At 67.1% G+C, this 228,687-nt stretch carries 202 protein-coding genes, 3 tRNA genes and 1 pseudogene (1 of these 206 only partly in view); 102 read left to right on the top strand and 104 right to left on the bottom strand.

The window, feature by feature from the left end; genetic code table 11:
* Positions 1-164: the 5' portion of an EF-P beta-lysylation protein EpmB gene (gene epmB / locus ACIGII_RS03060; protein ID WP_399635049.1), read on the bottom strand. 841 nt of this gene lie to the left of the window's left edge; only the first 164 of its 1,005 coding nucleotides appear in the window; the start codon lies at positions 162-164; its stop codon lies beyond the left edge, outside the window.
* 125 nt (positions 165-289) lie between these two features.
* Here epmB and efp point away from each other — a divergent pair, with 125 nt between their 5' ends.
* From efp to ACIGII_RS03035, 5 genes are all read left to right on the top strand, one after another.
* Complete coding sequence (gene efp, locus ACIGII_RS03055) at positions 290-859, top strand: elongation factor P (RefSeq protein WP_399635046.1); 570 nt, start codon at positions 290-292, stop codon at positions 857-859.
* A gap of 185 nt (positions 860-1,044) precedes the next feature.
* Positions 1,045-2,385, top strand: coding sequence for a TRZ/ATZ family hydrolase (locus tag ACIGII_RS03050; protein WP_399635045.1), 1,341 nt, complete (start codon positions 1,045-1,047; stop codon positions 2,383-2,385).
* Positions 2,386-2,398: 13 nt separating this feature from the next.
* A complete protein-coding gene (gene ubiG / locus ACIGII_RS03045; protein WP_399635042.1) occupies positions 2,399-3,130 on the top strand; it encodes a bifunctional 2-polyprenyl-6-hydroxyphenol methylase/3-demethylubiquinol 3-O-methyltransferase UbiG in 732 nt (243 codons plus the stop codon).
* On the top strand, positions 3,096-3,815 hold the full coding sequence (locus ACIGII_RS03040) for a phosphoglycolate phosphatase (protein ID WP_399635041.1): 720 nt from the start codon (positions 3,096-3,098) through the stop codon (positions 3,813-3,815). The genes ubiG and ACIGII_RS03040 overlap by 35 nt, the downstream gene beginning before the upstream one ends.
* A gap of 145 nt (positions 3,816-3,960) precedes the next feature.
* Positions 3,961-4,668: a squalene/phytoene synthase family protein gene (locus ACIGII_RS03035; protein ID WP_399635040.1), complete on the top strand. Its 708-nt coding sequence runs from the start codon at positions 3,961-3,963 to the stop codon at positions 4,666-4,668.
* A gap of 271 nt (positions 4,669-4,939) precedes the next feature.
* Here ACIGII_RS03035 and ACIGII_RS03030 read toward each other — a convergent pair whose 3' ends face one another.
* The 3 genes from ACIGII_RS03030 to yidD are packed head-to-tail and all read right to left on the bottom strand — an operon-like array spanning position 4,940 to position 7,387.
* Entirely contained in the window at positions 4,940-5,785 is an 846-nt protein-coding gene (locus tag ACIGII_RS03030) for a M23 family metallopeptidase (protein ID WP_399635037.1), read from the bottom strand.
* Positions 5,785-7,131, bottom strand: a complete 1,347-nt coding sequence (locus ACIGII_RS03025; RefSeq protein ID WP_399635036.1) for a dihydroorotase — start codon at positions 7,129-7,131, stop codon at positions 5,785-5,787. The genes ACIGII_RS03030 and ACIGII_RS03025 overlap by 1 nt, the downstream gene beginning before the upstream one ends.
* Before the next feature lies 1 nt (position 7,132).
* On the bottom strand, positions 7,133-7,387 hold the full coding sequence (gene yidD / locus ACIGII_RS03020) for a membrane protein insertion efficiency factor YidD (RefSeq protein ID WP_399635033.1): 255 nt from the start codon (positions 7,385-7,387) through the stop codon (positions 7,133-7,135).
* Between the two features lie 271 nt (positions 7,388-7,658).
* Here yidD and dksA point away from each other — a divergent pair, with 271 nt between their 5' ends.
* Positions 7,659-8,855 carry an RNA polymerase-binding protein DksA gene (gene dksA, locus ACIGII_RS03015; RefSeq protein WP_399635030.1) on the top strand — a complete coding sequence of 399 codons (1,197 nt, stop codon included), beginning with the start codon at positions 7,659-7,661 and terminating at the stop codon, positions 8,853-8,855.
* A gap of 318 nt (positions 8,856-9,173) precedes the next feature.
* On the opposite strand, the gene ACIGII_RS03010 is transcribed toward dksA, so the two are convergent.
* The 3 genes from ACIGII_RS03010 to cysS all read right to left on the bottom strand — a co-directional run bounded on the left by ACIGII_RS03010 (position 9,174) and on the right by cysS (position 12,311).
* Positions 9,174-10,427, bottom strand: coding sequence for an MFS transporter (locus ACIGII_RS03010; protein WP_399635027.1), 1,254 nt, complete (start codon positions 10,425-10,427; stop codon positions 9,174-9,176).
* Positions 10,424-10,867, bottom strand: a complete 444-nt coding sequence (locus ACIGII_RS03005) for a SufE family protein (RefSeq protein ID WP_399635026.1) — start codon at positions 10,865-10,867, stop codon at positions 10,424-10,426. Before ACIGII_RS03005 ends, ACIGII_RS03010 begins: the two co-directional genes overlap by 4 nt.
* Positions 10,868-10,940: 73 nt before the next feature.
* On the bottom strand, positions 10,941-12,311 hold the full coding sequence (gene cysS, locus ACIGII_RS03000) for a cysteine--tRNA ligase (RefSeq protein WP_399635023.1): 1,371 nt from the start codon (positions 12,309-12,311) through the stop codon (positions 10,941-10,943).
* Positions 12,312-12,507: 196 nt separating this feature from the next.
* Between cysS and ACIGII_RS02995 the strand changes: the two genes are divergently transcribed.
* From ACIGII_RS02995 to ACIGII_RS02945, 11 genes are all read left to right on the top strand, one after another.
* Positions 12,508-13,068 (top strand): hypothetical protein, encoded by a 561-nt coding sequence (locus tag ACIGII_RS02995; RefSeq protein ID WP_145480090.1) that lies wholly within the window; start codon positions 12,508-12,510, stop codon positions 13,066-13,068.
* A gap of 325 nt (positions 13,069-13,393) precedes the next feature.
* Positions 13,394-14,404, top strand: a complete 1,011-nt coding sequence (locus ACIGII_RS02990) for an N-acetylornithine carbamoyltransferase (protein WP_399635021.1) — start codon at positions 13,394-13,396, stop codon at positions 14,402-14,404.
* Positions 14,405-14,509: 105 nt separating this feature from the next.
* Positions 14,510-15,703 carry an argininosuccinate synthase gene (locus ACIGII_RS02985; protein WP_399635018.1) on the top strand — a complete coding sequence of 398 codons (1,194 nt, stop codon included), beginning with the start codon at positions 14,510-14,512 and terminating at the stop codon, positions 15,701-15,703.
* Between the two features lie 9 nt (positions 15,704-15,712).
* A complete protein-coding gene (locus ACIGII_RS02980; RefSeq protein WP_399635016.1) occupies positions 15,713-16,801 on the top strand; it encodes an acetylornithine deacetylase in 1,089 nt (362 codons plus the stop codon).
* Between the two features lie 72 nt (positions 16,802-16,873).
* Complete coding sequence (locus ACIGII_RS02975) at positions 16,874-18,202, top strand: acetylglutamate kinase (RefSeq protein ID WP_399635013.1); 1,329 nt, start codon at positions 16,874-16,876, stop codon at positions 18,200-18,202.
* Between the two features lie 4 nt (positions 18,203-18,206).
* Positions 18,207-18,806, top strand: coding sequence for a GNAT family N-acetyltransferase (locus tag ACIGII_RS02970; protein ID WP_399635012.1), 600 nt, complete (start codon positions 18,207-18,209; stop codon positions 18,804-18,806).
* A complete protein-coding gene (gene argC / locus ACIGII_RS02965; RefSeq protein ID WP_399635009.1) occupies positions 18,803-19,759 on the top strand; it encodes an N-acetyl-gamma-glutamyl-phosphate reductase in 957 nt (318 codons plus the stop codon). The genes ACIGII_RS02970 and argC overlap by 4 nt, the downstream gene beginning before the upstream one ends.
* A 12-nt stretch (positions 19,760-19,771) precedes the next feature.
* On the top strand, positions 19,772-21,067 hold the full coding sequence (gene argH / locus ACIGII_RS02960) for an argininosuccinate lyase (RefSeq protein WP_399635006.1): 1,296 nt from the start codon (positions 19,772-19,774) through the stop codon (positions 21,065-21,067).
* Between the two features lie 59 nt (positions 21,068-21,126).
* Entirely contained in the window at positions 21,127-21,387 is a 261-nt protein-coding gene (locus tag ACIGII_RS02955; RefSeq protein ID WP_399635005.1) for a YciI family protein, read from the top strand.
* Positions 21,388-21,400: 13 nt separating this feature from the next.
* Positions 21,401-22,552 carry a glutamate 5-kinase gene (gene proB, locus ACIGII_RS02950; RefSeq protein ID WP_399635002.1) on the top strand — a complete coding sequence of 384 codons (1,152 nt, stop codon included), beginning with the start codon at positions 21,401-21,403 and terminating at the stop codon, positions 22,550-22,552.
* Positions 22,553-22,647: 95 nt separating this feature from the next.
* Positions 22,648-23,892 (top strand): glutamate-5-semialdehyde dehydrogenase, encoded by a 1,245-nt coding sequence (locus ACIGII_RS02945; protein WP_399634999.1) that lies wholly within the window; start codon positions 22,648-22,650, stop codon positions 23,890-23,892.
* 35 nt (positions 23,893-23,927) lie between these two features.
* On the opposite strand, the gene ACIGII_RS02940 is transcribed toward ACIGII_RS02945, so the two are convergent.
* The 11 genes from ACIGII_RS02940 to ACIGII_RS02890 all read right to left on the bottom strand — a co-directional run bounded on the left by ACIGII_RS02940 (position 23,928) and on the right by ACIGII_RS02890 (position 36,092).
* The gene (locus ACIGII_RS02940; RefSeq protein ID WP_399634998.1) at positions 23,928-25,220 is read right to left on the bottom strand and encodes an OmpA family protein; all 1,293 of its coding nucleotides are present in this window, start codon (positions 25,218-25,220) and stop codon (positions 23,928-23,930) included.
* Between the two features lie 137 nt (positions 25,221-25,357).
* Positions 25,358-25,831, bottom strand: a complete 474-nt coding sequence (gene pgaD, locus ACIGII_RS02935; protein ID WP_399634997.1) for a poly-beta-1,6-N-acetyl-D-glucosamine biosynthesis protein PgaD — start codon at positions 25,829-25,831, stop codon at positions 25,358-25,360.
* On the bottom strand, positions 25,828-27,075 hold the full coding sequence (gene pgaC / locus ACIGII_RS02930) for a poly-beta-1,6-N-acetyl-D-glucosamine synthase (protein ID WP_399634996.1): 1,248 nt from the start codon (positions 27,073-27,075) through the stop codon (positions 25,828-25,830). The genes pgaD and pgaC overlap by 4 nt, the downstream gene beginning before the upstream one ends.
* 7 nt (positions 27,076-27,082) lie before the next feature.
* On the bottom strand, positions 27,083-28,972 hold the full coding sequence (pgaB, locus tag ACIGII_RS02925; RefSeq protein WP_399634995.1) for a poly-beta-1,6-N-acetyl-D-glucosamine N-deacetylase PgaB: 1,890 nt from the start codon (positions 28,970-28,972) through the stop codon (positions 27,083-27,085).
* A 10-nt stretch (positions 28,973-28,982) separates the two neighbouring features.
* A complete protein-coding gene (gene pgaA / locus ACIGII_RS02920) occupies positions 28,983-31,019 on the bottom strand; it encodes a poly-beta-1,6 N-acetyl-D-glucosamine export porin PgaA (protein ID WP_399634993.1) in 2,037 nt (678 codons plus the stop codon).
* Between the two features lie 359 nt (positions 31,020-31,378).
* Complete coding sequence (locus ACIGII_RS02915) at positions 31,379-32,590, bottom strand: CynX/NimT family MFS transporter (RefSeq protein WP_399634992.1); 1,212 nt, start codon at positions 32,588-32,590, stop codon at positions 31,379-31,381.
* Between the two features lie 194 nt (positions 32,591-32,784).
* A tRNA-Pro gene (locus ACIGII_RS02910) sits at positions 32,785-32,861 on the bottom strand.
* Between the two features lie 138 nt (positions 32,862-32,999).
* Positions 33,000-33,076 (bottom strand) — tRNA-Pro (locus ACIGII_RS02905).
* A gap of 81 nt (positions 33,077-33,157) precedes the next feature.
* A complete protein-coding gene (cydX, locus tag ACIGII_RS02900; RefSeq protein ID WP_093532473.1) occupies positions 33,158-33,271 on the bottom strand; it encodes a cytochrome bd-I oxidase subunit CydX in 114 nt (37 codons plus the stop codon).
* Positions 33,272-33,332: 61 nt separating this feature from the next.
* Entirely contained in the window at positions 33,333-34,487 is a 1,155-nt protein-coding gene (gene cydB, locus ACIGII_RS02895) for a cytochrome d ubiquinol oxidase subunit II (RefSeq protein ID WP_399634990.1), read from the bottom strand.
* 15 nt (positions 34,488-34,502) lie between these two features.
* Positions 34,503-36,092 carry a cytochrome ubiquinol oxidase subunit I gene (locus tag ACIGII_RS02890; RefSeq protein ID WP_068853169.1) on the bottom strand — a complete coding sequence of 530 codons (1,590 nt, stop codon included), beginning with the start codon at positions 36,090-36,092 and terminating at the stop codon, positions 34,503-34,505.
* Between the two features lie 226 nt (positions 36,093-36,318).
* Between ACIGII_RS02890 and cydD the strand changes: the two genes are divergently transcribed.
* The 3 genes from cydD (at position 36,319) to ACIGII_RS02875 (ending at position 40,514) form a co-directional block, all read left to right on the top strand.
* Positions 36,319-38,043 (top strand): thiol reductant ABC exporter subunit CydD, encoded by a 1,725-nt coding sequence (cydD, locus tag ACIGII_RS02885; RefSeq protein WP_399634988.1) that lies wholly within the window; start codon positions 36,319-36,321, stop codon positions 38,041-38,043.
* Positions 38,040-39,710, top strand: coding sequence for a thiol reductant ABC exporter subunit CydC (cydC, locus tag ACIGII_RS02880; protein WP_399634986.1), 1,671 nt, complete (start codon positions 38,040-38,042; stop codon positions 39,708-39,710). The genes cydD and cydC overlap by 4 nt, the downstream gene beginning before the upstream one ends.
* Positions 39,711-40,178: 468 nt before the next feature.
* Positions 40,179-40,514 carry a hypothetical protein gene (locus ACIGII_RS02875; protein ID WP_399634984.1) on the top strand — a complete coding sequence of 112 codons (336 nt, stop codon included), beginning with the start codon at positions 40,179-40,181 and terminating at the stop codon, positions 40,512-40,514.
* 386 nt (positions 40,515-40,900) lie between these two features.
* Here the strand turns inward: ACIGII_RS02875 and ACIGII_RS02870 are convergent, their stop codons facing one another.
* The 12 genes from ACIGII_RS02870 to ccmA form a co-directional block, all read right to left on the bottom strand.
* Complete coding sequence (locus ACIGII_RS02870; RefSeq protein ID WP_399634983.1) at positions 40,901-41,179, bottom strand: hypothetical protein; 279 nt, start codon at positions 41,177-41,179, stop codon at positions 40,901-40,903.
* 227 nt (positions 41,180-41,406) lie between these two features.
* A complete protein-coding gene (locus ACIGII_RS02865; protein ID WP_399634981.1) occupies positions 41,407-42,021 on the bottom strand; it encodes a DUF1294 domain-containing protein in 615 nt (204 codons plus the stop codon).
* 3 nt (positions 42,022-42,024) lie between these two features.
* Positions 42,025-43,137 (bottom strand): homoserine O-acetyltransferase, encoded by a 1,113-nt coding sequence (locus ACIGII_RS02860; protein WP_399634978.1) that lies wholly within the window; start codon positions 43,135-43,137, stop codon positions 42,025-42,027.
* 125 nt (positions 43,138-43,262) lie between these two features.
* Entirely contained in the window at positions 43,263-44,252 is a 990-nt protein-coding gene (locus tag ACIGII_RS02855) for a tetratricopeptide repeat protein (RefSeq protein WP_399634976.1), read from the bottom strand.
* Entirely contained in the window at positions 44,249-44,701 is a 453-nt protein-coding gene (locus ACIGII_RS02850) for a cytochrome c-type biogenesis protein (protein ID WP_399634973.1), read from the bottom strand. The genes ACIGII_RS02855 and ACIGII_RS02850 overlap by 4 nt, the downstream gene beginning before the upstream one ends.
* Before the next feature lie 439 nt (positions 44,702-45,140).
* The gene (locus ACIGII_RS02845) at positions 45,141-45,713 is read right to left on the bottom strand and encodes a DsbE family thiol:disulfide interchange protein (protein ID WP_399635195.1); all 573 of its coding nucleotides are present in this window, start codon (positions 45,711-45,713) and stop codon (positions 45,141-45,143) included.
* Positions 45,714-45,756: 43 nt separating this feature from the next.
* The gene (locus tag ACIGII_RS02840; protein WP_399634970.1) at positions 45,757-47,676 is read right to left on the bottom strand and encodes a heme lyase CcmF/NrfE family subunit; all 1,920 of its coding nucleotides are present in this window, start codon (positions 47,674-47,676) and stop codon (positions 45,757-45,759) included.
* On the bottom strand, positions 47,677-48,138 hold the full coding sequence (gene ccmE, locus ACIGII_RS02835) for a cytochrome c maturation protein CcmE (protein ID WP_399634967.1): 462 nt from the start codon (positions 48,136-48,138) through the stop codon (positions 47,677-47,679).
* Positions 48,135-48,320 (bottom strand): heme exporter protein CcmD, encoded by a 186-nt coding sequence (gene ccmD, locus ACIGII_RS02830; protein WP_399634964.1) that lies wholly within the window; start codon positions 48,318-48,320, stop codon positions 48,135-48,137. The genes ccmE and ccmD overlap by 4 nt, the downstream gene beginning before the upstream one ends.
* A complete protein-coding gene (ccmC, locus tag ACIGII_RS02825) occupies positions 48,317-49,069 on the bottom strand; it encodes a heme ABC transporter permease CcmC (RefSeq protein WP_399634962.1) in 753 nt (250 codons plus the stop codon). Before ccmC ends, ccmD begins: the two co-directional genes overlap by 4 nt.
* A 91-nt stretch (positions 49,070-49,160) precedes the next feature.
* Positions 49,161-49,856, bottom strand: a complete 696-nt coding sequence (gene ccmB / locus ACIGII_RS02820) for a heme exporter protein CcmB (RefSeq protein ID WP_399634960.1) — start codon at positions 49,854-49,856, stop codon at positions 49,161-49,163.
* On the bottom strand, positions 49,853-50,539 hold the full coding sequence (ccmA, locus tag ACIGII_RS02815; RefSeq protein ID WP_399634959.1) for a heme ABC exporter ATP-binding protein CcmA: 687 nt from the start codon (positions 50,537-50,539) through the stop codon (positions 49,853-49,855). The genes ccmB and ccmA overlap by 4 nt, the downstream gene beginning before the upstream one ends.
* 134 nt (positions 50,540-50,673) lie before the next feature.
* Here ccmA and ACIGII_RS02810 point away from each other — a divergent pair, with 134 nt between their 5' ends.
* The 4 genes from ACIGII_RS02810 to ACIGII_RS02795 all read left to right on the top strand — a co-directional run bounded on the left by ACIGII_RS02810 (position 50,674) and on the right by ACIGII_RS02795 (position 54,249).
* Positions 50,674-51,822, top strand: coding sequence for a pyridoxal phosphate-dependent aminotransferase (locus tag ACIGII_RS02810; RefSeq protein ID WP_399634957.1), 1,149 nt, complete (start codon positions 50,674-50,676; stop codon positions 51,820-51,822).
* On the top strand, positions 51,822-52,634 hold the full coding sequence (locus ACIGII_RS02805) for an amidohydrolase (protein WP_399634955.1): 813 nt from the start codon (positions 51,822-51,824) through the stop codon (positions 52,632-52,634). The genes ACIGII_RS02810 and ACIGII_RS02805 overlap by 1 nt, the downstream gene beginning before the upstream one ends.
* 126 nt (positions 52,635-52,760) lie before the next feature.
* A complete protein-coding gene (locus ACIGII_RS02800) occupies positions 52,761-53,195 on the top strand; it encodes a hypothetical protein (protein ID WP_399634954.1) in 435 nt (144 codons plus the stop codon).
* Positions 53,196-53,292: 97 nt separating this feature from the next.
* Positions 53,293-54,249, top strand: a complete 957-nt coding sequence (locus ACIGII_RS02795; protein ID WP_399634951.1) for an RHS repeat-associated core domain-containing protein — start codon at positions 53,293-53,295, stop codon at positions 54,247-54,249.
* A gap of 69 nt (positions 54,250-54,318) precedes the next feature.
* Here the strand turns inward: ACIGII_RS02795 and ACIGII_RS02790 are convergent, their stop codons facing one another.
* Genes ACIGII_RS02790 through ACIGII_RS02780 form a run of 3 tightly spaced genes read right to left on the bottom strand, consistent with a single transcriptional unit; the run spans position 54,319 to position 57,994 of the window.
* Positions 54,319-56,082, bottom strand: coding sequence for a pseudouridine synthase (locus ACIGII_RS02790; protein ID WP_399634948.1), 1,764 nt, complete (start codon positions 56,080-56,082; stop codon positions 54,319-54,321).
* Positions 56,075-57,073 carry an SMC-Scp complex subunit ScpB gene (gene scpB / locus ACIGII_RS02785; protein WP_399634947.1) on the bottom strand — a complete coding sequence of 333 codons (999 nt, stop codon included), beginning with the start codon at positions 57,071-57,073 and terminating at the stop codon, positions 56,075-56,077. The genes ACIGII_RS02790 and scpB overlap by 8 nt, the downstream gene beginning before the upstream one ends.
* Positions 57,074-57,088: 15 nt before the next feature.
* A complete protein-coding gene (locus ACIGII_RS02780; RefSeq protein WP_145480177.1) occupies positions 57,089-57,994 on the bottom strand; it encodes a ScpA family protein in 906 nt (301 codons plus the stop codon).
* 337 nt (positions 57,995-58,331) lie between these two features.
* Between ACIGII_RS02780 and ACIGII_RS02775 the strand changes: the two genes are divergently transcribed.
* From ACIGII_RS02775 to ACIGII_RS02730, 10 genes are all read left to right on the top strand, one after another.
* The gene (locus ACIGII_RS02775) at positions 58,332-58,631 is read left to right on the top strand and encodes a YciI family protein (RefSeq protein ID WP_314105074.1); all 300 of its coding nucleotides are present in this window, start codon (positions 58,332-58,334) and stop codon (positions 58,629-58,631) included.
* Entirely contained in the window at positions 58,628-58,897 is a 270-nt protein-coding gene (locus tag ACIGII_RS02770; protein ID WP_399634945.1) for a BolA family protein, read from the top strand. Before ACIGII_RS02775 ends, ACIGII_RS02770 begins: the two co-directional genes overlap by 4 nt.
* 148 nt (positions 58,898-59,045) lie before the next feature.
* Entirely contained in the window at positions 59,046-60,083 is a 1,038-nt protein-coding gene (locus ACIGII_RS02765; RefSeq protein ID WP_399634944.1) for a LacI family DNA-binding transcriptional regulator, read from the top strand.
* 82 nt (positions 60,084-60,165) lie between these two features.
* Positions 60,166-63,225, top strand: a complete 3,060-nt coding sequence (locus ACIGII_RS02760; RefSeq protein ID WP_399634942.1) for a TonB-dependent receptor domain-containing protein — start codon at positions 60,166-60,168, stop codon at positions 63,223-63,225.
* 156 nt (positions 63,226-63,381) lie between these two features.
* Positions 63,382-64,995 (top strand): glucoamylase family protein, encoded by a 1,614-nt coding sequence (locus tag ACIGII_RS02755; protein WP_399634940.1) that lies wholly within the window; start codon positions 63,382-63,384, stop codon positions 64,993-64,995.
* Between the two features lie 33 nt (positions 64,996-65,028).
* The gene (locus tag ACIGII_RS02750) at positions 65,029-66,324 is read left to right on the top strand and encodes a sugar ABC transporter substrate-binding protein (RefSeq protein WP_399634939.1); all 1,296 of its coding nucleotides are present in this window, start codon (positions 65,029-65,031) and stop codon (positions 66,322-66,324) included.
* Positions 66,321-67,202, top strand: a complete 882-nt coding sequence (locus ACIGII_RS02745; RefSeq protein ID WP_070209663.1) for a carbohydrate ABC transporter permease — start codon at positions 66,321-66,323, stop codon at positions 67,200-67,202. Before ACIGII_RS02750 ends, ACIGII_RS02745 begins: the two co-directional genes overlap by 4 nt.
* Positions 67,199-68,035 (top strand): carbohydrate ABC transporter permease, encoded by an 837-nt coding sequence (locus ACIGII_RS02740; protein ID WP_145480192.1) that lies wholly within the window; start codon positions 67,199-67,201, stop codon positions 68,033-68,035. The genes ACIGII_RS02745 and ACIGII_RS02740 overlap by 4 nt, the downstream gene beginning before the upstream one ends.
* Positions 68,036-68,082: 47 nt before the next feature.
* Complete coding sequence (locus ACIGII_RS02735; RefSeq protein WP_399635192.1) at positions 68,083-71,217, top strand: discoidin domain-containing protein; 3,135 nt, start codon at positions 68,083-68,085, stop codon at positions 71,215-71,217.
* A 29-nt stretch (positions 71,218-71,246) separates the two neighbouring features.
* On the top strand, positions 71,247-72,089 hold the full coding sequence (locus tag ACIGII_RS02730) for an endonuclease/exonuclease/phosphatase family protein (RefSeq protein ID WP_399634936.1): 843 nt from the start codon (positions 71,247-71,249) through the stop codon (positions 72,087-72,089).
* Positions 72,090-72,696: 607 nt separating this feature from the next.
* Here ACIGII_RS02730 and rne read toward each other — a convergent pair.
* Entirely contained in the window at positions 72,697-76,149 is a 3,453-nt protein-coding gene (rne, locus tag ACIGII_RS02725) for a ribonuclease E (RefSeq protein WP_399634934.1), read from the bottom strand.
* A gap of 403 nt (positions 76,150-76,552) precedes the next feature.
* Here rne and ACIGII_RS02720 point away from each other — a divergent pair, with 403 nt between their 5' ends.
* On the top strand, positions 76,553-77,530 hold the full coding sequence (locus ACIGII_RS02720) for an RluA family pseudouridine synthase (protein ID WP_399634932.1): 978 nt from the start codon (positions 76,553-76,555) through the stop codon (positions 77,528-77,530).
* Positions 77,531-77,768: 238 nt separating this feature from the next.
* Here ACIGII_RS02720 and zupT read toward each other — a convergent pair whose 3' ends face one another.
* From zupT to ACIGII_RS02705, 3 genes are all read right to left on the bottom strand, one after another.
* A complete protein-coding gene (gene zupT / locus ACIGII_RS02715) occupies positions 77,769-78,578 on the bottom strand; it encodes a zinc transporter ZupT (protein ID WP_399634930.1) in 810 nt (269 codons plus the stop codon).
* Between the two features lie 103 nt (positions 78,579-78,681).
* Positions 78,682-79,113, bottom strand: a complete 432-nt coding sequence (locus ACIGII_RS02710; RefSeq protein WP_399634929.1) for an energy transducer TonB — start codon at positions 79,111-79,113, stop codon at positions 78,682-78,684.
* Positions 79,110-79,460: a 4a-hydroxytetrahydrobiopterin dehydratase gene (locus ACIGII_RS02705; protein WP_399634926.1), complete on the bottom strand. Its 351-nt coding sequence runs from the start codon at positions 79,458-79,460 to the stop codon at positions 79,110-79,112. Before ACIGII_RS02705 ends, ACIGII_RS02710 begins: the two co-directional genes overlap by 4 nt.
* A gap of 91 nt (positions 79,461-79,551) precedes the next feature.
* On the opposite strand from ACIGII_RS02705, the gene ACIGII_RS02700 reads away from it, so the two are divergent.
* Positions 79,552-80,151, top strand: coding sequence for an NfuA family Fe-S biogenesis protein (locus ACIGII_RS02700; RefSeq protein ID WP_399634923.1), 600 nt, complete (start codon positions 79,552-79,554; stop codon positions 80,149-80,151).
* 9 nt (positions 80,152-80,160) lie between these two features.
* Positions 80,161-81,930 (top strand): hypothetical protein, encoded by a 1,770-nt coding sequence (locus tag ACIGII_RS02695; RefSeq protein WP_399634921.1) that lies wholly within the window; start codon positions 80,161-80,163, stop codon positions 81,928-81,930.
* 110 nt (positions 81,931-82,040) lie between these two features.
* On the opposite strand, the gene ACIGII_RS02690 is transcribed toward ACIGII_RS02695, so the two are convergent.
* Complete coding sequence (locus ACIGII_RS02690; protein ID WP_399634919.1) at positions 82,041-82,454, bottom strand: barstar family protein; 414 nt, start codon at positions 82,452-82,454, stop codon at positions 82,041-82,043.
* Positions 82,451-82,927, bottom strand: a complete 477-nt coding sequence (locus ACIGII_RS02685) for a ribonuclease domain-containing protein (RefSeq protein WP_399634916.1) — start codon at positions 82,925-82,927, stop codon at positions 82,451-82,453. Before ACIGII_RS02685 ends, ACIGII_RS02690 begins: the two co-directional genes overlap by 4 nt.
* A 262-nt stretch (positions 82,928-83,189) precedes the next feature.
* Here ACIGII_RS02685 and ACIGII_RS02680 point away from each other — a divergent pair, with 262 nt between their 5' ends.
* A complete protein-coding gene (locus ACIGII_RS02680; protein WP_399634913.1) occupies positions 83,190-83,801 on the top strand; it encodes a superoxide dismutase in 612 nt (203 codons plus the stop codon).
* Between the two features lie 64 nt (positions 83,802-83,865).
* Here ACIGII_RS02680 and ACIGII_RS02675 read toward each other — a convergent pair whose 3' ends face one another.
* Positions 83,866-84,654, bottom strand: coding sequence for an endonuclease/exonuclease/phosphatase family protein (locus tag ACIGII_RS02675; RefSeq protein WP_399634911.1), 789 nt, complete (start codon positions 84,652-84,654; stop codon positions 83,866-83,868).
* Between the two features lie 221 nt (positions 84,655-84,875).
* Here ACIGII_RS02675 and ACIGII_RS02670 point away from each other — a divergent pair, with 221 nt between their 5' ends.
* Both ACIGII_RS02670 and ACIGII_RS02665 read left to right on the top strand, forming a co-directional pair.
* Complete coding sequence (locus ACIGII_RS02670) at positions 84,876-86,438, top strand: oligopeptide:H+ symporter (RefSeq protein WP_399634908.1); 1,563 nt, start codon at positions 84,876-84,878, stop codon at positions 86,436-86,438.
* Positions 86,439-86,446: 8 nt separating this feature from the next.
* Positions 86,447-87,070, top strand: a complete 624-nt coding sequence (locus tag ACIGII_RS02665) for a rhomboid family intramembrane serine protease (RefSeq protein ID WP_399634906.1) — start codon at positions 86,447-86,449, stop codon at positions 87,068-87,070.
* 283 nt (positions 87,071-87,353) lie between these two features.
* Here the strand turns inward: ACIGII_RS02665 and ACIGII_RS02660 are convergent, their stop codons facing one another.
* The gene (locus ACIGII_RS02660; protein ID WP_399634903.1) at positions 87,354-87,530 is read right to left on the bottom strand and encodes a hypothetical protein; all 177 of its coding nucleotides are present in this window, start codon (positions 87,528-87,530) and stop codon (positions 87,354-87,356) included.
* Between the two features lie 307 nt (positions 87,531-87,837).
* On the opposite strand from ACIGII_RS02660, the gene ACIGII_RS02655 reads away from it, so the two are divergent.
* Genes ACIGII_RS02655 through cfa form a run of 3 tightly spaced genes read left to right on the top strand, consistent with a single transcriptional unit; the run spans position 87,838 to position 90,193 of the window.
* Complete coding sequence (locus ACIGII_RS02655) at positions 87,838-88,143, top strand: GNAT family N-acetyltransferase (RefSeq protein WP_399634900.1); 306 nt, start codon at positions 87,838-87,840, stop codon at positions 88,141-88,143.
* Between the two features lie 58 nt (positions 88,144-88,201).
* Positions 88,202-89,062: a DUF3298 and DUF4163 domain-containing protein gene (locus tag ACIGII_RS02650; protein WP_399634897.1), complete on the top strand. Its 861-nt coding sequence runs from the start codon at positions 88,202-88,204 to the stop codon at positions 89,060-89,062.
* A gap of 12 nt (positions 89,063-89,074) precedes the next feature.
* Positions 89,075-90,193 carry a cyclopropane fatty acyl phospholipid synthase gene (cfa, locus tag ACIGII_RS02645; protein ID WP_399634895.1) on the top strand — a complete coding sequence of 373 codons (1,119 nt, stop codon included), beginning with the start codon at positions 89,075-89,077 and terminating at the stop codon, positions 90,191-90,193.
* A gap of 99 nt (positions 90,194-90,292) precedes the next feature.
* Here the strand turns inward: cfa and ACIGII_RS02640 are convergent, their stop codons facing one another.
* On the bottom strand, positions 90,293-92,458 hold the full coding sequence (locus ACIGII_RS02640) for a M3 family metallopeptidase (RefSeq protein ID WP_399634893.1): 2,166 nt from the start codon (positions 92,456-92,458) through the stop codon (positions 90,293-90,295).
* 128 nt (positions 92,459-92,586) lie between these two features.
* Here ACIGII_RS02640 and ACIGII_RS02635 point away from each other — a divergent pair, with 128 nt between their 5' ends.
* A complete protein-coding gene (locus ACIGII_RS02635; RefSeq protein ID WP_399634890.1) occupies positions 92,587-93,069 on the top strand; it encodes a glutathione peroxidase in 483 nt (160 codons plus the stop codon).
* 53 nt (positions 93,070-93,122) lie between these two features.
* Here the strand turns inward: ACIGII_RS02635 and ACIGII_RS02630 are convergent, their stop codons facing one another.
* Together ACIGII_RS02630 and ACIGII_RS02625 are read right to left on the bottom strand one after the other, a co-directional pair.
* Positions 93,123-93,902: a ferredoxin--NADP reductase gene (locus ACIGII_RS02630; RefSeq protein ID WP_399634888.1), complete on the bottom strand. Its 780-nt coding sequence runs from the start codon at positions 93,900-93,902 to the stop codon at positions 93,123-93,125.
* Positions 93,903-93,997: 95 nt separating this feature from the next.
* Positions 93,998-95,869 carry an ABC transporter ATP-binding protein gene (locus ACIGII_RS02625; RefSeq protein WP_399634887.1) on the bottom strand — a complete coding sequence of 624 codons (1,872 nt, stop codon included), beginning with the start codon at positions 95,867-95,869 and terminating at the stop codon, positions 93,998-94,000.
* 212 nt (positions 95,870-96,081) lie between these two features.
* Here ACIGII_RS02625 and ACIGII_RS02620 point away from each other — a divergent pair, with 212 nt between their 5' ends.
* Both ACIGII_RS02620 and ACIGII_RS02615 read left to right on the top strand, forming a co-directional pair.
* Positions 96,082-97,599 carry a fumarate hydratase gene (locus ACIGII_RS02620; protein ID WP_399634884.1) on the top strand — a complete coding sequence of 506 codons (1,518 nt, stop codon included), beginning with the start codon at positions 96,082-96,084 and terminating at the stop codon, positions 97,597-97,599.
* 145 nt (positions 97,600-97,744) lie between these two features.
* A complete protein-coding gene (locus tag ACIGII_RS02615) occupies positions 97,745-98,380 on the top strand; it encodes a glutathione S-transferase family protein (protein ID WP_399634883.1) in 636 nt (211 codons plus the stop codon).
* A gap of 14 nt (positions 98,381-98,394) precedes the next feature.
* On the opposite strand, the gene ACIGII_RS02610 is transcribed toward ACIGII_RS02615, so the two are convergent.
* Both ACIGII_RS02610 and ACIGII_RS02605 read right to left on the bottom strand, forming a co-directional pair.
* A complete protein-coding gene (locus tag ACIGII_RS02610; protein WP_399634881.1) occupies positions 98,395-99,552 on the bottom strand; it encodes a phospholipase A in 1,158 nt (385 codons plus the stop codon).
* A gap of 136 nt (positions 99,553-99,688) precedes the next feature.
* Positions 99,689-100,174: a DUF456 domain-containing protein gene (locus ACIGII_RS02605; RefSeq protein ID WP_399634880.1), complete on the bottom strand. Its 486-nt coding sequence runs from the start codon at positions 100,172-100,174 to the stop codon at positions 99,689-99,691.
* 236 nt (positions 100,175-100,410) lie between these two features.
* Between ACIGII_RS02605 and ACIGII_RS02600 the strand changes: the two genes are divergently transcribed.
* Entirely contained in the window at positions 100,411-100,620 is a 210-nt protein-coding gene (locus tag ACIGII_RS02600) for a cold-shock protein (RefSeq protein ID WP_399634877.1), read from the top strand.
* Positions 100,621-100,688: 68 nt separating this feature from the next.
* On the opposite strand, the gene ACIGII_RS02595 is transcribed toward ACIGII_RS02600, so the two are convergent.
* Positions 100,689-101,183 (bottom strand): glycine zipper 2TM domain-containing protein, encoded by a 495-nt coding sequence (locus ACIGII_RS02595; protein ID WP_399634876.1) that lies wholly within the window; start codon positions 101,181-101,183, stop codon positions 100,689-100,691.
* A gap of 121 nt (positions 101,184-101,304) precedes the next feature.
* On the bottom strand, positions 101,305-101,742 hold the full coding sequence (locus ACIGII_RS02590; protein WP_399634875.1) for a hypothetical protein: 438 nt from the start codon (positions 101,740-101,742) through the stop codon (positions 101,305-101,307).
* A 93-nt stretch (positions 101,743-101,835) separates the two neighbouring features.
* Here ACIGII_RS02590 and ACIGII_RS02585 point away from each other — a divergent pair, with 93 nt between their 5' ends.
* A complete protein-coding gene (locus ACIGII_RS02585; protein WP_399634873.1) occupies positions 101,836-102,645 on the top strand; it encodes a ThiF family adenylyltransferase in 810 nt (269 codons plus the stop codon).
* Positions 102,646-102,716: 71 nt separating this feature from the next.
* Here the strand turns inward: ACIGII_RS02585 and ACIGII_RS02580 are convergent, their stop codons facing one another.
* Together ACIGII_RS02580 and ACIGII_RS02575 are read right to left on the bottom strand one after the other, a co-directional pair.
* Positions 102,717-103,481 carry a TatD family hydrolase gene (locus ACIGII_RS02580; protein ID WP_399634872.1) on the bottom strand — a complete coding sequence of 255 codons (765 nt, stop codon included), beginning with the start codon at positions 103,479-103,481 and terminating at the stop codon, positions 102,717-102,719.
* Positions 103,478-103,699, bottom strand: coding sequence for a DUF6116 family protein (locus ACIGII_RS02575; RefSeq protein WP_399634871.1), 222 nt, complete (start codon positions 103,697-103,699; stop codon positions 103,478-103,480). Before ACIGII_RS02575 ends, ACIGII_RS02580 begins: the two co-directional genes overlap by 4 nt.
* A 161-nt stretch (positions 103,700-103,860) precedes the next feature.
* Between ACIGII_RS02575 and ACIGII_RS02570 the strand changes: the two genes are divergently transcribed.
* From ACIGII_RS02570 to ACIGII_RS02540, 7 genes are all read left to right on the top strand, one after another.
* Entirely contained in the window at positions 103,861-104,685 is an 825-nt protein-coding gene (locus ACIGII_RS02570) for a glycine zipper 2TM domain-containing protein (protein ID WP_399634869.1), read from the top strand.
* A 94-nt stretch (positions 104,686-104,779) separates the two neighbouring features.
* Positions 104,780-105,322 (top strand): GNAT family N-acetyltransferase, encoded by a 543-nt coding sequence (locus ACIGII_RS02565; RefSeq protein WP_399634867.1) that lies wholly within the window; start codon positions 104,780-104,782, stop codon positions 105,320-105,322.
* A 90-nt stretch (positions 105,323-105,412) separates the two neighbouring features.
* Positions 105,413-107,692 (top strand): thiamine pyrophosphate-dependent enzyme, encoded by a 2,280-nt coding sequence (locus ACIGII_RS02560; protein WP_399634865.1) that lies wholly within the window; start codon positions 105,413-105,415, stop codon positions 107,690-107,692.
* Positions 107,693-107,695: 3 nt separating this feature from the next.
* On the top strand, positions 107,696-109,639 hold the full coding sequence (asnB, locus tag ACIGII_RS02555) for an asparagine synthase (glutamine-hydrolyzing) (protein ID WP_399634863.1): 1,944 nt from the start codon (positions 107,696-107,698) through the stop codon (positions 109,637-109,639).
* A 191-nt stretch (positions 109,640-109,830) separates the two neighbouring features.
* The gene (locus ACIGII_RS02550) at positions 109,831-110,391 is read left to right on the top strand and encodes an NADPH-dependent FMN reductase (RefSeq protein ID WP_399634861.1); all 561 of its coding nucleotides are present in this window, start codon (positions 109,831-109,833) and stop codon (positions 110,389-110,391) included.
* A 242-nt stretch (positions 110,392-110,633) separates the two neighbouring features.
* Positions 110,634-112,058, top strand: coding sequence for a replicative DNA helicase (locus ACIGII_RS02545; protein ID WP_399634860.1), 1,425 nt, complete (start codon positions 110,634-110,636; stop codon positions 112,056-112,058).
* 215 nt (positions 112,059-112,273) lie between these two features.
* Positions 112,274-112,492 carry a hypothetical protein gene (locus ACIGII_RS02540; protein ID WP_399634858.1) on the top strand — a complete coding sequence of 73 codons (219 nt, stop codon included), beginning with the start codon at positions 112,274-112,276 and terminating at the stop codon, positions 112,490-112,492.
* A 228-nt stretch (positions 112,493-112,720) separates the two neighbouring features.
* Here ACIGII_RS02540 and lpdA read toward each other — a convergent pair whose 3' ends face one another.
* From lpdA to ACIGII_RS02505, 7 genes are all read right to left on the bottom strand, one after another.
* Positions 112,721-114,157: a dihydrolipoyl dehydrogenase gene (lpdA, locus tag ACIGII_RS02535; protein WP_399634856.1), complete on the bottom strand. Its 1,437-nt coding sequence runs from the start codon at positions 114,155-114,157 to the stop codon at positions 112,721-112,723.
* 60 nt (positions 114,158-114,217) lie between these two features.
* Positions 114,218-115,423, bottom strand: coding sequence for a dihydrolipoyllysine-residue succinyltransferase (sucB, locus tag ACIGII_RS02530; RefSeq protein WP_399657400.1), 1,206 nt, complete (start codon positions 115,421-115,423; stop codon positions 114,218-114,220).
* Positions 115,424-115,465: 42 nt separating this feature from the next.
* Positions 115,466-118,297, bottom strand: coding sequence for a 2-oxoglutarate dehydrogenase E1 component (locus ACIGII_RS02525; RefSeq protein ID WP_399657397.1), 2,832 nt, complete (start codon positions 118,295-118,297; stop codon positions 115,466-115,468).
* Between the two features lie 184 nt (positions 118,298-118,481).
* Entirely contained in the window at positions 118,482-119,006 is a 525-nt protein-coding gene (locus ACIGII_RS02520) for a hypothetical protein (RefSeq protein WP_399634852.1), read from the bottom strand.
* 1 nt (position 119,007) lies between these two features.
* Positions 119,008-120,441, bottom strand: a complete 1,434-nt coding sequence (locus ACIGII_RS02515; protein WP_399634850.1) for a JmjC domain-containing protein — start codon at positions 120,439-120,441, stop codon at positions 119,008-119,010.
* 223 nt (positions 120,442-120,664) lie between these two features.
* Positions 120,665-122,032, bottom strand: a complete 1,368-nt coding sequence (gene purB, locus ACIGII_RS02510) for an adenylosuccinate lyase (protein WP_399634848.1) — start codon at positions 122,030-122,032, stop codon at positions 120,665-120,667.
* Positions 122,033-122,067: 35 nt separating this feature from the next.
* Positions 122,068-123,402 (bottom strand): hemolysin family protein, encoded by a 1,335-nt coding sequence (locus ACIGII_RS02505; RefSeq protein WP_399634846.1) that lies wholly within the window; start codon positions 123,400-123,402, stop codon positions 122,068-122,070.
* Positions 123,403-123,677: 275 nt separating this feature from the next.
* On the opposite strand from ACIGII_RS02505, the gene ACIGII_RS02500 reads away from it, so the two are divergent.
* Positions 123,678-125,090 (top strand): class II fumarate hydratase, encoded by a 1,413-nt coding sequence (locus tag ACIGII_RS02500; RefSeq protein WP_399634844.1) that lies wholly within the window; start codon positions 123,678-123,680, stop codon positions 125,088-125,090.
* Positions 125,091-125,172: 82 nt separating this feature from the next.
* On the opposite strand, the gene ACIGII_RS02495 is transcribed toward ACIGII_RS02500, so the two are convergent.
* The 7 genes from ACIGII_RS02495 to ACIGII_RS02465 form a co-directional block, all read right to left on the bottom strand.
* Positions 125,173-125,598: a hypothetical protein gene (locus ACIGII_RS02495; RefSeq protein ID WP_399634843.1), complete on the bottom strand. Its 426-nt coding sequence runs from the start codon at positions 125,596-125,598 to the stop codon at positions 125,173-125,175.
* Between the two features lie 90 nt (positions 125,599-125,688).
* Entirely contained in the window at positions 125,689-126,297 is a 609-nt protein-coding gene (locus tag ACIGII_RS02490) for a hypothetical protein (RefSeq protein ID WP_399634841.1), read from the bottom strand.
* Positions 126,298-126,309: 12 nt separating this feature from the next.
* Positions 126,310-127,197 (bottom strand): GIN domain-containing protein, encoded by an 888-nt coding sequence (locus ACIGII_RS02485; RefSeq protein WP_399634840.1) that lies wholly within the window; start codon positions 127,195-127,197, stop codon positions 126,310-126,312.
* A gap of 26 nt (positions 127,198-127,223) precedes the next feature.
* Complete coding sequence (locus ACIGII_RS02480; protein WP_399634838.1) at positions 127,224-128,255, bottom strand: ABC-2 transporter permease; 1,032 nt, start codon at positions 128,253-128,255, stop codon at positions 127,224-127,226.
* On the bottom strand, positions 128,252-129,127 hold the full coding sequence (locus ACIGII_RS02475) for an ABC transporter ATP-binding protein (protein ID WP_399634836.1): 876 nt from the start codon (positions 129,125-129,127) through the stop codon (positions 128,252-128,254). The genes ACIGII_RS02480 and ACIGII_RS02475 overlap by 4 nt, the downstream gene beginning before the upstream one ends.
* Complete coding sequence (locus ACIGII_RS02470) at positions 129,124-129,486, bottom strand: GntR family transcriptional regulator (protein WP_399634834.1); 363 nt, start codon at positions 129,484-129,486, stop codon at positions 129,124-129,126. Before ACIGII_RS02470 ends, ACIGII_RS02475 begins: the two co-directional genes overlap by 4 nt.
* Before the next feature lie 2 nt (positions 129,487-129,488).
* Positions 129,489-129,740: a hypothetical protein gene (locus ACIGII_RS02465; protein WP_399634833.1), complete on the bottom strand. Its 252-nt coding sequence runs from the start codon at positions 129,738-129,740 to the stop codon at positions 129,489-129,491.
* Positions 129,741-130,037: 297 nt separating this feature from the next.
* Here ACIGII_RS02465 and ACIGII_RS02460 point away from each other — a divergent pair, with 297 nt between their 5' ends.
* The 5 genes from ACIGII_RS02460 (at position 130,038) to ACIGII_RS02440 (ending at position 134,039) form a co-directional block, all read left to right on the top strand.
* Positions 130,038-130,643, top strand: coding sequence for a glutathione peroxidase (locus ACIGII_RS02460; protein WP_399634831.1), 606 nt, complete (start codon positions 130,038-130,040; stop codon positions 130,641-130,643).
* Positions 130,644-130,726: 83 nt separating this feature from the next.
* Complete coding sequence (locus tag ACIGII_RS02455) at positions 130,727-131,713, top strand: FKBP-type peptidyl-prolyl cis-trans isomerase N-terminal domain-containing protein (RefSeq protein ID WP_399634829.1); 987 nt, start codon at positions 130,727-130,729, stop codon at positions 131,711-131,713.
* Positions 131,714-131,736: 23 nt separating this feature from the next.
* Positions 131,737-133,086, top strand: coding sequence for a UDP-glucose dehydrogenase family protein (locus tag ACIGII_RS02450; RefSeq protein ID WP_399634827.1), 1,350 nt, complete (start codon positions 131,737-131,739; stop codon positions 133,084-133,086).
* Positions 133,079-133,318 carry a SlyX family protein gene (locus ACIGII_RS02445; protein WP_070208808.1) on the top strand — a complete coding sequence of 80 codons (240 nt, stop codon included), beginning with the start codon at positions 133,079-133,081 and terminating at the stop codon, positions 133,316-133,318. The genes ACIGII_RS02450 and ACIGII_RS02445 overlap by 8 nt, the downstream gene beginning before the upstream one ends.
* A gap of 13 nt (positions 133,319-133,331) precedes the next feature.
* A complete protein-coding gene (locus tag ACIGII_RS02440; RefSeq protein ID WP_399634825.1) occupies positions 133,332-134,039 on the top strand; it encodes a DUF2058 domain-containing protein in 708 nt (235 codons plus the stop codon).
* Positions 134,040-134,066: 27 nt separating this feature from the next.
* On the opposite strand, the gene ACIGII_RS02435 is transcribed toward ACIGII_RS02440, so the two are convergent.
* From ACIGII_RS02435 to ACIGII_RS02420, 4 genes are read right to left on the bottom strand one after another with little or no spacing between them, the layout of a single operon-like run.
* Positions 134,067-135,248 (bottom strand): MFS transporter, encoded by a 1,182-nt coding sequence (locus ACIGII_RS02435; protein ID WP_399634823.1) that lies wholly within the window; start codon positions 135,246-135,248, stop codon positions 134,067-134,069.
* A complete protein-coding gene (metH, locus tag ACIGII_RS02430; protein WP_399634821.1) occupies positions 135,245-137,932 on the bottom strand; it encodes a methionine synthase in 2,688 nt (895 codons plus the stop codon). The genes ACIGII_RS02435 and metH overlap by 4 nt, the downstream gene beginning before the upstream one ends.
* Complete coding sequence (locus tag ACIGII_RS02425) at positions 137,929-139,017, bottom strand: homocysteine S-methyltransferase family protein (RefSeq protein ID WP_399634820.1); 1,089 nt, start codon at positions 139,015-139,017, stop codon at positions 137,929-137,931. Before ACIGII_RS02425 ends, metH begins: the two co-directional genes overlap by 4 nt.
* Positions 139,018-139,027: 10 nt before the next feature.
* Complete coding sequence (locus tag ACIGII_RS02420; protein WP_399634818.1) at positions 139,028-139,957, bottom strand: ArsR/SmtB family transcription factor; 930 nt, start codon at positions 139,955-139,957, stop codon at positions 139,028-139,030.
* Positions 139,958-140,104: 147 nt separating this feature from the next.
* On the opposite strand from ACIGII_RS02420, the gene ACIGII_RS02415 reads away from it, so the two are divergent.
* Entirely contained in the window at positions 140,105-141,253 is a 1,149-nt protein-coding gene (locus ACIGII_RS02415) for an acyl-CoA dehydrogenase family protein (protein ID WP_399634816.1), read from the top strand.
* 289 nt (positions 141,254-141,542) lie between these two features.
* On the opposite strand, the gene ACIGII_RS02410 is transcribed toward ACIGII_RS02415, so the two are convergent.
* Genes ACIGII_RS02410 through ACIGII_RS02400 form a run of 3 tightly spaced genes read right to left on the bottom strand, consistent with a single transcriptional unit; the run spans position 141,543 to position 146,665 of the window.
* The gene (locus ACIGII_RS02410; RefSeq protein ID WP_399657394.1) at positions 141,543-144,713 is read right to left on the bottom strand and encodes a multidrug efflux RND transporter permease subunit; all 3,171 of its coding nucleotides are present in this window, start codon (positions 144,711-144,713) and stop codon (positions 141,543-141,545) included.
* A gap of 15 nt (positions 144,714-144,728) precedes the next feature.
* Positions 144,729-146,006, bottom strand: coding sequence for an efflux RND transporter periplasmic adaptor subunit (locus tag ACIGII_RS02405; protein ID WP_399634812.1), 1,278 nt, complete (start codon positions 146,004-146,006; stop codon positions 144,729-144,731).
* Positions 146,006-146,665: a TetR/AcrR family transcriptional regulator gene (locus ACIGII_RS02400; protein WP_399634810.1), complete on the bottom strand. Its 660-nt coding sequence runs from the start codon at positions 146,663-146,665 to the stop codon at positions 146,006-146,008. Before ACIGII_RS02400 ends, ACIGII_RS02405 begins: the two co-directional genes overlap by 1 nt.
* A gap of 265 nt (positions 146,666-146,930) precedes the next feature.
* On the opposite strand from ACIGII_RS02400, the gene ACIGII_RS02395 reads away from it, so the two are divergent.
* The 3 genes from ACIGII_RS02395 (at position 146,931) to ACIGII_RS02385 (ending at position 154,284) form a co-directional block, all read left to right on the top strand.
* Positions 146,931-151,907, top strand: a complete 4,977-nt coding sequence (locus ACIGII_RS02395) for an NAD-glutamate dehydrogenase (protein ID WP_399634808.1) — start codon at positions 146,931-146,933, stop codon at positions 151,905-151,907.
* A 642-nt stretch (positions 151,908-152,549) separates the two neighbouring features.
* Complete coding sequence (locus tag ACIGII_RS02390; RefSeq protein WP_399634807.1) at positions 152,550-153,323, top strand: NAD kinase; 774 nt, start codon at positions 152,550-152,552, stop codon at positions 153,321-153,323.
* A 16-nt stretch (positions 153,324-153,339) separates the two neighbouring features.
* Complete coding sequence (locus ACIGII_RS02385) at positions 153,340-154,284, top strand: 5'-nucleotidase (RefSeq protein ID WP_145481645.1); 945 nt, start codon at positions 153,340-153,342, stop codon at positions 154,282-154,284.
* A 117-nt stretch (positions 154,285-154,401) separates the two neighbouring features.
* Here the strand turns inward: ACIGII_RS02385 and ACIGII_RS02380 are convergent, their stop codons facing one another.
* From ACIGII_RS02380 to asnS, 11 genes are all read right to left on the bottom strand, one after another.
* Positions 154,402-154,941, bottom strand: a complete 540-nt coding sequence (locus ACIGII_RS02380; protein WP_399634805.1) for a DUF2939 domain-containing protein — start codon at positions 154,939-154,941, stop codon at positions 154,402-154,404.
* A gap of 127 nt (positions 154,942-155,068) precedes the next feature.
* The gene (locus tag ACIGII_RS02375; protein WP_399634803.1) at positions 155,069-155,755 is read right to left on the bottom strand and encodes a DUF2461 domain-containing protein; all 687 of its coding nucleotides are present in this window, start codon (positions 155,753-155,755) and stop codon (positions 155,069-155,071) included.
* Positions 155,752-157,191, bottom strand: a complete 1,440-nt coding sequence (sbcB, locus tag ACIGII_RS02370) for an exodeoxyribonuclease I (RefSeq protein ID WP_399634801.1) — start codon at positions 157,189-157,191, stop codon at positions 155,752-155,754. The genes ACIGII_RS02375 and sbcB overlap by 4 nt, the downstream gene beginning before the upstream one ends.
* Complete coding sequence (locus ACIGII_RS02365; RefSeq protein ID WP_399634799.1) at positions 157,191-158,558, bottom strand: FAD-dependent oxidoreductase; 1,368 nt, start codon at positions 158,556-158,558, stop codon at positions 157,191-157,193. The genes sbcB and ACIGII_RS02365 overlap by 1 nt, the downstream gene beginning before the upstream one ends.
* 28 nt (positions 158,559-158,586) lie before the next feature.
* Entirely contained in the window at positions 158,587-159,864 is a 1,278-nt protein-coding gene (gene kynU, locus ACIGII_RS02360) for a kynureninase (RefSeq protein ID WP_399634798.1), read from the bottom strand.
* Positions 159,865-159,949: 85 nt separating this feature from the next.
* On the bottom strand, positions 159,950-160,462 hold the full coding sequence (locus tag ACIGII_RS02355; protein WP_399634796.1) for a 3-hydroxyanthranilate 3,4-dioxygenase: 513 nt from the start codon (positions 160,460-160,462) through the stop codon (positions 159,950-159,952).
* 36 nt (positions 160,463-160,498) lie between these two features.
* Positions 160,499-161,161: a carbonate dehydratase gene (gene can, locus ACIGII_RS02350; RefSeq protein WP_399634794.1), complete on the bottom strand. Its 663-nt coding sequence runs from the start codon at positions 161,159-161,161 to the stop codon at positions 160,499-160,501.
* Between the two features lie 75 nt (positions 161,162-161,236).
* Complete coding sequence (locus ACIGII_RS02345; protein WP_399634792.1) at positions 161,237-161,875, bottom strand: FMN-binding negative transcriptional regulator; 639 nt, start codon at positions 161,873-161,875, stop codon at positions 161,237-161,239.
* Positions 161,876-161,882: 7 nt separating this feature from the next.
* On the bottom strand, positions 161,883-162,197 hold the full coding sequence (locus ACIGII_RS02340) for a hypothetical protein (RefSeq protein ID WP_399634791.1): 315 nt from the start codon (positions 162,195-162,197) through the stop codon (positions 161,883-161,885).
* Positions 162,194-162,499, bottom strand: coding sequence for a hypothetical protein (locus tag ACIGII_RS02335; RefSeq protein WP_399634789.1), 306 nt, complete (start codon positions 162,497-162,499; stop codon positions 162,194-162,196). The genes ACIGII_RS02340 and ACIGII_RS02335 overlap by 4 nt, the downstream gene beginning before the upstream one ends.
* 22 nt (positions 162,500-162,521) lie before the next feature.
* Positions 162,522-163,916: an asparagine--tRNA ligase gene (gene asnS, locus ACIGII_RS02330; protein ID WP_399634787.1), complete on the bottom strand. Its 1,395-nt coding sequence runs from the start codon at positions 163,914-163,916 to the stop codon at positions 162,522-162,524.
* A 128-nt stretch (positions 163,917-164,044) separates the two neighbouring features.
* On the opposite strand from asnS, the gene ACIGII_RS02325 reads away from it, so the two are divergent.
* The 6 genes from ACIGII_RS02325 to zipA all read left to right on the top strand — a co-directional run bounded on the left by ACIGII_RS02325 (position 164,045) and on the right by zipA (position 170,969).
* The gene (locus ACIGII_RS02325; protein ID WP_399634786.1) at positions 164,045-164,383 is read left to right on the top strand and encodes a HesB/IscA family protein; all 339 of its coding nucleotides are present in this window, start codon (positions 164,045-164,047) and stop codon (positions 164,381-164,383) included.
* A gap of 156 nt (positions 164,384-164,539) precedes the next feature.
* Positions 164,540-164,977, top strand: coding sequence for a 30S ribosomal protein S6 (gene rpsF / locus ACIGII_RS02320; protein ID WP_399634784.1), 438 nt, complete (start codon positions 164,540-164,542; stop codon positions 164,975-164,977).
* Between the two features lie 11 nt (positions 164,978-164,988).
* The gene (rpsR, locus tag ACIGII_RS02315; RefSeq protein ID WP_002804494.1) at positions 164,989-165,219 is read left to right on the top strand and encodes a 30S ribosomal protein S18; all 231 of its coding nucleotides are present in this window, start codon (positions 164,989-164,991) and stop codon (positions 165,217-165,219) included.
* A gap of 151 nt (positions 165,220-165,370) precedes the next feature.
* Complete coding sequence (rplI, locus tag ACIGII_RS02310; RefSeq protein WP_399634782.1) at positions 165,371-165,820, top strand: 50S ribosomal protein L9; 450 nt, start codon at positions 165,371-165,373, stop codon at positions 165,818-165,820.
* Between the two features lie 879 nt (positions 165,821-166,699).
* A complete protein-coding gene (smc, locus tag ACIGII_RS02305) occupies positions 166,700-170,203 on the top strand; it encodes a chromosome segregation protein SMC (protein ID WP_399634780.1) in 3,504 nt (1,167 codons plus the stop codon).
* 43 nt (positions 170,204-170,246) lie between these two features.
* A complete protein-coding gene (gene zipA / locus ACIGII_RS02300) occupies positions 170,247-170,969 on the top strand; it encodes a cell division protein ZipA (protein WP_399634779.1) in 723 nt (240 codons plus the stop codon).
* Positions 170,970-170,990: 21 nt separating this feature from the next.
* Here the strand turns inward: zipA and ACIGII_RS02295 are convergent, their stop codons facing one another.
* Positions 170,991-172,109 carry a pyridoxal phosphate-dependent aminotransferase gene (locus ACIGII_RS02295; RefSeq protein ID WP_399634777.1) on the bottom strand — a complete coding sequence of 373 codons (1,119 nt, stop codon included), beginning with the start codon at positions 172,107-172,109 and terminating at the stop codon, positions 170,991-170,993.
* A 178-nt stretch (positions 172,110-172,287) separates the two neighbouring features.
* Between ACIGII_RS02295 and ligA the strand changes: the two genes are divergently transcribed.
* The 8 genes from ligA (at position 172,288) to ACIGII_RS02255 (ending at position 184,675) form a co-directional block, all read left to right on the top strand.
* Positions 172,288-174,750: an NAD-dependent DNA ligase LigA gene (ligA, locus tag ACIGII_RS02290; protein WP_399634775.1), complete on the top strand. Its 2,463-nt coding sequence runs from the start codon at positions 172,288-172,290 to the stop codon at positions 174,748-174,750.
* Between the two features lie 46 nt (positions 174,751-174,796).
* Complete coding sequence (locus tag ACIGII_RS02285; protein ID WP_399634773.1) at positions 174,797-175,282, top strand: GNAT family N-acetyltransferase; 486 nt, start codon at positions 174,797-174,799, stop codon at positions 175,280-175,282.
* Positions 175,279-176,223, top strand: a complete 945-nt coding sequence (gene epmA, locus ACIGII_RS02280; protein ID WP_399634771.1) for an EF-P lysine aminoacylase EpmA — start codon at positions 175,279-175,281, stop codon at positions 176,221-176,223. The genes ACIGII_RS02285 and epmA overlap by 4 nt, the downstream gene beginning before the upstream one ends.
* A 190-nt stretch (positions 176,224-176,413) precedes the next feature.
* Positions 176,414-177,109 carry a DUF3011 domain-containing protein gene (locus ACIGII_RS02275; RefSeq protein WP_399635190.1) on the top strand — a complete coding sequence of 232 codons (696 nt, stop codon included), beginning with the start codon at positions 176,414-176,416 and terminating at the stop codon, positions 177,107-177,109.
* 18 nt (positions 177,110-177,127) lie between these two features.
* Positions 177,128-178,189 carry an S-methyl-5-thioribose-1-phosphate isomerase gene (mtnA, locus tag ACIGII_RS02270; protein WP_399634769.1) on the top strand — a complete coding sequence of 354 codons (1,062 nt, stop codon included), beginning with the start codon at positions 177,128-177,130 and terminating at the stop codon, positions 178,187-178,189.
* Between the two features lie 339 nt (positions 178,190-178,528).
* Positions 178,529-181,243: a DNA gyrase subunit A gene (gene gyrA / locus ACIGII_RS02265; protein WP_399634767.1), complete on the top strand. Its 2,715-nt coding sequence runs from the start codon at positions 178,529-178,531 to the stop codon at positions 181,241-181,243.
* 306 nt (positions 181,244-181,549) lie between these two features.
* Positions 181,550-184,099, top strand: a complete 2,550-nt coding sequence (locus tag ACIGII_RS02260) for a membrane-bound PQQ-dependent dehydrogenase, glucose/quinate/shikimate family (protein WP_399634766.1) — start codon at positions 181,550-181,552, stop codon at positions 184,097-184,099.
* A 126-nt stretch (positions 184,100-184,225) separates the two neighbouring features.
* Positions 184,226-184,675, top strand: coding sequence for an REP-associated tyrosine transposase (locus ACIGII_RS02255; RefSeq protein WP_399634764.1), 450 nt, complete (start codon positions 184,226-184,228; stop codon positions 184,673-184,675).
* 291 nt (positions 184,676-184,966) lie between these two features.
* Here ACIGII_RS02255 and ACIGII_RS02250 read toward each other — a convergent pair whose 3' ends face one another.
* Both ACIGII_RS02250 and ACIGII_RS02245 read right to left on the bottom strand, forming a co-directional pair.
* Positions 184,967-185,356, bottom strand: coding sequence for a DUF3037 domain-containing protein (locus tag ACIGII_RS02250; protein ID WP_095362726.1), 390 nt, complete (start codon positions 185,354-185,356; stop codon positions 184,967-184,969).
* A complete protein-coding gene (locus ACIGII_RS02245; RefSeq protein WP_399634762.1) occupies positions 185,334-186,110 on the bottom strand; it encodes a HipA family kinase in 777 nt (258 codons plus the stop codon). Before ACIGII_RS02245 ends, ACIGII_RS02250 begins: the two co-directional genes overlap by 23 nt.
* A 76-nt stretch (positions 186,111-186,186) precedes the next feature.
* Between ACIGII_RS02245 and ACIGII_RS02240 the strand changes: the two genes are divergently transcribed.
* From ACIGII_RS02240 to ACIGII_RS02210, 7 genes are all read left to right on the top strand, one after another.
* Entirely contained in the window at positions 186,187-186,504 is a 318-nt protein-coding gene (locus ACIGII_RS02240; RefSeq protein ID WP_083214175.1) for a DUF5076 domain-containing protein, read from the top strand.
* A gap of 211 nt (positions 186,505-186,715) precedes the next feature.
* Positions 186,716-187,138 (top strand): DUF4279 domain-containing protein, encoded by a 423-nt coding sequence (locus ACIGII_RS02235; RefSeq protein WP_399634759.1) that lies wholly within the window; start codon positions 186,716-186,718, stop codon positions 187,136-187,138.
* A 137-nt stretch (positions 187,139-187,275) separates the two neighbouring features.
* A complete protein-coding gene (locus tag ACIGII_RS02230; RefSeq protein ID WP_399634757.1) occupies positions 187,276-189,732 on the top strand; it encodes a prolyl oligopeptidase family serine peptidase in 2,457 nt (818 codons plus the stop codon).
* A gap of 95 nt (positions 189,733-189,827) precedes the next feature.
* Positions 189,828-192,110 (top strand): patatin-like phospholipase family protein, encoded by a 2,283-nt coding sequence (locus tag ACIGII_RS02225; RefSeq protein WP_399634755.1) that lies wholly within the window; start codon positions 189,828-189,830, stop codon positions 192,108-192,110.
* Between the two features lie 125 nt (positions 192,111-192,235).
* A complete protein-coding gene (locus tag ACIGII_RS02220) occupies positions 192,236-194,608 on the top strand; it encodes a GH92 family glycosyl hydrolase (RefSeq protein ID WP_399634753.1) in 2,373 nt (790 codons plus the stop codon).
* A gap of 58 nt (positions 194,609-194,666) precedes the next feature.
* Positions 194,667-195,395, top strand: a complete 729-nt coding sequence (locus ACIGII_RS02215) for an SGNH/GDSL hydrolase family protein (protein WP_399634752.1) — start codon at positions 194,667-194,669, stop codon at positions 195,393-195,395.
* Positions 195,392-195,751 carry a hypothetical protein gene (locus ACIGII_RS02210; RefSeq protein ID WP_399634750.1) on the top strand — a complete coding sequence of 120 codons (360 nt, stop codon included), beginning with the start codon at positions 195,392-195,394 and terminating at the stop codon, positions 195,749-195,751. The genes ACIGII_RS02215 and ACIGII_RS02210 overlap by 4 nt, the downstream gene beginning before the upstream one ends.
* A gap of 25 nt (positions 195,752-195,776) precedes the next feature.
* Here the strand turns inward: ACIGII_RS02210 and ACIGII_RS02205 are convergent, their stop codons facing one another.
* The 7 genes from ACIGII_RS02205 to hutI form a co-directional block, all read right to left on the bottom strand.
* On the bottom strand, positions 195,777-196,451 hold the full coding sequence (locus ACIGII_RS02205) for a MarC family protein (RefSeq protein ID WP_399634749.1): 675 nt from the start codon (positions 196,449-196,451) through the stop codon (positions 195,777-195,779).
* A gap of 26 nt (positions 196,452-196,477) precedes the next feature.
* Complete coding sequence (locus tag ACIGII_RS02200) at positions 196,478-196,894, bottom strand: EF-hand domain-containing protein (protein ID WP_399634747.1); 417 nt, start codon at positions 196,892-196,894, stop codon at positions 196,478-196,480.
* Between the two features lie 115 nt (positions 196,895-197,009).
* Positions 197,010-199,130: a TonB-dependent receptor family protein gene (locus ACIGII_RS02195; RefSeq protein ID WP_399634745.1), complete on the bottom strand. Its 2,121-nt coding sequence runs from the start codon at positions 199,128-199,130 to the stop codon at positions 197,010-197,012.
* Positions 199,131-199,333: 203 nt separating this feature from the next.
* Positions 199,334-200,998, bottom strand: a complete 1,665-nt coding sequence (gene hutU, locus ACIGII_RS02190) for a urocanate hydratase (RefSeq protein ID WP_399634743.1) — start codon at positions 200,996-200,998, stop codon at positions 199,334-199,336.
* On the bottom strand, positions 200,995-201,843 hold the full coding sequence (gene hutG / locus ACIGII_RS02185; RefSeq protein ID WP_399634741.1) for an N-formylglutamate deformylase: 849 nt from the start codon (positions 201,841-201,843) through the stop codon (positions 200,995-200,997). The genes hutU and hutG overlap by 4 nt, the downstream gene beginning before the upstream one ends.
* The gene (hutH, locus tag ACIGII_RS02180) at positions 201,840-203,381 is read right to left on the bottom strand and encodes a histidine ammonia-lyase (RefSeq protein ID WP_399634739.1); all 1,542 of its coding nucleotides are present in this window, start codon (positions 203,379-203,381) and stop codon (positions 201,840-201,842) included. The genes hutG and hutH overlap by 4 nt, the downstream gene beginning before the upstream one ends.
* A 23-nt stretch (positions 203,382-203,404) precedes the next feature.
* A complete protein-coding gene (gene hutI, locus ACIGII_RS02175) occupies positions 203,405-204,604 on the bottom strand; it encodes an imidazolonepropionase (RefSeq protein WP_399634738.1) in 1,200 nt (399 codons plus the stop codon).
* 63 nt (positions 204,605-204,667) lie between these two features.
* Here hutI and ACIGII_RS02170 point away from each other — a divergent pair, with 63 nt between their 5' ends.
* Positions 204,668-206,050: a formimidoylglutamate deiminase gene (locus ACIGII_RS02170; RefSeq protein WP_399634736.1), complete on the top strand. Its 1,383-nt coding sequence runs from the start codon at positions 204,668-204,670 to the stop codon at positions 206,048-206,050.
* Positions 206,047-206,775 (top strand): histidine utilization repressor, encoded by a 729-nt coding sequence (gene hutC, locus ACIGII_RS02165; RefSeq protein WP_399634734.1) that lies wholly within the window; start codon positions 206,047-206,049, stop codon positions 206,773-206,775. Before ACIGII_RS02170 ends, hutC begins: the two co-directional genes overlap by 4 nt.
* A 25-nt stretch (positions 206,776-206,800) precedes the next feature.
* Here the strand turns inward: hutC and ACIGII_RS02160 are convergent, their stop codons facing one another.
* From ACIGII_RS02160 to ACIGII_RS02150, 3 genes are all read right to left on the bottom strand, one after another.
* Positions 206,801-207,847 (bottom strand): restriction endonuclease, encoded by a 1,047-nt coding sequence (locus ACIGII_RS02160; protein ID WP_399634733.1) that lies wholly within the window; start codon positions 207,845-207,847, stop codon positions 206,801-206,803.
* 256 nt (positions 207,848-208,103) lie between these two features.
* Positions 208,104-208,595, bottom strand: coding sequence for a phasin family protein (locus tag ACIGII_RS02155; RefSeq protein WP_399634732.1), 492 nt, complete (start codon positions 208,593-208,595; stop codon positions 208,104-208,106).
* Between the two features lie 87 nt (positions 208,596-208,682).
* Entirely contained in the window at positions 208,683-208,958 is a 276-nt protein-coding gene (locus tag ACIGII_RS02150) for a polyhydroxyalkanoic acid system family protein (protein WP_399634731.1), read from the bottom strand.
* 120 nt (positions 208,959-209,078) lie between these two features.
* Between ACIGII_RS02150 and ACIGII_RS02145 the strand changes: the two genes are divergently transcribed.
* The 4 genes from ACIGII_RS02145 to aroA all read left to right on the top strand — a co-directional run bounded on the left by ACIGII_RS02145 (position 209,079) and on the right by aroA (position 213,794).
* Positions 209,079-209,879, top strand: a complete 801-nt coding sequence (locus ACIGII_RS02145) for an FHA domain-containing protein (RefSeq protein WP_399634730.1) — start codon at positions 209,079-209,081, stop codon at positions 209,877-209,879.
* Between the two features lie 202 nt (positions 209,880-210,081).
* The gene (serC, locus tag ACIGII_RS02140; protein ID WP_399634729.1) at positions 210,082-211,167 is read left to right on the top strand and encodes a 3-phosphoserine/phosphohydroxythreonine transaminase; all 1,086 of its coding nucleotides are present in this window, start codon (positions 210,082-210,084) and stop codon (positions 211,165-211,167) included.
* Between the two features lie 52 nt (positions 211,168-211,219).
* The gene (pheA, locus tag ACIGII_RS02135) at positions 211,220-212,410 is read left to right on the top strand and encodes a prephenate dehydratase (RefSeq protein WP_399634727.1); all 1,191 of its coding nucleotides are present in this window, start codon (positions 211,220-211,222) and stop codon (positions 212,408-212,410) included.
* A gap of 76 nt (positions 212,411-212,486) precedes the next feature.
* Positions 212,487-213,794 carry a 3-phosphoshikimate 1-carboxyvinyltransferase gene (aroA, locus tag ACIGII_RS02130; protein WP_399634725.1) on the top strand — a complete coding sequence of 436 codons (1,308 nt, stop codon included), beginning with the start codon at positions 212,487-212,489 and terminating at the stop codon, positions 213,792-213,794.
* A 93-nt stretch (positions 213,795-213,887) separates the two neighbouring features.
* Here aroA and ACIGII_RS02125 read toward each other — a convergent pair whose 3' ends face one another.
* On the bottom strand, positions 213,888-214,463 hold the full coding sequence (locus tag ACIGII_RS02125) for an energy transducer TonB (RefSeq protein ID WP_399634724.1): 576 nt from the start codon (positions 214,461-214,463) through the stop codon (positions 213,888-213,890).
* A 180-nt stretch (positions 214,464-214,643) separates the two neighbouring features.
* Positions 214,644-215,273: an energy transducer TonB gene (locus tag ACIGII_RS02120; protein ID WP_399634722.1), complete on the bottom strand. Its 630-nt coding sequence runs from the start codon at positions 215,271-215,273 to the stop codon at positions 214,644-214,646.
* Positions 215,274-215,388: 115 nt separating this feature from the next.
* Between ACIGII_RS02120 and serS the strand changes: the two genes are divergently transcribed.
* Together serS and ACIGII_RS02110 are read left to right on the top strand one after the other, a co-directional pair.
* Positions 215,389-216,669, top strand: a complete 1,281-nt coding sequence (gene serS, locus ACIGII_RS02115) for a serine--tRNA ligase (protein ID WP_399634720.1) — start codon at positions 215,389-215,391, stop codon at positions 216,667-216,669.
* 446 nt (positions 216,670-217,115) lie between these two features.
* On the top strand, positions 217,116-217,946 hold the full coding sequence (locus tag ACIGII_RS02110) for a hypothetical protein (RefSeq protein ID WP_399634718.1): 831 nt from the start codon (positions 217,116-217,118) through the stop codon (positions 217,944-217,946).
* A gap of 136 nt (positions 217,947-218,082) precedes the next feature.
* On the opposite strand, the gene ACIGII_RS02105 is transcribed toward ACIGII_RS02110, so the two are convergent.
* Complete coding sequence (locus tag ACIGII_RS02105) at positions 218,083-218,670, bottom strand: FMN-dependent NADH-azoreductase (RefSeq protein ID WP_399634717.1); 588 nt, start codon at positions 218,668-218,670, stop codon at positions 218,083-218,085.
* Positions 218,671-218,794: 124 nt separating this feature from the next.
* Between ACIGII_RS02105 and ACIGII_RS02100 the strand changes: the two genes are divergently transcribed.
* Positions 218,795-219,787, top strand: coding sequence for a LysR family transcriptional regulator (locus ACIGII_RS02100; RefSeq protein ID WP_068854691.1), 993 nt, complete (start codon positions 218,795-218,797; stop codon positions 219,785-219,787).
* Between the two features lie 316 nt (positions 219,788-220,103).
* Here ACIGII_RS02100 and ACIGII_RS02095 read toward each other — a convergent pair whose 3' ends face one another.
* Complete coding sequence (locus tag ACIGII_RS02095) at positions 220,104-220,916, bottom strand: hypothetical protein (protein ID WP_399657391.1); 813 nt, start codon at positions 220,914-220,916, stop codon at positions 220,104-220,106.
* 271 nt (positions 220,917-221,187) lie between these two features.
* Between ACIGII_RS02095 and ACIGII_RS02090 the strand changes: the two are divergent.
* The 3 genes and pseudogenes from ACIGII_RS02090 to ACIGII_RS02080 form a co-directional block, all read left to right on the top strand.
* Positions 221,188-221,432: pseudogene (locus ACIGII_RS02090) on the top strand (LysR family transcriptional regulator); the annotation flags it as partial.
* Positions 221,433-221,521: 89 nt separating this feature from the next.
* Positions 221,522-221,611, top strand: a tRNA-Ser gene (locus tag ACIGII_RS02085).
* 84 nt (positions 221,612-221,695) lie between these two features.
* Positions 221,696-223,183, top strand: coding sequence for a DUF6538 domain-containing protein (locus ACIGII_RS02080; RefSeq protein WP_399634713.1), 1,488 nt, complete (start codon positions 221,696-221,698; stop codon positions 223,181-223,183).
* A gap of 146 nt (positions 223,184-223,329) precedes the next feature.
* Here ACIGII_RS02080 and ACIGII_RS02075 read toward each other — a convergent pair whose 3' ends face one another.
* Complete coding sequence (locus ACIGII_RS02075) at positions 223,330-224,352, bottom strand: toll/interleukin-1 receptor domain-containing protein (RefSeq protein ID WP_399634712.1); 1,023 nt, start codon at positions 224,350-224,352, stop codon at positions 223,330-223,332.
* A 170-nt stretch (positions 224,353-224,522) separates the two neighbouring features.
* Between ACIGII_RS02075 and ACIGII_RS02070 the strand changes: the two genes are divergently transcribed.
* A complete protein-coding gene (locus ACIGII_RS02070) occupies positions 224,523-224,855 on the top strand; it encodes a GrlR family regulatory protein (protein WP_399634710.1) in 333 nt (110 codons plus the stop codon).
* Positions 224,856-224,909: 54 nt separating this feature from the next.
* On the opposite strand, the gene ACIGII_RS02065 is transcribed toward ACIGII_RS02070, so the two are convergent.
* The 3 genes from ACIGII_RS02065 to ACIGII_RS02055 form a co-directional block, all read right to left on the bottom strand.
* Positions 224,910-225,197: a hypothetical protein gene (locus ACIGII_RS02065; protein ID WP_399635187.1), complete on the bottom strand. Its 288-nt coding sequence runs from the start codon at positions 225,195-225,197 to the stop codon at positions 224,910-224,912.
* Positions 225,198-225,250: 53 nt separating this feature from the next.
* Positions 225,251-225,565 carry a hypothetical protein gene (locus tag ACIGII_RS02060; RefSeq protein ID WP_399634709.1) on the bottom strand — a complete coding sequence of 105 codons (315 nt, stop codon included), beginning with the start codon at positions 225,563-225,565 and terminating at the stop codon, positions 225,251-225,253.
* A gap of 71 nt (positions 225,566-225,636) precedes the next feature.
* Positions 225,637-226,410, bottom strand: a complete 774-nt coding sequence (locus ACIGII_RS02055) for a hypothetical protein (protein WP_399634707.1) — start codon at positions 226,408-226,410, stop codon at positions 225,637-225,639.
* Positions 226,411-226,521: 111 nt separating this feature from the next.
* On the opposite strand from ACIGII_RS02055, the gene ACIGII_RS02050 reads away from it, so the two are divergent.
* The 3 genes from ACIGII_RS02050 to ACIGII_RS02040 all read left to right on the top strand — a co-directional run bounded on the left by ACIGII_RS02050 (position 226,522) and on the right by ACIGII_RS02040 (position 228,241).
* Positions 226,522-226,866, top strand: a complete 345-nt coding sequence (locus ACIGII_RS02050; RefSeq protein ID WP_399634705.1) for a helix-turn-helix domain-containing protein — start codon at positions 226,522-226,524, stop codon at positions 226,864-226,866.
* Positions 226,863-227,099 carry a hypothetical protein gene (locus tag ACIGII_RS02045; RefSeq protein ID WP_057503256.1) on the top strand — a complete coding sequence of 79 codons (237 nt, stop codon included), beginning with the start codon at positions 226,863-226,865 and terminating at the stop codon, positions 227,097-227,099. Before ACIGII_RS02050 ends, ACIGII_RS02045 begins: the two co-directional genes overlap by 4 nt.
* Positions 227,100-227,185: 86 nt before the next feature.
* Positions 227,186-228,241, top strand: coding sequence for a DUF3800 domain-containing protein (locus ACIGII_RS02040; protein ID WP_399634703.1), 1,056 nt, complete (start codon positions 227,186-227,188; stop codon positions 228,239-228,241).
* Between the two features lie 88 nt (positions 228,242-228,329).
* Here the strand turns inward: ACIGII_RS02040 and ACIGII_RS02035 are convergent.
* Positions 228,330-228,687, bottom strand: a 358-nt coding sequence (locus tag ACIGII_RS02035; protein ID WP_399657388.1) for a transposase, incomplete at its 5' end; no start/stop codon positions are given.

The raw sequence follows: 228,687 nt of genomic DNA, 5'->3' as shown, positions 1-228,687 counted from the left end.
TGCGGCACCCGCAGCGCGAACTGGGCGGCGGCCTCACCCGACAGCGGCAGGGCACCGGGGTCCAGGCCCAGCTGGTCCAACAGCGTCCGCGGGTCGCGGACCGCCTCGCGCCACAGCTGCTGCCAGCGGACGGGGGTGGGCAGTGGCGTGGCGGAAAGCTGCATGGAATGGGGGCCTGCGGTTATCATATGGGTCAGAAAAAACGTGTCTCCCCGCCGTCGCCGGTGGGTTTCCCATTCTATCCGGCTCGCCGCGCCTGCGCGGCGTTTGCCCATTCAGGAGTTTCAGCATGGCCACTGTTGGCATGAACGACGTCAAGAACGGGATGAAGATCCTGGTCAACAATGAACCGGCGGTCATCACCGAGACCGAGTACGTCAAGCCGGGCAAGGGCCAGGCCTTCACCCGGATCAAGTACCGCTTCATCCGCACCGGTCGCGTGGTCGAAATGACCATGAAGGCCACCGATGACGTGGAAAAGGCCGACGTTGTCGACACCAACATGGACTACATGTACAGCGACGGCGAGTACTGGCACTTCATGGACCCGGAAACCTTCGAACAGGTCCAGGCCGACAAGGCCGGCATCGGCGATGCGAAGAACTGGCTGAAGGGTGAAGAGTCCTGCATCGTGACCCTGTTCAATGGCTCGCCGATCTTCGTGCAGCCGCCGAACTTCGTTGAACTGAAGATCGTCGAAACCGACCCGGGCGTCCGTGGCGACACCTCGGGCGGCGGCGGCAAGCCGGCCACCCTGGAAACCGGCGCCGTGGTCCGCGTGCCGCTGTTCGTCAACCAGGATGAAATCATCAAGGTCGACACCCGCTCGGGCGAATACTCGGCCCGCGCCGGCAAGTAATTCGACGACGTCGAATGACGGTAGAGCCGACGTAGAGCCGACGTAGAGCCGACTGTTAGTCGGCTGCTCTAAGCGGAGTCTGAACGCGCGTCGCGAACGGCAGCCGACTGACAGTCGGCTCTACCTTACCCGCACATCGCGGTGATCCCGCAGCGTCGGATCGCCGCCCCCCAAAGCGAGACCGCATGACCGACACCGCACGCATTCCCGAACCCTGTGACCTGCTGATCGAAGCCGGCTACGTGGTCCCGATCGAACCGCATGCGGTGGTGCTGGAAGACCATGCCGTGGCCGTGCGCGGCAGCGAGATCGTCGCGATCCTGCCGCGTGCCGAGGCGCGTACGCGGTTCGCGCCGAAACAGACCGTATCGCGCCCGGACGCGGCGCTGATGCCGGGCCTGGTCAACGCGCATACCCACAATCCGATGACCCTGCTGCGCGGCGTCGCCGACGACCTGCCGCTGATGGTGTGGCTGCAGCAGCACATCTGGCCGGTGGAAGCGGCGGTGATCGGGCCGGAGTTTGTGGCTGACGGCACCACCCTGGCTATCGCCGAAATGCTGCGCGGGGGAACCACCTGCGCCAACGAAAACTACTTCTTCGCCGACGTCCAGGCCGCCGTGTACAAGCAGCACGGGTTCCGCGCTCTGGTGGGCGCGGTAGTCATCGATTTCCCGACTGCCTGGGCCAGGAGCGACGATGAGTACTTCGCCAAGGCCGGCGAGCTGCACGACCAGTGGCGCAACGACCCGCTGATCGGCACCTCCTTCGCGCCGCACGCGCCGTACACCGTCAGCGACGCCAACTTCGAACGCGTGCGCATGCTGTCCGACCAGCTGGACATGCAGGTCCACCTGCATACGCATGAAACCGCGCAGGAAATCAGCGATTCGATCAAGCTGCATGGCCAGCGCCCGCTGGCGCGGCTGGACCGGCTGGGGCTGGTCAACGACCGCCTGATCGCGGTGCACATGACCCAGCTGACCGACGCGGAGATCCACCTGTGCGCCGAACGTGGCGTCAGCGTGGTGCATTGCCCCGAATCCAACCTCAAGCTGGCCTCCGGGTTCTGCCCGGCGTGCGCGCTGCAGCGTGCCGGGGTCAACCTGGCGATCGGCACCGACGGCTGCGCCAGCAACAACGACCTGGACATGTTCAGCGAGAACCGCACCGCGGCCATCCTGGCCAAGGCCGTGGCCAATGACGCCACCGCGCTGGACGCGGCCACCACCCTGCGTGCGGCCACCCTGGGCGGCGCACGCGCGCTGGGCTTCGGCGACCGCATCGGCTCGATCGAAGTGGGCAAGCAGGCCGACCTGGTCTGCGTGGACCTGTCGGCGCTGGAAACCCAGCCGCTGCACCACGTGCTTTCGCAGCTGGTGTATGCCGCCGGCCGTCACCAGGTCAGCGATGTCTGGATTGCCGGGCAGCCCAAGCTGGTCCAGCGCGAGCTGGTCGGCATGGACACTGCCGCCATCGTGGCCAACGCCCGCCAGTGGCGCGAGCGTATCCGCCACGTCCGCTAACCAAGGACTTCCCATGAACGCCCCCCACGCTTCCACCAATTTCGATCAGGCCGAACTGGACAAGTTCGCCGCGCTCGCCAACCGCTGGTGGGACGCCGACGGCCCGCAGAAGCCGCTGCATGCGCTGAACCCGGTGCGCCTGAAGTACGTTGCGGACCGGGTCACGCTGCGCGGTGCGCGCGTGCTCGACATCGGCTGCGGCGGCGGCCTGCTCAGCGAAGCGCTGGCCCAGGCCGGCGCGGACGTGACCGCCATCGACCTGGCCCCGGAGCTGGTCAAGGTCGCCCGCCTGCACGGGCTGGAGTCGGGCGTGAGCGTGGATTACCGCGTGCAGGCCGCCGAAGACCTGGCCGCCGAGCAGCCGGGCAGCTTCGATGTGGTCACCTGCATGGAAATGCTCGAGCACGTCCCGGACCCGGGCGCGATCATCGCCGCCTGCCACCGGCTGCTCAAGCCGGGCGGCCAGCTGTTCCTGTCCACCATCAACCGCACCCCGGCTGCGTTCGCGGTGGCCATCGTCGGCGCCGAGTACATCGCCCGGTTGCTGCCGAAGGGTACGCACCACTACCAGGAATTCATCAAGCCGGCCGAACTGGGCAAATGGCTGCGGGCGTCCGACTTCAACCTGCGCGATGTCAGCGGCATGGCCTATGAGCCGTGGCGCAACCGCGCGCGGTTGAGCTCGCGCACCGACATCAACTACCTGGCCCATGCGGTCAAGCCCGACGCCGACGGCCGTGGCTGAGGCCGGTTTCCCCAAGGCGGTGCTGTTCGACCTGGATGGCACCTTGCTGGACAGTGCACCGGACATGCTGGCCACCGCCAATGCGATGCTGGACGCACGCGGGCGCCCGGCGATAACGCTGGAGGCACTGCGCCCGGTGGTGTCGAAAGGCTCGCGTGCGATGGTGTCGGTGGCCTTCCCGGAGCTTGGGCAGGACGCGCGCGATGCGCTCGTGCCCGAATTCCTGGCGCGCTATGAAGCGCTGATCGGTCAGCATGCGGTGCTGTTCGACGGCGTGGCCGGCATGCTCGAGGCCCTCGAAGGGGCGGCGTGTGCCTGGGGCATCGTCACCAACAAGCCGGAGTACCTGGCGCGCCTGGTCCTGCCGCAGCTGGGCTGGGAAACGCGCTGCGCGGTGCTGATCGGCGGCGACACCCTGGCCCAGCGCAAGCCGCACCCGCTGCCGCTGCTGGCCGCGGCCGAACGCATGGGCATCGATCCGGCCACCTGCATCTATGTCGGCGACGACGAGCGCGACATCGTCGCCGCCAACGCCGCTGGCATGGCCTCGGTGGCCGCGCTGTGGGGCTACCGCCTGGACGACGACAACCCGTTGTCGTGGGGCGCCGAGGCCATGATCGAACAACCGGCTGAACTCCAGAAAGCGGCCGCCTGGCCGGCCGCCCGAATCAACGCCGGCCACTGACAGGCCGACACGTACCGCCCGTTGGCAGGACAGGCCCGGCAGGTACCGACCGTTGGTCGAACAGACCCGGTAGGTACCACCCGTTGGTCGAACAAACCGGTAGGTACCGACCGTTGGTCGGTACGCTCTTCATCAGGACATCCAAATGACCACCTCCACCGCCCTCGACAGCTTCCTGGACAAATGGCGGACCCGCTGGCCGGAATGGCAGGTCGCCGAACCGTTCATCGCCGAATCCCAGCGCACCCTGGTGGTGGCATGGTTCGCGCTGCTGCAGGAATTCGACGACATCCTCAACACCAGCGGCGACCCGATGCCGGCCGATGCCAAGCTGGCGTGGTGGGGCGAAGAGCTGCGCAGCTGGTCGGCGCAGCGCTCGCGTCACCCGCTGGGGCGCATGCTCGAGCCGGTGCGCGCGCCGTGGGCCGAGCTCGCCCAGGCCCTGCCGGACCTGATCGAAGCGCGCGCGGCAGCGGTCGACCCGGCGCAGGCGCGGCGCGCGCTGCAGGCGTACGGCGCGGCAGTAGCGGCGGTCGAAGCGGTGATGTTCGAGACCCCGGCGCGTGGCGACGTGGCCACGCCGGTGGTGCTGCAGGCCCTGGCGCAGCGCCTGCACGAAGCCGGCGTGGCAGCGGTGCCGCGTTCGCTGCTGGGGCAGGGCGAGGGCGATGCGGCGCAGCGCTGGGGGCAGCAGCTCCTGCGCGACTGGCCGGCGCGCGTAGCGGGCCCGCGCCCGCGTCGCCTGTATGCCTCACTCGCGCGCGCGCGCCAGCAGGCCTGGGCGCACGGCCGCGAGCTCAAGGCCACCCCGGTGCGCACGCTGCTGCGCACCTGGTGGGCCGCCCGCGGGTGACCGAAACACGTGCCGACCAACGGTCGGCACTACCGTCCGGACAGATCCCGACCGTCGTTCGGTACACGCCCGACCGCCCCGGCAGGTACCGATCGTGGGTCGGTACGCGCCCGACCGCCCCGGTAGGTACCGACCGTTGGTCGGTACGCCGAACATCCCGGTAGGTACGACCGTTGGTCGGTACGCGCCCGAACATCCCGGTAGGTACCGACCGTTGGTCGGTACGCCGGCCGAACATCCCGGTAGGTACCGACCGTTGGTCGGTACGCCTTCACCGTCCGCGTTCGAGCACCAGCAGCGGGTCGATGCGCGTATCGAACCAGTTCATGCCCCAATGCAGGTGCGGCCCGGTGGCACGGCCGGTGGCACCCACCGCCGCAATCACCTGACCCTGCTCAACCCGGTCGCCCACCTTCACGTCGATGCGCGACAGGTGCAGGAAATTCGAACTGATCCCGAACCCATGGTCCAGCAGCAGCGTGCCGCCGGTCAGGTACAGGTCGGGTCCAGCGAAGGTCACGATCCCGGCGGCCGGCGCCTTGACCGGCGTGCCGGTCGGCACCGCGATATCCATCCCCGAATGCCCCGACCCCGGCTGCCCGTTGTACACCCGCGCATTGCCGAAGCGCCCGCTGATCCGCCCCTGCACCGGCCAGATGAAGGCCTGGGCAAAATCGGCACGATTGTCATCGCGCGCCCGCGCCGCAGTCACCTGCGCCTGCTCCCGCTTGATCCGCTCGGCAATCGCCGGCGGCGGGTTCACGGTCTTGGGCGGCACGCCGTTGACGCGTTCCACCGGCCAGTCGCGCGGGGTCACCGCGATGCGCACCGTGTCGCTGCCGCCATCGGGTCGTTGCACCTGCACCTGCAACGGGCCTTTCTCGTCGCGGCCGATCCCGAACACCACGCTGCCATAGCCGCTCACCCGCAGCGTGCGCCCGGCGTACTGCACCACGCTGCCGGGGGGCACCTTGCCGATCACCATCGCACCCTGCGAAGCACTGGCCGGAAACACCACGCGGGCGTCGGCCTGGGCCACGGCGGGCGAGGGCAGCAGGCCGATCACGGCCACCGGAGCCAGGGCCAGCAGGCCCAGGCGCACTACCGTTGCCCGCATCAGCGGTCGTAGCTCATGCGCTGGCCGTTCGGCGCGCCCACCAGCTGGGTGCCGTCCCAGGCCAGCTGGCCGTTGACCCAGGTCGAGGCGATGCGCGAACGGAAGGTCATGCCCTCGAACGGCGACCAGCCGCACTTGGACAGCACGTCTTCGCGCTTGACCGTGAACGGTACGTCTTCCACCAGCACCAGGTCGGCCCAGTAGCCTTCGCGCAGGTAGCCGCGCTGGCTCACATCGAACAGCTGCGCCGGCGCGTGCGCGAATTTCTGCACGACCTGGGTGATCTCCAGCTTGCCTTCGTGCACCAGCTCCAGTGCCGCCACCAGCGCGTACTGCACCAGGGGCAGGCCCGACGGCGCCTGCGCATACGGCTTCTGCTTTTCTTCCCAGGTGTGCGGGGCGTGGTCGGTGGCCAGCACGTCGATCACGTTGTCGGCCACGGCCTGGGTCAACGCTTCGCGGTCGCTCACTTCCTTGATCGCCGGGTTGCACTTGATCAGGTTGCCCAGTCGCGCATAATCGGTTCGGTCGAAGCGCAGGAAGTGGATGCAGGTTTCGGCGGTGATCTGCTTGCGGCTGCCGTCGGCGCGGATCAGCGGGCCCTGCTCGAACAGCTTCAGCTCATCGGCGGTGGAGATGTGCAGCACATGCAGGCGGGTGCCGTGCTTCTTCGCCAGGGCCACGGCCAGCTCGGACGATTTCAGGCAGGCCTCGCGCGAGCGGATGTCCGGGTGCTGTTCGGCGCTCAATGCATCGCCGTACTTTTCCGCGTATTCCTTCGCCTTGGCGTCGATCATCGGCGTGTCTTCGCAGTGGGTGATGATCGGCGTGGGGGCGTACTTGAAGATCGCGTCCAGGGTCTCGGGGTTGTCCACCAGCATGTTGCCGGTGGAGGCGCCCATGAATACCTTGACGCCGGGCGTGGTCAGCGGGTCGATCACCTTGACGTCGGCCAGGTTGTCGTTGCTGGCGCCCATGTAGAAGCCATAGTTGGCGCGCGCGCGACCGGCAGCAGCGTCGTACTTGGCCTGCAGGGCTGCCGCGTTGAGCGTGGGCGGGTTGGTATTGGGCATGTCCATGAAGCTGGTCAGGCCACCGGCCACGGCCGCGGCCGATTCGGTGGCGATGTCGCCCTTGTGGGTCAGGCCGGGTTCGCGGAAGTGCACCTGGTCGTCGATCATCCCGGGCAGCAGCCAGCGCCCGCCCGCCTCGACCACGATGTCGCCGTCCTGCGGCTGCAGGCCGGTGCCGATCTGGGCGATGCGGCCGTTGTCGATGCGCAGGTCGCCGGTGAAGACGCGACCTTCGTTGACCATGCGGGCGTTGACGATGAGCGTGGAGGACATTTCAGTGTTTTCCTGTGCAGCGGCAGTCGGCGTGCGCGGTGCGCGGCGGCACCTCGTCCACGCCACCGGGATGGAAGGGATGGCAGCGCCCCAGCCGGCGCACGGCCAGCCAGCTGCCACGCGCGGGGCCGTGCGTGGCGATGGCCTGCATGGCGTATTCAGAACAACTGGGGACGAACCGGCAGCGCGGCCCGAGCAGGGGGCTGATGAAGCGCTTGTAGAAGCGCAGCAGGGCGATGAGCAGGTGGGAGATCACCCCCCAATCTTAGAGCAGTTGGCATGAAGGCCGCATTTGTCGCAGGATGGGGTGTTGGACCCGTCCGCGCGCAGGCGCGGCGGGCCGCTCCCGGCGCCCGCGCCGGGTCAGGTTCCGAACTGCGCAGCTCGCTCCGCCCAGGCGGGGCGACGGCCACGCACCGCTGTGTTCTCCGGCTGAACGGAGTGGGCGGAGTGGTTGCTGCTGCTGGTCGGGTAGGCTATAAAGGCCCGCTTTCCCGGGCCCCGGGGAAACCAAGGAAGAGCGTTTCGTGGCTGCTAAAAAAACTGCAAAGAAGGCCGTCAAGGCCGCCAAGAAAACCGCCAAGCCTGTTGCTAAGAAGTTGGCGGCCAAGTCCGTTGCCAAAAAACCGGCCGCCAAGCCGGCAGGCAAGCCTGCATCCAAACAACCGGCGGCCAGGACGGCACCCGTGAAGAAGTCGGTCGCCAAGGCGCCGGCCAAGGCGGTCAAGAAGGCGCCCGCGAAAAAGCCGGTGGTCAGCAAGGCGCCGGTGAAGAAAGCCGCGGCGGCCAAGCCGTCGGCGGCAAAGAAGCCGGTCGCAAAGGCGCCGGTGAAGAAGGCCGCGCCGACCCGCACGCCGGTCGCGAAGAAATCCGTTACGCCGGCGGCCAAGTCCGCGCCGGTGAAGAAGTCGGCTGCCAAGCCTGCGCCGGCCAAGCCGGTAAAGGCCGCCAAGCCGGCAACCAAGCCGGCCGCCAAGCCGGTTGCAGCACCCAAAGTGAAGTCCGCACCGAAGCCGGCACCGCCGGCACCGGCCAAGTCTGTCCCGGCCAAGGCCGCGGCCAAGCCTGCTCCCGCTCCGGCCCCCGCGCCGAAGCCGGTGGCGGCAGCCCCCGCGCCGAAAGCCCCGCAAAACAAGAATCCCGTGCCCGTTTCGAAATCGCCTGCAAAAACTCCCGTGAAATCCGAATCCGCCCCCAAGCCTGTGTCGCGTCCAGTTGGCAAGGTCGCCGTTGCCGTGGCAGCGCGTTCGTCCGCCCCGGCCCCGCGCACCAAGTTCAAGGTGGTCGAGTACAAGACCGACGAAGCCACCGGCCGTCCCATCCTGCCCGACGGTTACAAGCCGAGCGCGGACGAGGAGTACATGAGCCCGCTGCAGCTGGAGTATTTCCGCCAGCGCCTGCAGAGCTGGCGCAACGAACTGGTCGAGGAATCCAAGCAGACCATCGCCAACCTGCAGGAAGAAGTGCGTGACATCGGCGACGAAGCCGAGCGCGCTACCCGCGAGACCGAGAACTCGCTGGAACTGCGCACCCGCGACCGTTACCGCAAGCTGATCGGCAAGATCAACAGCACGCTCAAGCGGCTGGAAGACGGCGACTACGGTTTCTGCGTGGACACCGGTGAAGAAATCGGCCTGGACCGCCTCGAAGCGCGCCTGACCGCCGAACGCACCATCGACGCCCAGGAGCGTTGGGAGCACCTGCAGAAGCAGCAGGGCGACTGATCGCTGGTTGCTGATTGACGCGAGAAACCCGGCTTCTGCCGGGTTTTTTGTTTACGCAAAGGCAAAGGCAAAGCCGGCGTCTTTGCTGCTACGTGCAGGGGCGTCCGCCGGGCAGCCCCCTCCGGGACACGCCGTGAACCCATCCCTGGGGGCTTGTCAAAAACATCCATGTTTTTGACAGTCCCTACGGGGGCTACCCGGCGGCCGCCCCCATACAGGGTCGTGTGCGGTTGCAAAAAGCAGCCGGCCCTCAGCTCGAGATCGATCAGTTGAGGGTTGTTCGCCACGATGCTTGAAGCAGCCACGCAGGGCGTCGCTCTACTGGAGGTCGCGCAGGTTGAGGCGGCGCAGGGTGGGGTTCTTCCAGGCGGTGATGCCGGCGACGCTGAGTACGGCGAATCCGCCCAGGACGACGGCCGGGACCAGACCGAGCAGCTTGGCCATGGTGCCGGCATAGAACGCGCCCAGTTCGTTGGAGGAACTGATGAAAATGCCGTTGATCGACGATACCCGCCCGCGCATCTCCTCCGGCGTGGCCAGCTGCAGGATGGTCGAACGGATCACCACCGACACCCCGTCGAAGGCGCCATAGAACAGCAGGATCACCGCCGACAGCCAGAAGCTGTGCGACAGACCGAAGCCGATCACGCACAGCCCGAACCCGGCCACCGCGAACAGCAGGACCCGGCCGGCATGCTGCTGCAGCGGGTGCCGTGCCAGCCACAGGCCCACGCACACCGACCCCAGGGCCGGCGCCGCGCGCAGGATGCCCAGGCCCTCGGGCCCGTGGTGCAGGATCTCGTGCAGGAAGGCCGGCAGCATCGCCACCACGCCGCCCAGCAGCACCGAAAACATGTCCAGCGCCATCGCCCCGACCATGATCCGGTTGCCCAGCACGAAGCGGCCGCCTTCGGCGATGCTCTTGAAGATCGGCGCGGCCGGGCCGCTGTGCACCGGTTCGGACACCCGCAGCGTGGCCAGGCAGCCCAGCGCGGCCAGCGCCGCCACTACCGCGACGCCGTAGGACAGGCTCTTGCCGCCCCAGGCCACCAGCAGCCCGCCCAGGGCCGGGCCCACCACCATGCCGGCCTGGAACACCACCGACCCCAATCCCGCGCCGCGCGCGAACTGGTGCCGTTCCAGCACCCGCGCGAACAGCGCGTTGTAGATCGGCGACAGGAAGGCGCGCACCATGCCGGTCATCGCCACCGCCGCGTAGATCGGCCACACCCCGTGGAAGGGCAGCCAGCCTTCGGCCACGGCGGTCAGCACCACTGCGGTCAGTACCAGCCCGCTGCAGGCCACCATGCCCAGCCGGCGGCGCGGCAGGTGGTCCACCAGGTAGCCGGCGAACGGCGCCACGCAGAAGAACGGCAGCACCTCGGCCAGCCCGACCAGGCCCAGCGAAAACGGATTGCGGGTGACTTCGTAGATGTGCCAGCCGACCGTCACCGCGACGATCTGGTAGGACAGCATCGCCAGGATCCGGTAGGCCAACAGCAGCGCGAAGCCCGGCCGGGCCAGCAGGCCCAGCGCGCTGTCGCCGGGCTCGGACGGGGCAGGGGCACTCACAACGCCGACTGCGCCTGCGCGGTCTCGCGGATGAAGGCCAACATCGCCGCCACGCCGTTGCTGCGGGTCGGCGACAGGTGCCGCGACAGCCCGATGTCCTGGATGTAGGTCGGCTCGGTGGCCAGGATTTCGGCCGCCGAGCGCCCCGAGTACACCCGCAGTGCCAGGTAGATCAGGCCCGAGACAATCGCCGAATCGCTGATCGCATGGAAGCGCAGGGTATCGGCATTGCCTTCCGGCACGATCCACACCATCGACTGGCAGCCGAGCAGGCGATGCTCCTCGGTCTTCCATGCGTCCGGGAAGGCGGGCAGCTTGCGGCCAAGGTCGATCAGGTACTGGTAACGCTCGGACCAGTCGCCGAAGAACGCGAATTCGTCGGCAATGGCGGCCTGCGCGTCGGCAGCCGTGGGTTCAATCGGGAACGGGGAATCGATCACGTCACTCTCTACGGTTGTCACGGAACGCCGGGCCACCCCGACGGTTGCGCCCGACCGGGGGTCGGGCGGCCTTTCAACGCTTGCGCGACCAGCGCACGCCCTGCGCGGTGTCTTCCAGCACGATCCCTTCCTCGTCCAGCTGCCGGCGCAGCGCATCGGCCCGGGCGAAGTCGCGTGCGGCCTTGGCCGCGCTGCGCTCGTCGATCAGCGCCTGGATGCGCGCATCGTCGCCGGCGTCGCCGCCGTCGGTGCCGAACCACGCGGCCGGGTCCTGCTGCAGCAGGCCCAGCGCCTGCCCGGCGCCGAGCAGGGCGGCCTTCCAATGCGCCTTGTCGGCGGCCTCGGCACGGCGTGCTTCCGCGCCCAGGCGGGCCAGCTCGGCCAGCGCCTGCGGGGTGTTCAGGTCGTCGTCCAGCGCGGCCTCGATCTCGGCCGGGATGGCCGGGGTCGCGGTCACGTCGGCCAGGTCGCGCAGCGTGCCGTACAGGCGGTCCAGGGTCCGTACCGACTGTTCGATCAGCGCGTCGGACCAGTCCAGCGGCTGCCGGTAGTGGGCCGACAGCAGCGCGTAGCGCAGCGCTTCGGGCGCGTGCTGGCGCACCAGGTCGTGGACCCGCTCGATGTTGCCGATCGACTTGCTCATCTTGGCGCCGCCGAAGTTCAGCATGCCGTTGTGCAGCCAGAACCGGGCGAAGGTCTGCCCGCCGTGCGCGCATTCGCTCTGCGCGATCTCGTTCTCATGGTGCGGGAACTGCAGGTCCACGCCGCCGGCATGGATGTCGATGGTCGGGCCCAGGTGCGCGGCGGCCATCGCCGAGCATTCGATATGCCAGCCCGGCCGGCCACGGCCCCAGGGCGAGTCCCAGCCCGGCAGGTCGTCGCTGGACGGCTTCCACAGCACGAAATCGCCCGGATCGCGCTTGTACGGGGCCACGTCCACGCGGGCCCCGGCCAGCATCTCTTCCGGGTCGCGGTTGGACAGCTTGCCGTAAGCAGCGAACGAGGCCACCGCGAACAGCACGTGGCCTTCGGCCGCATAGGCGTGGTCGGCGGCGATCAGCTGTTCGATCATGGCGATGATCTGCGGGATGTGCGCGGTGGCTTCCGGCTCGATGTCCGGCGGCACCACGCCCAGCGCGGCCATGTCTTCACGGTAGGCGGCGGCGAAGCGGTCGGTGATGGCCGAAATCGGCACGTCCTGTTCGCGCGCGGCCGTGTTGATCTTGTCGTCCACGTCGGTGATGTTGCGGGCGTAGCGCAGGCCGCCGAAGCGGCGCCGCAGCAGGTCGGCCAGCACCCCGAACACCACCGGGCCGCGCGCGTTGCCGATATGCACGTAGTTGTAGACCGTGGGGCCGCACACATACAGGGTCGGACAGGTCGGATCGAGCGGGGTGAACGGTTCGAGCTGGCGTGTCAGGGTGTTGTGCAGGCGCAGGGTCATGGGGGCGTAGGGCCGGGGGTGTAGGGGCAAGCCTTCGATTTTAGATCACATCGGCCGCCCGCGCCGGTCCCGGGTGGGCAGGGGGGTCGGAAACGGCACGGTCCGGGATGGGCAGATGCGTCGCGGAAGGGTAATGTTCAGCCCCTTGTGCCTGTCACTGCCTACACTATCCCCCTTGTCCTCGAACCAGTTGCCAATGAAATCCGCTTCGTTGCTGACGCTGACCTGCCTGCTGGGTAGCGCCGCCTTCATGGCGTGCGCCCAGGAAGCCGAGGTCCGTAACCGGGTGGTGATCGTGGAGAACGTGAAGTTCGACTATGCGCAGGTGCTCAACGTGGAACCGGTGTTCCAGACCCTGCGCGCGACCCGCACCGAGGAGCATTGCGAGCCGGTGTCGACCCGGACCCTGGCGCCGGTCAACGTCACCGGCGAAGAGCCCCAGGAAGAAAAGGGCCGCTTCGGCCGCTTCATGGACTCGGTACGGTCGATCTTCAAGCGCGAGGACGGCAGCGTCGAGGAGATGGCCCCGGTGGTCGAGGCCCCGGCCAGCAACAACGGGCCGCTGCTGACCCGCGACTGCCGGATCATCCCGGTCGGCCGCGAGTTCCGCCGCCCGATCGCCTATGACGTCGATTACGTCTACAAGGGCACCAAGTACCGCTCCCGCCTGCCGGAAGACCCCGGCAACCGGCTCAAGATCCGGGTGTCGATCACCCCGTGGGTCGGGCCGGAGCAGGGTGGCGCCGCCAATCCGTGACGCGGGTATCGACCAACGGTCGATACCTGCCCCCTGGATCGCGATCCAGGGTTGCGCGTCCCCCCTACGCATGTAAAGATGGGCGGCCATGAAACTCACCGACTTCCAGCACGACACCAGCGCCGCCCGTATGGCTACGGGCATGACGTCGCGTGCCCGCCGACCGGAACCCCACATTTTCGCTGGGTAACCGGAGCTTCGTGCTGTCTGTTCGGAAAACCCAGCCTCCCGGCTGGGTTTTTTCGTTTCTACGTTCTGAAAAGTTTCATCTGTACGTTTTTTCCGTGTCCCTTTCCTCTCACCGCCCGCCTCGAAGGATCACCCGATGTCCGTGAAGCACTTCCTGAACACCCAGGACTGGAGCCGCCCCGAACTTGACGCCCTGCTGACCCAGGCGGCGTTGTTCAAGCGCAACAAGCTGGGCGATCAGCTCAAGGGCAAGTCGATTGCCCTGGTGTTCTTCAATCCGTCCATGCGCACCCGCACCAGCTTCGAGCTGGGCGCGTTCCAGCTGGGCGCGCATGCGGTGGTGCTGCAGCCCGGCAAGGACGCGTGGCCGATCGAGTTCAACCTGGGCACGGTGATGGACGGCGACACCGAAGAGCACATCGCCGAAGTGGCCAAGGTCCTGGGCCGCTACTGCGACATCATCGCCGTGCGCGCTTTCCCGAAGTTCGTGGACTGGGCCTACGACCGCCAGGACATCGTGCTCAACAGCTTCGCGAAGTATTCGCCGGTGCCGGTGATCAACATGGAAACCATCACCCATCCGTGCCAGGAACTGGCCCACGTGATGGCGCTGCAGGAACACTTCGGCACCCAGGACCTGCGCGGCAAGAAGTACGTGCTGACCTGGACCTACCACCCCAAGCCGCTGAATACCGCCGTGGCCAACTCGGCGCTGACCATCGCCACCCGCATGGGCATGGACGTGACCCTGCTGTGCCCGACCGTCGATTACATCCTCGACGACCGCTACATGGGCTGGGCCGAACAGAACGTGGCCGAGAACGGCGGTTCGCTGAAGATCAGCCATGACATCGCCAGCGCCTACAGCGGCGCCGACGTGGTCTACGCCAAGAGCTGGGGCGCGCTGCCGTTCTTCGGCAACTGGGAGCCGGAAAAGCCGATCCGCGACCAGTACAAGCACTTCATCGTCGACGAAGAAAAGATGGCCATGACCAACAACGGCGTGTTCAGCCACTGCCTGCCGCTGCGCCGCAACGTCAAGGCCACCGACGCGGTGATGGATTCGCCGCAGTGCATCGCCATCAACGAAGCGGAAAACCGCCTGCACGTGCAGAAGGCCATCATGGCGGCCGTCGCCGGCCGCTGACCCCGCCGTCGCCGTCCTGCATCGCATCGCTCCCGGTAGCGCCGGCCGTTGGCCGGCCCACGCACCCCCTGATTTCCCATTGACCCCACATTCGGACCACACCCCATGACCAACAAAGACATCGTCCTGGCTTTCTCCGGCGGACTCGACACCAGCTTCTGCGTGCCCTACCTGCAGGAGCGCGGCTACAACGTGCACACCGTGTTCGCCGACACCGGCGGCGTGGATGACGAAGAGCGCGATTTCATCGAAAAGCGCGCCGCCGAACTGGGCGTGACCAGCCACGTCACCGTGAACGGCGGCCCGGCCATCTGGGCCGGTTTCGTCAAGCCGTTCGTGTGGGCCGGCGAAGGCTACCAGGGCCAGTACCCGCTGCTGGTGTCCGACCGTTACCTGATCGTCGATGCCGCGCTCAAGCGCGCCGCCGAACTGGGCACCAACATCATTGCCCACGGCTGCACCGGCATGGGCAACGACCAGGTCCGCTTCGACCTGGCCGTGAAGGCGCTGGGCGACTACCAGATCGTCGCGCCGATCCGCGAGATCCAGAAGGAACACACCCAGACCCGCGCCTACGAGCAGAAGTACCTGGAAGAGCGCGGCTTCGGCGTGCGCGCCAAGCAGCAGGCCTACACCATCAACGAGAACCTGCTGGGCCTGACCATGTCCGGTGGCGAGATCGACCGCTGGGAAGCCCCGGGCGAGGGCGCCCGCGGCTGGTGCGCACCGCGCAGCGAGTGGCCGGAAGCGGCGTTGAACGTCACGCTCAAGTTCGTCGAAGGCGAAGCGGTTGAACTGAACGGCAAGGCGCTGCCGGGCGAGCAGATCCTGGCCCAGCTCAACAAGCTGTTCGCACCGTACGGCGTGGGCCGTGGCGTGTACACCGGCGACACCGTGATCGGCCTGAAGGGCCGCATCGTGTTCGAAGCGCCGGGCCTGGTCTCGCTGCTGATCGCGCACCGCGCGCTGGAAGATGCCGTGCTGACCAAGCAGCAGAACCGCTTCAAGCCGGACGTGGCACGCAAGTGGGTGGAGCTGGTGTACGAAGGCTTCTACCACGACCCGCTGAAGACCGACATCGAGGCGTTCCTGAAGTCCTCCCAGGCCAAGGTCAACGGCGAAGTGGTGCTGGAAACCCGTGGCGGCCGTGTGGACGCGGTGGCGGTGAAGTCGCCGCACCTGCTCAACACCAAGGGCGCCACCTACGCGCAGTCGGCTGATTGGGGCGTGGAGGAGGCCGAAGGCTTCATCAAGCTGTTCGGCATGAGCAGCACCCTGTACGCGCAAGTAAACCGCTGAGGCCCGGGCATGTTGGAACAGACGCTCCATCACCTGCAGGCGCTGGTGTCATTCGACACCCGCAATCCGCCGCGTGCGATCACCACTGGCGGCATCTTCGATTACCTGCGCGCGCACCTGCCCGGGTTCAACGTGGAGGTGATCGACCATGGCGACGGCGCGGTCAGCCTGTATGCGGTGCGCGGTACGCCGCGCTATCTGTTCAACGTGCACCTGGACACCGTGCCCGACTCGCCGCACTGGAGCGCCGACCCGCACGTCATGCGGCGGACCGATGACCGGGTGATCGGGCTCGGCGTGTGCGACATCAAGGGCGCGGCCGCCGCCCTGGTGGCCGCGGCCAATGCCAGCGACGGCGACGCCGCGTTCCTGTTTTCCAGCGACGAGGAAGCCAACGATCCGCGTTGCATCGCGGCCTTCCTGGCCCGTGGCATTCCCTATGACGCGGTGCTGGTGGCCGAACCGACCATGAGCGAAGCGGTGCTCGCGCACCGTGGCATCAGCTCGGTGCTGATGAACTTCGCCGGCCGCGCCGGGCATGCCTCCGGCAAGCAGGACGCGGCCGCCAGCGCATTGCACCAGGCCATGCGCTGGGGCAATCGCGCGCTGGACCACGTCGAATCGCTGGCGCATGCCCGCTTCGGTGGCCTCACCGGCCTGCGCTTCAACATTGGTCGGGTCGAAGGCGGCATCAAGGCCAACATGATCGCCCCGGCGGCGGAGCTGCGCTTTGGCTTCCGCCCGCTGCCGTCGATGGACATCGACGCGCTGCTGGCCACCTTCGCCGGCTTCGCCGAACCGGAAGCGGCAGTGTTCACCGAAACCTTCCGCGGCCCCAGCCTGCCGGCCGGCGACATCGCCGAAGCGGAGAACCGCCGCCTGGCCGCGCGTGACGTGGCCGACGCGCTGGACCTGCCGATCGGCAATGCGGTGGACTTCTGGACCGAAGCCTCGCTGTTCTCGGCCGGCGGCTACACCACCCTGGTGTACGGCCCGGGCGACATCGCCCAGGCCCACACCGCCGACGAGTTCGTGACGCTGGCGCAGCTGCAGCGTTACACCGACGCCGTGCACCGCATCATCAGCGCCGGCGCCTGACCCTTGAACATGCCGTCCGGTGCTGCCGGGCGGACCTGCAACGCGGCGACCGCCGCCTGTGACGAAACCGAAATGTCTCCTGCCCTCCAGCCCCACCGCCAGACCCGCCAGACCATCGTGCGCCTGCTTTCCAGCATGGCCAGCGCGAAGGAGATCAGCCAGTACCTCAAGCGCTTCTCGCAGGTGGATGCCAAGCGCTTCGCCGTGGTCAAGGTCGGCGGCGCCGTGCTGCGCGATGACCTCGACGCGCTGACCTCCTCGCTGTCGTTCCTGCAGGAAGTCGGGCTGACCCCGATCGTGCTGCACGGTGCGGGCCCGCAGCTGGATGCCGAACTGTCGGCGGCGGGCATCGTAAAGCAGACCGTCAACGGCCTGCGGGTGACCTCGCCGGAAGGCCTGGCGATCGTGCGCCAGGTATTCCAGGCCTCCAACCTGCAGCTGGTAGAAGCGCTGCAGCAGAACGGTGCGCGCGCCACCTCGATCACCGGTGGCGTGTTCGAAGCCGAATACCTGGACCAGGCCACCTATGGCCTGGTCGGCGAGGTGAAGAAGGTCAACCTGGCGCCGATCGAAGCCAGCCTGCGTGCCGGTTCCATTCCGGTGATCACCAGCCTGGGCGAAACCCGCTGCGGGCAGATCCTCAACGTCAACGCCGATTTCGCCGCCAACGAACTGGTGCAGGAGCTGCAGCCGTACAAGATCATCTTCCTCACCGGTACCGGCGGCCTGCTGGACGAAGAGGGCAAGGTGATCGACTCGATCAACCTGTCCACCGAGTACGACCAGCTGATGCAGCAGCCGTGGATCCACGGCGGCATGCGGGTCAAGATCGAACAGATCAAGGACCTGCTGGACCGGCTGCCGCTGGAGTCGTCGGTGTCCATCACCCGACCCGCCGACCTGGCCAAGGAACTGTTCACCCACAAGGGCTCGGGCACGCTGGTGCGCAAGGGCGAAAAGGTGCTGCGCGCCACGGCCTGGAGCGAACTGGACCTGCCGCGCCTGAAGGGGCTGATCGAATCCAGTTTCGGCCGCACCCTGGTGCCGGACTACTTCGACAAGACCCGCCTGCTGCGCGCCTATGTCAGTGAGAACTACCGCGCCGCGGTGATCCTCACCGACGAGGCCGAAGGCGTATACCTGGACAAGTTCGCGGTGCTGGACGACGCGCAGGGCGAAGGCCTGGGCCGCGCGGTCTGGAACGTGATGCTGGATGAAACCCCGCAGCTGTTCTGGCGGTCGCGCCACGGCAACCCGATCAACCACTTCTACTATGCCGAATCCGATGGCTGCTACAAGCAGGACCAGTGGAAGGTGTTCTGGTTCGGTGCCGACGGCTTCGAGCGCATCCGCACCTACGTCGACCATTGCGCCGCGCGTACCCCGAGCCTGGAGGGATGACCCGGTGAACCACGCCGACTGGACCCGCGTCCCCACCCTCGACGGCCGGCACGCCCGGCTCGAGCCGCTGCAGATGGGGCATATCGACGGCCTGCGCGGCGCGCTGGGCGATGGTTCGCTGTCGCAGCTCACCTATACCTGCGTGCCCGACGCCAAGGGCATGACCGCCTACGTGCAGGCGGCGCTGAAGGCACAGGCCGAGGGCAGGGCGCTGTTGTTCGCGGTGCTGGACGCCGACGGCCAGGTGGTGGGCACCACTCGCTATTACGATCTTGAAGAAGACGTTCCCCGGCTGAGCATCGGCCATACCTGGTATGCACCCAGCGCGCAGCGCACCGGGGTCAACACCGAGACCAAGCTGATGCTGCTGCGCCACGCCTTCGAACGGTTGCAGTGCATCAGCGTGGTGCTGGAAACCAGTACCCTCAACACGGCCTCGCGCGCGGCGATCGCGCGACTCGGCGCCCACCAGGATGGCGTGCTGCGCAACCACAAGCGGCACCCGGACGGAAGCGCGCGCGACACCGTCATTTTTTCCATCACCGACGCGGAGTGGCCTGCCGTCAAGCGCCACCTGCAGGACCGCCTGGACGCACACGCATGAGCACTCCCAAGACCTATACCGTTGGCATCGTCGGGGCCCGCGGCCATACCGGCGCCGAGCTGATCCAGCTGATCGCCGCGCACCCGCAGCTGGCGCTGGGCTTCGTGTCCTCGCGCGAGCTGGCCGGGCAGCGCGTGGCCGATACCTATCCCGAGGTTGCCGGCGAGCTGGCGTTTGAAAACCTCGATGCCGACGCGGTGGCCGCCAAGGGTGTGGATGCGGTGATCCTGGCGCTGCCCAACGACCTGTCCGCCCCGTTCGTGGCCGCGCTGGACGCGGCCCGCCCGGACACGGTGATCGTGGACCTGTCGGCCGACCATCGCTTCGAAGGCAGCTGGTACTACGGCCTGCCCGAACTGACCCGGGGCAACTACACCGGCCAGAAGCACATCAGCAACCCGGGCTGCTACGCCACCGCCATGCAGCTGGCGATCAGTCCGCTGCTGGACCAGCTGGCCGGCCCGCCGCAGTGTTTCGGCGTGTCCGGTTATTCCGGTGCCGGCACCACGCCTTCGGACAAGAACAACCCCGAGCTGCTGCGCGACAACCTGATGCCGTACGCGCTCGCCAACCACGTGCACGAGCGCGAAGTGACCGCGCACCTGCGCGTGCCGGTGGAGTTCATGCCGCACGTGGCGCCGCATTTCCGGGGCATCACCATGACCGTGAACCTGTGGCTGCAGCAGCCGGTGGCCCGCGAGCAGATCGTGGACACCTACCGCCGCTTCTATGCCGGCGAGCCGCTGATCGAGATCCTCGACGAAGCGCCGTGGGTGAGCCGCATCGCCGGCCGCCACGGCGTGCAGATCGGCGGGTTCACCGTCGCCCCGGGCGGCAAGCGCGTGGTGGTCGTGGCCACCCTGGACAACCTGCTCAAGGGCGCGGCCACCCAGGCCATGCAGAACCTCAACCTGGCCCTGGGCCTGGACGAACTGACCTCGATTCCGCATTGATTGGAGCACCACATGGCAGACCTTCTTTGGCAGAAACCCGGCGTGGCCGTGGATGCGAAGATCCAGACCTTCCTTGCCGGCGATGACGTGATCCTGGATCGCGAGTTCTTCCTCTACGACGTGCAGGCCAGCAAGGCGCACGCGCAGGGCCTGGAGAACATCGGCATCCTCACCGCCACCGAGCGCAGCGACCTGCAGCGCGAGCTGGACGTGCTGGCCGACGATTTCCGCAGCGGCGCGTTCGTGCTCGATGAGCGCTTCGAGGATTGCCACTCGGCGATCGAAGCGCGCCTGACCGAACGCCTGGGCGATGCCGGCCGCAAGATCCACACCGGCCGCAGCCGCAACGACCAGATCCTGGTCGCCACCCGGCTGTGGCTGAAGGACAAGCTGCGGCAGGTGTCCGCGCTGAGCCGCGAAGTGGCCAAGGTCGCCCTGGATCGCGCCGAAGCCGAGAAGGACCTGCCGGTACCGGGCTACACCCATATCCAGCGCGCCGTGGTGTCCTCGGCGGGCATGTGGTGGGCCGGCTGGGCCGAAGCCTTCATCGACAATGCGGTGCGCGCGCAGGACACCTTCGCGCTGGTCGATGCCAATCCGCTGGGCACGGCCGCTGGCTACGGCGTCAACCTGCCGCTGGACCGCGCCCACACCACCCAGGCGCTGGGCTTTGCGCGCATGCAGATCTCGCCGATCTACGCGCAGCTCTCGCGTGGCAAGTTCGAGCTGGCCGCACTGGAAGCGCTCGGCGGTGCCACCCTGGACCTGCGCCGCCTGGCGTGGGACCTGTCGCTGTTCACCAGCGGTGAGTACGGCTTCGTCGCGCTGCCGGCGCAGTACACCACCGGCAGCTCGATCATGCCCAACAAGCGCAACCCGGACGTGATCGAACTGATGCGCGCCACCCACGCCAGCGTGGCTGCGGCGCGTACCGAGATCGAGCAGCTGCTGTCGCTGCCGTCCGGTTACCACCGCGACCTGCAGGGCAGCAAGGGCGCCATCTTCCACGGCTTCGGTCGTGGCCTGGCCGCGCTGGAACTGCTGCCGGCGCTGCTGGCCAACCTGGAATGGCGCGAAGACAAGCTGCGCGTTGCCATCGATTCGGGCATGTACGCCACCGACGTGGCCGTGGAAGCGGCCGTGGCCGGCGTCCCGTTCCGTGAGGCCTACAAGGCGGCCGCGGCGGCATCCGACACTGCCGGGCAGGGGCGTACTCCCGAAGGCAGCCTGGCCGCGCGCGTCTCGCCCGGCGCGGCTGCGGACCTGCGGCTGGACGAGCTGCGCGCCCGCTGGGCCGCACTGGCGTAACGCAGAACGGCGGCCACTGGCCGCCGTTGCTGTATTGGCATGTATCAACGGAGTTCCGCATGAAGATCTGCTACCTCGTACTCGTTACCCGCACGCCCGAGTTCTGCGATGAAGCGGGTGCCAAACACGCACGTTTCCTGGATGAGGTGCGCGTCCGCGACCAGCTGCTCATCACCGGCGGCTTCACCGACAGGACCGGCGGCGCCTACGTGCTGCACAACGTGGCCGACCGCGCCGCCGCCCAGGCGATCGTCGATGCCGATCCGCTGATCACCCTCGGTAGCGCCACCGCCACCGTCCACGAATGGTCCACCCGCTGAGGCAGCCCCTGCGATGAGCGCCATGCCCGTGCAGTCCCCGTTCCCCGAACAGCCGGTGCCCGGCTGGAAGCGCGCCGTGCTCAAGGTCGGCAGCAGCCTGCTGGCGGCCGATGGCGGTGGGCTGTCGCCCCGGCATGCGCTGGGCCTGGCGCAGTTCGTTTCCGCCAACGTACTGGCGGGGCGTGAAGTGGTCATCGTGTCCTCCGGCGCGGTGGCGGCGGGGCGGGCGATCGTGCCGCGCGCGATTGAAGCCGGTGCGGCCATGGCCGCGCGCCAGGCGCTGGCCGCGCTGGGCCAGGCACAGCTGATCGGCCTGTGGCAGCGCTTCTTCGAGCGCCCGGTGGCGCAGGTGCTGCTGACCCATGATGACCTGCGTAACCGCCGCCGCTACCTCAATGCCCGCGCCACGCTCAACGAGCTGCTGCGGCTGGGTGCGCTGCCGGTGGTGAACGAAAACGACACGGTCTCGGTGGACGAGCTCAAGCTCGGCGACAACGACAACCTGGCCGCCACCGTGGCCGCGTTGATCGACGCCGATATCCTGTTCATCGCCACCGACATCGACGGCCTGTACAGCGCCGACCCACGACGCGACCCGCAGGCGAAGCCGATCCATGACGTGCCGGAACTGAGCCTGGAGGTGTTGGCCATGGCCGGTGGCGCCGGCAGCGGGGCGGGCACCGGCGGCATGCACACCAAGCTGGAAGCGGCCGCCAAGGCCGGAAGGGTGGGTATCGACACCTGCCTGTTCAACGGTCGCGACGGCGACGTGGTGCGTGCGCTGGCGCAGGGCCGGCTGTTCGGCACCCGCATCCATGCCGGGCAGAGCCGCGAGGCCGCGCGCAAGTACTGGCTGCGTCATGCGCCGCTGGACGGTGGCGCGATCGTAGTCGATGAAGGTGCGGCCGCCGCGCTGCGCGACAAGGGCGCTTCGCTGCTGCCGGGCGGGGTGACCGCGGCCGAGGGTGATTTCCGTCGTGGCGACATGGTGCAGGTGCGGCTGCGCACTGCCAGTGGCGAGGTGACCCTGGCGCGGGGCGTGAGCCAGTATTCGGCCAGTGACATCCGCCGCGTGGCCGGGCGGCATTCGCGCGACATCGAAAGCGTGTTGGGCTACAACTACGGGGGCAATGTGATCCATCGGGACGATCTGGTGCTGGTCTGAACGGGCGTCGGGCGGTGTACGCCCGCCAGATATCACGTCGGCCCCGAAGCATCCTTGAAACGCGCCGCAACACACCCTTCGAGATGAGAGATCCCATGGACATCCGTGACCAAGCCCTCCAATGCCGCGACGCCGCGCAGATACTGGCGCAGCTTTCGTCCGAGGCCAGGACGGCGCTGCTGGATGCCATGGCAGACGCGATGGACAGCGACGCGGCCACCATCCTCGCCGCCAATGCGCGGGACCTCGCCGCCGCCGAAGCCAAGGGTATCGGCAGCGCGATGCTCGACCGCCTGGCACTGGATCCCGCGCGCCTGGCCAACATCAGCGCGGCGCTGCGCGAGGTGGCCGCGTTGCCCGATCCGGTCGGCAGCATCACCCGCGACGACGTGCGCCCCAATGGCATCCGGGTGCAGAAGGTGCGGGTGCCGCTGGGCGTGATCGCGATGATCTACGAAGCGCGTCCGAACGTGACCGCCGATGCCGCCGCGCTGTGCATCAAGGCCGGCAACGGGGTGATCCTGCGCGGCGGCTCCGAGGCCATCCATTCCAATACCGCCATCGCCGCGTCGCTCAAGCGCGCCCTGCGCGATGCCGGCGTGCCCGATGCCGGGCTCACCCTGGTCGAAGACCTGCGCCGCGACACCATGCTGGCCCTGCTGCAGCTCAGCGACCTCATCGACCTGGCCATTCCGCGCGGCGGCGAAGGGCTGATCCGCTTCGTTGCCGAACACGCCCGCGTGCCGGTGATCAAACACTACAAGGGCGTGTGCCACCTGTACGTGGATCGTGCCGCCAACCTGGACACCGCCACCGCGCTGCTGGTGGACGGCAAGTGCAGCCGACCGTCGGCCTGCAATTCGCTGGAGACGCTGCTGGTCCACGCCGACGTGGCCGCCACCTTCCTGCCGATGGCCGCCGCCGCCCTGCGCGAACGCGGCGTCGAACTGCGTGCCGATGACCGCGCGCGCCAGTGGCTGGCCGACGCGGTGCCCGCCAGCGACGACGACTACGCCGCCGAGTACCTGGACCTGATCCTGGCCGTGCGCGTGGTCGACGATCTGGAACAGGCGCTGGCCCACATCCAGCATTACAGCTCGGACCATACCGAAGTGATCGTCAGCGACGATCCGGCCGCCGCCAAACGCTTCGTGCAGGCGCTGCGCTCGGCGGTGGTGATGGTCAATGCCTCGTCGCGCTTCTCCGACGGTGGCGAACTGGGGCTCGGCGCGGAGATCGGCATTTCCACCACCCGCCTGCACGCGTACGGCCCGATGGGGCTGGAGGCCCTGACCGTGGAGCGGTTCGTGGTGCGGGGCGACGGGCAGGTGCGGCAGTAACCTGCCGCACCCACCTGGCATGACCGCACACGCCCTCAATACGCGGTGTAGGCAATCCGCCGGTTCTGGGCGCGTCCCGCCTCGGTGCTGTTGTCGGCGATGGGCTGGTCCGCGCCCACGCCGCGCGCCACCAGTTGGCTGGCCGGTACGCCTTTCTTCACCAGCGCGGCCGACACCGCCTGCGCGCGCTGCTCGCTGAGCGTCTGGTTGAGCGAGGCGTTGCCGGTGTTGTCGGTGTGGCCGGTGATTTCCACCTTCATGCTGGCCGGCGCACCCAGGATCGCGGTGGCCGCCTTGTCGATGGTCGACAGGCTGCTGGCGGTGAGCTGGGCCGAGTTGTTGTCGAAGGTGAGCGAGGTGTCATTCAACGCCTTGGCCAGCTCGGTGGCGCCGTAGCCGGGTTTGAGGCTGTCCAGTGCGGCGATGCCCTTGTCGTACAGGCCGTCGATCTGTACGTTGCCCAGGCGCGACTGGAACAGTTGGCTCAGCTCGGCGCGCTGGTCCATGGGCAAAGCCGAGGTATCCAGCGTCAAGGCGTCACCGTTGAAGTCGAACTTCAGCCCATCGGCCTTCAGTGACGGCGCCGCGAGCATCGCCTTGAGCGAATCCAGCCACGCGGTCGCGGGCAGACCGGGGTTCACCCCGATGTCGGCGGTGACGTTCTTCTGCCCGAAGGCACCCGCCGCCGCACCCAGCAGGCTGGCCTTTTCGGCCACCGTTGCCACCGTGCCCTTGAGGTCGACCTTGCCGCCGGCGTTCTTGAACGACAACGTGGGCCGCGTGGCGGTGGCCGCCAGATTGCCGGTCGGTGCGGCCACCGGCGGTGCCTTGGCCAGGTGCCGCGATTGCCAGCCGCAGTACGCCAGGGCCAGCAGGGCCAGCAGCGGCAGCAGCCAGCGCCAGACCCGGAACGGCTTCTTCCTTGAACGCGCGCCGCCGCTCATCAGGCCGGCCAGCCCCGCCGGCAGGGTGGTGGGCATGGCGCCGCCGGAGGTGATCGTGCGGAACAGCATCGGCAGCACGGTGGCCAGCAGGGGGGCGATCATCTTCGAACCGACCCCGGATTTTTCCCCCAGCTCCTGCAGGTCCTGGTTGCCCAGCGCGCTGCGGATCTGGTTGGGGTCGATGCTGCGCATGTTCGGTGAGCCGGACAACCAGCTCTTGGCGATATCGCCCAGCCCGGCATGCTCGAACTTGTTGACCATGCCGGAGATGCCGCCCGGCTGCTTGAAGATGTAGTTGGCGACGACCCCGATGAACGTGCGTGAATTCGAGCCAAGGCCGGTCGCACGGGCGACTTCATCGACCAGAGTTTCGATAGACGACATGATGTATCCCCTCACATTGGATGTGCGGGATGTCTCCGTGGCGGAGCGTACGCCCGGTCGGGGTCAGTGATGTGAAGCGTTCTTCACGCTGCACGGTGGCGGGCCATGCGTGTCCCACGCCAACCATCCAGCAGCGATCACCCCAACCGCTGCTCCGTCAATCCCACCGGCCGCGCCAGATCGTCCATGTGCAGGGTCACCGCCTTGCCCGCCGACAACTGCGCCGCCAATGCCGGGGTCGCCCCCAGGTTGTGCGCGATTTCTTCCAGCGACACGTCCACGCGCGGGGTGCGCCGTTCCTTGCCGGCAAAGCGCATGCGGTTGTACTCGGCCCAGGCGATCAGCAGCACCGAACAGCACACCAGCATCACCGGCAGCGCGATGACGATGAACGGGTCCACGCTCTGCTTGTACTCGTACAGCTGCAGCCACGCCAGCTGCCCACCCAGCAGCCAGGAAATGGCCGTGATCAACGGCGCCCACAGGTAGAAATAGAAGCCCCAGAAGGCGATGGTGACAAACCCCCACGCGGTGCGCTGCAACCGGGGCTGCTGGCGCGTCTTGCGGATCAGGCGGGAGTCGTAGCGGCGGTTCGGCTTGGCGGCGTTCATCGGATACCCCGGTCAGGACTGACCCAGATCGCGCGCTTGCCGCGACGCTTCAACAGCGTCTTGGGCAGCGCCACCAGGGTCGTGAACAGGCTGATGAGCCAGTACGCCATCGGGTACCAGATCACCCAGAAGTAGTTGCGTCCAATATGCGTTTCATAACGACGGTCGATGATCAGGCTGCTGGCGAACTGCAACAGGCACACCAGGGCCAGGATCACCCCATGCCACTGCGGCAGCAGGGTGGCGATGTACAGCTCCTGCGGCAGCGGCATGAACTTGCCCAGCGCCCACAGGACGATGATGGCCAGCATGGTGTAGGCCCACAGCACGCTGAACACATACTCCAGCAGCACCCCCCACATCCGCCGCTTGCGCCAGTCGAACAACGACCGGCCATGCCGCAGCAGCACTTCCACGCCGCCCTGGGCCCAACGCAGGCGCTGCCGCCACAGCCCCTTCAGGGTTTCCGGCATGAGGATGAAACACAGCGCATTGGGTTCGTACCGGATGTCCCAATGGTCCAGCTGCAGCCGCCAGCTGATGTCGATGTCCTCGGTGATCATGTCATCGGCCCAATAGCCGATGCGGTGCAGCGCGGTGCGGCGGAAGCCGGCAATCACCCCGGAAATGGTGAAGATGCGCCCGTACACACGCTGCGCGCGCTTGATCATGCCGATGATCGAGGAAAACTCGGCCACCTGCAGGCGACCCAGCAGGGTCGAACGGTTGCGGATGCGGGGGTTGCCGGTCACCGCGCCCACGCGCGGTCCGGAGGTCAGGTGCCAGACCATCCAGTGGGTGGCATGCTCCTCCAGCATCGCATCGCCGTCGATGCACACCAGGTACTCCGAGCGCGCCGCCAGCGCGCCCATGCGCAGCGCGTTGGCCTTGCCCAGGTTGCGGTCGAGGTGCACCACGCGCAGCCGCGGGTGCTGGGCGGCCATGGCATCCAGGCGCGCACCGGTGTCGTCGCGGCTGCCATCGTTGATGGCGATCACCTCGAAGTCCGGGTAGTTCTGCGCCAGCGCCGCGCCCAGCGTGTCGGCCAGGTTGTCGGCCTCGTTGTGGCACGGGATCAGGATGGAGGCGAACGGGTAGCTGGCCATCGGCGGCGGGTCGTCGCGCAGCCGCGCCTTGCGCTCACGGCGGAAGAAGTAATACAGCCCTCCGGACATCCAGAAGAACGCCATCACCATCGGGTAGAAGAAGGCGAACTGGAACAGCAGGTAGAGGAGCGGATGCATGGCGGCCTCACTTTTCCTCGTACGGGAAGGTGCGTGCCGACATGGCCGCGCGCGCATCGTAGGTGGACGGCTTCCCGGCGATGAAGTCGTCCGGGTACCAGGCGAAATGACGCACGCCCTGCGCCTGCAGGCGTCGGATCTGCGCGCGCAGGCGTTCGCCGGAAATCGGCGTCTGCGTGCGCCAGTCCACCGTCTGCAGTTCGAACATCGTCTGCGACAGGCCGGGGTCGTGCTCGCGCACGGCCACCACCAGCCGGTCCAGCCACTTCTCCGGGTTGCGGCTGCCCTCCATCCACGGCATTGCCATCAGCGCGGTGTGGTCGTAGGCCTTGTTGAACAGGTCCAGGCGCTGCGCGAACCAGCTGGCGCTCTGTGGCTGCAGCACCGGCTGCGCGTACAGGTTGCGTACCGTGGCCAGCTTCGGGCGCCAGCGCTGCGCGGCGTTGCGCAGTTCCAGGGTGAAGTCGATCAGCGCCTGGGTGCGCGCGCCGTCGTCGCCTTCCTGCGGCAGGTTGGCCAGCTCGGTGTCGCGCAGGTAGGCATCATCGTGGAAGAGCAGCCCCTCGAAGTACGAGTTGATGGCCAGGTCTTCGTAGATGTCGTCGATGATGTGACGCACGCGGGGGTTGGTGAAATCCAAGCGGAAGATGCCGTCGCTTTCCGGGCTTTCGATCGCCAGCGCCTTGCGGATCGCCGGGTCCTTGAGTTCATAGCCCAGCACCGGCAGCCACGCGTATACCTTCACCCCGGCGCGGGTCTTGAGCTGCCAGGCCACGCGGTTGAACAGGTCCGCGCGCATCGGCAGGTGCCGGTTGGGGAAGTACAGCGCATCGGCCGACCCATTGCCGTCCGGGTCGGCGAAGGCCTGCAGGAACACGTGGGTCGGGCCGATCTTCTTGACCCGTTCCAGCAGCGCGTCCAGGTTCTTCGCCTGCTGCGCCGGGTTGGTGTCGTACACCGCGTCCAGGTCGATCTGCAGGGCGCGCATGCCGTCGCGTTCGACGTCGCGGCGCAGCTCATAGGCCAGCTGGGTCACCGGCGGGTTGCCGGTCACCAGCAGGCGGGCCAGGCCGTGCAGGTCGCGGGTGACCGGCGTGCTGCGGCCTTCCAGGTCGAAGGACACCGGCATGCCCAGCTCTTCGGCGATGCGGTTGCTCATCGCGTTGTAGGCCGCATACGGCCACACGATCGCCTTCGGACTCACACCCACGTTGTCCTGGATGCGCTTCACGCTCAGGCCAAGATCGGCGCGCAGGCGTGCTTCGTACTGCGCGGCGGTTTCGTACTGCTGCGTGGCCGGGTCGTAGGCGCGGGTGATCACCGCCGGCGTCGAATTGCCCTGCGGGTTGGACTGCACGCCGTGGTGCAGGTTGTCGGTGTGGCTGGCCAGCTCGACCAGGCCACTGCGCTGCATCTCGCGCAGTTGTTCCCAGGTCAGGAAGTCGTCGCGGGTGAACGGGCGGTAGCCGTAATCGATCTGGCGGCCGGCCGGCATGTCCACGTAATCGGTGATCACCGCCACCAGCGCCGGGTAGTTGTACGCGCGCAGCAGCGGAAACACCTTGCTGTACACGCTGCGCAGGCCGTCATCGAAGGTCAGCAGCACCGGCTTGGGCGGCAGCGGCGCGCCGCCCTGCGAGGCGGTGATCAGCTGCGACAGCGACACCGGGTGGTAGCCGTGCGCCGACAGCCAGTCCAGGTGCGCGGCGAAGTTCTGCGTGCTCACCGAATACGCGTCCGGGTCGCCCTTGGTCGCCACGTCGTCGCGGATGTCGTGGTAGCTGAGCACCAGCAGCCCGTTGTCGGCCGCGTCCAGTACCGGCGGGGCGGCCTGCACGCTGCCGCACACGGCCAGCAGGGCCAGCAGGAGCCAGGAAGTAAAGCGCTTCAAGTCCATGTGTCGCATCTCATTGTCCCCAGCGCAGGCCGGCATCAAGGCCGATATGCCGTTCGCGGCTGCCGTCGTAGACCGGCCGCGACCAGCTGATTCCGTATTCGAAGATCCGCCCGTCGGCCAGCTGCCATTCGTGGCGATACTCGGCCGACGGCACCAGCGCGCTGCCGAAGCCCTGCTGCCAGTAGTTGCCCAGCGACACGGTCAGGCGATGGCGGAAGTGCCGCTCGTAGTGGCGCCACAGCTGCTGGTCCACGCGCAGCCCGATGTCCACCGACCGGTCTTCGGACGGGTTGAAGTAGGGCACGTCGTCGCGGCTGCCGCGGCTGGCGTACAGGCTGCCCAGCCCATCCAGCAGCAGGGTGGGGCGGGTCAGCAGGCGCTGTTCGATGCTGGTGCTGACCGTGTCGCGGCGGTTGCCGTCGTCGTAGCGGAACTGGCTGGCGCCCGCGCTCCAGTGAGTGAGCTCGTTGCGGCGGTAATCCACCGCCAGTGCCACGCTGTCGGCGGTGATGCCGGAAATGCGCGCCTGCAGCGAGGCATCGGCCGCGTTGCGTGCCGCCGTCACGCCGGCGTGCCAGGTATCGTTGAACTGCCAGCCGAACCCGGCGCTCAGGCCGGTATCGCCGATGTGGTCATTGGCGCGGTTGACGAACAGCTCCGCATCGGCCTGGCCGAACCGGTAGCGCGTGCCCAGCCCCACCCACAACGGGCGGATGGTCTGGTCCTGGAAGTCCACGCTGCGGCGGTCGGCGAAGGTCACCACGCGCCAGCGGTCGTCGATCACCGGCGACTGCAGCTCCACGCCGTAACGCGCATCGTCGTTGCCCAACGGCGAGGTACCGCCGCCGCCTTCGCTGCGACCGCCTTCGGCGTACGCATGCAGCTGCCAGCCGCGGTGGGCCTTCCAGCTGCGGTCCATGCGCTGCACCGAGGACTGGTTCGGGTAGCGTTGCAGCAGGGAATCGTGGATCGGCCGGGCCAGGTCATCGCGCTGCAGCTGCACGTACGCGTCGTACTGGCCCAGGCGCGCCGACACGTCGCGCGGGTCCAGCGTATTGGCCATGCTGTAGCGTTCCAGCGCCCGCCGCGGCCAGCCGCGCATCATGTAGACGTTGCCCAGCGACGACTGCGTGCCGCCATTGGCCGGGGCCAGTTCCACCATTTTTTCCAGGTCGTGCTGGGCGGTGGCCAGGTCACCGCTGTAGGCGCGGATCATCGACAGGTTGAGATCGGCCTCATAACGCGGCCAGTTGGCATAGGGCGCGCGCGCACCCTTGGCCCAGCGCCACGCCGGCTCCTGCGCCTGCCACTGGGCAAGCACATTGATCGCGGTATCGGCGCGCTCGCTTTCCAGGTGCGCGTAGGCCAGTTCCGAATGCACTTCGGAGCGGCCCGGGTCGGCCTTGAGCGCCGCTTCCAGGACCGGGATGGCTTCATCCGGGTGCTGGCTGGCCATCAGCGAATCGCCGACCGCCGCCATCAGGTAATTCGGCACCTCATGGCCTTCGGCGAGCAGGGCGCGGTACTCCTCGCGCAGCTGTTCGTGGCGGCCCAGCCGGTTGAGCAGGATCAGCCGGTCGTAGCGGATCCGCAGCGGGGCGGTCTGCACGGTGTAGCCGTCGCGCTGCAGATAGCGCTCCATCTGCGCGAGCGCGTCTTCGGCCTCGTCCAGCCGGGTGTCTTCGCTGGCGCCGTAGGCCAGGCTCCAGCCGACCCGCTTGGCCAGGTAGTTGGCTTCAAAGCGTTGCTTCTGCGCCTCGTCGAACAGGTCCGGGCGGGCCTGGTACAGCTGCCAGGCGCGGTGGGCGTTGCCGATGTCGGACAGGGTGAGCACCTGCAGGCGATACAGCAGCTCGTCGTCGGGCGCATCCACCCGGGCCCGCTCGATCGCGCCCAGCGCATCCAGCCAGCGCGCCTGGTCACGGTAGGTGCTGATTTCCGCCAGATGGTCCGCTCGCGAGGTCGCGGCAGACGCAGCCGGAACCGTCAAGCAAAGCGTGGCGCATGCCAGGCCGACGCAGAGCGCCAGCGGCCGATGGTTGTACATGGAACCCCCGGGAGCATCCCTTCAAGAGAATCTGTTTGTGCGTAAAATGTGACGCACATCACATGCCAATCGTGCACGACTTGGCGGATGTTGACAAATTTTTAACTCGCACGATGGCCTCCGCAGCTGTGCAAACAGGCGCGATCACTACTTCAAGTGATTGATTCACAAGACCATCCGGCCGCCGCCACGGCGTTGTTCCGGGGGGCTGCCCACCCTGAAACCGTTCATCGGCCTGGGCCGACGTCTTTCCCTGATCCATCCTACAGGTCAGTTTTTGACACGCTACGTCAAAAGATGCGCAAACGGCGTGTAGAGATGCGCCATGCGCGTCTGCTTTCCGGCACGCCGCTGGCCGGTTACCAGACGTCTTCCAGCTTCTGCGGCTTGCACGCCACCCACGACGCGCACAGCAGCACCAGCGCGCACACCAGCAGGAAGCCGAACGGCAGGTACCAGGCGCCGCTGACCGCATGCAGCCAGCCGAACAGGAACGGGCCCAGGCAGCTGAAGGCATAGCCCACGCCCTGCATGAAGCCCGACAGCGCCGCCGAACCGGCGGGGGTGCGGGTACGCAGGTTGATCAGGGTCAGCGCCAGCGGGAAGGTCGAGGGGCCGATGCCCAGCAGCACCGCCCACAGCCACGGCGCCTGCATCGGCGCGAACAACAGCCCGGCGAACGCGATCAGGAACGCGCTGAACCCGACAATCACCAAGGGAAACGGGTTGCGCAGCCGCACGGCCAGCGCCGGCATGGTCAGCGACGGCACCAGGCCCAGGGCCGCGAAGATGGCCACCATGATCCCGCCGAACGCTGGCGTGGCCCCGGCTTCCACCACGATGCGCGGCAGCCAGGTGAACATGGAATAGGTCATCAGCGAGGTCATGCCGAACATCAGCGCCATGCCCCAGGCCAGCGGCGTGCGCCAGACCTTGCCATGCGGCTGCGCGGCCGGGTCGGCGGCGGTATCCAGCGGATCCGGATGCGGGCGGCGGCGCGCCAGCGCGATCCAGGGCAGGGCAGCGGCCACCGCGAAGATCGACCAGATGCCCAGCGATACCCGCCACCCGGCCTGTTCGGCCAGCGGCACCGCCAGCAGCGCCGGCACCAACGTGCCCAGCTGCAGCACCGTTATATAAAGCGTGCTCACCGTGCCCACGCGGTTGGCGAAATAGCGCTTCACCAGCGGCGGCACCACCACGTTGCCGATGCCCATGCCGGCCAGTGCCACCACCGAGCCGAACAGCAGGCTGCCCACGCCGCCGGCCATCGAGCGCAACAGCAGGCCCACCGCCGCCAGCACCATGGCCAGCAGCGCGGTGCGCTCCAGCCCGATGCGGCGGGCCACCATCGGCGTGGTCACCCCGAACAGCGCGAACGAGGCCGTGGGCAGCATGCCCAGCACGCCGGTCATGGTGGTGCCGAACCCGAAGGTCTGGCCCAGCTGGTCCAGCAGCGGGGTGATCGAGGTCACCGCCGTACGCAGGTTCAGCGCAGCCAGCAGGATGGCGGAAAACGCCAGCACGCGTCCGCGCAGCAGGGACGTGGAATGGGGGTCGGCAGGCGTCATGGCAGGAATCTCTTGCAGGTGGCGCGGCACGTGGGGGTGCAGCGGAGTGCGGGCGCTCGGCGCAGGCCGTGAAGGACAAACGCTGCCGCATTGTACGCGCCGTAGCGCCACGCACTGCGTGGCTGCTTGCGGGCGACAGATACAAAAAAGCCCGGAGGACATGTGTCTTCCAGGCTTCAATGTGACCACTTGTATGGTCGGGGAGACAGGATTCGAACCTGCGACCTCTACGTCCCGAACGTAGCGCTCTACCAGACTGAGCTACACCCCGTAAGGAGCCGCCTATTGTATCGATCCCGCCCTTCGGCGGCAAGGGGGACCGTTTGTTCACCTTCGGATGCCGTGTTGCCACGACCTTGACAAAAAAGCCTGGAAATCACGTTTCCAGGCTTCAATGCGACCACCGGAGTGGTCGGGGAGACAGGATTCGAACCTGCGACCTCTACGTCCCGAACGTAGCGCTCTACCAGACTGAGCTACACCCCGAAGGAGCCGACAAGGATACGGTGTGAAGGGAGTATCGGCAACCTTTTTTTACCGCGAAGAGCAGCCGACTGACAGTCGGCTCTACCGGGCGTCGCGGTCGGTGGCGCCGACCTCGCGCGCTTCGAACCACATGCCGTTGAGGATGGCCGCGGCCGAGGCCAGGCCGGTGCCGAGGATCCAGGCGAAATACCACATGGCAAAACCTCCAATGTCACGTTGGGTAGGTGCCGACCGTGGGTCGGCACGGTGGGCAATATCAATACGCGTTCGGGTTGTCGGCCATGTCCTCGGCCGTGGTCTTGCCCTTCATCACCCGGTAGACCCAGCTGGTGTAGGCAATGATGATCGGAAGGAAGATCACCGTGGCCACCAGCATGATGAACAGCGTGAGCTGGCTGGACGAGGCATCCCACACCGTCAGGCTGCCGCTGGGCTGGCTGGACGAGGGCAGCAGGAACGGGAAGATCGCAAAGCCCACGGTCAGGATGATGCCGGCAATCGACGCGCCCGAGGCCAGGAACGCGGCCATGCCGCGGCGGGCCCGCAGCAGCACCGCGCTGGCCAGTGCACCGGCCAGGCCCAGCAGCGGGAACACCAGGGTCAGCGGCATGCTGCTGTAGTTGCGCAGCCAGCCACCGGCCGCCGTGCCCACCGCAGCGGTCTTCAACAGCGGGTTGGTCGGGCCGTCGGTGACCACCTGCGAGGTGATTTCATAGCCCGGCAGGCCGAACGCCACCCAGGCACCGCCCGCAGCGAACAGCACGAAGCTGAGCAGCGCGGCAATGCTGCCGTAACGCGCCGAGCGCTCGGCCACCGCGCCGTCGGTCTTCAGCACCAGCATGGCCGCACCGTGCGACACCATCATCGCCACGCCCACCAGCCCGGCCAGCAGCGCGAACGGGGTGAGCAGGCCGAAGAACGAACCGGTGTAGAAGATGCGCATGCTGTCATCGAAGTGGTACGGCACGCCCAGCAGCACGTTGCCCACCGCCACGCTGGCAATCAGCGCCGGCAGCAGCCCACCCACGAACAGCACCCAGTCCCACGTGTCGCGCCAGCGCTTGCTCGGCATCTTGCTGCGGTACTTGAAACCCACCGGGCGCAGGATCAGCCCGAACAGCATGGCGAAGATCGCAAGATAGAAGCCGGAGAAGCTCACCGCATACAGCGGCGGCCACGCGGCGAAGATCGCACCGCCCCCGAGCACCAGCCAGACCTGGTTGCCTTCCCATACCGGGCCTACGGTATTGATCACCGTGCGTCGTTCTTCATCGGTCTTCGCCACGAATGGGAGCAGAGTGCCCACGCCCAGGTCGAAGCCGTCCATCACTGCCCAGCCCACCAGCAGGATGCCCAGCAGCAGCCACCAGATCACGCGCAGGGTGGTGTAATCAAGTCCAAGAATGTCCATCTGGAATCTCCTGCCTTATGCCTGGCCGGGGGCCGGCGTGGCGGCATGGTGGGGAAGCGGCGTGCGTGAAGGCTGCAGCGACGGAAGAATGTCGGCCGGCCCGGTACGGATCGTCTTGAGCATCAGCTTCACCTCGATGATCAGCAGCACCGTATAGGTCAGCGTGAACACCGCCAGCGTGGTCAGGATTTCATGCAGGGCCAGCCCGGACGCCGCGTAGAAGGTCGGCAGCACGCCGTCCACCGCCCACGGCTGGCGGCCGTATTCGGCCACGAACCAGCCACACTCGATCGCAATCCACGGCGCCGGAATCGACCACACCGCCAACCGCAGGAACCAGCGCTTCTCGTGGAACGTGTTGCGGCAGGAGAAGTAGAAGGCCACCGCGAAGAACGCGATCAGGTAGAAGCCCAGCCCGGCCATGATGCGGAAGGTCCAGAACAGCGGCGCCACGCGCGGCACGGTGTCCATCGCCGCCTTGGAGATTTCCTCCGGCGTGGCATTGAGGATGTCATCGCGGTAGCGCTTGAGCAGCAGCCCATGGCCCAGGTCCTGCCAGTGGCGGTCGAACATCTCGCGCGCTTCGACGTCGTTCTTGTCCTTGCGCACACGTTCCAGCGCGCCGTACGCCAGCTGGCCGCCCTTGATGCGGTGCTCGGCGCGTTCCACCAGTTCCAGGATGCCTGGAATGGGCTGGTTGAACGAGCGCGTGGCGATCAGGCCCATCAGGTACGGAATCTTGATGGCGAAGTCGTTCTGCTGGGTCGTCTGGTTGGGAATGCCGAAGGCGGTGAAATCGGCCGGGGCGCGCTCGGTTTCCCACATCGCCTCGATCGCGGCCAGCTTCATCTTCTGGTGTTCGCTGGCGGCATAGCCGCTTTCGTCACCCAGCACCACCACCGACAGCGACGATAGCAGGCCGAACGCCGCGGCCACCGCGAACGAACGGCGCGCCATGTCCTTGTGCTTGTCGCGCAGCAGGTAGAACGCGCTGATGCCCATCACGAAGATCGCGCCGGTCACGTAGCCCGCACTGACCGTATGCACGAACTTGGCTTGGGCCACCGGGTTGAACAGCACCGCGGCAAAATCCACCACTTCCATGCGCATCGTGTCCGGGTTGAACACCGCGCCGGTGGGGTTCTGCATCCAGCCGTTGGCGATCAGGATCCACACCGCCGACAGGTTGGTGCCCAGCGCCATGAACCAGGTCACCGCCAGGTGCTTGACCGGGGTCAGCCGCTTCCAGCCGAAGAAGAACAGGCCCACCAGCGTGGCTTCCAGGAAGAACGCCATCAGCCCTTCAATGGCCAGCGGGGCACCGAAGATGTCGCCCACGTAGTGGCTGTAATACGACCAGTTCATGCCGAACTGGAACTCCATCACCAGGCCGGTGGCCACGCCGATGGCGAAGTTGATGCCGAACAGCGTGCCCCAGAACAGGGTCATCTGACGCCAGACCGGCTTGCGCGTCATGACGTACACGCTTTCCATGATGGCCACCAGGAACGAGAGGCCAAGCGTGAGGGGAACAAAGAGGAAGTGGTACATCGCGGTCAAAGCGAACTGCAGCCGCGACAGTTCTACGACTGTCGAATCGATCATGGCCTGGCTACCTCGTGGGGTTTTGCCGTTTCAGGTGGCGGGAAGGGGGTCTACGGAGTGAATTCTGTGACCAGCAACTTCAAACAGCCTTGATTGAGATCAATGTGTGAACAGGCAGATGCGCGGATCGTAGGCAGTCCGTGCTGCGACCGACTGCCGCACGGGGAAGGGTGGCCGGCGCCCATTACAATGGTCGGCACCTCCCTGTGGCCGCCAGTGACCCGCTTTGAGCATACCCCCCGACGCGCCCGCCATCGAGTCCAATGGTCTTCGCCGCCAGCGCCTGCAGTGGCTCGACGGCCTGGCTGCCAGCGCCCGCAGCCGCCAGCGCCTGGCCGCGGTGTGTATCTGCACGTCAGGCACACTCTTGATCGGACAGGCCGCGGCCATTGCCTGGCTGATCCAGGCAGTGCTGGTCGAGCGCCGCCCGCTGGCGGCCGCCACCCCGGTGCTGCTGGGCCTGGTGGCGGTACTGGCGGTGCGCGCCCTGCTGGGCAGCGCCACCCAGGCCGCCGCCGGCGACGTGGCCGATGCGGCCCGGCTGACCCTGCGCGAACGGGTGTACCGGCGGCTGCTGGGGCTCGGGCCGCTGTGGCTGCGCCAGCAGCGCAGCGGCGAGCTGGGCGAACTGATGCTGGCCCATGCCGACGCGGTGGAGAGCTACTACGCCGGTTACCAGCCGGTGCGGATCGAAGTGGTGGTGGTGCCGCTGCTCATCCTGCTGGCCGTGGCCTGGGTGGATTGGGTGGTGGCGCTGATCCTGCTGTTCACCGCCCCGCTGGTGCCGTTCTTCATGATGCTGGTGGGCTGGGGTGCCGAGGCCGCTGGCCGTGCCCAGCTTGGTGAGCTGGCGCGGATGAGCGGCCACTTCGCCGACCGTATCAAGGGCCTGGGCCTGCTGCGCCTGTACGGCCGGGGCGAGGCCGAGCTGGCCGGCGTGGCCGCCGCCGCCGAAGGCGTGCGCGAGCGCAGCATGAAGGTGCTGCGCATCGCGTTCCTGTCCTCCACCGTGCTGGAGTTCTTCGCCTCGGTCAGCGTGGCCATGGTCGCGCTGTACCTGGGCCTGAGCTATCTCGGCCTGATGTCGCTGCATGCCGCCGTGCCTACCCTGGGTGCCGGCATGTTCTGCCTGCTGCTGGCGCCGGAGTTCTACGCACCGCTGCGGCGGCTGGCCGCGCATTACCACGACCGCGCCAACGCACTGGCCGCCGCCGCCGAAGTGGAGCGCCTGCTGGGCGAGCTGCCGGCTGCTGCGGCCGCCGAAGACGCGGCGCCGGCGGTGCGCGCGCCGGAGCTGCTGGAGCAGCATGCACCGCCAGTGGTGGTGCGCAACCTGGTGCTGCGTCCGGTGGGCGCCTCGCACGATGTGGTGCAGCAGCTGTCCTTCCAGATCGAGGCGGGCCAACGCCTGGCCTTGGTGGGGCCCAGCGGCAGCGGCAAGAGCACGCTGCTGGAAGCGCTGGCCGGCTGGTTGCCGCCACGCGAGGGCAGCATCGTGCTGCGCCCGGGCCTGGAGATCGGCTATGCCGGGCAGCGCCCGTACCTGTTCCACGGCAGCATCGCCGACAACCTGCGCCTGGCCGACCCCGGCGTGAGCGATGCGCGCCTGCAGGCCGTGGCCGAAGCGGCGCAGGTGATGCGTTTCGCGGCGCACCTGCCCGATGGCCTGGGCACCGTGATCGGCGAACGTGGCTTCGGGCTATCCGGTGGCGAAGCACGCCGGATCGGCCTGGCGCGGCTGCTGCTGCGCGACCCGCAGCTGCTGCTGCTGGATGAGCCCACCGCCTTCCTCGACCCGGACACCGAAGCCGCGCTGCTGCAGACCCTGGCCGCGTTCGCCCGCGACCGCGCCGTGGTCATCGCCACCCACAGCGACACCGCCATGCGCTGGGCCGACACGCGGCTGACCTTGACCGCGCAGGGCCGTGCGAGCACGGAGGTGCTGGCATGAGTCTGCCCCGCGAAGATTCCCTCAAGCAGGTGTTCACCCGCCATCGCGGCCGCCTGCTGCTCACCGTGCTGCTGCTGTGGACCACGATGCTGGCCGGCACCGCGCTGCTCGGGCTGTCCGGTGGCTTCCTGACCGCCGCCGCGCTGGCCGGTGCGGCCGGGCTGGGCAGCGGGTTCAATTTCTTCTCGCCCTCGGCCGGCATCCGCGGCCTGACCATGGCGCGCATCGTATCGCGCTATTTCGAAAAACTGGTCGGGCACGACGTCACCCTGCGCATCGCCCGCGACCTGCGCGTGTGGTTCTTCCGCCGCGCGCTGCCGCTGGCACCGGCGCGGCTGGCCGGCATCCGCACCGGCGAGCTGCTGGCGCGGCTGCTGTCGGACATCGGCGAAGTGGACGGCCTGCTGGTGCGCGCCATCGGCCCACTGCTGGCGCTGGGCGGTGTCTCGCTGGTGGCCGTGTTCTCCGCGTTCCTGATCTACCCCCCGGCCGCGCTGTTGCTGGCCGTGCTGGCGCTGGCCATCGGCGTGGGTGTGCCGTGGCTCACCGTGCGCGGCGCCGGCGGGCAGGAGCGCGACCGCGCGCTGCACCGTGCACAGTTGCGCACGCAGGCGTTCGAGGGGCTGGAAGGCGCGGCCGACCTTACTGCGCTGCACGCGCGCGAAGACTGGAACCTGCGTGTGCTGGTCGCGGCCAAGCAGCTGCGCTCACGCGACCGCCGGCGCCGCTGGCGGCTGGTGGGCGGCAACGCGCTGCACGGGCTGTGCGCCTCGGTCGGCCTGGTCGGCATGCTGTGGGTGGCGCTGCACGGATTCGAGCGCGGCGCGATTGATGCGGCGCTGGCGGCTGCGCTGGTGTTCCTCACCGTGGCGCTGATCGAACTGTGGGCCGGCATCGGCCTGGCCTGGCAGTCGTGGCTGTCCGGGCGCGTGGCGGCGGGACGCCTGGAAAGCATTGTGGACCAGCCGCCCGGCGTGCAGGATGCGGCGGCGCCGGTAGCACTGCATGCGCAAGCGGCCACGCTGCAGCTGGAACAGGTGGCATTCCGTTGGCCGGGGCAGGCGAGGGCGCTGCTGGAGGGCGTGCAGCTCAGCGTGGCGCCGGGTGATCGCATTGCCATTCGCGGTGACAGTGGCAGTGGCAAGACCACCTTGTCCGCGCTGCTGCTGCGCCTGTGGGACCCCGACGAAGGACGCGTGCTGTATGGCGGGCAGGACATCCGCAACGTCGCCCAGGACGCGTGGCACAAGCAGATTGCGTGGTTGCCGCAGAGCGCGCCGGTGTTTGCTGGCAGCATTGCCGACAACCTGCGGCTGGGCAATGCGCAGGCCACTGATGAGCGCTTGTGGCAGGTGCTGGCTGACGTGCGGCTGCAGACCTGGGCTGCGCAGATCGGGGGGCTTGACGCCTGGGTGGGCGAGAACGGCGCCACGATGTCGGCCGGGCAGGCGCGCCGCTTGGCGCTGGCGCGCGCGTTGCTGCGTGGCGCACCGATCCTGCTGCTGGATGAGCCCACTGAAGGCCTGGATGTGGATACTGCGCACGCCCTGCTGCACGACATGGTGGCGGCGCTGCATGGCAGAACGCTGGTGATGATCACGCACGACGAACTGCCGGACGGCATCGTGCACCGCAGCTACCACCTGCGCGAGGGCAGGCTGTCGTAGCGCCGGCTACACGGGGTTGGCAATGGGTGCATGGACGCCACACGCGACCGCCTTTGTGCCAAACCGCCCGCGCACACCATGCCAGAAATGACACCCTTTTCCCGCTCCAGCAGGGTCACGACGCCACCCATCGCGCCTCGCGAAACGTGACGCTGTCCCGCGCGGAATGCGACGCGCCGCAAGCATTTCCCGATGGTGCGGTGACTTGTGACATTGCGGTAGACAGGCTCACTTGAAACGCATCGAACGCGAGAGAGAAACAATTGGAGCTAGGCTTCGCACCATCGCATGGTGTGCGCTCGGAGCCTGAGAAACTCCTAGGAAGGCAACATGCGCGACGTCCTGCGTCGGGAGGGTGACGGAATAAAATACCCTCGTGGGAATACGTCATGCCCGGATCTTCTTACGGTTCTCAGCCTCCCGACTCCCTCGCCATCCGGCGAGGGAGATTCCTGTTGGAGGTTCACCATGCACAGTTCCTGGCCTGACACCCCTTCTACCGAACGCGCCAAGCGGAAACTTCACCTGACCCAGCCCGCCCGCGTCCGCGTCGAGGCGCTGCATTACCCTGTCAGTGATGGCGAAGGCGACGACATCCCGGTTCCCTGCATCAAACTGCGTGGTCTCTGGCTGCGCAAGGCGGGCGTGGACGTAGGCGCCCGCCTGAAGCTGGAGCTCATCCCCGGCGGCATCCAGCTCACCGTCGAACCCGAAGCCGACCCCAACCTCCCAAAAGTCCGGCAGATGGGCCGCCTGCAGAAAGCCCGCCTCGAAAGACAACGCCAAGAATCCACCCTTGGTTAAATGCATGTCTATAGGGCATGCACCAACCAATTCCTAAAGCGCGGTGAGGGGGGCAAGCAAAAATGGCGGGCTGAAGGCGGGCCAGCGTGCAATGCATTCACCGCCTTCGGCTGGTAGGCGGTCATATGTGTTGCCGTTATCGCGACGGCATCCAGCCCTCACTGCCGTATCGCATCCATCATCGAATATTACTTAAAGGCAACGCTGTGAATGACTCAGCGACTCCGATACGCTCACCCAGCACCTTGGCTGCGGCTCCTAGGTCCGCCCTGTCGCTATTGATAATAGAGAAGTGGGGTCAGGCTTTATCCATCGCCCGATCACATGACGCTGTGTAAGTCATGCTCAAGTCTTGGCGGTAGCCAATCGGCCTGATATGCATAGTGTCATATGCCTGTCGAGAGTTTTCTTTGCCAAGCGTCGAATTGCTCGCGGAGTAGGTTGCAGACCTTGGCAACACTTTCTGCTTCTGCTTGCTGCTCGAATCCCAAGTCTCCGAACTGCGTTAATCGATGCGCGGAAATGGTTTGGTACGCAGTTAAGAACGCTCGCTGGTCAGGGTGCGTTGCGATTAGAGCGTCTAGAACTGCGTCCTGTGCGATCTCCGCTGCCAGCCGCTCCATCAGGTTCTGTTCCAGAACCCTCAGCCTAGATTCGATGTCCATGCATTCCTCCAGAGGCTGGTCGAGTGGCTCGTGCTTGCCATGGTACCGGCAGATACGCAGGGTCGGGAACAGCGCAGAGGATTGATTCTACGTTTGGAGCATTGAGAGACTTGTGCGAACCATTGCGATACTTGGCAGACATGGCAGACATGGCAGACATGGCAGACGGACTCGGACCGGAAGTAGTCGCCCCCGTTAGCGTCGGCCTCTGGCTGGCAGAGGCCACGTCACCCTGTAATGGGCAACCCTCCACCGGCACTCCACGCCATCCCAACCAGATTGATCACCACAGCCAGCCAAAAGCTAGTCTGGAACGACGCCTTGCGGTTCTTGTGGCGGAGGACGGCCTGCGCCAACAATGCACCCGGCCATCCTCCGAGTAATGCCATCGCCTGCAGGGTGATCTCAGGCGTGCGCCGCCGATAATGTTGGGCGGCGCTCTTGTCGTGCCAGTAAAGCAGGAAGGTGAGGGCGCTCATGCCCAGGTAAGCCCCCGCAATCCAAGGTGGGCAGTAGCCCGCCAAGGTGGCTGCGGCCACGCCTGCCAGGAACAGCAATGCGATGGTGCGCCGGGGCAGCCGCTCGGGCCCGCGGTTGCCCTTGGCCGCGGTACCGGCCCTGAGCCCATCACGCTGCAGCGCGAAACGTACGTTCACCGCGTTGAGGCGGCCCTGCCCATCGCGCTTTGCGTCGTACGTGATCACATCATTCAGGCCAGGGCGCCGGTCGCGCGCGGCAAATGCTCGGATATGCACGAAGCAGCGGTCACCCCCACCATTGGGCTGCACGAAGCCGAAGCCGCGCGCGTCGTTCCATTCGCTGAGCCTGCCCTGTTGCCGCATGGCTCAGAGCGCATCCAGGAACGTACCGACTGCAGGCCCGAATCGTTCGAAATCCACCAGAAACGCATCATGCCCCTGCGGCGAGTCCAGCCCGATGAACTGCGCATCGGCACCGCCGGCGCGCAGGCCGTCGGCGATCTGCTGCTGTTGCTGCACCGGGAACAGGATGTCGGTGTTGGCGCCGATGGCCAGGGCCTTGTCCACCTTGATGCTGGCCAGGCCGGCCATGACATCGCCGTCCGCGTATTCGGCCAGGTCGAACCAGTCCATCGAGCGGCTCAGGTAGAGATAGCAGTTCGGGTCGAAGAAGCGCACGAAGCGGCGCGCGTGGCCTTCGAGGTAGCTCTCCACCTGGAATTCCAATCCGAAAGGATCGTCATCGGCCTGGTCCGAATCCAGGCGCACGCGGCCGAACCGGCCATCCCACTCGAGCGCGGAGCGGTAGGTGATCACGCCCAGCTTGCGCGCCATCCGCATGCCCGATTCCGGGTAGTGCTGGTCGGTGTACTGGCCGCCGTTCCACTGCGGATCGAGGCGGATCGCTTCACGCTGCAGCGAGCGGATGGCGATGGAGAACGGAAGCGCCTGTGCGCTGCCGGAGATATTGACATGGCTGCGCGCGATGCCCGGGTGGAGCAGCAGCACGGCCAGCGCGGTCATGCCGCCCATGGAGTTGCCGATCACGCAGGCAAGCCGGGTGATGCCCAGCGCCTTCACCACGTCCACGGCGGCGCGTGCGCCGTCTTCGATGGACAGTTCCGGGAAGTTGAGGCGATACAGTTCGCCGGTAGCGGGGTTGATCGTGGCCGGGCCGGTAGAGCCCTTGCAGCTGCCAAGCGAGTTCACGCACACCACGAACCAGCGGTCGGTATCGATGGCCTTGCCAGGCCCCAGCATGCCATCCCACCAGCCGGCCGCAGCATTGCCGTCGTTGGCGGCAGCATGCGCGTCCGGCGACAGACCAGTGACGATCAGCACGGCATTGCTGGCATCGGCGTTGAGCGTGCCCCAGGTTTCGTAAGCCACATGCGCGCCGTGCAGCTGCCCCCCACGCTTGAACGCGAACGGCGAGGGCAGGGCGTGGTAACGGGTGCCGGGCGGGATGAATTCGGTCATGCGGCCATTCTAACCGGGCAGGTCAACGGCGCCGTGTCACGGCTGGGACGCTTCGTACCGGCGTACAGCCATGTCCTGCGTGGCTTCACGGCCACCGACAAAGGGCATCCACGCAGGGCGTGGATCTACAGGGCCAATCGGATCGTGCCCTCATGCGGCAACGTCACCCGCACTGCCTCCGAGTCCACATCGCCTTCCTGCCGGCTGGCGGTGCCCGAGGCCGACAGCCGCGCGAACACCTCCACGTCCTTCAGCGAGGACAGCTTCGCCGTCGGCATCGGGCTGTCGGCGTCGTCCAGGCGGATCTTCAACGGCAGGGCCGTCGCCGGATGTTTCTCCACCGCCACCGGCATCGGCGGCCCGCCGGGCACCCGTGCAATCACGAACACCTGCATGCCGGCGGGCAACGCCTTGCCCGCAGACGCCGGATCCAGCGTTACCTCGATATCCAGCCCCACCGAGTGCGGATCTGCACCCGCCAGCGCCGGCATGCCCGCCTTCTCCCGCGCAATCGCAATCTGCTCACGCAGCGCTGCGGCCGCCGCCGGTTCCAGCCGCGGCAGCAGCGCTTCCCACACCGCGGCCGCTTCCGCGTCCTGCCCGCGTTGGCGCAGGGCGATGCCGATCAGCCAGCCGGCGCGCTCGTTGCCCGGCTCCAGTTGCTGCGCATGGCGTAACCACTGCAGGGCGGTGTCGTCGAAACGTTTGTCCGCATTCGTCTGCGCGCGCGCCTGCGCGGCTTCGACCAGCACCGGCACCTCATCCGGGGCCAGCCCCACTGCGCGGGTGAAGGCCTGGTTGGCCTTGTCCGGGTTGCCCAGCGCCAACTCTGAACGGCCCAGCAGGGCCCAGCCATCGGCGCGCTGCGGTTCCCGTTCCAACGCCTGCTCCAGCTCGCGCACCCCTTGCTGCAGCGTGGTCGGGCCCTCGTCGGCGACGACATCCATGGCCTTCGGCGTGCCCACCAGCAGGTACAACGCCACGCCCGCCACGCCGATGGCGATCACCGCCGCCACGAACGGTGCGCGTTTCCCGCTGCTGCGCAGCGGCCACAGCACCACCATCGCCACCACGGCGGCACACAGCCCGGCAATTACCTGCATCCACGCGCTCACCAGCGTTCCTCGCTGTCGCCCATCGGTTGTACCTGGCGGCTGCGCCGGCGCACCACCCACACCAGTACCCCGGCACCGCCCAGGACCAGTACCAGCGGGCCGAACCAGAGCAGGCTGTTGCGCGTGTCCATGGCCGGGCGGTACAGCACGAATTCGCCGTATCGGTCCACCAGGAACTGCTTGATCTGCGCATCGCTGTTGCCTTGCTGCATCAGCGTGAGCACTTCGCGGCGCAGGTCATGGGCGATCTGCGCGTTGGAATCGGCCAGCGACTGGTTCTGGCACTGCACGCAGCGCAGTTCGGCGGCCAGTGCGTGGAAGCGCGCTTCTTCTTCCGCGCTGCGGTACTGCAGCGGGGTGGGGTCGGATACGGCCTGTGCCAGCGCGAGGGCCGGCATCAGCAGCAGCGCTGCCACCAGAGCAACCCACAGGCCGAAGAGCGCAGGCATGGCGCGCCCGCCCCTTGCCGGGGTTGCTTGCCGCACGACCAACGGTCGTGCGCTACCGGTCGGTAGCCATTGCCCGCCGTCGCTTGGCAGCCATTGCCCACCATCGGTCGGCGGCCATTGCCCGCCATCGGTTGGCAGACATTGCCCACGATCGGTCGGCGGCCATTGCCCGCCACCGGTTGGCAGACATTGCCCATGATCGGTCGGCGGCGATTGCCCACCATCGGTTGACGGCCATTGCCCACCATCGGTCGGCGGCCATTGCCCACCGTCGGTCGGCGGCCATTGCCCACCATCGGTTGACGGCCATTGCCCACCGTCGGTTGGCGGCCATTGCGCGCCGTCGGTTGGTGGCCATTGCCCACCGTCGGTCGGCGGCCATTGCGTGCCATCGGCCGGTAGCGCACGACCGTTGGTCGTGCGTCTGCCCACCCCGGGCTCAGTTCGCCGGAGGCGGCGTAGTACGCGGTTGTGCATTGGCACGCTCCAGCTTTTCCAGCTCGGGCAACAGCTTGGTATCGATCACACGCTGGGTAAGTGCGCCGCTGTACTTCCAGCGCACCACGCCGCTGGCGTCGACCAGGAAGGTTTCCGGCGCGGCGGTTACGCCCCAGTCGATCGCGGTGCGGCCTTCGATATCGCTCAGCACCAGCACGAACGGGTTGCCCAGCTGTTCCAGCCAGCGCAGCGCATCGGCCGGTTCGTCCTTCCAGTTGTAGCCGATCACGCGCACGCGCTTGGTTTCGGCAAACCGGGTCAGGATCGGGTGTTCCTCGCGGCAGGCCGCGCACCAGCTACCCCACACATTGAGCACATACGGCGCGCCGCGCAGTTCGGTGCTGTGCACGGTGATGGACGGATCGTGCAGGACCGGCAGCGCGAACGCCGGCGCGGGCTTGCCGATCAATGCCGAAGGCAGGATGTCGCGGTCCGGCGCGCCGGATTTCATCACCCCGTAGATCATCAACCCGAGCAGCCCGAAGAAGAACAGCACCCCGATGACGATGGCCACGGGCGGCAGCGGGCGGAAGGCGGGGCGGGGATCGGACACGGAACTACTCCTGGAAACGACGGAAGCGGCGGTCGGCAGCGGTGACGAAGCCGCCCAGCGCCATCAGCAATGCGCCCAGCCAGACCCAGCGCACGAAGGGTTTGATATGCACGCGCACGGCCCATGCATTGTTGCCCAGCGGCTCACCCAGCGCCACGTACACGTCGCCACGTATGCGCGCATGGATGCCGGCTTCGGTCATCATCTGACCGCCGCTGGCGTAGGCGCGCTTTTCCGGGTGCAGCAGGGCCAGTTCACGCCCGCCCTGCAGCACGCGCACATGGCCGCGGTCGGACACGTAGTTGGGTCCCTGCTGGTGGTCCACGCCTTCAAAACGCAGGGTGTAGCCGCTCACCTCCAGGTCCTGCCCGGGGCTGAGCGCCACTTCGCGCTGCACGTTCAGCGCTTCCACCAGCAGGGCGCCGACCAGAAATACTGCCACGCCGGTATGGGCCAGCAGCATGCCGACCATTTCGGCGTTGAAGCGGCCGTTGCCACGCAGGCGGGTCCAGATGAAACGGGCGGTGCCAAAGGCAACCCACGCCGCCGCAGCCACACCGGCGCCCGCCTTGAACTTGCCCTGCGGGGCCATGAACCACGCGAGTACGCCGAGCAGCAGGGCAAACCCTGCCCACGGCGCCAGCAGCGCCAAGCGCTTCGACGCCTGGTCGCGCTGCCAGTTCACCAGCGGCCCGAACGGCAGCAGCGCCACCAGCGGCGCCATCAGCACGATGAACAGGGTGCCGAAGTAGGGCGGCCCCACCGACACCTTGCCCAGCCCCAGCGCGTCGGCCAGCAACGGGTACAGGGTGCCCAGCAGCACCATGGCGCAGGCGCCGGCCAGCAGCAGGTTGTTGGCCAGCAGCAGGGTTTCGCGCGAGGTGGGCATGAAGCCACGGCGCGGGTCGTCGCTGCCCAGTGCGCCGGCGCGCAGTGCGTACAGCAGCAGCGACGCGCCGATCACCAGGGCCAGGAACACCAGGATGAAGGCGCCACGCGAGGGATCGGCGGCGAAGGAGTGCACGCTGGTCAGCACGCCCGAGCGCACCAGGAATGCACCCAGCAGCGACAGCGCGAACGCGGCGATGGCCAGCAGCAGTGTCCAGCTGGCGAAGCTGCCGCGTTTTTCAGTCACAGCCTGCGAATGGATCAGGGCGGCGCCGGCGAGCCACGGCATGAAGCTGGCATTTTCCACAGGGTCCCAGAACCACCAGCCGCCCCAGCCCAGTTCGTAGTACGCCCACCAGCTGCCGAGCGCGATGCCCAGGGTAAGAAAGCCCCAGGCCACATTGGTCCACGGCCGGGTCCAGCGCAGCCAGCGCGCATCCACGTGGCCATCCAGCAGCGCGGCAATGGCAAACGCGAACGGCACCGCGAAGCCCACATAGCCGATGTACAGCATCGGCGGGTGGATGATCAGCCCCGGGTCCTGCAGCAACGGGTTGAGATCGCGGCCTTCCAGCGGTACCGGCAGCAGCCGCGCGAATGGATTGGAGGTGAAGAACAGGAAGGCGATGAAGCCCAGGCTGATGATGCCCATCACCCCCAGCACGCGCGCCCGCACGGTGTCCGGCAGGCGCTTGGACCACAGCGCCACCGCGCCGCCCCACAGCGCCAGCACCAGCACCCACATCAGCAGCGAGCCTTCGTGCGCGCCCCACACCGCGGAATAACGGTAGGCCAGCGGCAGCAGGCTGTTGGAGTTCTCGGCCACGTACCGCACCGAAAAATCCTGCTGCACGAAGGCGACGGTCAGCAACGCGAATGCGCCGGCCACCAGCGCCAGCTGCGCGACGGCGGCCGGCACGGCCACGGCCATCCACGCACCGCGCCCGCGCTGCGCGCCCCACAGCGGCAACACCGCCTGCAGCAACGCGGCCAACAGTGCACAGGCCAGCAGGACCTGCCCCAGCTCAGGCAACACTCAGCGTGCCTCCACGGCCGGCACCGGCACGTCGTGCTTGCTGTGCGCCTTGCCCATCTTGTCGGCCACTTCCTTGGGAATGTAGTTCTCGTCGTGCTTGGCCAGTACTTCGTCGGCGATGAACACGCCGTCCTGCAGGCGGCCCATCGCCACCACCGCGGAGTCTTCGCGGAACATGTCCGGCAGGATCCGCGAGGTGGTGACCGGCAGGGTGGCGTCGCCGTCGGTAACCACGAAGTGCGCGTCCAGCGAACCCTGCGCGCGCTGGAACGAGCCTTTCACCACCATGCCGCCCAGGCGGAAGGTCGACTGCGCGCCGGGGTCGCCGCGCAGAACTTCAGAGGGGGTGTACAGGTAGGCGATATTGCGCTGCAGGGCAAAGGCCACCAGGGTGGTGGCCAGTCCCGAGGCCAGCAGCGCCAGCAACACCCACACCAGCCGGCGGCGTTGGACGGGCGTCATCGGCTCAGCTCGCTGGCCAGCGGCGCGGGCGCCTGGCGCGTGTCGCGTGCGCGCTGGCGTTGCTGGCGCTGCAGGGCCTGCCGTTTCGCGGCGCGCAGGCGCAGGCGCGAGCCGAGCAGGTCGGCGGCCAGCACCAGCACGAACACCGCGTAGGCGCCGATGATGAAGGGAACATGGGTCATCGCAGGGGGTCCTCCAGGCGCGCATCGACCCAGGCCTTGCCGGCTTCGCGGCCCAGGTTGTCGGCACGCGCCTTGGCCAGCAGCGAGCCGACGAACCACAGTTTGGTGGCCACCACCATCCACCACAGCGGCGCGATCAGCTCCGAACGCACCGCGTTGGTGCCGAACACATTGATCGACTGGCGCTGGTGCAGGCCGCCCCACCAGTCCACCGAGTAGCGGATGATCGGCAGCAGCCCCACCCCGACAATGGCCAGCAGGCCGGCCGCGCGCGCGGCGCTGCGGCGGTCTTCGATCGCGTGGTACAGGCCGATCACGCCCAGGTACAGGAACAGCAGGATCAGTTCGCTGGTCATGCGCGGGTCCCAATCCCACCAGGTGCCCCAGGTGCCTTTGCCCCAGATGCTGCCGGTCAGCAGGGTGATCAGGGTGAAGCCGGCGCCCATCGGCGCGCAGGCCATGGCCAGGATTTCGCAGATCTTGATCCGCCAGACCAGCGCAATGGCCGAATACAGCGCCATCAGGGCGAACACGAACAGGCTCATCCAGGCACTGGGCACATGGATGTAGATGATACGGAAGGCGTCGTTCTGGTTCTGCTCCGGCGGCACCACGAACAGCCCCTGCCAGATGCCGATCAGCAGCACCGGCACCGCGGCGATGGTGAACACACGGGACCAGCGCGACGCGAAGCGGTCGAAGGTGGGCGGCGAACCGAGTTGGTGGAACCAGCGGACAAGGCTATTCATGCAGCGATGGCTATCCAGCTAGAGAGCAACAAACACGTAGTGACACGCCATGCGTGTCATGACGAACGAAGCAGCGCAATCCACTTGCACATCAACTCAACGAAATCCTGATGGCGGCCGCAGTCGCCAACGGCGCCAACACCAGCGCCACCACCAACCCGGCACCCAGCAGCAGCAACGCGCCCACCGGATCCTGCCCGCGTGCGGCGGCCGCCACGCTGCCAGCACCGAACACCAGCACCGGTACATACAACGGCAGCGCCAGCAACGCCACGAGAATACCAGAGCGCCGGATGCTCACCGTCAGCGCCGCCACCACCCCGCCAATCAGACTGAGCAGCGGCGTACCGAGCAGCAACGATGCCAGCAGCACTGGCAGATGGTCATGTGGCAGATGCAGCATTTCGGCCAGCAGCGGGGCCACCACGATCATCGGCAGGGCGGTGGTGGCCCAGTGCACCAGTACCCGCACCAGTACCAGCCAGGCCAGCGGCACCGGCGCCAGCAGCCATTGCTCCAGCGAGCCATCCTCGGCATCGCTGCGGAACAGGCTGTCCAGCGAAAGCTGCCCGGCCAGCAGCACGGCCAGCCACAACACCGCCGCGGCCACCTGCGCCATCAGCGGCGGGTCGCGGCCCAGCGCCAGTGCGAACAGCACCACCACCAGCAGCGCGAACAGCAGCGGCTGCAGCGCATCGCCGCGACGGCGCCAGAGCAGGCGCAGGTCGCGCCCGGCCAGCGCCCGCGCGGTCTGCCACAGTCCGGGTTCGGTACCGGGTGCAATCATGCGCGCACCTCCGGCAGTGCCGGGCTCTGCCCGGCAACGGCCTGCCCGGCAACGCGCAGTTCCACCAGCCGGGTCCGCACCGGCGGCGCGGCGTAGGCCCCATGCGTGGTCACCAGCGCCGCCCCGCCGCTGCGCAGATGCGCGGAGATCATCCGGTTCACCAGATTGATCCCGTCCAGGTCCAGGTTGGCATACGGTTCGTCCAGCAGCCACAGCGGCGCCGGCGACAGCCAGATCCGCGCCAGGGCCAGCCGTCGCTTCTGCCCGGCGGAAAGCTGTCGCACCAGGGTGCTCTCGAACCCGGCCAGGCCGACAATGGCCAGGGCATTGCCCGGCATCTGCCGCGCCCGCCGGCCATGCAGGCCGCACAGGAAGTTGAGGTTTTCCAGGGTGTCCAGGTCCGGCTTGAGGCCGGGCAGGTGGCTCAGGTAGGCCACGAAGCGGGCGCGCTCGCGGTGCCCGGCCGGGCGCCCGTCGATCTGGATGCTGCCGCTGTCGGCCCGCAACAGCCCGGCCAGCACGCGCAGCAGCGTGGTCTTGCCGGCGCCGTTGTCGCCCTGCACCAGCAGCGCCTCGCCCGCATCGACCTGCAGGTCGAGCGGCCCGAACACCGGTTCATCGTTGCGACTGAAGGCCAGGCCATGCGCGGCCAGCAACGGAGGGGTATTCGAAGAATTCAGCATCGGCGCAGTGTACCGGCGGAACGATCCCGCGCCCAACGGGCCCGTACCGTTCGTTGCCGGCACGAGGAGCAGCCGGCCAACGGCCGGCGCTACCGATCCTTTACACTGACGTGTCCCTGCTCAAGCGCCTGCCGATGAATCCCCAGACCAAGCTGCCCAAGGTGGGCACCACCATTTTCACCGTGATGTCCCAGCTGGCGGCCGAACACGGCGCCGTGAACCTGGGGCAGGGCTTCCCGGACTTCTCCGCGCCGCAGCGGCTGATCGATGAAACCGTCAAGGCCATGCATGGCGGCCTGAACCAGTACCCGCCGATGACCGGCGTGGCCCCGCTGCGCCAGGCCATCGCCCGGAAGTCGCTGGACCTGTATGGCGCCCAGATCGACCCCGATACCCAAATCACCGTCACCAGCGGCGCCACTGAGGCGATCTTCAACGCCATCCACGCCGTGGTCCGCCCCGGCGAGGAAGTGATCGTGCTGGACCCGGCCTACGACTGCTACGAACCGGCCATCGACCTGGCCGGCGCCCGCGCCGTGCACGTGCCGCTGGACCCGCAGACCTTCGCGGTCGACTGGGACCGGGTGCGTGCCGCCATCACCCCGCGCACCCGCCTGCTGATGGTCAACACCCCGCACAACCCGTCCGGCGCGATGCTCACCGCCGATGACATGCAGGCGCTTGCCGACGTGCTGCGCGGCACCGGCATCTACCTGATTTCCGACGAAGTCTACGAACACATCATCTACGACGGCCGCCGCCACGAGTCGGCGCTGCGCTACCCGGAACTGCGCGAGCGCGCCTTCGTCATTTCCAGCTTCGGCAAGACCTACCACTGCACCGGCTGGAAGATCGGCTATGCGGTGGCACCGCCGGCGATGAGCGCCGAATTCCGCAAGGTGCACCAGTACAACACCTTCACCAGCTTCGGCCCGGCCCAGTACGGTTTCGCGGCGATGATCCGCGACGAGCCGGAACACCACCTGGAACTGGGCGCGTTCTACCAGGCCAAGCGCGATGCGTTCCGCGAACAGCTGCTCACCACGCGCCTCAAGCCGCTGCCGGTGCCGGGCGGGTACTTCCAGCTGGTGGACTATTCGGCCATCAGCGACCTGCCGGACCACGAGTTCGTGAAGTGGCTGACCATCGAAAAGGGCGTGGCGGCGATTCCGCTGTCGCCGTTCTACGAGACCGCGCCGGACGGCCAGCGCCTGGTGCGGCTGTGCTTTGCCAAGAACGACGCCACGCTCAGCGCGGCGATCGAACGCCTGCAGGTGCTGTGATGGGCGCCGCCAACCGTCCCGATCTGCGCATCAGCCTGGTCCAGGGCGACACGCGGTGGCACGATCCCGAAGGCAACCGCGAGCATTACGGCGCGCTGCTGGCGCCGCTGGCCGGGCAGACCGATCTGGTGATCCTGCCTGAAACCTTCACCAGCGGTTTTTCCAATGACGCGATCTTCCGTGCCGAAGGCATGGACGGTGCCACCGTGGCCTGGATCCGCGAGCAGGCAGCGCGGCTGGGTGCAGCGGTGACCGGCAGCGTGCAGCTGCGGGTGGGGGAGGGTGTATACAACCGGCTGCTGTGGGCCACCCCGGACGGCGGGCTGGAGTATTACGACAAGCGCCACCTGTTCCGCTACGGCGACGAGCACCTGCGCTATGCCGCCGGCGATGCGCGCCTCACGGTGGAATGGAAGGGCTGGCGCATCAATCCCCTGGTCTGCTACGACCTGCGTTTTCCGGTGTTCTGCCGCAACCGGTTCAATGTCGAACGTGCCGACGACATGGACTTCGACCTGCAGATCTTCGTCGCCAACTGGCCCTCGGCGCGTGCCTACCCGTGGCGCACGCTGCTGCGCGCGCGGGCCATCGAGAACCTGTGCTACGTGGCGGCCGTGAACCGGGTGGGGGTGGATGGCAACGACCTGCATTACGCCGGCGACAGCGCGGTGATCGACTTCCTGGGCCAGCCGCAGGTGGAGGTGCGCGAGCGCGAGCAGGTGGTGACCACCGCCATCTCGGCCGCCGCGCTGGACGCGCACCGCGCGCGCTTTCCGGCGATGCTGGATGCCGACCGTTTTACCCTCGGGTAACCGGGGATCGGCGCTGCGCGACGGGGGCAGGTGAACGGTTGTTGCATGCAGGCCAGGGGGCTCATGCCCACGCTACGCCGACGCTGCTAGATTCGGGGCCACACATTCGGGTACGAGCGCATGGCAATGAAGACATTCTCCCTGGCCCTGATCGCGCTGGCTGGCCTGGGCGCGGTCCCCGCCGCGCAGGCCGCCGGCAATATTGATTGCGAGCTGCAGTACAACCTGGCCGGCTGGTCGGTGTTCTACAAGACCGCATCGGGTACCGGCACCATCACCTGCGACAACGGCGCGCGCATTCCGGTGAAGATCAGTGTCAAGGGCGGTGGCCTGACCGTGGGCAAGTCGACGATCACCGACGGCAAGGGCAAATTCAGCGGCGCCTACTCGCTCAACGACCTGATCGGTTCCTACGCCGCGGTGGAAGCGCACGCCGGTGCCGACAAGTCCAGCAGCGCCCAGGTCGTCACCAAGGGCGACGTATCGCTTGCCCTGGCAGGCACCGGCAAAGGCTGGGACCTGGGCGTAGCCGGCAGCCGCTTCACCATCGAACGTCGCTGAACGCCCCGGTCCGGTAGTGCCACGCCCTGCGTGGCAGCCCGCACCACAGGCCGCCATCACACCCCAAAAACACCCACCGCACCGACACTATCTCCGCATGCGGGGGCACGCGAGGGGTGAATCCATGTCGCTTGAAACCAGCACACGCGCCAACCGGTCAACACGCATCGGCTTCAACGGCCAGCTGCACGAACCTGCGGTGCACTGGCAGATCCTCGGCAATGGCCGGCGTGTGTACAACCCGGTGCTGCGCCGCTTCCACAGTCCCGACCGGGTCAGCCCGTTCGGCCGTGGGGGAATCAACGCCTATGCCTACTGCGGCTGCGACCCGCTCAACTACCACGACCCAGGCGGCCAGTTTGCGCTGCCAGGGCTGCTGCTGGGCCTGGTGGCGGGCATCGGTGGGGCGGGCGCGACCGCGCTGGCGGGCGTGCGCGATCGCGACGACGGGGGCGGCAACATGCTGCCATGGATCATCGGCGGTGCAATTGCGGCAGTAGGGATGCTGGCCGGTGTGGGCATGGCCGGGCGCCAGCAGTTGATGAAACTCGGATCGTCCAGCGGACGCGCACCGGGTGGGTCCTGGGCAAACCGCGCTGGCAGTGCGGCCCCCGCCGTGCCGTCCGCGCGACCGTCCCATGTGCCGCCGCGTCCTTCAACGCCACCGCGCAGCCGTTCTCCCAGTCCGGAGGGTTCGGTGAACTTCGTGCAGCGCGACGAAACCGGAATGGTGCTGAAGCACATGTCCGATCTGCCGTCACCGGTCAGCAGGAAAATCGTCGAGATCCGGGAGTTCGGCCCGCGCGGGAAGACGCCGGATCCCGCCCGGGTTCCAAGCGCCAGGCCGTTCTTCAACGACGCCGGGCAGCTTCCCCAACGGCACGGCAGCAGCTTTTATCACAGGTACCCGGTCTTCAATGGAACCGGGCACGGCTATGAAAACTGGCGCATCGTGACCGGAAGCAGCTACACGGGCGGTATCCATGCGATGTACGTCACCCCGAACCATTACGCGAGCTTCTTCAAGGTCAGGGACTGGCGCAGGACGCGTTGATGCAGGCTCGGCAAGCGATCTACGCGAGATAAAAAAAACCCGGTCGATGACCGGGTTTTTTTTCATGCATCAGCCGCCACGCGGGCCGCCGCCACGGTGGCCACCGCCGCCGGGACCGCGGCTGCCGCCCGGGCGTGCACCGCCGGGACGACCACCGGGACCACCCGGACCGCGTGCACCGGGGCCACCCGGGCCACGGTTGCCGCCCGGGCCACGTGCGCCGGGACCACCGGGGCCACGGTTGCCACCCGGGCCGCCGGGGCCGCGGTTGCCGCCGGGACGGCCGGCCGGGCGGGGCGTGCCATACGGGCTGGCGCCCGGATTGGCATGGTCGGACGGGAAGCTCGGGGCATTGCCCGGGTGACCGTACGGATGGCGCTGCGCGCCCTGGCCGCTGCGGTTGCCCGCGCCGGCACCGGCACCGGCCGGACGGCCCTGGCCGCCGTAGCCGCCACGGTTTTCACCGCGACCTTCGCCACTGAAGCCACCGCCGCTGCGCTCACCGTAGGCACCACGGCCCTGGCCGCCTGCGCCGCCCGGACCCTTGGGCTTGCCGTACGGACGGCCCTGGCCACCGGCGCCTGCGCCGGCACCCGGACCACGCGCGCCCGGGCCACGGGCGGCGCCCGGACCGGCATTGCGGTGGTTGCTCGGGCCGGTGCTCACGCCATCGGGCACGTACCAGCTGCGGAATGCGGCGGGGTTGCCTTCGGGCAGGGCGCGGTTGCCCTTGTCCGGGCGCTGCTTGAACGGACGCTGCGACTGCTTGGCCGCCGCTTCGCCGGTGACCGTCAGGCCACCCTTGAAGCCACCACCCTTGCCGCCGCGGCCACGACCGCGGTCTTCGCGCACGTTGTCGAAGCGGCGCAGTTCGCGGCCTTCATCGGCCTGGTTGTGGCCATTCACGTAAGCGTTGCCACGGCCACCTTCGCGCGACACGCGCACGGTGGTCTTGGCGGCGCGGCGCTGGCCGATCACCGGCTGCAGGGTCAGCGCCGACGGCGCGCCTTCTTCCAGCTTCAGTTCGGCGCGCAGCTGCTCGACCTGCTTGGCGGTGAGTTCCTGCGACTGGCCACGCAGCAGTTCGCGCGGCAGGCTGATCTTGCCGTAGCGGGTGCGCTTCAGGCGGCTGACCTGGCAGCCCTGCGACTCCCACAGGCGACGCACTTCGCGGTTGCGGCCTTCCTTGACCACCACGCGGAACCAGTCGTGCGAATCGGTGCCGCCGATGCGTTCGATTTCGTCGAACTTGGCCGGGCCGTCTTCCAGCGCGACGCCGCGGGCGAGGCGGTCGACGATGGCGTCGGGCACCTTGTCTTCGCCTTCCGGTGCGCGCACGCGGACCACGTACTCGCGTTCGACCTCGTAGGAGGGGTGCATCATCGCGTTGGCCAGCTCACCGTCGGTGGTCGCCAGCAGCAGGCCGGTGGTGTTGATGTCCAGGCGGCCGATCGCGATCCAGCGTGCGCCCTTCAGGGCCGGCAGCGCTTCGAACACGGTCGGGCGACCTTCGGGATCTTCGCGGGTGGTCACTTCGCCATCGGGCTTGTTGTAGGCCAGCACGCGCGAGGTTTCGGTCAGCGCGGTGGCAACGAAGCCACGGCCATCCAGCTCGACCTTGTCGCCGCTCTTGATCGACTGGCCGGTCTTGGCCACTTCGCCATTGACCTTGACCAGGCCGTCGGCGATGCGCTGTTCCAGCGCGCGGCGCGAACCCAGGCCGGCCTGGGCCAGCACCTTGTGCAGGCGCTCTTCGAGCTTGGGCTGTTCGGTGTCGGAATCGCGCTTCAGCGACAGCTTGTTCAACGACAGCTTGCGGGGGGTGTCACTCATTTACTTGGCTCCGGCCGGCGACGGTTTCGTCGGCCTCTGGTTCGGGATCGGCTTCGTCAACAGCCACGGTCGTCTTCGCGACGGCGTTGTTTTCGGTTTCGTTCTGGTACGCCGCGCGTGTTCCCGGCGCGGTATCGGGGTCGCCATCGCTGGCGGTCGTATCCGCGTCGTCGTCGGGGAGCGACGGCGACGCATGGGATGGGGTGTCACTATTGTCTGACTCGGCGTCCTGTTCCGCCAGTCGGGCGGCCATCAGGGCGGCGCGGGCGGCGGAACGGGCAGTGGCCGGGTCCTGTTCGGGTTCCGGTTCGGATTCCGGTTCGGATTCCGGTTCGGGTTCCGGTTCGGATTCCGGTTCCGGGAGGGTTTCCGGTTGCGGTTCGGCGTCCGGGTCCGCCGCGCCTGCGGCGATCCGGCCGGCCAGCTGGCCGTCGTTGTCCAGCGGCAGCTGCGGTTCCAGTTCGCCCAGGTCGCGCAGTTCCGACAGCGGCGGCAGTTCATCCAGGCGCTTGAGCCCGAAGTAATCCAGGAAGCCCTTGGTGGTGCCGAACAGCGCCGGCTTGCCGGGCACGTCGCGGTGGCCGATCACGCGGATCCATTCGCGCTCCTCCAGGGCCTGGATGATGTTGCTGCTCACCGCCACGCCACGCACCTGTTCGATTTCGCCGCGGGTGATCGGCTGGCGATAGGCGATCAGCGCCAGCGTTTCCAGCGTGGCACGGGTGTAACGGGTCTTGCGCTCGGTCCACAGCCGGGTGATGAAGCCGTGGACCTCGCTGGTGACCTGGAAGCGGAAGCCGGAGGCGACCTCGACCAGCTCCACGCCACGCTCGGCGCAGCCTTCGCGCAGCAGTTCCAGCGCGCGTTCGATGCTGCCCGGCGGCGCCGGTTCCTCTTCCGGGAACAGGCCCTGCAGCTGGGCCAGGGTCAGCGGCTGGCTGGAGGCCAGCAGCGCCCCTTCGACAATACGGTTGATCAGCGGTTGATCCATGCGTGGGTCGGGTGCTCAGTCGGATTCGTTGGCGGCGTCGGCATCGTCGAATTCGCTGTTGAACTGCAGCGGTTCGTTGGTGTTGCCAGCGGCCAGGGACTTGACGTAGATCGGCGCCAGCGGCGCTTCCTGGACGATGTCCAGCAGCTGTTCCTTGGCCAGTTCCAGCAAGGCCAGGAAGGTGACCAGCACCCCCAGCTTGCCTTCTTCGGCGGTGAACAGCGTTTCAAACCGGTAGAACCTGCCGTCTTCCAGCCGGCCCAGCACGTCGCCCATGCGCTGGCGGACGCTCAGGGCCTCGCGTTTGATCGCGTGGCCGGTAAACAGCTCGGCGCGCTTGAGCACGTCGTGCAGCGCCATCAGCATTTCCTTCAGGTCCACCGGCGGCGGCAGCTTGATCGCCGCGCGGTCGGGCACGAAGGCATGGGCCAGGCTGGTGTCGCGGTCCTGGCGGGGCAGGGCGTCGATATCCTCGGCGGCCTGTTTGAAACGTTCGTACTCCTGCAGCCGGCGCACCAGTTCCGCGCGCGGGTCGCCTTCCTCGCCTTCGATGCTCGGCGGGCGCGGCAGCAGCATCCGCGACTTCACCTCGGCCAGGATGGCGGCCATGACCAGGTATTCGGCGGCCAGTTCGAAGCGCAGCTCCTGCATGACATTGATGTAGTCCACGTACTGCCGGGTGATTTCGGCGACGGGGATGTCCAGGATATCCAGGTTCTGCCGGCGGATCAGGTACAGCAGCAGGTCCAGCGGACCTTCGAAGGCATCCAGGATGACTTCCAGCGCATCCGGCGGGATGTACAGGTCCTGCGGGATCTGCAGGACCGGTTGACCATGCACCACGGCCAGCGGCATTTCCTGCTGCTGCGGGGCGGTCGGCCGGGTTTGCGGGTTCGCGTCGAGCGCGAGTTCGGAAGTCATCAAGATTGACGTCGGTATTGCAACGGACCAGTTTGCTGCGCCAGATCCGAGCGGGACGGCCCGTTCGGCAAGGATCGCAAGCCATGACACGCCTGTGCCGGCGTGGTTCCACATTTCAAACAGCAGCAGGACGCGCTGCCGGCGCGCTACGGCAGGTAGCGACAGAACTACAGGAGGTCGTCTACGTGTGCTGGTGTGGGGCAGCGGGTCCCTGTGTCGAAGGGGTGCTGCGGCCAGCCACGTGCAATGTGGACAAGAGTACGGCTTCACAACGGCAGTGTCCAGCGAGGCGGGCTAGAATCGCGGGGTTTGTTTAGCTGAGCCCCTGGAGTTGCCCGTGTGGTATGTGATTGAAGGCTATGACGGTACCGATGTGCTGCCCGCCCGGCTGGCCGCCCGGCCGGCCCACCTGGCCCGGTTGGAAGCCCTGCGCGACGCAGGCCGCCTGCTGCTGGCGGGCCCGTGCCCGGCCATCGACAGCGAAGACCCGGGCCCGGCTGGCTTCAGTGGCAGCGTGGTGATTGCCGAGTTCGATTCGCTGGAGCAGGCGCAGGCCTGGGGCGCCGAGGATCCCTATGTGGACGCGGGCGTGTACACCCGCGTGCAGGTGCGTCCGTTCCGCAGGGTGCTGCCATGAGCCGGGTCGAGCAGATCCGCGCCGCCCTGCAGGCGGCGTTCGACCCGGAGCTGCTGGAGGTGGTGGATGACAGCCATCGCCACGCCGGCCACGAAGGCGCACGCGATGGCCGGGGGCATTTCAATGTCCGCGTGGTCAGCGCCGCCTTCGAGGGCAAGCTGCCGCTGGCGCGCCACCGTGCCGTGTATGCGGCCCTGGGCACGCTGATGGAGACCGACATCCACGCGCTGTCCATCGATGCCCAAGCCCCGCCAAAAAAGGGCTGAAACCCTTGTCCCGCCTTGTCCCGGAAAGTCCCGGGGCGACCTCTCCAAGACATCTCGAGGTTACCGCCGTGCGACATTCGCCTAACGGACTGTTTACATCCGGGTTTGAAAACGCTTACATTCCGCGCCAAGCCCAGATCTCTAAGCCGTGGAGGGCGGCGAAGTGAACAAGGCAGCCATCACCATCAAGGATGTAGCCCGCGAAGCCCGCGTCAGCGTGGCAACGGTCTCGCGTGCGCTCAACGGGCATGAAAACGTCGCCGAACCGGTGCGCAAGCTGGTGCTGGAGGTGGCCGCGCGCCTGCGCTACACCCCGCACGCTGCCGCCCGCAGCCTGAGCAGCCGGCGCACCAACACGATCGGGGTGGTGCTGCCCGACCTGTACGGCGAATTCTTCTCCGAGCTGATGCGCGGCATCGACCAGGTGGCACGCGCGCGCCGCCAGCACCTGCTGGTGTCCAGTTACCACGGCGACCAGGAGCAGCAGGGCGCGGCCCTGCGCGCCATGCGCGGCCGGGTCGACGGGCTGCTGGTGCTGTCGCCGTATGCCGAACGCCCGGGCTTCCTCACCGACAACCTGCCGCAGTCGCTGCCCACGGTGCTGATCAACACCTACCTGCCCGAGCAGGACCATCCGGTGCTGAGCATCGACGACCATGCCGGCGCGATGGCGATGACCCGCCACCTGCTTGCGGGTGGGCACCGGCGGATTGCCTTCATTGCCGGCCCCGACCTGAACTTCGATGCGCGCGAACGCCTGCGCGGCTTCCGCGATGCACTGGCCGCGTTCGGCAGCGCGGCCGAAGGCATCGAGCTGCCGGGCGACTTCGATGAAGCGTCCGGCCACCGCGCCGGGCAGGAGCTGCTGGCCGCCGGTGCCTTGCCCGATGCGGTGTTCGCCGCCAACGACATGATGGCGCTGGGCTGCCTGTACGCCTTCGCCCAGGCGGGCGTGCGGGTGCCGGCCGATGTGGCGCTGGCCGGCTTCGATGACATTCCGCTGGCGCGTTTCGTTCACCCGTCGTTGACGACGATGCAGGTGAGTATCGCCGAGTTGGGCGATAGGGCGGCGACGCGCCTGCTGCAGTTGATGGATGGCAACAACACGGAGACGGAGGGCGACAAGCAGACGCTTGTACCGCGCCTGATCGTGCGTGATTCATGCGGTATCGGTTCCACGTCGTAGGCCACGACCGTTGGTCGTGGCACAACTGAAAACAAAAAAGACAGGCGGCCGCAACGACGGTCACCACCACCCGGAGATTTACATGACGTATTTCAAGAACAGCACCCGCATGCCGGCTCGCCGCCTGCTGACCAGTGCGCTGGTCAGCTGCCTGCTGTTGGGCGCTGCGCCGAGCCTGATGGCGCAGTCTGCTACCTCCTCGCTGCGTGGCCAGGTCGCCCAGGCCGAAGCCGGCACCGAAGTCACTGCCACCAACGTGGCCAGCGGCAGCGTGCGCCGCGCCACCACCCGCGCCGACGGCAGCTACTCGCTGATGGGCCTGGACCCGGGTACCTATGACGTGGTCGCCAACGGGCAGACCCAGAAGGTCACCGTGACCGTGGCCTCGACCGCGACGCTGAACTTCAGCGGCGCCCCGGCCAATGGCGGCACCGCCAACGCGACCAACCTCGACACCGTCAACGTGGTCGCCCCGACCCTGCTGCAGGAAGTGCGGACCTCCGAAGTGGGCAAGACGGTCAGCCTGCAGCAGATCCAGACCACCCCGCAGGTGTCGCGCAACTTCCTGGAATTCGCCGACGCGGTCCCGGGCATGATCTTCACCCGCGATGCCAAGGGCAATACCTCGCTGCGCGGTGGTGCCACCAATGCCGACGGCACCAACGTCTACATCGACGGCGTGGGCCAGAAGAGCTACGTCAAGGGCGGCGGCGTGGCTGGCCAGTCCGGCAGCGCCGGCAACCCGTTCCCGCAGCTGGCGATCGGCGAATACAAGGTCATCAGCGGCAACTACAAGGCCGAATACGGCCAGGTCTCCAGCGCGGCCGTGACCGCGGCGACCAAGTCCGGTACCAATGAATTCAAGGGTGAGGCGTTCTACCGCTACACCGACGAAGACATGCGCGCCAAGACCCCGGCCGAGCGCCAGGAAGGCAAGACCAAGGAAGTGTCGGCCGAGAAGGAATACGGCTTCGCCCTCGGCGGCCCGATCGTGCAGGACAAGGCGCACTTCTTCGTGACCTACGAAGCCAAGCGCTTCGACCTGCCGGTGACCATCGCGCCGGAAGGCTCGGTGACCAACCGCGTCGGCCTGCTGCCGGCCGATGCCGCCGCCCAGCTCGGCCCGGCCAGCCAGCCGTTCGAACAGGACCTGATCTTCGCCAAGATCGACGTCGAGCCGACCGATAACGACCGCATCGAGCTGACCTTCCAGGACCGCGACGAAACCCAGCAGCAGTTCAGCGGGCAGACCGCGCCGTCGCACGGCAAGGAAACCGAGAACACCGACCGTCGTTACGCGCTGCGCTGGAACCACAGCGGTGAGCGCTTCTACAACGAGCTGATGCTCACCCACGAAGATTCGTTCAACAACCCGGTGCCGCTGACCATCGGCAACGGCTACGTGTACACCGCGCCGGACGGCACCGATGACCGTACCCTGGTGCAGATTGGCGGCGCGTCGGCGCTGGATTCGCAGGTGAAGGGCCAGAAGGGCTGGTCGATCGAAGACAACCTGACCCTGGACGGCATCCAATGGGCCGGCGACCACACCATCAAGATGGGCGCCAAGTACAAGGAAATCGACCTGTACGCCTCCGATGCGCAGGAGATCAACCCGCAGTTCACCTACACCCTGGGTGATGCGGACTTCCCGTCGGACATCCCGTACAAGGCGCAGTTCGTCAAGCCGGTCACCGGCGTCACCGGCGTGACCGGTGAAGTGCGTTCCAAGGTCAAGCAGATCGGCCTGTTCATCCAGGACGACTGGCAGGTCAACGACCACCTGCAGCTGAACCTGGGCCTGCGCTGGGACTACGAAAAGAACCCGAGCTACCTGGACTTCGTGACCCCGCCGGAAGTGGTGGCGGCGATCTACAGCCAGGACCCGCGGGGTCCGGCCGGCCAGACCTACGCCGACTCGCTCGCCGCGAGCGGGCTGAACATCAACGACTACATCAGCAACGGCCACAACCGCAAGGCGTTCAAGAATGCCTGGCAGCCGCGCGTGGGCTTCTCGTATGACCTCAACGCCGACGAGATGCACGTGTTCCACGGCGGTGCCGGCCGTTCCTATGATCGCGACCTGTTCGACTACCTGCAGCTGGAAACCACCAAGCTGGCGCTGCCGCAGCCGACCATCTACTTCCGCAACCCGGGCACCGGGGCCTGCCTCAACGGCCAGGCTGCCTGCTATGACTGGGATCCGAACCTGCTCAACGGCATCCAGAACCTGCAGGCCCTGGTCGGTTCGACCAGCAACGCCGGCCTGGAAGTGGACCTGCTCAACAACAACCTGAAGGCGCCGTACGCCGACCAGTTCAGCCTGGGCATGTCCAACCAGATCGGCGACTGGCTGACCGACGCCACCGTCGCGCGCACGCTGACCTATGACGGCTTCGCCTTCACCCTGGGCAACCGTTACCCGACCGGCCAGTTCTTCGACGACCCGCGCCTGTGCGGCGGCACCTCGCCGGGCCTGAGCCAGGCCTGGAGCTGCAACATCCCGGGCTTCGGCAGCCTGATCATCGGCCAGCAGGGCATCAAGACCCGCGTCACCCAGGTGCTGCTGTCGGCGCAGAAGCCGTTCACCAAGGAAAGCGGCTGGGGCACCTCGATCGCCTACACCTGGACGACCGCACGCCACAACCGCGACATCAACGAGCATTACGCGTTCGACCGTGGCCTGATCGAGGATTACCCGACCATCCGTTCCAACGGCGCGCCGCGTCACCGCATCGTGCTGACCGGTTCGTATGCCGGCTTCTGGGACATCACCTTCGGCGGCAAGATCACCCTGGCCACCCCGACTGCCGTGAACGACTGGTACCCGGTGGCGCAGGCCAGCGGCTTCGACCTGCCGACCCCGGGCGCCGCGGTGCCGGATGGCAACGGCCGCTTCCTGGTCGGTGGCAAGATCTGGGGCTACCGTTCGGTCGACCTGCAGGCCACCAAGACCTTCAAGATGCCGGGTGAAACCGAGTTGTACGCACGTATCGACATCATCAACGTGTTCAACTTCGACAACTTCTCCAACTACAACTACACCAAGTCCAACGGCAAGCTGCTGGCCAGCTACAACGAGACCGGCGATATCGTCGGTACGCCGCGCCAGGTGAAGGCGGAAGTGGGCTTCCGCTTCTGATGTAAATGAAAGCCGGTCCCCCAGCCGTAGGGACACGCCGTGCGTGTCCCCGCGGCCTGGGGAGAACCGGCTTTTCATGAACCCAGGCTGTAAACGATTTCACTCCAAGGCCCGTTATGCTGGCCTGGAATTCAAAGATTCCGGAGGGTTGGCACGATGAAGGTACCCCGCGTAATGGCACTGGCGGTAATGGCGGCAGCCGTGGTCGGCTGCAAGCCGCAGGCAGAGCAACAGCCCGCCAAGCCCAAGCCGCCGGTCATCCTGGTCGAAGCCGACGTTCCACCGCGCCCGATGAAACCGGAGTTGCCGCCGCTGTTCGACGACATCGAACGACGCACCTTCCAGTTCTTCTGGGACACCACCAACGAAGTCAACGGGCTCAGCCCGGACCGCTATCCCTCGCGCCCGTTCGCCAGCATCGCCTCGGTGGGCTACGCGCTGACCGCGTACCCGATCGGCGTGGAAAACGGCTGGGTCAGCCGTACCCAGGCGGTGGACCGCACGCTGACCACGCTGAAGTTCTTCCGCGACATGCCGATGGGCCCGCAGCGTACCGGCAAGGGCGGCTACAAGGGCTTCTACTACCACTTCCTGGACATGCAGCAGGGCCACCGCTATGACAGCTGGGTGGAACTGTCGAGCGTGGACACCGCCCTGCTGATGATGGGCGTATTGTTCGCGCAGTCGTATTACACCGGCGACGATTCCCGCGAAAAGGAAATCCGCGCCATCGCCGATACGCTGTACAAGCGTGTGGACTGGCCGTGGCTGCAGCAGCGCGCGCCGCTGATCTCGATGGGCTGGTTCCCTGAAAGCGGCTTCATCGACCACGACTGGATGGGCTACAACGAGGCGATGATGGTCTACATCCTCGCGCTCGGCTCGCCCACCCATCCGGTCAGCCCGGACGCATGGACGGTGTGGACGCGCACCTATGACAACGACTGGGGCGTGTTCCAGGGGCAGGAATACCTGTCCTTCGGCCCGCTGTTCGGCCACCAGTACACCCACGTCTGGATCGACTTCCGCGACATCCAGGACGCGTACATGCGCGAGCGCGGCAGCACCTATTTCCTCAACAGCCGCTCGGCCGCACTGGCCCAGCGCGAGTACGCCATCGCCAACCCGGCGCAGTGGAAGGAATACGGCGAGAACGTGTGGGGGCTGACCGCCAGCGACGGCCCGCAGAACACCACCCAGGAGTTCCGCGGCGAGCAGCGCCAGTTCCGCCATTACTCTTCGCGCGGCGCCGGGCTTCGCGAGAACTTCGACGACGGCACCATCGCACCGACCGCGGCGATCGCCTCGGTGGTCTTCGCGCCGGAAGAAGTGATCCCGGCGACGCTGGAAATGCACAAGCGCTACGGCGATTACCTGTATTCCAGCTACGGCTTCCTGGATTCGTTCAACCCCAGCTTCAATTTCGACATTCCGCTCAAGACCGGGCGCATCGTGCCGGATCGCGGCTGGGTGGCCAGCGACTACATCGGCATCGACCAGGGCCCGATCCTGACCATGATCGCCAACTACCGCAACGATTTCGTGTGGGACACCATGAAGAACAACCCGCACATCCGTCGCGGCCTGGAGCGCGCCGGTTTCACCGGCGGCTGGCTCACCCCGGAGGGCGAAGACCAGCCGATGGTGCTGGAGAAGGACGAGAAGGCCGCGTCGGCCCGCTCGGTCGGCATCGCCGAATCCCGCGCGGCCGCCGCGCAGGAACAGAAAAACAATTCCAATTCGAACCGCAACCAGCCCCAGGGGAAGTAAGCAGTGCCATTGTCGTCGCGCCCCAAGCTGTGGGTGAGTGTTCTGCTGCTGGTTGCCGGCAGCCTGTTGTTGAGTGCCTGCCGGAAGGAACCGGACGGGGTGACCGTGCGTTTCTGGGCGATGGGCCGCGAGGCCGAAGTGGTCAGCGAACTGATCCGCGAATTCGAAGCCGAGAATCCCGGCATCCATGTGGATGTGCAGAACATCCCGTGGACCGCCGCGCACGAAAAGCTGCTTACCGCGTTCGCCGCCGATGGCCTGCCGGACGTGTTCCAGCTGGGCAACACCTGGATTCCCGAATTCGCCGAGCTGGACACCCTCACCCCGCTGGCGCCGTACGTAGCCCGGTCCACGGTGGTGGACCCGGACGACTACTTCCAGGGCATCTGGGACACCAACGTCATCCATGACCAGCTGGTCGGCATCCCGTGGTACGTGGACACCCGCCTGCTGTACTACCGCAAGGACCTGCTGGCCCAGGCCGGCTTCGACCACCCGCCGCGCACCTGGGACGAGTGGAACACCATGATGGCGGCGATCAAGAAGATGCAGGGCGCCGACCGTTACGCGATCCTGATGCCGATCAACGAGTTCGAGCAGCAGCTGTCCTTTGCCCTGCAGCAACCCGATCCGCTGCTGCGCGACCATGACACCCGGGGCAACTTCCGCAGCCCCGGCTTCCGCCGCACGCTGGCGTTCTACGAGAACATGTTCGCCCAGGGCTGGGCGCCGCGCATGTCCGAAACGCAGATCTCCAACGTGTGGGACGAGTTCTTCCGCGGCTTCAACGTGTTCTACCTGTCCGGCCCCTGGAACATCCGCGAGTTCAAGAAGCTGCAGCCCAGGGAACTGGAAGGCAAGTGGGGCACGGCCGCACTGCCGGGCCCCGACGGCCCCGGTGCCGGCATCGCCGGCGGCACCAGCCTGGTGATCTCGCGCAGCTCGCAGCAGAAGGACGCTTCCTGGAAACTGATCGAGTTCCTCTCGCGCCCGGCCATCCAGGAACGCTTCCATTCCATCATCGGCGACCTGCCGCCGCGCCGCAGCACCTGGGAGTTCGCTTCGCTGGCCAACGACCCGCTGGCGCAGCCGTTCCGCGACCAGCTCGAGCGGGTGCGACCCACCCCGAAGGTGCTGGAGTGGGAACGCATCGTGCAGGAAATGCGCATCGTCACCGAACAGGTGGTGCGCGGTGGGCTGGATCAGGATGTAGCCGTGAATCGATTGGATGACCGTGTGGACAAGGTACTGGCCAAGCGCCGCTGGATGCATGAGCAGCGCATGCAGGCCGATGGGGCTGCCGCGCCGACCGCGGAGGTGCGCCCATGAAGCAGCGCTCGCTTGCCGGCTGGATCTTCGCCGGCCCGTCCCTGCTGGTGATCGGGGTGTTCTTCGGGCTGCCGGTGTTTTCCGCACTGGCGCTCAGCATCACCGACTTCGACCTGTACGCGCTGGCCGACGGCGGCAACCTGCGGTTTGTCGGGTTGGGCAACTACATCGATCTGCTGCAGACCCCGATGTTCTGGAAGTCGCTGTGGAACACCACGTACTTCGTGATCGTCGGCGTGCCGATGTCCATCGGCGTGTCGCTGGGCGCGGCGATGCTGCTCAATGCCCCGGCCGCCCGCTTCAAGGCACTGTTCCGCACCGCGCTGTTCGCCCCGGTGGTGACCACGCTGGTGGCGGTGGCGGTGATCTGGCGCTACCTGTTCCACACCAGCTATGGCCTGGTGAACTACGGCCTCGGCCATCTGGGGATCAGCCCGATCGACTGGCTGGGCGACCCCAACTGGGCCATGCCGACCATCATGCTGTTCGCGGTGTGGAAGAACTTCGGCTACAACATGGTGATCTTCCTGGCCGGCCTGCAGGCGATCCCGCATGACCTGTACGAGGCCGCGCGCATCGACGGCGCCTCGCGCTGGAAGCAGTTCCTGCACATCACCCTGCCGATGCTCGGCCCGGTGCTGCTGGTGGTGGGCGTGATCACCGTGTCCGGCTACTTCCAGCTGTTCGCCGAGCCCTACGTGATGACCCGTGGCGACCCGCTGCAGAGCACCGTGAGCGTGCTGTACTTCATGTTCGAGGAAGGCTTCAAGTGGTGGAACCTGGGCCGTGCGTCGGCCGTGGCGTTCCTGCTGTTCCTGATCATCCTGGCCGTCACCAGCCTGATGCTGCGTTTCGGCCGCAAGAGGCAGTTGGTATGAGTCGTGAGATCGGCCAGTCGCGCTGGCATGCGTGGTGGGTGAACGGGGGGTTGCTGGTGCTGGCCGCGGTCAGCCTGGCACCGCTGCTGTGGATGCTGTCGGTGTCGTTCATGCCGACCGGCGAGGCGGCGCATTTCCCGCCGCCGCTGCTGCCCTCGGCGGTGACCACCGCCAACTACCACGAGCTGTTCGCCCGCACCGGCATGGGCAACAACTTCATCAACAGCCTGTTCGTGTCGCTGGCGATCACGCTGGGTTCGCTGCTGCTCAACACCATGGCCGGCTATGCGTTCGCCAAGCTGCGCTTCGTCGGCCGCGAACGCATCTTCCAGGTGCTGCTGGCCGCGCTGGTGATCCCGGCGCAGGTGGCGATGCTGCCGCTGTTCCTGCTGATGAAACAGCTGGGCCTGGTCAACAGCTTCGGCGGGGTGATCGTGCCGGCGCTGGCCAGCGTGTTCGGCATCTTCCTGGTGCGCCAGTACGCCCGCTCGATTCCCGATGAGCTGCTGGAAGCGGCGCGGATCGACGGGGCAGGGGAGCTGCGCATCTTCTTCCAGATCGTGCTGCCGATGCTCAAGCCGGTGCTGGTGACGCTGTCGATCTTCACCTTCATGGGCGCGTGGAACGATTTCATGTGGCCGTTGATCGTGCTGACCGACCAGGAGCACTACACTCTGCCGGTTGCCCTGGCCACGTTGTCGCGCGAACACATCATGGACGTTGAAATGATGATGGCCGGCGCGGTGGTCACGGTGGTTCCGGTGCTGGCACTGTTCCTGGTGCTGCAGCGCTATTACATCCAAGGTCTGCTGCTGGGGAGTGTCAAAGGGTGAAGCGTGCCGTCGTCGCGGGGGTTCTGGGTCTGGGTGTGGTGTGGTCGTTGGCGGCGCCTGCCGCGCCCCCGGCAGTGCCGGCGGCGCCCAAGGTCCTGGACGGCTTCGACGACATGGCGCCGTGGAAACTGGTGGTGTCCGACCAGGTCAGCGGCTCGCTGCGCAGCGTGGCCGGTGCCAATGGCGGCCGCGCGCTGTGCGTGGACTATGACTTCCACGAGGTGTCCGGCTATGTGGCGATCCGCCGCGAGCTGCCGGTCAGCTGGCCGGACAACTACCAGGTGGGCTTCCAGATCCGCGGCGACTCGCCCGGCAACGACCTGCAGTTCAAGCTGATCGACGCCAGCGGCGACAACGTGTGGTGGGTCAACCGCCCGGGTTATGCCTTCCCAAAGACCTGGACGCCGGTGCAGTACCGCCAGCGCCAGATCGACAAGGCCTGGGGCCCGGACCCGGACAAGACCCTGCGCAGCAGCGCGGCGGTGGAATTCACCATTTACAGCAAGGTCGGCGGCCGTGGCACGGTGTGCTTCGACCGGCTCACCCTGCAGGCGCTGCCGCCGGCCGATACCTCGGCACTGGCGCCGTCGGTGATCGCCGATACCGCGACCGCGCTGCAGAGCCGCATTGCCGATGGCAAGCCGGATACGGTGTGGATCAGCGGCGGGGTGCCCGACCAGACCATCAGCCTGGACCTGCACAACGTGCGCGAGTTCGGCGGCGCGGTGATCCAGTGGCTGCCGGGGCTGGAAGCGACCCGCTATGTCGTGCGGTCCTCGGTGGACGGGCGCGACTGGCGCACCCTGCGCGAGATCACCGCCGGCGGTGGCGGCGAGCGCGACTGGCTGGCGTTGCCCGACACCGAAGCGCGCTATCTGCGCTTCGACCTGAAGAACGGGCGCAGCTGGCGTTATGGCATCCGCGATATTTCCATCAAGCCGCTGGATTTCGCGGCCACCCCGAACGACTTCGTCGAATCGGTCGGCGCCGACCTGACCCGTGGCTTCGTGCCGCGCGGGTTCAGTGGCGAGCAGCCGTACTGGACCCTGCTGGGCCTGGACGGCGGCAAGGAACAGGCGCTGATCGGCGAGGACGGCGCGCTGGAGGTGAAGAAGGCCAGCTTCAGCGTTGAACCCTTCGTGCTGGTGGACAAGAAGCTGCTCAGCTGGGCCGACGTGGAATCCACGCAGTCGCTGCAGGACGACTACCTGCCCATCGCCAGCGTCGACTGGCGCCACCCGCAGGCGGCGCTGAAGGTCACCGGCTTCGTCCAGGGGAGTCCGGACAACGCGCAGCTGGTGGGCCGCTATCGACTGCACAACCCCGACAAGGTGGCCCACGACTACACCCTGGCGTTGGCCGTACGGCCGTGGCAGGTGAATCCGCCGCGCCAGTTCCTCAACACCGTGGGTGGCGTGAGCCGGATCGATACCCTGGATGTCGAGCCGGGCCAGGTCGAGGTCAACGGCACACCGCGCGTGTACCCGGTGCAGGCCCCGGACGCGGCCTTCGCCAGCCCGTTCGATGGCAAGCTGGAGGTCACCCATCTGGCCAGCGGCACGGTGCCGACCGTCACCGAGGTGCGCGACCCGACCGGGCTGGCCTCGGGTGCGCTGCTGTACCGCTGGCGGCTCGAGCCAGGGCAGAGCCGGGATGTGGCCATCGTCCTGCCGCAGACCGGTGCGTGGACCACGCCGAAGGACTTCGACGCCGACAAGGCCCAGCAGCAGGTGGCCTCGATGTGGCGCACCAAGCTGGACCAGGTGTCGCTGCAGGTCCCGGCGGCGGGCAAGCCGCTGGCCGATACCCTGCGCACCGCACTGGCGCACATGCTGATCTCGCGGATCGGGCCGAGCCTGCAGCCGGGCACGCGGTCGTATTCGCGCAGCTGGATCCGCGATGGTGCGATGATTTCCGAAGGCCTGCTGCGCATGGGCCGCAGCGATGCGGTGCGCGAGTATGTGAACTGGTACGCGCCGTACCAGTTCGACAACGGCAAGGTGCCGTGCTGCGTGGATCCGCGCGGGGCCGACCCGGTGCCGGAGAACGACAGCCATGGCGAGCTGATCTTCAACATCGCCGAGTACTGGCGCTACACCGGCGACACCACCTTCCTGGAGCTGATGTGGCCGCACGTGCAGGGCGCTTACCAGTACATGGAACAGCTGCGCCTGAGCGAACGCACCGAAGAGAACCGCGCGCGCAATCCGGCGTTCTACGGGATGATGCCGGTATCGATCAGCCACGAAGGCTATTCGGCCAAGCCGATGCATTCGTACTGGGACAATTTCTGGGCGCTGCGCGGTTACAAGGACGCAGCCGTCATCGCCAGCACGCTGGGCAAGGTGGAAGCGATGCAGATCGCCGCGTCGCGCGACCAGTTCCGTGACGACCTGCAGGCGTCGCTGCTGGCGGCCACGGCGTTGCACAAGATCGATTACCTGCCGGGCTCGGCCGAGCTGGGCGACTTCGACGCTACCTCCACCACCATCGCGCTGGCCCCGGCCGGCGAACAGGGGCGGTTGCCCCAGCCGTACCTGGACAACACGTTCGAGCGCTACTGGACCCAGTTCGCCGAACGCCGTGACGGCAAGCGCGAGTGGAAGGATTACACCCCGTACGAGTGGCGCAACGTGGCCGCGTTCGTGCGCCTGGGCTGGCGCGACCGCGCCTGGCAGGCCACCGAATTCTTCTTCAAGGACCGTACCCCGCAGGCCTGGAACCAGTGGGCCGAAGTGGTCTCGCACACGCCGCGCAAGCCTTTCTTCGTCGGCGACCTGCCGCATGCCTGGGTGGCGTCGGACTTCGTGCGCTCGGCGTTGGACATGTTCGCCTACAACCGGGACGTGGACGACAGCCTGGTGCTGGCGGCCGGCGTGCCGAGTCGTTGGCTGGAGGGGGCGGGTGTCGGGGTGAAGGGCCTGCGCACGCCGCAGGGTCGACTGGACTACACGCTCAGCCGCAGCGACAAGCTGCTGACCCTGCAGGTGGCGCCGGGCCTGCTGCTGCCTGCCGGTGGCCTGATCCTGCCGTGGCCGTATACCGGCGAACCGGGTTCGACCACGGTCAATGGTGAGCCGGCACAGTGGATCAACGGCGAACTGCGCATTACCCAGGTGCCGGCCAGGGTCGAGATCGAGGTGCCGGCAGCGGTACGGCGCGCCGAGCGCAAGGCGCCGTGACGGCCGCGCGCCCGCGCATGGGACGGGGCATGTTGTTGGCCGGGGTCGTGGCCCTGGCCCTGGCGGTTGCCCCGGTGCAGGCGGCGGACAGCGCCGATGCCCGCGCGCCGGGCATGAGCATGGTCACCTTCAACCTGCACCACGACCGCGAAGAATGGCCGCAGCGGCGCAAGGTGATCCTGCGCGAGCTGGCGGCATTGCAGCCCGATGCGATCGCCCTGCAGGAAGTGATCCAGAAACCGCATGTGCGCAACCAGGCAGCCTGGTTGGCGCGCAAGCTGGGGTACGACTACCAGTTTGTCTCCACCGACCCGCCGGGGCGGTTCAAGCGGTACGGCAACGCGCTGCTGACGCGGCGACCGGTGCTGGCGCGCGGCGAGCACCTGCTGTCACCGCGGAATGACTACCGCACGGTGGCGCACCTGCGCATCGACGTGGAGGGGCACGCGGTGAACGTGTACGCCACGCATCTGAACGAACGTTCTGACGAGCGGGGCAGCCGCATCCGCGGCGAGCAGGTGAGCGACCTGTTGAAGTACATCGCGGACACGTCGGGCGAGGCGCCGGTGGTGATTGCCGGGGACTTCAACGCGCTGGTGGATGCGGGCGACCTGAGTGCGCTGCGCCAGGTTTACGGCGACAGCTATGGCAGCGTGCACGTGAACAACGCGCTCGCGCAGGTCAGTACCTTGAACCGGCACTACTACGACGCGCCGTCGCGCATCGACCATGTGTTTTTCCAGCAGGACCGGCTACTGGCCCGTGAAGCGCGGTTGCTGTTCGACCAGCCGTACGCGGAAGGGCGCTGGGCATCGGACCATTACGGCGTGTGGACCCGCCTGCAGTTCGCGCCGCGAATACGCGCGCGGTGAATCCCCGCGCGTAACGCCCGGCGCGACGCGCCGCCGCACGACCAACGGTCGTGCGCTACCGGCCCGAACCGTCGGCCGACACGACCGGCAGGTATCGGCCGCCCATCGACACACCAGCCCGGCAGGTATCGACCGTCGGCCGACACACCCCGCGCCCCCGGTAGGTATCGACCGTTGGTCGATACGCCCCACGCCCCCGGTAGGTATCGACCGTTGGTCGATACGCCTCACCGCCCCCGGTAGGTATCGACCGTCGGCCGATACGCCCCACGTCCCGGTAGGTATCGACCGTTGGTCGATACGCCTCACCGCCCCCGGTAGGTATCGACCGTTGGTCGATACGCCTCACCGCCCCCGGTAGGTATCGACCGTTGGTCGATACGCCTCACCGACCCCGGCAGGTATCGACCCTCGGCCGATACGCCCCGCGCCCCGGCAGGTATCGACCGTTGGTCGATACGCCCCACGCCCCCGGCAGGTATCGACCGTCGGCCGACACACCCCACGACCCCGGTAGGTATCGACCGTTGGTCGATACGCACCACCCGTCAAACAAAAACAGCGGCCCGAAGGCCGCTGTCCGTTTACTGCTGTCGCGGGTGCTGGATCAGGCCTTGTCGGTCTTTTCCGGGTCCTGCCTGTCCGCATCGTCGGCCTTGGCGGCATCGGTGGGGATGTCGTCGCGGGCTTCGGCGTGCGCGGCCTGGGCGGCGGCGTCGGTCGGCGCAGCTTCGCCGGCGGCGGCGTCGAACAGCTGGCCGGTCTGTGCTACCGGAGCAGCGTCCAGCGCACGGGTATGCACCGGGCGGCCGACTTCGGTCGGGGGCTTGCGCGGGGTCTCGGCATCGATGGCAGCGTCTGCCGCCTTGGACGCCTCAACCGCGACCGGGGCTTCAACAGCCGTCGGCGCTTCAACAGCCTTCGGTGCTTCAACCGCGACCGGCGCTTCGACAGCCTTGGGCGCTTCGACAGCCTTCGGTGCTTCAACAGCCTTCGGTGCTTCAACAGCCTTCGGTGCTTCAACAGCCTTCGGTGCTTCAACAGCCTTCGGTGCTTCAACAGCCTTCGGTGCTTCAACGGCCTTCGGTGCTTCAACAGCCTTCGGTGCTTCAACAGCCTTCGGTGCTTCAACAGCCGTCGGTGCTTCAACAGCCTTCGGTGCTTCAACAGCCTTCGGTGCTTCAACGGCCTTAGGCGCTTCAACAGCCTTCGGCGCTTCAACCGCCACCGGGGTCTCAACCGCCTTCGGAGCCTCCGCAGCGGCCACCGGCATCGGCGACTCCACGAACGGCACGCGGTCGGTATAGGACGGCGCACGCTCGGCGACCGGTTCAGCCTTGGGGGCCGGAGCCGGAGCCGGGTCGGCATGACCGGCGGTGACCACCGGGCTGCTGACCACAGCCACCGGGGCCGCGGCGGCTACAGCTGCGGTCGGAGCCTGGCGCGGCGCCTGGACCGGCGCCTGGACCGGTGCCGCCGGGGCGCTGCCGTCGTCGTCGAAGTCAAACTCCGGCTGCGGCTGGCCATGGGTCACGGTCGGACGGGCGGCCGGGGCGGCGCTGTCGCCGTCCTGGTCGCCATCGTGCTCGTCGCCGTCTGCGTCGTCATCCAGGCCCGTCTCGTCATGCTGGCCTTCGCTGCCGGCAGCCTGTTCGCCATTGCCACGACGACGACGACGGCCACCACGACGGCCGCGACGACGGCGCGAGGCGCCCTCGCCGTTGGCGTCATCGGCGTTGCCCGGCGCGTCGCCGTGCTCGCCCACGTCGCCCTCGGTCACCTTGGTTTCGTCAGCAGCCACCGGCGTCGCCACCGGTGCGGTCACCGGCGCAGGCGTGGCGGCATCGGCCACGACCACGGCAGCGGCGGTCACCAGCGCGGCGTCGGCAACGGCGGCGTCGGCCTGGACCGGCTTGGTGTCGGTCTGCGGCTGACGGGCCGGTTTGTCGCCGTCGTTCTGCTGGCGCGGCGGCTTCTGCTTCTGGTTCAGCTTGGGCTGCTGCTCGTTGCGCGGAGCCTTCGGCTGCTGCTCATTGCGCGGCTTGCCCTGCTGCGGCTGGCCAGCGGGTGCCGCGGCCTGCGCGGTCACGTCCTGGCGGCGCTCGTCACGACGCTCGCCTTCACGGCGCTCGCCCTTGCCGGCGCGGTCGCCGCGATCATCGCGACGATCCTTGCCACGGCCCGGGTTCTGGCCCTGGCCAGCGGAACGCTCACCGCGGTCGCCACGCTCGTCACGGCGGCCATTGCGGTCCTTGCCGTTGCGGTCCTTGTTGCGACCGCTGCGGTTGCCGTCCTGGGCCGGGCGTGCAGCCGGCTGCGGGGCGGCGGCCGGGGCCGGTTCGCCACCGAAGATGCGCTTGAGCCAGCCGACCACGCCGGTGGCGGCCGGCGCGGCCACCGGGGCCGGCGCGACCGGTGCCGGTGCGGCCACCGGTTCGGCCACTTCGCGGACCGGGGCCGGCGAGCTGTGCTTGACGTTGGTCACCGCCGGGGCGGCCGGGATGTTCAGCTGTGCCTTGGTCAGCGCGTGCACCGGCAGCTTGCGCGGGGTACCACGCTGGTAGCTCGGCTTGCCGCTGTCTTCGCCCAGCTCGTTTTCACGCAGGCGGGTGACTTCGTAGTGCGGGGTGTGCAGCTGCTCGTCGGCCACGATCACGATCGGCGCATCGTGGCGCTGTTCGATCTCGCGCAGCGCGTTGCGCTTTTCGTTGAGCAGGTAGTTCGCGATCTCCACCGGGGCCTGGACCAGCACCTGACCGGTGTTTTCCTTCATCGCATGCTCTTCGGCCACGCGGATGATCGACAGCGACAGCGATTCCACGCTGCGCATGCGGCCGTGGCCGTCGCAGCGCGGGCAGACGATCTGGCTGGACTCGCCCAGGCTCGGACGCAGGCGCTGGCGGCTCATTTCCATCAGGCCGAAGCGAGAGATGCGGCCAAGCTGCACGCGCGCACGGTCGTACTTCAGCGCGTTCTGCAGCCGGTTTTCCACCTCGCGCTGGTGCTTGTTGGACGACATGTCGATGAAGTCGATCACCACCAGGCCGCCCAGGTCGCGCAGGCGCAGCTGGCGGGCCACTTCCTCGGCCGCTTCCAGGTTGGTCTGGAACGCGGTGTCCTCGATGTCGCTGCCCTTGGTGGCGCGCGAGGAGTTCACGTCGATGGCGGTCAGGGCTTCGGTCTGGTCGACCACGATCGAGCCGCCGGACGGCAGGCGCACGTTGCGTTCATACGCGCCCTCGATCTGCGATTCGATCTGGAAGCGATTGAACAGCGGAATGTCGTCGGTGTAATGCTTGAGCTTGCGCAGGGTCTGCGGCATCACCTGCTGCATGAATTCGCGGGCGGTGTCGTACAGCTCCTGGGTATCGACCAGGATCTCGCCGACATCGGCGCGCAGGTAGTCGCGCAGGGCGCGCACGATCAGGCGCGATTCCTGGTAGATCAGGAACGGGGCCGGCTTGGTCAGCGCCGCTTCGGCGATCGACTTCCAGACCTGCAGCAGGTAGTCCAGGTCCCACTGCAGTTCTTCGGCATCGCGGCCGACGCCGGCGGTGCGGATGATCACGCCCATGTCGTCGGGGATGTTCAGCTTGTCCAGCGCTTCCTTCAGCGCGGCGCGGTCTTCGCCCTCGATGCGACGCGACACGCCACCGGCGGTGGGCGAGTTCGGCATCAGCACCATGTAGCGGCCGGCCAGGGAGATGAACGTGGTCAGGGCGGCGCCCTTGTTGCCACGCTCTTCCTTGTCGACCTGGACCACCACTTCCTGGCCTTCACGCAGCAGTTCGCGGATGCCGGCCTTGTTGTGGTCCACGCCCGCCTGGAAGTAATCGCGGGAGATTTCCTTCAGCGGCAGGAAGCCGTGGCGTTCGCCACCGTATTCGACGAAGGCCGCTTCCAGCGACGGTTCAAGGCGCGTGATGCGGCCCTTGTAGATGTTCGACTTCTTCTGTTCCTTGGACGGCTGTTCGATGTCGATGTCGTACAGCGTCTGGCCATCCACGATGGCAACCCGCAGCTCTTCGGCCTGCGTGGCGTTGATCAGCATTCGCTTCATAGTGCGTTCCTCGCGCGCTGCTACCGCGCGGAACGCCATGGGGTTTCGCTTCTGGTCACGCTTGCACGCCCATCGCGCATGCGCGGGGAGGGCGGCTTGGGCTTCCAGCGCTACGACACCACGGCAGGCCGCGGGAGCGCTACATTTTCTTGGTTTGGGTAGTACGGGGCCGGAGGCAGCTTTCAGCCAGGCTGGAGCGCCACAGGGACATTTTTTCAGCGCAGACGCGTGTCAGGCATCCGGCGATGGCCGGGACTGCCGGTGAGCCGCTAACATGGCCGCCCCGGGGGCGGTGGCTGCGCACTGTGCCGGAATCGCGGGAAGTTGGGCTTCTGGCCCAGAGCAACTTCCAACGAAATCAATCCCTTATCTCGCCTGCCGAGTGTAACAGAATAAAAGGCCAATGACCGACACCGTACCGCCCGCCAAGCCCGCTGAAGGCAAGACCAGCGTCCGTCTCATCACCGTCCCGGACGACCGGGCGGGGCAACGCCTGGACAACTTCCTGCTGGGGCAGCTCAAGGGCGCACCGCGCAGCCTGGTCTACAAACTCGTGCGCAGCGGCCAGGTCCGCGTGAATGGCGGCCGTGCCAAGGCCGAGCGCAAGCTGGAGGCGGGCGACGAAGTGCGGGTGCCCCCCGTCCGTCTCACTGAGGAAGGAGACAAAGCGGGACCGCCGGCGGCGTTCACGAAGCGTCTTGAAGACGCGATCGTGTATGAAGATGAACGGTTGCTGGCGCTGAACAAGCCGTCGGGCGTGGCCAGCCACGGTGGCAGCGGGATCAGTTTCGGCGCGATCGAAACCCTGCGCGCGCTCCGCCCGGGCAAGACCCTGGAGCTGGTGCATCGGCTGGACCGCGACACCTCGGGGCTGCTGATCGTGGCCAAGAAGCGCTCGGCGCTGAGCGAGCTGCAGGCGCTGCTGCGGGAGGACCATGGTGCGGGGATCCGCAAGCGCTACCTGACCCTGCTGGTCGGGCGCATGCCGGATGGCGTGATGACCGTGGACGCGCCGTTGCACGTGGGGCTGCGGCAGGGCGGGGAGCGCCATGTGCAGGTCAACGCGATCGGCAAGGAATCGGTAAGCCACTTCAAGGTGCTGGAGCGTCGGGGCGGGCATTCCTACTGCGAGGTGCGTATCGAGACCGGCCGCACCCATCAGATCCGCGTGCACGCCCAGCATCTGGGGCATCCGGTGGCCGGTGACGACAAATACGGCGATCCGCACGTCAACAAGCGGCTTCGTGAGCAGATCGGGCTGAAGCGCCTGTTCCTGCACGCGGCTTCGTTGGAATTTTCGCTGGACGCGGGAAAGACCCCGTACACCCTCAACGCGCCGTTGGCCGATGAATTGACCGAGGCGTTGAACCGGTTGGGGTAAGGCGCGACGACCAACGGTCGTCGCCTACCGTGCGCGGCAGGCAATGGTAGGTACCAACCGTCGGTCGGTGCGTGGCAGGCAATGGTAGGTACCAACCGTCGGTCGGCACACGGCAGGCAATGGTAGGTACCGACCGTTGGTCGGTACGCGGCAGGCAATGGTAGGTACCGACCGTTGGTCGGTACGCGGCAGGCAATGGTAGGTACCGACCGTTGGTCGGTACGCTGCCGGGCACGTTCTACCACTTGAACAACACCAGGCTGATCGCCAGGCTGCCCATGCCGGCCACCAGCCCATACACCGTTTCATGGCCCTTGGCGTAGCGCTTGGCCGCGGGCAGCAGCTCGTCCAGGGCCAGGAACACCATCACCCCGGCAATGATCCCGAACACCCAGCCGAAGGTGGCGTGGTTGAGTACCCCGGACAGCACCACGTAGCCAATGGCCGCGCCGATCGGCTCGGCCAGGCCCGAGAGCAGGCTGGCGCCGAAGGCGTAGAACTTGTTCTGGGTGGCGAAATACACCGGTACCGCAATCGCGATCCCCTCGGGGATGTTGTGGATGGCGATGGCGAACGCCAGCGGCATACCCACCGACGGGCTTTCCAGCATCGCGAAGAACGTGGCCAGCCCCTCGGGGAAGTTGTGCGCGGTGATCGCCACCGCCGTCAACAGGCCCACCCGCTTGATGTAGGCCTTGTTGTTTTCCCGATACATCGGGTCCTGCTTGTCCAGGCTGTCGTGCGGATTGGGCACGAAGTGGTCGATCAATACGATCAGCAGGACCCCGCACAGGAACGCGCCGGTGCCATAGGCGAAGCCCAGCCGCGCATCGTAGGCCTGGGTGAACGCGTCGATCGACTTGGTCAGGATCTCGGTCAGCGACACGAACACCATCGCACCGCCGGCGAAGGCCAGGCCGAACGCCAGCAGGCGCGGGTTGGGGCGGCGGGAGAACAGCACCAGCAGGCTGCCCAGCGCGGTCGCCAACCCCGCCGCCAGGGTCACCGCCAGGGCGAGCCATACGTTCCCACTTGAAATATCCGGCATGCGTCAACGCGTCCTTGTACATAAGCAGCGCGCCGCGGGACAGCCGCGGCGCGGTAGGAAAACGGTGCTGGCGCCGGCTGGCATCCGTGGGAAGGGGCAGGGCTCAGCCGCCGCGGCGCAGACGCTCTTCGACGGCGAAGCATTCGTCCGGCTTGGGCTGCGGCGGGTTGAAGCTCACCGGCACCTGGATGGTGGTGGGCACGGCCTGTCCGGCGCGGGTGGCGGCCTTGAACTGCCAGCCTTCCACCGCCTTCTGCGCCTGCTCATCAAGCTGCGCGTTGCCGCTGCCGCTCACCCGCTGTACCTGGCCGGGCTTGCCGTCGGTACCCACCACCACCTTCAGCGTGGTGGTGCCGCCAATGCCTTGGCAGGCCAGCTCGATCGGGTACACCGGCGGCGGCGTCTTCACCGCAGCCACCTCGGTGGGGGCGGCGACCGGCGCCGCCGGCTCCGACGATCCACTGCACCCGGCAAGGCCCAGGGCAATCAACAGCGGTAGGGCCGCGCCCCGCGCGGCTGCATTCTGGATGTTCATGCCAATCCCTCCGTCAGGCCCGAAGCCTTCGCTGCACAGATGAAGTCGTTCTCGCTCAGGCCGCCCACGTCATGGGTGGAGAACCGCACCACGGCCCGGTCGTAGTGCACGCCCAGGTCCGGGTGGTGGTCTTCGGCATGGGCGATCCAGGCCAGGGCGTTCACGAACGCCATGGTCCGGTAGTAGTCCTTGAAGCGGAACGTACGGGTCAGCGCCTGGCCGTGTTCGGCCAGCTCCCAACCGGGAATCTGCGGCAGCAGCTCGGCCACCCGGGCTTCGCCCAGCTTGTGGTCGCTGCCCTTGCGGGCCACGCAACGGGCCTGCGCCAGGGGAATCAGGTCGGCCATGGAAACCTCCACCTCGTGTATGCCTGAACAATGCGCCGGACAGTGTATAAACCGAATGAGCGCATAACATGTAAGCCGCTAGAATAGCCGCATGATCCAGATCTCCGACACTGCCCAGACCTATTTCCGCAAACTCATCGAGCGCGAAGCCGTGCCCGGCATGGGCGTGCGCCTCAGCGCCGTCGACGCCGGCACGCCACGTGCCGACGCCCGCCTGGAGTTTGCCGAACCCGCCGACCTGCTCGGCGACGAATGGGCAGTGGACTGCGACGGCTTCACCCTGTACGTGGCCGCCACCAGCGTGGCCTGGATGGACGGGGCCGACATCGACATCGTCACCAACGCCACCGGCGGCCAGCAGCTCACGATCAAGGCGCCCAAGATCAAGGGCGAAGCGCCGGCGGACTCGGCGTCGCTGGTCGAACGCGTGCGTTGGGTGGTGGAAAATGAGGTCAATCCGCAGCTGGCTTCCCACGGCGGCAAGGTGGCGGTGCAGGAAGTGTCGGCCGAGGGCGTGGTACTGCTGCGCTTCGGCGGCGGCTGCCAGGGCTGCGGCATGGCCGACGTCACCCTCAAGCAGGGCATCGAGAAGACACTGATGGGGCGCGTCCCCGGCATCACCGCCGTGCGCGACGCGACCGACCATGACAGCGGGCACGCGCCGTACATTCCCCGCGGCACGGCTGCCTGATCGTCCTGCGTGACACTGCGCCGGGCTGACGAGATCCTCCAAGCGCTGCTGGCTCGGCAGCCGGAAAAACGCATCGTCGAAAAAACCACGGGCCTGCCCTATGGTTGGGGCCTGTGGCTGCGCGCGCTTACGCCATTGCCGCGCCCGTTCCGTTCGTCGGAGGTCATTGCGGAACTGATGCCGCGACCGCTGCCCGGGTCGCCGGGCCGCCTGCCCGCGCTGGGCACGGTGCAGGCGATGCGCCGGTTGCTGTGGCAGACCTGGGATCCGGCCCCGCGCGACCAGCGCTGGATGCGCTGGACCTCCGGCGTCATCAGCGTGCTGCTGCATCTGATGTTCGCCGCGCTGTTGCTGTGGGTGGCATTGATCCGCCCGCCCGTTCCGCCGGAGCAGGGCGGCGATGGTGGTCGCATCCAGGTGGAGTTCCTGGGCAGCGGCACGCCCCAGGACAGCGGCGGCGGCGAACCGGCGGCCGCTGCCGGCAGTGCGGCCGCCACCGCAGCGGCACCTGCAGCGGCGCGCCAGGCCACCTCGCAACCGCGTCCGCGCACGCCGCCGGCCGCCACGGCCCCGCAGCCGCCCGCGCCTGCGGAACCCGTCGCCAGTGTCGAGCCCACTCCCACGCCGCCGACGCCGGCGCCAACCCCGGTCGAACAACCGGTGCAGGCCACCGACGTGGCCGAGGCCACCACGGATTTCGTGGTACCGCCCACCAGCGTGCCGCGCACCGAGGTGCGGGTGATCCCGCGCGAGGCACCCGAGGTGCAGGTGCGCGAGCGCACCGTCGAGGTCGTGGAAGCCCCCACGCCGCCCGTGGTCGCGCCGGCCGTCCGGCCGCTGCAGCCGCAGCTGCGCACGCCCGAGCTGGTCGTGCGCGAGCGCGAGGTCACGGTGGTCAACGCGCCCACGCCACCGGTTCCCATTGCCGGCCCCCGCGTGGAGATTGCCGTGCCGCAGCGGGACGTGCAGGTACGTGAGCGCGAGATCGCGCCGGCACCGTCGGTGTCGGTCACGGTGGCCCCGGTGCCGCCGCGCGAGATCACCGTACCTGGGCGCAGCCCCGAGGTCAGCGTTCGCGAGCGCGCCGTGCCCAATGCAGCACCGCGCCCGGCCCCGGCAACCGCCACGCCGTCGACCGCCAGTTCCACCGCGTCCGCCACGCCGAGCCGGACCGCGGCCAGCACGGCCGCACCGAACCGCAGCACCGCCGCGACACCGGCAGCGGCGAACACACCGGCCGCCCGTCCGTCGCCCACGCCGGGCAACTGGGCGACCCCGGCACGCGGCGACGACTGGGGCGCCTCCAATCGCAACCGCGACGGCGAACGCAGTGGTGCGCAGGCCAGCCAAGGGACAGGGCGCACCGGCGATGGGTTGTTCAACGCGGACGGCAGCGTACGCGTGCCCGGGCAGGAGGGCAGTGGCGACAGCGAGCGCGGCGCGCCCGGTGGCGAGAACGACGGGTGGAGCCGCGAGCGCATCGCGCAGTCGGGCACCTGGCTCAAGCGCCCGCCGTACGATTACACGCCGACCTCGTTCGACAAATACTGGGCGCCGAACGAATCGCTGCTGGCCGAATGGGTGCGCAAGGGCATCAAGGCCGTGGAAATTCCCATTCCCGGCACCAGCTCGAAGATTTCCTGCGTGGTGTCGATCCTGCAATTCGGCGGCGGCTGCGGCCTGACCGACCCGAACATGCAGGACCAGCCGGCGGTGGCGCGCCCGCCGCCGGACGTGCCGTTCAAGAAGGAACTACAGGAAGACAACGGCAGCCGATGACGGTGGCGGGTAGCGCCGGCCGTTGGCCGGCCCTCCTGGTCGTCGGGTGGCCTCGCGTGGGCCGGCCAACGGCCGGCGCTACCGCGACCGCGTTGCAGCCGTTGAATCGTTCAATCGTTCAACGCGATGAACGCCCAGAACGGCACATCGTCTTCGCGCCACGTCTTGCTGGCGTCCTCCAGGACATCGAGGAACGTCTCGAAGTCCTTCGCCGCGTCCTCCTGCAACTGATCAGCATCACTGAAGAACAATGCATAGCCGTTGGCCTGCATCCACGAGAGGTCGCGCAGACAGTCCAGCAGGGCGTCCCAGTTGCCACCGAAGCTCTGCGGGAAGTCCAGCTGCGCGGCAACCCGTGCAATCAGCGTGCGCTTGTCGCGGCAGCCGCCCAGGTCGATCGTGGCCACGCGCAGGCCGGCATCGCGCATCGCGGCCGACAGCGGCCCGATGTCGTCATTGGTCACCGAATACACGCCGGCGTTGTTGATGTCGTCCAGACCCAGTTCGAATCCATCGTGGTTCATTGCCAGCTCCCGGCAGGTGGGACCTCGAAACTGCGGAAGGTTTCGTAATGGTCGTCGGTGTAGAACCAACCGGTCGGCGGAGTGCCGCCGGTCACGATGCGGCGTGCGCCGCGGTTGTCCGCGCCCGGCGTATCCACGGTGTATTCCCGGTAGTACCCGCGCGGCCGCTCGGGCAGGCGCTGCTCGCGGTTGCTGAAGACGCCGCCGTCCTGGCGGTGCGGGTAGGGGCCGCCGCGCTGGATCAGCGTGATGGTGGTGCGTGCTTCCGGTGGCAGGAAGGCGGGCAGGGGGTCATGCGTGCGCTGTGCGGCGGCGCCCGGATTGCCAGGTGCGTCGGCCGCCGGGGCGACGGCGTCGGGCTGGCTGAGCGACGGCGCGAAGTCCGGCGCCGGCGGGCGCTGGGCGAGTTTGATTGCGGCCAGGCCACCGATCAGGAGCACGATGGCGAGCAGCAACAGCAGGGGCTTGCGCATGGGGAAGGCTGTGGCGAGGGTGGGGTCTACTGTAATGCTTCTTCGATGCTTCTTCCGTGGGGATCGCCTGGTTGCCACGCAGGGCGTGGCACTACGCGCCTGTCGCAAGGCTCGTCCGCGTTTCGTCACCTGTGCGTAACGTGGGCTTTCCGCCGGAACGAAGTTTCCTTTACGTGGGCCTTGGTAAGCTTGGTGGCCATCCCCATCATCGACTTCGCAACGCCCGGTCTTCGCCGGGCGAGTGAGCTACCAGGAGATCCACATGGCCTATACCCTCCCCAAGCTGTCCTACGCGTACGACGCGCTTGAGCCGCATATCGACGCGGCGACGATGGAAATCCATCACACCAAGCACCACCAGACCTACATCAACAACGTCAACGCAGCGCTGGAAGGCACCGAATACGCCGACCTGCCGGTCGAAGAGCTGGTGAAGAAGCTCAAGTCGCTGCCGGAAAACCTGCAGGGCCCGGTCCGCAACAACGGTGGCGGCCACGCCAACCACTCGCTGTTCTGGACGGTGATGGCGCCCAGCGCTGGTGGCGCCCCGGTCGGCGACGTGGCCCAGGCCATCGACGCGCAGCTGGGCGGTTTCGACGCGTTTAAGGACGCCTTCACCAAGGCCGCGCTGACCCGCTTCGGCAGTGGCTGGGCCTGGCTGAGCGTCACCCCGGACAAGAAGCTGGTGGTGGAAAGCACCGGCAACCAGGACAGCCCGCTGATGGAAGGCAATACGCCGATCCTGGGCCTGGACGTGTGGGAGCACGCGTACTACCTGAAGTACCAGAACCGTCGCCCGGAGTACATCGGCGCGTTCTTCAACGTGGTTGACTGGAAGGAAGTCGAGCGCCGTTACCAGGACGCCATTGCCTGATTGCACGGGCAGGCTGGACATCGAAAAGGCCAGGCGGAAACGCCTGGCCTTTTCGTTTGTCGCACTACCGTGCCTGCGCGTCACCCTGCAGGCGCAGGGTCGCCAGGATGCCCAGGCGCATCGCGCCCAGGTCGGTGCCTTCCACGGCAGGCAGTTTCAGCGGCGTCAGGCCCTGCCCGGCGAAATGGCTGACCTGGAACAGCACATCCAGCCCATGGCCGCTGGCGATGCCGGCCAGCGAGGGCGGATCCACGCGTTCGCCAGGATTCTTGCGGGCCGGCTGGAAGCCGGGCGAACTGCGTACCAGTTCATCGGTATCGGCGGAAAAGTCCCCGGCGATCAGCGAGGGCAGGCCGTCGGAGGTCGCGCCGATCCAGGTCATCAGGTCGCTGGTCTGGTGCTGGCGCACCAGGGCTTCGTCGGGGTCCGGGCGCAGCCGTGCCACGTACACGTTGACCAGTTCCTCCTGCAGCTTCACCCGCAGCAGGCCGGCCGCACTGAACTGGCCCGGCGGATGGAGCAGGGTGACCCCGTCCTCGGCCACCGGCAGCCGGCTCAGCATGGCGCTGCCATGGCGCAGCGGCTGGCTGGGCGGATCGGCGGTGATGAAGTCGCAGCTGTAACGCAGCCGCGTGGCCAGCCAGCAGGCCGGGTTGCCGCCGCGGGTCTGGAGTACCCGGTGCACCGCGATCACGTCCGGTTGCAGGCCTTCCAGCACCTGCAGCAGCTGGTCGCGGCGCTGTTCCCACTGGGCGTCGTCGGCGACCGGCAGCTCCAGCGTCGCGATCTTCAGCAGGCGCGGCGGCGCCTCGCTCTGCCGGGCATCAGCCGACAGTGCGGGGGCGGTCAACATCAGGAGCAGGAGCCAGCCGTGCCAGTGTCCTGCGACAACCGTGGGGAGGAGGCGCATAACGATAAGTTTACGCTTGGGCCGTCGACGCGCCGTGACTTCGATCAAGGGTTTTCAGACGCCTGCCATTGCGCCGCGGACTTGTCACGTCCGGCCGCAGCGTGCGCGGCCGGGGTCCTTCCGGTAACCTTGCGGCCTTTGAACCCGCAGGACAGCCCCATAGAATGAGCACGACCGCAGCCGCCAGCGCTGGCAAGGGAAAGATGCCGCGCCAGATTCCGTACATCATCGGCAATGAGGCCTGCGAGCGTTTCAGCTTCTATGGGATGCGCAACATCCTGGTGCAGTTCCTGATCACCTCGCTGCTGCTGCAGGAGATCACCGCCGATGGCCGGGCCGGCGAGGCCAAGGACATCATGCACAGCTTCATGATCGGCGTGTATTTCTTCCCGCTGCTCGGCGGCTGGCTGGCCGACAAGTTCTTCGGCAAGTACCACACCATCCTCTGGTTCAGCCTGATCTACTGCGCCGGCCACGCCTGCCTGGCGCTGTTCGAGAACAGCCGCGAAGGCTTTTTCCTGGGCCTGGGCCTGATCGCGCTTGGCGCCGGCGGCATCAAGCCGCTGGTGGCCTCGTTCATGGGTGACCAGTTCGACCAGAGCAACAAGCACCTGGCCAAGATCGTGTTCGACGCGTTCTACTGGATCATCAACTTCGGCTCGCTGTTCGCCTCGCTGCTCATCCCGCTGGCGCTGAAGAACCTTGGCCCGCAGTGGGCGTTCGGCATTCCGGGCATCCTGATGTTCGTGGCCACCTTCGTGTTCTGGCTGGGGCGCAAGCGCTACGTGCTGGTGCCGCTGCCGCCCAAGGACCCGCATTCGTTCGGCAACGTGGTGCGGACCGCGCTGTCGGCACAGGTGCCGGGCAAGGGCCGTCCGGGCCGCACCCTGGCCATCCTCGGTGCGGTGCTGGCGGTGGCCTCGATGGGCCTGGTAGGCAGCCTGGGCATCGTGATCTGCCTGTGCATCGCGCTGGTGCTGGTGCTGGTCGGCGTGGGCGGCGGGACCTGGATCCAGCTCGACCGCGCCCGCGCCGTGCACCCGGCCGAGGCCGTGGAAGGCGTGCGTTCGGTGCTGCGCGTGCTGGTGATCTTCGCGCTGACCACCCCGTTCTTCTCGCTGTTCGACCAGAAGGCGTCGACTTGGGTGCTGCAGGGCCAGCAGATGGCCATGCCGTCGTGGTTCACGGCCTCGCAGATGCAGGCGTTGAACCCGCTGCTGGTGATGATCCTGATTCCGTTCAACAACCTGGTGCTGTACCCGACGCTGCGCCGGTTCGGCTTCGAGCCCACCGCGCTGCGCCGCATGACCGCCGGTATCGCCTTCAGCGGCCTGGCCTGGGTCGTGGTCGGCGGCATCCAGGTGATGATGGACGGCGGCAACGTCATGTCCATCTTCTGGCAGATGCTGCCGTACGCACTGCTCACCTTCGGTGAGGTGCTGGTTTCGGCCACCGGGCTGGAGTTCGCCTACAGCCAGGCGCCGCAGGCGATGAAGGGCGTGGTGATGAGTTTCTGGAATCTCACCACCACCATCGGCAACCTGTGGGTGCTGCTGTCCAACGCGGCGGTGCGCAACGACACGGTGACCCACCAGATCGCCAGTACCGGTCTCAGCGAAGCCGCGTTCCTGATGTTCTTCTTCGCCGGGTTCGCCTTTGTCGCCGCGTTGGCCTTCGGTTGGTATGCCAAGCGCTATCGTATGGTCGACAACTACCGCGCTGCCTGAGTACTGCCATGACCCCCGTGAATCTGCTGCTGATCGCCATTACCGCCCTGGTGTCGTGGATGGCGTTCAACAACCGTGCGCTGGCCGACCGCCTGATCCTGTGGCCGCCGGCGGTTGACCGCAAACGCCAGTACGACCGCCTGGTGACCTACGGGTTCATCCATGCCGACTGGTCGCACCTGATCTTCAACATGATCACGCTGTTCTTCTTCGGCGGGCAGATCGAGCGGGTCATGGCCAGCCTGACCGGCAGCTACCTGACGTATCCGGCGTTCTACCTGGGCGCACTGGTGGTGTCGATCCTGCCCAGCTACCTGAAGAACCAGAAGAACCCGAACTACATGAGCCTGGGGGCCTCGGGCGCGGTGTCGGCGGTACTGTTCGCCTTCATCCTGCTCAGCCCGTGGACCATCATCTTCGTGTTCTTCATCCCGGCGCCGGCGATCATCTATGCCGCGTTCTACGTCGGCTACAGCATCTGGATGGACCGCAGGGGCGGTGACCGCATCAACCACAGCGCGCACCTGGCCGGTGCCGCGTTCGGGGTGATCTTCATGCTGGCAATGCGCCCGGAGATCTTCGGGCACTTCCTGGCCGAGCTGGGCAACCCGCGCTTCAGCCTGGGCGGCTGAAGCGAAAAGCGGTCACGACCAACGGTCGTGACCTACCGGGGCGGCAAGACCAAGGTAGGTCACGACCGTGGGTCGTGACGCACCGGGGCAGCAAGACCAAGGTAGGTCACGACCGTTGGTCGTGACGCACCGGGGCAGCAAGACCAGGGTAGGTCACGACCGTTGGTCGTGACGCACCGGGGCAGCAAGACCAGGGTAGGTCACGACCGTGGGTCGTGACGCACCGGGGCAGCCGGTAAGCAGGACAGAGGTAGGTCACGACCGTTGGTCGTGACGCTCTCCATCACGCTGCGAAGCGCTGGTCGGTACCGTAGGTGCTGAGCAGGCGGGTGTAGACCTCATGGTCGATCAGGTCGAACTCCGACCCCTGGGTCTGGCCGTTCAACGCCAGCTGGAACAAGCCTTCCAGCAGCGAGCTGTCGGCGTCGCCGGGCTGGGTGACGTCGGGTGCATGGTCCATGTGACACTCCTTGGGACACGGATGGGGCGGTCAGGAGTCGCAAAAGCCGTGCCAGCTTTCGCCGCCTGTCCGTCATCCATATCGGCTTGAGTCGGGCGGACTTTAGCCGTGGCAGGCAAGAAGCGCTGTACGGAGGCGGGTCATCAATCGGGCGCGTGGCGACGCGTTCGTCAGATCGGCCCCCAAGCGTCAGGGGGCGCGGGCGGCATGTGACCCTGCGCGTCGCCTGTTGCCCCTGTTCAGGCTTCACGCGATCATGGCGTCGCGCTGCGCACTATCGCGACAGTCGCCGCAGGAGACACCGCCCATGGCATCGGTCACCCCGCCCGGATTGGCGTATGAGGTCGAGCACGATCTGGCCCGCCACCGCTTCCAGGCCCAGGTCCAGGGGTATCTGGCCCTGCTGGACTACCAGATCAAGCGCAAGCGGATGGTCATCACCCACACCGAGGTGCCCGATGCCATCGGTGGGCGCGGCATCGCCGGGGAGTTGACCAAGGTCGCCCTGCGCTACGCACGCGACAACAAGCTCAAGGTGGTGCCGGCGTGTGCCTACGCCGAGCAGTTCTTCGAGCGTCACACCGAATACCAGGACCTGCTGGTGTCGGAGTAGTCACCGGATTTTTCACGGACGACGAATCATCATGCTGGGTTTCAACAAGGGGATAGCAATGAACATCGCAGGAAACCGCCGCGCGCTGCAGACCGGTGCGCTGGCGTTGGCCGTGGGGCTGGTGCTGCTGGGTGGCTGCAAGCGCGAGGCGGACACTGCTGCCGCACCGGCCGCCGATGCCACCGCGGCGCAGCCGGACGCCACCCCGCCGCAGGCTGCCGTGGAGGCGCCATTGGCATTGCGTGATGTGATCGAAAATACCCCGCAGGCGGTGGTGGGCATCAGCTATCCGCAGGATGTCAATCGGTACCCCGGCCTTGCCAAGGCACTGTCGGACTACGCCACGGCCGCCCGCGCAGAACTGCAGCAGGCCGTGGACGGGCTGGGCAATGACAAGCCGACCATGCCGTATGAGCTGTCACTGACGTTCGAGAAGGTACTGGACACCCCGCAGCTGGTGGTGATCAGTGCCGACGGCAGCCGCTATACCGGCGGTGCCCACGGCGAACCGCTGGTCGCCCGTTTCGTGTGGCTGCCTGAAACCCAGACCATGCTCACCGCCGACAAGCTGATGCCCGATGGCAAGGGCTGGGCGGTGGTCAGCGATTACATCGCCGACCAGCTCAAGGAGCGGGTCGCCACGCGGTTGAGCAGTGAAGACATGGAGCCGGGCCAGCTGCAGGAGGCCCTGCGCAGCGCCAGCCGCATGATCGCCGACGGCACCGGGGCCAGCGCCGACAACTTCAGCCAGTTCCAGCCAATGACCGATGCGAACGGGCTGATCACCGCCGTGCGCTTCGTGTTCCCGCCATACCAGGTGGGACCGTATTCGGACGGGACCCAGACCGTGGACGTGCCCGCCGCCGTGCTGGCACCGCACGTCGCGCCGGCCTATGCCCCGTTGTTCGCCAAGGGCTAGTGGAGGGAAACCGTGGACGTGGGGCTGCAACGGCGGGTGATCGAGTTGCTGCACGAGGCGGACGTCACCGTTGGCGGTGAGCGTCCGCACGACCTCCGCGTCCACGACCCCCACTTCTATGCCCGCGTCATCGCGCAGGGATCGCTGGGCCTGGGCGAGAGCTACATGGACGGGCAGTGGGACGCCCCATCACTGGATGGCTTCCTCCTGCACCTGATGCAGGCCCATCTGGATGAGCGTGTGCACGGCTGGCGCGAACTGGGCGATGCGCTCAAGGCGCGGCTGTTCAACCTGCAGGCCGGCGGCGGCAGCCTGGAGGTCGGCCGCCGCCACTACGACCTGGGCAACGACCTGTACCACGCCATGCTCGGCAAGCGGCTGGTGTACAGTTGCGGGTACTGGGCGCAGGCCAGCGACCTGGACAGCGCACAGGAGGCCAAGCTCGACCTGATCTGCCGCAAGCTCGGGCTGCGCCCGGGCCAGCGCGTGCTCGACATCGGCTGTGGCTGGGGCGAGGCACTGAAGTTCGCTGCCGAACGCTACGGCGTCTCCGGCGTCGGTATCACCATTTCTCAGGAGCAGGCCGACTTCGCTCGCGAGCTGTGCGCGGGGCTGCCGATCGAGATCCGCCTGCAGGACTACCACGAGGTGGACGAGCGCTTCGACGCGATCCTGTCGGTGGGCATGTTCGAGCACGTCGGCGACAAGAACTACCGCGGCTACTTCGAGATGGCGCGACGCTGCCTGGCACCGGACGGGCTGTTCCTGCTGCACAGCATCGGCAGCAATCTCTCGCGGCACCGCACCGATCCGTGGATTGCGCGCTACATCTTTCCCAACTCGATGCTGCCGTCGGCCGCGCAGATCACCGCCGCATGCGAAGGCCTGTTCGTGCTGGAGGACTGGCACAGCTTCGGCCCGGACTACGACCGCACGCTGCAGGCGTGGCGCGCCAACGTGGAAGCGGCCTGGTCGCAGCTGGACCCGCAACGTTACGATGAACGCTTCAAGAGCATGTGGCGCTTCTACCTGGCTGGCTCGATGGCCAGCTTCCGCTGCCGGCACGCACAGCTGTGGCAGCTGGTGCTGTCGCCCCATGGCGTGCCGGGCGGGTATATCGCGCCGAGGTGATCGCACGCGAACGGTGTGGCATGGCCATGCGTGTCCGCGATGAAGCTGACGAAAAAAAACCGCCCGGCATCTGCCGGGCGGTTCTGACTTACAGGCGCGTTACTTCTTTTCCGGAACCAGCCCACGCTTTTCCAGCAGCGGTTCGATCTGCGGCTCGTGGCCGGCGAAATCGCGGAACAGCTGCATCGCGTCCACGCTGCCGCCCTTGGAGAGCAGGGTGGCGCGGAAGTGGTCGCCGTTCTTGCGGCTCAGGCCGCCGTTGTCGCGGAACCACTTCTGGGTGTTGGCGTCCAGCACTTCCGACCAGATGTAGGCGTAGTAGCCGGCCGAGTAGCCGCCCATGATGTGGCTGAAGTACGGGGTCCTGTAGCGCGGCGGCACCGGTGCGTAGTAGATGCCGTCCTTCTCCAGCGCCGCGCGCTCGAAGGCCATCACGTCCTTGGCGGCCGGCACCTGGTCCGGGCCGATCTGGTGCCAGCGCTGGTCCAGCATGGCGGCGCCCAGGTATTCGGTGGTGGCAAAGCCCTGGTTGAACTTGGCTGCGGCCAGCACCTTGTCCAGCAGCGCCTGCGGCATGGCGGTGCCGTTGCGGTAGTCCTTGGCGTAGTTCTTCAGGATCAGCGGATTGTCGGCCCACATCTCGTTGACCTGCGAGGGGAACTCGACGAAGTCGCGCGGCACCGAGGTGCCGGAGAAGTAGGGGTACTTCACGTTCGAGAACATGCCATGCAGGGCGTGGCCGAACTCGTGGAAGGTGGTGGTCACTTCATCCCAGGTCAGCAGGGTCGGCTGGCCGGCCGGCGGCTTGGGAATGTTGAGGTGATTGGCCACCACCGGCTTGAAGCCGGTCAGTGCGGACTGCTGCACGTAGGCGTTCATCCATGCACCGCCACGCTTGGACGCGCGGGCATAGGGGTCGAAGATGAAGATCGCCAGCTGGCTGCCATCGGCATCGAACACGTCGTACACGGTGACGTCGTCGTGGTACACCGGCAGGTCGGTGCGCTGCTTGAAGCTCAGGCCGTATTCCTGGTTGGCGGCGAAGAACACGCCGTTTTCCAGCACGTTCTTCAGCTCGAAGTACGGCTTGAGCTGGGATTCGTCGAAGTTGTACTTGGCCTGGCGCACCTTCTCGCTGTAGAAGGCCCAATCCCACGCCTCAAGCTTGAAGGTCGGCTTGCCGGCGGCCTTCTGTTCCTTGTCGATCATCGCCTGCAGGTCGGCGGCTTCGCGCTTGGCGTTGGCCACCGCGGCCGGGGCCAGCTGGCCCAGCATCGCGTTGACCGCTTCGGGGGTCTTGGCGGTCTGGTTGGTCAGGTTGTAGGCGGCGAAGTTTTCGAAGCCCATCAGCTTGGCCTTGTCGGCGCGCAGCTGCATGATGCGCGCGACCAGCGCGGTGTTGTCGAACTCGCCACCGCGGCTGCCACGGGTGACCGAAGCATCGTAGATCTTCTTGCGCAGGTCGCGGTTGGTCAGGTTGGTCAGCGGCGGCTGGCCGGTGGTGTTGAGCAGGGCGATGACGTACTTGCCGTCCAGCTTGCGGGCCTTGGCGGCTTCGGCAGCGGCGGCGATCTGCTCGGTCGACAGGCCGTCGAGCTGCTTGACGTCATCGACGATGACGGCCGAGGCGTTGACCTCGTTCTGCACATTCTGGCTGAACTTGGTGCCCAGGTTGGCCAGCTCGGCATTCATCGCCTTGAGCTTGGTCTTGTCGGCCTCGTTGAGCTTGGCGCCGGCGCGCACGTAGCTCTCGTAGTACTTCTCGACCAGGCGCACGCCTTCGGCATCCAGCCCTAGCTGGGTGCGGGTGTCATACAGGGCCTGGATGCGGGCGAACAGTTTGCCGTTCAGCGCGATCGCATCGCCGTGCGCGGCGAACTTCGCCGAGTAGTCGGCCTGCAGCTTCTTGCGCGCGTCGTTGGTGTCGGCGCCGACCAGGCTGAAGAACACGGTGGTGGCGCGGTCCAGGGTGTCACCGCTCTTTTCCAGGGCGATGAGGGTGTTGTCGAAGGTCGGCTTGGCCTTGTTGTTGGCGATGGCCTCCACTTCCTTCAGCTGCTGGGCCATGCCGGCGTCGAAGGCGGGGGCGAAGTCGCTGTCCTTGATCTTGTCGAACTGCGGGTAGTGCAGCGGCAGCGGGCTGTCGGCGAAGAACGGGTTGGCCTGCTGGGCAGCGTTGGCGGCCGGGGTGGCGGCCACGGCGGAGTAGGCGGGCAGGGCAAGGCCGAGGGTCACGGCGACGGCAAGGGCAAGACGGGTGGTCAAGGGGTAATCTCCGGTCAGACAAGTGCCCGAGCGTAACCCGGGCCGAGGGGCGCGGGCTTGTGTCGAAAGGCATGTGCGAGGGGGAGGGCGGCTCTACAATGACCCCCACCCCTCATCGGAGTACTTCCATGGCCACCGCCTTCGATTTCTCGTTCGTGGACCTCAACGGCCAGCCGCAGGCGCTGGACCAGTACCGGGGCAAGGCGCTGCTGCTGGTGAACGTGGCCAGCAAGTGCGGCTTCACGCCGCAGTACGCAGGGCTGGAAGCGCTGTGGCGCGAGTATCGCGAGCGTGGGCTGGTGGTGATCGGATTCCCCTGCGACCAGTTCGGCCACCAGGAGCCGGGCGATGCCGGTGAGATCCGCAGCTTCTGTTCTCTGACCTACGAGGTGGACTTCCCGCTGTCGGAGAAGATCGACGTCAACGGCGGCAACGCCCATCCGCTGTGGGCGTGGCTCAAGGCCGAGAAGTCAGGGCTGCTCGGCCTGAGCGGGATCAAATGGAACTTCAGCAAGTTCCTGGTCGGGCGCGATGGCAAGGTGCTCGAACGCTACGCCCCCACGGACAAACCGCAAAGCCTGCGCGGCGATATCGAGGCTGCGTTGGGGTGAGCGCTGGACACGCATGGCGTGTCCCACGCGATGCGTCCGACATGCCGCGGCGGTTACTTCTCGACGAACGCGCGCTCGAACACGTAATGCCCCGGCGTGCCGATCCGCGGCGAGGTCTGGAAACCCCGTGCGTCCAGCACGCTGCGCAGGTCGGCCAGCATCTGCGGGCTGCCGCAGATCATCGCGCGGTCGTTTTCCGGGCTCAGCGCCGGCAGGCCCAGGGTGCGCTGCATCTCGCCGCTTTCCATCAGCGAGGTCAGCCGGCCCTGGTTCGGGAACGGTTCGCGGGTCACCGCCGGGTAGTACAGCAGCTTGTCGCCGATCATCTCGCCCAGGAACTCATGCTCGCGCAGTTCCTTCTCGAACAGGTCGCGGTAGGCCAGGTCCTTTTCGTAGCGCACGCCGTGGGTCAGGATCACCCTGTCGAAGCGCTCGTAGGTTTCCGGGTCCTTGATCACCGACAGCCACGGCGCCAGGCCGGTGCCGGTGCCCAGCAGGTACAGGTGCCTGCCCGGGTGCAGGTCGCTGATCAGCAGGGTGCCGGTGGGCTTTTTGCCGACCAGCACCTTGTCGCCCGGCTTGATGTGCTGCAGGCGCGAGGTCAGCGGGCCGTCCTGCACCTTGATGCTGAAGAACTCGAGATTTTCTTCCCAGTTCGCGCTGGCGATGGAATAAGCGCGCAGCAGCGGGCGCGCCTCGGTTTCCAGGCCGATCATCACGAACTGGCCGTTCTCGAAGCGGAAACCGCTGTCGCGGGTCGTGGTGAAGCTGAAGTAGGCGTCGGTCCAGTGACGGACCTCAAGCACCGTTTCGGCGCCGAAAGCGGAAGACATGGGGGTGGGGTCTGATCTGTGTTGTCCTGCTCAGTTTATCTCAAATGAGATAAATTCTCATTGAACCCGGGTGAGGCGGGTTCTGCCCGGCTGCTTCAGCGGTAACCGGCCGCCTGCAGTTCGAACAGCTCCGCATAGCGCCCGCCCTGCGCCATCAGTTCGGCGTGGGTCCCGCTGGCCTCGATCCGGCCCCCGGCCAGTACCAGGATCCGGTCGGCCATGCGGACCGACGAGAACCGGTGGGAAATCAGCACGGCCGTGCGGTTGTCCGACAGTTCCTTGAAGCGCTGGAAGACCTCGAACTCGGCACGGGCATCCAGCGCGGCGGTCGGTTCATCCAGGATCATCACCTGCGCGTCGCGCATGTAGGCGCGGGCGATGGCGATCTTCTGCCACTGCCCGCCGGACAGGTCCACGCCCTGCTTGAACCGGCGCCCGATCAGCTGCTCGTAGCCCTGCGGCAGGCCGGCGATCACATCCTCGGCCATGCCACGGCGCGCGGCGTCGCGGATGCGCGCATCGTCGGTCATCGCCTCGACCAGGCCTACCCCGATGTTCTCGCCGGCACTGAGGTTGTAGCGCACGAAGTCCTGGAAGATCACGCCCATGTTGGCGCGCAGGTCGTCCAGGTCGTAGTCGCGCAGGTCCCGGCCATCGAGCAGGATCCGGCCCTCATCCGGGTCGTACAGCCGCGCCAGCAGCTTCACCAGCGTGGTCTTGCCCGCGCCGTTCTCCCCGACCAGGGCCAGCACTTCGCCGGCGCGCAGCTCGAAATCGAGATGGCGCACTGCCCAGCTTTCCGCGTCGGGATACTGGAAGCCGACGTTCTCGAACACGAAGCCGCGGGTGATCGGCTGCGGCACCGGGACCGCGTCGGGGCGCGAATGGATCTCCGGCTCGATCTGGAAGAACGAGAACAGGTCGTCCAGGTACAGCGCCTGGCTGGCCACCTGCGAAAAACCGATCAGCAGCCCTTCCAGCAGCTGGCGCAGGCGCAGGAAGCTGCCGGCCAGGAAGGTGAGGTCGCCGATGGAAAAGTCGCCGCGCACCGTGCGCCAGGCGATGTAGGCATAGGCGGTGTAGTAGCCGAGCGTGCCCAGGGCGGCCAGCAGGGTGCCCCAGAACGCGCGTTTGCGCGCCAGCGCGCGGTTGGCGCGGAAGAACTTGTCGGCCAGGAACCGGTAGCGGTCGATCAGGAAGCGGTGGAGGTTGAAGATCTTCACCTCCTTGGCGGTCTCCACGCTCGCGCCGATCTGGCGCAGGTAGTCCAGCTGCCGCCGCTCCGGGGTCCACTGGAAGTTGAGGCTGTAGCCGGCCGCGTTGAAGTGCGATTCGCCGATGAAGGCGGGCACCAGTGCCACCGCCAGCAGCAGGATCAGCCACGGCGCATACACCAGCAGGCCCACGGCGAGGCTGGCGACGGTGATGGCGTCCTGCACCTGGCCGAACAGCTGGCTCATCAGGTTCATCCGGCCCATGGTCTGGCGCCGGGCGCGGTCCAGCTTGTCCTGCAGGTCCGGATCCTCGAAGTCCTCCAGGTCCAGCTCTGCCGCGTGTTCCATCAGGCGCACGCTGGTGACGTTGGTGAACAGCTCCGAGAGCAGGGTGTCGGCGTAGGCGACGATGCGGCCGAGCAGGTCCGAGGCGATGGCCAGGCCGAACTCCAGCGCCAGCAGGCCCAGCAGGGGATTGAGCAGGCCGCTGTACAGCGCTTCATCGAATGGCGGGAAGCCGGCCTCGTGCCGGCTCAGCAGCAGCGCCGCATCGATGATGAGCTTGCCCACGTACAGCATTGCCACCGGCAGCAACGCGCGGATGACGCGCAGCCCCAGGCTGGCGCTGGCCAGTGCCGGACTGGTCTGCCAGACCTGGCGCAGGAACGGGGGCAGGTTGCGCATTGCCTGGAAGCGCTCGCGCAGGCTGGGATTCTTCGGGCCGGAAGCGCCGGCGGCGGGGGAGGCAGGCATGGCCAACATTGTGCCCGTGCTGGACGTGAGTGTCCGGTGGGTACCACGCGCGACGGCGGCACACGCCGGCCCAGCCTCAGCCGGCCCGGCCACCGGCAGGTGCCCGCCACAGGGCCCGGCGCCGTTGTCGGGAGTGATTCCCACCACCGTCGGGCCGGGGCGCTAAAATGGTGGGCTTACCCCCCGCCAGCCCCCGAGCAAGCGAGCATTACGTGACATCGATCAAGCAGGAAGACCTCATCCAGTCCATCGCCGACGCGCTGCAGTACATCTCGTACTACCACCCGGTCGATTACATCAAGAGCCTTGCCGCCGCCTACGAGCGCGAGGAATCGCCGGCGGCGAAGGAGGCGATGGCCCAGATCCTGATCAATTCCCGCATGTGCGCCGAAGGCCACCGGCCGATCTGCCAGGACACCGGCATCGTCACCGTGTTCCTGGAGGTGGGGATGAACGTGCGTTGGGACGACGCCACCATGAGCCTGGAAGACATGGCCAATGAAGGCGTGCGCCGGGCGTACAACCACCCGGACAACAAGCTGCGCGCCTCGGTGCTGGCCGATCCGGCCGGCAAGCGCGTCAATACGAAGGACAACACCCCGGGCGTGGTCAACATGAAGATCGTGCCGGGCGACACCGTGGACGTGATCGTGGCGGCCAAGGGCGGCGGTTCCGAAGCCAAGAGCAAGTTCGCCATGCTCAACCCGTCCGACTCCATCGTCGACTGGGTGCTCAAGACCGTGCCGACCATGGGCGCCGGCTGGTGCCCGCCGGGCATGCTCGGCATCGGCATCGGCGGCACTGCTGAAAAGGCGATGCTGCTGGCCAAGGAATCGCTGATGGAGCCGATCGACATCAACGAACTCAAGGCCCGGGGCGCCTCCAACCGCGCCGAAGAACTGCGCCTGGAGCTGTACGACAAGGTCAACGCGCTGGGCATCGGCGCACAGGGCCTGGGTGGCCTGACCACGGTGCTGGACATCAAGGTCAAGGACTTCCCGACCCACGCCGCCAACCTGCCGGTGGCGATGATTCCCAACTGCGCCGCCACCCGCCACGCCCACTTCACCCTGGACGGCAGCGGCCCGGTAATGCTGGACCCGCCGTCGCTGGAAGACTGGCCGCAGATCACCTACGACGCCTCCAAGGGCACCCGGGTCGACCTGGACAGCATCACCCCGGAAGACGTGGCCAGCTGGAAGCCGGGCCAGACCCTGCTGCTCAACGGCAAGCTGCTCACCGGCCGCGATGCTGCGCACAAGCGCATGGTGGACATGCTCAACAAGGGCGAGCCGCTGCCGGTCGACCTCAAGGGGCGTTTCATCTATTACGTGGGCCCGGTCGATCCGGTACGCGACGAAGTCGTAGGGCCGGCCGGTCCGACCACCGCGACCCGCATGGACAAGTTCACCCGCCAGGTGCTGGAGCAGACCGGCCTGCTGGGCATGGTCGGCAAGGCCGAGCGTGGCCCGGCCGCGATCGAGGCGATCCGTGACAACAAGTCGGCTTACCTGATGGCGGTGGGCGGCTCGGCCTACCTGGTGTCCAAGGCGATCAAGGCCGCCAAGGTGGTGGGCTTCGCCGACCTGGGCATGGAAGCGATCTACGAGTTCACCGTGCAGGACATGCCGGTGACCGTGGCGGTCGATTCCACCGGTGAATCGGTACACACCACCGGCCCGCGCGAATGGCAGGCCCGCATCGGCAAGATCCCTGTGGTTGTGGCCTGACGGCCCCAACCACCAGGGGGAGCATTCCACCTTATCCCCGCGGCTGTCGCCGCGCCCCCTTGAACAACAAGGGGGCTCCTGGTCGTCGAGGCGGAAGCGGGCTGGCGGGCGCATAATCTTCGGCTTCTGGAATCGGGAGCCGGGCATGGGCGTTACTTTGTATGGGGCCAGCAGCACCGCCTCGCTGGTGGTGCACTGGCTGCTGATCGAACTGGACATCGAGCACGCGCTGGTCCTGCTCGATTTCGCGACCCGCGAACAGAAGTCGGCCGACTACCTGGCGCTGAACCCGGCCGGCCGCGTGCCCACGCTGGTGATCGACGGCCAGGTCCTGACCGAGGCGGCGGCCATCGCGCTGCACCTGGCCGATCTTCACCCGCAGGCGGGATTGCTGCCGGCGCCGGGGACGCAGGCGCGCGCGCAGGCCTATCGCTGGATGTTCTGGTGCGCCAACACCCTGCAGCCGGCGTACCGTGCGTGGTTCTACGCCGACGAGGTGGCCGGGGCTGCGAACGTGGCTGCGGTACGCGACAGTGCGCGGCAACAGCTGGAAGCGGCGTGGGCACGTTTCGCCGGGCACCTGCAGCAGGGCGGCCCGTACGCGCTGGGCGACCACGTCAGCGTGGTGGATTTCATGCTGGTGATGCTGATGCGCTGGTCACGCAACATGCCCGTGCCCAGCGACACCTGGCCGGAACTGAAGGCCTACGCCGGGCGCATGAAAGCGCGCCCGGCGTTCGCCGAGGTCTATCGCCGCGAAGGCATCACCGACTGGGCCTGAGAGGGCGCTACCGGTCAGTACCACTCCAGCAGGGATACGCCTACGCCCACGTAGGTTGCCTTGTGGTTGTAGTCGATCATGCTCTCGCCGTAGCCGTCGAAGACCTGCACATGGCCGCGCAGCAGGTTGCTGATCGGGAAGCCGTAATCCAGCTGCAGCGCCCCGTGCGACCGGTCGCCGCCGCGCAGCGAATGTCGCGCCATCAGCGAGACCTCGTGACCGTTGCGGTTCCAGGTCAGGGTCGCGTCGCCGCGGCCCATGTAGTCTTCGATGTCCGGGTTGTTGTCGTCTTCGCGGTCTTCCGGCAGCCGGTACCACGGCCGCAGCACCAGTGCCCAGTTCTCGCGGTCCAGCCCGATGGTGGCGATCACCCGGTTCCAGCTGCGCGACAGCGGGTCGGCGCGGCCGTTGGACATGTGGGTCAGGCTGAGCCCGCTCATGCGCCCGCGCCAGCCGCCGATCGAGTAGCCATTGCGGAACATCATCATGATTTCCGGCTCGTAATTGGTTTCGCGGAACGGGCGCGAATTGTCGGCGTTGTAGGCCTGCCAGCGCGAGCTCTGGGTATACCCGGCCCAGATGTCCCCATTGTCGCCGAACACGTTCTCCCACACCTTGGTCTTGAAGCTCAGCTGGAATTTCAGCTCATTGCTGTCCAGCTGCTGCGGGGTGGTCACCGTGTTGTCCGGATTGGGCGACTGCGGCGTCTGGTTCTTGTCGCTGGTCCAGAACGCCGGCAGCAGGTAGACCGGCTTGTAGGCCCGCAGCTGGAACGCGCCCAGTTTGGAGTCCTGCGCCAGTTCCCAGCGGCTGTCCAGCAGCGAGCCTTTGCCGGCATTGGCCAGCGCCGCTTCATGGCCGTCATTCTTGAATACCTCGCCCAGGCGTTGCTTCACCCGTTCGGTGGCCGGGGCATCGGGGGTACGCGCGGCCTGGCGCTCTTCGCGCCGTTCCTGCTTGGCGGCGATCGCCGCCGCATCGGCGGCCTGGGTGGTTTCCGCGGTCGGCCGGAACAGTTTGTCGTAGCAGGCCAGGCGCGCCGCATCGGTGCCCACCTGGGCACACGCCTCGGGTGTGGCCGGGGTGGGCGACAGCTCCTGGGCGGCCAGCGGCAGGCTGGCGGTGGCCAGGGCCAGGGCGGAGAACAGGGCCGAACGGGGGCGGTGGGTCATGGGGGCGAGCCGGTGAAGGGAAGGAACCGGAACAGTGTGGCCGCTGCCCCGGATTCCCGCCAGCGCGAAACTACTGACGGGATCAGCGCGTATATGCCGGTGGCTACCGTGCGCGGAGCGTGAAAACCGAAGGGGCTCAGAAGAACCAGGCGAAACAGAAGATGCCCAGCATCGCGATCACCAGGGCCAGTTTGAGTGCGACGCCGAGCAGGATGCCCAGCCAGGTGGCCAGCCCGACCTTGGTGGACCGGCCCAGTTCGCGGGTGTGCCAGTACTCGCCCAGCAGCGCACCGGCCAGCGGTCCTGCGAACAGGCCGATGGGCATGAAGAACAGGCCGACGATGCTGCCGATGAAGGTGCCCCACAGCGCCTTGCGGCTGGCCCCGACGCGCTTGGCCCCCACCAGGGTGGCGATCACGTCAACCGCGAACGACGCCAGCGTCAGCAGCCCAAGCACGGTCAACGGCACCCAGCCCACGTGCACGAAGTCATCGGCCCATGCGGCCACCAGCAGGCCGGCGAACACGAGCGGGATGCCAGGAAGGGCAGGCAGCACGATGCCGGCAATGCCGACCAGGACCAGTACGACCGCGATCACGTAAAAGATGAATGAAGGGTCCATGCGTTGCCGTATGTTTGCCGAATTTGGGTTGACAAATATGAAATAAGCCAGTTGCTTTTTAATTTTGCCCGGGTTAAGTTGCAGTCGCTGAGCTTGGCAAGGTCACCGTGGATCGTGGCCTGATGATGGTAGATCTTCTGGATCCGTTCCATCGATGCACCTCGCTTCCCCCTTGCTGTCAGCCGCCCGCCAGGGCGTAACCAACGACATAGCAGAGACACCAGGGAGTAAGTGTGATGGCTGAGCGTGAGACCGGTACCGTGAAGTGGTTCAATGACGCCAAGGGCTTCGGCTTCATCAGCCGTGAGAACGGCGAGGACGTGTTCGTGCATTTCCGCGCGATCCAGTCCCAGGGCTTCAAGAGCCTCAAGGAAGGCCAGAAAGTGAACTTCACCGTCGTGCAGGGCCAGAAGGGCCTGCAGGCCGACGCTGTCGAAGCGATCTGACCTTTGCAGTCGCGTTACGAAAAAAGGCCCGCGCAAGCGGGCCTTTTTTCTGTCGGCAGCGGTCTGGATCAGCGGATGACCACGCGCCCGTTGACCACGCGCACGTAGGTGTTTTCGCGGATGCCACCCAGGTCGCGCTGGTTGACCACCACGGTGCGGCCATCGTCCATGCGCACGGTGATGTCGAAGGTATCGCTGGTGACGTTCTTCTGGATCTGGTTGCCGGCCAGCGCGCCACCCACCGCGCCTGCGGCGGCGGCGATGTTCTGGTTGCCCTTGCTGCCACCGGTGTGGTCGGAGATCTCATGCCCGGCCACGGCACCGACCAGGCCGCCAAGGATCGCGCCCGTGGCGCTCGGCGCGGTGCGGCCGGAAGCCACCTGGTTGATCCGGGTCACGATGCCGCAGTCGGCGCAGCGGTTGGTGTTGTAGTTGCCACCGGTGTTGTAGCCGCTGTTGTTGTAGCCGTTGTTGTAGCCGCCACCGCCGTAACCGGGCGAGGTGGCGCAACCGGCCAGTGCGACGGTGGCAACGGCGGCTGCGGCAATGAGTTGGATCTTCATGGTGGTTCTCCTGGCCAGAAGGGGTGGTCGTGAATGCGTCTGGGGCGCATGGCGCAGATCCTGTCGTGTCCTGCGTGAACAGGGCGCCAATCCAGTCCTCACTTCGTGGCTGGCAGATGAATCAGCGGAAATCCTGGTGGCAGGCCTTGCAGTCGGCCTGGATCTTTTCCACCAGCGTGCCCATCGCGGCGCAGTCGGTGGGCGGGGCGGCCAGCGCGCCGTTGAGGGTCGCGCGCAGGCCGCTGGCGTGCTGCTGGAACTGCGCGTTGTCGCGCAGATCCGGGAAGGCCAGGTCCAGATCGTTGGACAGCGAGCGCAGCGTCTGCAGGCGCGGCACGCTGTCGGCCAGGCTGCAGCGATTCTGCGCCTGCGCATCGCCAAGCAGCGCGACCTGGCGCTGCATCACCTGCATCAGGCTGCCGGGGAACGGGTCCTGCCGCGCCTGGATCGCGCGCGACACCATCACCGTAGCAACCAGGCCCACCACCAGGCCGAGCCCGGCCACGAACAGATAGCGGTACGCCGCAGACGGGCGACGGGTCGGGGCAGGGTGGTTCATGGCGGCGGCTTCCTCATGGGTGGCTCGCTGCATCCTACCCGCGGCGCGCGGCGGTCGTACATGCCGGGCACCGGGCCGTCTAAAATGGCGGCCATGAATGACGTATTGCGCGAACGCTTTGCCGGCATCGACCGGTTGTATGGAGTGGGCACCGTCGACCGGTTGTCGCGCCGCCGGGTAGCGGTGGTCGGCATGGGCGGGGTCGGCTCGTGGGTGGTGGAAGCGCTGGCGCGCACGGCGGTGGGGCACCTGACCCTGATCGACGCCGACGACATCTGCGTGTCCAATACCAACCGCCAGCTGCCGGCACTGGCCGGGCACTACGGGCGCAACAAAGCCGAGGCGATGGCCGAGCGCTGTGTTGCCATCAATCCGGACATCCACGTGGACGCGGTGGCGTCCTTCCTCACCGTGTCGAACATGGTCGAGCTGCTCGACCGCGACTTCGACCTGGTGATCGACGCCTGCGACAGCTTCCGGGTCAAGGTGGAAACCATCGCCTGGTGCCGCCGTCGCAAGCTGCCGATCCTGACCGTGGGCGCCGCCGGTGGTCGCACCGACCCGACCCTGGTGCGCATCCGCGACGTCTCGCGCACCGAGCATGACGCGATGCTGGCGCTGATCCGCAAGAAGCTGCGCAGCGACTTCAACTTTCCGAAGAACGCCTCGCGCTACTTCGGGGTGCCGGCGGTGTATTCGCTGGAGAACGTGAAGTACCCCCAGGCCGATGGCAGCGTCTGCGGCGTGCGCCCGCAGCTGGGCGCCGATGCCGCGTTGAAGCTGGACTGCGGCGCCGGTCTGGGCGCGGCCACGCACATCACCGGCGCATTCGCGTTCGCGGCGGTGAGCAAGGCGCTGGAGATGTTGCTGCGTAGTGACACGCCACGCGTGTCTGCGGGGTAGCCGGCATTGCGTGGGACACGCGTGGCGTATCGCTGCGCGGGGAGCGCGACATCGCACACAGGGCGGCGTGGTTATCCCAGCCCGAACAGCCTGCGTGCATTTGCCGTGGTCTGTTCTGCAATGGTCTCCGCCGGCTCGCCGCGCAAGCGGGCCACGGTGTCGGCGATTACCGTCAACCGTCCCGGCTCATTGCGCTGCCCGCGTATGCCGACGTCGGGCTGGTCCGGCGCGTCGGTTTCCAACAGCAGCTGCTCCAGCGGCAGCTGGGTCACCAGACGCCGCAGGCGCTGGGCGCGGTCGTAGGTCAGTGGGCCGCCGAGGCCGACCAGGAAACCCAGCTTGTGCAGCTGCGCGGCCTGTTCCGGGCTGCCCGGGAAGCTGTGGATCACCCCGCGCAGGCCGCCCACCTGCTTGATGGCGACGATCACCGCATCCACGGCGCGGCGCGCGTGCACGATGACCGGCAGGTCGAATTCGCGCGCGATCCGCAGCTGCCCGTCGAAGTAGAACTGCTGCTGTTCCGGATCCAGGCCTTCGACGAAGAAATCCAGCCCGCATTCGCCCACCGCACAGGGGTGCTCCAGCGCGATCCACTCGCGCAGCTGGTCCAGGTGCTCCGGGCGATGCTGGTCCAGGAACATCGGGTGCAGCCCGTACGCCGGATACAGCCCCTCGGCCAGCCGGCAGGTCTCGCGCAGCTTGGGCCAGCTCGCGGCGGTCACGGCGGGCACCACCTGGGTGTGTACGCCGGCCGCCTGTGCGCGCGTGATCACCTGGGCGCGGTCGTGATCGAACTCGTCGGCGTCCAGGTGGCAGTGGCTGTCGATCAGGCTCACGCGTCGCGTCGGTCCAGGCGCGGTGGCAGGGTGTCGCTTCGACGCTTCCAGTTGGCCAGCAACAGCGTGCCCAGCCCGAACAGGAGTTCGTCCACGAACGGAATCGGGTCTGGGATGAACAAGGTCACCGCAAACAGGGCGGCGGTCACCTTGAACAGGGTGGGGTAACGCAGTCCGCGCGCCCACTTCAGGACTGGCAGCAGCAGGGGACCGGGCATCGCACTCTCCTCGACAGATGATGTAAACGCTATCACGAGCCTTGCAACGACAGAACCTGAATGGGCAAGTGCGGTGTATGCGTCATGTGGAGATTCTGTTCAGGGAGCGCATGCTGGAATCCGCATCAAGAACGTTGCGGATCGTCCGCAGGGAGTCGGTTATGAAAAGCACAACTACTACTGTCCTGGTCGCTGCAGGCGCCCTGCTGGTCGGTGGCATCGCCACCGCCGCCTTCATGAAAAGCGGTAGCTCCGCCGACCCGGTTACCGCCGCCCAGACCCGCCCGAACCTGGACACCACGCCGCTCGTCGACGATGGCGCCGCCACCGACGATGTGGCCGTGGACAAGGCCGGCCGCCTGGAATATGCCGACGTGGTCAAGGTCGATCCGCTGACCCAGAAGGAAAAGGCCTACGCCACCGTGATCGGCACCGAGCCGGTGCGCGAGACCTCCACCACCCAGACCCCGCATGAAGTCTGCGAGGACGTGGTGGTGCAGGAACGCCTGCCCGAACGCGACGGCAACGTCGGCGGCACGGTGGCCGGTGCGGTCATCGGTGGCCTGCTGGGCAACCAGGTGGGCGGTGGCAACGGCCGCAAGGCCGCCACCGCCGCTGGCGCCGTGGCCGGTGGCATGATCGGCAACCAGGTCGACAAGCGCCACGTGGGTGGCCGCGTGGTCAACCGCACCGAGCGCCAGTGCCATACCGAGACGGCGACCTCCGAGTCGACCAAGGTGACCGGCTACAACGTTACCTACCGCAACGAAGACGGCACCACCGGCACCATGCGCATGGCCAGCAAGCCGGGCAACCGCATCGCCATGGGCACCACCAGCAATGTCACCGGCTACAACGTGACCTACCGCTACGACGGCGTTGAAAAGACCGTCAAGATGGCCAGCAAGCCGGCCAGCGACCGCCTGCCGGTGGTCGACGGCCAGCTGGTCACCCAGACCGCTGCGCTGGACACCGCCCGCCCGTAATCGGGGCGCGCTGCAGGACGTACGAAGAGGCCGGCATCTTGCCGGCCTCTTTCGTTCTGCGAAGATGGCACCCGGCTTACCAACGGGGTACCCCATGAGCATTTTCGACCTGCGCCTGGAAACCGACCGGCTCATCCTGCGCCCGCCGCGCGCGGAGGACTTCGACGCCTTCCTGCAGTTCTGCACCGATCCGCAGGTGATGCAGCACCTGGGCGGCGTGCAGGCGCCGTCCCAGGCCTGGCGCAGTTTCAGCTGCCTGGCGGGCAGCTGGCACCTGTATGGCTTCTCGATGTTCTCGGTGATCGAGAAGAGCACTGGCGACTGGGTGGGGCGCATGGGGCCGTGGCAGCCGCTGGACTGGCCGGGGACCGAAGTGGGCTGGAGCATCCGCCACGCCAGCTGGGGCAGGGGCTATGCCCCGGAAGCAGCGGTCGCCGCCATCGACTGGGCGTTCGACGCGTTGGGGTGGAACGAGGTCATCCACACCATCGATGCAGCGAACGCGAACTCCAAGGTCGTCGCGCGCAAACTCGGCAGCAGCCTGCTGCGGATCGGCGAGCTGCCACCACCGCACGACGGCAAACCGATCGAGATCTGGGGTCAGTCGCGGCAGCAGTGGAGGACACGCGCGGGCTAGCCCCGGTTTTGTGCACCTGCGCTTGGCAAGCGGCGCCGGTTGCGGCGATGCTCGGCGCGGTCGTCCGTTCGGCTCTGCTGGAGGGTGTGCATGGTTGCCGTGGTTCCCGATCCGATCCCCGCACGCATGAGGGCCCTGAACCGGGCCGAGGTCTGCGACGTCAATTTCGTCGAGTTCGTCCGCCAGTGGCACGGCCAGCCCCGCCAGCGGCCGGCACCGGATGCGCCCATCCTTCCCGGCAGCAGCCTGGACGCGCAAAGCTTCGATGCGCTGCTCGACTCGCAGCTGGCCAGCCGCCACCTGGACCTGATGGCGCGCGTGTTGCGCGTGCAGAACAAGGTCTTCTACACCATCGGCTCGTCCGGGCATGAAGGCAATGCGCTGGTGGCACGGCTCGCGCGGCATACCGATCCGGCGTTCCTGCACTACCGCTCCGGCGCGTTCATGGCCGAGCGCTTCCGCCAGCTGCCGGGCATGGACCCGGTGATGGACGCGGCGCTGTCCTTCGCCGCCAGCCGCGACGATCCGGCCAGCGGCGGCCGGCACAAGGTGTGGGGCAGCAGGCCGCTGTGGGTGCTGCCGCAGACCTCCACCATCGCCTCGCACCTGCCCAAGGCGCTGGGCACGGCGATGGCCATCGAAACCGCGCGTCGCATCGGCCACCGCCTGCCGATTCCCGACGACAGCGTGGTGATCTGCTCGTTCGGCGATGCCTCGGCCAACCACGCTACCGCGCAGACCGCCTTCAACACCGCCGCCTGGGCCGCTTACCAGCGCCTGCCGGCACCGGTCCTGTTCGTCTGCGAAGACAATGGCATCGGCATTTCGGTGAAGACCCCGGACGGCTGGATCGCCGGCAGCTTCAGCCATCGCCCCGGACTGGACTACTTCTTCGCCGACGGCCTGGACCTGGCCAGTGGCCATGCGCAGGTCCAGCGCGCGCTGGAGCATTGCCGCAACACCCGGCGCCCTACCTTCCTGCACCTGCGCACCACGCGCCTGATGGGCCACGCCGGTACCGACTTCGAGATCGAGTGGCGGCCGCTGGCCGAGCTGTGCGCGGCAGAGGCGGCCGACCCGCTGCTGCGTTCGGCGCAGATCGCGCTGGAGTCGGGGTGGATGACCGCACCCGGGCTGCTGGAGCGCTATGAGGCGATGCGCGCGCGCTGCTTCGCCGCCGCCGAGGCGGCCGACCGCCGGCCCAAACTGGACGAACTCGGCCAGATCATGGCGCCGTTGGCGCCCTATACGCCGTCGGCCGTGCACGCCGAAGCCTGCCGCGTTCCCGGCGGCGACGCGCGCGAGGCGGTGTTCGGCGGTGCCGCGCAGCTGCCCGAACGGCAACCGCCGCGGCACCTGGCGATCCAGATCAACCAGGCCCTGCACGACCTGCTGTGCAAGTACCCCGAGTCGCTGCTGTTCGGCGAGGACGTGGCGCAGAAGGGGGGCGTGTACACGGTCAGCAAGGGCCTGCTCAAGGCGTTCGGACCGCGCCGCGTGTTCAACACGCTGCTGGATGAAACCATGATCCTGGGCATGGCCCAGGGCCTGGCCAACCTGGGCATGCTGCCGATCCCGGAGATCCAGTACCTGGCCTACCTGCACAATGCCGCCGACCAGCTGCGCGGCGAAGCGTGTTCGCTGCAGTTCTTCTCCAACGACCAGTTCCGCAACCCGATGCTGGTCCGCATCGCCGGGCTCGGCTACCAGAAGGGGTTCGGCGGGCATTTCCACAACGACAATTCGATTGCCGCGCTGCGCGATATTCCCGGCCTGGTGGTGGGCTGCCCTTCGCGCGGCGACGACGCGGCGATGATGCTGCGCACGCTGGCGGCGCTGGCCCGGGTGGACGGAAGGGTGGCGGTGTTCCTCGAGCCGATCGCGCTGTACATGAGCAAGGATCTGCATGATCCCGGCGATGGCCAATGGCTGTTCGCGTACCCGCCGCCGGAGCAGGCGCTGGTGCTGGGCGAGGGGCGGGTCTACGCCGCCGAGGCCAACGACCTGGTCATCTTCACCTACGGCAATGGGGTACCGATGAGCCTGCGTGCGGCGCGCACCATCGAAGCCGAGCTGGGCTGGCTGGTGCGCGTGGTCGACCTGCGCTGGCTGGTGCCGCTCAACGCCGGCTTCATCGCCGCACAGGCGGCGGACGCACGCCGCGTGCTGGTGGTGGACGAGGGCCGGCACAGCGCGGGGGTCGGCGAGGGCATCCTCACCGCGCTGGTCGAAGCCGGGCTGGGCCACCTGCCGCTGCGGCGGGTGAGCGGTGCCGACACCTACACGCCGCTGGCAGGGGCAGCATTGTGCGTGCTTCCAAGCGACAATGCGGTGGTAAGCGCCGCGCGGGTGTTGGCGCAGGACCCTTGACGCATGTGTGGACTGGCAGGAATGTTGCTGGCCGCTCCGGGAACGGAGCAGGCCGCGTTGGAACAGCAGGCACGCCGCATGGGCGACGCCCTGCTGCACCGTGGGCCGGATGACAGCGGCGTGTGGGCCGATGCCGCAGGCGGCATCGCGCTGGCGCACCGCCGCCTGAGCATCCTCGACCTGTCGCCGCTCGGCCACCAGCCGATGGCCTCCGACGACGGTCGCTACGTGCTGGCCTACAACGGCGAGGTCTACAACTTCGCTGCGTTGCGGCAGGAGCTGGAGGGCCTGGGCCACGCGTTCCGGGGCCATTCCGATACCGAAGTCCTGCTGGCCGCCTTCGTGGCCTGGGGCCTGGACCAGACCCTGCAGCGTGCCAACGGCATGTTCGCCATCGCCCTGTGGGATCGCGCCGAGCAGTGCCTGTGGCTGGCCCGCGACCGGGTCGGCAAGAAGCCGCTGTACTACGGCTGGGCCGGCGACACGCTGGTGTTCGGCTCGGAACTGAAGGCGCTGTGGCAGCACCCGGCGTTCGACAACGGGATCGATCGCGACGCACTGACCCTGCTGCTGCGGCTGGACTACATTCCGGCGCCGCATTGCATCCACGAGCGCTGCTTCAAGCTGATGCCCGGGCGGGTGCTGCGCCTGGACGCGGCGGCGGTGGCCGCCGGTGCCGCCGCGCACCGGCCGGACCAGCAGCAGCTGCCGTTCTGGAATGCGCGCGAGCGCATGCAGCAGGCGCTGGCCGCGCCGTTCCAGGGCAGCGACGAAGACGCCGAAACCCAGCTGGACGGCCTGCTGCGCGACGCGGTCGGGCTGCGCATGGTGGCCGACGTGCCCGTGGGCGTGTTCCTGTCCGGCGGCACCGATTCGTCGGTGGTGGCGTCGCTGATGCAGGCGCAGTCGCCGACCCCGATCCACAGTTTCAGCATCGGCTTCGAGGGCTCCGACCACGATGAGGCGCCGCTGGCCAAGGCGCTGGCCGGGCACCTGGGTACCGACCACACCGAGCTGTATGTGAGCGGTGCCGACGCGCTGGCAGTGGTGCCGGCGCTGCCGGCGATGTTCGACGAACCGTTCGCCGACGCCTCGCAGGTGCCGACCGCGCTGGTGGCGCGGCTGGCGCGCAGCGCGGTGACCGTGGCGCTCTCGGGCGATGGCGGCGACGAGCTGTTCTTCGGCTACAGCCGTTACCAGCGCGCGCTGCGCAACTGGACGATGCTGGGCCGGGTGCCGGCACCGCTGCGGCGCTGGATGGCCGCCCACGCGCACACCCAGGGCGAGGCGTCGCGTACCGGCGGGTTGGCCGCGCTGTTGGCTGAAACCGGCGCGCGTGGCATCGGCGACGTCTACCGCAACCGCATCTCGCGCTGGCGCGACCCGGTGTCGGCGGTGATCGGTGCGCGCGGCGCGGGCAGTTTCTATGACCTGGCCGACCCGCTGCATGGTGCCGGTTCGCCGGCCGACGCGATGATGCTGGCCGATTTCAGTACGTACCTGCCGGACGACCTGCTGTGCAAGGTGGATCGCACCAGCATGGCGGTCAGCCTGGAAGCGCGGGCGCCGCTGCTGGACTGGCGCGTGGCCGAGTTCGCCTGGTCGCTGCCGCTGTCGATGAAGCAGCGCGACGGGGTAAGCAAGTACCTGCTCAAGCGCGTGCTGGGCCGCTACGTGCCGCAGGACATGGTGCACCGGCCCAAGCGCGGCTTCGGTGCGCCGGTCAGCGCGTGGCTGAAGGGCGACCTGCGCGGCTGGGCCGATGACCTGCTGGATCCGGCGCGGCTGGCCGATGAAGGCGTTTTCCACGTCGATGCGGTGGTTCCGCTGTGGAGGCAGTTCCAGCAGGGTGAGCGCAAGTGGCATACCCATCTGTGGAACGTGCTGATGTTCCAGGCCTGGCAGGCCCATTGGAAGCAGGTGCGGGCGGCGGTGCCGCGCGCGTAGCCGGCACCGCGCCGGACACGCGTGGCGTGTCCCTACGCCTCGAGATCGCAGCGTAGCGACACGCCATGCGTGTCCCACGGCGCCTGGAGATGGCGACGTAGCGACACGCCATGCGTGTCCCACGCACGCCTTCACCGCGCGCAACACCTGTCACCCCTACGCTGGTCGTTCCCCCCGAACGGAGCTCCTTCATGGCAACACCCACCATCGCCGTGCTCGTCGGCAGCCTGCGCAGCGGTTCACACAACCAGGCCCTGGCCCATGCGCTGGAGAAGCTGGCCGCCGGCAAGGCGCGCTTCGACTACGTCCAGATCGGCGACCTGCCGCTGTACAACCAGGACTTCGACAAGGATTACCCGGCCGAAGGCGTGCGCCTGAAGAATCAGATCAAGCAGGCCGACGCCGTCCTGTTCGTCACGCCCGAGTACAATCGATCGGTGCCCGGTGTACTCAAGAACGCCATCGACATCGGCTCGCGTCCGTACGGCCACAGCGCCTTCGCCGGCAAGCCCGCCGCAGTGATCGGCGCCTCCGTCGGCGCCATCGGCACCGCCCTGGCCCAGCAGCACCTGCGCAACATCCTGGCGTACCTGGACATGCCGGTGCTGGGCCAGCCCGAGGCCTTCGTCCACTTCAAGGAAGGGCTGATCGACGCGCAGGGCGCGATCAGCAACGAGGGCACCCGCGATTTCCTGCAGGGCTTCGTGGACAAATTCCTGGCCTGGATCGCCACCCACGGCGGTCAGCATTGAGCCGGACGCTTCTGCGATAATGGCGGTGCGGCGCACGACCAACGGTCGTGCGCTACCCGACAGGGTGGGCCTCCAGCTGGGTCGCGCCGCACTGCAACCGGTAGGGCACGACCGTTGGTCGTGGCGCCTTCACCCGGTACGCACGGCTATCCACCGCTTATCCACAGGGTTGTGCATGGCCGTGGCGGCCGCCGCGTGCCTACCATGTCCCACGCTCCATTCTGCAGGAAGAACTCCCCCTCATGTCCGCCCGTTCCGGCTTCCGTTCCGACCGCAAAGACCGCGGTGACCGCTTCGACCGCGACGAGATGCGCATCGACGCGCTGCGCGTACCGCCGCACTCGATCGAGGCAGAGCAGGCGGTGCTGGGCGGGTTGATGCTGGCACCGGAGAGCTACGACCGGGTCAACGACCAGCTGACCGAAACCGACTTCTACCGGCGCGACCACCAGACCATCTACCGCGCGATCCGCGAGCTGTCCGAGCGCGACCGCCCGTTCGACGCGGTGACCCTGGGCGAGTGGTTCGAATCGCAGGGCAAGATGGAACTGGTCGGCGATGGTGCCTACCTGATCGAACTGGCCAGCACCACGCCGTCGGCCGCCAACATCGCCGCCTACGCCGAGATCGTGCGCGACAAGGCGGTGCTGCGCCAGCTGATCCAGGTCGGTACCGACATCGTCAACGATGGCTTCCAGCCGGAAGGCCGCGAAAGCGGCGAACTGCTGGCGGCGGCGGAAAAGTCGGTGTTCGCCATCGCCGAGCAGGGCGCGCGCGGCCGCACCGATTTCGTGGCGATGCCCGGTGCATTGAAAGACGCCTTTGAAGAGCTGCGCAGCCGGTTCGAGAACGGCGGCAACATCACCGGCCTGCCGACCGGCTACGCCGATTTCGACGCCATGACCTCCGGCCTGCAGCCGACCGACCTGATCATCCTGGCCGCGCGTCCGGCCATGGGCAAGACCACCTTCGCGCTGAACATCGCCGAGTACGCGGCGATCAAGTCCAAGAAGGGCGTGGCGGTGTTCTCCATGGAAATGTCGGCCTCGCAGCTGGCGATGCGCCTGATTTCGTCCAACGGCCGCATCAATGCCCAGCGCCTGCGTACCGGCCAGCTGGAAGACGAGGACTGGAGCCGGGTCACCGGCGCGATCCGCATGCTGAAGGAAACCAAGATCTTCATCGACGACACGCCGGGCGTGTCGCCGGAGATCCTGCGTTCCAAGTGCCGCCGGCTCAAGCGCGAGCACGACCTGGGCCTGATCGTGATCGACTACCTGCAGCTGATGAGCGTGCCGGGCAACAGCGAGAACCGCGCGACCGAAATCTCGGAGATCTCGCGTTCGCTCAAGGGCCTGGCCAAGGAACTGAACGTGCCGGTGATCGCGCTGTCGCAGCTCAACCGCTCGCTGGAAACGCGTACCGACAAGCGCCCGGTGATGGCCGACCTTCGCGAATCCGGCGCCATCGAGCAGGACGCGGACATGATCGTGTTCATTTACCGCGACGATTACTACAACAAGGAAAATTCCCCGGACAAGGGGCTGGCCGAGATCATCATCGGCAAGCACCGAGGTGGCCCGACCGGCTCGTGCAAGCTGAAGTTCTTCGGCGAATACACCCGGTTCGACAACCTCTCGCACGACTCGGTGGGGTCGTTCGAATGATGACGGGCGCACGACCAACGGTCGTGCGCTACCAGCGTGGCGCACATGCCCGGCCGGGGTGGTCCAACCGGCTGGGACGGATCCGGTAGGTACCGACCGTTGGTCGGTACGCGTTTCGTCGGCGGATCCGGGGTTTCGTCGCAAACCGCTTGAAGCCGGCCGGGCAGGGCGGCAACGTGGTCCCGCAGCGGCAAGGTGCCGCCCTGGAGACCGTCATGAAGACCCTGTTCGCGCTCGGCGTGTGGTGCCTGCTGTTCGTGCTGTGCTGGCCGCTGGCGATCCTGGCCCTGCTGGCCTGGCCGTTCGTGTGGCTGCTGAGCCTGCCGTTCCGGCTGGTCGGCGTCACCTTCTCGGCGCTGTTCGCCTTCCTGGGCGCACTGTTCATGCTGCCGGCGCGCCTGCTGGGTGGCAGCCGGATGGCGACAGCACGGTAGCGCCGACTGTCAGTCGGCCAAAGCACGGTAGAGCCGACTGTCAGTCGGCCAAAGCACGGTAGAGCCGACTGTCAGTCGGCTATCGCGCGCAGCGCGATGTTCCGGGATCGCGCCAACGGCAGCCGACTGACAGTCGGCTCTACGCGGGGCAATGGGTCGAGTGGACGGCGTACGCCTACAAAAAACCCCGCCGAGGCGGGGTTTTTCGTTGCGTCACCACGGGGCCGGTCAGTTGGCCTTGTGGATCGCACGCTTGCTCACGGCCATGGCCGCGTCGTGGACCACTTCCGACAGCGACGGGTGCGCGTGGCAGATGCGGGCCAGGTCGTCGGCCGAACCGCTGAACTCCATGGTCAGCACGCCTTCGTGGACCAGTTCGGACACGTTCGCGCCGACCAGGTGCATGCCCAGGATGCGGTCGGTTTCAGCATGCGCCAGCACCTTCACGAAGCCGGCCGGCTCGATCATCGCCACGGCACGGCCGTTGGCGGCGAACGGGAAGCTGCCGGCCTTGTACGGAATGCCCTCGGCCTTCAGCTGCTCTTCGGTCTTGCCGACCCAGGCCAGCTCCGGCTCGGTGTAGATGACCCACGGAATGGTGTCCATGTTGACGTGGCCCGGCAGGCCCGCGATCAGCTCGGCCACCGCGATGCCTTCCTCGAAGCCCTTGTGCGCCAGCATCGGGCCGCGCACGCAGTCGCCGACCGCCCACACGCCATCAACGCCGGTGTGGCAATGCTCGTCCACTTCGATCTGGCCACGCTCGTTGACCTTCACGCCGGTGCCTTCGGCCAGCAGGCCCTTGGTCGCGGCGCGACGGCCGACGGCCACCAGCAGCTTGTCCACCACCAGGCTCTTCTCGCCTTCGGCGTCGGTGTAGGTCAGGGCGACTTCCTTCTTCTTGCCCTTGCCGGTCACTTCGGCCTTGGACACCTTGGCGCCCAGGCGGATGTCCAGGCCCTGCTTCTTGAATTCCTTGGCGGCCACCTTGCCCACTTCGGCATCGGCGGCGGCCAGGAAGGTCGGCAGCGCTTCCAGGATGGTCACTTCAGCGCCGAGGCGCTTCCACACGCTGCCCAGTTCCAGGCCGATCACGCCGGCGCCGATCACGGCCAGGCGGGCCGGCACTTCGGTGAAGTCCAGGCCGCCGACGTTGTCGACGATGGTCTCGCCGTCGAACTTGGCGAACGGCAGTTCGATCGAATCCGAACCGGCGGCGATGATCACGTTGGTGCCCTTGAGCTCGACGACTTCGCCGTCGTGCTGGGTGACCTTCACCACGTTGCCCGGCTGCAGTTCACCGAAACCGTAGTAAGCGGTGACCTTGTTGGCCTTGAACAGCATGGCGATGCCGCCGGTGAACTGCTTGACGATCTTGTCCTTGCGGCCAACCATCGCTTCGACGTCCATCTTGGCATCCTTGAAGCTGATGCCATGGTCGCCAAAGATGTGGCCCATGTTCCAGAACTGGCGCGAGGAGTCCAGCAGCGCCTTGGACGGGATGCAGCCCACGCGCAGGCAGGTACCGCCCAGCGCCGGCTTGCCATCCTTGCCCAGGGCAGCGTCGATGCAGGCGGTCTTCAGACCCAGCTGCGCGGCGCGGATGGCGGCGTGATAGCCGGCCGGACCGGCACCGATGACGACAACGTCGAATTGTTCAGCCATTGAAAATTCCTTGATGCTTTACCAGAACCCCTCCGCGCAGGCGCGGAGGGGCGGGAGGTCTTACAGGCCGAACAGCATGCGGCCCGGGTTTTCCAGCTGGTTCTTGATGTCCACCAGGAACTGCACCGAATCCTTGCCGTCGATGATGCGGTGGTCGTAGGACAGCGCCAGGTACATCATCGGCGCGATCACGACCTGGCCGTTCTGGGCGATCGGACGGTCCTTGATGGCATGCATGCCCAGGATGGCGCTCTGCGGCGGGTTGATGATCGGGGTGGACAGCAGCGAACCGAAGGTGCCGCCATTGGTCACGGTGAAGGTGCCGCCCTGCAGTTCTTCCAGGCTCAGCTTGCCGTCACGGGCCTTCTTGGCGTAGTCGGCAATGGTCTTTTCGATGTCGGCGAAGGACATGCGCTCGACATTGCGCAGCACCGGCGTGACCAGGCCCTTCTCGGTCGACACGGCGATGGAGATGTCCGAGTAGCCGTGATAGATGATGTCATCGCCGTCGATCGAGGCGTTGACCAGCGGGAAGCGCTGCAGCGCGTTGGCGGCGGCCTTCACGAAGAAGCTCATGAAGCCGAGCTTGATGCCGTGCGCCTTGACGAACTCGTCCTGCAGGTCCTTGCGCGCGGCCGACACCTTGGACAGGTCGACTTCGTTGAAGGTGGTCAGCATGGCGGTGGAGTTCTTGGACTCCATCAGGCGTTCGGCAATGCGCTTGCGGATGCGGGTCATCGGCACGCGTTCTTCCGGACGGGCGCCACCGGACTTGCCGGCGCCGCCGTTGCGGGCGAAGTTGACGATGTCTTCCTTGGTCACCGCGCCGCGACGGCCGGTGCCGTCGACATCGGCCGGGTTGACGCCTTCGGTGATCGCGCTGAAGCGCGCGCCCGGGGGCAGGGCATCGGCAGCGGACTTCGACGCCGGGGCCGGTGCGGCAGCAGCGGCCGGCGCAGCGGCAGCGGCCGGCGCAGCAGCGGCCGGCTTGGCTTCAGCAGCGGCCGGGGCCGGGGCAGCGGCCACGGCGCCTTCCTCGATCACTGCCACGACCTGGCTGGAGGTCACGGTGGCGCCGACCTCGAACTTGATTTCCTTCAGCACGCCATCGACCGGCGACGGCACTTCCAGGACGACCTTGTCGGTTTCCAGGTCAAGCAGGTTTTCGTCGCGCTTGACGGCGTCGCCCACTTTCTTGTGCCAGGTGGCGATGGTGCCGTCGGCGACGGATTCGGGCAGTACCGGGGCTTTGACTTCGGTGGCCATGCGGGAGCTTCCTGAGTTTGTCTTTTCTAGAATGGGGGAAAGTTATTCAGCGACCGCGTCGTTGAACGGGTTGACCAGGGCATCGGCGACCAGCTTCTGCTGCTCGATGATGTGGTCGGCCATATGACCGGCAGCCGGGGAGGCCGAACGGGCGCGACCGGCGTAGTGCAGGCTCTGGCCATCGGCCAGGCAGAACTGCAGGTGGTGGCGGATCTGGTACCACGCACCCTGGTTCTGCGGTTCTTCCTGGCACCACACCACGTCGGCGGCCTTGCCGTACTTCTTCAGTTCGGCGGCCAGCAGCGCGCGCGGGAACGGGTACAGCTGTTCCACGCGGATGATCGCCACGTCGTCCTGGCCACGCTTGGTCTGGTCTTCCAGCAGGTCGTAGTAGACCTTGCCCGAGCACAGCACCACGCGCTTGACCTTCTTCACGTCTGCATTGGCGTCGCCGATCAGGTGCTGGAACTCGCCATTGGCCAGCTCGTCCAGGCTCGATACGGCCAGCTTGTGGCGCAGCAGCGACTTGGGCGACATCACCACCAGCGGCTTGCGGGTGGTCAGGTGCAGCTGGCGACGCAGCATGTGGCCGGCCTGCGCCGGGGTGGACGGCACCACCACCAGCATGTTCTCCAGCGCGCACAGCTGCAGGAAGCGCTCCAGGCGCGCCGAGCTGTGTTCCGGGCCCTGGCCTTCGTAGCCGTGCGGCAGCAGCAGGGTCAGGCCGGTGATGCGGCCCCACTTGGCTTCACCGGCAGCGATGAACTGGTCGATCACCACCTGGGCGCCGTTGGCGAAATCGCCGAACTGGCCTTCCCAGATGCACAGGGTGTTGGGATCGGTGGTGGAGAAGCCGTATTCGAAGGCCATGACGGCTTCTTCGCTGAGCAGCGAATCGACGATGGTGGCCTTCTCCGGCGAATCCACCAGCTGCCGCAGCGGCAGGTAGTAGTTGTCGGTCTTCTGGTCGTGCAGGATGGCGTGGCGGTGGGTGAACGTACCGCGGCCCACGTCCTGGCCGACCAGGCGCAGCGCGTGGCCTTCGTCGAGCAGGGTGGCGTAGGCCAGGTTCTCGGCAAAGCCCCAGTCGCCCGGGATTTCGCCGGCGGCCATCTTGCGGCGGTCGTCATACACCTTGGCCACGCGCGAGTGCAGTTCCACTTCGGCGGGCACGGTGTTGATCAGCTCGGCCAGCGCCTTCAGCTTGCCCGGGTCGACCTGGGTGGAGACCGGGTCGGACAGCTTGCCTTCCAGCAGCTTGGGCCAATCCACGAACAGCGCGCTGCTCGGCGGGGTCTTTTCGACCTGGGCCAGTTCGGTGGTGACTTCACCGGCGTCCAGCTTTTCGCGGTAGGCATCGACCATCGCCTTGCCGGCACCGGCGGCGATCACGCCGGCCTGTTCCAGCTGCGCGGCGTACAGCTCGCGGGTGGTCTGGTGCTTGCGGATCACCTGGTACATCAGCGGCTGGGTGATCGCCGGTTCGTCGGCCTCGTTATGGCCCCAACGGCGGTAGCACATCAGGTCGATGACCACGTCCTTGGCGAACTTCTGGCGGAACTCGAAGGCCAGCTTCGCCGCGAACACCACGGCTTCGGGATCGTCGCCGTTCACGTGCAGCACCGGGGCTGCAATCATCTTGGCCACGTCGGTGGCGTACCGGGTGGAGCGGGTGTCCTGCGGATTGGAGGTGGTGAACCCGACCTGGTTGTTGACCACGATGTGCACGGTGCCGCCGACGGCGAAGCCGCGGGCCTGCGACATCTGGAACAGTTCCATGACCACGCCCTGGCCGGAGAAGGCCGCGTCGCCGTGGATCAGGATCGGCATCACCTGCTTGCGGGCGCTGTCCTTGCGGCGCTCCTGGCGCGAACGCACGGAACCGGCCACGACCGGGTCGGCGATTTCCAGGTGCGAGGGGTTGAACGCCAGTGCCAGGTGGACCGGGCCGCCGTCGGTGGCCACATCGGCGGAGAAGCCCATGTGGTACTTCACGTCGCCGGCCGAGGCGTGCTCGTCGTGCTCGAACTTGCCTTCGAACTCGTCGAACAGCTTGCGCGGGTTCTTGCCCAGGGTGTTGACCAGCACGTTGAGGCGGCCACGGTGGGCCATGCCGATCACCACGTCCTTGACCCCGTCCTTGCCGGCGTCACGGATGATGGTGTCCATCATCGGGATCAGCGAGTCGCCGCCTTCCAGCGAGAAACGCTTCTGGCCGACGTACTTGGTGTGCAGGTAGCGCTCCAGGCCTTCGGCAGCGGTCAGGCGCTCCAGCGTGCGGCGCTGGGTGTCAGCGTCCAGGCTGTAGTTGCCGCCGGCCAGCTCCAGGCGCTGGTAGATCCACTGGCGCTGTTCGACCTCGGAGATGTGCATGAATTCCGCACCGATCGAGCCGGTGTAGGTCTTCTTCAGGCGCTCCAGCAGGTCGCGCAGCTTCATGCGCGGCTGGCCACCGACACCGCCGGTGCTGAACTCGGCGTTGAGGTCGCCCTCGGTAAGGCTGTGGAACGGCAGGCCCAGGTCCGGCGAATTCACGCCCGGGGCCAGGCCCAGCGGGTCGAGGCGGGCATCGAGGTGGCCACGCGACCGGTACGCGGTGATCAGACGACCGACATTGCGCTCGCGCTCGTCGCTGGCACCGGAGTTGCCGCCGCCCTTGACCGCGTTTCTGGCGGCGTCGGCGATGTGGGCAATGACGGCCGAGTGCGGAATGTCACCGGCTTCGCGGCCCTTGAAGCCGTCGAAGTAGGTCTTCCATTTGGGATCGACACTGTCCGGAGAAACGAGGTACTGCTCGTACAGATCCTCGATATAGGAGGCGTTGCCGCCGGCGAGCTGCGAAGACTGCGCAAACTGCTTCAGTAGATTGTCCACGATGGAGGGTCGGATTCGCTTGTGGGGTAGGGCTTCGATGATCCGGCAGGGAAGATGAATAGCCCTGCACGGGCGGTATCTAACGGCCCAAATTGTACCCCCATCGAGACAGGAAGGGGCACCGGAACGGCCTGTGGCGGGGCCGGGGTGTCATTCCCAGACAGGTTCAGGACCCGGAACGGGACTAGAAGCCGAGCGCGCGCAGCTCGCTGCAATCGCGCGAACGTTCCCATACGCGCTGCAAACCGTCCTGCAACGGCCGCGAACGTGCGGGCATGGCGAGCCCGGCTTCACCGTCGTAACGGAGCCCACTCAGACGAAAGTAGTAGTCGCCCGCATCGTTGAGCAGGCAGGCCGAGGCGAGGGCGCGGTCGATCGGGTCGGTCACCTGGCGCACCCGGAACACGGTGGGCAGGCGCTGGACCAGGCCCAGCAGGGGCGAGCCGGCCTGGGCGATGGCGGCCGCGTCATGGACGATCAGCCGGACCTGCTTGTCGTGGCGGGCGGTGGCGAAGCGGCGCAGGGCCTCCAGCACCGGCGGTGCATCCAGCAGGCCGGGGTCGAGCACGCGGCTGTGCAGCCACAGCTGGCGGCGGGCGCGCTCGACCACGGCGGTGGTGATGGCTACCGCCTCGTCGGCGTTGTCGATGGAGACCGCGCCGCCCGGCAGGCGGCGCAGGTGCGGGTCGGCGCTGCCGGGCCCGCTCATGTCAGGCGCCGGCGCCGCCGTCGGGGGTTCCGACGGCCTGGTCGTCGTCGCTGTCGTCGGTGTCGTCGAAATCGACGATCACTTCGACGCCATCGTCGTGGATGGTCACTTCGTGCACGTTGGCTTCGACGTCTTCATCCTCGAGGACCTCGACGGTTTCGGTGGCGTTGATGATTTCGTATTCGCCCACCGCGTCCTCTTCGTACTCGTCTTCGTCGTCGAACGCGTCGCCGTCGAGCAGCTGGTAGTAGCCACCGGCCACCAGCGCGTGCAGGGCGTCGCGGCCCTTGGCCGAGAGCTTCTGGTACAGGGCACCACCGATCTGTTCGGCGGCGGCCAGGGCCTGGGCATCCTTCACCGGCAGGGCGAATTCAAGGCCGCTGCAGTAGAGGCTGGCACCCCGCTTGGCCCGGCGCCAGGCCAGGCGGGCCCACGGGTGGCGGCCGAGCTCGATGCCTTCGGCCAGGGCGGCTTCGATGTCTTCGCGCGGAAGCGGTTCGCCGGAGGCGACCACGTCGCCGGCGGCGCGGTAGGTGGTGATGAAGCGGCCGAACCAGTCGCCGAGGCGGTCGGGGTCGTTCATGCGGATGGCGTTGAGCGCCTGGACCACGCGGCCCATGGCCACGGCGTCGATTTCGTTGGGGTCTTCGGGCACCTTCAGGTCCGGGTCCTGGTAACGGATGGCCTCGTCGGCATCCATGATCAGGGTGTCCAGGTAGTCGCTGATGAGCTCGGCGGAGGCGGGCGCGCGCATGCCGAAGGAGAAGGTCAGGCAGGGGTCTTCGGCGACGCCGTTGTGGGGAACGTTGGGCGGCAGGTACAGCATGTCGCCGGGCTCGAGCACCCAGTCGTGGGTGGGCTTGAAGCGGCGCAGCAGCTTGAGTTCGACGTCGTTGCGGAACTCCAGCGGGGGGCGCTTGCCCTTGGTGGATTCGCTGGCGTCGATCTGCCAGCGGCGGTGGCCATGGGCCTGCAGCAGGAAGACGTCGTACTGGTCGACGTGGGCGCCGACCGAACCGCCGGTGGCGGCGAAGCTGATCATCACATCGTCCATGCGCCAGCGCGGCAGGAAGTCGAAGTGGGCGATCAGGGCGCGCACGTCCGGGTCCCACTTGTCGACGTCCTGGACCAGCAGGGTCCAGTCGTGGTCGGGCATGCCGGGAAATTCTTCTTCCTGGAACGGGCCGGTGCGCACGGACCAGCCGTCGGTGGCGCGGTCGTGGCTGATCAGGCGGGCGAGGGCGGTCTCCTCGCAGGCCAGGCCGGCCAGGTCTTCGGGCTGGAGCGGGGTTTCAAAATCGGGGAAGGCGCCGCGGATCAGCAGCGGGCGCTTCTGCCAGTAGTCGCGCAGGAACGTCGCGGCGGGCATGCCCAGCGGCAGGCCGGGGCGGGCCTGGACTTCGATGACGGGGGTTCTGGTCTTGCGGACGGCCATGGGGGAATCCTTGAAGCGTGTAGACGGAATGCGATTGGCGCAGCAGACGAAGCGCGCGCTCGTCCCGCCATTGTCCGCTGGTTGCGCAGGATCTGCACCTGCGCCGCCCTGTCGCGCGTGCCCCCGGTAGCGCCGACCGTTGGTCGGCCCACGCGGCGCCAAACGACAACGGGGCACCGGATATTCCGGCGCCCCGTCCGGGGTCACTGCCTGATCACTGCGATCAGATCGCCTTGGCCAGATCGGCGGCCAGGCCGATATACCCCCCCGGGGTCAGCTCGCGCAGGCCCTGCTTGGCGTCTTCCGGCAGGTCCAGCGATTCCACGAACGCCTTCATCGATTCGGCGGTGATGCCCTGGCCACGGGTCAAGGCCTTGAGCTGTTCATAGGGGTTGGGCAGGCCGTGGCGGCGCATGACGGTCTGTACCGCTTCGGCCAGCACTTCCCAGGCCGCGTCCAGGTCGCCGTCCAGGAGCTCCGGGTTCACGGTCAGCTTGCCCAGGCCCTTGGCCAGCGAATCCAGGGCGACCTGGCCGTGGCCGAAGGCGGTCCCCAGGGCGCGCAGCACGGTGGAATCGGTGAGGTCGCGCTGCCAGCGGCTGATCGGCAGCTTGGCGCTGAAGTGTTCGAACAGGGCGTTGGCGATGCCGAAGTTGCCTTCGGCGTTCTCGAAGTCGATCGGGTTGACCTTGTGCGGCATGGTCGAGGAGCCGACTTCGCCTTCCTTGAGCTTCTGCTTGAAGTAGCCCAGCGAGATGTAACCCCAGATGTCGCGGGCCAGGTCGATCAGGATGATGTTGGCGCGGCGGGTGGCGTCGCCGATCTCGGCGATGTTGTCGTGCGGCTCGATCTGGGTGGTGTAGGGGTTGAACACCAGGCCGAGGCTTTCGACGAAGCGCTGGGCGAAGGCCGGCCAGTCCACGTCCGGGTAGGCGATGGCGTGGGCGTTGTAGTTGCCCACCGCACCATTGATCTTGCCGGTCAGCTCGACCGCGGCGATCTGGCGGCGCTGGCGCTCCAGGCGAGCCACCACGTTGGCCACTTCCTTGCCGAGCGTGGTCGGCGAGGCGGTCTGGCCGTGGGTGCGCGACAGCATCGGCTGTCCGGCCTGGGCATGGGCCAGGGCGCGCAGGGTGGCGGCGATGCCGTCCAGCGAGGGCAGCAGCACGGTGCGGCGGGCTTCTTCCAGCATCAGGCCGTAGCTGAGGTTGTTGATGTCTTCGCTGGTGCAGGCGAAATGCACGAACTCCAGGGCCGGGGCCAGCTCGGCGTCGTCCTTGAGCTGCTCCTTGATGAAGTACTCCACCGCCTTGACGTCGTGGTTGGTGGTGCGCTCGATCTCCTTGACCCGGGCGGCGTGCGCCGGGGCGAAATCGTCGGCCAGGGCGCGCAGGCGCGCGGTGGCGCCAGCCGAAAACGGCGCCAGCTCGGCAATGCCCGCTTCATTGGCCAGGGCCAGCAGCCATTCCACTTCCACCTTCACGCGGGCCTTGATCAGGCCATATTCGGAGAAGATCGGGCGCAGGGCGTCGACCTTGCCGGCATAGCGGCCATCGAGCGGGGACAGGGCGAGCAGGGCGAATTCGGACATGGCGGGCGCAGGCAATGACGGCGGGGGCCGTCATTCTACGCTGCGCCGGGGTCGGCGTCGGCCTGTTCGGGCGCCAGGCGTACGGTCACGGCCTGGATGCGGTGCCCGGCCATGCGCTTGACGGTGAACAGGTGGCCGTCGATGCGCACGTCCTCGCCTTCGGCGGGCAGGCGCTGGAGCTGGTGGACGATCAGCCCGCCCACCGAGTTGAGGTGCTCGGGGGCGGCCAGGTCACGGCCGAGCAGGCGCTCCAGGCGGAAGATGGAGGTGGAGCCGGCCACCAGCAGGGTGCCGTCGGCGCCGCGGGTGGGGGCATCCTTGACCACGTGCGGGTGTTCGTCTTCGATGTCGCCGACCACCACTTCCAGCAGGTCTTCCAGGGTGAAGTAGCCCAGGATGCGGCCATGTTCCTCCACGCACAGGGCCATGTGCGTGGTGCCGGTGCGGAAGCGTTCGAGCACGGCGGTGACCGGGGTTTCCAGCGCGATCAGGTTGGCCGGGCGCAGCAGGGCGCGCAGGTCGTCGGTGGGCTGGCCGCGGGCGATCTCCACCAGCAGGTCCTTCATGTGCAGGATGCCCAGCACGTCCTCGCCATCCTCATCGAACCACGGGTAGCGGCTGTAGCGGCTTTCGGCGAACTCGGCCATGACCTGCGCCAGCCCCATGCCCTGGCGGAACACGCGCATGTGTTCGCGCGGGCGCATCAGGTCGCCGGCGACCAGTTCGGGCAGCTCCAGGGCGTGGCTCATCAGGGTCAGGTCCTGGTCCGGCGCACCGGCACCGGGTTGCTGGCGCGCAACGATCAGCTTGAGCTCTTCGCGCGAGTAGCGGTGCGAGGTGTGCTCGACATCGCCCCAGCCGGCCAGCCGCAGCAGGGCGTTGGCGCTGTGGTTGAGCAGCCAGATCGCCGGGAACATCGCCCAGTAGAACAGGTACAGCGGCGCCGCGGTCCACAGCGACATGGCTTCCGGGCGGCGGATCGCCATCGACTTCGGGGCGAGTTCGCCCAGCACGATGTGCAGGAACGAGATCAGGCTGAAGGCGATGATGAAGGCGGTGAGGCGTGCGCCTTCCGGGCCCATGCCCAGCGCGTCGAACAGCGGCTGCAGCAGGTGCGCGAACGCGGGTTCACCCACCCAGCCCAGGCCGAGGGAGGACAGGGTGATGCCAAGCTGGCAGGCCGAGAGATAGGCGTCCAGGTGCGAATGCACGTTGAGCAGCAGGCGACCGCGCCAGCCGTGGCGGGCGGCCAGGCCAACCGCCTGGGTGTGGCGCAGTTTGACCAGGGCGAACTCGGCGGCGACGAAGAAGCCGTTGAGCACGACCAGGAACAGCGCCAGCAGCAGGAGCAGCAGGTTGCCGACGATCATGCGCGCCCTCGGCGCCATGCGCTTCTGGTGACGGCGGGGAACAAACAGGTAGGCCACGACCGTTGGTCGTGGCACGCACTACAGTGGGGGTCGTCGCCCATGGGAAGCGGGGATACTGTCTGAATGAACACGAATCCCGAGTCTAGCCGAACCGGTGTGCGGTTGGGTTTCAATCCGGCTTGGGAGTATCGTGAGCGCAGCCGCCAGCCAGGGAATGAAGGCCCGTTGCCAGCCGCCGTTCCCTTTCCCCACTGAAAGAACCGCGGAGTGATGCAATGAGCAAGGGTTTCAGGACCGAACACGACAGCATGGGCGAACTGCAGGTACCTGCAGACGCGCTGTGGGGCGCGCAGACGCAGCGCGCGGTGGACAATTTCCCGGTGTCGGGCCAGCGCATGCCGCGTGGTTTCATCCGCGCGCTGGGACTGGTGAAAGGTGCCGCAGCGGCGGTCAACGCCGAACTGGGCCACCTGCCGAAGAACATCGCCAAGGCGATTGAAAGCGCGGCCGGCGAGGTCGCTGAGGGCGCGCACGACGCGCATTTCCCGATCGACATCTACCAGACCGGGTCGGGCACCTCCTCGAACATGAATGCCAACGAGGTGATCGCCACGCTGGCCAATCGTGCCGGCAAGGCCGGGAAGACGACGGTGCATCCCAACGACCACGTCAACCAGGGCCAGAGCTCGAACGACGTGATCCCGACGGCGCTGCGGGTGTCGGCACTGCTGGGGGTGCAGGAACAGCTGCTGCCGGCGCTGGCGCACCTGCGCAAGACCATCGACAAGCGCGGCCGCGCGCTGCGCAGGGTGGTCAAGACCGGGCGCACGCACCTGATGGATGCGATGCCGCTGACCTTCGAGCAGGAATTCGGTGCCTGGTCGGCGCAGTTGTCTTCGGCGCAGGAGCGGCTGGAGGACAGCCTGAAGCGCCTGCGCCGGCTGCCGCTGGGCGGCACGGCGATCGGGACCGGGATCAATGCGGACCCGCGTTTCGGTGAGCGGGTGGCAAAGCGGCTGAAACAGCAGACGGGAGTGCGTTTCGACAGCGCGGAGAACAAGTTCGAAGGGCTGGCGGCACAGGACGATGCGGTGGAGCTCTCCGGCCAGCTCAATGCGTTGGCCGTGGCGCTGATCAAGATCGCCAACGACCTGCGCTGGATGAATGCCGGTCCGCTGGCGGGGCTGGGCGAGATCGAGCTGCCGGCGCTGCAGCCGGGCAGTTCGATCATGCCGGGCAAGGTCAATCCGGTGATTCCGGAAGCGACGGTGATGGTCTGCGCGCAGGTGATCGGTCACCACACGGCGATCACGGTGGCCGGGCAGACCGGCAATTTCCAGTTGAACGTGACGCTGCCGCTGATCGCGGCGAACCTGCTGGATGGCATCGGCCTGCTGTCGAACATTTCGCGCCTGCTGGCCGATACGGCCATTGCCGGGTTGAAGGTGCGCGAGGACCGGGTCCGCGAAGCGCTGGGCCGCAACCCGATCCTGGTGACGGCGTTGAATCCGATCATCGGTTACGAAAAAGCGGCAGCCATCGCCAAGCGCGCCTACAAGGAACAGCGCCCGGTGCTGGATGTGGCCAAGGAAGACAGTGGCTTGAGCGAAGCGGAACTGCGTCGGTTGCTGGATCCGGCTGCACTTACCGCCGGGGGTATCCATGCCGGCGGTGGGGGTGGTGGCTGATACGTTGCAGCGTCTCAGGTGCTACGTGCAGGGGCGTGTGCGGTGAGGAAAAGCAGCCGGGCGAAGCCCGGCGCGACACGCATCAGCGGCGATCGGCCACGATGTTGTCGAAGGTCTCGGTGTAGTTCTTGAACTGCGGGATGCGGGTGACCAGCTCAGGCGGGATCGGCTGCATGCCCGCCGGGACGGTGATCTTCACCGCGCGCATGTCCGGGTCGTGCGGGGCGTCGACCAGCGTGTTCTGGCGCAGTACCTGCAACTGGCCGAACATCGTCTGCAGCATCGCCTGCTGGTCGTCGTCGAGCGGGATTTCGATCTCGTCGACCTTCATGTGGCCGTTGGGCAGCACGATGATGTTCGGGGCCGGCGCGCGGCGCACGGTGACCATGCCGTCGCTGACGGTGATCTTGGGTTTGCTGCGCTCGGCGCGGTGGTTGCGGTATTCCTGGTCGCAGCCGGTGGCGGCCAGGCAGAACAGGGCGAACAGCAGCAGGCAGAGCTTCTTCATGGTCGGCGAAGCGAAAACAGGGGAGGACCAGTGTAGTCCTCCCCCTGTACCGGTGGCGCGCCTGCGACCGGATGTCGCAGGGGGCGTGGGTCAGCTGTGGCAGTCGTCGATGTCGCTCTGGTCCATCGTGGCGAACGGCTTGAAGGCCGGCAGGGCCGCAGCCAGGGCCTGTTGCTTGGCCTGCATCGCCGGAAGCAGGCCGCACAACTGCTTGGCGCGGGCTTCGATCTTCGCGGCTTCCGCGTTCACTTTCGCCTCGATGCCTTCGGGGTTGCCGGAAAACACGCCGCGCAATGCCTCGCCGGCGGCCTTCGCGCCCAGGTGGGCGCCTGCCACGCCGATGTCCATGCCCGCCAGGGCGATGTCCTCGACCTGCTTGCGGTAGTCCAGCAGCAGCGCGCGCTGCTGGGCATCGACCGCGATGGCCTTGCCATTGATCAGCAGGTCGCCCTTCGGTGTGATCTCGGCCTTGTTGTTGTCGGCATCGGACAGGTCGATGTTGCCGTGTTCCATCTTCGCACGCAGCTTCGCGGCCATTTTCGACTGCGTTTTGTCCGCGGAGTGCTGGATGCCTTTCTCGATCGCGTCCGCATCCACACCGGACGTGCCCGGGGTGGACCCGGCATCGCCGGCCCCGCGGCAGGCGGCCAGCGGCAGGCACAGGGTCAACAGCAGGGCGGGAAGCAGGCGGGTAGTCATGGCGTGGTCTCCTTATTTGCCGCGCGGCAGCTGGACGCGGCCACGCACGTTGCTGTGGGTGATGTCGCCGCTGCCGCTGTTGGCCACCGTGAGGTCGCCACCGACGTCGCGCACCGTCACGTCGCCAGAACCGTGGCGGTCGACCTTGACGCTGCCACCGACCTCGCGCGCTTCAACATCGCCCGATCCGATGTTGCCCAGGCTGACGTTGCCCCTGACCTGGCGCAGGTCGACATCGCCCGAACCGACGGTCTTGATATCGACGTTCCCGGCCACCCCGTCCAGGGTCAGGTCGCCCGAGCCGATCGTGCCGACCGTGGCGTTGCCGCGCAGGTTGCGGGCCTTGAAATCGCCCGAACCCACCGACAGCAGGTTGAGCGTGCCGGCACCGTCCAGTTCCGCATCGCCCGAGCCGATCGCCGCCGTCACCAGGCCCTTGATGTCGCGCAGCTTGATATCGCCGGAGCCCACGTCCGCGCTCAGCGCGTGCGCCCCGCTCACCGATGCGTCGCCCGAGCCCACCTTCATCTGTACCAGCACGTTGTCCGGGATGGTGCCGCGCAGGTCCAGGTAGGCGTAGCTGTTGCCGCCCATGTTGATCCGCAGGCCCGGGTTCTCACGCTGCAGCTTGACCACCAGCTTGTCGCCCACCTTCTGCTGGGTCACGGTCAGCTCGGGCAGCCAGTCGGCATTGGAGGCGCAGGCGCGCCCACCGAGCTGGGCGCTGCCCGGTCCGGCCTGCAGGATCAGATCGTGCTGGTTGACCTCGAACACGATCGCCTTGGCCCCGGCCACGTCGAGCTTGAGATCACGCGGGGCGTTGAACCTGCACTGCGGCTCATCGGCCAGTGCGGTCAGCGGCAGCAACAGCAGGGAAGCGATGGCGAGCTTGCGGATCATGGGGCGGTTCCTCGAGGCGGAGGGGGTCAGATTTCGCCGGCGCGGCGGCGCAGGCGGATGGCGATGAAGATGAACACGACACCGGCAGCAGCGCCGATCCACAGTTCGGGCAGGGCCAGCGCAGCCAGCTGGCTGGCCGGGGACAGCGCGGTGGCAATGTTGTCGCTGTCGCGCATGACCGCCTGCAGCTGGTCGGTGCGGTAGAACAGGTCGCTGCCCGGCAGGGTGCCCAGCAGCAGGCGACCCACGATGTGCTGCCAGAACCAGCCGCTGGTCATGTTGAACAGTTCCATGACGTGGGTGGTGCTGACGATGATGCCGGCGAACAGCGGCAGCATCACCGCCCACAGGAACGGCTTGGACTTGGCCCAGGCCGACCACATCAACAGCCAGCCCACGGTCGGCAGGGCCCACAGCAGGTACACCGGCAGCCAGGACAGGTGGCCGACCACGAACGCCAGCGGGCTGGCCGGGCCCCAGATCAGGGTCATCGGATTGCCGCCATGGGTCACCACCACCACCGACAGGATCGCCAGGAAGCCGAACATGGTCAGTACCGAGGCGATCACCGCGATCACCGGCGCCACCAGCAGCGCACTCAGCGCCTTGGACAGCACGGTCTGGGTGTCCGACAGCGGCAGCGACTTCCAGAACAGGATGCTGCGGTCGCGGCGGTCGTCGTACAGCGCGCCCAGGCAGTAGAAGAACACCACGAAGGCCAGCACCACGAACGGCCACAGCGAACTCAGCACCAGGGTCGCATCCAGGGCGTTGCCCAGGTCGGCCATGCTCTTGGCATCCATGTGCTGGGTCAGCAGCTTCAGGTCCAGGCCGTTGATGTTGATGTTGGTGTTGTCGATATGCAGGTCGCCATTGGCGGCCGCACGGCGCAGGCCCCACAGCCCGATCAGGATGCCGATCAGGCTCATCACCAGTGAGATGGCGCCGGCGATCAGGGGTGCCCACAGGAACCCGCCGCGGTTTTCCCAGTACTCGCGCTTGAGCAGCCACTTGAAGGTGCTGGCCTTGCTGATGGGGTGGTAGTGGACGGTGTTCATGCGTAGGTTCCCTTCATGATGGCCACGAACAGATCCGCCAGCCCGGGGCTGCGGATTTCGCCAAGCGGCGCGAGCTGGGCGCGCGGCACCCCGTCGAACAGCAGTACGGTCTTGCCGAACGGCAGGCTGCGCTCGTCGATCGGCTTGAACGCACGCGCCGACGCCAGCGTCTCCGCCGATACCAGCACTTCGGTGTAGCGCTCGCCGACCTCTTCCATGTCGGCGGTGAGCACGATGCGCCCGTCGCGGATGAACATCACATCGGTGAGGATGTGCTCGATCTCCTCCACCTGGTGGGTGGTGACGATGATCGTTTTCTGTTCGTCGAAGTAGTCTTCCAGCAGGCGCTGGTAAAACTCCTTGCGGTAGAGGATGTCCAGGCCCAGGGTGGGCTCGTCCAGCACCAGCACCTTGGCGTCGATGGCCATGACCAGGGCAAGGTGCAGCTGCACGATCATGCCCTTGGACAGTTCGCGCACGCGCTGCCGCGGCTGCAGTTTGGTGGCGGCCAGGAAGCGTTCGCAGCGGGCACGGTCGAAGCGCGGGTGGACCCCGGCGACGAAATCGATCGCATCGCGCACCTTCATCCAGCGCGGCAGCACGGCCACGTCGGCGATGAAGCACACCTCGTTCATCAGCGCATCGCGCTGCACGGTCGGGTCCAGCCCGAGCACGCTCAGCTCCCCTTCCACCGCGGTCAGGCCCAGCAGCGCCTTGAGCAGGGTGGTCTTGCCCGCGCCGTTGGGGCCGATCAGGCCGGTAATCCGGCCCGGGGCGATGGTGAAGCTGGTGTTGTCCAGCGCAACGGTCTGCTTGTAAGCCTTGCGCAGGCCACGGGCAGAGATGACGACATCACTAGCAACGGCATTCATGCGGATTTCCCCTTGGGCAGCAATTCGTCCAGATGCAGGCCCAGGCGCTGGATGCGCTCCAGGACCAGCGGCCATTCTTCGTTGAGGAAGCGGTCGCGCTCGCTGCTGCGCAGCTGCGTGGCGGCTTCTTCGGTCATGAACATGCCCAGGCCGCGGCGCTTTTCAACCAGGCCTTCATCGGCCAGTTCCTGGTAGGCGCGCGAAACGGTGATGGGATTGAGCTGGTACTCGGCGGCCACCTGTCGAACCGAGGGCAGCGCGTCGCCGGGCTTGATGATGCTGTCGAGCATCATGGCGATCACGCGTTCCTTCAGCTGACGGTAGATCGGAGCACCATCGCTCCATTGGATATCGCTCATGGTCAGCTCCGTGGGTTCAGCGACTGTGCGAATGAGAAGTACGGCATGGACAGGGAGCTGTGCAGCCGGCGGGGAGGCGTGGGGGCGCCGTTGGCGGTCCCTGCCTGGATGACGCCTGCGTCCTGCGGGCCTTCTACTGCACCGGCGGCGGGGTCGCTGCCACGGTCACCGGCGGGGATGCTGAACCAGCCCAGCAGCAGCAGCGCGGACGCGGCTGTAAGGGCTTTGGCGGAGTGGTGGCGCATGCGGTTCATGGGCTTCCCCTGCATCAGGTGACTGGTGTTGTATGCAACTATAACACCGGCACGCCCGAGTGCAATAGCCGACACCCCCCAACTGATGGCAGGGGCATGACACTCCCGGCATGGTTATTCCAACCTATTGATTCAACAGGGAAACATGCAGTTCAGTGCTGAGGGTTTCGCTCGGTGTGCATTCAGCCGCGTGAGGCCTGCGTCGCGGTTCCCGCAGAACGCGACCGTGAAACCCCCGGTGATATAGTCCGGCTGCCTCGCGAAACGGGGCCGCCGCCTTCCTTCCGGAGTTGTCCGATGTCCCACGTCCCTGCCGCGCTGTCTCCGATCACCCCCGTCTCCGCGCGTGCCCGACGCTGGGGCGCCGGCCTGCTGCTGGGCCTGCTGGGCACCGGCACGGTGCAGGCGGCCGGCCTGCTTGACCTCAGCTACCGTCCGCTCGCCGGCAAGGGCGAGGTCAACCTGCAGAAGCAGTACGCCGGGAAGGTCCTGCTGGTGGTCAATACCGCCAGCAAATGCGGGTTCACCTATCAATATGAAGGGCTGGAAGCGCTGCAGCGGACCTACGCCGCGCGCGGTTTCTCGGTGCTCGGCTTCCCCTCCAATGACTTCAAGGGCCAGGAACCGGGCAGCGAAGCGCAGATCCAGGAGTTATGCACCCTGACCTACGGGGTGAAGTTCCCCATGTTCCAGAAGGTGCAGGTCACCGGACCGGACGCCACCCCGCTGTACCAGCGCCTGACCGCTGCGACCGGGGTGGCCCCCGGCTGGAACTTCCATAAATACCTGGTGGGACGCGACGGCCGGGTGGTCGCCCAGTTCCCCAGCAAGATCAAGCCGGACGACCCGGCGCTGGTCGCGGCGATCGAACGCGAGCTGTCCGTCACCCCGGCCAGGCGCTGACATCCTCGACATCTCGCACGCGCGTGCGACAATGCTTGTTTCGCGCCGACGTCGGCGTCCAGTCACTTCCAGGAAAGCAGCAAATGAAGATGGGAATGCGCGGCGCCGCGGCGTCGGTTCTGATTCTGGCGATGGGTGCCACCGGTACCGTGATGTCGCAACAACCGGCTGCAGGTGCAGCCGCAAAGGAGACTTCGACCTTGACCTCCCAGCGTGAAAAAGTCGGCTATGCCATTGGTTTGGACGTCGCAAACTCGTTCGCCCCGATCGCCGATGAAATCGACCTGGCCGCCCTGCGCCGCGCGGTGACCAATGCCTTCGAAGGCAAGCAGCCGCTGATCAGCCAGGACGAGGCCCAGAAGACCGACCAGGCGCTGCGCACCGCCATGGCGGTCAAGAGTGGCCAGCCGGTGCCGGGCGTGGCCCCGGGTACCCCGGCGCCGAAGGTGGACCGCGAAAAGGTCGGCCTGATGCTTGGCAGCTACGCGGTCGGCCCGTCGCTGGCGCCGCTGAAGGACGAAGTGGACCTGGATGCGCTGTTCGACGCGGTCCAGACCGCGTTCGCCAAGGGCACGCCGAAGATGACCGCCGACCAGGCCAAGGCCACCATGGAAGCCTTCATGGCTGCCAAGCAGGCCGACATGCAGGCCAAGGCCGCGGCCCAGGCCGGCACCAACCGCGCCGAGGGCAATGCGTTCCTCGCCAAGAACAAGGCCGTGCCGGGCGTGGTCACCACCGCGTCGGGCCTGCAGTACCAGATCATCCGTCCGGGTGCGACCGACGGCCCGCGCCCGACGCCGACCAGCAAGGTGCGCGTGCAGTACGTCGGCAAGCTGCTGGACGGCACCACCTTCGACAGCAGCTACGATCGCGGCCAGCCGGCCGAGTTCGGCCTGGACCAGGTGGTGAAGGGCTGGTCGGAAGGCGTTGCCCTGATGCCGAAGGGCGCCAAGTACCGCTTCTGGATCCCGGGCGAGCTGGCCTATGGCGAGCAGGGCACCCCGGGCGGCCCGATCGGTCCGAACGCGACGCTGACCTTCGACGTCGAACTGCTGGACGTTCTTCCGTAACCGGTACTGGAGTGACCACGGACATGCGTGTCGCAATTTTCGGTACCGGCTATGTCGGACTGGTCACGGGTACCTGCCTGGCCGATGTCGGCCACCAGGTGGTCTGCGTCGATATCGACCAGGCCAAGGTCGACGGCCTCAACCGTGGCGTCATCCCGATCTATGAGCCGGGCCTGGAGCCGATGGTCAAGGCCAACCATGCCGCCTCGCGGCTGGCCTTCACCACCGACGCCGCCTCCGCGGTCGCGCATGGCCAGGTGATCTTCATTGCCGTGGGCACGCCACCGGACGAGGACGGCAGCGCCGACCTGCAGTACGTGCTGGCCGTGGCCCGCACCATCGGTCGGCACATGCGTGTGCCGACCGTGGTGGTGAACAAGTCGACCGTGCCGGTAGGCACGGCCGACAAAGTGCGCGCCGCCATTGCCGAGGTACTGGCAGAGCGCGGCGAGGCGATCACGTTCGACGTGGTCTCCAACCCCGAATTCCTGAAAGAGGGCGACGCCGTCGCCGACTGCATGCGGCCGGACCGCATCGTGATCGGTGCGACCAACGCCGAATCGGTGGCGTTGATGCGTCGCCTGTACGCGCCGTTCAACCGCAACCACGACCGCGTGGTGGAAATGGACGTGCGCTCGGCCGAACTGACCAAGTACGCCGCCAACGCCATGCTGGCGACCAAGATTTCATTCATGAATGAAATCGCCAACATCGCCGAGAAGGTCGGCGCCGATGTCGAACAGGTCCGCCAGGGTATCGGCTCGGACCCGCGCATCGGCTGGCATTTCATTTACCCGGGCGCCGGTTACGGCGGCTCGTGTTTCCCCAAGGACGTGCAGGCGCTGGCCCGCACCGCGCAGCAGCATGGGCACGAGCCCACGCTGCTCAATGCGGTGGAAGCGGTCAACGATGCGCAGAAGGGGCACCTTTACCAGCTGATCCAGCGCCACTACGACCGTGGCGAGGATGAGGGCGTGCGCGGCCGCACCTTCGCGGTGTGGGGCCTGGCCTTCAAGCCCAACACCGACGACATGCGCGAAGCCTCCAGCCGGCGCCTGCTGGCGCAGCTGTGGGAGGGCGGCGCCACGGTGCGTGCGTACGACCCGGAAGCCACCGAAGAAGCGCGCCGCATTCTTGGCGAGCGCGACGACCTGGTGTTCTGCGACAGCGCCTGGGATGCCATCGAGGGCGCCGACGCGCTGGTGGTGGTGACCGAGTGGAAGCAGTTCCGCAGCCCGGACTTCGCCCGCCTGCGCGACAGCCTGAAAGACGCCGTGGTGTTCGACGGCCGCAACCTGTACGACCCGCAGGAGCTGGAAGCGGCGGGCCTGGCCTATTACGGCATTGGCCGGGGACGTTCGCTGCATGCATGAGTCCACTCCCTCCGCGCGTGAGCAGGCGCTGGAAGCGCGCCTGGTCGAACTTGAGATGCGTGTGTCCTTCCAGGAACAGGCGTTGGCCGAGCTCAGCGAAGCCCTGGCCGACGCGCGCATCGAGGGCAGCCGCAACGCCGACCTGACCCGCCTGCTGCTGGAAGACCTGGGCAAGGTCCGCAACGCGCTGTATTCCGATTCGGGCGAAGAACCACCGCCCCCGCACTACTGATCGACCCAACGTCATGAGCGATACCCTCCGCGACCAGCTGCTGGGCCTGGGCTTCAAGTCCGCGCCAGCGCCCGAACGCAAACCCGACGCCCGCCGCGATGGCCGGCCCCCGAACAAGCCGCATGGCGCCCGCCCGCCGGGCAGGGCCGCCGACGGCGCGCGTCCGCCGCGCGATGGCCAGCGCCCGGCGCGTGACGGCGACGCCCGTCGTGGTCCGCCGGGCAAGGGCCGCCCCGCTGGCGGTACGCGTTCCGGCCAGAACCAGGGCGCCGGCCAGGGCAAGCCGCGCTCGCGCGAGGACATCGACCTGGCCAAGGCCTATGCGATCCGCGCGCAGAAAGAGAAGGACGACCGCATCGAAGCCGAGCGCCTGAAGCAGGAAGAGGCGCGCGTGCGCCGCGAGGCCAAGCTGAAGCTGGACGAGCTGCTGAAGGGCAAGGCACTGAACGACGAAGCCGCCGAGATCGCCCGGCACTTCCCTTATGGCGGCAAGATCAAGCGGATCTACGTCACCGCCGGGCAGCTGCGCCAGCTCAACGCAGGCGAGCTGGGGGTGCTGCAGAGCAATGGCCGCTACCTGCTGGTCACCGCCGCCGTGCTGGACGAGGCCGAGGCCGTTTTCGCACCGTCGGTGGCGCTGCGCGTGGACCCGAACGCGCCGGCCGAAGATGATCCGTATGCCGATCCGGCGTACCAGGTACCGGACGACCTGGTCTGGTAATGGGCGGTAACGCGCCGGTCGCGGGCGTTACCGGCGCACCCGCCCGGCGCGCAACAACGGCAGGCTGATCGCGAAGAAGCACAGCAGCGCGCCCAGCGCCGCGAACCCGGCGCCGACCAGGAACGCGGTACGGCCCTGGTCGATGTTCCAGAGCTGCCCGGCGATCAGCGCGCCGAGCACTCCGCCCACGCCTGACGAGAACCCGTACAGCAACCCCTGCCCATGCCCGTTGAGGCGGCCGGGAAAGTACGTTGCCAGCATCTGCATCGCCGCGGCGAAGAACGCCGCGAACCCCAGCGCGTGCGCGGTCTGCGCCACCAGCATGATGCCCAGGTGCTGCGGAAACAGCGCGGTGAGGGTCCAACGCACCGTCGAGCTGAGCAGTGCGATCAGCAGCATCCAGCTGGCGTCGTAGCGGCGGAAGAAGCGGCCGATGGTGAAGAACACCGCCACTTCGAACACGACACCGATGGTCCACAGCAGCCCCAGCGTGGAGGTCGCATAACCGTGGTGGTCCATGTACACCGAAAAGAACGTGTAATACGGCCCGAACGACAGCTGTTCCATGAAGGCGGCCAGGAAGAACGCCAGCACCTGCGGCTTGCGCACGATCTGCCAGAAGCCGCTGGCATCGCCGCCGGCGCGGTGGAAGTCGCGCGCGTAATCATTGGAGAGCGCGGATACCACCAGCAGCGCGAACAGCGGCAGCATCAGCCAGGGCAGCAGGTGCGCGTTGCCGGCGCCGCCGTGGCCTTCGAGCAGCCAGCCAAACCCCATCACCACGGCGATGAAACCCAGCGAACCCCAGACCCGGATCAGCCCATAGCGGTGGCTGTCGTTGCCCAGGTGGGTGAGGGTGATCGATTCGAATTGCGGCATTACCGCGTTGTAGAAGAAGCAGAAAACCACCATGGCCGGGTACATCCACGGCTGCGGCAGCGGCAGCAGGAACACGCAGAAGGTCAGCAGCGTCAGCACGCTGCCGATGCGCAGCCAGCGGATCGGGCGCGGAGACGCGGCGGCGATCGAGGTCCAGGTGGTGGGCGCGACGATGCGCGTGGCATACCAGATGCCCATCATCACGCTGATCGCGGTCACGCTCATGCCGCGCGCGGTCAGGAACAGCGACCAGTACGGGGTGAATGCGCCGAGGGCCGCGTAGTAGAACAGGTAGAAGCTGGAGAGGCGGGCGACCGGAACCGCATTCATTCCGGATCGTAATCCAGGTTCGAGGCCAGCCAGCGTTCGGCCTGGGCGCGGTCCACGCCCTTGCGCTTGGCATAGTCGCTGACCTGCTCGCGGGTCACCCGGCCCACCACGAAATACTGGCTTTGCGGGTGGCTGAAGTAATACCCCGACACCGCGGCGGTGGGCAGCATCGCGAAGCTCTCGGTCAGCTGCATGCCGGCGTTGCGTTCGGCATCGAGCAGCCGGAACAGGGTGGCCTTCTCGCTATGCTCGGGGCACGCCGGGTAGCCCGGCGCCGGGCGGATGCCGCTGTACCGTTCGGCGATCAGCGCCTCGTTGTCCAGCGCTTCGTCCGGCTGGTAACCCCAGTAATCGGTGCGTACGTGCTGGTGCAGGCGCTCGGCCAGCGCCTCGGCCAGGCGGTCGGCCAGCGCCTTGAGCAGGATCGCGTTGTAGTCGTCGTGGTCGGCTTCGAAGCGTGCCACGTGCGGGTCGATACCGATGCCGGCGGTGACCGCGAACGCGCCGATCCAGTCCTGCCGGCCACTGTCGGCGGGGGCGATGAAGTCGGCCAGGCAGAAATCCGGGCGTTCCACCGGCTTGTCCACCTGCTGGCGCAGGAAGTGCAGCACGGCAGGACCGTCGTCGGTGGTCAGGTGCACATCGTCGCCGACGCTGTTGGCCGGCCACAGGCCGAACACCGCCTTGGCGGTCAGCCAGCGTTCCTCGACGATGCGGGTGAGCATGGCCCGGGCGTCGCGGTACAGCTCGCTGGCCTGGGTGCCGACAATCTCGTCGGTGAGGATGGCCGGATACTTGCCGGCCAGCTCCCAGGCCTGGAAGAACGGGGTCCAGTCGATGACCTCGACCAGGTCGGCCAGCGGGTAGTCGTCCAGCACGTGCAGCCCCGGCTTGCGGGGCGCGGGCGGCAGGTAGTCGGCCCAGCCACCATCGAAGCGCTGTGTGCGCGCCTTGGCCAGGGTCACCAGCCGCTTGGCGTCGCCGCGGTTGCGGTGGCGCTGGCGGATGTCGGCGTAGTCGGCTTCGTTGGCGGCCACGAAGGCGTCGCGCAGTTCGCTGGAAATCAGCGACTGGGCCACGCCGACCGCGCGCGAGGCGTCTTTCACCCACACCGTGGGCGCCTTGTAGTGCGGGTCGATCTTCAGCGCGGTATGCGCGCGCGAGGTGGTGGCGCCGCCGATCATCAACGGCAGGGTGAAGCCCTGGCGCTCCATCTCGCGGGCCACGTGGCTCATTTCTTCCAGCGACGGGGTGATCAACCCGGACAGGCCGATGATGTCCGCGTTCTCCGCGCGGGCCGCGTCCAGGATCTTCTGCGCCGGCACCATCACGCCCAGGTCGATCACCTCGAAGTTGTTGCAGGCCAGGACCACGCCGACGATGTTCTTGCCGATGTCGTGCACGTCGCCCTTGACCGTGGCCATGATGATCTTGCCGTTGCTCTTGGCGGTGTCGCCGCTGCGCGCCTTCTCCGCTTCGATGAACGGCAGCAGGTAGGCCACCGCCTTCTTCATCACGCGCGCCGACTTCACCACCTGCGGCAGGAACATCTTGCCGGCGCCAAACAGATCGCCGACCACGTTCATGCCGTCCATCAACGGGCCTTCGATCACGTCCAACGGGCGGCTTGAACGGATCCGCGCTTCTTCGGTATCGGCCTCGACCCACGCATCCAGGCCGTGCACCAAGGCATGCGCCAGGCGCGCGTCAATGGGCTTTTCGCGCCAGGCCAGGTCCTCGCCCTTGACCTCGCCCTTTTTGCCCTTGTAACGCTCGGCGATCTCCAGCAGGCGCTCGGTGCCGTCGGCGCGGCGGTTGAGGATCACGTCCTCCACGCGCTCGCGCAGCTCGGCATCCAGGTCGTCGTAGATCGGCATCGCGCCGGCATTGACGATGCCCATGTCCATGCCGGCCGCGATGGCGTGGTACAGGAACACCGCATGGATGGCCTGGCGTACGGTTTCGTTGCCGCGGAACGAGAACGACACGTTGGAGACGCCGCCGGAGACATGGCAGTGCGGCAGCGTGCGCTTGATGATGCGGGTGGCTTCGATGAAGTCCACCGCATAGTTGTCGTGTTCCTCGATGCCGGTGGCGACGGCGAAGATGTTCGGGTCGAAGATGATGTCCTGCGGCGGGAAGCCGACCTGGTCGACCAGGATGCGGTAGGCGCGGGTGCAGATTTCCACCTTGCGCGCGCAGGTATCGGCCTGGCCCTGCTCATCGAAGGCCATCACCACCGCCGCCGCGCCGTAGCGCAGCACCTTGCGTGCGTGTTCGATGAACAGTGCCTCGCCTTCCTTGAGCGAGATCGAATTGACCACGCTCTTGCCCTGCAGGCACTTCAGGCCAGCTTCGATCACGCTCCATTTCGACGAATCGACCATCACCGGAATGCGCGCGATGTCCGGCTCGGACATGATCAGGTTAAGGTAGCGGGTCATCGCCTTTTCGGAATCGATCAGGCCCTCGTCCATGTTCACATCGAGGATCTGCGCGCCGCTGGCCACCTGCTGCCGCGCCACTTCCACTGCTTCTTCGTAGCGCTCTTCCTTGACCAGCTTGCGGAACTGCGCACTGCCGGTGACGTTGGTGCGTTCGCCGATGTTGACGAACAGCAGGTCCGGGGTGATGACCAGCGGTTCCAGGCCGGACAGCCGGGTGTGGCGCGTCGGGGCGCTCATGCGGCCTGCTCCTGCACACCGGGCCGTGCGCGCGGCGGCAGGCCGGCCACGGCCTGGGCGATGGCACGGATGTGGTCGGGGGTGGAGCCGCAGCAGCCGCCGACCAGGTTGAGCAGTCCGTCCTCGGCGAAGCCGCGCAGGGTGGCGGCCATTTCGTCCGGGGTCTCATCGTATTCCCCGAACGCGTTGGGCAGGCCGGCGTTGGGATGGGCACTGACGTAACAGTCGGCCACCTGGCCCAGGGTTTCCACGTGCGGTCGCATCGCGTCGGCGCCCAGCGCGCAGTTCAGGCCGATCGACAGGGGGCGGGCGTGGGCCAGCGAGGCATGGAAGGCGTCGGCGGTCTGGCCGGACAGCGTGCGGCCGGAGGCGTCGGTGATGGTTCCGGAAATCATCACCGGCAGGCGCGCACCGCGCGCATCGAAGGCTTCCTCGATGGCGAACAGGGCCGCCTTGGCGTTGAGCGTGTCGAAGATGGTTTCCACCATCAGCGTGTCGGCACCGCCGTCGATCAGGCCGTCAATGGCTTCGCGGTAGGTGTCGCGCAGCGCGTCGAAGCTGGTGTTGCGGAAGCCCGGGTCGTTCACGTCCGGGCTGATCGAGGCGGTCCGGCTGGTCGGTCCGAGCACGCCGATCACGAAGCGCGGTTTGTCCGGGGTGGACGCCTCGACGGCATCGCAGCAGGCGCGGGCCACCGCCGCACCGGCCTTGTTGAGTTCGTACACCAGGTGTTCCAGGTGGTAATCGGCCTGGCTGACCGAGGTGGCGTTGAAGGTATTGGTTTCGACCAGGTCGGCACCGGCCTGCAGGTAGGCGGTGTGGATGTCGGCGATCACCTCCGGGCGGGTCAGCAGCAGCAGGTCGTTGTTGCCCTTGAGGTCGTGGCCTTCCGGCGTGCCGTGGTCACAGCCGGCGCCGTGCTGGTGGTCGAAGCCGCCGGCGAAGCGCTGGCCGCGATAGTCGGCTTCCTCCAGTCCGTGCCGCTGGATCATGGTGCCCATGGCACCGTCGATGATCAGGATGCGCTCGGCCAGCGCCTGTTCAAGCACGCGGACACGGTCGGGGTGCAGCCAGGGCAGGGACATGGGGTGAACCTCAGGGCTTGCTGGCGATCAGCGAGATGACTTCGAAGTGCGGCGGACGCTTTTCGCGGGTGACGGTTTCCAGGCTGGACACGACCAGCCCGGCCTTTTCGGCGAACCTGCGCAGTTCCTTGTCCGAGAAGCCCAGGTTGACGTGGCCGTAGGCGTCCACGGCGGCCTTGTGCTCGTGGCGGGCCAGGCTGCACAGCAGCAGGCGGCCGCCCGAGCGCAGCACGCGCGCGCCTTCGGCGACGGCCTGGGCCGGCTTGGCGGCGTAGGTGAGGGCATGCATCAGCACCACCAGGTCGAAGCTGCGATCCTTGAAGGGCAGGGCATGCATGTCGCCTTCGCGGACCTCGACGTTGGCCAGGCGGCGCAGGCGTTCGCTGGCGGCGGCGACCACGCGGGCGCTGGTGTCGATGCAGACGTAACGCTTGGCGTGCGGCGCCACCAGTTCGGCGAGCACGCCGTCGCCGGAGGCGATGTCCAGCACGTCGCCGGTTTCCAGCAGCGGCAGCGCCGTGCGCGCCAGCGCTTCCCAGGTGCGGCCGGGCGAATAGTGGCGTTCCATGTCGCCGGCGACGCTGTCGGCCCAGTTCTGGTCGGCGGCGCGGCTGGCCAGCACGGCGGCCACGCGTTCGGCATCCTGGCGCAGCAGCGGGTCGTCGCTGCCGGTGCTCAGGGCATGCCACAATGCGCGCTGTGCCGGATCCAGCGCGGCGTCGTCGAAGCGGTAGTATGCCGACACGCCAGCGCGCCGGTCGCGCACCAGGCCGGCTTCCTTGAGCCGGGCCAGGTGGGTGGACACCCGGGGCTGGGCCAGGGTGGTGATGGCCGACAGCTCGGCCACGGTGAGCTCTTCCTGCTCCAGCAGGGTCAGCAGGCGAACGCGGGTGGCGTCGGCGAACACTTTCAGCCGGACCGACCAGTCCTCGAGATCCATAAATATCTACCTATCGCGATATAGAGATATTTTCGTCCTTTGCCGCCTGCGCGGTCAAGTCAGCCGGGATTGTCCGGCCCCCGGTACAATCGCACCATCCGGTCGCGTACTGCGCGGCTTTTGCAGCCATGTTCCTGGGAGGGTGTTGTGGATTTCAGTTTCACCGAAGAGCAGCTGATGCTGCAGGATGTCGCGCGTCGCATCGCGCAGGAAAAGATCGCACCCAGTGCGGAGCACCATGACCGCACCGGCGAGTTCCCGCTGGAGAACATCCGCCTGCTGGGCGAGAACGGGCTGATGGGCATCGAGGTGCCGGCCGAATACGGCGGTGCGGGCATGGACCCGATCGCCTATGTGCTGGCGATGGTGGAAGTGGCCGCGGGCGACGCGGCGCATTCGACGATCATGTCGGTCAACAATTCGCTGTTCTGCAACGGCATCCTCACCCACGGCAGCGAGGAGCAGAAGCAGAAATACGTGCGCGCCATCGCCGAGGGCGAGGCTATCGGTGCGTTCGCGCTGACCGAGCCGCAGTCCGGTTCGGACGCCACCGCCATGCGTTGCCGCGCGGTCAGGCAGGCCGACGGCACCTACGTCATCAACGGCAAGAAGAGCTGGATCACCTCGGGCCCGGTGGCCAAATACATCGTGCTGTTCGCGATGACCGACCCGGAGCAGGGCGCCCGCGGGATCACCGCGTTCATGATCGACACCGACAAGGCCGGCTTCCATCGCGGCAAGACCGAGCCGAAGCTGGGCATCCGCGCGTCGGCGACCTGCGAGATCGAGTTCCAGGATTACGTGGCGGCGGCTGAAGACGTGGTGGGCAAGGAAGGCGAGGGCTTCAAGATCGCCATGGGCGTGCTGGACGCGGGCCGCATCGGCATCGCCTCGCAGGCCATCGGCATCGCGCGTGCGGCGTACGAGGCCACCCTCGAATACGTGAAGGACCGCAAGGCGTTCGGCGCGGCCATCGGTACGTTCCAGATGACCCAGGCCAAAATCGCCGACATGAAATGCAAGCTGGACGCGGCGCTGCTGCTGACCCTGCGCGCGGCGTGGGTGAAGGGCCAGGGCAAGCGTTTCAGCAACGAAGCGGCCATTGCCAAGCTGACCGCCTCCGAAGCGGCGATGTGGATCACCCACCAGGCGGTGCAGATCCACGGCGGCATGGGCTATTCCAAGGAAATGCCGCTGGAGCGCTACTTCCGCGACGCCAAGATCACCGAGATCTACGAAGGCACCTCGGAAATCCAGCGCCTGGTCATCGCCCGCAACGAGACCGGCCTGCGCTGAGCGTAGGCAAAGCGAAGCCAAGCATCGGGGCCCTTTTTGGGCCCCGACTGCTTTTCGGCTTTTGTGATTGCACGGTGTTCCTGTGTGCCCGGCGCTGCCCGGCAGCTTCATGCATCTGGGCGAACAGCGCTTGGCTGCTGCATGCCCCGGGCTGGGCGTGACGGTGGCCATGGGAAACGCAGGTGTGCCGTGCACGTCGGCTTTTCCCGTGGTAACAACACACTGTCCTGCCCAACAAAAAAAGGCCCCGGATCGCTCCGGGGCCTTTCGCGTTTCAATCAAGCGGGGATCAACGATCCGGACGGTGTGCCGTGTTGGTATCGCCCTGGCGTTCCAGGAACTCCTTGGACGGTTCGTCCAGCTTGTCGCCCAGCATGCGGCGGACCACCACGAAGAACACCGGGATCATCAGCAGGCCGAGGAAGGTGGCGAACACCATGCCGCCGATCACGCCCGTGCCGATGGCGTGACGCGCGTTGGCGCCGGCACCGGTGGAGATCGCCATCGGGATCACGCCCATGATGAACGCGAACGAGGTCATCAGGATCGGGCGGAAGCGCAGGCGCGCCGCCTCGATGGTGGCATCGCGCAGGTTCCTGCCCGCCGCCCGCTGCTCCACCGCCAACTCCACGATCAGGATCGCGTTCTTGGCCGCAAGACCAATCACCGTGATCAGGCCGATCTTGAAGTACAGATCGTTGGGCAGCCCGCGAGCCAGCGAGAACGCCAGCGCACCCAGTACGCCCAGCGGCACCACCAGCAGCACCGCCACCGGGATCGACCAGCTTTCATACAGCGCCGCAAGGCACAGGAATACCACCACGATCGACAGCACCAGCAGCAGGGTTGCCGCGTTGCCGGCCAGGATTTCCTGGTAGGACATGCCCGACCAGTCGTAGCCGAAGCCCGGCGGCAGGTCGTCCTGCACGATCCGCTCCATCGCCTGCATCGCTTCGCCCGAGCTCTTGCCCGGTGCCTGCGAACCGACGATGTTGATCGCCGAATAGCCGTTGTAACGGCTCAGCGACGGCGGGGCCGACACCCACTCCGACTTCACCACCGTGCTCAGCGGAATCATCGCCGGGGTTCCGTCGGCGTTCTTCTGCAGCGCGCTGGGGGTGTAGAAGCTGTTCAACGACTCGGCACCGGTCCGGAACGGACCGTCGGCCTGCATCGTGACCCGCTTGATGCGGCCCTCGTAGAAGAAGTCGTTCACGTACACCGGCGCCAGCATCAGCTGGATCGTGCTGTATACGTCCGACACCGACAGGCCCATGGTCTGCGCCTGCACGCGGTCCACGTGCAGCTGCAGCTGCGGGGCGTTTTCCAGCCCGTTCGGGCGCACGCCGGTGAGCAGTTCCTTCTCCTCGGCCGCCTTGCCCAGCAGGATGTTGCGCGCCTGCGTTAGTTGTTCGAAGCCGGCACCGCCACGGTCCTGCAGCCACATGTCGAAGCCGCCGAACTGGCCCAGGCCCTGCACCGTCGGCAGGTTGACCACGAAGATCTGCGCTTCCTTGATCCCGTAGAACGCGCCGTTCATGTTGCCGATGAACTCGGGCACCGTGATATCGCGGTCCGCCCATGGCTTGAGCCGGATGAAGCCCATGCCCACGTTTTCACCGGAACCGACGAAGCTGAAACCGGCCACCTGCAGCATGCCCTCGAAACCATCCTGCTTTTCCAGGATGCCGCGCATCTGGGCGAAGGTCGCGTTGGTCTGCGCCTTGGTCGAGCCCGGCGGCAGCTGCACGATCGCCAGCGCATAGCCCTGGTCTTCTTCCGGCAGGAAGCTGCCGGGCATGCGCGTGAACAGGAAGCCGCACAGCACGGTGAGCACCACGAACAGGATCATCCAGCGCGGCGCATGCTTCACCGCCGAGGTGATGTGGCCCACGTAGGTGCCACTGACCTTGTCGTAGTACTTGTTGAAGGTGCGGTACACCACGTTCGGCTCGCCGTGCGTGGGCTTGAGGAAGGTCGCGCACAGCGCCGGGGTGAAGCCCAGCGCAAGGAAGGCCGAGAACGCCATCGCGATGGCGATGGTCAGCGCGAACTGCTTGTAGATCTCGCCGGCCGCGCCGCCCTGCAGCGCCGAGGGGATGAACACCGCCGCCAGCACCACGGTGATGGCCACCACCGCGCCGGTGATCTGGGTCATGGCCTTCTGGGTCGCGGCCTTCGGCGGCAGCTTCTCCTCGGTCATGATGCGTTCGACGTTCTCGATCACCACGATGGCGTCATCGACCACGATGCCGATCGCCAGCACCATCGCGAACAGGGTCAGCTGGTTGATGGTGAAGCCGATGATGCTCATGCCCAGGAACGTGCCGAGCAGGGCAACCGGGATGACGAGGGTTGGAATCAGCGTGGCGCGGAAGTTCTGCAGGAAGATCAGCATCACCAGGAAGACCAGCACGATCGCTTCGATCAGGGTCTTGACCACTTCTTCGATCGAGATCTTCACGAAGGTGGTGCTGTCGTACGGCGAGAACCAGCTTACCCCGGCGGGGAAGCTCGGCTGCAGCTCGTCCATCTTGGCGCGCACCGCGTCGGCCACGTTCAGCGCGTTGGCGCCGGGCAGCAGCTGGATCGCGAAGGCACCGGTCGGCTTGCCGTTGTACTGCGTGTCGAAGCCGTAGTTGTTGGCGCCGAAAGCGATACGCGCCACGTCCTTGAGCATCACCCGCGAGCCGTCGGCGTTGGCCCGCAGGATGATGTTCTCGAACTGCTCGGGCGAGCTGAAGCGGCCTTCGGCCGAGACCGTGGCGGTGAAGTAGTGCCCGGCCGGGGACGGGTCCGAACCCAGCGAACCGGCGGCGAACTGCACGTTCTGCGCCTTGATCGCGGCCAGTACCTCGCTGGCCGAGAGACCATAGCCCTGCATGCGTTCCGGGTTGAGCCAGATGTTCATGGCGTACTCGGAACCGAACTGCTGGGTGCTGCCCACGCCGGGAATACGCGAGATCTGGTCGAGCACGCGCGAACCGACGATGTCGTTGAGCGCATCGCGGGTGATCGACTCACGGTCGGACTGCAGCGCCACCACCATCAGGAAGCCGGCGTTGGCCTTGGCCACCACCACGCCCTGCTGGGTCACCTCGGTAGGCAGGCGCGGCGTGGCCAGCGACACCTTGTTCTGCACCTGCACCTGCGCGATGTCCGCGTCGGTGCCGGTTTCGAAGGTCAGGGTGATCTGTGCACGACCGTTGGAGGCCGAGGAGGAACTGAAGTACAGCAGGTGATCGATACCGGTCAGCTGCTGCTCGATCACCTGGGTGACCGACTTTTCGGTGGTGTCGGCGCTGGCGCCGGGGTAGGTGGCGCTCACCGTCACCTGGGGCGGTGCGATGCTCGGGTAGGACTCCACGCCCAGACCCAGGATCGAGATCACGCCCGCAAGCGAGATCAGGATCGCGACCACCCAGGCGAATACCGGGTGTTCAATGAAAAATTTAGGCATGACGGACAGTTCCCGTTATTGCTTGGTCGGTTCGGCAGCCGGAGCGCCGTCGGACGGCTTGGCAGCCGGGTCGGCAGGCGCCGCGGCGGCATCGGCCGGTGCGGCAGCGGCCTGGCCGGCTGCCGCCGGGGCAGCCCCGGCCGGGGCCTGGCCGTTGCCATTGGCGGCGGCCGGGGTCCACGGCTTGGCCGTGGCCGGTGCGCCTTCCTTGACCTTCTGCACGCCCGCCACGATCACCTGGTCGCCGGGCTCCAGGCCGCTGCTGACCAGCCAGTTGCTGCCCTGCTGGCCTTCGGTGACGACGTTGCGGCGCAGGACCTTGCCGTCCTTGCCGACCACCATCACGAAGCCGCCGATGGTGTCACGCTGCAGCGCCTGCAACGGCACCAGGAACGCATTCTTGCGCTCGCCCAGCGCCGCCTGGAAGCTCACGAACGAGCCCGGCAGCAGGATCTTGTCCGGGTTCGGCAGTACCGCGCGCAGGGTCACCGCGCCGGTGGACGGGTCGACCACGGCCGAGGAGTAATCCAGGGTGCCCGGGTGCTCATAGGCGGTGCCGTCGGCCAGCTTCACCTGCACGGTCGACTTGCCGTCGCCGGCCAGGGTCACCGCGCCCTTGGCCTGGGCCTGGCGCAGCTGGGTGAGCTCGTCCGAGCTCATCGAGAAGTTGACGTACAGCGGGTCCAGCTGGTCCACGGTGGTCAGCAGGGTGATGTCGCCCTGGCCGACCAGCGCGCCTTCGGTGACCTGCTGCTTGCCGGCGCGGCCGTCGATCGGCGAGGTGACCTGGGCATAGCCGAGGTTGATCTTGGCGTTCGACAGCGAGGCCTGGGCCTGCTGCACGGCGGCGGCGGCGGTGCGTTCGGTGGCTTCAGCGGCATCCAGGTCGGACTTGGAGACGAACTTCTGCGGGGCCAGCGAACGGGCGCGGGCGGCGGCGGCCTTGGCGTTGGTGTAGGTGGCCTGGGCCGAGGCCAGTTCGGCCTGCGAGGCATTCAATGCGGCCTGCAGCGGGGCCGGGTCGATCAGGAACAGCACCTGGCCCTGCTTCACGTCCTGGCCTTCCTGGTAAACGCGCTTGAGCAGCACGCCGGGCACGCGGGCGCGCACGTCGGCACTGCGGTACGGCGACAGGCGGCCGACCAGCTCACGCTGCAGCGGCAGGGTGTCGGCCTTGGCCTCGATCACGCCCACTTCCGGCGGCGGGGGCGTCTGTTGTTCCTCCTTCTTGCAGGCGGTCAACGCGACGGCGACTGCGCACGACAGCGCAAAGGTGCGGAGTGGGGCGATCATCAGGAGAAACTCCGGTGTTGGTTTGAATGCGGTAAGCGGACCGCTTCCGGCGCTGCGAAGGCACGCAGGAAGCTGTCCACGGAAAATTCGGCCCAGCGGCGCCGCTGCGAAGCGTCAGCACGATGGGGGGTGTGGAAGCGTTGTTTCTCGAAATCCAGCCCGGCGATCATGCTCAATAGCAGCTCGGCCATGAAGTGCGGGTCGTCATGGCGAAGCAGGCCCTCGTTCACGCGCTGCTGGATCCATTCAGCCAGGTGAAGGGCGAGCGCACCTGCGCCATCCCGATAGAGGGAACGCGCTTCCTCGGGAAACTGGGCCGACTCGGCTGCGATCAACCGGCAGGCCTGGGCCACGTGCGGTTCGTTGAAATGATCCAGGTAGTCGAAGGCGAACTGCAGCAGGCAGCCGCGCAGGTCCTCGCCCTCCAGCGCACGCAGGCCGGCCGTGGCCCGGCACAGGTGGCGTTGCAGCACCCGGCGCAGCAGTTCCTGCTTGCTGCCGTAGCGGCTGTACAGGGTCTGCTTGGAACACCCTGCCTGCTGCGCCACGGACTCCATGCTCAGCTGCATGCCCTGGATGGCCATCAGATCGCGCACGGCATCGAACACGCGGTGATCGCGCGCATCCAGCACGGCGGCGGCAGGGGTGGGGGAGTTCACGCGGTGGACTATACCGTCCAGTTCAGAATTGGTGAAGCATTCCTTTCGGCACTGTTCCCCTGCGACGTCGTCGAGTTGTCACCGCGCGCGGCGATGCTGGCGTACACGGGATGGATGCAGCGTTTTCCATACTCTGGCGCATTGGGAGCGCGCGACGTAAACGCCACCCAACCCGCAAACCCTTATTCCGTCCTGCAGCAAGGTGTTTTCGTGCGGTAGGGCTACAATTTCACCTTTCCAACTGGGCAACACGCACCGCTCTGCCATGAAACCGCAAAAAACAGCAGCCAAGACCGTGAAAAAAACGACCAAACCAGCCGATACGCAGACTGTTTCGCCAGTGGGCTTCTCGCTGGAACCGGTGTACACGGCCTTGCGCAAGCGTTACCCGGCGGCCGGGCAGGCCGAGGCAGTGGCGTTCGCCGCAGACTTCTACAAGCGCATGGAAGCGGATGAGTTCCCGCACCACACGGTTGAGGAGTGGGCTGCGCTGGCCGGCGACACGCTCGAGTTCGCCCGCGTGCGCAAGGCCGGCAAGGCCAACGTGCGCGTGTTCAATCCGACCCTGAAGGCCAATGGCTGGGAGTCGGCGCATACGGTGCTTCAGATCGTCAACGACGACATGCCGTTCCTGGTCGACACCGTGACCATGACCCTCTCCGACCATGGCGTCGGTGTGCACGTGCTGGGCCACCCGGTGATCCGCTTCACGCGCGACAAGGCCGGCAAGCTGGCCAAGGTGGGTGAGGGCACGGCCGAATCGGTGATGCTGCTGGAGATCGACCGCCAGCCGGCCGAGGCCATGGCCGACGTGGAATCGGCCATCGTCAAGGCGCTGGAGGAAGTGCGTGCCATCGTCGGCGACTGGGAGGCCATGCGCAGCAAGGCGCTGGCCCTCGCCGACGACCTGGGTACCCGCCAGCTGCCGGTGGACGATGCCTCGCGCAGCGAAGCGCAGGCGTTCCTGCGCTGGGCCGCGGACAACCACTTCACCTTCTTCGGCTACCGCGAATACCGGGTCGAGAAGCAGGGCAAGGAAGATGTACTGGCGCCGTTGAACGACACCGGGCTGGGCCTGATGCGCGGCAAGGACAAGTCCGCCGCGCGCCCGGTCAAGACCCTGGCCGCGCAGGGCCTCAACGCCACCACCGGGTTGAAGGACGCGCTGATCCTGACCAAGACCAACGCGCGTTCGCGCGTGCACCGCGCCGGCTACATGGACTACATCGGCGTGCTGGAATTCGACGCCAAGGGCAGGATCATCGGCGAGCAGCGCTTCCTGGGCCTGTTTACCTCCAGCGCCTACAACCGCCGCCCGTGGGAGATCCCGCTGGTGCGCCAGCGCCACGAATACGTGATGAGCCAGTCCGGCCTGGCCCCGGCCAGCCATAGCGGCAAGGCCCTGCGCCACATCCTGGAAACCCTGCCGCGCGAAGAGCTGTTCCAGTCCAGCGAGGACGAGCTGTACCGCACCGCCATGGGCGTACTGGGCCTGCAGGAGCGCGTGCGCAGCCGCCTGTTCCTGCGCCGCGACAAGTACAGCCGTTTCATCTCCGCGCTGGTCTACCTGCCGCGCGAGCGTTTCAACACCGACGTGCGCCTGCGCATCGAAGCGATGCTCAAGGACGCGCTGCAGGGCGAGTACGTGGACAGCTCGGTGGTGCTGGGCGAATCGCCGCTGGCCCAGGTGCACCTGATCGTACGCCCGAAGGCCGGCCAGACCCTGGAAGTGGATACCAGCGCACTGGAACAGAAGCTGGCCCAGGTGCTGCGCAACTGGCAGGACGACCTGCGCGAAGCGCTGGTGGCCCGCCATGGCGAATCCGAAGGCCTGCGCATCGCATCGCGCATCGGCAAGGCCCTGCCGGCCGGGTACATCGAAGATTCCAGCACCGAGATCGCGGCCAACGACGTCAGCCAGCTCGATGCGCTGACCGGTCCGGACGACCTGCGCCTGAGCCTGCAGGCCGTGCAGCGCGAGGGTGGCGAGGGCCTGCGCCTGAAGCTGTACCGCCAGCTTGACGACATTCCGCTGTCCGACGCGCTGCCGATGATGGAAAACATGGGCCTGCGCGTCATTGCCGAGCGCCCGTACCGCCTCACCGTCGACAACGCGCCGGTGTATGTGCAGGACTTCGAAGTGGAGTCGGTGGCCGGTCCGATCGACGCAGCCAGCGCCGATGCCGCCTTCGGTGAAACCTTTGCCCGGGTCTGGCACGGCGACGCTGAAAACGATGGTTTCAACCGCCTGGTGCTGTCGGCCGGCCTGCACTGGCGCCAGGTCGCCATGCTGCGCGGCTACTGCAAGTACCTGCTGCAGACCGGCGTGCCGTTCTCGCAGGCCTACGTGGAAGGCACGTTCACCCGTTATCCGCTGCTGGCGCGCCTGCTGGTGGAACTGTTCGAAGCCCGCTTCGACCCGGCCACCGGCCATGAGGACAAGGCGGCGATCGCCGAAGGCCAGGCCGACCTGCGTGCGCACCTGGAGGTGCTGTCCGGCGGCGACGAGGCCACCCTGAAGGTGCTCAAGACCGTGGTCGATGCCCGCAAGGGCGACCGCACGTCGCAGATGGATGCGGCGCGCGACGCGCTGCTGAAGCTGATGGACCGCGTCTCCAGCCTGGACGAAGACCGCATCCTGCGCAGCTTCATGGGCGTGATCGACGCCACCCTGCGCACCAGCTACTACCAGACCGATGCACAGGGCCGCCCGGGCCACGTGATCAGCTTCAAGTTCGATTCGGCGCTGGTGCCGGACCTGCCCAAGCCGCGCCCGTACCGCGAAATCTTCGTGTACGGCCCGCGCGTGGAAGGTACCCACCTGCGCTTCGGCGCGGTCGCCCGTGGCGGCCTGCGCTGGTCGGACCGTCGCGAAGACTTCCGTACCGAAGTGCTGGGCCTGGTCAAGGCGCAGATGGTCAAGAACACGGTGATCGTGCCGGTCGGTGCCAAGGGCGGCTTCTTCGCCAAGACCCCGCCGGCCAGCGGTGACCGCGATGCGGTGTTCGCCAACGGCGTGGCCTGCTACAAGCTGTTCATCCAGGGCCTGCTGGACATCACCGACAACATCGTCAACAACAAGATCGTGCCGCCGGTGGACGTGGTCCGCCACGACATGGACGACCCGTACCTGGTGGTGGCGGCCGACAAGGGCACCGCGACCTTCTCCGACATCGCCAATGGCCTGGCCATCGACCACGGCTTCTGGATGGGCGATGCATTTGCGTCCGGTGGTTCGGTCGGTTACGACCACAAGGGCATGGGCATCACCGCACGCGGTGCGTGGGAGTCGGTCAAGCGCCACTTCCGTGCGCTGGGCCGTGACAGCCAGACCCAGGACTTCACCACGGTCGGTGTCGGCGACATGTCCGGCGACGTGTTCGGCAACGGCATGCTGCTGTCGCGCCACATCCGCCTGCTGGCCGCGTTCGACCACCGCCACATCTTCCTGGACCCGAACCCGGACGCTGCCACCTCGTTCGTCGAGCGTGAGCGCATGTTCACCGTGCCGCGGTCGAGCTGGGCGGACTACGATGCCAAGCTGATCAGCAAGGGCGGCGGCATCTACCCGCGCACCCTGAAGTCGATCGAGATCACCCCGCAGGTGCGCGAAGCGCTGGGTCTGGAGGACAACGTCAAGGCGCTGTCCCCCAACGACCTGATGAGCGCCATCCTGAAGGCGCCGGTGGACCTGCTGTGGAATGGCGGCATCGGCACCTACGTCAAGGCGGCGACCGAGCAGCACAGCGACGTCGGCGACCGCGCCAACAACGCGCTGCGCGTCAACGGTGGCGAGCTGCGCTGCAAGGTGGTGGGCGAGGGCGGCAACCTGGGCATGACCCAGCTCGGCCGCATCGAAGCGGCCCAGGCCGGCGTGCTGCTCAACACCGACTTCATCGACAACTCGGCCGGTGTGGACACCTCCGACCACGAAGTCAACATCAAGATCCTGCTCAATGACGTGGTGCGGGCCAAGAAGCTGACCGTGGACGCGCGCAACAAGCTGCTGGCGTCGATGACCGACGAAGTGGCCGACCTGGTGCTCAACGACAACTACCGCCAGAACCAGGCGCTGAGCCTGATGGAGCGGATGGCGGTCAAGCGCCTGGGGTCCAAGCAGCACTTCATCCGCACCCTGGAAAAGCAGGGCCTGCTGGATCGCCAGATCGAGTTCCTGCCGTCCGACGCCGAGCTGTCGGCGCGCAAGGCGCGTGGCCAGGGCCTGACCCGTCCGGAGCTGTCGGTGCTGCTGTCGTATTCCAAGCTGGTGGCGTTCGCGCAGCTGCTGGAATCGGACATCCCGGAAGACCCGTACCTGTCCAAGGAACTGCAGCGTTACTTCCCGACGCCGCTGCAGAAGAAGTACGCCGATGCGATGGAGCGTCACCGCCTGAAGCGCGAGATCATCGCCACGGCCGTGACCAACCAGACCATCAACCGCATGGGCGCCACGTTCCTGATGCGCATGCAGGAGGACACCGGCCGCAGCATCGCCGAGGTCGCCAAGGCCTACACGATCAGCCGCGAAACGCTGGACGCCCGGGCCCTGTGGGCGCAGATCGACGCGCTCGACGGCACCCTGCCGGAGTCGGTGCAGATCGATGCGCTGGAAGTGATCTGGAAGCTGCAGCGTTCGTTCGTGCGCTGGCTGCTGTTCCGCCCCGGCGCGATGCCGGGCATCACCGAGGCCGTCAACCGCTACCAGGCGCCGTTCAACGACATCCGCGACGCGTCCGGCGTGCTGCCCGATTCGCAGCGCCCGGCGTACGAGGCGAGCGTGCAGGAGTGGAAGGACAAGGGCCTGCCGCCGGCGTTGGCACAGCAGCTGTCCGAGCTGCAGTTCCTGGAGCCGGCGTTCGACATCATCGAACTGGCCCGCACCCGCAAGCTGAAGCCGGTGGATGTGTCCAAGGTCCACTTCCGCCTGGGCGATGCCCTGCAGCTGCCGTGGCTGTTCGAGCAGATCGACGCGCTGGAGGTCAATGGCCGCTGGCACGCCGTGGCCCGTGGCGTGCTGCGCGACGAGCTGGCCGCCCATCACCGCAACCTGGCCGCCCAGGTGCTGTCGATGAAGGGAGGCAGCGCGGAGGCCAAGGTCGCGGCCTGGATCGGTCGTGACGACAGCAGCCTGCGCTTCACCCTGTCGATGCTGCAGGAGCTGGCCGAGCAGAAGACGCTCGACTACCCGACGGTCTCGGTGGCGGTGCAGCGCCTGGGCCAGCTGGCGGCCCACGGCGCGTAAACCGCGCCGATGCGTGAAACGAAGAGGCCCCGCCATTGGCGGGGCTTTTTTGTTGGATCACGACCAACGGTCGTGATCTACCGGGATGGATCGCGGTGGGGTGTCATCACGACCAACGGTCGTGATTCACCGGGATGGGGTCACGGTGAGCTGCCATCACGACCAACGGTCGTGATCTACCGGGGTGGGGTCGCTGGTGGGTGTCATCACGACCAACGGTCGTGATCCGCCGGATGGGTCGCGGTGGGGTGTCATCACGACCAACGGTCGTGATCTACCGGGGTGGGGTCGCTGTTGGGTGTCATCACGACCAACGGTCGTGATCTACCGGTATGGATCGCGGTGGGCTGCCATCACGACCAACGGTCGTGATCTACCGGGGTGGGGTCGCTGTTGGGTGTCATCACGACCAACGGTCGTGATCGATCGGGATGGGGCGCGGTGGGGTGTCATCACGACCAACGGTCGTGATCCGCCGGATGGGTCGCGGTGGGTGTCATCACGACCAACGGTCGTGATCTACCGGTAGGTATCGACCGTTGGTCGATACGGGGCCGGCCGCGTTCGTGCGGTTCACGCCCGCGTACGCACGAACGGGGCTCGCCCGGGTATGCTCTCGCCCATGCCCTATCGGGAATCTCCATGAGCGACACCCCCCGCATCGCCTTCCTTGCCAGCAACACCGAGGCGGCCCAGTCGGCCCGCGCGGCCGCGGTGGCACGCTACGGCGACCATGCGCCGGACGCTGCCGAGGTGCTGTGTCCGCTGGGCGGCGACGGTTTCATGCTGCAGACCCTGCACCGGCATGGACATCTCGGCCTGCCGGTGTTCGGCATGAAACTGGGCACCGTGGGCTTCCTGATGAACCAGTACAGGGCCGACGACGACATCCAGGCGCGCATCGCCCGTGCCGAACCGGCCAACCTGCGCCCGCTGGAAATGCTGGCCCTGACCGAATCGGGCACCACCACCGGCTCGCTGGCCTACAACGACGTCTCGCTGCTGCGCCAGACCCGACAGGCCGCGCACATCGGCGTGGACCTCAACGGACAGGAACGCGTGGCCGAGTTGATCGGCGACGGCGTACTGGTGGCGACCCCGGCCGGCAGCACGGCCTACAACTATTCCGCGCATGGGCCGATCCTGCCGCTGGGGTCGCACACCATCGCGCTGACCCCGCTGGCCCCCTACCGCCCGCGGCGCTGGCGCGGCGCCATCCTCAAGGCCGACACCGAGGTGCGCTTCCGTGTGCTCGACCCCTACAAGCGCCCGGTCAGCGTGACGGCCGATTCGCATGAAACCCGCGACGTGGTCGAAGTGACCATCCGCGAATCGCGCGAGCGCCGGGTGACCCTGCTGTTCGATCCGGAACACAACCTGGAAGACCGGATCCTCAGCGAACAGTTCATGTTTTGAAGGACTTTTGACCGCCATGGGCGACAACACCCCCCGTTTGCTGACCGTTGCCGTGACCTCGCGCGCGCTGTTCGACCTGGAAGAGGGCCACGCGCTGTTCGAGGCCGAAGGCGTGGATGCCTACGCCGAGTACCAGCGCAAGCACGAAGACGACGTGCTGCGTCCCGGCGTGGCCTTCCCGGTGGTGCGCAAGCTGCTGGCCCTGAACCAGGGCCAGTCGCCGGAATCGCCGCGGGTGGAAGTGATCCTGCTGTCCCGCAATTCCGCCGATACCGGGCTGCGCATCTTCAACTCCATCCAGCACTACGACCTGGGCATCATCCGTGCCACGTTCACCGCCGGCGAACCGACCTGGCCGTACGTGAAGCCGTTCGGCACCGACCTGTTCCTGTCGGCCAACCCCGAATCGGTACGGCGTGCGCTGCGCCATGGCATCGCCGCGGCCACCATCCTGCCCAAGCCGCCGGGCGAAACCCTCGCTGCGGCCGAACCGGTCGACATGAGCCAGCCGCTGGGCCAGCTGCGCATCGCCTTCGACGGCGACGCGGTGATCTTCGGCGACGAAAGCGAGCGCATCTCGCGCGAACAGGGGGTGGAAGCGTTCGGCCGGCACGAGCGCGAGAACGCACGCGAACCGCTCAGCGGCGGGCCGTTCCGCAACTTCCTGTCGGCGCTGCATACGCTGCAGGCGGTGTTCCCCTCGGGCGAAGACGCGCCCATCCGCACCGCGCTGGTCACCGCGCGCTCGGCGCCGGCGCACGAACGGGTGATCCGCACCCTGCGTGAGTGGGGCGTGCGCCTGGACGAAGCGCTGTTCCTGGGCGGCCGGCACAAGGGACCGTTCCTGGAAGCGTTCGGGGCGGACATCTTTTTCGACGATTCCCAGCACAACATCGACAGCGCCCGCCAGCACCTCAGCGTGGCGGCCGGTCACGTACCGCATGGCGTGGCCAATGATTGACGCCGGTCACGACCAACGGTCGTGACCTACCGGGGACGGCACGGTTGTACGGGTGTACGGACGGGCCGACGGGCAAACGCACGGACGGGTAGGTCACGACCGTTGGTCGTGACGCCGTCAATCCAGCGGCAGCTCGATGTTCACCAGCTTCCACCGCAATCCCTGCCGCTGCAGCACGAACACCACCGGTGCCCCCTGCGGCGTGTGCGTGGTCGCGGTGAATCGTGACGTCGACTCGAACCGGTGGGTGGCCCCTTCCAACGGCCGTGCCGCCCGCGGCGCCGCGTAGGCGTCAGTGCTTTCCAGGTCGTTGCTGGCCCGCTTCCACAGCGTGTGGCCTTCCAGCAGTGCGCCGATCCCGGTCGGGGTGACCATCGCGTCCACCGCCGTGCCGCTCAGCTTCTGCCCCGCAGCGAGCAGCAGCGCACCTACCAGGTTGGACTGCACGTCAGGCCCGGCGCGGCGCACCACGTAATCGTCCATCTGTGCGCGCAGGTTGGCACGCAGCATCGGGAAGTCCACATAGCGGTCCAGCGTCGAGGTATCACGCTGCTCGATGGCCGCAGCCAACCCACGCAGGGTGAGATAGGGCCCGCTGACCAGCCAGCCGGCCAGCAGCAGTACGACCAGGCCCAGCAACAGAAGCAGCTTTTTCATGGCGCCAGCGTGCCGCAGCCCGCGTCAACGCAGGGTAGAGCAACCCAGGCAGCACGCCGGTAGCGCCGGCCGTTGGCCGGCCCACGCGATCCCGACCGCCGGCCGACGGCCGGCGCAACCGGGCGCATCAGAACTCCAGGTCCAGCGCTGCACACAGGTAATCCACGAACGGCCCCAGCGCCACCAGGTCCTTTGCCAGCGTCTGGCGCAGCCTGGGCCCGGTCATGGTGGCATCGTCCAGCGCGCGCCAGAACACCCAGTTGCGGTGCTTCAGGTCGTCGATGAACTCGAAATCCGGCTCGAAGCCACGCGGTGCGCGCACCAGCTTCTCGCTTTCCTCGAAATCGAACTTCTTCCGCAGGGCCGGCGCATGCGCGGCCGCCTTCCAGGCGCCCGGGTTGTCCACGATGAAGTGGCGAATCCTGCGCTGGGTATCCGGCTCCGGGTGCCACAGCCCCGCGCCGACGAAGCTTTCGCCCGGCTGCAGGTGGATATAGAACGACGGCGCCGGCACCTGCCTGCGCCGCTCATGGAACAGGCGCGCACCCTGCCAGGTCTTGTACGGCGACTTGTCATTGGAAAAGCGCGCATCGCGGTAGATGCGGAACAGCGACCCGCCCACCCCGCGCGGGTCGGCACGGAAGTGTCCGCTGACCGCGGCCAGGTCCGGCTGCAGGTCGCTGATCAGGCGCAGGAACGGCTGGCGCACGTGCTCCTCGTACTTCGCCTTGTGGTCGTTGAACCAGGTCTTGTCGTTGTTGCGCGCCAGGCCACGCAGGAACGTGAAGCTGGCGGGGGTGAAATACGTGCTCACAGGCTCTGCTCCAGGTCGGTGCCCCAGTCGCGCAGATGCTGCAACAGGGCGAGTTTGGCCGGGTCGTCGGCCTGTTCGGCCGCCAGCGCCTCCAGCTGCGCGCGGTAGTCGGCGAGGCTCTGCTCACCCAATGCCGCGTCGCCCAGCAGGCGCTGGCGACGGTACGCGTTCCAGCGCCCGCGCTCGCCCGCATCCAGCGTCTGTGGGTGGTTGCGGGCGCGGTAGCGGAACAGCAGCTCGGGCATGCGCGGGTCTTTGAGGCGTTCGGCGAAGCCGGCCAGCTCGGCCGGCGGGCTGGTGCGCAGGCGGGTCATCAATGCCTTGTCGCCGTCGGCAAGGAAGCCGTCATACAGCGAGGCATCCACGTCGCTGACGGTGGCCGCGCGCTCGCCGGCGTAAACCTGCCGTACCTTTTCGACCAGCGCCGGGCCGGCCTCGCGCACCCGCGCGGCATTGGCCTCCACCGCCGCCACGTCGATGCCCAGGCGGGCGTGGTCGGCCGGACGCAGGTGGTTCCAGGCGACCAGCGCCGGCACCTTGTTCAGGTGCACTTCCTTGAGCGGCACGCGCTGTTCGCCTTCGGCCAGGTCGGCGGCGCGGGTGTACAGGCGCGCCGCCAGCGTTTCCGCCGGCAGCGCCAGCAGGCCGTCGATGTCGCCCTCCAGATCGAGCGCGATCACCCGGTTGCCGATGTAGGGGTGGCGTGCGATCGGCAGTACCGGCGCGGCGCACATGCGCTGGGCCGGGTAGCGCATGGAGATGTGCAGCACCGGCTGCAGCGCGTCCACGTCGAGCAGGCTGCCGACGAAGCGCTTGTCACGCAGCTTCAGCGCGTAGTCCCACAAGCGGGGTTGCGCCTGTTTGAACAGGCGTGCCATGCCGATGGTGGCGTGCACGTCGGACAGCGCCTCGTGGGCATCGCCCTGGCGCACATCGTTGGCCAGGGCCAGGTGCTCGAGCTTGAACGAGGTCGCCCCATCTTCGCGCTGCGGCCAGGCAATGCCGTCCGGGCGGAGTGCATGCACCAGGCGCAGCATGTCCAGCAGGTCCCAGCGCGAATTGCCGTTGCGCCACTCGCGTTCGTAGGGGTCGAAGAAGTTGCGGAACAGCCCGTGGCGGACGAACTCGTCGTCGAAGCGCAGCGTGTTGTAGCCCAGGGTGCAGGTGCCGGGGCGCGCCATCAGGTCGTTGATGCGCGCGAACGCCTCGGCTTCGCTCACGCCTGCGGCCAGCGCGTGCTGCGGCGTGATGCCGGTGATCAGCGTGGCGATCGGCGAGGGCAGCAGGTCGTCGGCCGGCTTGACGTAGAAGCTGACCGGTTCGTCGATCATGTTCAGGTCGGCGTCGGTGCGGATCGCGGCGAACTGCGCGATGCGGGTGCGGCGCGGGTCCTGGCCGAAGGTTTCCAGGTCGTAGAACAGGAAGCTGTCGGCCATCAGTGGGCGCCCTCCAGGACCGGCAACTGCGCGTGCACGACCCGTTCCAGCGCCTCCCAGTCGATCCGCTCGAGCGTGTCGTGGCCGGCGGTGGCGTCCTCCAGGATCCTGCGCTGCAGCTCGGTGCGCTGCAGCGCCACCGCGTACGGCGTATGCAGGAAGGTGACCATGGTGTAGTGCGGGACGAAGCGGGTCGGCCAGCGCGCCTGCAGCTGCTGTTCCAGTTCGCGCTGCAGCAGGAACGCCGGGTCGGCCACGCGGTCGCGCATTTCCAGGTAGTTCTCCAGCGCCATCTGCTGGATCGCTTCGGCATTGGGCTTGCGCTCGGCTTCGAACGCGGCGAATGCAGCCGCCAGCGAGTCCTGCTCCTGCAGCTGCCGCGCCAGTGCCACGCAGTCTTCGAACGCGCAGTTCATGCCCTGGCCGTGGAATGGCACCATCGCGTGCGCCGCGTCGCCGAGCAGAACCGCGCGGCCGTGCAGGTGCCACTGGCGCAGGTGCAGGGTGCCGAGCAGGCCGGGGGGGTGTTCTTCCCAGTCGCGGCGCAGGTGGGGGATCAGCGCCAGCGCATCGGGGAAATCGCGCGCGAACAGGGCCTCGGCCTCGGCACCGCTGTTGGTGGTGGCGAAGCTGGGGTTGCCTTCGTTCGGCAGGAACAGGGTGACGGTGAAGGTGCCTTCGTCATTGGGCAGCGCGATGCACATGTAGTTGCCGCGCGGCCAGATATGCAGCGCATTGGCTTCGATGCGGAAGCCGCCGTCGTCGGTGGGCGGGATCTCCAGTTCCTTGTAGGAGTGGTCGAGGAACTCGGTGCGCTCATCCAGCGGGTGTTTGCGGTTCATGGCCGCGCGCAGCGCCGAGCCGGCACCGTCGGCGCCGATCAGCGTATCGAAACGGATGTCGTGCGGGTGGTCGTTGCGGTCGTCGATGAAGCGCGCATAGCCGGCGTCGAAATCCACCGTATGCAGGCGCCGGTGGAAGTGCACCTGCGCGCCGGCGTCTTCGGCCAGCTGCAGCAGGGTGGTGTTGAGGTCCTTGCGGTGGATCGACCAGATCACTTCGCTGTCGTCGCGGCCATAGCGCTGCAACTGCGGTTCGCCCTGGCGCGGATGCACCATGCGCCCGCGCATCATCACTGCCTTGGCCATCACCGCGTCTTCGACCCCGGCCTGGCGCAGCGCGTTGCGCCCGCGTTCGGCCAAGGCCAGGTTGATCGAGCGGCCAGACTCGTAATCGCTGATCCGCGGGTCGCCGCGACGTTCGTACAGGGTGATCCTCCAGCCCTGGCGGGACAGCAGGATGGCCAGCAGGGAGCCGGCCAGTCCAGCGCCGATGATGCTCAGGGAGCGGTGTGCAGATGCGATCAAGTCAGGGTCCACGAAGGGAAGGACGGGCTTACCGGCCGGCCCAGGATTCCACTTCTTCAACGAAGTGGTGCAGGTCAAGGTAACGGTTGTACAGCGGCGTGGGGGAAATCCGGATCACGTCCGGTTCGCGCCAGTCGCCCAGCACGCCCACGCTCTGCAGGTATTCGAACAGGTTGCGGCCACGTTCGCGACCGCCGGCCACGCGCAGCGAAAGCTGGCAGCCACGTCGCTCCGGTTCGGGCGGGGTCAGGACCTCGAGCACCCCGGCCAGGCGGGCGCGGACCAGCGCGTCGAGCAGGCCGGTCAGCTGCAGCGACTTGGCGCGCAGGGCCTCGATGCCGCCTGCCTGGTCGACCACGTCCAGCGCGGCGCGCAGGGGCGCCAGGCCAAGGACCGGCGGGTTGCTCAGCTGCCAGCCTTCGGCGCCCACCGCCGGCACGAACTGCGGGGCCATCTTGAAGCGGGTGGCTTCTTCATGGCCCCACCAGCCGGCAAAGCGCGGCAGGGTGGAATCGCGGTGGTGGCGCTCGTGCACGAAGCAGCCGGCCACGGCACCGGGGCCGCTGTTGAGGTACTTGTAATGGCACCACACGGCGAAGTCCGGCGCGATGTCGTGCAGCTGCAGCGGCACGTTGCCGACCGAGTGGGCCAGGTCGAAGCCGACCCGGGCGCCCTGCAGGCGGGCCATGCGGGTGATCGCGTCCAGGTCGAATACCTGCCCGCTGCGGTACTGGACGCCGGGCCACAGCACCAGCGCCAGGCGCGGGCCATGTTCGGTGATGGCGCGTTCGATGGCGGCCAGCGAGATCGTGCCGTTGGGTTCGTCCGGCTGCACTTCGACCAGGTCGGTGGCCGGGTCGAAGCCATGGAAGCGGATCTGCGATTCCACCGCGTGGCGGTCGGTCGGGAAGGCGCCGGCCTCCATGAGGATCGCCGGGCGCTCCGCGCTGGGCCGATAGAAGCTGACCAGCATCAGGTGCAGGTTCACGCTCAGCGTGTTCATCGCCACCACTTCGGCGGGCAGTGCGCCGACCATCCGCGCCAGCTGCGCGTTGACCAGGCGGTGGTAGCCCAGCCACTGGGTCTCGCCGGTGAAATGGCCCTCGACCGCCAGTGCGCCCCACTTGTCCATGACCTCCTGCACGGCAGCCCTGGCCGCGCGCGGCTGCAGGCCCAGCGAGTTGCCCACGAAATAGGTCTGGTCGCGGTGGTTGTGCTGGGGGAACACGAACTCAGCGCGCAGCGCACGCAGCGGGTCGGCGGCGTCCAGGGCGACGGCATGGGTGCGGCTGAGGAGCTCGGACATGGGGGCGATTGACGTTGTCTGTGAAACGACAGTTTATCTATGTGCCGCGCCTATGGGATGAACCCGACACACGGGTTCATCGGGTTCAGGAGCCCGGCAACGGATCCACGTGCCCGCACGCGTCGCAGGTGCGCAGCGCGATCGAGGCTTCGTATTCCTTGAACACCTTCGGCAGGTCGGTTTCGATGTTTTCCAGGGTGAAGTACTTCTCGTACAGCGTGTGGTTGCAGCGCTCGCAGAACCACATCACGCCGTCCTTCTCATGCGCCTGGCGCTTGCGCTCGACCACCAGGCCGATGCCGCCGGGCGGGCGACGTGGCGAGTGCGGGACCTTGCCCGGCAGCAGGAAGATCTCGCCGGCGCGGATCGGGATGTCGCGCACCTTGCCGTCTTCCTGCACCTTCAGGGTCATTTCCCCTTCCAGCTGGTAGAACCACTCGGGGCCTTCGTCGTAATGGAAATCGGTGCGGCTGTTCGGCCCGCCGACGACCATGATGATGAAGTCGCCGTTCTCGATCATCTTGTTGCCCACCGGCGGCTTGAGCAGGTGGCGGTTTTCGTCGATCCAGCCGAGCAGGTTGATGGGCGAGGGCAGCATGGGCGGTTCCAGGGAAGGGGCGCGGGACGCGTCGGGTCAGTCGCGGCGGCCGCGGCGCGGCACGTGCGCAAGCGCCTTTTCGTAAGCCGGGGCGAGGTCTTCGGGCGCACCGACATCGATGCCCATCTCGCGTACCCGGCCGTCTTTCAGGCTGTAGACCCAGCCATGCACCATCAGTTTCTGCCCACGCGCCCAGGCGTCCTGGACGATGGTGGAGCGGCAGGCGTTGACCACCTGCTCGATCACGTTGAGCTCGCACAGACGCGCGTGCTTGAGCTCCGGATCGTCGATCGCGTCGAGAATGGCCGCGTGCTTCTGCGCGACGTCGCTGACATGGCGCAGCCAGTTGTCGGCCAGGCCGACGCGGGTGTTGTTGAGACTGGCATGCACGCCGCCGCACCCGTAGTGGCCGACGATGAGGATGTGCTTGATCTTGAGCTGGTCCACCGCGTACTGGATCACGCTCAGGCAGTTCAGGTCGGTGTGCACGACCACGTTGGCGATGTTGCGGTGGACGAACACTTCACCGGGCGCCATGCCGATGATCTGGTTGGCCGGCACGCGCGAGTCGGAGCAGCCGATCCACAGGTACTCCGGATGCTGCTGCTTGGCCAGCTGGTGGAAGAACTCGGGGTCTTCCTTCTCGATCCGGTCGGCCCAGTCGCGGTTGTTCTGCAGCAGCTTGTGGATGTCTTTCATCGTTGCGGGGTCCCTGACGTGAGGTGGGGGCAAGGCGCAGCCGGAGGGGCCGCGTCGTCGCGGGAAAGGGGGGTGTCAGCCGCCCGGGGCAGGCGGCTGGCGGACCCGGCGCATCCACTGCGCCAGGTCATCGCAGGCGGGTACGCCGGACGCTTCAAGTGCGTCGATCACCGACACCTGGTTGGCCTCGGGATGGTTCTGGCTCAGCTTGAGCTTGATCTGCACCTGCGTCGGGCGGAAGCGGAAGCCGATGATGCCGCCCAGCAGGCGGGTCTGGCGGGTGTCGTCGCGGTCCAGCCGCCAGTCCCCGCCGACCCCGGCTTCGTTGACCGCGCTGAGCGCGTCCAGCATGTCCATCAGCGCGGCGCGTTCGGTGACCGGTTCCAGCATCCCGCGCAGTTCGGCCGCGGCGTAGTTCCACGTCGGCACGCGACCGGCGCTGTCCTTGTCGGGGTACCAGCCCGGCGACACATAGGCGTGCGGGCCGTGCACCAGCAGCAGGGCCGGCCCGGCGTGGCCGGCCTGCGGGTTGGGCCGGGCCCAGTGGCCCTCGATCACGATGGCCTCGCCGTTGCGGCGGTAGACCACCGGCAGCAGCGTCACCTGCGGCAGGCCGTCGCTGCCGGTGGTGACCAGGGTGACGAAGGCATCGCGGGCCAGCAGCCGGTCGAGCCAGGCCAGGTCGGTCGCCGCGAAGTCCGAGGGAATGAACATCGTCGGCTCAGGCGCGCCGGCCCAGGCTCTGCACCATCTGGCCCTTCAGGCCATCGTCGTGGTCGGCCTGCGGCGGTCGCAGTTCGTGCAGGCTGAAGCCGCGGACCAGTGCGTCTTCTTCGTCCAGGCCATCGAACTCGACGAACTCGGCGTCGAACAGCTGCGAACGCGCGGTGTCTTCGCTGTCGTAGCTCAGGGTGTTGCCATCGCTGTCCAGCACTTCGGCGGTGCCGGCCGGGCGCAGGCGCAGGCGGGCCCAGATCAGGGTGTCGCCCAGGCTGGCCAGCCACCAGGAGTCGCGTACGGCGGAAATATCGTTCATGTCAGTACCATCGAGAGCAGCCAGAGCAGGGCGGCCATGCCCAGTCCGGCCAGCAGGGTGAGTAGCGACAGCCAGGCCGGCGTGGCCAGCCCCGACAGCGAGCGGTCGGGGGTGCCGCGGTAGTCCCGGCCCAGCAGCCAGCGCAGCGCGTCCGGGCGCAGGAAGGCGCCCGGGCCGAAACGGTCGGCCAGGGCAGGGTGGCGGTCGCGGATATGCACCAGCGTCAGCGGCCAGAAGATCACGAAGGCACTGAACCCGGCGATCGCCACGCCGACAAAGCACAGCGCGAAGAACAGGGTCATGTACGTGCCTCCGTGGGTAGGATCAGAACTCGGCGCTGCCCGGTGCGCGCGGGTAGGGGATGGCGTCGCGGATGTTGCCCAGCCCGCACACGTACACCACCAGGCGCTCGAAGCCCAGGCCGAAACCGGCATGCGGCACCGAGCCGTAGCGACGGAAATCGCGGTACCAGCCGTAATGCTCCCGGTCCAGGCCGAACTGCGCCATGCGCGCGTCCAGCACGTCCAGGCGCTCTTCGCGCTGGCTGCCGCCGATGATCTCGCCGATGCCCGGGGCCAGCACGTCCATCGCGGCAACGGTCTTGCCGTCGTCGTTCAGGCGCATGTAGAACGCCTTGATGTGCTCGGGGTAGTTGGTCACCACCACCGGGCGGCCGATGTGTTCTTCGGTCAGCCAGCGCTCGTGCTCGGTCTGCAGGTCCAGGCCCCATTCGACCGGGAAGTCGAACTTCTTTCCAGCGTTCTGCAGCAGCTTCACCGCCTCGGTGTAGTCGATCTGCTCGAACGGCGAGTTGATGAACGCTTCCAGCTTGGCGATCGCGTTCTTGTCCACGCGCTCGGCCAGGAAGGCCAGGTCGTCGCCGCGCTCGTCGAGCACCGCGCGGAACAGATACTTGAGGAACTGCTCGGCCAGGCGCGCGTCTTCGGCCAGGTCGGCGAAGGCGATCTCCGGCTCGATCATCCAGAATTCGGCCAGGTGGCGGGTGGTGTTGGAGTTTTCGGCGCGGAAGGTCGGGCCGAAGGTGTACACCTTGCTCAACGCGAGGCAGTAGGCTTCGACGTTCAGCTGGCCGGACACGGTCAGGAAGGTTTCCTTGCCGAAGAAGTCGCGGCTGAAATCGACGTTGCCCTGGGCATCGCGCGGCAGGTTCACCATGTCCAGCGTGGAGACGCGGAACATCTGGCCGGCGCCTTCGGCGTCGGAGGTGGTGATGATCGGCGTGCTGATCCAGTTGAAGCCATTCTGGTGGAAGAACCGGTGCACGGCCTGGGCCAGGCAGTTGCGGATGCGGGTAACCGCACCGAACAGGTTGGTGCGCGGGCGCAGGTGGGCCACTTCGCGCAGGAACTCGGCGCTCATCGGCTTGGGCTGGATCGGGTAGGTCAGCGGGTCTTCGACCAGGCCGACGATGTCGATGTCGCTGGCCTGGATCTCGAACGACTGGCCTTTGCCCTGGGATTTGACCAGGGTGCCGCGGGCGATCACCGAGCAGCCGGGGGTGAGCGCCTTTACCTCGTCGAAGTTGACCAGGGTGTCATTGGCCACCACCTGGATGGGGGCGAAGCAGGAGCCATCGGTGACGTTGACGAAGGCAAGCGCCGCAGACCCGCGCACCGTGCGCACCCAGCCCCGTACTGTTGCCTCGCCGCCTTCCGGGATCTTCCCGGCAAGCGCATGTTCAACGCTGACCACCGTCATGACTTGAATCCTCTGTTGATCGACTCGATCTCTGAACGAGGAGTTTAACGGTTGCAGCGTTCTGCTTGCGAGGCATTTCTGACTGCGCCGCGGACCTATAATGTGTCGATCCGCTGGAGTTGCCCGTCATGGCTGTCACCCTTACCCCTGTTGCTTTTGAACGCGTGAAGAAGTTCGTCGTCCAGTCCCCGGGCGCGCTCGGGCTGCGTTTCGGCGTGACCCGGACCGGCTGCTCGGGCTGGGGGCATGTGACCGACCTGGCCCGCGACCAGCGCGAGGGCGACACCGTGTTCGAGCAGGAGGGGGTGCGCATCTACGTGGACGCCGACAGCCTGGCGCTGGTGGACGGGACCGAGATCGACTTCGGCAAGCAGGGCCTGAGCGAGACCTTCACGTTCAGGAACCCGAACGCCACCGCCGAATGCGGCTGCGGCGAGAGCTTCACCACCGAGGCCGACAAGGCCTGAGTGCGGCGCCGCAGGTCGGCCGGGCTTGCCTCGCAGGCCCTCTGCTGCAATAATGCGCGGCTTCCTGCCCGTTTTGCGGCAGGACCCTTGCTCCACCGCGTTCACCTGCGGGGGGCTGTCCGGCCCGGAAGGGCCACATCCGAAAGGTATACACACATGAGTCGTCATTACGAAGTCGTGTTCATGGTCCACCCGGACCAGAGCGAGCAGGTCCCGGCCATGATCGAGCGCTACAAGTCGCTGGTCGAAACCGGTAACGGCACCATCCACCGTCTGGAAGACTGGGGCCGCCGCCAGCTGGCCTACCCGATCCAGAACCTGGTCAAGGCACATTACGTGCTGATGAACATCGAAGTGGATCAGGCCGTTCTGTCCGAACTGACCGAAAGCTTCAAGTTCAACGATGCCGTGCTGCGCAACCTGGTGCTGGTCCGCAAGGAAGCCGACACCGAGCAGTCGCTGATCATGAAGAGCAAGGACGAGAAGGGCGACAAGCCCGAGCGTGGCGAGCGTCGTCGTCGTGACGACGAAGAAGGCGAAGCCGCCAACACCGCTGACAACGAAGCCGGCGACGACGCCGCTTCTGCCGCCTAAGGAGCACGCACATGTCCAAGTTCTTCCGTCGCCGCAAGTTCTGCAAGTTCACGGCCGAAGGTGTGAAGGAGATCGACTACAAGGATCTCAACACCCTGCGCCAGTACCTCACCGAGAACGGCAAGATCGTGCCGAGCCGCGTGACCGGTACCAAGTCGAAGTACCAGCGCCAGCTGGCAACGGCCGTCAAGCGCGCCCGTTTCCTGGCCCTGATTCCGTACACCGACAACCACGACGTCTGATGAAGGCGGGCGACCCCGGTCGCCGCTTTCGTAGTCCCCACCGCCCGCGCCGCATGGCAGCGGGCGGTGCCCGGTCTACCGTTCGGATATTCGGACAGCCATCCGCTGCGGGGTCCGCCTCGCTAACGAATACACATATTGGAGCACCACCATGAAGCTGATTCTTCTGCAGAAGGTCACCAACCTCGGCGGTCTGGGCGACCAGGTCGACGTGAAGCCGGGCTACGGCCGCAACTTCCTCGTGCCGCAGGGCAAGGCCGTTCCGGCCACTGCCTCGAACGTTGCCGAATTCGAAGCCAAGCGCGCCGAATACGAAGCCAAGGCCCAGTCGATCCACGCTGATGCCGAAGCCCGCAAGGCCGCGCTGGAAGGCAAGAGCGTCACCATCGCCGCCAACGCGTCGACCGAAGGCAAGCTGTACGGTTCGGTTGGCCCGCGCGACATCGCCGACGCCTTCACCAAGGCCGGCCTGCCGCTGGAAAAGAGCGAAGTCATCCTGGGCGAAGGCGCCTTCCGCAACGTGGGCGAGTTCGAGGTGGTCATCCACCTGCACGCCGACGTCGAAACCACCGTCAAGGTGGTGGTGGAAGCCGAAGCCTGATCCCAGCCGCAAGGCCGTGATCGCTGAAACGGGTGCCCGCAAGGGCGCCCGTTTTTGTTTCCGGCTTTCGATGCCCTGGTACCCCGTCTTCACCGTCTCCCCGCATCACCGGTAGCGCCGACCGTTGGTCGGCCTTGGGAACGCGTCATCGGTCGTTGAAATCCAACGTCAACAGCAAAAGCAACAGCAAACAGCCGGCGTCTCATTGCTGCGTGCAGGGGCGGCCGGCGGGCAGCCCCCTCCGGGACACGCCGTGAACCCCCCTTCGGGGCCCGGCCCAGCCGCCAGCGGCTGTGCGTTCAGTCGCACGCGAGGCAGTGCCTCGCAAGCAGTGCGCCTTCACCCATGGGGGCTTGTCAAAAACATCCATGTTTTTGACAGTCCCTACGGGGGCTACCCGCCGTCCGCCCCCATACAGGGTCGTGTGCGGTTGGGAACGGCAGACACGCATGGCGTGTCCCTACGCCGGCTGCGGCCGGCACCGGCTTTTCCCGTGGCAACGACACACTGCCGAAGGGTTGGCGGGGGTGGGTATGCGGGGGTGTGAGCGGCATGGGTCGGGCGCATGCGCCCGACGGGTTGGGCAGGAGCCCAACCCCGGTCTTGCCGTGTGCGCAGGACAGCGCACACGTGCAAGCCGCGACCAAGCCCCCATGGATGGGTTTACGGCGGCCCCCGCATACCCGCCCCCGCCAGCCCAAGCCAAGGAAACCCTGCAGCCAGCGGCTGTTCGTACAGAACCAACAGCAGCCGGGCAGAGCCCGGCTCTACGACCTTGCACCCTTGGTCGCACAAAGGCTCCGGCTGGCAACAGACGCCCGTGGAACATCGGCACCGTTATACTCGGTCTATCGCGACTGTCCGGAAGCCCACCACGCCATGCGTCTGTCCACGATCAAGCTGTCCGGCTTCAAGTCGTTTGTTGATCCCACCACCCTGCATCTGCCCACCAACATGACCGGCGTGGTCGGGCCCAATGGCTGTGGCAAGTCCAACATCATCGACGCCGTGCGCTGGGTCATGGGCGAAAGCTCGGCCAGCCGCCTGCGTGGCGACTCGCTCACCGACGTCATCTTCTCCGGCTCGTCGGCGCGCAAGCCGGTGTCCCAGGCTACCGTTGAACTGATCTTCGACAACAGCGACCACACCATCACCGGCGAGTACGCCTCGTTCAACGAAATCTCGGTCAAGCGCACGGTCAGCCGCGACGGCAGCAGCAACTACTACCTCAACGGCACCAAGTGCCGCCGCCGCGACATCACCGACCTGTTCCTGGGCACCGGCCTTGGCCCGCGCAGCTACTCCATCATCGAACAGGGCATGATCAGCCAGATCATCGAAGCCCGCCCCGAAGACCTGCGCGTGTATCTGGAAGAGGCCGCCGGCATTTCCAAGTACAAGGAACGCCGCAAGGAAACCGAAACCCGCATCCGCCACACCCGCGAAAACCTCGACCGCCTCAACGACCTGCGCGAGGAGATCGGCAAGCAGCTCGAACACCTCAAGCGCCAGGCCCGCCAGGCCGAGCAGTACCAGGGCCTGCAGGAAGAGCGCCGGGTCAAGGACGCCGAATGGAAGGCGCTGGAGTTCCGCAACCTGGACAGCCGCCTCGGCGGCCTGCGCGACGCCCTGTCGCAGGAAGAAACCCGCCTGCAGCAGCTGATCGCCGAACAGCGCGACGCCGAAGCCCGCATCGAAACCAGCCGCGTGCGCCGCGAAGAAGCCGCCGACGCGCTCAGCACCGCCCAGGCCGAGGTCTACCAGGTCGGCAGCACCCTGGCCCGGCTTGAACAGCAGATCCAGCACCAGCGCGAAATGTCCCAGCGCCTGCACAAGGCCCGCGACGAAACCAGCCAGGCCCTGGCCGAGCTGGGCCAGCACATCAGCGGCGACGAAGCCAAACTGATGGTCCTGCGCGAAGCCGTGGACCTGGCCGAACCGCAGCTGGAACAGCTGCAGGAAGAGAACGAAATCAAGCAGGAAGCCCTGCGCGACGCCGAGGCCAGGCTGGCCGACTGGCAGGCGCGCTGGGAAGCGCATACCCGCACCACCTCCGAAGCTTCGCGTGCCGGCGAAGTCGAACGCACCCGCGTCGACTACCTCGACCGCCAGGTGCTGGAAGCCGATCGCCGCCGTGAAGCGCTCAGCGCCGAACGCGCGGGCCTGGACCTGGACGCACTGGCCGACGCCTTCGAAGAACTGCAACTGCAGCATGAAACCCAGAAGGCCGCCCTCGACGGGCTGACCGAACAGGTCGAGGCCCGCAAGGAGGCCGTCGCCGGCCTGCAGGAGCGCCAGCGCACCGGCCAGACCGAGCTGGCCGACATCCGCAAGCAGGCCCAGGCCGCGCGCGGCCGCCTGTCCTCGCTGGAAACCCTGCAGCAGGCCGCACTGGGGCAGGAGCAGGGCGCCGCCGTGGCGTGGCTCAAGCAGCATGGCCTGGATTCCGGCGCCCGCGTCGGCGAACGCCTGAGCGTGGAAAGCGGCTGGGAAAACGCCGTCGAAAGCGCGCTCGGCCAGCTGATTGAAGGCGTGCTGGTCGACGCCCCGGAAGACCTGGTCGGCGCCCTTGCCGAACTGGGCGACGGGCGCATCGCCCTGGTCTCGGCCGATACCCGCCCCCTGCAGGTCGCCCCGACCTCGCTGGCGGCCAAGGTGCAGGGCCCGACCGCCATCCGCCGCCTGCTGGCCCGCCTGCATGCTGCCGACGACCTGGAACAGGCCCGCGCCCTGCAGGCCACCCTGGCCGACGGCGACTCGGTGATCACCCGCGGCGGCGAACGCCTCGGTGAAGGTTGGGTGCGCGTCTCGCGCTCCGGCGCGGCCAAACAGGGCGCACTGCTGCGCGAGCGCGAAATCGTCAGCCTGCGCGAACAGATCGACAGCCTGCAGGAACGCGAAGCCGAGCTGGAGAACCGCCTGGCCGGCTTCCGCGACCAGTTGCTGGCCGGCGAACAGCAGCGCGAAGACGCCCAGCGCCAGTTGTACCTGGCCCACCGCAGCGTCTCCGAACTCGGTGGCCAGCTGCAGAGCCAGCAGGGCAAGGTCGACGCCGCACGCAACCGCATCGACCGCATCGAAGGCGAGCTCTCGCAGCTGCTGGAAACCCTCGACGCCAGCCGTGAACAGGTCCGCGAAGCGCGCGGCCGCCTGGACGACGCGGTCAACAGCATGGGCGACCTCGAGTCGGTCAAGCAGGCACTGGAAAACGAGCGCCGCCAGCTGGGCGACGCCCGCGACCGTGCCCGTGAGGCCGCGCGCAACGTGCGCGACAGCGCCCATGCGCTGGCCCTCACCCTCGAATCGCAGCGCACCCAGGTGGCCTCGCTGAGCCAGGCGCTGGAGCGCATGAGTACCCAGCGCGGCCAGCTCGACTCGCGCCTGGGTGAACTGCATGCCCAGCTCGACGAAGGCGATTCACCCGTCCACGCGCTCGAAGCCGAACACCAGAACGCACTCGGCGAACGGGTTCGCGCCGACCGCGTGCTCGGCGAAGCGCGCACCCTGCTGGAAAGCATCGACGCTGAACTGCGCACCTTCGAACAGACCCGCCACCAGCGCGACGAGCAGGCCCTGGCCCAGCGCGAGCGCATTTCGCAGCGCAAGCTGGACCAGCAGGCGCTGGTACTCAGCGCCGACCAGCTCACCGCCGCGGTGGAGAAGGCCGGTTTCGTGCTGCAGGATGTGATCAACACACTGCCCGAAGACGCCCGCATCAGCGACTGGGAACAGTCCGTGCACCAGATCGACGGCCGCATGCGCCGGCTCGAGCCGGTCAACCTGGCCGCCATCCAGGAGTACGGCGAGGCCTCGCAGCGCTCGGAGTACCTGGACGCGCAGAACACCGACCTGACCACCGCGCTGGAAACGCTGGAAGATGCCATCCGCAAGATCGACCGCGAAACCCGCGGCCGCTTCAAGGACACCTTCGACCGCGTCAATGCGGGCGTGCAGCAGCTCTATCCGCGCCTGTTCGGCGGTGGCCATGCCTACCTCGAACTGACCGGTGAAGACCTTCTCGACACGGGTGTGACCATCATGGCGCGCCCGCCTGGCAAGCGGGTGTCCAGCATCTCGCTGCTCTCCGGTGGCGAGAAGGCGATGACCGCGGTGGCGCTGGTGTTTGCGATCTTCCAGCTCAACCCGGCACCGTTCTGCCTGCTGGACGAAGTGGATGCGCCATTGGATGAAGCCAACGTCGGCCGCCTGGCCAACATGGTCAAGGAAATGAGCGAGAAGGTGCAGTTCCTGTTCGTCAGCCACAATAAGGCCACGATGGAGGCGGCGCACCAGCTCTCGGGCGTGACCATGCGCGAGCCGGGCGTCAGCCGCCTGGTCAGCGTGGACCTGGAAGAGGCGGCACGATTGGCGGGCGCGGCCTGACGTGCCATGCTTACCTGAACGTATTCAGCAGGAGACCCCTAGAATGTCCGACATGGCACTGCTCCGCATCGGCATCCTGGCCGCTGGCCTGCTGCTGATTGCTGCGATCTTCCTGTTCGGTAGACCGCGCAAGAAGTCGCAGGGCCGCCGCGTGGAAGGTGGTGATGCCACCGGCCAGCGCCGTGAGCCCCTGTTGGGCGAGACCGACCCCGGCAGCGACGCCGCCGCCAGCGACGACGGCGTGACCCAGGCCGAACTGGGCCTGCCCGAGGTGGATGCCCCGGCCAGCGACCTTGGCAAGCGCCCGGTCCAGGATTTCGACAAGATCGTCTCGCTGTTCGTGGCCGCCCGCGCCGGTGAAGTGCTGCGCGGCGAAGACATCGTGGTGGCGGCCGAGAAGACCGGGCTGGTGTTTGGCCACATGAACGTCTTCCACCGCCTGGTGGAAGGCCACCCCGAGCGTGGCCCGATCTTCTCCATGGCCAGCATCATGAAGCCCGGCAGTTTCGACATGGCCACCATCCGCGAGATGGAAACCCCGGCGATCGCCTTCTTCCTGACCCTTCCCGCGCCGCTGACCGCGCTGGATGCCTGGGAAAAGATGCTGCCCACGGTGGAGCGCATGGGCGAACTGCTTGGCGGCCTGGTGCTGGACGACAACCGCGCCACCCTGGGCCGCCAGCGTGTCGCCCACATCCGTGACGAGCTGCGCGCCTACGACCGCCAGCACCAGGCGCCGCCGCTTACGAAAGCGCCCCGTTGGTGAAGCCAGCGAGGCGCGTTGCCGCTAGGCCGTGATGGCCGCGAATGCCGTGCGGAATGCCGCCATCTCCGCTTCGGTGCCAACGCTCACCCGCACCACCTGCGGCCAGATCGGCCAGCTGCGGCCGATCACCACGCCGCGTTCGGCCATCGCCTTGGTGAACGCGCTGCCGTCGCGCTGCACGTCGACCATGAAGCAGTTCGCTTCGCTCGGCAGGCAGCGGAAACCGCGCGCTTCCAGCCACGCCACCGTGGCCTGGCGCACCCGCGTGTTCTGTTCGCGCCGCTGTGCCACCAGGCCCGGTGCGCGCAGGCTGGCCAGGCCAGCCGCCAGCGCGGTGACCGGCAGCGGGTTGTCGCCCAGGCTGGCCAGCTCGCGCAGCCGGTCCGGGTGCGCCGCCGCCACGCCCAGCCGCAGCCCGGCCATGCCGTACAGCTTGGAGAAGGTGCGCAGCACGATCACGTCATCGCGCTGCATCACCTGCGCGATCAGCGACGGTTGCGCACTGAACTGCAGGTAGGCCTCGTCCACCAGCAGCCGGGTCTGCTTCGGCTTGTGCGCCAGCAGCCAGGCGATGTCCGCCGCCGGGGTGATCGAGCCGGTCGGATTATTCGGATTGCACAGATACACCAGGCCGGCATCGACCCGCCGCGCCGCCTCGACCATGGCGTGGACGTCGTGCGCGCCATCGTCCCGCAGGGGTACCTTCACCACCTTGGCGCCGCGCGCGGCGGCCAGGTCGCCCAGGCTCTCGAAGGTCGGGTCGGCCACCACCAACCCGGCGGTGGCCGAGGTCCAGGCCACCGCCGCGCGGCTCAGCGGTTCGCTGGAGCCGGGGAACAGGCGCACGCGGTCGGCGCTCACCCCTTCCTGTTGCGCGAAGGTGTCGCGCAGTTCCCCGGCCAGGGCGAACAGATAGCGCCCGCTGTCGGCCACGATCGCGCGCGCTGCCGCCTGCGCCTCCGGCGCCGGGCCATACGGGCTCTCATTGAAATTGAGCAGCACCGAACCGGCGGGCGCCGCCCGGGTCGGCAGGACCACGCTGGAGGCAGGCGAGGCCGGCGCCAGGCCGATGCCGGACAAGGCCAGCCCGCTACCGGCCAGCTGCAGGAAGGTACGGCGCGAGGCAACGGGCGATGACATGGCGGGAACACCGGGATCAGGACAATGTCCGGAACGCTAGCGCCCGGCGGCGGGGCAGGCAAGCCGTTGCCGACGTGTTTCGTCGGGCTCCGAACCGGCGCGGGCGGATTCTGCGTAAAGCTGACCGATCCAGCCCTGTTCGGCCTAGAATTCACCCCCCTCACAGGATGTCTGCCGCATGCCTTCCAGCCCTGCCCAACGCGCCGAGGCCCTGCGCCGCCAGATCAACGAGGCCGGCAAGGCGTACTACGATCGCGATGAGCAGCTGATTCCCGATGCCGACTACGACCGCCTGGTGCGCGAACTGGAAGCGCTGGAACAGGCCCACCCGGAACTGGTCCAGGCCGATTCGCCGACCCAGCGGGTCGGCGGCAGGGCGGCCTCGCGCTTTGCCGAGGTGCGCCATGCGGTGCCGATGCTGTCGCTGGGCAATGCCTTCAGCGACGTGGAAGTGCAGGATTTCGTGCGGCGCATCGGCGAGCGCCTGCGCCGCGACGCGCTGTTCTTTTCTGCCGAACCCAAACTGGACGGCCTGGCGATCAGCCTGCGCTACGAGGACGGCCGCTTCGTGCAGGGTGCCACCCGCGGCGATGGCAGCACCGGCGAGGACGTCAGCGCCAACCTGCGCCAGATCCAGGTGATTCCGCAGACCCTGCAGGGCAGCGGCTGGCCGCGGGTGCTGGAAGTGCGCGGCGAGGTCTACATGGCCCGCGCCGATTTCGAGGCGTACAACGCCGATGCCCGCCTGCATGAAGGCAAGGTACTGGCCAATCCGCGCAATGCGGCCGCCGGCTCGCTGCGCCAGCTCGACCCGAAACTCAGCGCCCGCCGCAAGCTCAGCTTCTACGCCTACGGCACCGGCGAGGTGCAGGGCGGCGACCTGCCGCCCACCCATTCGGCCACGCTGGCCCAGCTGAAGGCATGGGGTTTTCCGGTCAGCGAACTGTGCCAGGTGGTGGAGGGCAGCGAGGGTCTGCTGGCCTACTACCGCGACATCGGCGAGCGCCGCGACGGGCTGGCCTTCGACATCGATGGCGTGGTCTACAAGCTGGACGACCGCGCCGGGCAGGAGCAGATGGGCTTCGTGTCGCGCGCCCCGCGCTGGGCGATCGCGCACAAGTTCCCGGCACAGGAGCAGACCACCACGGTGGAGGCGATCGAAATCCAGATCGGCCGCACCGGCGCCGCCACCCCGGTCGCGCGCCTGCACCCGGTGGCCGTGGCCGGGGTGATCGTCTCCAATGCGACGCTGCACAACGCCGACCAGATCCAGCGGCTGGACGTGCGGGTGGGCGACACGGTGATCGTGCGCCGCGCCGGCGATGTGATTCCCGAAGTGGTGAGCATCATTGCCGACCGCCGTCCGAAGGGAACCACCCCGTGGACGATGCCCACCCACTGCCCGGTGTGCGGCGCGGAGATCGTGCGCGAGGAAGGCGCGGCCGCGTGGCGCTGCTCGGGCGAGCTCAGCTGCCCGGCGCAGCGCAAGGAAGCCATTGCCCACTTCGCCTCGCGCCGTGCGATGGACATCGACGGGCTGGGCGGCAAGTACATCGAAACGCAGGTCGATGCCGGTATCGTGCGCGGCGTGGCCGACCTGTACCGGCTGACCCGCGACCAGCTGCTGCAGCTGAAGCTGGTGCTCGACGCCGAATCACCGCAGGCGCTGGCCAGCCAGATCGGCGCACACCTGCCGCCGGACGGCAGCGGCCAATATCTTCGCGACGTGCTGGCGCTCGACCCCGCTGACGAACGCTGGCGCGCACGCGCGCTGGCGCTGCCGGCCGCGTTCGCATGGAACACGAAGAAGATCGCCACCAGGTGGGCCGACAACCTGATCGCCGCGATCGATGCCAGCCGCACCACCACCCTGGAGCGCCTGCTGTTCGCGCTGGGGATCGAGCACGTCGGCGAGAGTACCGCCAAGGCCCTGGCCAGCTGGTTCGGCGACCTGGAGCTGATCCGGCACCTGCCGTGGCCGCTGTTCAAGCGCGTGCCCGACATCGGCGGGGAAGTGGCGCGTTCGCTCGGGCATTTCTTCGAACAGCCCGGCAACCAGGAGGCCATCGACGCGCTGCTGCAGGTCGGCCAGGTGCGGATCAGCGACACCCATCCGCCCAGCGCGAAGCTGCGCGATGGCCTGGACTTCGCGCAGCTGCTGGTGGAAGCAGAGATTCCCGGCATCACCCGCCTGCGCGCCGAGAAGCTGACGACCCTGCTGCCGGATGCGGCCAGCGTGCTGGACGCCGAGCCGGTGCAGCTGGTGGCCGCCGGCCTGCCCAACGAGGTGGCGTTGGGTGTGGCCGAGTGGCTGGACCGCGATGGCCACGGACCGATGCTGCTCAAGGCCGACGACTACCGGCGCACCCTGCTGGAGCGGGCCCCGGAACAGGCCGGACAGCAGGCCGGGCCGCTTGACGGCCAGACCGTGGTATTGACCGGCACGCTGGCACAGATGACCCGCGACGAGGCAAAGGAGCGCCTGGAAGCGCTCGGTGCCAGGGTCGCCGGCAGCGTGTCGAAGAAAACCTCGTTCGTAGTGGCGGGGACCGACGCGGGCTCCAAGCTCACCAAGGCCACTGAACTCGGCATCGAGGTCTGGGACGAAGACCGCCTGGTCGCGTATCTCGCGGAACACTGACCTGCCGCCATCCCGCGACCTCGTTCACGACACGGATCGATTCACCATGCAGACCGCTCCCCTCGATTTCCGCCTCGCCACCGTCGCCGACACCGAACTGGTGATCGGCCTGATGCGCGCGTTCTACGCCGAAGACCAGTTGGACTTCGAGGAAGCGCGCGTGCGCCGTGCACTGGCCGCGCTGCTGGAAGACCCGCGCAACGGCGAAGTGCTGCTGTGGCTGTCCGACACCGGTGAGGTGGTCGGGCATGCGGCATTGGCCATGGGCTTCAGCCTGGAACAGGGCGGCCACTACGCGCTGCTGGATGAGCTGTACCTCAGCCATGCCGCGCGTGGACGCGGACGCGGCAAGCAGGCCCTGGCCATCCTCGAGCAGCGCGCCAATGCTCGCGGGGTTGAGCGCATGCGCCTGGAAGTGAACCACCATAACGAGCTGGCCCGCCGTCTGTACCTGGCCACCGGCTATGTGGATGACACCCGCAGCCTGTTGACCCTGCAGCTGGCCAAGCGCCTGCGGGACGCGCGCGGGTGATCGCGGCACTGCGCCAACGCGCCGCATTGAACGCGCTGGTCCGTGCGTTCTTCGCCGAACGCGACGTGCTGGAAGTGGAGACGCCGATCCTGTCGGCGGCCGGCAACACCGAGCCCAACATCGACAGCTTCCATACCCGTTTCAGCGGCCATGTCGATGCCGGCAGCGCGCAGCGCTGGCTGCGCACCTCGCCGGAGTACCCGTTGAAGCGGCTGCTGGCGGCCGGGGTGGGCGACTGTTACGAGCTGGGCCGGGTATTCCGCAATGGCGAGGCCGGCGGCCGCCACAATCCGGAATTCACCATGCTCGAGTGGTACCGGGTGGGCTGGGACCACCACCGCCTGATCGAGGAAACCGCCGCACTGGTGCGTGCGGCGCTGGCGCTGGTGCAGCGCGAGGCGCGGCTGGAGGTGGTGAACTACCGCAGCCTGTACCGGGAACGGGTGGGGGTGGACCCGTTCGACGCGCGGCTGGAGGACCTGCAGGCGCCGTTGGCCGGCGTGCGGATCGCGGCCGACGGCCTGACCCGCGACGATTGGCTGGACCTGCTGATGACCCACTGCATCCAGCCGCAGTTTGCGGACGACTGCATGACCGTGGTGCACGACTGGCCGGCCAGCCAGGCGGCGCTGGCGCGCGTTCGTCCGGGCACGCCGCCGTTGGCCGAACGCTTCGAGTTGTACCTGGGCGCCGTGGAGCTGGCCAACGGCTACCACGAACTGAACGATGCGACCGAACAGCGCAGCCGCTTCGACCGCGACCATGCCGTGCGGCGTGCCCGTGGCGACGTGCTGCCGCCGCTGGATGAACACCTGTTGCAGGCATTGCCGTCACTGCCGGACTGCGCCGGTGTCGCCGTGGGCGTCGACCGGCTGCTGATGGCGATGAACCGCACCGGCCGTATCGCCGACGTGCTCGCGTTCGAGTTCGCCCAGGCCTGAACGCGTTGCCTGCCACCTGCGTGTATTGCGCACACCCCACGATGATGCTCTGATCACACCCGATGTCGGATGGTGTCGACGTAATCGTTCAGTAGCGGCAGGAAGGGTGGTGATGACGCGGGTGCAAGCTGCTGGGCCAATGCCATGGGCAATGACGTGGCGCCTTCCCGCACGGGACGCGCAACGCTGGATGCTGCCCGTGGCCGGACTGCTGCTGTGCGCCGGCCTGCTGCCGGGCGTCGCCTGGGCCGAAAACGGCTACGCAGGACAGGTAGTCCGTTGCCAGTCGCGCGACATGGAATGGGTGCACTGCGACATGCCGGTGGCAGGCGGCGTCGACCTGGTCCGCCAGCTCTCCGACAACAGCTGCGTGCGCGGCTCGGAGTGGGGCACCGATCGCACGGGGGTATGGGTCACCTTGGGCTGCCGGGCGGAGTTCCGCAGTCGCGGCATTGCCCAGGCCACCCCAGGCACCCAACGCAACGTGCGCCGCGTGGTGCGCTGCGAATCCAACGGGCGGCCCACCAGCTGCCCGGTGATGCTGCAGGGTGCGCCGGTGCGGCTGCTGCGCCAGCTGGGTGCCTTGCCGTGTCGTGAAGGACACAGCTGGGGAGTGAAGCGCAATGAGATCTGGGTCACCCGCGGCTGCCAGGGGGATTTCGAGGTCGGCGCTGCCGATGGCAGCGGATTCCTGGACGTCCCGCGCACCCTGGTGTGCGAATCCAAATCCCGCCAGCGCCGGTTCTGTGGCGCCGGGATCAGCAAGGACGCGCGGCTGGTCAAGCAGCTGTCCGGCAGCCCCTGCGAGCAGGGTCGCAGCTGGGGCTGGGATGCGCGCGGGGTGTGGGTCGACGAGGGCTGCCGCGCCGAGTTCCAGGTGAATTGACCCGTTACAATGGGGCGCATGAACGCATCCCCCGACATCGATTACGCCCGCTACGACCACATCCGTCCGATCCTGTGGACCGGTGATTCCCTGCAGCTGCTGGACCAGCGCAAGCTGCCCTTCGTGGTCGAACACATGGAATGCCGTGACAGCGACGCGGTGGCCGAGGCCATCCATGCCTTGACCGTGCGCGGCGCCCCGGCCATCGGCATCGCTGCCGCATGGGGCGTGGTGCTGGCGGCGCAGCAGGTGCAGGCCGACGACGGTGCCCAGGCGCTGGCGAAGCTGGAGCCGGCGCTGCAGCGCCTGAACGCCTCGCGCCCGACCGCGGTGAACCTGGCCTGGGCGCTGGCCCGGATGCGCCGTGCGCTGGCCCCGGCCGGTGCCGACTGGGCGCAGGTGCTGACCGACGAGGCGCAGGCCATCGCCGACGAAGACCTGGCCGCCAACCGCCACATGGGCGCGCTCGGCGCCGGACTGATCGACGCGGGCAGCGGCGTGCTCACCCACTGCAACACCGGCTCGCTGGCGACTGCCGGCTTCGGGACCGCGCTGGGGGTGATCCGCGCGGGCATGGCCCAGCATCGCATTGCCAAGGTGTTTGCCGGCGAAACCCGGCCGTGGCTGCAGGGCGCCCGGCTGACCGTATGGGAACTGCAGCAGGACGGCATCGACGCCACCCTCATCGCCGATTCGGCGGCCTCGCACCTGATGAAGACCGGTGCGGTGCAGTGGGTGATCGTGGGCGCCGACCGCATCTGCGCCAATGGCGATACCGCCAACAAGATCGGCACCTACCAGCTGGCGATCGCCGCCCGCCACCACGGCGTCAGGTTCATGGTGGTGGCCCCGTCCTCCACGGTGGACATGGACACCGCCGACGGCGCGCAGATCGAGATCGAGCAGCGCGATCCGGGCGAACTGTACGGCGTGGGGGGCACCCGCACCGTGGCCGAGGGCATCGCGGCGTGGAACCCGGTGTTCGACGTGACCCCCGGCGAGCTGATCGACGCCATCGTGACCGAAAAGGGCGTGATCCTGAAGCCCACCGTGGCCAACATGCAGGCCGCGTTCGGTTGACCGTCGGCCGGCCAACGGCCGGCGCTACCGGCGTGATGCGGCGGGGTGCTGCGTGGGCCGGCCAACGGCCGGCGCTACCGGGATGACGTGGCTGTGGCGTTGCGGTAGCGCCGACCGTTGGTCGGCCCAGGCGGTGCCGATCGGCCCTCACATCGGCGGTCCTGCGCAATTGTCCCGAAGCCGCACCTAAGTCCCTGATTCCTGCAGGTAAAAACACCGTAAACGGCGGCGGAAAGGGCCCCGTTGTGGTAGACTCCGTCAGTTAATCGAGATTCCGGCGCCGCCGCCCCGCAAGGGCCGGCGCGACGGACTGGACCGCTACCAGACAACGGAACCCGAATGGCAGAAAACGCCAAGGAAATCATCCAGGTCAACCTGGAAGACGAGATGCGCAAGAGCTACCTCGATTACGCCATGAGCGTGATCGTGGGGCGCGCCCTCCCGGATGCACGCGATGGCCTCAAGCCGGTGCATCGCCGCGTGCTGTACGCGATGAACGAACTCAACGCGCACAGCAACAAGCCGTATTACAAGTCGGCGCGTATCGTCGGTGACGTCATCGGCAAGTACCACCCGCATGGCGACCAGTCGGTGTACGACACCCTGGTGCGCATGGCGCAGCCGTTCTCGCTGCGCTACATGCTGGTCGATGGCCAGGGTAACTTCGGCTCGGTCGACGGCGACTCCGCCGCGGCCATGCGTTACACCGAAGCGCGCATGTCGCGGCTCACCCATGAGCTGATGGCCGACATCGACAAGGAAACCGTCGATTTCCAGCCCAACTACGACGAAAAGGAACTGGAGCCGACGGTCATGCCGACCCGGTTCCCGAACCTGCTGGTCAACGGTTCGGCCGGTATCGCGGTGGGCATGGCGACCAACATCCCGCCGCACAACCTGACCGAATCGATCAACGCGTGCATCGCGCTGATAGAGAACCCGGACATCGACGTCGACGGCCTGATGGAGTACATCCCGGGTCCGGACTTCCCGACCTCCGGCATCATCAACGGTACCGCCGGCATCGTCGCCGGCTACCGGACCGGTCGTGGCCGGGTACGCATCCGTGCCAAGGCCGATATCGAAGTGGCCGACAACGGCCGCGAATCGATCATCGTCACCGAGATTCCCTACCAGGTGAACAAGGCCCGGTTGATCGAGAAGATCGCCGAGCTGGTCAAGGAAAAGAAGCTCGAAGGCATCAGCGAGCTGCGCGATGAGTCCGACAAGGACGGCATGCGCATCTACATCGAAATCAAGCGCGGCGAGTCGGCGGAAGTTGTGTTGAACAACCTCTACCAGCAGACCCAGATGGAGTCGGTGTTCGGCATCAACATGGTAGCGCTGGTCGACGGCCGTCCGCAGCTGATGAACCTCAAGCAGATGCTCGAGGCCTTCGTGCGCCACCGCCGCGAAGTGGTCACCCGCCGCACCGTGTTCGAGCTGCGCAAGGCGCGCGCCCGTGCCCACGTGCTGGAAGGCCTGACCGTCGCGCTGGCCAACATCGACGAGATGATCGAGCTGATCAAGACCTCGCCGAACCCCAACGAAGCCCGCGAGCGCATGCTGGCGCGGCTGTGGGAACCGGGCCTGGTCGGGTCGATGCTCGGCGCGGCCGGGGCGGAAACCTCGCGTCCGGAAGACCTGCCCAAGGGCGTGGGCCTGATCGAAGGCGGCTACCAGCTGACCGAGATCCAGGCCACCCAGATCCTGGAAATGCGCCTGCACCGCCTGACCGGGCTGGAGCAGGACCGCCTGACCGAAGAGTACAAGCAGCTGCTGGAAACCATCGCCGGACTGATCCACATCCTGGAAGATCCGGACCGCCTGCTGCAGGTCATCCGCGAAGAGCTGGTCAACGTGCGCACCGAGTTCGGCGACGAACGCCGCACCGAGATCCGCCACAGCGAAGAAGACCTGGACATCCTGGACCTGATCGCGCCGGAAGACGTGGTGGTCACCGTGTCGCACGCCGGCTACGTCAAGCGCCAGCCGGTCAGTGCCTACCGGGCCCAGCGTCGCGGCGGCCGTGGTCGCAGCGCGGCGTCGACCAAGGAAGAGGATTTCATCGAACAGCTGTGGCTGGTCAACACCCACGACACCCTGCTGACCTTCACCAGTTCGGGCAAGGTGTTCTGGCTGCCGGTGCACCAGCTGCCCGAAGCCGGGTCCAACGCGCGCGGGCGCCCGATCATCAACTGGATTCCGCTGGAATCCGGTGAACGGGTGCAGGCCGTGCTGCCGGTACGCGAGTACGCCGAAGGCCAGTTCGTGTTCTTCGCCACCCGCAACGGTACCGTCAAGAAGACCCCGCTCAGCGAGTTCGCGTTCCGCCTGGCGCGCGGCAAGATCGCCATCAACCTCGACGAGGGCGATGCGCTGGTCGGCGTGGGCCTGACCGATGGCGATCGCGACATCCTGCTGTTCGCCTCCAACGGCAAGACCGTGCGCTTCGGTGAAGACCGGGTCCGCTCGATGGGCCGTACCGCCACCGGCGTGCGCGGCATCAAGATGGCCAAGGGCGAGGAAGTGGTCAGCCTGATCGTGGCCGAGCGTGCCGGCGGCAGCGATGACGAGAACGAAGACGACGTGCAGGTCGAGGAAGCCGTGGTCGATAGCGGCGATGCCGTGATCGAAGGCGGCGACGACGACAGCATGCTGTACATCCTGACCGCCACCGAGAACGGCTACGGCAAGCGCACCCCGCTGCCGGATTACCCGCGCAAGGGCCGCGGCACCCAGGGCGTGATCGGCATCCAGACCACCGAGCGCAACGGCAAGCTGGTCAGCGCGGTGCTGATGGGCTCGCGCGACGAGGTCCTGCTGATCTCCGATGGCGGCACCCTGGTCCGCACCCGCGGCTCGGAAATCTCCCGCGTGGGCCGCAACACCCAGGGCGTGACCCTGATCCGCCTGTCCAAGGACGAGAAGCTGCAGGCGGTGGAGCGGATGGACGCCTCCATCGACGATGTCGAGGACGACGTGGAGGCCGCGGCAACGCCGGTCGACGCCGCTCCGGCACCGGTCGCAGGCGACGAAAACCCGCAGGGTTGATCGGACCGTAGTGCACCACGACGAACGCCGGCCCAGTGCCGGCGTTTTTCGTTCTGGACTCTCTACCGCTGCCGTTGCTTTGGTAGCGCTGAAGAGAACGGCAGGAGCCGTGCTCAACGCCGCGAAGCGGCCGCCCGAAGGGTGCCCGTCAGGACGGCGGGCATACCGTTGGTCGGCCCAGGCGGTGCATCCGCGTCCCGCAAAAAATCCCCCCCAACGACCTCGAACAGGCATAAGCTTCAAAAAAACCGGCCAGCAGGGGAGGCCGGCAGCATCCAGGGTTCCGCCGTACCGGGGAGAACACCGATGTCCGCTGTGCCGACCTCAGAACCGATCGTGGGGGTGCCGCCGCGCCACCCCCTGACCACCGTGCTCGCGCTCGTCCTGCTGCTCCTCGGGCTGGTACTGGGCGGCCTGGGCGCCTGGCTCGCGCAACTGGGTGGTTCCTGGTACTACGTGCTCGCCGGGGCAGGGCTGATCGTTACCGGCGTGCTGCTGTGGGGCAACCGCCGCGCTGGCGCCTGGGTGTACCTGCTGGTGTTCGTCGGCACCCTGCTGTGGACCGGCTGGGAGTCGGGCGGCGACTACTGGCGCTGGGTTCCGCGGCTCGGCCTGGTCACCGCGCTGGGTTTCCTGCTCGCACTGCTGCTGCCGACCCTGCGCACGCCGGTCCCGCGCCGGGTCTCGCGGACCGTCGCTGGCGTACTCGGGCTGGTATTCGGGGTCGCCTTCGTGCTCGCGTTCGTGCCGCATGGCGCGGTAGCCGGCACCCAGGCGTTCCCGCTGGACGTCACCGGCACCGGCCTGGCGCCGACCCGCGAAGCCAGCACGCAACCGGCGGACGAACCGGCTGCGGAGGACTGGACCGCCTGGGGCCGCAGCAACGCGGCCACCCGCTATTCCCCCCTCCAGCAGATCACCCCGGCCAACGTGGGGGCGCTGGAGCTGGCCTGGCAGTTCCGTACCGGCGACCTGCCGAAGAAGCGCTGGGGCGCCGAAACCACCCCGCTCAAGGTGGGCGACAGCCTGTACCTGTGTACGGCGCGCAACCAGCTCATCGCGCTGGACGCGGCCACCGGCAAGGAGCGCTGGCGCTTCAATCCCAAGGTGAAAGACGCTTCCATTCCCTACACGGCCGCATGTCGCGGCGTGGCCTACTACGAAGTGCCCGGCGTGCCGCAGGTGGATCCGGTGCTGGCCGATGTCGCCGCCGACCTGGCGCTGCCCGAACCACCGCCCAGCATGGGCAACCGGCCGCTCGCTGCGAGCAACCGCGCGCTGTGCGCGGCGCGCATCATCGAAGGCACGCTGGATGGGCGCCTGATCGCCGTCGACGCCGCCACCGGCCGGCCGTGCCCGGGCTTCGGCAACAATGGCCAGGTCGACATCACCCTGGGCATGGGAGAGGTGCCACCGGGCTATGTCTCGATCACCTCGCCGCCGGCGATCGTGCGCGACGTGATCGTCACCGGCCACCAGGTGCTGGACGGACAACGCCGCGATGCCCCGTCCGGGGTCATCCAGGCCTACGACGCACAGACCGGCAAGCTGCGCTGGGCGTGGGACATGGATGCACCCGACCGCAGCGGGCTGCCGCCGCAGGGCCAGACGTATACGCGCGGCACCCCCAACATGTGGACCACCGCGACCGGCGACGAGCAGCTGGGGCTGGTGTACCTGCCGATGGGCAATTCGGCGGGCGATTACTGGAGCGGTTCGCGCACTGAAAACCAGAACCGCTATGCGACCTCGCTGGTGGCGCTGGACGTGGCCACCGGCAAACCGGTGTGGAACTTCCAGGCGGTGCGCAAGGACGTCTGGGATTACGACCTCGGCTCGCAGGCCACCCTGATCGACTTCCCGACCGCCGCCGGCAAGGTGCCGGCGATCCTGCTGCCGACCAAGCAGGGCGACTTGTACGTGCTGGACCGCCGCACCGGTGAACTGCTGACGCCGGCGGAAGAGCGCGCGGTGCCCGGCGGCGGCGTTGAGCCCGAACAACGCGCGCCGACCCAGCGGTTTTCGCTGTACCACACGCTGCGCAAGCCCGACCTGACCGAGCGCGACATGTGGGGCATCACCCCGGTCGACCAGCTGGTGTGCCGCATCCAGTTCCGCAGGGCCAGTTACCAGGGCTTCTATACGCCGCCGACGGCCGACCGTCATTCCATCGAGTATCCCGGGTACAACGGCGGCTCGGACTGGGGCAGCGTCGCGGTGGACACGCGGCATGGCGTGATCGTGGCCAACTACAACGACATGCCCAACTACAACCGGCTGGTGCCGCGCGCCGAGGCAGACCGCAAGGGCTGGGTCCCGCGCGAAATGGTGCGCGCCGACCGCGGCGGTGCCGAAGGGGCGGGGGACCCGCAGACCGGCACCCCGTATGCCATCGACGTCAACGCCGGCTGGCGGCTGCCGTTCACCAAGCTGCTGTGCAAGCAGCCGCCCTACGGTGGCATCCGTGCCATCGACCTGCGCACCGGCCAGCTGCTCTGGGATCGTCCGTTCGGCAGCGCGCGCGGCAACGGCCCCTTCGGTATCCGCTCCGGCCTGCCGATCGAGATAGGCACCCCCAACAACGGCGGCTCGGCGGTCACCGCCAGCGGCCTGATCTTCATCGCCGCCGCAACCGACGACCTGCTGCGCGCGATCGACCTGAAGACCGGCAAGGAACTGTGGCACGCCAAGCTCCCCGCCGGCGGCCAGGCCAACCCGATGGTCTACGAATACGAGGGCCGCCAATACGTGGTCATCATGGCCGGCGGCCACCATTTCATGGAGACCCCGGCCGGCGATTACGTGATGGCATACGCGTTGCCGAAGGGAAGCAAAAACGGTCAGAGCCAGCGGTAGAGCCGACTGTTAGTCGGCCGCCCCACCGGGGCTAGGGTAGAGCCGACTGTCAGTCGGCTGCTCCACCGTGAAAAACCGGGAACAACCCCGATGCCACTGCCAACAAGCGCAAGGCATTCTGAGCGCATGAGCAGCCCAAAACTCCACTATGGCCGGTGGTCCCACGTCGGCAACATCTACGCGCTCACCATGGTCTGCCAGCATCGCCAACGCAGCTTCGACGACGAGCGCTGCGTCCAGATCGTGAGCCGAACCCTTCGCGCAATGGACGAAGAAGGCTTCACCGCCTCACTGGCATGGGTCATCATGCCTGACCACATCCATTGGCTGGCGCAATTGCGGACCCACACCCTGGGCTACTGCGTGCAGCGTTTCAAGGCGCGCAGCAGCTACCTCATCAATCGATGTCGGCAGCATGCCGGCGCCGTCTGGCAGCCGGGCTACTACGACCATGCGATCCGGAGCGACGAATCACTGCGCGAACAGGCGATGTACATTCTTGCCAATCCCGTTCGTGCAAAGCTAACGGAACGGATAGGCGACTACCCACACGCATGGTGCAGATGGGAGCTATAGAGGGAAGGAACACAATGCCGACTGTAGAGCCGACTGTTAGTCGGCTGCTCTTCGCAAAACAAAAAAGCACCCGACCAGCACATCAACCTCCAAAAGCAAAAGCAGCCGACTAACAGTCGGCTCTACCGCAGGGGCTCTACCGCAGGGGCAAAAGCAGCCGACTAACAGTCGGCTCTACCGCAGGAGCAAAAGCAGAAGCAAAAGCAGAAGCAAAAGCAGAAGCAAAAGCCAAACCAGCCGACCAACGGTCGGCCCCCAACCCTCTGATGGAACCCGCGGCGCACCCGACCATCACACCACCCGCACCATTCTGCGCATCAGATGCTCCACCACCCCTTGCGGATCCGCTGTCCGCCCCACGTGCGTGCTCGACATCTGCACCACTGAACTGCGCTTGGCGGTGAGGAAATGGAACCGCGCGCGCGCCGGCAGCTGCGCGATGGGGCCCGCAGTAGCGTCGCCCCGGCAGATCGCCACGATCGCATCCAGCCAGGGCTGCAGCGCCTCCAGGTCCAGCGACGGCGCGAACGCCTGCATCCGCACCGGGTCAATCTCGATCGCCGCCTGAAGATGCTTCGCCCCCGGGCAGGACACGATCACCCCGACGTTGATGAACTCCTCGCGTTCCACCCGCGGTACCACGCGGATCACCGCATAGTCATACGTGTGCAGCGTGGGCACGGACGGCCTCCTCTACAAAAGCGGCACGTGCCTGCAGCCGGCACTTCAGATAATCGACGTACGCCTGGCGGTAGGCCGCCGGGCTGTCGAACGCGGGTTCGTCCACCAACCAGCTGTCCGGCACCAGCGCGACGATGCGTTCAATCTCCGCGTCCGGCAGCCGCGCCACCAGCTCACCATCCACGTCGGCGATGTTCGTGGCGAACGACAGCAGCACATGGTCGCGGATCAGCAGGAACGGCTTCACGCAGGCGTCGCCCGCCGTGGCCCAATCGTGGTGGAAGTACATGGCAGCACCGTGGTCGATCAGGTACAGCTTGCGGTGCCACACCATCAGGTTCGGATTGCGCGCGGTGCGGTCGACGTTGCTGGTGAACGCATCGAACCAGACGATGCGCGAGGCCAGGTCGGCGTCCACCGGCATCGCCGCCGGGTCGTAGTTGATCGCGCCCGGCAGGTAATCGCTGCCCAGGTTCAACCCCTCGCTGGCGCGGATCAGGTCCTGGATCTCCGGGTCCGGCTCGGTGCGCGCGAACTCGCGGTCCAGTTCCACGAACACGATCTCTGGAATGGGCAGGCCGAGCGTACGCGCGATCTCACCGGCGATCAGCTCGGCGATCAGCGCCTTGGGCCCCTGGCCGGCACCCCGGAACTTCAGCACGACCATGCCGTCGTCGTCGGTCTCGACCACGGCCGGCAGGGAGCCGCCCTCGCGGAGCGGCGTGATGTAACGAAGCGCGTGGACGGTACGCAAGGGGTATCCATTGACGGAATGAGCAACGCCATCTTACCGTGGCGCCGCCCCCTCCCGCATGCAAGGACGACACCTGATGTACACCGACGAACTGCGCATCCCTGATGGCGTCCTGAGCGATCCAGAGGCCTTCGAGATCATGCGCCTGTGGGCCGCCCACGAAGAGCTCCACGTGACCCTCAATTCCGATCTCAGTGGCGGCGCCGCCGATTTCGGCGAGTTGCTCTCGGACCTGTTCGAGCATGCCGCGCGGATGTTCGCCGAGCGCGATGGGCAATCCGTCGAGCACTGCCGCGAGGTGATGCTGCGCGACTTCATGGAGCGCATCGGCGCACCCAAGGACAGTATCGAAGGCGCAATCATCGACCGCGGCGAGCGCACGCCAGCCCATTGATCCTGGGACCCGGCACACGGCAGCCCCCAAAGGGCGACGCCCCCGTAGACCCGGGCCGTGCCCAGCCCCGCAACCTAGCCAGGAGCGCCGTCATGCACGACAACCAAGGCCTGGCGCGCACCAATTCCTGCCGTCGCCACCTTCTGGCGGCGGTGCTTGGCTCCACGAGCGCGCGCTCGCTGGAATTCGGGCCGCACTGAAGGAGACTGTCATGCAGAGGTACACCTACGTTCTGAGCCTCCGGATCACTCACCCCTCCATGGATCCTGAGCAGATCAGCCGGATACTTGGCAAACCTGCACACAGGTCCTGGAAGGCGGGGGAGCTGCGCCGCACGCCGAAGGGGACGTTGCTGCAGGGCACGCGGCCGGAATCGTACTGGACCTGCAACCCCTTCTACGAGGGGTGGCGGGAGTCCACCGACGAGGGCGTCGAGGATGCACTGGAGGAACAGCTGGGCTGGCTTGAGCCACACGCTGCGTTCCTGTTGGAGATGGCAGAACAGGGCACGATCCGCATCTGGTTCAGTTCGCACAGCAACCGGAACTTCGCCATCGAGCTGCCGCCCCGGTTGCTCGGCCGAATGGCAGCGTTGGGCATTTCGCTTGTACACGACGTCTACCAGGGCGCCTGATTGACGGCATCCGAAGTGCAAGGCCGGCAAAGCACCCAGTGCTTTCGGCCCATTCCGGCGCGATGACCCGGTGCTAGAGTCGTGTGCATGCCGGCGACATGTGCGCCGCCGGGACCCACACCTTCAAGGGGAACTGGATGCTCATCCGTCGTACCTGCCTTGCCACCGCCGTTGCCGTGGCCGCGCTCAGCCTTGCCGCACCGGCCTTTGCCGATTACGCCAAACCGCCGGAGCAGCTGCTCAAGGTGCTCAAGGCGCCGCCACCGCCGCAGCCCAGCCTGGACCCGAGCGGGCAGCGGCTGCTGCTGACCACGCTGCAGACCTATCCGTCGATCGAGCGCGTTGCCCAGCCGTATCTCAAGCTGGCCGGCGTGCGGCTGGAACCGAAGAACCGCAGCCGCCACGATACCCAGGGCGGCTACGGCATTCCGGCCTGCGTCGCCGATTTCTCGCTGGTGGATGTCGGCACCGCCCGCACCACCAACGTCGCGTTGCCGCAGGGCTGTGCCGGCGTAGCGCAGTGGTCGGCCGATGGCAGCCACTTCGCGTTCCAGAACGCAGTAGACACCTCGGTGCAGCTTTGGGTAGGTGATGCGCAGACCGGCCAGGTCAAGCAGATCCCGGGCGTCCAGCTCAATCCCATTTTCGGTTACACCGTGCAGTGGCTGGGCGGTGGCCAGCAGCTGCTGGTCAAGACCGTGCCGGCCAACCAGGGTCGGGCCCCGAGCAGCGGCAACGGCCCCGGTGGCCCGGACGTGCAGGAATCGCTGGGCAGCAGCGGCGAGAGCAGCACCTACGAAGCCCGCGACACCCTGACCAGCGCGCATGACGAAGCGCTGTTCGCCTACTACGGTGCCTCGCAGCTGGCCGTGGTGGACGCCGGCGGCGGCAGCGTGCGCGCCGTCGGCGCGCCTGCGCTGTACAACGAGGTCAATGCCGCCCCCGATGGCGTGCATGTGCTCACCGAAACCCTCAAGGCGCCGTTCTCGCACGCGGTGACCTACCAGCGTTTCGCCAATGACGTTGCGGTGCTCGACCTGGGCACGGGCCGCAGCACACCCATCGCCAGCCTGCCGCTGGCCGACCGCGTGCCGGTGCATGGCGTGCCCGAAGGCCCGCGCGATTTCGACTGGCGCTCCACCGATCCGGCCACGCTGGTCTATGCCGAAGCGCTGGACAAGGGCGACTGGAAAGTCACCGTGCCGCACCGCGACCGCGTGCTGGCGCTGAAGGCACCGTTCTCCGCCAAACCGCAGGAAATCGCGCGGACCGCGCAGCGCTTTGAAGGCATTGCCTGGAGCGCGGACCCGGCGGTGTCGTTCCTGTTCGAAAACGATGAGAACCGTCATTGGCGGCAGACCCGCATCGTCGATGTCGATCAACCCAGGCAGGAAGGCCGGCTGCTCTGGGACCTGTCCAGCGACGAGCTCTACGCCGATCCGGGCAACCTGGTGTTCAAGCGCCTGCCCAACGGCGCGCCGGTGGTGCGCCAGGACGGCAGCTTCGTGTTCCTGCGCGGGCAGGGCAGTTCGCCGCAGGGCGACCGTCCGTTCCTGGACCGGTTGGACCTGGGTACGCTCAAGACCGAGCGCCTGTTCCGCAGTGGCGCTGACGCCTATGAGCAGGTGTTGGGACTGACCGCCGCCCCGGGCCGCTACCTGACCTGGCACCAGTCGGTGATGAACCCGCCGAATGCGTTCGTGCGCCAGCAGGGCGAACGCGCTGCCAGCGCTAAAGACGGCGAGGCGCAGTACACCTCCACCGCCACCGCGCTGACCACGCTCAGCGACCCGACCCCGGAAGTGCGCCAGATCAAGAAGCGCCTGGTCACCTACAAGCGCGCCGATGGGGTGGACCTGTCGTTCACCCTGTACACCCCGCCGGGCTACCAGGAAGGCCAGCGCGTGCCGGCCATCCTGTACGCATACCCGGCCGACTTCGCCAACGCGGCGCAGGCCGGGCAGGTCTCCGGTTCGCAGCAGACCTTCACCCGCCTGGCGCCGTACCGGCTGATGCTGCTGGCCGGCTACGCGATCATCGACAACGCCGCATTCCCGATCGTCGGTGATCCGAAGCATGCCTACGACACCTACCTGGAGCAGCTCGAAGCCGACGCCAAGGCCGCGGTCGACAAGGCAGTGGAGCTGGGCGTGGTGGACCGTAACCGGATCGGCGTCACCGGGCACAGCCATGGTGGGCTGATGACCGCCAACCTGATCGCGCACACCAACCTGTTCAAAGCCGGCGTGGCCACCAGCGGGTCGTACAACAAGACCTTCACCCCGTTCGGTTTCCAGAACGAACGGCGTTCGGTGTGGCAGGCGCAGGATGTGTACCTGAAGGCCTCGCCGTTCTTCTATGCCGACAAGATCAAGCTGCCGCTGCTGCTGGTGCACGGCGAGGACGACGCCAATCCGGGTACCGAACCGTTCCAGTCGCGCAAGCTGTACCAGGCGATCCGCGGCAACGGCGGCATCACCCGGCTGGTGATGCTTCCCAATGAACCGCACTGGTACACGGCGCTGGAATCCAACGAGCAGCTGGTCTCGGAAATGCTCAACTGGTTCGACACCTACGTCAAAAACGCCAAGTAGCGCGACGCCCTGCGTGGCTGCACGTCGATCTGGACGGGCGCGGGTGGCACAGGCACAGTGCGGGCATCGGCCAGAATACGACGCCAGGAGTTGCCATGCAGGATGACCCCCATCCGTCGCACAGGAAGGTGCGCCTGCTCCGTCGGTGGGCATTGCTTGCTGCGCTTCTGCTGCCGCTTGCAGCCGGGGCGCAGCAGGCAGCGACGGATACGCACGCCGGCACGTACCCCGACCGCCCGCGCACCTGCCTGGTGCTCGGCGGTGGCGGCGCGCGTGGCGCGGCGCATATCGGCGTGCTCAAGGTGCTGGAGCGCGAGCGGGTGCCGGTGGACTGCATCGTCGGCACCTCGATGGGCGCGGTGGTGGGCGGGCTGTATGCCTCCGGCTATTCGGCCGATGAAATCGAAACCGTGCTCGACCGCATCGACTGGGCCGACGTACTGCGCGACAAACCACCGCGCAATGAACGCAGCATGCGCCGCAAGGAAGACGACCTGCGCCTGCTCGGCGGGGTCGAAGTCGGCCTGAGCAACGGCAAGATCGCGTTCCCGCGCGGCCTGATCCAGGGCCAGAAACTGGAAATGCTGTTGCGCCGGCTGCTGCTGCCGACCTGGCAGGTGCGTGATTTCGACCAGCTGCCCATCCCGTTCCGGGCGGTGGCCACCGATATCGTCACCGGCGACAAGGTGGTGTTCGGCCAGGGCGACATGGCGCTGGCGATCCGCGCCAGCATGTCGGTCCCTGGCGTGTTCGCACCGGTGCGTTACCAGGACCACCTGCTGGTGGATGGCGGCGTGGTCGACAACCTGCCGATCGACGAAGCGCGCCGGCTCGGCGCGCAGCGCCTGATCGTGGTGCGGGTGGGCACGCCGTTGATGACCGAAGAACGCCTGGATTCGCCGCTGGCGATCAGCCACCAGATGGCTGGCGTGCTGATGAAGCGCGTGGTCGATGCGCAGCTGGCCACGCTGGGAGCGCAGGACCTGCTGATCACGCCGCCGCTGGGCGACATGGGCAGCCAGGACTTCAACCACTCGCCGGCGGCGGTGGCCGTGGGCGAGCATGCCGCGCAAGCCGAGGTGGCGGGCATCCAGCGCTACCAGGTCGATCCGGCGCAGTACGCGATCTTCCAGCAGCAGCACCGGCCGCCTGCCTATGAAACGCCGATCGTCGCGTTCATCGACGTGCTGCGCGAGGACACGCAGACCCCGCGCTTCATCGAACAGCGCCTGCAGCCGCAGCTGGGCCAGCCGCTGCAACCGGAACAGATCGAACGCCAGGTTGCACTGACCTACGGCGAAGGCCGCTACGAGCAGGTGCAATGGCGGCTGGACCAGCGCGATGACCAGTTCGGTGTGGTCATCGCCCCGCAGGACAAACGCTGGGGGCCGGATTTCCTCCACTTCGCGCTGCGCCTGTCGGATGATTTCGACGGCAGCAGCAACTACCAGCTGATCAGCGAATTCACCCGGACCGGGCTGAGCGAGCAGGGCGCTGAACTGAAGCTGCGACTCGGCCTGGGCGAGGTCGAGGAGGCCTTCGCCGAGTACTACCACCCGTTTGGCAGCAGCGGTCGGCACGCGCTCTCGACCTATGCACGCTACCGCGCCACCGACCTGGACCTGGCGCTACTGCAGCGTGGTTCGCTGGCGCAGTACCGCTACAGCCAATGGCTGGGTGGCCTGCGCTGGGCCTGGTCGCCGCATCCGGACTGGGAACTGGCCAGCTTCCTCGAGCGCGGGCAGGAGCGCACCCGGCTGGATGTGGGCAATCCCAGCGAGCTGGGCAACTACCGCGCCGACATGGGCAGCATCGGCTGGCAGCTGCGCCACGATTCCATCGACAGTTCGGCCTTCCCCAGCCGCGGCCAGCGCCTGTCGCTGACCCGCCAGCACTACCTGGACGCGCTGGGCACGGATGATCCCGCCGCCGTTACTCGCCTGCAGTGGGATGGCGCCTGGGCGCGGGGCGAAAGTCGCTGGCTCGGTGGACTGCGCATTTCATCCGCCCACGGTGGCGACGACCTGCTGGCCACCTACGGCTTCCTGGGCGGCCTGGGCAACCTGTCGGGGTACCCGGAAGAGGCGATCTTCGCCCCGCAGACCGCGCTGGCGCGCATGGTGTACTACCGCCGCGTGGCCCATGCCGACTCGTTGCTGACCATTCCGCTGTACGTCGGGGGCAGCCTGGAATGGGGCGGGTTCTGGCGCACGCGCGATGACGTGAACATCGACGGCATGCAGAGTGCCGGCAGCGTGTTCGTCGGGGCCGATACGTTCCTTGGGCCGGTGTTCCTCGGCTATGGCCGCGCACAAGGCGGGCACGATTCGTTCTATCTCACCTTCGGCTCGTTGCTGCGTACCCTCGACGGGTTCTGATGCCCCGCGACAGGGGGGTGCCTTTGGTCAGATTGCGGGCGGGGTTTAGATCGATACAATCGATCCAGCCACGCAGGCCGTGGCGCTACGTTGAGGGTCCGTCCTTTCCGCATTGGGAGTTCGTCGTGCACCGTTCGATGCTGGTTGCCGTTTCGCTTGTCCTGACCGCCGCGCCCTGCGCCCTGCAGGCCGCCGACCTCGCCGCCGAGGTCAATCCCTTCATCGGCACCACCAACGCCGGCAATGTGTATCCGGGTCCGTCGGTGCCGTTCGGCATGGTGGCCTTCAGCCCCGAGATGACCCCGCTGCCGGGCAAGCGCTTCGCGATTGCGGCGCCCGGTGGCTACGAGTGGCGCGGCAACGGCGTGCGCGGCTTCAGCCTGACCCATGTGTCCGGTACCGGCTGCACCGGGGCCAGCGGCGATATCCCGATCATGCCGGTCACCACCAAGGTGGAACTGTCGCCGTCGTCGGCCGAGGCCGGGCTGCGCTACGCCAGCGTGCTGGACCACAAGCGCGAGTCGGCCAGTCCCGGTGCGTACCGGCTCACGCTCGACAACGGCGTGGTGGTGGACCTGGGCGCCACCGCGCGCACGGCGGTGGGGCAGTTCCAGTTCCCGGCCGACAAACCGGCCAACCTGCTGTTCCGCACCTCCGACAGCGAAGTGGGCAGCACCGATTCGAGCATCGTGATCGATCCTGCCACGCGCACCGTGCGCGGCACTGTCACCGCCGGCAACTTCTGCGGTTACCTGGCCGAGGATCGCCGCGAAAGTTATTACACCCTGCATTTCGTGGCCGAGTTCGACCAGCCCTTCGAGGTCGGCGGCACCTGGCGCGACGAGACCGTGCAGGCCGGCGCGCGCGAAGGCGGTGGCGGCACCGGCTACGGCACCCAGGGCCACCCGCCGGTGGGCAAGGGCGCGGGCGGCTGGATCCAGTTCGATCCCAAGCGCAGCCCAAAGGTGACCGCACGCATCGGCATTTCCTACGTGGACGAGGCCGGTGCACGCGCCAACCTGCGCCGCGAAAGCCCGGTGGGCACCACCGTGGAAGCGACCCAGGCCGCGACCCGCGCCGAGTGGAACAAGACCCTGGGCCAGGTGCGCGTGGCCGGCGGCACCCCCGACGAACGCACCGTGTTCTACACCGCGCTGTACCACACGCTGCTCGCGCCAAACCTGTTCAGTGACGGCGATGGCCGCTACCGGGGCATGGACGGCAAGGTGCACACGTTGGCGAAGGGCCAGCGTGCGCAGTACGCCAACTACTCGGGCTGGGACGTGTACCGCTCGCAGCTGCAGCTGGTCACGCTGCTGCAGCCGCAGGTCGGTTCGGACATCGCACAGTCCCTGCTCAACCAGGCCGACCAGAACGGCGGCGTGTGGGACCGCTGGACGCACCTGACCGGTGCCACCGGTGTGATGAACGGCGATCCGTCACCGCCGTCGGTCGCTGCGATCCACGCGTTCGGTGGCCGCAACTTCGATCTGAAACGCGCCTACGCCTCGCTCAAGCAGGCGGCCACGGTGCCGACCGAACGCGACCTCAGCCGGCGCGGCTGCCCGGTACTGTGCGTCGGCCAGCGCCCGGGCCTGGATCAGTGGATGGCGTTGAAATACATGCCGGTAGGTGCGCCGGGCTGGGGCACCGCCTCGGACACGCTGGAAATGGCGGCGGCTGATTTCGGCCTTGCCGAACTTGCCAACGCAGCAGGCGACAAAAAGGGCGCGGCGCTGTTCCGCCAGCGATCCGGCTGGTGGCGCAACCTGTACAACCCCAAGGCGACGGCGCAGGCCGGCTACATCCAGCCGCGCAATGCCGATGGCAGCTGGCCGGCGTTCGACCCGGCCTCGGATGAGGAGTTCGTCGAAGGCAGCGGCGCGCAGTATCTGTGGATGGTGCCGTTCGACCCGGCCGGGCTGATCGCCACGCTTGGCGGCCGCGACGCGGCCATCCAGCGTCTGGATGCGTTCTTCCGCAAGGAAGATGGCGCATGGGCGGTGACCAAGTCCGGCCCGTTGCATGCCGAGCTGGACAACGAACCCTCGGTGGCGGCACCGTGGCTGTACAACTTCGTCGGCCAGCCGTGGAAAACACAGGAAACCGTGCGCCAGGCCATGCGCCAGATCTGGACCAATGCGCCTGAAGGCATGCCTGGCAACGATGACCTGGGCCAGATGTCGTCGTGGTACGTGTGGTCGGCGCTGGGCCTGTACCCGCTGTACCCGGGCCGTGCCGACCTGGTGATCGGCAGCCCGCTGTTCCGCGAAGCGGTCATCCAGCGCCCCGGCGCCACGTTGACCATCACCGCCAACGGCGCGGCGATGGACGCACCGTACGTGCAGTCGCTGCGCGTGGACGGCAAGCCCAGCGAGGCCAGCTGGCTGCCGGCCAGCGTGGTGCAGAAGGGCGGCACGCTGGAGTTTGAACTGGGCAGGGCGAAGAACACGCAGTGGGGCACCGCCACGCTGCCGCCGTCGTATGGGCCGAACTGAAATGCACGCACGGACATGCACAGCAGCGCTCTTGGCTGCCATCACCTTGGCCCCTCTCATGGTCGCTGCTGCTGAAACCCCGGCCACCAACCCGCTGTTGCTCAAACCGGTGGCGCAGGTGACACCGGATGAGGTCCGCTTCATGCAGCAGCGCCTTGCCGACTGGCCGCAACTGCAGCGCTATCGCGCGGAAAACGCCGCGCTGCCGGCGCCGGTCGGCGGTGCACCGCGCGTGGTGTTCTATGGCGATTCCATCACTGAAGGGTGGGGCGCCACCGGCAGCCCGGGCTTCTTCCCGGGCAAGGGCTACCTCAACCGTGGCATTTCCGGGCAGACCACTGCGCAGATGCTGCTGCGCTTCCAGCAGGATGTGATCGCGCTTCATCCGGCGGTGGTGGTGATCCTGGCGGGAACCAATGACATCGCCGGCAACACCGGCCCGAGCACGCAGGGGATGATCGAGGACAACCTGCACGCGATGGTTGACTTGGCCCGCGCGCACGGCATCGCCGTGGTCTTGTCCTCGGTGCTGCCGGTCAGCGAATACCCGTGGCAGCCAGGCGTGCAACCTGCGGGTAAGGTCAAGGCGTTGAACGCGGCGCTGCACGCCTACGCACGTGGGCGGGAGCTGGTCTGGCTCGACTACTACGCGGCGCTTGCCAACGCGAAGGGCGGCCTGGATCCGGCCCTCGCGGCCGACGGCGTGCATCCCACTGCGGCGGGGTATGCGCGGATGGCGCCGTTGGCGCAGGCGGCGGTCGAACGCGCGCTCGAGCCGCGCAGGTGAACCTTTCCCATCCGCTCCTGCAGCGCAGTGCCGGCATCCTGCCGTGGGTGGGGTTGGCCGCAAGTGTGGCCATGGCCTTCGTGGTGACCCTGTTCGGGGCACTGCTGCTGCCGCAGTTCGTGGAGATGTTCGGCAGCGCCGGCCAGGCACTGCCGTGGATCAGCCGCGTCTACAGCCAGGGTTATCTGCTGGCCTGGCTGGCGCCGGCGCTGGTGGGGGCGTGCTGGCACTTCGGCCCGCCCATCGCCGGCCGCATCCTGGCCGGGCTGCTGGGCCTTGGCGCAGGCCTGCTGGGCTCGGTGGGCATACTCTTTGCGATGTACCTGCCTTACTTCATGCTGGGTTCGCTGGTCTGAGCGCCGTTGCCGGCGCTGGCGCGGCTCACGCCGCCGGGCGGCCGAGCAGTTCCGACAGCCCGTACCAGCCAATCTGCACACCGATGCACAGGATGACAAACGCCAGCAGGCGCAGCATGACCTGCATGCCGGTGCGCCCCAGCAACGACTGTAGGCGGCCGGCGTAACGCATGCAGAGGTAGATCAGCGCGCACAGCACGACCAGCGCACATCCCGCGGCGGCTACGTGCACGGCTTCCGGTCCTTTCGCCGGCGACGTGGTGCCGACGGCAATCGCTACCGCGATGGCGCCGGGCCCCACGGTGAGTGGCAGGGTGAAGGGATAGAAGGTCTGTGACTCGATGGAGGCGTCGAAGCCTTGCCGCGCTTCGGCCTCGGCTGCACGGGCCAGGGACGTGCGCTCCTGCTGGGCGGGCGCGTTCAGCAGCCGCCATCCGGTCGCGGCAATGACCATGCCGCCGGCCAGCCGCAATACCGGAATCGAAATGCCGAAGAACGACAGTACCCAGGCGCCGATCCCGATCGATACGGCCAGCATCACCAGGCTGTTCAACGCTACCGCACGCGCCACCCGATTGCGTTGTGCGGGCGAGGCGTGCGGCAACAGGCCCAGCACCATCAGCGCCGCGCCAGGTGGATTGATCACCGGCAGCAGGCTGGTGAAAATCACCAGGAGAGCGTGGCTGAACTCATTCCACATGTGCGCCTGCCGTGAAGCACGGTTGCCTAGGGCCGCCAGAACCCAACCTGCAGCTCGGCCAGGGTCAGGTCGTTGTCGTGGTTGGTATCCAGTGACTGGAAGCGCATCTCCGCCACGCGGCGTACTTCCTCGTCGCTCAGCTCGCCATCCTCATTGAGATCGGCGACCCGGATGCGGTCTGCCGCCGTGAGCTGGCCATCGCGGTCCGGGCCGAGCAGTGCCTGTACTTCTTCGACCGTGACCCGGTAATTGTGATCGGCATCGAGCGTGCGGAACAGCGCGCTGCCGTCGTACTCGTCTTCGCTGACCACGCCATCGCTGTTCTTGTCGAGCGTGGCGAAACGGGTGGCGGCGGTGTCGCCCACCGATTGGGCGTGGCCTGGGGCGGCAACGCCCAGGCAGAGCACGAGGGAACAGGCAAGACGCGTGACGATCTGGCTCACTGGAAGCTCCGCAGCAGGGCAGGGAAGGCCTTCAGTCTCCGCCGTACAGGCACGCACGGCTACGGCAATCCCCGCGCCCGGCGCCAGTATTTCTACTGGCACTGGTCCGCTTGCCTCAATTAAAGCGCCAGCGGATGCCTGCGTACATCCCGCGCCCGTCGCCCGGTGTCGAGCGGGCCACGTCCTTGCCTGCGTCGTCATACCCCGGCGTCACAGTAGCCGCGTAATGGCGATCGCCGATGTTGCGCAGTTCCGCCCAGGCCTGCCAGCGGCCGTTCGGTGCATCGAAGCCCACCCGCGTGCCGAAGATGAGGTGGCTGTCGGCGCGGAAGCTGTTGGCGTAGTCCACGAACATCGCCGAGGCGTACTCGGTGTTGACCGCGGCGTAGAACCCGGTCGGATGATCGAAGCGCAGTTCGCCCTGGTAGTAGTGGCGCGGCAGGCCCGGCAGGCGGTTGCTGCCGAAGCGGGCATCGTGGCGGTAGCGGAAGTCGCTGAAGGTATACGCCTGGCGCAGCGAGAGGCGACCGTCGGCGCCCTGCCACAGGGTGCTGTCCAGCCCGGCCTCGATGCCACGGTGCACGGTCGGGCTGGCGTTGTTCTCGGCTACGAACAGGTTCGGTACCGGAACGACTTCCACGCTCAGCAGTTCATGCAGCACGCGCGCGTAGTAGCCGGTCAGTTCCCAGTGGCCGAGTGCGCCGTCGCCGCGCGCGCCGAGCTCCAGCGTGGTGGCGGTCTGGTTGTCCAGCGCCACCGGTGCGCGCTGGCGTCCGCTGGACGCGCCGTTGCCGGGGGCGAAATACAGGTTGGAGCCCCAGATCATCGACCACGGGTGCGCCGGCTCCACCGAGCGGCTCAGGTTGCCGAACCACTGTGTGGCGGGCGTCTGCTGCCAGGTGAAGCCCAGTCGCGGCGCGTAGTCCCAGTCGCTGCCCGACAGCCGTTCCGGCGTGCTCGGCCAGGTGACCTGCACATCGTGGCGGGTGTTGATCAGCGCAAGGCCGGTCTGCAGGCGCAGCGTGTCGCTCAGCGCCAGGTCGTTGCCCACATGCAGCGTGCTGTGGGTACCATGATGGGAGAAGTCGCGGGTGTGGGTGCCGGCCGGGTAACCGTTGCCGGGGTAGCGCAGGGTTTCACGTACGTCGGCATCCAGGTCGTGGGTGACGCGCAGGCCAAGCGTGGTCACGCTGTCGCGCCCGAACAGGGGGTGTCGGCGGCGGTAGTCGAGCGTTGCGTTGAGGTTGGTGTAGTCGAGCTGCTGGCGGTACAGGCTCTCGTTCAAGTCCATCGGATAGTGGTGGTACACCAGCCCGGCCTGCAGCGACGACGCATCGTCGATCTGCAGCGTGGTCATGTTGCCCAGCCAGGTGCTGCCCGGCTGCGGCCGGCGCGCGTCGATGGCCAGGTTGGCCGGATTGGCCGCGCGGGGATCGTTGCGGATCTGCGCGCGGGTCAGCCGGCCGGGGGTTTCATGGTTGGTTTCGCGATAGCGCAGGAAGAAGCGGGTGTCCAGCTGCGGGTTGATCTGCCAGCCGATGTTGGCCATCGCGCCCTTGCCGTCGCCGGCGGCATGCTGCTGGTAGCCGTCGTACTCGGTGTCGGTGTAGTTGAGGTAGTAGTCGACCGCGCCGGACACGCCACCATAGCCCACGCTGCGCTTCTGGTAGCCGCGGCTGCCGGCCTCGACCTGCAGTTCCAGCCCGGCGGCATCGCGCCCGCTGCGGCTGACGTAGTTGATCGCCCCCCCCAACGCCAGCGCGCCGGTTTCAAACCCGTTGGCCCCGCGCAGGACCTCGGCGCGGGCCAGCCACAGCGGCTCCAGCAGCTCGTAAGGCGTACCGCCCGGGCCGGTGAGCGGCAGGCCGTCGAGCGAAACCGAAATGCCCGACGCATGCGCGCCCGGGCCGCGGTTGATGCCCGAACCGCGGATGGACACCTTGGTGCCTTCATTGCCCGGCGACTGCGCGCTGATGCCCGGCTGGTAGGCCAGCACATCGGCGGTGCCGGCCAGGCGACCGTCGGCACGCGACAGGTCGATCACGTTACCGGCGCCGGGTACGCGCCTGAGTGCGGCGCGGGCCTGCTCGGTGGCGGTAGCGGCGGTGACATTGACCGCGTCGAGGGTGGTGGGTGGGTCGGCCAGGGCGGCGTGGGCGTGTGGGACGAGGACGGCAGAAAGCGCCAGGGTCAGCGCAGACAGGGCAGGGCGGTGCAGCGACAGGAGAAGGGGCATGCGTCTGGGATCGGTACGGGACTGGGCTGCGGCAGGCGCGAGAGCCTGTAAACCACAAAGAGGGCGCGAAAGTTAACAGGTTGCGCCCGTGTCGTCACCCGGCATGGCCGTACGGTACCCGCGCGGACCCCGTCCGTGCGGACCACCGGTCCCCACCTACCGATGCATTCCATGGCAGGTGCCGACCGTTGGTCGGCACACTCTCACAGGATCCCGGGCAGATCCAGCCCCTTTTCCTTCGCGCACTCGATCGCGATCTCGTACCCCGCATCCGCATGCCGCATCACGCCGGTGGCCGGGTCGTTCCACAGCACGCGCGCGATGCGCTTGGCGGCCGCCTCGGTGCCGTCGCAGACGATCACCATGCCCGCATGCTGCGAGAAGCCCATGCCCACGCCGCCGCCATGGTGCAGTGACACCCAGGTCGCGCCGCTGGCGGTGTTGAGCAGGGCGTTGAGCAGCGGCCAGTCCGAGACCGCATCGGAGCCGTCGGCCATCGCTTCGGTCTCGCGGTTCGGCGAGGCCACGCTGCCGCTGTCCAGATGGTCGCGGCCGATCACCACCGGCGCCTTGAGTTCGCCGTTGGCGACCATCTCATTGAACGCCAGGCCCAGCCGGTCGCGGTCGCCCAGGCCCACCCAGCAGATGCGCGCCGGGAGGCCCTGGAACTTGATCTTCTCCGCCGCCATGTCCAGCCATCGGTGCAGGTGCGGATTGTCCGGAATCAGTTCCTTCACCTTCGCATCGGTCTTGGCGATGTCCTCCGGATCACCGCTCAGCGCGGCCCAGCGGAACGGGCCGATGCCGCGGCAGAACAGCGGGCGGATGTAGGCCGGCACGAACCCGGGGAAGTCGAACGCGTCCTCTACCCCTTCTTCCAGCGCCATCTGGCGCAGGTTGTTGCCGTAATCCACCGTTGGCACCCCCAGCGCGTGGAAGGCCAGCATCGCGCGGATGTGGTTGGCCATCGATTCGCGCGCGGCCTTCTCCACCACCTTCGGCGCGGCGACCCGCTGTTCGTCCCACTGCTCCACGGTCCAACCCTGCGGCAGATACCCGTTGACCGGGTCATGCGCGGAGGTCTGGTCGGTCAGCAGGTCCGGCTTGACCCCGCGCAGCAGCAGTTCGTCCAGCACGTCGGCAACATTGCCGAGCAGGCCCACCGACAGCGGCTTCTTCGCCGTGCACGACTCCTCGATCAGGCGCAGCGCTTCGTCCAGGTTGTCGGTCCAGGTATCCAGGTAGCCGGTGCGCAGGCGCATCTCGATGCTGCTTCTGCGGCACTCCACCGCCAGGCACGAGGCACCGGCCATCACCGCGGCCAGCGGCTGCGCGCCACCCATGCCGCCCAGGCCGCCGGTGAACAGCCACTTGCCAGCCAGGCTGCCGTCGTAGTGCTGGCGGCCCATTTCCACGAAGGTTTCGTAGGTGCCCTGCACGATGCCCTGCGCACCGATATAGATCCAGCTGCCGGCGGTCATCTGGCCGTACATGGCCAGGCCCTTCTTATCCAGTTCGTTGAAGTGGTCCCAGTTGGCCCAGCGCGGCACCAGGTTGGAATTGGCGATCAACACGCGCGGTGCATCGGCATGGGTGCGGAACACGCCCACCGGCTTGCCCGACTGCACCAGCAGGGTCTGGTCGTCTTCCAGGCGGGTGAGGGTCTCGATGATGGCGTCGTAGCTTTCCCAGTCGCGCGCGGCGCGGCCGATGCCGCCGTACACCACCAGCTCCTGGGGGCGCTCGGCCACGTCCGGGTGCAGGTTGTTCATCAGCATGCGCAGCGGCGCTTCGGTGAGCCAGCTCCTGGCGGTGAGCGTGCTGCCGGTGGGGGCGATGATGGTGCGGGTGGAATCGTGACGGCTCATGCAGCACTCCGGGAGTTCGCGAATTCAAGGCAGGCGGTGAGCACCTGCTGCAGCGTGTGGCGCAGCGGTGTCGCGTGGTCGGGGTCGAGCGGGGTGGGCCAGCTGTGCACGTCCACCTGTTCGGGTTCGTGCATGTAGCCGCGGCAGGCCAGTTCCATCTGCAGGCTGTGCACGCCCCCGGGAATGTCGCTGTAGTGACGCGTGATCCAGCCGCCCTTGAAGCGGCCGTTGCGCACGTGCGACAGGCCGCTGATCCGGCACAGGTTTTCGACTACGTCGCTGAGCGTGTTGTCACAGGAGGTATCCGGCGCGCCGGAGGGACCGGCAGTGCCGAGGTTGAACTGCGGCAGCTCGTCGTCGAACAGGTGGGGGATGTGCGAGCGGATCGAATGCGCGTCGTACACCACCACCGTGCCGTGGTGCTGGCGCAGGCGCGCGATCTGCGCGGCCAGCGCCGCGTGGTAGGGCGCGAAGTATGTCTCACGGCGCTGCGCGATGTCGGCGTCATCCGGCTCCCGACCAGGGCGGTACAGCGGCTGGTTGTCGAAGGTGGTGAGCGGGCACAGGCCGGTGGTGTTCTGGCCGGGATACAGCGACACGCCGCTTGGGTCGCGGTTGAGGTCGATCACCGAACGCGAGATCGCCGAGCGCACCGTGGTCGCCCCGAGGCGCTGGGCGAAGTCATACAGCTCATGCACCCACCAGTCGGCATCGCGGCGGGCCAGCCACGGCGACACGAAGTCACCGGCCAGCACATCGGGCAGTTCGGTGCCGGTGTGCGGGAAGCTGACGATCAGCGGCGCATCACCTTCATGCACCTGCAGCCAGTCCGGATGCGCGGTCATGCCAGCGGCTCCACCTGCGGCAGGATGTCGCCCAGCCCTTCGGCCAGCGCGCCGCTGCGCACCAGCGCGGTGGCGGCCAGCATGTCCGGGTGGAAGTAACGGTCGTGCTGCAGGGTCGGCACATGCGCACGCAGGCGCTGGCGCACTGCTTCCAGCGCATCGCTGGAGCGCAGGCCACCGTGGAAGTCGCACCCCTGCGCGGCGGCCAGCAGCTCGATACCTACCACGTTGGCCGCGTTCTCGGCCATCTGCAGCAGGCGGCGTGCGCCATGCGCGGCCATCGAGACGTGGTCTTCCTGGTTGGCCGAGGTGGGAATCGAATCCACGCTGGCCGGGTAGGCGCGCTGCTTGTTTTCCGACACCAGCGCGGCGGCGGTCACCTGCGGAATCATGAAACCGGAGTTCAGGCCCGGCTTCGGGGTGAGGAACGCGGGCAGGCCCGACAGCGCCGGGTCGACCAGCATCGCGGTGCGGCGTTCACTGATCGAACCGATCTCGCACACCGCCATCGCCAGCATGTCGGCGGCGAACGCCACCGGTTCGGCGTGGAAGTTGCCGCCGGACAGCGCTTCGTTGGTATCGGTGAACACCAGCGGATTGTCGGACACGCCATTGGCCTCGATCGACAGCGTGGTGGCGGCCTGGCGCATCACATCAAACGCCGCGCCCATCACCTGCGGCTGGCAGCGCAGGCAGTACGGGTCCTGCACGCGCACGTCGTTGTCGCGATGCGATTCACGGATCGCCGAGCCCTGCATCAACCTGCGCAGTGCCGCAGCGGTGGCGATCTGGCCACGCTGGCCGCGGATCTGGTGGATGCGCGGATCGAACGGGGTGTCCGAGCCCTTGGCCGCTTCCACCGACAGCGCACCGGTGACCAGCGCGGCCTGGAACACGGTGGTGATCTCGAACAGCCCGGCCAGCGCGTAGGCGGTGGAGTACTGGGTGCCGTTGAGCAGGGCCAGCCCTTCCTTGGCGCCCAGGACCAGCGGCGCCAGGCCGAAGCGCGCCAACGCATCGACGGCCGGCAGGCGCTCGCCGCCGACGAAGGCCTCGCCTACGCCGATCATCACGCTGGCCAGGTGCGACAACGGCGCCAGGTCGCCCGAGGCGCCCACCGAGCCCTGGCACGGAATCACCGGCACCAGGTCGTGCTGCAGGAAGGCTTCCAGCAAGGCGAGCGTTTCCGGGCGGATGCCCGAGGCGCCCTGTGCCAGGCTGGTCAGCTTCAGCGCCATCATCAGGCGCACCACCGGCGCGGGCATCGGCTCACCGACGCCGGCGGCGTGCGACAGCACGATATTGCGCTGCAGGGTTTCCAGGTCGTCGCGTTCGATGCGCACGCTGGCCAGCTTGCCGAAGCCGGTGTTGATGCCGTACACCGGCTCGCCCTTGGCCACGATGTCGGCCACCGTCTGCGCGCTGCGGCGCACCGCCTCGGCCGACGCGGGGTCCAGGCGCACGCGTGCACCGTCGAAGATCGCGCGCCAGTGCGCCAGCGTCACCGCGCCGGGCTGCAGGGTCAGGGTCGTACTCATGGAATCTCCAGGCATCTCTATGTTCAGACGGATACGCCGCGCATCACGCGCGCGTGCAGGGGGTTGAAGCCGATGCGGTAGACAAGGTCGGCTGGTGCCTCGATGTCCCACACGGCCAGGTTGCAGTCCAGCCCGACCGCCAGGCGGCCGATCCGCGCCTGCCGACCCAGCGCGCGCGCCGCTTCACGGGTGAAGCCGGCAATGCACTCGTCCACGGTCATGCGGAACAGTGTCGCGGCCATGTTCATGGCCAGCAGCGGGCTGGTCAGCGGCGAGGTGCCGGGGTTGCTGTCGGTGGCCAGTGCCAACGGTACGCCGGCCGCGCGCAGCGCGTCGATCGGGGGCAGGGTGGTGTCGCGGGTGAAATAGAACGCGCCCGGCAGCAGCACCGCCACGGTGCCGGCGGCACGCATCGCAGCAATGCCGTCTGCATCGAGGTGTTCGATGTGGTCGGCCGACAGCGCGCCATGCCGCGCGGCCAACGCAGCGCCGCGCTGGTTGCTGAGCTGCTCGGCGTGGATCTTCACCGCCAGTCCATGCGCCTGCGCGGCCACGAACACCTGCTCGGCCTGCGCGGTGCTGAAGGCGATGTCCTCGCAGAACACATCGACCGCTTCGGCCAGGTCCTGCGCGGCCACCGCCGGAATCATCACGTTGCACACCTCATCGATGTACTCCTGCGCCTGCCGCCCCGGCGGCACCGCGTGTGCACCGAGGAAGGTGGGCACCACCTCGACCGCGCGCTGCCGCGACAGCTCGCGGGCCACGCGCAGCTGCTTGGTTTCATCGTCAAGCGAAAGGCCGTAGCCGGATTTGATTTCCACCGTGGTGAGGCCTTCGGCCAGCATCGCATCCAGCCGCGGCAGGCTGGCCGCCAGCAGCTCCGCTTCGCTGGCGGCACGGGTGGCGCGCACGGTGGAAACGATGCCGCCGCCGGCACGGGCGATGTCGGCATAACTCACCCCCTGCAGGCGCTGCTCGAATTCATTGGCGCGGTTGCCGGCGTACACCAGGTGGGTGTGGCAGTCGACCAGCCCCGGGCTGATCCAGCGTCCGCCGCAGTCCACGCGGCGGTTCGGCTGCAGGTGCGCTTCGGAACCGGCCGGGCCGACGTGCACGATGCGGCCGTCGTGGGCGGCGATCACCCCGTCGCGGATCACGCCAAGGCCAGGGCCGTCAACGGTGATCAGGTGGGCATGGGTCCAGAGGGTGTCACAGTGCATGGCAGCAACCACGGCGGCTTATATGTCTATACAATATAGGCGCCACTTCCGGGATGTCCAGTGATGCCAGCCAACCCCGCTTCCGTCCTCGCTTTCCACGCCGACCATGCCCTGCTGCCGCACGGGTGGGCGCGCGATGTGCGCATCGTCTGCGCCGGCGGCACCCTGCAGTCGGTCACCCCGGGCGTGCCCGCGCAGCCCGGCGACACCGCGCTGGCCATCGCGCTGCCCGGGCTGGGCAACCTGCACAGCCACGCCTTCCAGCGCGGCATGGCCGGGTTGACTGAAATCGGCGGGCGCAGCGGCGACAGCTTCTGGAGCTGGCGCGACCTGATGTACCGCTTCCTGGCGCACCTGCAGCCCGAAGCGGTGCAGGCGATCGCCGAGCAGGCCTACGTGGAAATGCTGGAATCGGGGTTCACCCGCGTCGGTGAGTTCCATTACCTGCACCACGCCGCGGATGGCCGCCCGTATGCCGACCGTGCCGAGATGGCCGCGCGCATCGCAGCGGCGGCGCAGGGCAGCGGCATCGGCCTGACCCTGTTGCCGGTGTTCTACGCGCATGCCGACTTCGGCGGCGCGCCCCCCAACCCGGCGCAACGTCGCCTGCTGCACGACGTGGACGGGTTTGCCGCGCTGCTTGATGGCTGCCGCCATGCCCTTCGTGGGCAGGACGATGCGGTGCTGGGCATCGCCCCGCACAGCCTGCGCGCGGTCACCGGCGACGAGCTGGCCGCCCTGCTGCCGCTCACCACCGGACCGGTGCACATCCATATCGCCGAACAGACCCGCGAAGTCGACGCGTGCGTGGCCTGGAGCGGGCTGCGCCCGGTGCGCTGGCTGTACGAACACGCCGCGGTGGACGCGCGCTGGTGCCTGGTCCACGCCACCCACGTGGACGACGACGAAGTGCAGCGCATGCTGGCCAGCCACGCCGTGGTCGGCCTGTGCCCGATCACCGAAGCCAATCTGGGCGACGGCCTGTTTCCGATGCAGGCCTTCGCGCGCGGCGGCGGCCGCTTCGGCGTGGGCTCGGATTCCAACGTGCTGATCGACGCCGCCGAGGAGCTGCGCCTGCTCGAATACGGCCAGCGCCTGCAGCTGCGCGGGCGCAACGTGCTGTCGCCGCAGGAAGGGGTATCCAGCGGACGCTGGCTGTTCGAACGGTCGCTGCACGGTGCGGCGCAGGCGCTGGGGGTGGGGTGTGGCCTGCAACCCGGCGCGCCCGCCGATGTAGTCGAACTGGATCCGCAGCACCCGGCGTTGATCGCCCGTGACGGCGACGCCTGGCTTGACAGCTGGGTGTTCGCCGCCCGTAATGGCGCCGTTCGATCGGTCTGGCGCGGCGGACGCGAGCTGGTCCGGCACGGTCGCCACCTGCAGCGCGACGCCGTGGCAGCACGTTTTGCCGAAGCCCTGCGTGGCGTGTTGAGGAGTTCCGAGTGACGGGCAAGAAAGCCGAAACCCTCAACCAGCGCATCCGTGCCGATCTGGAAAACCGCATCCTCAGTGGAGAATGGGCACCGGGTTTCCGCATTCCGTACGAACACGAGCTGATGGAGCGCTACGGCTGCTCGCGGATGACGGTCAACAAGGTGCTTACCGCGCTGGCCGAGAGCGGCATGATCGAGCGACGCCGGCGCGCCGGTTCGTTCGTGGCCCGTCAGCCCCCGCACCTGGAGCAGGTGGCGCTGGAAATCCCGGATATCGCGATGGCGGTGGGCGCGCGCGGCCACGTCTACGGTTACCAGCTGCTGGAGCGGGCCTATCGGGCCCCGAACCCGGCCGCTGCCGAGGAAGTGGCGTTGGCCGGCGAGCAGAAGCTGCTGGCGATCCGCTGCCTGCACCGTGCCGATGGTCGACCCTTTGCGTTGGAACACCGGCTGATCAGCCCGGTAGGTGTGCCCGAGGTGCTGGACGTGGATTTCACTACCACCGCACCGGGCAGCTGGCTGCTGCAGAACGTGTCGTGGACCCGTGCCCAGCACCGCATCAGTGCCTGGGGCGCCGATGCCGCCGCTGCCGCCCTGCTGGACGTGAAGCCCGGCACCGCCTGCCTGGTCATCGACCGGCTTACCTGGCGCGGCGAGCAGCCCATCACCTGCGTGCGCCAGATGTTCCTGGGTGATGCCTGGGACCTGGTGGCGAAGTTCGCGCCCGGCGCCCGGTAGGGCCAGGCGCTGCCCGGCAACGCATTTACGACGTGGCGCACTGCCGCCAGCGCACCGGCTCGTCGGTGCCCAGGCGCGGGTTGAGCTGGATGCGCACCGTGCGCAGCGCGGGGTAGCGTTTGACCTGATGACAGATCTGCGGCCAGATCGCATCGATGTCGGCCGACCGGTTCACTGCCAGGGTCTGCCGGGTCTGCCAAAAGGCATTAAGCACGCCGCTCTGCTGGCCGAGCAGGGCCGCCAGTTCGCGCTGGTAGCGTGCCAGGGTTTCCGCGTCCGGGTCCGCGACGGGGCCCAGGATGTTGTCCGGGTCGTTGCGGTGCGGCGCGGGTGCGGGCGTTACGGCCGGGGCCGCCGCGTGGGCCGTCGGGGCCTGCGCTGCCGGTGCGGGTGACGCCACCGGCGAGGGGGCCGGTGACGGGGCCGCCACCGGCGGCGCAGCGGTCGGGGCCGCACCGCTGGGCGACTGCTCCAGGCGCGTGGTCAGGTAGCCCATGCCCACGATCAGGCCCAGCGTCAGCGAGCCGAGCGCCGCAATCGAGATGCGACGCAGCGCTTCGCGCCGGGCTTCGTGCTTGACCCGGCTTTCCACGTCGCCCGGCAGGTAGGGCTGCAGCATCGGCCACAGGACCGTGCCGTCCAGCACGTCCACGCTCTGCTTCTCGGCCGCGGCGCGACCATCGCGCTCGACCCGGCCTTCGGTGATGAGAATGCCGCCGCGGGCGCCGGCCAGGCGCGCCGCTGCGCCCAGCTCGTTCACCGCCGCAGTGCCGATCCGGTAGGCCCGACCATGCTTGCACGAGACCAGGTAGCGCTGGTGCCGCGCGTCCTGCATCAGGAAGTCGCTGCTCGGCTCGCGGCTGTCATCGGCCTCGCCGGTGATGTCCTGCAGGTCGCGCTGCTCGTGCAGGGCGCGCCGGACGATGCCGGAGAAATCGCGCCAGTGCATGCCGGCCAAGGCATTCAGCCCCAGCCGCGTCTCCTTGCGCCGGCGTTTCACCAGCCAGAAGTACGCAGCAGCAAGGGACCAGACGACAAGCGCCAGCAGGAGAGCCAGAATCCAGGAGAACATGGGACCTAGAAATGAACACGGGGGTACAGACGACAGTCTATATGCGCCCGTGGCTGTCTGTGCGATGTCGTTTCCGACAAAAAGTGGCGTCCGTCGCGAACCCTTCGGACGAACGTCTCACTTTCGAGCGGCGGGGCGCGGACACGAAAAACCCGCCAATCCGTAGCCGTGAGGGGAGGGAACAAACGGCAATGACGGGATTGGCGGGTCGGCTTCGATTGTCAACAAAGACGTGCTGCTTTGCAACAATCGAGGGTCAGGCGTCCGAGCTGGGCGACTGATGGGTGCCGGGCAGGGGGTCGGCGTTGGGCGAGGCGTTGCGCGCTTCGGCACGGTTGAGCCGGGTGGTCAGCGCTTCGATCCGGGCATTGAGCGCGGCGACGTCCTCAGCGGTAGGAATGTTGAGGCGCTTGAGCACGCCCTGGACGCGATCATCGAAGGCCTTCTCCACCTTGTCCCAGGTGCCGGCGGCTTTTTCGCGGGCCTCACCCAGGTGCTCTTCCACGTTGTCGCGCCAGCGCGGGGTGTCGCCGGCCTGCTCGCGGTTGCGCGCGTCCACCGACTCGCCCTCCTTGACCAGGTCGTCGAACACGCGGCTGCCTTCGGCCTGGGCGCGTGCGAACACGCCAAGGCCGGCCAGCCATATCTGCTGCGCCGAGTCGGTCAGCTTGCGCGAAAAGCGCTCGGCCTGGTCCTGCAGCGAGGGCTTCTCGCCGGTGCGGTCATCGTAGTCGTCGTGTACGTTCATGGGGCGATCCTGTGAGTGGCCACCCCCCGATCCTACCCAGCCGCCCGATGGCACGGCGTGATGGCCCGGCCGCACCGCACCGTGGGTTCAGCCAAGCTTCTCGCGCAGCACGCGCTGGATTTCGCCCTCGACTGTGCTCTGCATCAAGGAGGCGGGGAAGGACAGGTTGGCCGTGACGTGCACCTGGCCCGGGAGCAGCGCGATCAGTCCCTTCACCCCGGCCCCGCTGAAATTGAGGGCGTCATCCACCCATTCGGTCTTCAGCGGGAACTTCCTGTCGAGCTTGACCACCATGTCCTCGATCACGCTGCGGGCCACGTCGGCGCTGTGGGTGTGGTCGTGGCGGATATCGATGCTGGACATGCGGGCTCCTGGCGGGCGGCAGTGGAAGGGGGCGTGCATTGTGCGCATCCGCAGACAGATCTCCAAGCAGTGCGTCACACTTCTATCTTCCAAGACTGCCAACCTGATAGGCTGCGCCGCGTGCAGAACCTGCTTGTTCACTTCACTCACCGCCAACACCCCGACCAGCCCTTGAAGCCGGGGGTGCAGCGGATCGTGCGCCATGCCTCGGGTGGCGTGCGGCTCGGCGGCGAGGCGGTCGGTACCCTGCTGCTGGCGCAGTTCTGCCTGGACGACCGCGGCCTGTGGCTGCAGGTGGCTGCCGGCATGCGCGGCATCCACGTCAACGGCCGCCCCGTGCGCCGCATGGCCCTGCTGCGCCCCGGCGACGCGGTCTATGCGGACGGCGTGGAAATGGTGGTACAGGGCGGATGCGACGCGCTCAGCCACGCCCCGGCGCGCAGTGACGACAGCGGTGAAGACCAGCGCCTGCTGCGCGGCGTGGGCGGCCAGCACCATGGGCGGAGTTTCACCCTGGACCGTCCCCGGGTGATCGGGCGCGGGGCCGAATCGGACATCGTGATCGACGATCCTGCCTTCGCCGAGCAGCATGCGCGGATCGAGCGGCATGGCGAGCGCCTGCTGCTGCGCGACCTGGGCGCGGGCGAGTCCACGCGGGTCAACGGCGTCAGCGTGCGGCACTGCTGGCTGCAGCCGGGCGACCAGCTGGTGTTCGATGCCCAGCACCGGTTCGTGCTGGAGGTGCCGCAGGACGGGCGCAAGCGCGTGGCCAGCGACGAAGAGGACGAGCTGCTGGCCCTGCCCAGCGCGGTGGACGTGCCGGCCAAGCCTGCGCGGGTCAGCCGCTGGCCGTGGCTGCTGGGCAGCGCCCTGTTGCTGGCCGGCCTGCTCAGCCTGCTGCTCTGGTTCGGCGCGCGCTGATCGCGTAGCCCGACCAACGGTCGGGCGCTACCGGGGTTCGGTGGGCGCCGATCATTGGGTCCTGCGCGGCAGCCGGTAGCACACGACCGTTGGTCGTGTGGCGGCGCCGATAGATTCAAACGCAACCAAATTCGCCTTGCGCTGCAAGGCCTAAAGGCTGGTGCGCTGCGGCATACTAGGGGTCTTGCCCCATAGGTGTGACATGACGCGCGCGTTCAATTTCAGTGCCGGCCCTGCAACCCTGCCGGAATCGGTCCTGCGCCAGGCGCAGGAAGAGATGTTGGAATGGAACGGCGCGGGCGCCTCCATTGTCGAAATGAGCCACCGCGGACCGGAGTTCATGGCCGTCGCCGCCGAAGCCGAGGCCGACCTCCGCCGCCTGATCGGCATTCCCGACGATTACGCGGTGATGTTCCTGGCCGGCGGCGCGACCACCCAGCAGGCCCTGCTCGCGCTGAACTTCGCCAGCCCCGGCCAGACGGTGGATTACGTCCTCACCGGCCACTGGGGCAAGACCGCGATCAAGCAGGTCAGCCCCTATGTCCGGGTCAATGTCGCCGCCAGCAGCGAAGCCACCGGGTTCCACGACATCCCGCCACGCGACCAGTGGCAGGTGTCGGCCGATGCGGCCTACGTCCACATCACCGCCAACGAAACCATCCATGGCGTCGAGTTCCGTGATACGCCGGACGTCGGCAGCGTACCGCTGTTTGCCGATTTCAGCTCCTCCATCGCCAGCGAACCGCTGGACGCCTCGCGCTATGGCCTGATCTACGCCGGCGCGCAGAAAAACCTCGGCCCGGTCGGCGTCTCGGTGGTGATCGTGCGCCGCGACCTGCTCGAACGCAGCGGCCAGCCGCGCGCGGACATCTTCGACTACCGCTCGCACGTCGCCCGCGATTCCATGCTCAACACCCCGCCGACCTGGAACTGGTACCTGGCCGGCCTGGTGTTCAAGTGGATGCTGGCCGAAGGCGGCGTGCAGGAATTCGCGCGCCGCAATGCCGCCAAGTCGGCGCTGGTCTACGGCGCCATCGATGCCTCCGGCGGTTTTTACCGCAACGACGTCGTGCCGGCGGCCCGCTCGCGCATGAACATCCCGTTCTTCCTGTCCGACGAGACGCTTACCGCGCGTTTCGTCAGTGAATCCAAGGCGGCCGGCCTGCTGGCGCTGAAGGGTCACAAGGCCGTCGGCGGCATCCGTGCCTCGCTGTACAACGCGCTGCCGGTGGAGGGCGCGCAGGCGCTCACCGCCTTCATGCGCGATTTCCAGCAGCGCAACGGCTGACGCTCCCGACTTTACCGGGGCGCCCGGCGCCCCACTGCAACTGGAACTCCTGATGGCCACCAAACCCGCCAAGCCCAAGGCATCCACCGCCAAGCCCGCCGCGGCCAAGACCGTACCGGCCGCCGCCAAGCCGTCCAAGGCGGCTGCCGTGCCTCCCGTTGCCGCACCGGTGCTGTCTGACGTGCGCGCCAAGATCGACCATATCGACCGCAGCATCCAGGCGCTGATCGCCGAGCGCGCGCAGTTCGCCCACCAGGTCGGCAAGGCCAAGGGCAAGCTCGCCGCTGCGGTGGATTACTACCGCCCCGAACGCGAAGCGCAGGTCCTGCGCATGGTGGTGGACCGCAACGAGGGCCCGCTCAGCGATGAAGTGCTGGTCCACGTGTTCCGCGAAATCATGTCGGCCTGCCTGGCCCAGCAGGAGCCGCTGAAGATCGGCTACCTTGGTCCGGAAGGCACCTTCAGCCAGCAGGCCGTGCTCAAGCACTTCGGCCGCTCGGCGCTGGGCCTGCCGCTGGCCAGCATCGAGGAAGTGTTCCAGGAAGTGGAAGCGGGCAACGCCGACTTCGGCGTGGTGCCGGTGGAAAACTCGGGGCAGGGCACCATCCAGATCACTCTGGACATGTTCCTCACCTCCAACCTGAAGATCTGTGGCGAAGTCGAACTGCGCGTGCAGCAGTACCTGATGTCGCGCAGCGGACGGCTGGAAGATGTGGAGCGCGTGTACGGCCACCCGCAGTCGTTCATGCAGACCTCCTCCTGGCTGCGCGCCAACCTGCCCAAGGCCGAGAAGGTGCCGGTGTCCAGCAACGCTGAAGGTGCGCGCCGTGCGCGCAATGCCGACGATGCCGCGGCCATTGGCGGTGAGAGCGCTGGCCATGTGTATGGACTGAAGAAGGTGGTGACCAAGCCGATCCAGAACGACGCCGACAACACCACGCGCTTCCTCGTGGTAGGCCGCCAGTTCTTCCCGAGCTCCGGGCACGACCGCACCTCGGTGCTGGTGTTCATCCACGACAAGCCCGGTGCGCTGTTCGACGTGCTCAGTCCGTTCGCGCGGCACGGCATCAGCATGAACCGGATCGAATCGCGCCCCTCGCACAACGCGAAGTGGGAGTACGGGTTCTTCATCGACCTGGCCGGCCATATCGACGACGAGGCGATGCAGGCCGCGCTGGCCGAACTGAAGGCGCACTCGGCGCAGATCAAGGTGCTGGGTTCCTACCCGGTCGCCGTGCCCTGACCCCTCGGCGCGGCCGCGCCGACTACCGCCTTTCCGCACCATTGCCGCACGCTTGCGGCCCCCAAGGATCCACCGAATGACCGCTTCCGCTTCCTGGACCGCCCGCAAGGGCCAGCCGCTGCAGGGCAGCCTGACCATTCCCGGCGACAAATCCGTCTCGCACCGCGCGGTGATGTTCGCAGCGCTCGCAGACGGCGTGTCGCGCATCGACGGCTTCCTGGAAGGCGAAGACACCCGCGCCACCGCCGCGATCTTCTCGCAGATGGGCGTCCGCATTGAAACGCCGTCACCGTCGCAGCGCATCGTGCATGGCGTCGGCGTGGATGGCCTGCAGGCGCCGGCCGCGCCGCTGGACTGCGGCAATGCCGGCACCGGCATGCGCCTGCTCGCGGGCCTGCTCGCCGCGCAGCCGTTCGATTCGGTGATGGTGGGCGATGAATCGCTGTCGCGCCGCCCGATGCGACGCGTAACGGGTCCGCTGGCGCAGATGGGTGCGAAGATCGACACCGAGGCCGATGGCACCCCACCGCTGCGCGTGCAGGGCGGCCAGTCGCTGCACGGGATCGATTTCACCTCGCCCGTGGCCAGCGCCCAGGTCAAATCGGCGGTGCTGCTGGCCGGCCTGTACGCCCAGGGCGAAACGACTGTCACCGAACCGCACCCGACCCGCGACTACAGCGAGCGCATGCTGCGCGCCTTCGGCGTGGACATCGACTTCTCGCCCGGCAAGGCCCGCCTGCGCGGCGGCCAGCGCCTGCGCGCCACCGACATCGCCGTGCCGGCCGACTTCTCCTCGGCGGCCTTCTTCCTCGTCGCCGCCAGTGTCATTCCCGGCTCGGCGCTCACCCTGCGCCAGGTCGGCCTCAACCCGCGTCGCACCGGCCTGCTGGCCGCGCTGCGCCTGATGGGCGCGGATATCCGCGAAGAGAACCATGCAGAGCAGGGCGGGGAAGCGGTTGCCGACCTCGTGGTGCGCCATGCACCGTTGCGCGGCGTGGAGATTCCCGAAGCGCTGGTGCCGGACATGATCGACGAGTTCCCCGCCCTGTTCGTTGCCGCTGCCGCTGCACAGGGCAACACGGTGGTGCGCGGTGCCGCCGAGTTGCGGGTCAAGGAATCCGATCGCCTCGCCGCCATGGCCACCGGCCTGCGCAGCCTGGGTGTGCAGGTCGATGAAACCGAGGACGGCGCGACCATCCACGGCGGCACCGAACTGGGCAGCGGTACCATCGAAAGCCACGGCGACCACCGCATCGCCATGGCCTTCGCCATCGCCGGCCAGCTCAGCAGCGGCGAGGTCCGGATCAACGACATCGCCAACGTCGCCACCTCGTTCCCCAACTTCGACGGCCTGGCCACGGGCGCAGGCTTCAGCCTGTCCTGACTAGAACGGGAGGCCCGACCACGCGCCTTCGACACCCACAAAAAAGGAGCCGACCTTTCGGTCGGCTCCCCGGCTCCCCCGCCGTTTTCGCTTTTACCGCTCGGTACGGAAATCCACCGGCACCCGCACCACGCTGGCCACCGCGCGGCCATTGTGCATCGCCGGTTCGAACTTCCAGTCGCGCACGGTGCTCAGCACCGCACGATCAAGATCACGGTCCCGCCCACCACTGCGCTGCACGATGTCGGCATTGGTGACCTGGCCACGCGTGTCGACATTGAGGCTGGCCACCACGCTGCCTTCCACGCCACTGCGCAGGGCCGAGCGCGGATACACCGGCTTGGCATTGCTGCTCAGTGGGCGTGCCTCACGATCACGGACCGCCGGCGCTGCACGGCGCTGCGTCGTCGCAGGCGCAGCCGGGCGCGTGGCCGGCGCGGGACGGGTTGCGACCGGGGTTTCCGTCGCGGGCAGCATGCGCTCGCCGACCGGCGCACTCGCCGTCTCATCCGGGTTGGCGTAGCGCAGCCACACCAGCGCGGCGGCAAACATGGCCACGATGAGGGCGATCCACAGCAGCGGCGACGCGCGCCGACGGCCGCGGTCGTCGATCACATCACGCTGCTGCTGCGGCGAAGCCGGAATTTCATGGGTATGGGTAACACTCATGGCGGACTCCTGGTGTCGAGTTGACATCCGCAGTGTTGCCCGCCCCGCGTTGCAGGTGTGTCACCGGTGCGTCAACGGCGCGCCTGCATGGCCACAGTGGTTCAGCATGATGAGTCGTACCTTTACGCGAGGCTGACGCTACGATGACCTCTGCAGCCGGTACCCACCAACGGTGGGTACCTACCTGGCCTTGAAGTCGAACGGTACTTCGATGCTGCCGACCACGGCCTGGCCGTTGCTCTGCGCCGGCAGGAAACGCCAGCGGCGCACCGCATCGGTGGCGGCGCGGTCAAGGTCGCGCGAACCGCTGCGCTGCACGATCGTCACGTTGAACGGCACGCCGGTGGCATCCACCTCCACGCGCACCACCACGCTGCCCTCCACGCCATTGCGCAGGGCGGCAGGCGGGTAGGACGGCGGCGGCGACTGATCGGCAATCGGCTGCGGTCGGTCGCTGGAGGACATCGCCGCGGGCGCCGCTTCCGCCACCGGTGCCGCAGCGGCGGCGGGCGGCGGGGGTGGGGCGGTTTCCACCAGCTGCGGCTGCTCGTCCACCGGCAGCGGCCGGGCATCGGGCATGTCACTGGAGCCGGCGGCGGCGGGCAGGGGTTCCGGCAGCGGCTCCACCTCGGCCACCTGCTGCGGGGTCTGGGCCGGCCCGGCCTTGTAGAAGTCGTTGTTGCGCGTGCTCAACCACACCACCAGGAACAGCAGCACGCCCACGCCGAAGGCGATTCCGGCGATCAGGAGGCTGCGCCGGGGCAGCTGGAGGGTGATGTTCTTGCCAGAGGAGGAACGGGAAGCGGACATGAGCCATACCATGGTGAACCCCCCGGATTCTGCCACGCCGGGAATGAACCGCGCGGCAGAAAAGCCGATTACAGGCGATAATCCCCCTCCAGACCCACAAACAGCCCCTGACGCCATGCTTGATCCAGCCCTGCTTCGCCAACAGCCCGCCGAACTTGCCGAACGCCTGCGCACCACGCGCGGTTTCGAGCTGGACGTCTCCGGGCTGGAGTCGCTGGAAGCCGACCGCAAGCGCATCCAGATCCGCACCCAGGAGCTGCAGAGCCTGCGCAACAGCCGCTCCAAGGCCATCGGCCAGGCCAAGGCCAAGGGCGAAGACGTGTCGGCGATCATGGCCGAAGTGGCGGCGTTCGCCGATGAGCTGAAGGCTTCGGAAGTGGCGCTGGACGCGCTGCGCGAGAAGATCGACGCCATCGCCATGGGCATCCCCAACGTTCCGGCCGCCGAGGTGCCGTTCGGCAAGGACGAAACCGAGAACGTCGAACAGAAGCGCTGGGGCACCCCGCGCAGCTTCGATTTCCCGGTGCTTGACCATGTCGAACTGGGCGCCCGCAACCAGGGCCTGGACGGTGAAGCCGGCGCCAAGCTCTCCGGTTCGCGCTTCACCGTACTGCGCGGCCCGGTGGCGCGCCTGCACCGCGCCCTGGCCCAGTTCATGCTGGACCTTCACACCGGCGAGCATGGTTACGAAGAAACCAACGTCCCGGTGCTGGTCAACCCCGAATCGCTGCGCGGCACCAGCCAGCTTCCCAAGTTCGAGGACGACCTGTTCAAGACCGCGGTCGGCGAGTCCACCCGCTACCTGATTCCGACCTCGGAAGTGTCGCTGACCAACATCGTGCGCGACGAGATCGTCGATGCCGAGCGCCTGCCGCTGAGCATGACCGCCCATTCGCTGTGCTTCCGCGCCGAAGCGGGCAGCGGTGGCCGCGACGTGCGCGGCATGATCCGCCAGCACCAGTTTGAAAAGGTCGAGCTGGTCACCGTGTGCGCCCCGGCCGAGAGCGAAGCCGAGCACCAGCGCATGACCCGCTGCGCCGAAGTGGTGCTGGAAAAGCTGGGCCTGCCGTATCGCAAGGTGCTGCTGTGCACCGGCGACATGGGCTTCTCGGCGATCAAGACCTACGACCTGGAAGTGTGGCTGCCCTCGCAGGACACCTACCGCGAGATCTCGTCCTGCTCCAACTGCGGCGACTTCCAGGCGCGCCGCATGCAGGCGCGCTGGCGCAACCCGGAAACCGGCAAGCCGGAACTGGTGCACACCCTCAACGGCTCGGGCGTGGCCGTGGGCCGCGCGATGATCGCGGTCATGGAGAACTACCAGAACGCCGACGGCAGCATCACCGTACCGGATGCGCTCAAGCCCTACATGGGCGGCCTGGATAAAATCGCGTAACCAAAGAACCCGCCGAAAGGCGGGTTCTTTGTATGTGCTGACGGACAGGTTTCAGCCACGCCCTGCGTGGATGGCTGAAAAGGCGAACAACTCGGCAGGAACGGCTCCTGAAAATCGGTCGGAGAATGTTCGCCCGCTTGCCGCCGACAATTCGCACGGCTCGGCGCTCATGACCCAAGAACTGGAAGTAGGGCTTTCCTCGCAGGACACCTACCGCAGAATTTCGTCATGTTCGGCAGCATCACCGCGGCGGACGAACTCACGCTAAAGAAAACTCGCCCCAACGCGGCTTTTTTTGCGCGACTCACAGGATATTTCACGGCCGCCTAACCCGGAGGCGCGTAATCAATTCGACGTCGGGGAAGACATCGCGCCACCAAGTGTTGTCATCGGCAGCGTTGCAGGCTGGCCTGCACGCCGATGTGCAACGTGTACGGAGTGCACCCATGATGTCGGATACCCACAAGCGCACTTTCGAATTCTCAGTGGCAAGTTCTCAACATCCCGCCAGAGTGCCGCTCGACCAGATACAGCTGTCGGCTACGGTAATTCCCACGATCGGTCCAGAAACGGTGCAGAGTGTGCACCCATGGGGCTTCATTGTGCCGGGGGAAGTGGTTGCCTATGACGCCACGATCCTGGCCACCATACAGGCACACTTGGTTCCAGCAGGCACGACCTTCATCGTTCGACTGGTGCCGGAAGACGGTTCCACACCCTACGAAACACGCGTGCTTCACGTGGGCCCGAATCCAGTCGAGTACATCAAGTTGCCGAACGCGTGGCTGGCGCCTTTTATTGGACGAACCGTGTACTTGGGGTACGAGGCCGAATGGGCGGATGGAACACGCACCGAGGGGCCTGGCCTTGAGTTCCAGATCACGCCGCTGCTTGAAATACCGCCCATCCGTTTTGAAGGCCTCCAGGCCGATGAACCCTTGGACCCGGAAAAATTTCCAGACGGACTGGTCGCAACGCTGGATCCCGTTCCGCAAGTTCGGGAATATCATCGTGCAGCATTGTTCTTCACGGTTCTTGGGACGCGGAATGGCTTCATCTCTAATCTAATGGTGCGCGGTTACACACTTGAAGGTCTGAAAGAGCATGCCGTCAGCGTGACCATTGATCCAGCCGCGTATTCTGGCCACTACGAAGAGGGCTATACCGATGTGTATGCGGTGGCCACTCTCCGCTTGATCATGATTCCGCGCCCGAATCCCCATGGTATCCAAGCGTATGCGGTTGGACGTCTGGACGTGCTGCCCCCGGCCACCTGAAGGGAAGGGTGCGTATTGCCAGTCAGATAAAAGACACGGCCCCGCATAAGCGGGGCCGCAGGGTGGGCCGGATGGGGGAGGGGAATCCGGCCCGGGCAGGGCGTCCGACGAGGACTCAACGCCTGCCCTGGAACACTCAGGCTTCGGCCAGTTCTTCGAACTCGGCGGCGGGCAGGCTGGCCAGCGCAGCGGCAATGGCCTCTTCCCGGTGCGTCGGCGAGTACGCGATACCTTCGGCGCGGACGAACTCCACGTTGTCGATGCCCATGAAAGCGAACACCTGGCGCAGGAACGGTTCCTGGAAATCGGCCGGCGAATCGGTGTAGATGCCGCCACGCGAACTGGCGATGATCACGCGCTTGCCACCGGCCAGGCCCACCGGGCCGTTTTCGGTGTACTTGAAGGTGCGCCCAGCCACCGCCACGCGGTCGATCCATGCCTTCAGCGTCGAGGGGATGCTGAAGTTGTACATCGGCGCGCCGATCACGATCACGTCCGCCGCCAGGAACTGCTGCATCACTGCTTCGGCATCGGTCGCTTCAGCAGCGTCGACCTGGGCCAGCGAACCACTACTCAAATGGGGAATGGGATTACGATCAAGATCGCGGTAGGTTACATCGAGGTTCTCAAGGGTCTCATTGAAGCGTGCGACCACCGCCGCGGACAGCTGGCGGGATACCGAGTTGTCGCCCAGCACGCTGGAATCAATGTGAAGAAGCTTCATGGCAATCACCTGTATCCGGGAAAGGGCGGTCAAGGCGCCGCCGACGGAGAGCAGGTTAGGTTGTTGCGTCGCTGGGATAAAGGTGGTTGAATACCATGTATTGTTCTATAGCTGGAACTTCGGTATGCACGACCTCAACGACCTTTACTACTTCGCCATGGTGGTGGATCACGGCGGCTTTGCTGCGGCCGAGCGCGCCCTGGGCATCCCCAAATCCCGCCTGAGCCGGCGCATCAGCCAGCTGGAAACCGACCTGGGCGTGCGCCTGCTGCAGCGCTCCACGCGCCGCTTCGCGGTGACCGACGTCGGCACCAGCGTGCATCGCCACGCGCAGACCATGCTGGCCGAGGCGCAGGCCGCGCGCGAAGTGGTGGACCGGCTCAGCGCCGAGCCACGCGGCCTGGTCCGGGCCAGCGTGCCGGTGTCGTTGGCGCAGATGCAGCTGCCCAAGCTGCTGCCGAAATTCCTCGCCCAGTACCCGAAAGTGCGCCTGCAGCTGAACATCAGCAACCGCCGGGTCGACATCATCAATGAAGGCTACGACGTGGCCCTGCGCGTGCGCTCGCGGCTGGACGACGACGGCAGCCTGGTGATGCGCAGCTTCGGCCAGGTGCAGGAACTGCTGGTGGCCAGCCCGAAATACCTGGACCGCGCGGGGCGCCCGAAGGATCCGGACGAACTGGCCAACCACGTCACCCTGAGCATCAGCGAAGACGAAGCCCGCCAGCGCTGGGAGCTGCACGGCCCGGAAGGTGCGGTGCGCCGTGTCGACCTGCAGCCGCGCGTGGCCGGTTTCGATTTCCCGCTGCTGCAGAGCATGGTCAAGGACGGCTTTGGCATCACCATGCTGCCCGAGACCGTCTGCGCCGATGCCGTGCGCAGCGGCGAGCTGGAAGTGGTGCTGCCGGAATGGTCCCTGCCGCAGGGCATCTGCCACGCCGTATTTGCCTCCCGTCGCGGCCTGCTGCCGGCGGTGCGGGTGTTCATCGATTTCCTGGCCGAGCACCTGCCGCCGCAGCTGGAGGCTTCGCGCCTGGACTGCGGTGGGGCCTGCGAGCGGGCAAAGGAAAAGATCCGGGCCAGCGCGCTGGGTGCGCTGGCGGTAGACGCTGGCTGAAACGTTGGCGGAGACGGCGTGGACGGCCGTGGGTAAGCCGGTCCGGACCGTCCGAGAGTACTCGCCCGGCTCCGGCCGGCGCAGGACATCCGGAGAGATGGCCGAGCGGTCCGGTCCTGCTCGCCGCATCCTGCGGCGTGCTGCTGGTGCTGCTGGCCGCGGCGTTCGGTGAAGGCGCCTTCGGCACCGGCTATGACTAGGCGCGCATCCTGATGCAGGATCTCGCCACCGCCGGGCATGCCCGTCCAGCCCGCAGAAGCCGCTGGCTGGACGGACAGCGATGTTCGACTAATTGCAAGTTGACCTGCTCATAGCTTTACTCGACTCGCCGTTGTCCCGCACGACTCTCTCGAATGGAAAACGTACCGGTGGCTTGTCCGCACTGGCGAGGAATGCATGCCTCGATTCGGGTGGAGATGAACTGGGGCTGGTGAACTATGCAGTTCACGGAGATTTCCCTGAAGGTCGAAAATTCGCCTCCGTAGTTCCAGACTTGAGAGAATCTGCAGCGCTCGTTGTATCCGGACACACTTGATGAGAGTGGTCCAGCCTGGCTGCTCTTAGCCTGGATGGTTCCGTAGAGTTGGAAGTTCGCTCCGGCGGCTGCGGAGCCTGAAGGTGCTCTAGCGATGACGTAGTCTGACGACCGGTCTCCGCGAAAATGGTCCGGCACCATCAGGTCGGAGCGCTCGCCTAGCTGATCTTTGGATAGGTGACAGCTCCATCCAGATATCGCGTCCGGTCCAGAGAGAATGGATTCCCCATCGATGGACGGCAACAGACCACGCTGGGCGCAAAACTCTTCATGGAACTTCTTTGTTGCTTCGGTCTGCGCGTTGTGATCGTAGACGTAAGTCGTTTCATCAATTTGATCCAAGCGCTGCTCCACGTACGCAACGTCACCGCTCGGACTCACCATTGAACTCGTCCTGACCACGAGCCGGTTGCCAAGAGAGTCCAATTCAGTCCGATCCCGGTAGGAGGTGACCTCACTCGCACTCACTGCAAAGGAAGAGGTCAGTAATAGATAGGGGAGAAGCTTCATATCGTGCACCTCGTTGGATTGGAGAGCCGACTTTTCCCGCACCCCGGATTCAAATCCGTGCCCTACGTCAAGCAATCGATCCATCATCGGTTGGTGCTCTCTATCGTCGATTCACTCCATCTGGAATCACTTGCAATCAAAGGCATTTGAGCGACGTAGCCGCGCGAACTTAAAGGCAATCCACGGATCCAATTGCCCTGAATTCTTTCCTTGCAGTGTCGCTAACGGCTGCCATGTGCGCGCCGCGAATCCATGCGAAGCCGCTCCGGGTTCATCCTGGTGACCCGATGAGCCCTGCACCGTTAACTGTGCCCGACGTTAGCGTCCCAAGTGCTGCAGCTTAAAACCACCCTGAGATGCCGTGCGCAGCGGCGAACTGGAAGTCGTGCTGCCGGAATGTTCGCTGCCGCAGGGCATCTGCCACGTCGTGTTTCTCCCCGCCGCGGCCTGCTGTCGGCAGTCCGGGTTCTCAACGACTTCCCGGCCGAGCACCTGCCGCCGCAGCTGGAGGCCTGGCGGCTGGACTGCGGTTGGGCGTGCGAGCGGGCCAAGGAGAAGATCCAGGTCAGCGGGCTGGGCGCGTTGGCGGTTGAAGCCTGAAACGCCGCCGGGATGGCGGGGACGGCCTTTGGCAAACCCATCCGACCATGCGAGAATACGCGCCCGGCCCCGTCCGGCGCGGGACATCCGGAGAGATGGCCGAGCGGTTTAAGGCACCGGTCTTGAAAACCGGCGAAGGGTCATTCCTTCCGTGGGTTCGAATCCCACTCTCTCCGCCAATCACTCCTAAATCGTTGATTTGAAATTGAAATCAACGATTGGAGCTGATCGGAAAGCAGGAAGCATGCAGAGGAAACACTCGCATGCGCATTCCACATCATTTGAGCCGGTCATCGACCGGCCGCTGGTCCTTCGTCCAGCGCGTCCCCGTTGACCTTCAAGCCGTGCTCGATTGCCGGCTCGTCAAGCGGACTCTCAAGACCAAAGACCTTGCCCAGGCCCACGTGCGTGCGGTCGTGCTTGGGGCGGGCTATGCTCGGCTCTTCGCACAGTTGACGGATCAACGCGTGGCCAAGCTCAGCAAAACGGATGCGGACCTCCTCATTGCTCGCCTGACGAGCGCGGAAAACCTTCAGGAGCTGACGCTCAACCGCACCCGCCAGCGGGACGGAACGGTGGTGGAGCAGTGGCAGATCGACAGCCCCAAGGACCTCAAGCTCTATCGACAACTCATGGAGTTGGAGGCAATGGCCGGGGCAGCGGTGGCAAAACAGTCACCGGTGGCTTCTTTGATGGTTCCGCCGCCGGCGGTGTTCCCGCAAAGGACTATGTCTTCCCCGGGAACACCTGCTGCGGTGATCGAAACGATCACGCTCGGGAAGGCCCGGGACGCGTTTCTGGCCACCCTCAAGCCTTCCTCGCTGCCCAAGACATTCACGATCAAAAAGACGGCCATCGAAGCGCTGGTGGCGTTCCTGGGCCCGAAGATTAAGGTCCATGCCATCACCCGTTCGGACCTGGCCCGCTGGTATCAGGACATGCGTGACAAGGGCGCTTCCACGCCGACGCTGACCAACAAGCAGAGCTACATCGGTGGGAAAGGCGGGTTCTTCGAATGGGCCATGGCATCGGGTCACTATCCCCGTGGCGACAACCCTGCTTCCGGCCACGTGAGCTACTCCCAGAGAGAAAAGAGGTCTCGAAAGAAGCTGGGCTTCAAAGCGTATGACCGCGCACAGATCCAGGCTCTGTTCGCCCCCGAGGCGCTGGCCAAGCTGTCCGAATCGGCCCGCTGGGCCTCGCTTCTGGGACTCTACACGGGTGCCAGGGCGTCCGAGGTTGGCCAGCTTCTTATCAAAGACGTGTTTGAGGAGGAAGGCATTCCGTGCCTCCGCGTGTCCGACGAAGGCGAGCACCAAAAGGTGAAGACGGAGGTGAGCATTCGGACGGTTCCGCTCCATCCCGAGCTCCTCAAAATGGGGTTCTTGGAATGGATCGATGACAAGCGGAAGGCGGGTCAGACGAGGGTGTTCCCTGCTGCCAAGGCCACGGCGGTGAACGGGCAGGGCAACTGGATCACGAAAGCATTTAGTCGACATCTGGGCGAGATGGGCAAAGGCTGGGAACCGGCAAAGCGGGGCTTCCATTCGCTCAGGAAGACGTTCATCCAGGAGCTGCAGGGGGCTGGTGTGGTATCCGAGCTGCGTGCGCAGATCGTAGGCCATGAGCTTGATGACGAGCACCACGCCACCTACAGCCGGGAGTTCAAAACGTCTGAAAAGCTTCACGGCCTGGGTGTTCATTCGCCAGGCCTATCGGCGCTTCACTTTGAACTTAAGGCTGCGGACTGATCCTTGCTGGATATCTTCAGGTTGTGATGCCGACCTAAGGTTGGATTGCCACAATCTTCGCGTCTAAGTGTTTTATGGGAAGGAGAAGCGAAAGCGTGGTGCAGGAACTTGCATTTGCCATGTGGAACTCATCTGCCGAAATGACCTCAGCGCCTTCTGGGATGGTTGTTAGAGCTTTGAAGCGGTCCGATTAGTTGCTCCCAGAGAAGCTCTGCCGCGCCTTCTTGGGTCAGCTTTTGATCGCGGTTGGAACCGAACGCGGACATTCCCATGCTCGTCAGGAACAGGGATTGATCGTCGTGACTGACGGTGAGAGCTTCGTTGTAGGAGTTGCTGTCAAGCGTCTCGCCTTGCATGTAGTGGATGCCCCCGAGCATGCCACCCATGTAGATGGTCGCTCTGGCCACATCATGTCCGTCTTCATAAATGGTGGCGAAGAAGCGGTTGGCGTCCACCCGTCGGAACGTGCCTTCGTAGCCGGGATTGCGCGCCTGGAGTTCGCTGAGCGAATTCTCAAAATGCTTGGCAATGTATTCAAAGGTTTCCGCTTTGAAGCGGTCCTTGTCCCGCTGCGTAAACGCTTTAGCTAACCGGAGGTTGCTGGAACGTGGGCCGGACAGTGCTTCGGAGTTGCCGTCCCCCGCCTCGGTTGGCACTGTCGCACGGTCGAGCAGTGGGGCAGTCGAAGCGGATGCTCGGGGCTTCTCGGTCATGCCCGACTCTCGTGCGCGGTTAGTCGCCGCCGCACGAACGGCCTTGGCCACCTGTAGAAAAGCCTCGTCCAGGTCAGCCCACTGCTTTACTGGCTTGCCATCCGTTGGGGTAGCCATCAGCTTTCCAAACGGAGCGTGGTGCCATTCACAAGCCCGCAAGATGACGGGGATGACGGTCGCGTCGCCCGAGTCATGTCGCTCCAACGCACGCGTCATTTCCCGCTCATAGCAGTAAGGCGAGGCAAGAAAGTCAGGACTAACGAGAAGAAGAATGATGTCATCGCTGTTGATGTGCCCATCAATCGTTTTATCGATTTCTTGGCCTGCGACGATCCTGCGGTCGTGCCAGGTTTCGATGATTCCCTGGTGCTTAAGCATCGCGAGCTGCTTCTCGAGCTGATCGCGTAGCTCCTCGTCGGCATGGCAGTATGAAAAGAAGACGCTGGGCAAGATCATGCTCCTCAAGGCGCGGGACGAAAGACTCGTAGAATCGATTCTATCCAAAACAAGGGAGTCGAGCTCGTTGAGCAAATCTTCTGGCCCTTCTCAGCGGGTGTTTCAGGTGTCGCACCGAATGAGACTTGAGCGTGCTCTAATCGCTATTCCTACCCAGCGGAGGTGCGGCAATGAAAGACGGCATTTACCATGTTCGTTTCTCGTCGAACATGCAGGGAGTGGGCGAGGGCATCGCCGTATTCAAGGGCGAGGGAGTCAATGGCGGGGATTCGGGATATACGTATTCAGGATCTAAGCAAAGCGATGACGCAGGCTTTGCGGCCAGACTGACCATTAAACGTTGGGATCCGGGCTCTGAATCCGTGTTTGGCGGACTTGACCAGTTCGAGCTTGAATTCCGAGGTGATACCACCGTGTCCGGCTTTAGTGCCAAGGGCAGCATCGTTGGACGGCCGGAAGCCACTATCGCGGTCGAGGGGCGTTACTTGGCCCCCGCAGTCTAAGCCTCAGAAGCGAGAAGGCCCCCAACCGGGGGCCTTCTTGGATCCGGCACCAGCTTAGGCTTGGGTCAGTTGCACCCACAACACCAGAAGAACCATCGGCAACCCGCTCAGCAGGCCGAAGACCCATCCAGCGCCCAGCAGTGTGAGCGGGGTCATGATCCACCACTGCCACCACTTGAACCCGTGATCGCGCTGCCGAGCCTCCCATGCGTCCGTAGGGTTGAGATGCTCTACCTTCCGTGTTCCTCGCCGGGCCATAAGCGGCCCGACAATGAACCCAAAAGGTCCCAGGAAGAGCAGGGTCAGCGAATACCACCAGAAGAACCTCTGTCGTGGAGTCATCAGCTTACGAAGCGTCGGGCGCGGCTGGGTAGACAGGGAAGGAGGCAGGGTGCTCACTTGGCGTATGCACTCCATGTGCCGTCTTCCTTCGCATACCTCAGGTTCTTACCGATAGGAATAGGGACCTGCCGACCTCCGATGTCGATGGCCACCTTGCCGCTCGTATCGCAACGGTAGCCGGCCGCGTCTTTCGCTTCGACGCATCCGTTGAGCTCGAACTCCTGGACGGCGGCAATCTGACCCGCACCGCTTTGCTCGAGCAGGGTGACCAGTGCTTTCTCGGCATCACGGTTGGAAGGCGGACCGCCGCAACCTGACAGGGTCAATGCAATGGCCAAGCCGGCCAATGTGAGCCATGGTGCTTTCATCGTTCGTTCCTCGATTGGTGTGGCGTACGCGGCAGGTGCGTGCCGCCCAGGTAGGTTGCGAAGGTGGCGGACTACTTGTCGCGGTTGCCTTCCGGCTTGAACCCGGCAATCCACATGCGACCGTCCTTAAACGGCGTCAGGAGCCCTGACGCACCCGGGTGCAGATCGGCGGTCTGAATGAACCCGGAGACCCAGGCTACCCGGAGGGCCACATCGACGGCTCGGTCGGACACGCCCGGACGAGAGACGTTGACCACGAAGGGCTGGGCAGGCGGGTTGGGGCCGGCGGAACGGCTGGCCCCCGTGTTGGGCTTGCCGGACGGCACTCGGACGCCCATCAGGGTGTCCCGGCCTTTCCAGAGAGCCGCCGAGTTCAGCTCCGCCCTATCGCCCAGGTCGTCGGTCTCCGTCAGGGCCGCATTGGCGCAGGTCCTGAACGTCTCCGTGGTGGAAGAGCTGGAGGTGGTCCAGATGCGCGCTTCGACAGTCCAGCAGGGCAGGGAAGTGCCCCACTCGGTATAGGTGAGCGCCACCCGGGGCCACTCCAGCTTTCCGAGCTGGGCTTGCTGGTGGTTGTCCGCCTTGAAGAGCCCAGGCAGCTTGCCCGTCCCACTGACCGGGGCGTAGATGGCCCCAGCGCTGGCATTCGGCTTGGAGCCCGCTCGGCCCGGCTGGACCCCAACCATCTGCCCGCCAGCGTTTTTGAGGCTGGTGCCCAGCTGCCTGAAGAAACCGGGACGGTTTGGCGCTTCCTCTTGCTCGGGGTGGCTCTGTGCGGCCGCCACCTGGGTGGCCAGAAGCAGCGCGGCAGCCAGGCCGGCAGCCATCCTCGTTTGGTTCTTCATTCGCAGCCCCTATAGACCGCCAAGCCGGCGGCATTTACGATAATCGCAGATGTGCAATCCGGTTCCAACCGTCAGACTTGGAGGGAATTCAGCTGTGGTGCAAGAATCCAGATGCCGCAACCCAAGACGCCCGCCACGGTCTACGGCAAGCGCCTGCGCAGTGCGCGGGTCGCGAAAGGCTGGACTCAGGCTCAGCTGGCCGAGCGCATTGGGATGGTGGACTCGGTGTCTGGAGCGACCCGAGTGAGCCGATACGAGACGGGGCAGCACGACCCGGACCCGGCCACCTCTCAGGCTTTGGCAAAAGCCCTCGGCCTACCGGTGGCGTATTTTCACGCCACCTCCGACACGATGGCCGAAGTTATTTTGCTGGTATCTAAGCTGCCCATTGCCAAGCAGAAGGAAGCACTCCAGCGGCTCAAAGACATGGTTGGAAAGCCGGAGGCCGGACGTTGAAGAAGGTAATCTGGAAGCTGATGATCTTCTTCGCCTCATGCGGGTCGCTGCTTTCAGGCTTCTTTTGGTTCATGTCCGCCAAGATTCAGCGCGAGCTGATGGAGGCTCCCGGTGCTCCCGAGCAGTTTTCAAAGACTATGTTGGTCTTGTCAGCTGACATGAACTACTGGGCTGCCCTTGGAGCTTTTTGCACGGGCGCAGCACTGGTCATGTCCGCATTGTTTGAGGACTAGAACAGCAGCGATTGAGGCTTCTGGCGGGTCTTGAACCTCGACCATCAGACAGCTTCCTATCCAAACGCGTCCACGGAAGAGACTGCATGTTTATCTTCGTAGATGAATCCGGCTCATTCGTTCCGACTGCGAATAGCAACAGTTGGTGCGTCGTTGCGGGGTATGTCGTGCCAGAAGTCGCGAGGAAGCGGGTAGAGCAGTCGCTGGGGCTGCTCAAACGGCGGTTAGGCCGAGGCGTCTCGGATGAGGTCAAATTGAAATGCCTGTCGGAAGCGAGCCTGAAGCGCTTTCTCGGCGACATTGGCAAGCTGGAAGGGACCCTTTTCATCTCTGCGGTGGACTTGGGCCATCAAGACCCTAACGTAGTCCTGGCCCATCAGAAGCAGCAGGTCGCGAGCGTCCGGGCGAATCGCCCAAATATGCTTTACGAGGAGGGGCGTGCTTCCATCGATGATCTGTCGGGCAGGCTGGAGCGACTGTCCCCACAGCTATACACCCAGATGGTTGCGCAAATCAGTCTACTGGATCAGATCTTTCGGATGGCGACGCTTTACTACGTCCAGCGATTGCCGGCCACGCTGAGCAGCTTCAAGTGGCGTATGGATGAAAAGAACTCGACCCGCCCGCTGTTTGAGCAAACGCTAACCCACATGGCACTGGCCCTAATCCAGGCCAAATCCCTGCGCGACCCCGGAATCCATGTAGAAGGGTTCGACTACTCCCACTTTGAGAGACGTTTCAGAAATGCCCCAGAAGACATCCCAGCCTATCTACAAGAGGCGGCTGGTCACACCATCAAGTCGGCGGTGAACTTGGGAGCGGTCATGCGGGACTCGAAGTATGTTCGGTCGCACGATGTCCCCGGCGTCCAAGTGGCCGATCTGTTGGCGTCGGCCTGGCGCAGGGTGCTGAGGGGGGAGTTTGAGGACAACGAGGGCGTCGCGCGTCTCCTGGGGATGCTGACGGTTGAGGGGCAAACGCCCAATCCCTCCATCCACCTGATGACGCTGGGCGAAGAGCAGTTGGCGGAAGGGACAGCGTATCGCGCGGCCCTGATTGCCAAACGGACCTCTAGGCCGATGCTCTACAAGAGCGCGGCCAAGGGCCGTAATAACCCTAAGGCAAAGCCTTCAGGCGGCTAAGAGATGGAGGCCTTGGGGAATCGTGCTCTGAGCCTTCCCATGAAGTCGTGAACCTGCCCCTTGAGATCGGACGCCAAGAAACACGTGGTCAGCCGGCGGCTTTCAATCGTTTGGCATATTCGTTGGGTGATAGATATCCCAGCGTCGAGTGTAGCCGGGTTGGATTGTAGAAGCCGTGGATGTAGTTCGCGATAGACCGTCGAGCGTGATCCTTTGTTTCATATACACCGATGGCTTCTTCATTCTTCAAAGTGGCAAAGAAGCTTTCCGCAACCGCGTTGTCCCAGCAGTTCCCTTTGCGGCTCATGCTTTGCACTGCGCCGTGCGCGGCCACGGTTCGGCTGAAGACGCCGCTGGTGTACTGAGAGCCGCGATCAGAGTGAAACAGCAGCCCTGGCTCGCCTGGAGACGACGCCCATGCGTTGAGGAATGCCTGCTGGACCAGA

The sequence above is a fragment of the Stenotrophomonas sp. NPDC077420 genome, assembly GCF_044543385.1.
In the GTDB taxonomy this organism is placed as follows: domain Bacteria; phylum Pseudomonadota; class Gammaproteobacteria; order Xanthomonadales; family Xanthomonadaceae; genus Stenotrophomonas.
This window is presented reverse-complemented; position numbering and strand designations above follow the sequence as displayed.

Excerpts from the sequence above, each read along its gene's own strand:
- efp (WP_399635046.1), top strand. The coding sequence starts at position 290 with ATGGCCACTGTTGGCATGAACGACGTCAAGAACGGGATGAAGATCCTG.
- ACIGII_RS03050 (WP_399635045.1), top strand. The coding sequence starts at position 1,045 with ATGACCGACACCGCACGCATTCCCGAACCCTGTGACCTGCTGATCGAA.
- ubiG (WP_399635042.1), top strand. The coding sequence starts at position 2,399 with ATGAACGCCCCCCACGCTTCCACCAATTTCGATCAGGCCGAACTGGAC.
- ACIGII_RS03040 (WP_399635041.1), top strand. The coding sequence starts at position 3,096 with ATGCGGTCAAGCCCGACGCCGACGGCCGTGGCTGAGGCCGGTTTCCCC.
- ACIGII_RS03035 (WP_399635040.1), top strand. The coding sequence starts at position 3,961 with ATGACCACCTCCACCGCCCTCGACAGCTTCCTGGACAAATGGCGGACC.
- ACIGII_RS03030 (WP_399635037.1), bottom strand. The coding sequence starts at position 5,785 with ATGCGGGCAACGGTAGTGCGCCTGGGCCTGCTGGCCCTGGCTCCGGTG.
- ACIGII_RS03025 (WP_399635036.1), bottom strand. The coding sequence starts at position 7,131 with ATGTCCTCCACGCTCATCGTCAACGCCCGCATGGTCAACGAAGGTCGC.
- cysS (WP_399635023.1), bottom strand. The coding sequence starts at position 12,311 with ATGACCCTGCGCCTGCACAACACCCTGACACGCCAGCTCGAACCGTTC.
- ACIGII_RS02995 (WP_145480090.1), top strand. The coding sequence starts at position 12,508 with ATGAAATCCGCTTCGTTGCTGACGCTGACCTGCCTGCTGGGTAGCGCC.
- ACIGII_RS02990 (WP_399635021.1), top strand. The coding sequence starts at position 13,394 with ATGTCCGTGAAGCACTTCCTGAACACCCAGGACTGGAGCCGCCCCGAA.
- ACIGII_RS02985 (WP_399635018.1), top strand. The coding sequence starts at position 14,510 with ATGACCAACAAAGACATCGTCCTGGCTTTCTCCGGCGGACTCGACACC.
- ACIGII_RS02980 (WP_399635016.1), top strand. The coding sequence starts at position 15,713 with ATGTTGGAACAGACGCTCCATCACCTGCAGGCGCTGGTGTCATTCGAC.
- ACIGII_RS02975 (WP_399635013.1), top strand. The coding sequence starts at position 16,874 with ATGTCTCCTGCCCTCCAGCCCCACCGCCAGACCCGCCAGACCATCGTG.
- argC (WP_399635009.1), top strand. The coding sequence starts at position 18,803 with ATGAGCACTCCCAAGACCTATACCGTTGGCATCGTCGGGGCCCGCGGC.
- argH (WP_399635006.1), top strand. The coding sequence starts at position 19,772 with ATGGCAGACCTTCTTTGGCAGAAACCCGGCGTGGCCGTGGATGCGAAG.
- ACIGII_RS02955 (WP_399635005.1), top strand. The coding sequence starts at position 21,127 with ATGAAGATCTGCTACCTCGTACTCGTTACCCGCACGCCCGAGTTCTGC.
- proB (WP_399635002.1), top strand. The coding sequence starts at position 21,401 with ATGAGCGCCATGCCCGTGCAGTCCCCGTTCCCCGAACAGCCGGTGCCC.
- ACIGII_RS02945 (WP_399634999.1), top strand. The coding sequence starts at position 22,648 with ATGGACATCCGTGACCAAGCCCTCCAATGCCGCGACGCCGCGCAGATA.
- ACIGII_RS02940 (WP_399634998.1), bottom strand. The coding sequence starts at position 25,220 with ATGTCGTCTATCGAAACTCTGGTCGATGAAGTCGCCCGTGCGACCGGC.
- pgaD (WP_399634997.1), bottom strand. The coding sequence starts at position 25,831 with ATGAACGCCGCCAAGCCGAACCGCCGCTACGACTCCCGCCTGATCCGC.
- pgaC (WP_399634996.1), bottom strand. The coding sequence starts at position 27,075 with ATGCATCCGCTCCTCTACCTGCTGTTCCAGTTCGCCTTCTTCTACCCG.
- pgaB (WP_399634995.1), bottom strand. The coding sequence starts at position 28,972 with ATGGACTTGAAGCGCTTTACTTCCTGGCTCCTGCTGGCCCTGCTGGCC.
- pgaA (WP_399634993.1), bottom strand. The coding sequence starts at position 31,019 with ATGTACAACCATCGGCCGCTGGCGCTCTGCGTCGGCCTGGCATGCGCC.
- ACIGII_RS02915 (WP_399634992.1), bottom strand. The coding sequence starts at position 32,590 with ATGACGCCTGCCGACCCCCATTCCACGTCCCTGCTGCGCGGACGCGTG.
- cydX (WP_093532473.1), bottom strand. The coding sequence starts at position 33,271 with ATGTGGTATTTCGCCTGGATCCTCGGCACCGGCCTGGCCTCGGCCGCG.
- cydB (WP_399634990.1), bottom strand. The coding sequence starts at position 34,487 with ATGGACATTCTTGGACTTGATTACACCACCCTGCGCGTGATCTGGTGG.
- ACIGII_RS02890 (WP_068853169.1), bottom strand. The coding sequence starts at position 36,092 with ATGATCGATTCGACAGTCGTAGAACTGTCGCGGCTGCAGTTCGCTTTG.
- cydC (WP_399634986.1), top strand. The coding sequence starts at position 38,040 with ATGAGTCTGCCCCGCGAAGATTCCCTCAAGCAGGTGTTCACCCGCCAT.
- ACIGII_RS02875 (WP_399634984.1), top strand. The coding sequence starts at position 40,179 with ATGCACAGTTCCTGGCCTGACACCCCTTCTACCGAACGCGCCAAGCGG.
- ACIGII_RS02870 (WP_399634983.1), bottom strand. The coding sequence starts at position 41,179 with ATGGACATCGAATCTAGGCTGAGGGTTCTGGAACAGAACCTGATGGAG.
- ACIGII_RS02865 (WP_399634981.1), bottom strand. The coding sequence starts at position 42,021 with ATGCGGCAACAGGGCAGGCTCAGCGAATGGAACGACGCGCGCGGCTTC.
- ACIGII_RS02860 (WP_399634978.1), bottom strand. The coding sequence starts at position 43,137 with ATGACCGAATTCATCCCGCCCGGCACCCGTTACCACGCCCTGCCCTCG.
- ACIGII_RS02850 (WP_399634973.1), bottom strand. The coding sequence starts at position 44,701 with ATGCCTGCGCTCTTCGGCCTGTGGGTTGCTCTGGTGGCAGCGCTGCTG.
- ccmE (WP_399634967.1), bottom strand. The coding sequence starts at position 48,138 with ATGACGCCCGTCCAACGCCGCCGGCTGGTGTGGGTGTTGCTGGCGCTG.
- ccmD (WP_399634964.1), bottom strand. The coding sequence starts at position 48,320 with ATGACCCATGTTCCCTTCATCATCGGCGCCTACGCGGTGTTCGTGCTG.
- ccmC (WP_399634962.1), bottom strand. The coding sequence starts at position 49,069 with ATGAATAGCCTTGTCCGCTGGTTCCACCAACTCGGTTCGCCGCCCACC.
- ccmB (WP_399634960.1), bottom strand. The coding sequence starts at position 49,856 with ATGATTGCACCCGGTACCGAACCCGGACTGTGGCAGACCGCGCGGGCG.
- ccmA (WP_399634959.1), bottom strand. The coding sequence starts at position 50,539 with ATGCTGAATTCTTCGAATACCCCTCCGTTGCTGGCCGCGCATGGCCTG.
- ACIGII_RS02810 (WP_399634957.1), top strand. The coding sequence starts at position 50,674 with ATGAATCCCCAGACCAAGCTGCCCAAGGTGGGCACCACCATTTTCACC.
- ACIGII_RS02805 (WP_399634955.1), top strand. The coding sequence starts at position 51,822 with ATGGGCGCCGCCAACCGTCCCGATCTGCGCATCAGCCTGGTCCAGGGC.
- ACIGII_RS02800 (WP_399634954.1), top strand. The coding sequence starts at position 52,761 with ATGAAGACATTCTCCCTGGCCCTGATCGCGCTGGCTGGCCTGGGCGCG.
- ACIGII_RS02795 (WP_399634951.1), top strand. The coding sequence starts at position 53,293 with ATGCGGGGGCACGCGAGGGGTGAATCCATGTCGCTTGAAACCAGCACA.
- ACIGII_RS02790 (WP_399634948.1), bottom strand. The coding sequence starts at position 56,082 with ATGAGTGACACCCCCCGCAAGCTGTCGTTGAACAAGCTGTCGCTGAAG.
- scpB (WP_399634947.1), bottom strand. The coding sequence starts at position 57,073 with ATGGATCAACCGCTGATCAACCGTATTGTCGAAGGGGCGCTGCTGGCC.
- ACIGII_RS02780 (WP_145480177.1), bottom strand. The coding sequence starts at position 57,994 with ATGACTTCCGAACTCGCGCTCGACGCGAACCCGCAAACCCGGCCGACC.
- ACIGII_RS02770 (WP_399634945.1), top strand. The coding sequence starts at position 58,628 with ATGAGCCGGGTCGAGCAGATCCGCGCCGCCCTGCAGGCGGCGTTCGAC.
- ACIGII_RS02760 (WP_399634942.1), top strand. The coding sequence starts at position 60,166 with ATGACGTATTTCAAGAACAGCACCCGCATGCCGGCTCGCCGCCTGCTG.
- ACIGII_RS02755 (WP_399634940.1), top strand. The coding sequence starts at position 63,382 with ATGAAGGTACCCCGCGTAATGGCACTGGCGGTAATGGCGGCAGCCGTG.
- ACIGII_RS02745 (WP_070209663.1), top strand. The coding sequence starts at position 66,321 with ATGAAGCAGCGCTCGCTTGCCGGCTGGATCTTCGCCGGCCCGTCCCTG.
- ACIGII_RS02740 (WP_145480192.1), top strand. The coding sequence starts at position 67,199 with ATGAGTCGTGAGATCGGCCAGTCGCGCTGGCATGCGTGGTGGGTGAAC.
- ACIGII_RS02730 (WP_399634936.1), top strand. The coding sequence starts at position 71,247 with ATGTTGTTGGCCGGGGTCGTGGCCCTGGCCCTGGCGGTTGCCCCGGTG.
- rne (WP_399634934.1), bottom strand. The coding sequence starts at position 76,149 with ATGAAGCGAATGCTGATCAACGCCACGCAGGCCGAAGAGCTGCGGGTT.
- ACIGII_RS02720 (WP_399634932.1), top strand. The coding sequence starts at position 76,553 with ATGACCGACACCGTACCGCCCGCCAAGCCCGCTGAAGGCAAGACCAGC.
- zupT (WP_399634930.1), bottom strand. The coding sequence starts at position 78,578 with ATGCCGGATATTTCAAGTGGGAACGTATGGCTCGCCCTGGCGGTGACC.
- ACIGII_RS02710 (WP_399634929.1), bottom strand. The coding sequence starts at position 79,113 with ATGAACATCCAGAATGCAGCCGCGCGGGGCGCGGCCCTACCGCTGTTG.
- ACIGII_RS02705 (WP_399634926.1), bottom strand. The coding sequence starts at position 79,460 with ATGGCCGACCTGATTCCCCTGGCGCAGGCCCGTTGCGTGGCCCGCAAG.
- ACIGII_RS02700 (WP_399634923.1), top strand. The coding sequence starts at position 79,552 with ATGATCCAGATCTCCGACACTGCCCAGACCTATTTCCGCAAACTCATC.
- ACIGII_RS02690 (WP_399634919.1), bottom strand. The coding sequence starts at position 82,454 with ATGAACCACGATGGATTCGAACTGGGTCTGGACGACATCAACAACGCC.
- ACIGII_RS02685 (WP_399634916.1), bottom strand. The coding sequence starts at position 82,927 with ATGCGCAAGCCCCTGCTGTTGCTGCTCGCCATCGTGCTCCTGATCGGT.
- ACIGII_RS02680 (WP_399634913.1), top strand. The coding sequence starts at position 83,190 with ATGGCCTATACCCTCCCCAAGCTGTCCTACGCGTACGACGCGCTTGAG.
- ACIGII_RS02675 (WP_399634911.1), bottom strand. The coding sequence starts at position 84,654 with ATGTTGACCGCCCCCGCACTGTCGGCTGATGCCCGGCAGAGCGAGGCG.
- ACIGII_RS02670 (WP_399634908.1), top strand. The coding sequence starts at position 84,876 with ATGAGCACGACCGCAGCCGCCAGCGCTGGCAAGGGAAAGATGCCGCGC.
- ACIGII_RS02665 (WP_399634906.1), top strand. The coding sequence starts at position 86,447 with ATGACCCCCGTGAATCTGCTGCTGATCGCCATTACCGCCCTGGTGTCG.
- ACIGII_RS02660 (WP_399634903.1), bottom strand. The coding sequence starts at position 87,530 with ATGGACCATGCACCCGACGTCACCCAGCCCGGCGACGCCGACAGCTCG.
- ACIGII_RS02655 (WP_399634900.1), top strand. The coding sequence starts at position 87,838 with ATGGCATCGGTCACCCCGCCCGGATTGGCGTATGAGGTCGAGCACGAT.
- ACIGII_RS02650 (WP_399634897.1), top strand. The coding sequence starts at position 88,202 with ATGAACATCGCAGGAAACCGCCGCGCGCTGCAGACCGGTGCGCTGGCG.
- ACIGII_RS02635 (WP_399634890.1), top strand. The coding sequence starts at position 92,587 with ATGGCCACCGCCTTCGATTTCTCGTTCGTGGACCTCAACGGCCAGCCG.
- ACIGII_RS02630 (WP_399634888.1), bottom strand. The coding sequence starts at position 93,902 with ATGTCTTCCGCTTTCGGCGCCGAAACGGTGCTTGAGGTCCGTCACTGG.
- ACIGII_RS02625 (WP_399634887.1), bottom strand. The coding sequence starts at position 95,869 with ATGCCTGCCTCCCCCGCCGCCGGCGCTTCCGGCCCGAAGAATCCCAGC.
- ACIGII_RS02615 (WP_399634883.1), top strand. The coding sequence starts at position 97,745 with ATGGGCGTTACTTTGTATGGGGCCAGCAGCACCGCCTCGCTGGTGGTG.
- ACIGII_RS02610 (WP_399634881.1), bottom strand. The coding sequence starts at position 99,552 with ATGACCCACCGCCCCCGTTCGGCCCTGTTCTCCGCCCTGGCCCTGGCC.
- ACIGII_RS02605 (WP_399634880.1), bottom strand. The coding sequence starts at position 100,174 with ATGGACCCTTCATTCATCTTTTACGTGATCGCGGTCGTACTGGTCCTG.
- ACIGII_RS02600 (WP_399634877.1), top strand. The coding sequence starts at position 100,411 with ATGGCTGAGCGTGAGACCGGTACCGTGAAGTGGTTCAATGACGCCAAG.
- ACIGII_RS02595 (WP_399634876.1), bottom strand. The coding sequence starts at position 101,183 with ATGAAGATCCAACTCATTGCCGCAGCCGCCGTTGCCACCGTCGCACTG.
- ACIGII_RS02590 (WP_399634875.1), bottom strand. The coding sequence starts at position 101,742 with ATGAACCACCCTGCCCCGACCCGTCGCCCGTCTGCGGCGTACCGCTAT.
- ACIGII_RS02585 (WP_399634873.1), top strand. The coding sequence starts at position 101,836 with ATGAATGACGTATTGCGCGAACGCTTTGCCGGCATCGACCGGTTGTAT.
- ACIGII_RS02575 (WP_399634871.1), bottom strand. The coding sequence starts at position 103,699 with ATGCCCGGTCCCCTGCTGCTGCCAGTCCTGAAGTGGGCGCGCGGACTG.
- ACIGII_RS02570 (WP_399634869.1), top strand. The coding sequence starts at position 103,861 with ATGAAAAGCACAACTACTACTGTCCTGGTCGCTGCAGGCGCCCTGCTG.
- ACIGII_RS02565 (WP_399634867.1), top strand. The coding sequence starts at position 104,780 with ATGAGCATTTTCGACCTGCGCCTGGAAACCGACCGGCTCATCCTGCGC.
- ACIGII_RS02560 (WP_399634865.1), top strand. The coding sequence starts at position 105,413 with ATGGTTGCCGTGGTTCCCGATCCGATCCCCGCACGCATGAGGGCCCTG.
- asnB (WP_399634863.1), top strand. The coding sequence starts at position 107,696 with ATGTGTGGACTGGCAGGAATGTTGCTGGCCGCTCCGGGAACGGAGCAG.
- ACIGII_RS02550 (WP_399634861.1), top strand. The coding sequence starts at position 109,831 with ATGGCAACACCCACCATCGCCGTGCTCGTCGGCAGCCTGCGCAGCGGT.
- ACIGII_RS02545 (WP_399634860.1), top strand. The coding sequence starts at position 110,634 with ATGTCCGCCCGTTCCGGCTTCCGTTCCGACCGCAAAGACCGCGGTGAC.
- ACIGII_RS02540 (WP_399634858.1), top strand. The coding sequence starts at position 112,274 with ATGAAGACCCTGTTCGCGCTCGGCGTGTGGTGCCTGCTGTTCGTGCTG.
- lpdA (WP_399634856.1), bottom strand. The coding sequence starts at position 114,157 with ATGGCTGAACAATTCGACGTTGTCGTCATCGGTGCCGGTCCGGCCGGC.
- sucB (WP_399657400.1), bottom strand. The coding sequence starts at position 115,423 with ATGGCCACCGAAGTCAAAGCCCCGGTACTGCCCGAATCCGTCGCCGAC.
- ACIGII_RS02520 (WP_399634852.1), bottom strand. The coding sequence starts at position 119,006 with ATGAGCGGGCCCGGCAGCGCCGACCCGCACCTGCGCCGCCTGCCGGGC.
- ACIGII_RS02515 (WP_399634850.1), bottom strand. The coding sequence starts at position 120,441 with ATGGCCGTCCGCAAGACCAGAACCCCCGTCATCGAAGTCCAGGCCCGC.
- purB (WP_399634848.1), bottom strand. The coding sequence starts at position 122,032 with ATGTCCGAATTCGCCCTGCTCGCCCTGTCCCCGCTCGATGGCCGCTAT.
- ACIGII_RS02505 (WP_399634846.1), bottom strand. The coding sequence starts at position 123,402 with ATGATCGTCGGCAACCTGCTGCTCCTGCTGCTGGCGCTGTTCCTGGTC.
- ACIGII_RS02500 (WP_399634844.1), top strand. The coding sequence starts at position 123,678 with ATGAGCAAGGGTTTCAGGACCGAACACGACAGCATGGGCGAACTGCAG.
- ACIGII_RS02495 (WP_399634843.1), bottom strand. The coding sequence starts at position 125,598 with ATGAAGAAGCTCTGCCTGCTGCTGTTCGCCCTGTTCTGCCTGGCCGCC.
- ACIGII_RS02490 (WP_399634841.1), bottom strand. The coding sequence starts at position 126,297 with ATGACTACCCGCCTGCTTCCCGCCCTGCTGTTGACCCTGTGCCTGCCG.
- ACIGII_RS02485 (WP_399634840.1), bottom strand. The coding sequence starts at position 127,197 with ATGATCCGCAAGCTCGCCATCGCTTCCCTGCTGTTGCTGCCGCTGACC.
- ACIGII_RS02480 (WP_399634838.1), bottom strand. The coding sequence starts at position 128,255 with ATGAACACCGTCCACTACCACCCCATCAGCAAGGCCAGCACCTTCAAG.
- ACIGII_RS02475 (WP_399634836.1), bottom strand. The coding sequence starts at position 129,127 with ATGAATGCCGTTGCTAGTGATGTCGTCATCTCTGCCCGTGGCCTGCGC.
- ACIGII_RS02470 (WP_399634834.1), bottom strand. The coding sequence starts at position 129,486 with ATGAGCGATATCCAATGGAGCGATGGTGCTCCGATCTACCGTCAGCTG.
- ACIGII_RS02465 (WP_399634833.1), bottom strand. The coding sequence starts at position 129,740 with ATGAACCGCATGCGCCACCACTCCGCCAAAGCCCTTACAGCCGCGTCC.
- ACIGII_RS02460 (WP_399634831.1), top strand. The coding sequence starts at position 130,038 with ATGTCCCACGTCCCTGCCGCGCTGTCTCCGATCACCCCCGTCTCCGCG.
- ACIGII_RS02455 (WP_399634829.1), top strand. The coding sequence starts at position 130,727 with ATGAAGATGGGAATGCGCGGCGCCGCGGCGTCGGTTCTGATTCTGGCG.
- ACIGII_RS02450 (WP_399634827.1), top strand. The coding sequence starts at position 131,737 with ATGCGTGTCGCAATTTTCGGTACCGGCTATGTCGGACTGGTCACGGGT.
- ACIGII_RS02445 (WP_070208808.1), top strand. The coding sequence starts at position 133,079 with ATGCATGAGTCCACTCCCTCCGCGCGTGAGCAGGCGCTGGAAGCGCGC.
- ACIGII_RS02440 (WP_399634825.1), top strand. The coding sequence starts at position 133,332 with ATGAGCGATACCCTCCGCGACCAGCTGCTGGGCCTGGGCTTCAAGTCC.
- ACIGII_RS02435 (WP_399634823.1), bottom strand. The coding sequence starts at position 135,248 with ATGAATGCGGTTCCGGTCGCCCGCCTCTCCAGCTTCTACCTGTTCTAC.
- metH (WP_399634821.1), bottom strand. The coding sequence starts at position 137,932 with ATGAGCGCCCCGACGCGCCACACCCGGCTGTCCGGCCTGGAACCGCTG.
- ACIGII_RS02425 (WP_399634820.1), bottom strand. The coding sequence starts at position 139,017 with ATGTCCCTGCCCTGGCTGCACCCCGACCGTGTCCGCGTGCTTGAACAG.
- ACIGII_RS02420 (WP_399634818.1), bottom strand. The coding sequence starts at position 139,957 with ATGGATCTCGAGGACTGGTCGGTCCGGCTGAAAGTGTTCGCCGACGCC.
- ACIGII_RS02410 (WP_399657394.1), bottom strand. The coding sequence starts at position 144,713 with ATGCCTAAATTTTTCATTGAACACCCGGTATTCGCCTGGGTGGTCGCG.
- ACIGII_RS02405 (WP_399634812.1), bottom strand. The coding sequence starts at position 146,006 with ATGATCGCCCCACTCCGCACCTTTGCGCTGTCGTGCGCAGTCGCCGTC.
- ACIGII_RS02395 (WP_399634808.1), top strand. The coding sequence starts at position 146,931 with ATGAAACCGCAAAAAACAGCAGCCAAGACCGTGAAAAAAACGACCAAA.
- ACIGII_RS02390 (WP_399634807.1), top strand. The coding sequence starts at position 152,550 with ATGAGCGACACCCCCCGCATCGCCTTCCTTGCCAGCAACACCGAGGCG.
- ACIGII_RS02385 (WP_145481645.1), top strand. The coding sequence starts at position 153,340 with ATGGGCGACAACACCCCCCGTTTGCTGACCGTTGCCGTGACCTCGCGC.
- ACIGII_RS02380 (WP_399634805.1), bottom strand. The coding sequence starts at position 154,941 with ATGAAAAAGCTGCTTCTGTTGCTGGGCCTGGTCGTACTGCTGCTGGCC.
- sbcB (WP_399634801.1), bottom strand. The coding sequence starts at position 157,191 with ATGGCCGACAGCTTCCTGTTCTACGACCTGGAAACCTTCGGCCAGGAC.
- kynU (WP_399634798.1), bottom strand. The coding sequence starts at position 159,864 with ATGTCCGAGCTCCTCAGCCGCACCCATGCCGTCGCCCTGGACGCCGCC.
- ACIGII_RS02355 (WP_399634796.1), bottom strand. The coding sequence starts at position 160,462 with ATGCTGCCCTCGCCCATCAACCTGCTCGGCTGGATCGACGAAAACCGC.
- can (WP_399634794.1), bottom strand. The coding sequence starts at position 161,161 with ATGAAAGACATCCACAAGCTGCTGCAGAACAACCGCGACTGGGCCGAC.
- ACIGII_RS02345 (WP_399634792.1), bottom strand. The coding sequence starts at position 161,875 with ATGTTCATTCCCTCGGACTTCGCGGCGACCGACCTGGCCTGGCTCGAC.
- ACIGII_RS02340 (WP_399634791.1), bottom strand. The coding sequence starts at position 162,197 with ATGAACGATATTTCCGCCGTACGCGACTCCTGGTGGCTGGCCAGCCTG.
- ACIGII_RS02335 (WP_399634789.1), bottom strand. The coding sequence starts at position 162,499 with ATGACCCTGTTCTTCGCGCTGTGCTTTGTCGGCGTGGCGATCGCCGGG.
- asnS (WP_399634787.1), bottom strand. The coding sequence starts at position 163,916 with ATGACGGTGGTCAGCGTTGAACATGCGCTTGCCGGGAAGATCCCGGAA.
- ACIGII_RS02325 (WP_399634786.1), top strand. The coding sequence starts at position 164,045 with ATGGCTGTCACCCTTACCCCTGTTGCTTTTGAACGCGTGAAGAAGTTC.
- rpsF (WP_399634784.1), top strand. The coding sequence starts at position 164,540 with ATGAGTCGTCATTACGAAGTCGTGTTCATGGTCCACCCGGACCAGAGC.
- rpsR (WP_002804494.1), top strand. The coding sequence starts at position 164,989 with ATGTCCAAGTTCTTCCGTCGCCGCAAGTTCTGCAAGTTCACGGCCGAA.
- rplI (WP_399634782.1), top strand. The coding sequence starts at position 165,371 with ATGAAGCTGATTCTTCTGCAGAAGGTCACCAACCTCGGCGGTCTGGGC.
- smc (WP_399634780.1), top strand. The coding sequence starts at position 166,700 with ATGCGTCTGTCCACGATCAAGCTGTCCGGCTTCAAGTCGTTTGTTGAT.
- zipA (WP_399634779.1), top strand. The coding sequence starts at position 170,247 with ATGTCCGACATGGCACTGCTCCGCATCGGCATCCTGGCCGCTGGCCTG.
- ACIGII_RS02295 (WP_399634777.1), bottom strand. The coding sequence starts at position 172,109 with ATGTCATCGCCCGTTGCCTCGCGCCGTACCTTCCTGCAGCTGGCCGGT.
- ligA (WP_399634775.1), top strand. The coding sequence starts at position 172,288 with ATGCCTTCCAGCCCTGCCCAACGCGCCGAGGCCCTGCGCCGCCAGATC.
- ACIGII_RS02285 (WP_399634773.1), top strand. The coding sequence starts at position 174,797 with ATGCAGACCGCTCCCCTCGATTTCCGCCTCGCCACCGTCGCCGACACC.
- ACIGII_RS02275 (WP_399635190.1), top strand. The coding sequence starts at position 176,414 with ATGCTGCCCGTGGCCGGACTGCTGCTGTGCGCCGGCCTGCTGCCGGGC.
- mtnA (WP_399634769.1), top strand. The coding sequence starts at position 177,128 with ATGAACGCATCCCCCGACATCGATTACGCCCGCTACGACCACATCCGT.
- gyrA (WP_399634767.1), top strand. The coding sequence starts at position 178,529 with ATGGCAGAAAACGCCAAGGAAATCATCCAGGTCAACCTGGAAGACGAG.
- ACIGII_RS02260 (WP_399634766.1), top strand. The coding sequence starts at position 181,550 with ATGTCCGCTGTGCCGACCTCAGAACCGATCGTGGGGGTGCCGCCGCGC.
- ACIGII_RS02255 (WP_399634764.1), top strand. The coding sequence starts at position 184,226 with ATGAGCAGCCCAAAACTCCACTATGGCCGGTGGTCCCACGTCGGCAAC.
- ACIGII_RS02240 (WP_083214175.1), top strand. The coding sequence starts at position 186,187 with ATGTACACCGACGAACTGCGCATCCCTGATGGCGTCCTGAGCGATCCA.
- ACIGII_RS02235 (WP_399634759.1), top strand. The coding sequence starts at position 186,716 with ATGCAGAGGTACACCTACGTTCTGAGCCTCCGGATCACTCACCCCTCC.
- ACIGII_RS02230 (WP_399634757.1), top strand. The coding sequence starts at position 187,276 with ATGCTCATCCGTCGTACCTGCCTTGCCACCGCCGTTGCCGTGGCCGCG.
- ACIGII_RS02225 (WP_399634755.1), top strand. The coding sequence starts at position 189,828 with ATGCAGGATGACCCCCATCCGTCGCACAGGAAGGTGCGCCTGCTCCGT.
- ACIGII_RS02215 (WP_399634752.1), top strand. The coding sequence starts at position 194,667 with ATGGTCGCTGCTGCTGAAACCCCGGCCACCAACCCGCTGTTGCTCAAA.
- ACIGII_RS02205 (WP_399634749.1), bottom strand. The coding sequence starts at position 196,451 with ATGTGGAATGAGTTCAGCCACGCTCTCCTGGTGATTTTCACCAGCCTG.
- ACIGII_RS02195 (WP_399634745.1), bottom strand. The coding sequence starts at position 199,130 with ATGCCCCTTCTCCTGTCGCTGCACCGCCCTGCCCTGTCTGCGCTGACC.
- hutU (WP_399634743.1), bottom strand. The coding sequence starts at position 200,998 with ATGAGCCGTCACGATTCCACCCGCACCATCATCGCCCCCACCGGCAGC.
- hutG (WP_399634741.1), bottom strand. The coding sequence starts at position 201,843 with ATGACCGCGCATCCGGACTGGCTGCAGGTGCATGAAGGTGATGCGCCG.
- hutH (WP_399634739.1), bottom strand. The coding sequence starts at position 203,381 with ATGAGTACGACCCTGACCCTGCAGCCCGGCGCGGTGACGCTGGCGCAC.
- hutI (WP_399634738.1), bottom strand. The coding sequence starts at position 204,604 with ATGCACTGTGACACCCTCTGGACCCATGCCCACCTGATCACCGTTGAC.
- ACIGII_RS02170 (WP_399634736.1), top strand. The coding sequence starts at position 204,668 with ATGCCAGCCAACCCCGCTTCCGTCCTCGCTTTCCACGCCGACCATGCC.
- ACIGII_RS02160 (WP_399634733.1), bottom strand. The coding sequence starts at position 207,847 with ATGTTCTCCTGGATTCTGGCTCTCCTGCTGGCGCTTGTCGTCTGGTCC.
- ACIGII_RS02155 (WP_399634732.1), bottom strand. The coding sequence starts at position 208,595 with ATGAACGTACACGACGACTACGATGACCGCACCGGCGAGAAGCCCTCG.
- ACIGII_RS02150 (WP_399634731.1), bottom strand. The coding sequence starts at position 208,958 with ATGTCCAGCATCGATATCCGCCACGACCACACCCACAGCGCCGACGTG.
- serC (WP_399634729.1), top strand. The coding sequence starts at position 210,082 with ATGACGCGCGCGTTCAATTTCAGTGCCGGCCCTGCAACCCTGCCGGAA.
- pheA (WP_399634727.1), top strand. The coding sequence starts at position 211,220 with ATGGCCACCAAACCCGCCAAGCCCAAGGCATCCACCGCCAAGCCCGCC.
- aroA (WP_399634725.1), top strand. The coding sequence starts at position 212,487 with ATGACCGCTTCCGCTTCCTGGACCGCCCGCAAGGGCCAGCCGCTGCAG.
- ACIGII_RS02125 (WP_399634724.1), bottom strand. The coding sequence starts at position 214,463 with ATGAGTGTTACCCATACCCATGAAATTCCGGCTTCGCCGCAGCAGCAG.
- ACIGII_RS02120 (WP_399634722.1), bottom strand. The coding sequence starts at position 215,273 with ATGTCCGCTTCCCGTTCCTCCTCTGGCAAGAACATCACCCTCCAGCTG.
- serS (WP_399634720.1), top strand. The coding sequence starts at position 215,389 with ATGCTTGATCCAGCCCTGCTTCGCCAACAGCCCGCCGAACTTGCCGAA.
- ACIGII_RS02110 (WP_399634718.1), top strand. The coding sequence starts at position 217,116 with ATGATGTCGGATACCCACAAGCGCACTTTCGAATTCTCAGTGGCAAGT.
- ACIGII_RS02105 (WP_399634717.1), bottom strand. The coding sequence starts at position 218,670 with ATGAAGCTTCTTCACATTGATTCCAGCGTGCTGGGCGACAACTCGGTA.
- ACIGII_RS02100 (WP_068854691.1), top strand. The coding sequence starts at position 218,795 with ATGCACGACCTCAACGACCTTTACTACTTCGCCATGGTGGTGGATCAC.
- ACIGII_RS02095 (WP_399657391.1), bottom strand. The coding sequence starts at position 220,916 with ATGGATCGATTGCTTGACGTAGGGCACGGATTTGAATCCGGGGTGCGG.
- ACIGII_RS02080 (WP_399634713.1), top strand. The coding sequence starts at position 221,696 with ATGCGCATTCCACATCATTTGAGCCGGTCATCGACCGGCCGCTGGTCC.
- ACIGII_RS02075 (WP_399634712.1), bottom strand. The coding sequence starts at position 224,352 with ATGATCTTGCCCAGCGTCTTCTTTTCATACTGCCATGCCGACGAGGAG.
- ACIGII_RS02070 (WP_399634710.1), top strand. The coding sequence starts at position 224,523 with ATGAAAGACGGCATTTACCATGTTCGTTTCTCGTCGAACATGCAGGGA.
- ACIGII_RS02065 (WP_399635187.1), bottom strand. The coding sequence starts at position 225,197 with ATGACTCCACGACAGAGGTTCTTCTGGTGGTATTCGCTGACCCTGCTC.
- ACIGII_RS02060 (WP_399634709.1), bottom strand. The coding sequence starts at position 225,565 with ATGAAAGCACCATGGCTCACATTGGCCGGCTTGGCCATTGCATTGACC.
- ACIGII_RS02055 (WP_399634707.1), bottom strand. The coding sequence starts at position 226,410 with ATGAAGAACCAAACGAGGATGGCTGCCGGCCTGGCTGCCGCGCTGCTT.
- ACIGII_RS02050 (WP_399634705.1), top strand. The coding sequence starts at position 226,522 with ATGCCGCAACCCAAGACGCCCGCCACGGTCTACGGCAAGCGCCTGCGC.
- ACIGII_RS02040 (WP_399634703.1), top strand. The coding sequence starts at position 227,186 with ATGTTTATCTTCGTAGATGAATCCGGCTCATTCGTTCCGACTGCGAAT.